Here is a 230686-nt window from a genome sequence, read left to right as displayed (position 1 = left end):
GATAGCCAGTTCATGGGGCTTGTCCAAAACCTCAAAGTAATATGATTGGTGCTTACCAATTTCAAAGGGGCTATCCACAAGGGTATCAAAATCCCCAGCACAGAAAGTATGGCTTTGCCCACCAACTGTCGGTAAAGAAGTAGTTACCCGCCAGTCTGGCTGTGGTGGTACGACAGTAATCTGAATTGGTAGACTTTCCCAAGTAGGGAGTCTAAAAAACAGTGCAGCACCATTGAAATAGGCGTGAGTCTTATCTAAATGATTCGTCCGTACCGATAGCTCATTGGCAAAGATTCGGTAACGCACACTTAACTGTGAAACACCACTTGTATTTACCTGCCAGTGGTTTTTGCTAATTTTTCGCCAATTTAAAGGCTTATCGCCGGCAAAGGCGGCAAAATCTTGGAGATTTTTCGCGTATTCTCGCACCAAGTATGACCCTGGTGTCCATACTGGCATTTTCAAGTCAAGAATTTGCGATGAATGGTTAGTTAGCTCCAATGTAACCTCAAACAGGTGAGTTTCTGGTTGAGGCATTGCCACAAGGTAATGAATTGCCGGTACTGTTTCCTGGATGCCAATCTCGATATGAGGTGCTGTTGCTTTAATCATGTGTAAAAAGAGTTATAAATCCTCACTTAATAGTTAATAGTCAAGAGTTAATGGTCAATAGTCAATAGTTAATAGTTAACAACTGTAGACTTAAGACTGATTGACACTCGCCATGCTCTGGTTATCACGGATGTTACTCCAAAATAATGGGTAAGAGTTTATACTTTTGCCGCATATTTTCCGTATACCTTACCGCAGCACTAGATGCGGAATGAAAACGAATTGTCTATGTGGCACATTTCTATCTGTTCTATTGCCGCAATCTCAGCACATATAATTACAGTCAACTTTTGAACATATTTCACCAGTCTCAGATTGATTATATATAGGTAGTTTCCCACATTTAACCGGATCTGCGACATTCCCCATCTTTGGCCTAGATCCTGGGACAGTTCGTATTCCGAGTTCTTAAAGATTGGGCTGCGAGATAAACTTTTCTCCATTCGGCTAAGACTTGATGCTGGCTGAGGTTTAACTGTTTAGACGTTGCTTCTATAGAGTTACCTGCTTTACGCAAGTCTAGGATCTGTCGCTTCATAGGAGTTAAGATTTCGTACAGTCGCTGCCATTGGTTTTCAGTTAGCCCCAAATTATTTTCCGGGAGGGATATTGCCAACCAGTTATCAACCAGTTCTGGATTAACTTTGAGGGCAAAGATGCGCACAGCATGGTAGCTAATTTTTTCTCGCAGTCGGTAAATTTCCTTGGTTGACTTATGTAGTTTTTTCGCGATGTCATCTTGAGACTGCCCTTGCAGATACAAACTCAGCCACTCTACTGCCTCTTTTCCTAGGGTTTGCCGTAAATATTCGGCCAATTCTTTTTTTACCAGATGCCGCAGTATCTGCTGTTCTTCTAGTTCTTGTGTCTTTTGATATTGGGCGATCGCTCGATGATCAGCCCGGGTCAAGGGATTCTCACTGTTATCTGAGAGGGTGTGTACCGAAACCATCTTGACCAATTCAGTATTTGGCACTTGGGTTAAGCCACCACGCTGAATTCGCCGCAGGTAGTTGACAAATCTGTATAGGAGTAAGGGTTGATTACGTATTGGGCGCATAGAATACTCTTCTATACTGGCAAATAAAAGGGTATCCCGCAGCCGTTGATCGATGGTAAATTCAGCTATACAAGCCATTTGCTGGTGCATATATCGATCATTTTGCAATAAGTCTTGTAAGACTTCTTGTAACACATCGATGACAGTACGCTGGCGATCGCAACTCAAAGAAACCCAAGTCTGAATCTTATTGCGTAATGTCACCAAACCTGCTAAACGAATTAGTAGGTGACGATAGGCCACTTCTCTTCCGTAGCCCAGGTAGTGCTGATGTAAAATCCTCCAGCGATACTGAATACCTTGTTGAGCAATGTTGAGTTGTTGGCGATTCAACTGATCCGAGCATTTTAAATCACTTCCCAAAAGCCAGAGAATAATACTTTCTCGGTTGGCTATACTTTGTTCTGGACACTCCGCGGCTAAACGCTTACCCCAGTAATCAGCTAAATTTTCCCTATCCTTTGTCTTGCGTCCCTCAAGAACCTGTATTAAACTCGGCATCACAACCCCCACTTATCACCAGAACCTTCGTAACGTATCCCCCACCATGAATATAAATCCAAGGTACGGGCGCATAAATTCGCCACCCTAGAAGGGGTGCTTTTCAGTCAAGGAATAGTGCTAATCAATTTCCCTATTTACCAGGAACGCCGCCCTACTCTAGTCAAATTAGTTTTGACATCAGAACATCTGAGATGTTTTATTGTTATTACGTCTGGATTGACTAACTTTATGCACAATTGAGGAAAATTCTAGTTTTTTGTGTTGATGTATGCCAACGGAGGCTAAAAATAGACACACCTCAACTTTGAGTTAAGGTGTGTAAATTAAAGGTTTAGCTGAATTTTGGTCCCATACAAAACATGGGAAGGGATCAAAACCTGTTAGATGAACGCACGATGGGGTTTTCTACAGAATCCCGATACTGTTGAACCTGATCTGTATAGGCGATTGGTAGAACAGCTTCCACGTTTTCATGGGGACGGGGAATAATCACCCAAGATTCCAAAGTACCACCATAAACATTTTCCGCAGCTTCAACACCAGCGGCCATAGCAGTTTTGACCTCGGAAACATCCCCGCGAATATTTACTGTAAAACGAGCGCTACCGACTCTGATATAACCAACAAGGGTGACGCGACCAGCTTTCACCATCGCATCTGCTGCTGCTAGTACAGCAGGAAAACCTTTTGTTTCAAGTGCGCCAACGGCCTGTAGTGACATTAGTAATCTCCTGTATGAATTAACGTATTTGGGGCGACAAATTTATTGTCCTGAGGAATTTACCTATTACATACGGAACGGATCAGATGTTTCGGTGAAGTGGATCGGTAAAATGGTCTCGACGTTTTCCGGGGGGTTAGGAACAATATAGTGGGTAATTACTTGACCACCATAAGCTTGTTCTCCGGCTAATATTCCTGCTTCGACAGCCCTTTGAACTTCAGCAACGTGTCCCCGAACAGCGACTAACAAGCGAGCGCTTTCGGCTTGACCATAATACACAATTGTGACTGCGGCAGATTTAACCATGGCATCTGCTGCTGCTAGTACAGCAGGAAAGCCCAAGGTTTCAATGACGCCAACCGCCATGGGCATGGCATTAGCTCCTGAGTCTAAAAAATCAAGTGATATTAATTGTACGAGGGTTTCGTACCAACTTTGACATTTAGCAAAATTTTCTCTTCACCCCGGTGTAAACTAAGAGGTTGTTTTATAACTTTTCAACAGGTAATTTTCATTTTAGGGAACAGGGAACAGGGAACAGGGAACAGGGAACAGGGATTAGGGGATTAGGGGAACAGGGATTAGGGATTAGGGGAACAGGGATTAGGGATTAGGGGAACAGGGATTAGGGATTAGGGATTAGGGGAACAGGGATTAGGGATTAGGGGAACAGGTAACAGGGATTAGGGATTAGGGAACACACCGGAAGAAACAAAATCAAGTCCCATTCCCTTGTGAAGGGAATGGGGAGGGTGGGGGTAAAACAATATTTGATACACTAATCATACCTTTTAAAACATCCTCTAAAGAATTATGTTTCCTAATTTCTTACCTCCCACAGTTGGACAACTAACTGAACCTACCTCCATCGCCTTGGCTCAAATTATTCAGGCTCAAGCGATCGCCACTCCTTTAACTAATCAACCAATTACCACTACCTATGTGCAAAAGGGTAGTGGCGGTACACCTATTTTATTAATTCACGGATTCGACAGTTCTGTGTTTGAATTCCGTCGCCTTTTACCACTGCTACCAAGAGATAATGAAACCTGGGCTGTGGATTTATTAGGCTTTGGGTTCACAGACAGAATTACCGATGTGCAATTTAGTCCGCTGGCTATCAAAACTCATCTGTATTATTTCTGGAAAACTTTAATTAACCAACCTGTGATTTTAGTGGGTGCGTCTATGGGGGGTGCAGCTGCCATTGATTTTACCCTGAGTTACCCAGAATTGGTGCAAAAACTCGTGTTAATCGATAGCGCTGGTTTGAAGGGGGGTTCACCCTCAAGCTTGATGTTTCCCCCATTGGATTCTTTAGCAGCTAATTTTTTGCGTAATCCTCATATACGCGATCGCATTTCCCGCGCTGCTTACAAAAATCAGTTACTCGCCTCAACTGATGCTCGCATATGTGCCTCATTACACCTAGAAATGCCTAACTGGACTCAAGCCTTAATAGCTTTTACTAAAAGTGGTGGGTATCGCGCTTTTCAACCAAAGCAGCTTACCAGCATTGTCCAACCAACTCTCATCTTATGGGGAGATACGGATAAAATTTTAGGTACATCGGACGCTAAAAAGTTTACCCAAGCGATTCCTAGTAGTAACCTTGTTTGGATCAAAGATGCTGGTCATGTTCCCCACTTAGAACAGCCAGAAGTTACCGCCAAACAAATTCTCGAATTTCGTAATTAATCACAAATTAATAATTAATTAAGAATTACGAATTCAATCGTACAACCAAGTATTATCTGCAAACTTATCACCTTCTTTTTGACGTTGTACAAGCTGCTCAGGAACCCGATGTGATTTTTTATAGCCAACTGGATTATATTTCTCTTTGACTTGGATTGCACTTTCTTTCTTGGGAATTGCTGACTTATCCTGTTTTAGTGGGATGTGGGATTTACTTTGTTGTATTAATTGAGAGTTAGACTCTGCAAGCTGTAGGGCGGTTTGTTTAGCTTCGTGCAGTTCTTTAGTCAGCCTTTCTGTTAATACTTGCTTTTCATACAAATTTGATTGTAAATCAACAATTTGTTTTTGCAGAGTTTTTTCTTTATTTTGATATTCTTCCAGAGTTTGTTTTAATTTTTCCACAGTAGTTTCTAAATCTTTTGAACTAGACATAGCATCATTGGGTTTAAGTAATTGCTCTGTTGCTAAAACATTCTGTTCGGTAACTTCCTGTGCTGTAACTTCAACCGCAGCTTCATTTTCAAGTAGTATCAATTTTTGTGCCTCTTGCTGTAGTGATTCGGATAGATTTTGCTTAACCATTATTTTCTCCAATAACGCTGTAATTCTTTTGCAGACGTGGTTTATGACTCCCCCTAGGGTGTATTTTTCTCTCGCCATTCAGCAATAGCGAGCGAATCTAGTTGTGATTTTGCTTTCCCTATGAACTGGCAAAAGCTTCAATATCTGCATCAATAATAAACTTATTATTTTACGTGAATTGTGCAGCTAAATTAACTACTGTAGTCGTTTTACCGACTTCTCCCTAACTGTTGAGATATTTTTAACAATGCTGACTTCCCAGGCTGCCTTACATAAATATACCCCTTTGTGTGGCATCCTATCACAAAAAAATCTTGATACTCCCCACGGCTAGAAGCCGGGGGATTCTTGAAGAGTCCACAAACGAACTGTCAAAATAAAAATCAGCAGTCATCACCTTACCGATCCTCTAGCGGATGAGCAAATGTATCACTCAGTCAATGTCATACAGCACCACTGAAAATGTATTGAGAAAGAAACGGTACTACCAAGCCGAACCTTTCTTTGTATCTCCAAGCTTTAGAACTCTATAAACGCCTGCTGGGAGACAATCATCCCCATACTATTATTGTTCGTGAAAATTTGGCAGCTTGCCGACAACAAAATTGACGATAAAAATTATTCCAGCTTATCAACCGGACTGTTACCATAATCACCATTTTCCTCGACAAACTTTTTGGCGGACTCCAGTAAATACTCGTAATAAGTACGAGCGACAATAGATAATTGTTTACCAGATGGATACCCTATGAACCAAGTTCGCTTGATGGGGAAATGTTCTACATCCAAAATAGCGAACTCAGAAGAGTCTGGCATTAAGGTATGGCGAGATAAAACAGAAATTCCCAACCCCCCGGCGATCGCCTGTTTAATAGCCTCATTGCTGCCCAATTCCAGTTTAACTTTTACCTTCACACCATATTGATCAAAGAGTTTCTGCACGGCGCGGCGAGTCCCTGAACCAGGTTCGCGCATAATAAAAGGTTCATTTGTCAACCTTTTTATGGGGATATTTTTCTGTTTTGCCAAGGGATGATTAACGGGTGCAAATACTACTAAAGGGTTGTCTAAAAATGGCTCATAGTTGACATCGATATTTTCTGGAACTTGACTTAAAATGTACAGGTCATCCATGTTATTCAGCATCCGTTCCAAAATGCGTTCATGGTTGGTTACTTGTAAGGAAATCTCAATTCCGGGATAAAGTTGACAAAACGGCCCTAATAAACGAGGAATAAAATACTTAGCCGTTGTAATCACTGCCAACCGTAATTGCCCCTGTTTAAGACCTTTTAAATCCGCCACAGTCATTTCAAACTTGGCCATGGTTTCAAAAATCTGCCGACAAGTGGTAAATAATTCCCTCCCGGCCTGTGTTAAGAATAGACGTTTTCCCACCTGCTCAAATAATGGCAACCCCACCGATTTCGTGAGTTGTTTAATTTGCATCGACACGGTAGGTTGAGTAAGAAATAATTCCTCAGCCGCACGAGTAAAGCTACTGTGCCGTGCCGCTGCCTCAAACACCTTCAACTGGTGTAGCGTTGCCTGCTTCAAGGGTGATTCTCCTCTAATAGAAATTTAATCTATAAATCTAGTATCACTGAACACTTGCCAATGCGACAGAACCACTCATACGAAGTTCTGAATTATCCTATAGATAAAAATCTATTAATCTTATTCAAAGAAAGTTGTTTTACTTATGGTATTCACAAGTTATTATCAAGACAACAAGCAAAGCGTAAGATGCCTTCCATGGCAAGATGAATAGTTAAAATTATTACATAATTTTAACCTTCATCTTTCCATATTTCTTCGGCAACCTCCTGGGGAATTTTGGACGGGATTTGGGATAAATCAGGCAACTGTAACACTTCTATTTCCGCCACCTGCTCTTGGACATTGACGGGCATATGCAATGGTTCGCGGTGTTCAATCCAGCAGCTGGCTAAAGGTAAGGTTTTCTCCATCTCATCTAGTGGTCGAGGAATAACCATGACTGCGTTCAATTCGCCAATGCGTTCTGCCTCAAACATTCCAGCTTCTACCGCCACTGCCACATTGGCAACAGTGCCACGAATAATGGCAGTGCACAAACCGGCACCAATTTTTTCATAGGCTGCCAAATGAACATCAGCCGACTTAAGCATGGCATCACAAGCACCCACCATGGCCGGAAATCCCCTAGTCTCCACTAAACCAATGGCTAAGTTACTTAAACTGCTTTGATTTCCTTCCTCCATCAATTTACTCAGCCGGCTGGTGATGGGCAGCACTATATCCAAGTTAGGATAAGGCCGAGGAATCACCAAGCTAGAAACCAATTGACCAAACTGTTCAGCAGTTTGAACACCAGCTTCTACAGCCAGACGCACATCGGCAATTCCGCCTCTGACAATAGCGGTACACTGCCCACTACCAATTTTTTCATAACCGACTAGGTGAACACCGGCGGATTTGAGCATCATATCTGCCGTTCCCACTATGGCGGGAAAGCTGCTGGTAGAGACTAAACCCAAAGCAGTATTTTTCAGAGGATCTCGTCGGCGGGATTTCTGAATTGTGCTAATAGAGTGTTGGTTAGATGTTTCCATGTGAACTTTCCAGATTACTCATGAAACTGACAACTTACAATTAACACTTACTCAGACTGATCGTCAGAGATGGGGTCATTTAAGCTTTGCCGATGGGGAAATAATGTCACTAGTAACCTATTTATACTTCCTTGTCCATAAATTTGGTTCCCGAAATTATGATCTGATTTAGTGGGAGGCTGACTTGATTTTGGTTCCTGGGGTATGGATTTATTGGTGTCAGCGTTTTTTTCTCCAGCAGGGGGCTGGCTTTCCGATGTAGGCGAAGACACAGAAGAGGAAGTAGACTGGTATTTGAATTTCCAGTAAGCAGATGCACAAATGTTAGTTGAGGAAATGACTGTCTCCTCATCCGGCTCTAAACTATTTTCCGCTTCTGGCTGTTGTTCACTACTGGTATGAGCACCATTGTTAGGAGCTGCTGCCGGTTGTTGTGTATCCTCAATTTCCCGACTGGTGTCCCCTAAAATTGAGCCTGGCGGAATGACTGTTCCCGGCTCGATAGAACAGTTAAAAACTGTGGTTGCTGAACCAATACAAGCATTTGCGCCAATTTTGCCTTGACCCACCATCAAAAAACCGGCTCCCAAGTTTGCTCCTGCTTCTACCTCTAGAGTGCCTTCGCTAACTTGGAGAATTGACCCCATACCAATACACACCCCTGGTCCGATGATCATCTTGCTGTTTACAGCAGCTTGAAGTATGACTCCAGGTGCCAAGACCGCGCTGGGATGAATAGTCACCTCGCCACTTATATAGGACTCGAACTTGTTGCTCAGGTGCAGTGGCGGCACAGACATGGAAATTTTTACCTCGGAAGCCGGAGAGAGCATAGTGCTAAGTGCTGAATCCATTCTATAAGGTTGGCAATAGCTTGATGCCTGGAGTAATGACTAAAAATTTCACTCAGCAATGGCTACGCCCACGGATGTTAACAGCACTCTTAACTCAGCAATTTTAGGGACGTTGGATGATAGTTTCTAGGACTCGGCGTTTAGCTTTAGTGTCAATACCAACTAACCGCACGTATTCCCCTGGATATTCAGCGAGGTATCCCTCTAAAGCCTCAATCACCCCTCTGTCAGATTTGGCTTCAATTTGACCGCAGCTCGCCCAGGAACCTGTACGGAACCGTCTTTGGTCTACGTGTTCAGCAGTAACTTTATATCCACCCGCCAAAATTTGTCGGATTTGGTCTACCACTTCAGAACTCAACCGGGTACTGGTGGCGGTGGCGGTAGCAGTGCCGGAACTATTGCTGCTAAAGGATTTCTTGGTAGCAGAAGGGGCAACTGGTCCGCCTGGTCTTTGGATAATGCTTTCTAAAACCCGCCGTTTAGCTTTGGTATCAATACCAATCACCCGTACATATTCCCCTTGGTGGGATTCTAAACATGCTTCTAATGCGGCTAGCACTTCATTGGTGGAAGTTGATTCAATGGGCTGGCAGCTGTTCCAGGAACCAGTGCGGAAACGTCGCTCATCTACGTGTTCAGACCCAATTTTGTAACCACTTGATAGCAAATTACGAATTTGCTCTATGGTTTCGCTACTCAGTACACCACTGCTGGCAACGTGACCATTGCCATTACTACTATAGCGACCGTTACCATTATTAGCAGATGCCGGAAAACCACTAGAGGCGATGGTAGTGACTATGCCATCCGGGCGTTGAATAATCGTTTCTAGGACGCGCCGTTTACCATTGTCAATGCCAAACAGACGGACATATTCGCCGCTATGATCTTTCAGACAGCTTTCTAAGGCTGCGATCGCTTCACCTATAGATCCAGGTTGAATTGGTTGGCAACTTTGCCAACAACCAGTGCGGAACCGTCTTTGATCTACGTGTTCCGTACCAATTTTATATCCTTGATCTAAAAGATAGCGCACCTGTTCTATGATTTCTGCACCCAAGCTGTTGCTCGACACTTCACTACTCCTTTCTAGCTCTAAAACAGTAATACCAGTATTTGTATAAGATTTAGCAATCTCATCCCGAATGGGTGCAATACACTTGCTATCCGCAGCACAGCGATAACCAGTTCTTAATGACTGATTTATCCCCACCACATGATGGGCGAACTGCTGATCCTGAACCTCAGCATCTGGCAACCGGTCTGCTTGCTGCTGAGTAGTAATTATCGCTCCCGAAGGTACATACTTACCAGGGGGAATTTCTACATCTTGAATTAAAGCGTGCATCATCACGATGCAACCCGCGCCTACTCTGGCGTTAAATACTGTGGAACGAAAACCAATGAAGGAATTATCTCCTACATAAGCCGGACCATGAACCAATGCCATGTGGGTAATAGAAACATTTTCTCCTACCCATACTGAGTATTGATTTTGGTCATCGCCAATGACTCGGCCTTGTTCGAGTCCATGAATTACTACACCATCTTGAATATTAGTATTTTCGCCAATAAAAAAAGGTGTACCTTCATCCGCTCTAATCGAGGTTCCTGGAGCAATGATGACATTAGCACCTATTCGTACATCTCCAATAATATTGGCTGCCGGATGTACAAAAGTGCTTTCATGGATTTTGGGCTCGGCTAAATTCCTCGACCACGGGGTTGGGGGTGCCGCCGTGCTGCGGACAACCATTACAAGATTCCTCCTCAATTAAGCTTTTTTTTCTTAAATCTTTGACCATTCAAAGACTATCGATACTGCTCTTTTTTGCTGTACATGAGACGACCTTCCAAGTGAATGGTATCAATGATCGCCACCACCGCAGCATCCAAGGGACGCTGTTCATTACCTAAAATCTGACGAGCGGCACTGCCACGAGTGACAAGCACCCACTCATCTACTCCCGCGCCTACGGTATCTGCTGCTACTTCGTATTTAGACAGGAGGTTTCCTTCTTCATCTACTAATTGCAACAACAGTAGTTTGACACCGCGAAGGCTTGGATCTTTTTGCGTGCTGACTACTGTGCCACGAACTTTGGCAACTTGCATTACAGATTACGGTCTTCTACCGAAAAGGACGAATGGCGTTGACATTTTCCCGGAATTGTTCTACGTCTTCGGTATACCGAATTGGTAACACGTATTCCAAGTTTTCATGAGGACGAGCAATGATGTGGGTAGATAACACTTCTCCCCCATGGACTCGTTTAACTGATTCTACCCCCGCACCCACTGAAGCTTGAACTTCGGAAACATCACCCCGAACGATGACTGTGACTCGACCGCTGCCGATTTTTTCATAGCCTACCAAAGTAACACGCGCGGCTTTTACCATGGCATCAGCAGCTTCTACTACTGCGGGAAAGCCCAGCGTTTCTACCATTCCTACTGCGATTGACATTAGTTCTTATCCTGAATTAAAGTTTTTACCCTTGGGAAAAAGTGGCGCTCAAGACGGCGACCCCGTTAATTACTTTACTTGCTTAAAATCAGTTTTTAAGTCCGGAACTGTTCTACAGCTTCGGTGTAACGTATGGGCAAAACGTACTCTAGGTTTTCGTGGGGACGGGCAATAATGTGAGTGGATAATACTTCGCCACCATTAACTCTTCTGGCTGCATCTACGCCGGCCGCAACAGAGGCTTGTACTTCCGACACGTCACCCCGGACAATCACGGTTACCCTAGCACTACCAATTTTTTCATAGCCTACCAAAGTCACACGTGCGGCTTTCACCATCGCATCAGCAGCTTCTACTACCGCCGGAAACCCCTTAGTTTCAATCATTCCAACTGCAATTGGCATCGCAGAACTCCTAAAAATTTAATCCAATTAGTACTGTGTTTTGAAATGTTTAAGCGGAGGGCTGCATCTTGAGCCATAAAAACACTTCTAAATTAAGCATAGGAAAGCTTGGCCTCCCTGGCAATATAAATTAGTATAATAGTTTATGATAAAATAGTTTTAAAAAACTTAACAAAAGTTTATCCCTGATTCGGCTCAATGAAAGTTAATCAATTCCTAGAGTACCCACTTATGCTTTATAATTTCTTTATTACATTTACAAAAGGACATTCATAGCTACGGCGACTCCGCTCCGCAGTGGGGATATTAATCGCTGTATGTTTTGCTGTCTATAAGTTTTCCAACCTTGAGAGAAAAAGTAATCATTTTGTAAAAAACACATAATTTTTTTTAATGTATTTGGATAAATTTATTTACTGCAAGTACAAATATAAATCCATCATCACCGATGATTTAATAGACGTGAATGCTTGTAAATATCTAAAACTATATTCAAATATACCAAAATAAGATAACCTAAACAAAAAATACTCATTGAAGAATTTAGGAAACAAATAGTTAAAAAAACCATAGATATAATCCAATAATTATATTTTTTAGTCAAAGATTGTTCTAAGGATATTTAAGAAAAAGTCACAGCGGAGTCCTCAAGGAAAATGTCAATGAATCAGTTTCTATTTTCAACAAGTTGGTGGGTGCCATTCTACAGCCTACTTGGCGCACTGGTAACCTTACCGTGGGGAATGGGAATCATTCGGCGTACCGGTCCTAGACCCGCGGCATATTTCAACATATTCACAACCATTGTCGGTTTTCTTCATAGTCTGTTCGTATTTAAGCATATTTGGGATAAACAACCAGAAATTTTAGTGATCAACTGGTTGCAAGCTGCAGATTTTAACTTATCTTTTGCCTTAGAACTCTCTCCAACTAGCATTGGGGCGATGGTATTAATTAGCGGATTAAGTCTGTTAACACAAATTTATGCCCTAGGATACATGGAAAAGGACTGGTCCTTAGCACGGTTCTTTGCATTAATCGGATTCTTTGAAATGGCGCTGACTGGTTTAGCGATCAGTGATTCCTTGTTTCTCAGCTATGCTGTTTTAGAAGTACTCACCCTTTCTACCTATCTATTGGTGGGATTTTGGTATGCTCAACCACTAGTCGTGACAGCAGCGCGAGATGCCTTTTTGACCAAGCGGGTGGGAGACTTACTTTTATTAATGGGGGTGGTAACGCTTTCGACTTTATGTGGTAGTTTGAACTTTTCTGATTTGTATGAGTGGGCACAAACAGCTGATTTAAGTCCAGTTACTTCGACTTTGCTGTGTTTGGGATTAATTGCCGGACCTGCGGGTAAATGCGCTCAATTTCCCTTACACCTATGGTTAGATGAAGCCATGGAAGGCCCTAACCCCGCTTCGGTAATGCGGAATTCATTAGTTGTAGGTGGCGGTGCTTATGTATTATATAAAATTCAGCCAATATTAACCTTGTCTCCCATTGCTTTAAATACCCTAGTTGTGATAGGGGCATTGACCGCAGTGGGTGCAACATTAGTGTCACTAGCCCAAACAGATATTAAGCGAGCCTTATCTCATTCCACTAGTGCATACATGGGCTTAGTCTTTTTGGCAGTGGGGTTAGAGCAAGGTGGTGTGGCCCTAATGTTAATGTTAACCCATGCGATCGCTAAAGCTCTATTATTCATGAGTTCTGGTTCAGTAATCTATACCACTAGCACCCAAGACTTAACCGAAATGGGTGGATTATGGTCAAGGATGCCAGCCACTACCACAGCTTTTATCGTAGGTTCTGCTGGTATGGTAACACTGTTACCACTGGGAAGTTTCTGGGCAATGCTGGCATGGGCAGATGGCTTAGTTCATGCTAGTCCTTGGGTAATTGCCATCTTAGTATTAGTCAACGGCTTGACAGCCTTGAACCTGACACGAGTATTCAGATTAATATTTTGGGGCAAACCACAACAAAAAACCCGCCGCACCCCGGAAGTTGGCTGGCAAATGGCATTGCCAATGGTGGCACTAACTGTAGTGAATTTACTCTTACCACTGATGCTACAGCAATGGTATTTGCTGCCTAATTGGGAAAACGTGGATTGGTACATACTATTAATCTTGGTTTCTTCTACGGTGATCGGCGTAGCTATAGGCTCTACAATGTCCCTGCATAAAGCATGGTCAAGATCCAGAATCCTGGTCTGGAGATTTGTACAAGACCTATTGGGTTATGATTTTTACATTGATAAAATTTATAAACTAACGATAGTTAATTTAGTCGCCCTGCTATCAAAATTTTCTGATTGGAGCGATCGCTATCTAGTTGATGGTTTTGTTAACTTGGTAGGATTTGCGACAATTCTAGGTGGACAAGGCTTAAAATATACCATTTCTGGTCAATCCCAGGGATATATGTTAACTATCCTGGTAGTGATCAGCGTCCTGGGTTTTTTCATTAGCTGGTCATTAGGTCTACTAGATAAATTACCGTTTTAACAGGGCAACAGACTTTTTACATCCCCTCTACCCATCCATAGTTATACTTATGCTGAGTGTACTAATTGTACTGCCATTATTAGCCGCGGCTTTAATCGGTTTCTGGCCCGGTCACATCAGTGGCAAACTTTCCCGTCAAGTGGCTTTCCTCTTCGCCATTATCATCTTCTTGTGGACAGTTGTACTGGCAGTAAAATTCAATCCCGCCCAAGCCAATCAACAGTTTACTGAGTTTATCCCCTGGATAGAATCTTTAGGCTTGAATTATAATTTAGGAATAGATGGTTTATCTTTACCATTACTCGTTTTAAATGGACTGTTAACTTGTATTGCCATTTACAGCAGTAATGAATCCCTTCAGCGTCCTAGATTTTATTACTCCTTAATCTTACTGTTAAATGCTGGGGTGATTGGAGCATTTTTGGCACAAGATTTACTACTATTTTTCCTGTTTTATGAGCTGGAACTAATACCGCTATATCTGTTAATTGCCATTTGGGGAGGCGCTAGACGGGGTTATGCTGCCACAAAATTTCTGATTTACACCGCGATTTCCGGGATATTAATTTTGGCAAGTTTCCTGGGTATGGTTTGGCTGAGTGGTTCTGGTAGCTTTGCGCTCTTGGGTTTGAAAACCACAACTTTACCTTTGGTAACACAGCTGATACTACTAGGAGGCCTTCTAGTGGGTTTTGGGATTAAAATTCCCCTATTTCCCTTTCACACATGGTTACCAGATGCCCACGTTGAAGCTTCTACACCCATTTCTGTCCTGTTGGCGGGAGTGTTATTGAAGTTAGGAACCTATGGCCTACTACGTTTTGGTATGAACTTGTTACCAGAAGCTTGGACTTATTTAGCCCCATGGTTGGCAACTTGGGCTGTAGTCAGTGTACTATTTGGCTCTTCTTGTGCGATCGCCCAAACCGACATGAAAAAAATGGTAGCCTACAGCTCCATTGGACACATGGGCTACATCCTATTAGCAGCGGCGGCGGCTACACCGGTGAGTACCTTGGGGGCTGTGATGCAAATGATCAGCCACGGTTTGATTTCCCCACTACTGTTTTTACTTGTGGGGGTTGTTTATCAAAAAGCTGGAAGCCGCGATTTAAATGTAATTAAAGGATTACTTAACCCAGAACGAGGGTTACCCCTGATTGGTAGCTTAATGGTTTTGGGTGTGATGGCCAGCGCCGGTGTACCGGGAATGGTGGGGTTTATTTCCGAATTTATCGTTTTTCGGGGCAGTTTTGCCGTTTTTCCAGTGCAGACGCTGTTATCTATGATTGGTACAGGCTTAACTGCCGTTTACTTCTTAATTCTGATGAATCGCGCCTTTTTTGGGCGGTTGTCCCCACAAGTCAGCAACTTGCCCCGTGTATTGTGGAGCGATCGCATACCTTCAGTAATTCTAGCGGTATTGATTGTAATTTTTGGCATACAACCAGCTTGGTTAGTGCGCTGGAGTGAACCCACAATCACAGCTATGGTTAATAGCGAAAATGTAGTACCTGCGGTGTCTTTAGATCAGGGTACTGGTAACTAAGGACTGGGTAAGAGTATTTTCGATACCCGATACCCCATCTCTAAATCTCTGTAACTTTTGCAGAAATGGCAATGGTAAGCATGGAAAAAAAACCTTTCTCACATCCTTTATCTGAGTATATTCAAAGACTACTCACCGGAGGTACATTACTTCCTGATAGTCCAGATAATGTCATGGAAGTTGTGGGCATACTGAAAAGCTACGGCGTGGTTTTAGATGCCTATTCAAAAAACCTCATTTATATTGCTGAACATCAATTTCTAGTATTTTTTCCCTTTTTTAAATACTTTAACGGGGAAATTTCTTTGCCCAAGCTAATTCGCCATTGGTGGCATGACAGAATTAACTTTGAATATGCCGAATATTGCATGAAAGCCATGATGTGGCACGGTGGAGGTGGTCTAGATGCATATTTAGATACACCAGAGTTTGAAGAAAGAGCACAAGCAGTTATTCAAGCCAAATTCCCCAACAATCCCATCATCGGCGTTAACCAACTATTTCCGGATTTTTTAACGGAAATGTTACGTGTGTCGGCTTACTATAGTGGCTTAGGCCAATTTTGGCGGGTAATGGCGGATATTTTCCTGAATTTATCAGACCGCTACGACGACAAAGAAATTAAAACCATTCCCCAAGTTGTAGACCACATTAAAGCGGGTTTGGTTGCAGATGCGTTAAAGCCTATTACTTACGCCGTCAAAATCCGAGGGGAAGTTTATGACATCATTCCTAAATCTGTGGGTTTAACCTTCCTAGCAGATACAGCCATCCCTTATGTAGAGGCAGTATTCTTTCGGGGAACTCCCTTTCATGGCACAGTGTCATATAATGCCCAAGCATATCAAATTCCCCTAGACCAAGCTCGATTTCAGTATGGCGCACTATATGCGGACCCTTTACCTATAGGTGGTTCTGGTATTCCTCCCACTTTGCTGATGCAGGATATGCGTCATTATCTCCCGGATTATTTACACACAATTTATCGTCACAGTCTTCGAGGGGAGGATGATTTGCGAGTCAAAATTTGTATGAGCTTCCAAAAGTCAATGTTTTGTGTAACCACAGCAGCGATTTTGGGACTAATGCCTTATCCTATGGATACTGAAGATACATCTGAACAAACTGCTAATCGCGTCTATTTAGAAAAATGGATGAACCGCTTAGAAACTTCTCAATTACAGGCAGTAAATAACAAATAATACAACTTAATTAATTTATTTTGCCCAAAAAATCAATCTCTAATCTAGTGCGATCGCTCACGATATTTGCTACGGTGGCACGATAAGATTCTAAAACAATAGTCTGACTATAAGGTCTAAATGGCAGAAACACTATTTTTTAACGCTCTGCGGGAAGCCATTGATGAAGAAATGGCGCGTGATTCGAGTGTATTCGTTCTTGGGGAAGATGTAGGACATTACGGCGGTTCCTACAAAGTCACTAAAGACTTATACAAAAAGTATGGCGAACTACGCATTCTCGATACTCCCATCGCCGAAAACAGTTTTACTGGTATGGCGGTCGGCGCAGCTATGACTGGGTTAAGACCGATAATTGAAGGTATGAATATGGGCTTTTTGCTCCTAGCCTTTAACCAGATATCCAACAACGCGGGAATGCTACGCTACACCTCCGGCGGTAACTTTAAAATCCCTATGGTAATTCGCGGTCCTGGCGGTGTAGGTAGACAGCTAGGGGCTGAACATTCCCAACGCCTAGAGGCTTACTTCCAAGCGGTTCCGGGCTTAAAAATTGTTACTTGCTCCACACCCTATAACGCTAAAGGACTACTAAAATCGGCTATTCGTGACGATAACCCGGTGTTGTTCTTTGAACACGTTCTACTTTACAACTTAAAAGAAGATTTACCAGAAGAAGAATATCTACTACCCCTGGATAAAGCAGAAGTTGTGCGTCGTGGCAAAGATGTCACAATACTCACTTACTCACGGATGCGCCATCATGTATTGCAAGCCGTGAAAACTTTAGAAAAACAAGGTTATGATCCAGAAGTAATAGACCTAATATCACTCAAGCCTTTGGATTTTGATACTATTGGGGCATCCATACGCAAAACCCATCGAGTTATTATCGTGGAAGAGTGTATGAGAACCGGGGGTATTGGTGCAGAATTAACCGCCTCCATCAATGACCGCTTGTTTGATGAATTGGATGCGCCGGTACTGCGGCTTTCTTCGCAAGATATACCCACACCCTATAACGGTAGTTTGGAACGGTTAACAATTGTGCAGCCAGAACAAATCGTCGAAGCTGTAGAAAAAATGGTCGCTATGCGAGTTTAAAAGCCCAAGACTGGGGAATGAGGAAAAATCTACCTCATCTCCCCACCACCCCCATCTACCCATTCAAAACTCGTTCAAAGAACGCTATTATAGCCTTTGTCAGTTGCGAGTTATTGTATGCAAAGACAGCGATCGCTATTAGCTTTGATTTTCGTGCTGCTCATGGCCGCTATTGCGGTGATAGTCAAAATTCCAGTACCTTTGGGGTTAGACTTACGGGGCGGTTCACAGTTAACCATTCAGGTGCAATCAGCACTCCTGATGAGAGAAATTACTGAACGAGATTTGGCTGGGGTTCAGAAAGTTGTGGAAGGTCGAGTTAATGGTCTTGGGGTTTCTGAGCCAGTAATTCAAACTGTAGGCACAGACAAAATCCTGGTACAATTACCAGGAGTCAATGACCCGCAGCAAGCAGAACGAGTGCTAGGTGGTACAGCACAGTTAGAATTTCGACAACAAAAGCCTGGTACAGAAACTCAACTTTTTGCTTTTCAAGCATCCAGAACTGAACTCAGAGCCAAGCAAGAAGAGTTAAGAAACCGCGGCGATGAGGCGGCAATTATTAATAATCAAGAAGAATTAGCCAAAAATAATCAAGCCATCAGAGAATTGTTTGACAGCACTGAACCACCACTAGACGGTAAATATCTCCAAGATGCCTATGGTGAACCAACTCAAGGTAGTAATTGGAATGTTGCCATTCGCTTTGATACTAAAGGTGGTGAACTGTTTGCCAATCTCACTAAAAACCTTGCCGGTACCGGGCGGAGCATTGGGATTTTTTTAGATAATGAATTAATCAGCGCTCCTGTAGTGGGGGTAGAATTTGCTGGTACAGGAATTACCGGCGGTGCTGCAGTGATTACAGGTACATTTACCCCCCAAGAAGCCAATGACTTGGGCGTGCAGTTGCGTGGCGGTGCTTTACCTGTACCCGTGGAAATCGCCGAAAGACGGACCGTAGGCGCTACCTTGGGTAAAGACAGTATTCAAAGCAGCATTTATGCTGGTATTGGCGGTCTAATCTTAGTATTAATATTTATGGTATTTTACTACCGCCTACCAGGATTGATTGCCGATATCTCATTAGTCATCTACTCTCTACTAACATGGGCGAGTTTTGCTCTGTTGGGGGTTACCCTGACTTTACCGGGAATTGCTGGTTTTATCCTCAGTATTGGCATGGCAGTTGATGCCAATGTGCTAATCTTTGAGCGTACACGGGAAGAATTGCGAGCGGGTAAATCTTTGTATCGTTCTGTAGAATCTGGTTTTTACCGAGCATTTTCCAGTATTTTAGACAGCAACGTCACTACATGGATTGCTTGTGCTGCTTTGTTTTGGTTTGGTTCCGGATTAGTCAGAGGCTTTGCTCTCACCTTAGCCTTGGGTGTAGCCATGAGTATGTTTACGGCAATCACTTGTAGCCGCACACTCATGTTTTTAGCAGTTACTAGTCCGGCTGTGAAAAATAAGCGAGAGCTTTTCTGTCCTAACCTACCAGCATTAAATAAGCCAGAGGTGGCTAAATGAAATTGAATATTAACAAATCGCGATCGCTATGGTGGAGCATTTCTAGTGCCTTTATTCTGATTAGTTTGATCTCAATGGCGATTTCGTGGCAAAACCCCCAAATTCGCGCCCCCCTACGCCCCGGCTTAGATTTCATCGGTGGTACGCGCTTACAGTTAGAACGTGACTGTACACAACTGGGTAACTGCGATCAACCAATCAATATAACCACAGTCCGAGAAGTAGCACAAGCCCAGGGTTTGGGCGATAGCAGCATCCAAATAGTGGGAGACAATGGCATATCAATTCGCACCAAGGACTTAGATGTTGATCAGCGCACCAATTTACAAACTGCTTTAAGTGAGAAAATTGGTATCTTTGACCCGCAACAAAACCAAATTGACACTGTTGGCCCTACCTTGGGAGCAGAATTATTTCGGTCTGGTATCATCGCCCTCATAGTTTCTTTTATGGGCATTATTATTTACTTGACCTTCCGCTTCCAGTTGGACTACGCCTTATTTGCCATTGTGGCGCTTTTGCACGATGTCTTGATTACTGCAGGGCTTTTTTCAATTTTCGGCTTACTGCTCAACCTAGAAGTGGATAGTCTGTTTATTGTGGCACTGCTGACAATTATCGGTTTCTCTGTCAACGATACAGTAGTGATTTATGATCGCATTCGGGAAACTATTAAGGTCAATCCCCAGCAGCCAATTGTCGAGGTTGTGGATGATGCTGTCAACCAAACATTAGGAAGATCAATCAATACTACCTTAACAACCTTGCTGTCAGTCATCGCCATCTTTGTCTTTGGCGGAGAAACACTCAGATACTTCGCCCTAGCATTAATTATTGGCTTTGCTATAGGGTCTTATTCCAGTATTTTTGTCGCCAGTACTCTGTTGACTTGGTGGCGAGAACGCACAGAGAAATATCCTATTTTAGTCAGTGCTGAGGCCATTGATACATCTACTAACTCCCAGGATGGTTAGAATGAGCTTAAGGGAATACCAGGCGGTGGGAAATATTGCTTATACAAACCAGAGCTTAATCAGGTAAATTGAGTGTATATTAGCTTAAAATAACCAACATCAACACATTAAAATCAGTGGTTTATCGGTGGTTAATTATTCTTATTTGAACCATAGTAAATCCCAAACCGCCTGTGCATAATTCCTCATTACCCGAACAACAAGCCTTTGATTAATTTGGAACCGGTTGTTTATTCTCCCATGGATCAACTCGAAGAACCATCAATAAATAGTAAAAATGCCAATGGTATTAACTCATCCTTTAACCAACAAGTAGAAAGGCTACATCAAATGTAGAATCTATTTTAACAGACCAATTTTAGCACAAAGCATGAAAGCTAGATATCAGTACAGATTTTACCCAAGAAACCAACAGCAACAGAATTTAGCTCGGTTGTACGGTTGTGTTAGGGTTGTTTGGAATGATGCTTTAGCGTTCTGCAAACAATCTGAAAAGCTGCCTAGATACAATAAACTCTCGGCAATGCTGACCCAAGCTAAAAAGACTCAAGAGAGAAAATGGCTATCTGATGTTTCTTCAGTGCCATTACAACAGTCTCTTAGGCATTTAGATGTTGCTTACAAAAACTTTTTCAATTCCCTTAAAGGTAAGAGAAAAGGTAAAAAGGTTGGGGTTCCTAGATTTAAAAAGAAAACCAACTCACAATCAGCAGAGTTTACTAAAGCTGGTTTTTCTATAAAAGATGGAGTAGTTTACATAGCAAAAATTGGGAATATCAAACCAATTTGGTCAAGAGAACTGCCATCTGAACCTAGCTCAGTTACAGTGATTAAGGATGGCGCTAACCGCTATTTTCTTAGCTTCGTTGTAGAAGTTAAACCCAATATTACTGTTGCCAAAAACCAAAGCATAGGTATTGATTTAGGACTAAAGACTTTTGCTACAATGAGCAATGGAGAGAAGGTTTTAAGCCCTATATACTCAAAACATGACCGCAAGATTCGTAAATTGCAGCGAAAATTAGCGCGTCAACAAAAAGATTCAAAAAGGAGAAACAATACTCGCATAAGGATAGCTAAATTACACAACCATATTTCTGATACCAGAAAAGATTTTTTACATAAGCTATCAACCAAAATAGTTAACGATAACCAAGTAATTGTTTTGGAGGATTTGAATGTCTCAGGAATGCTCAAAAACCGTAGACTATCTAGGGCGATTAATTTGCAAGGGTGGCGGCAATTCAGAATTTTTTGTGAGGCTAAATCTGAGAAACTTAAACGGGATTTCAGAATAATTGACAGATGGGAACCTACTAGCCAGATTTGCTCTTGTTGTGGGTATCGTTGGGGCAAGATTGATTTGTCTGTTCGCTCAGTGTTGTGCTTGAATTGCAACACTCTTGCAGACAGAGATGAGAATGCTGCTAAGAACATAGAAATGGTCGGCATGGGGCATCGGCACGACCTAAAACGGACAGGGAGTGACTGTAAGACTGTTTCGGCAGCGAGTTACTGTGAACTGTCAAGAATCACCGACCTTCAAGGTCGGTGAGTATGTCAACATCCACTATCTAGCCTCGGTTTAGCCGTTTGTATCGGTACTACCGTTTCTACTATACTTTGGCAAAGCCGAAGTATTCTCCTGGGATTACCAGAACGCGAAAAACAACGCCTAGAAAAACAAGTTTTGAAAATCAGACAGCAAGGACCTACTCATCCTCTGTGGAAGTGGATTTGTCATTAAATAATGATAATTAAACTTGAAGATAGTTGCATATAGATATACGTATCGGAAACTTTCTAGGACAATATGAGTTCATCCAAATAATGATACTGCCTTGGGGTGCAAAACATGAACTATCCTCAAATTCAATTTAGGGAATATCGCCAGTCAGAAATCAACCTTTACCAACTTCAAGAACTATTTAATCTTGCCGCTTTTTGGGCAAAAGGACGTACTATTGAGGATTTAAGTATAGCGATCGCTAATAGCGACCCGGTGATCAGTATTTGCGATGGAGAGCATCTAATTGGCTTTGCCAGGGCGACTTCTGACGGTATCTATCGTGCTACTATCTGGGATGTGGTGATTCACCCAGATTATCGCGGTACTGGTCTGGGGCGTAAGTTGGTAGAAACCGTTTTAAGTCATCCCCGGGTTAGAAAGGTTGAGCGAGTATACTTAATGACTACTCATCAACAGGAGTTTTACCAAAAAATTGGTTTTCAGTCCAATGTCAGCACCACAATGGTACTATATCACCAACCAAATATTGAAACTCTCCCGATCACTGAAGTTCAGCTTCAGGAATCACTGGGGGGATAGAAATTTGTAACCTAGTTAATTCTTCATTTGTTTCTGGAGTGCTTGGACAAGGAACAACTTCTAATTTTCCTCCCATCATCTCCAAGAGACTCTGGTTTAATAACATCTTCATTCCTGGGGAAAGAATTGTATGAGCTTGATTATTCTCAGCACTATCGACTCCTAATTTCATCAGTTCTATGGACTCACTGGTAGTGACAGCATGGCTTGGAACATCCAGGAAAATCTCCAGCCTATTATTAGTAGGCGAGAAACTACTAGAAAGACGGATACTACCAAATTCCATTTGATTAATCGCATTGTCTACTAAATTGACCAATATTTGGCGGAGCCACCGGTAATCTGCCAAAACATAAATTTCTGGGTCTGGAAGCACAACACGCAAGGATAAATTGCGATTTGCTGCCACCATATAAGTTAAATTATTAACTTCCTGTAAAATCTTAGCCAAGCAGTGGGGTTGAATATCTAATTTATTAGTCCCATGTTCTGTTCTGGCTATGTTAAGAATTTCATCAATTAGGTGTAGTAGTTTCAGCGCTCTTTCGTGGGCTTGAGCAATAAATTCTCGCTCCTCTTCTGGATTTTCACACAAATCGGACAAAATTAACTGATGTAAGCCAATTAAACCATTCAGGGGCGATCGCAATTCATGGGTAGTCCGGGCTAAAAATCCCCCTTTAAACAGGCTCATTTCCCGCGCCATTTGGTAAGCTAGCTCTGTTTGCTTGATCTGTGCTGCTGTAATTTGCGCCTGCTGTGGAGAGATGACTGGCGATAACCGACTAAATACTTCCCGAATACCCAACCCCAGTAATATTCCTACACCTAAATATATCCAATTGATCATTATTTAACAATTATTCTCAAAACTTAATTTAACCGTACCTTGGCGTAAGATTTGCCAATTATTACCAGTCCACTTACACACAGTGGAAGGTACACCAATTCCAGAAACTTCAGCACGACCTTGAGTTGATTCCAGAGTCATAACTTCAGGGAACTGATCAGCAATTTCTGCTAAGTCTTTTAAGGGTGGTTGACCTGAAAAATTAGCGCTGGTGGTGGCAAGGGGGCCTGTTTGCGCCAAAATGGTTTGAGCGATCGCACTATCAGGGACTCGAATACCAATTGTATTAGGGTCATGAGGATTCATCTGTTTTGGGACGCGATCGCTAGCTGGTAATACTAATGTTAATCCTCCCGGCCAATATCTACTTGCCACCTCTTGCCAAATTTTCCACTCATTTTCATTACCTTGGACATAAGGCCATAAATCCTCCGCACTAGCTCCCATCAAAATCAAAGGTTTATCTTGACTGCGCCGTTTCGCCTCAAAAATCAATGGTGCTTGCTCTGGTAAAGTCGCCAGTGCGGGTACTGTATCTGTGGGAAAACTGACCAATAAGCCAGCACGTGCGCCGGTTATTAAGTCAACTAAAGAAACTTGAGTCATTTGTCAGATTGAACACAGTTGAATTAACAATTATTTCACGACTAGCCACTTATAGAAGCTACCGCAAATCTTTCAATACCTGCTAAGTCCTGGTAAATTTGAATATTAGAGTAGCTACCTTGTTGCTGTAAAAGTCTGTGTACAGTATCCGCCTGTCCCGCCATCATCTCAATTAGCCATACACCACCAGGGCGCAAATAGTCCGGAGAAATTTCTATTAACTGGCGAATACAATCTAAGCCATCAGTACCACCATCTAAAGCTAGATGTGGTTCATGGTTGACTACTTCTGGTTGCAAGGTAGCCACAGTAGTAGTGGGAATATAAGGTGGGTTGGATACCATACCGCTAAACTGTCCTTTGAGGGCTGTTAGCGGCTCCCACCAACAACCCTGATAAAATTTAATCCGGTGGTCAAAACCTAAATTACAAGCATTTGACTGGGCAATTTTTAATGCTTCCGGGCTGTAATCCACTGCATGAATTGTTGCTTTTGGTAAAGCATCTGCTAAACCTAAGGCGATCGCACCGCTACCAGTACCTAAGTCTGCCCAATGTCCGGAACTGAGCAATGGGGCGGCGCTACCGTTATTCCCAGCCGCCACAGCTAGATCAATTAAATATTCAGTTTCCGGTCTGGGAATTAAAACTGCATTTGACACGGCGATTTTAAAATTTCGCCAAGGGGTTACTCCGGCAATATACTGTACTGGCAGGTGTTCATTTAATCGCCTTTCCCATAACTGCTCTAAGTTTTCTAAAGGTAAGGACATGGGAATGTCAGCCCTCTGTTTAAAAGATTCTAAACGCAGCCCCAAGCGGTCTAAATCCCCTACTTCCAGAAGTAACCAATCTACTTCGGCGGGGGAAATGTCATGAGCGACGGCTTGGGCGATCGCTCTGTTACGCCACTCCCAAAGCCGTAAACCGGAAACTACCCCATCACATTTGTCTGTCATTCCTTAACGTTGCTGAGGTCTAGCTGTCCCTGAATTATTACTACCCTGTCTAGGCAAAGTGTTGATATATTCTCGAGATTCCTGGGATGGTACGAGAACAACTTGGTTAAGCCAAGGATCATCTTTATCCTGTAAAGTTTTAATTACCCCGTCTATATCTATGACCTGAATATCCGCTTGGGGAAACTTCGGCTTCACTTGATTTAATAAGCCTTGGGCATCTTGCTTGCTTAAAAACAAAGGAATCAATTCTTGATTATTATCAGATTTGAACTGAATGGGCACATAACCCTGATTTGGTGAAAATCTCACCGCAAAAATCGGCACGCTAGGAAACTGGGTTACTTTTTGACCACTTTGACGCAGTAATTCCATTGCTCCCTTAATTTCCCCCTCTACCGGTTTAAAGGCAAATATAAGGCGTTCTGACTGATTTTTACTTTGTTGCAATTCTTGATAAATCACACCTAGAGGCACTGCTGTTACTTGTAGGCTGTTCACCATTTTTTCCATTTTCGGATCTTTACCCGGTACGCCCTGTAGTTCCTTAATAAAAGTTTGAGCTTCCTGCCGACTCATATAAACACCAGTCACCGACGCACCAGTTGTTTCACTGTCCGATAACGGGCGACTCAGTGGAGCACCCTGATCATTAGTAATTAGATATACGGGTACAGCATCTAATTTTTCTTTTATTTGCTGTTCTGACAAAGCCAGTACGGGCAAATTACCCACAAAAACCGATCCCAGTAAAGTACTTCCAAGTAGTCCTAATGTTGCGCCCCAGCGAACTAATGCTTTCATAATATCTCCTCACATCAATAGTTAAATAAGACAGAGAAATGCTGGTATGAGGACTAGAATAACTAGTTTTAGTTATATTCTCATCCTGCGGAAAATCTGAAAAATTTGTTTTTGCGGTTCAATGCTAACAATTAATTCTCAAAAACCGCCATTTCCTCACCCAGAATAAGTTCTCTGGTAATAGGCGATCGCATGATGTTTTTCTCGAGGTTGCCTGGGTATTTAATGCACAATGGTTGTTAATCTTGTTTAGGTTGCTCTGAAGACGGGGAGACCTCCCCCCACAGTTGAAATGCTCAATGCCATGTAATTGGCTTGCTTAAATCTAGTTGACGACATGAGATGATTAATCGTTCCAGCCTAACGCGCTTTTATCTCAACTTCTCACGCAAGACTTAGATAATCTCGATCCATGTCTATTAAATTCATGCCCTGCCAATTATAAATTAAAATCGGGATGACAGGATTTGAACCTGCGACATCCTGCTCCCAAAGCAGGCGCGCTACCAAGCTGCGCTACATCCCGGATCGATTAGTCTTAATGCCCTCTATAATCTTTAAAACCAACATACACGCTGGTTTAATTATAGTTAAACAGGTTAAATCTTTGGAACTGCGTCCCAAATGATAGTTTATCACCTCGACATTAACATTATATCATAATAGCACGTTTAACTGATTTTGGCTAACCAATTTTATCTTGATTTTAGCACCCGTAAAACTCCATCCCCTTTGACACTCCCCACGGCTATAAGCCAGGGGATTCTTGCTTCACGGGGACTCCAATGAATTTACCCGCGCTAACGCGCCGCTCCGCTAACAGCAAGCATCTTGACCGTGTGCCCCACGGCTGCAAGTTATGCATATAGCTAACACACTCTATTATACATTAAAGCTAATATTTGTCAAATTTATTTTTAGGACTGCGACTGAAGTTCCTAGCGCACTACACCCCCATAGTTAGAAACTAGGGGCAATGTGCGCGTTTTTTGGTAGAAACTGCCTAACCTTGGCTGACAATTACTGCGGATACCAGAACATACCTTTAATGCCTTCTGGGTCTGACATAAAACCCATACCGCGATAAAAATCTAGAACATGAGGATCGGCAAATAGAGTAACATTGCTAATTTCTTCACTTCTGAGTTTTTTGAGTACGTATTTCATCAGGGCTTTACCCAGTCCTTTCCCTTGAAAGTCGGGGTGAACTACCACATCCCAAATAGTCGCATTAAAAGCATGGTCAGAGGTAGCACGAGCGAAACCAATGAGCCGTTTCTGGTTTCCTCGCACTTGCCACATAGACGCTACGAGAAAACTATGCTCAATGGCTTTTTTGACTTTTCTTAAAGGACGACGCGACCAACCAACTGCATCGCAAAGTTCCTCTAGTTCATAGAGGTCAATATTTCGCTCCGTACTAAAAACAATACGAGTCTCCTTCTGATAAGCAACGCTCTCGCCATTGGGGCTAGATTCGCTCGCCACAGACCGTGTACGTTCCTCGAAAGAGTTAGTTTTACTTGTCGCTATAGACTCAGGACTATTAAACCAAGTTTTCCAAAAACCCATGCCAACGTGGTTCGGGTAGTATAACTTAATTGGCTTCCACTTTCACAGGAGTGTTGATTCACGTTCTAGAAAGCTGAAACCCTAAATATCCCTCTCACTTAAATTTCTTTAGATGTTTGCGGGATTTTTGATGGCAACGGCTTTTTATAGCGTGTTTCACACCAATCATTTACCAGTTTAGCATTTTGTTTTGCAGTCCAGGAGTAATTTCCTAAAAACTGGGGAATCTCAGTTGAATTCTCTAAGATGGCTTAGGGATGGGAGATTGGTACATGGTTACTACTGGTGGAACACCGCGCTGATTGATGCGCGTAATATCCCCAACCGGCGGCATTTCTTGGGCTATTCAATGCTATAATAGACAAGTTTGTTACCAAAATGTACTAATCCCAAAGAAACATATACCGCGTCAGGTGTTATCCGGTGGTTGAAACCAGGTCAGACAGGCTGTACCTGTTATTGCTGTTTAACCCCATAATACCCCGTTGTTAATACGGGCAAGTACGTCAATCGCACCCGTTGCGGGCGGTACGATATTAGGTATGGCAACCATTGAAATCTTGGGCGTTCCACACGCATACGAGCTCACGGCTCCTACTTCCTGTCCCCATGCTTTAGTCTTTATCCACGGTTGGCTCAATAGCCGTGGGTATTGGCAACCTGTCATTTCCCGCCTCTCAGTTGGCTTGCAGTGCCTTTCTTATGATTTGCGAGGTTTTGGTGAATCTAAATCCCAGCCAGAACCAGATTTGACTCAAACACCAACTTCTGTAAACTTGACTTCTAACTCAATTGATGAGTCGAGTTTGTCCCTTGATTCTATTTATACGCCAGCTGTTTATGCTCAGGATTTAGCTGCTCTTCTAGAACAGATGAATATTACTAGTGCTTGGCTAATTGGGCATTCCTTGGGAGGCACAATCGCCCTGTGGGCTGCTGCTCAAATGCCTGAATGTGTTAAAGGAGTTATATGTATCAACGCCGGTGGTGGTATTTATCTCAAAGAGTCCTTTGAGCAGTTTCGTTCAGCAGGTCAAAGATTCTTGCAAGTCCGTCCGCGCTGGCTTTCTCATATCCCTTTAATTGATTTGTTATTTACTAGAGCAAGTGTCGCTCGTCCTTTAGACCGTCATTGGGCGCGTCAGCGTGTGGTAGATTTTGTCATGGCTGACCCAGAAGCCGCCCTAGGAGCATTACTAGACTTTACAACCGAGGAAGAAATTAACCGTTTACCTCAACTAGTGTCTCAGTTGCAGCAGCCAGTTTATTTCTTGGCTGGTACTGATGACAAAGTAATGGAACCCAAGTATGTTCGCCATTTAGCTAGTTTTCATCGGCTTTTTAAATATACTGGTGACAATGTGATTGAAATTCCCGATTGTGGTCACTTGGCAATGTTAGAACAGCCGGATGCAGTTGCTGATCATATTTGGTCAATAGTCAAACAATTTTCCATGGGACAATCCCACGGCTAGCAGTCCCGTGGGATTTTTTCCACTGCTCGGCTACGCTATCTTTCAACCAGACAATTTATCAGCCATATAACTTCATGACCTGGGTGAGTGGTAACCTGGACTGAACACCTAAAGTCAAGGGTGATGTATGACCAAGGGATAGGTGATGAGACCCAGCGCTGGCAATCATAGCAGCGTTATCGGTGCAGTATTTCAGGGGTGGGAACAGGACACGCAGGTTATGCTCGCCGGCAGCTACCTGTAAGGTTTTTCTCAGGCTGCTGTTAGCTGCTACCCCTCCACCAACGGCAATGGTATTGAGATTATAGTCTAGGGCGCAGTCGATCGCTCTTTTGGTCAGCGATCGCGCCACAGTCTCCTGAAAGCTAGCCGCTAAATCACTGACTGGTAATTGTTTTTCATCTTTCTCTAATTGCTGAACCAATCGCAGTACCGCCGTCTTTAACCCACTAAAACTGCTGTCATAGCGATGATATCCCCCACCTGGTAAAGAAACTTTACCTTCTGGCAAAGTAAAGGCGCGGGGATTTCCCGTTTGTGCTAATTTATCAATGAGGGGTCACCAGGATAACCCAGTTGTAGTAACCGTGCTACTTTATCAAAAGCTTCACCTGCGGCATCATCGCGAGTTTCACCCAGGGTTTCGTAAACACCACAATCCTTAACGTAAATCAAGCTTGTATGTCCACCAGAAACGAGTAAGCTAAGAAATGGGGGATCTAAACTAGGATCACTCAAATAAGTTGCGTAAATGTGGCCTTCGAGGTGATGCACTCCCAAGAATGGCTTGTTATGTAACATTGCTAAAGTTTTAGCAGCAGTCAACCCTACCAAGAGTGCTCCTACAAGTCCAGGGGCACAGGTGGCGGCAATGCCATCTATTTGATCCCAGTCTAGTTGGGCTTGCTCTAAAGCCTGTGCGATCGCCTGATTGATTGTTTCTAGATGTTGACGGGATGCCACCTCTGGGACTACCCCACCATATTGACTGTGAACTAGAATTTGGGAAGCTACCACACTGCTATAAACTTGACGATTGTTTACAATTGCCACGGCAGTTTCATCGCAGCTGGTTTCTATTGCTAAAACAGTTGCCATTGTCAGGTTATGTTAAGTAACGATTTGTTGGAGAAGCTTTAACTTTTATTTACTTAAACTTTACTCTGTTCCCGCCCAAGAGTATGATGACTTGCTAGTTATGCAAATAAACAACTGTACAAGCCGCTTCGTTTTGTACAAGAACTTTTTGTTTTGTAATAAAAGGAAACAACTCATGAGACGATTGTTTGCTTTGATTTTAGCGATTTGTCTTTGGTCCAATTTTGCCCCTCCCGCCCAAGCGCTGGGGGCTAACCTGGTACCTTGTAAAGACTCTCCCGCATTTCAAGAGCTAGCAAAAAATGCCCGGAACACCACCGCAGATCCCGAATCAGGCAGAAAGCGCTTTGAGCGTTATTCTCAGGCACTCTGTGAACCTGAAGGTTACCCTCACTTGATTGTTGACGGTCGCCTTGATCGGGCTGGGGACTTCCTAATTCCCAGCATTCTCTTTTTGTATATTGCCGGTTGGATCGGCTGGGTAGGCCGTGCTTACCTCCAAGCCATCAAAAAGTTATCAGACACCGAAGCTAAAGAAATCCAAATTGATCTGGGTTTAGCACTACCCATTATCGGCTCAGGCTTTGCTTGGCCCGCAGCCGCGATTAAAGAATTCCTATCGGGTGAGTTAACCGCTAAAGATTCAGAAATTACTGTTTCTCCCCGTTAATTATCCCTCACTCAATTCATCTCTTTTGGAGACTAAATTCATGGCAGACAAAGGCGATCAATCCTCCTACTTCATCACTTTTCTTTCTACCGCTCCAGTAGCAGCTACCATCTGGCTAACCATTACCGCCGGAATTTTGATTGAATTTAACCGCTTTTTTCCTGACCTACTTTTCCACCCACTCCCATAAGTAAAAAGTAGAGTTTTAGTTGTAATATTGTGTGGAGCAGTTGCACCACACAATATTAGGCTCAGGCATCACCCGAACTAACAGGAATATTGAATAAGATCATCTGGCGATTATCTGATCTGAAGAACAGCAGATAAATTAATTTTTTTAAACTAAAGACCCAAAAAACATATTTACCCACAATTATTATTAATAATATAACAATGCCATCATTATAATTTAAAGGCGAATACACAATATGGCGCAAGCAGTAAATTCATCGAAAAATCGCCCCAGCGATCCCAGAAATAGCGAGGTAGTGTCTCCCGCAGGACGTGATCCTCAGCAAGGAAACCTCGAAACACCGATTAATTCTTCTCCCTTGGTGAAGTGGTTCATTAATAATTTACCCGCCTATCGTCAAGGTCTCAATCCTTCTAGACGTGGTCTAGAAGTGGGCATGGCTCATGGTTACTTGCTATTTGGACCTTTCGCTAAATTGGGTCCTCTACGTGATGCATCTAATGCTAACTTAGCTGGATTACTGGGAGCTATTGGCTTGGTTGTGATTCTCACAGCCTGCCTATCTCTATATGCCAATACCAATCCTGCTAAGGCAATGGCCAGTGTCACTGTCCCCAACCCACCCGTAGATGCTTTTAACTCCAAAGAAAGCTGGAATAATTTTGCTAGTTCTTTCTTAATCGGTGGAATTGGCGGTGCAGTAGTCGCTTATTTCTTAACTAGCAATTTGGCACTTATTCAAGGTCTATTGGGTTAAGATTTTTTCATAATCAGGCATTGGGCATTGGTAATCGCTAATGATTAATTATGTTTTGCTATTACCCATGCCTGATGTCCCATTTTTAGCAAAAATCATCCAGGAGGGCAATAACCGTTCATAAAATACTAAATAAATCTAGTGTTTTGTGTTGGTAGCCTTAGTCCAAAGTTTTAAAACTATAGGCACTGGTAGTCCCTCTATCCCATCCAGAAAGTTTGGGATCACTTTTGTAGCTATATTTAAATTGCCTTTGGTAACTGTAGATTTTTTCAGCTTAGGACGAACGCTTCAATCAAATAACTTGACTTCTATGTCCTTAAGAGCATTTTCTAAATCGTCATTCACAATTTGAACGTCAAACTCCCCTGCGGCTTGAATTTCTTCTTCAATCCGGCGCAGACGAAGCGCGATCGCCTCCTCAGAATCTTGGCCCTCGACCACGTATCCGATTCTCCAACTCCTTCAAAGAAGGCGGTAAAACAAAAATGCTCAGGGCGCTGGGGAAGGAAGCACGGATTTGTCTTGCGCCTTTAAGTTCAATTTCCAGTACCACCAATTTACCAGAGTGAACTTGGTTCAGCACAGCTTCGCGAGGAGTACCGTAATAATTACCGGCAAATTCTGCCCACTCCAAGAATTCACCTTGGGAAACTAATTGTTCAAACTTAGTGCGGCTAATAAAGTAATAATTCTCACCGTTAATTTCTCCTAGACGGGGAGAACGAGTCGTCACGGATACAGAATAGTAAAGTTCCGGATGACGTTTTAAGAGCGCGTGCAGTAAAGTGCCTTTACCAACCCCACTTGGGCCAGTTAAAACAATTAGCCTGCCTAGAAAAGGGCTTTCTTTGGTTTTAGAACCAGTCTGGATAGGTAAAACTTGCTTCATCCGTTCAAACTCTGAATTAATTATTAACGGTCTCACCGCGCATTTGTGTGGAATGTACGTTGCTATTATTATTTTATGTCTAGTTAACTACACTGCTATTCCTAGAGCTACCCTCAGTAAGAATTAGTAACTATTTTTCCCAACCTGACTCACGAGAGCAGACTTCAAGTAAATTCAACTCCTGCGGCAATTCGGCTCACTCTTAACTTGCGGGTTTAACGGAACTCCTGTGGGATCACTAAACAAAGACACTATTTATGGGTCATTAGCTGTGTTTTTGTGAGATGAGGAACTTGTGATCAACAAATTTGTAGCACATGAGTGACAGAAAACTTTTCTAATTAATATGGTACTGCGGATAGGGTGCAGATAGCTGTAGGGTTATTGACCTATATGAAATCAGTTATCTACAGTATGATGATCTCGAGAAATCACAAATCGATTCGCTACGGTTTCCGGTTGAATTGCCGAAAGAATCACGTGGCTGGAATCAGTAATAATTACAGCCCTGGTTCGACGACCATAAGTTGCATCTACTAGTTGACCTCTATCCCGTGCATCGGTAATGATCCGTTTAATCGGGGCAGACTCCGGACTAACAATGGCAACTACTCGGTTGGCAGACACGATGTTACCGAAACCAATGTTAATTAATTGTATTTCCATAAAAAAATTCACACCAAATGTGGTGTTACAAGCTGGTAAGGTAATTATCCCCATATTATCGTCAAAAAACACGAGTTACAACGCTTTATGTCTAGCCAGCCTGAGTTTTTAAATGACAAATCATTTTTTTGGCTAATAAATACCTAAATATACTAAAAATATTCCCCAGGAGATATGCAAAATCTCAACAAACAATCTCACTAAGTCGTTCACAAGAGTTCAGAGACGAAACACAAATGCATGAATTATTAAAATTTAACAACGGAAAACTTTTACGTCAGGCGTTAACTCACCGTTCCTATGTCAACGAAAATCCTGGTGAAAAGGATAATGAGCGCTTAGAGTTTTTAGGCGATGCTTTGCTGACCTTTCTCAGTGGAGAGTATCTCTATCTCGATACTCGCTATCGAGAGATGGCAGAAGATGAAATGACTCGCCGAAGATCGGCACTAGTGGACGAGAAGCAACTCGCTAAATTTGCCATTGAAGTTGGTTTAGAATCCTTAATGCGCCTGGGAAAAGGAGCGATTCAGGATGGAGGACTTAAAAGCCCCAATTTATTAAGTAGCACTTTTGAATCAGTTGTTGGAGCTTATTATTTAGATTGCGATGGCAATATTGAGAAAATCCGCCCGATTATTTTAGATTTATTTAAATCTGTGCCTGAAGAAATTATTCAAGTCCGTTCTAATGTCGATTCTAGGAACCGCTTCCAGGAATGGGTACAGGCTAACTTTGAGTCTATGCTACCCCATTATATCACGGAACGCATCGGAGGACAAGATCATGCTCCGGAATATTTTGCCCAGGTTTTTGTTGGTGAACAGCTTTACGGAGAAGGAAAAGCTCGTGGTAAAAAGGAGGCTAAAAAACGGTCTGCAGAAAATGCCTTAACTAAGCTCAAAAAACAGGGTTTAATTGCAGAATGAGCGTATTTAACGGTAATTGCAAAAGTCCCTTATTCCTGGCATATCTAGCACGAAGTGCTGATTTGACTCAGCTTCAATATCTAAGATGCCTATTTGAGGTTTGAACAGATTACTTACACAACAAGGTTCTACAGCCATTCGTCATCTCAAGGAAATTATATTTTTTGCTGATGTTGACGTTGGTCTGTGGACATTTTGCCGCCAGTAACCGCCTATAGGTAGAAGCTAAACCGGGTTGCTAGTGGATAAGTTAAACATTGAGAATATCACTAAAGGAATACTACAAATGATGCTATAAAAACAATCTTTCGCACAGCAACTCACACCAAGCTCAGGAAAATGCCACAGACACAATCATGTGGAAAACCCGATTGAAACTGGCTTTTGTAATTACAAATTGGTATGACTACCTTGATTCTCCATGATGTTTTATGCCAGTTTGTGTTAAAAACAAAGGAACTCCCCCAAGGTAAGCTACATCGGTTTGCGGAGGTTAAACCTGTGTAGTTTTCAATGCAGTTTGCGTAAAGCAATTAATTACCACTGGTTAATAAAGTAGAAACCCTAATGATCGATTGTGACTAATTGTGACTAAAGGAGAAGTTTCAACACAGAAGTAATATTTGATAGATGAATTACTAATTAGGTGACAACACTAGCATTGGTGATTTCAACTAAATGATCGAACCAATCACAAACATTAAGGGCTGCTGGTCTAGTTCTGGAAAATCAACTTCTAGGGTATAGCTTGCAACTAGTTCTTCATTGTATAATTCTATGCTCAACTCTCCGGGAGTAGCAGCATTGGCTATTGCCTGCTTACCATTTCCTTGTAGTTTCAAAATTCCAGGAGCGGGTAAATCACAATTAACTTTCAATTTCACCAGATGATCCTGAGAATAGTATTCTACCCTCAAACTCAGGGTTCCGGCGCTGGTTAACCATTGTCTTTCTACCACTGGATTGGCTAAAGACACTGGTAAAGTCAAGTTATCTAGCAGTTGTTTAGCTGCAAGTAATGACAATGCCATCTGCTGACGAGGTTGTAAATCTGAGTAATTATTCTGGATCTGGGGAATTGTATCCAGAGTGTTCACAGACCGATAGGTGCTTCTGAGCACTAATCCAGCTAAATCATTAATCGTCTGTGACTCATGGGGGAAAAAGCTCTCAACTACCTGAACTAGTTTTGCCCCTAGAGGTAGCGAAGATGTAATCAACCCCTGACATCTTGCCAATAATTGTTGGAAAACTTTATCTGGTAGGGGTATAGGCAGATTCAGCTTTGACTGCTGTGGTATCCATCCCCAGTTAGAACTTAATGCGAGCGATCGCTCTTCCACAAAATCTGGGTAATCAACTAATTGAGACTCCCAGGGGAATAAAGGAGGCTGCTCTTGAGCTTGGATTTGTAGCCGACGCTTGAGGACAGATTGGAAACGTTCTTGCACAGTAGGAATTTCTCCCAATTGAAAGGTTTGGGACATCTTCCCAATTCTAGGTCACAGCTTGTGAAAGCAGCCACCTCATTGAGAAGGTCGTCTACCCCGTCAATTTCCTTACACTTTAACAGTTTAAGCCCGTTAGTGTTAGTTTTATTAGCCAACCACCAATGGAGTAAATCGGATTGTAAGGATTCTGAGTCACTATTCATGAGTAGATGCACTTGATCCGGATACTAGGGAGTTACGAATTTCCCATGCTTGTTCCAAAATTTTAAACCACCGTTTTTGTAGTTGGGCTGTTGACAAACCTAGAGTTTTAGCAATTTTCTCATCTGGCTGTCCAAGTTGTTTCAATTTCAGTAACGCTCTGTGTTTGTCATCCAATAATTCTGTATAGTTGTGCCATTGCTGGGGAGTTAAACCCAAATTAGTGTGGAGTGAGGCTTCTAACCACTCATGAACTAATTCCCAACGGTGTAATAAGGCAAACCGAATCAGATGATATTTAAAGCGTTGCTGTAAGTAGTCGCGTTGACGGGGAGTTAAACCCAAAATAGACTCAATTTCCTGAGTTGATAAATCCTGAAGACGAAGACAGAAGTAATCAGCACAATCAGATTGTTGTCGTTGTTCGAGATAATCCATTAATTCTGTAATCACAACCGAACGCAGAGTATCTTCTTCAGGTTCTGGTTCTGCTTGCATAGCCATTGCTGAACGTAATTGCTGTACTGCTGGTTCTTCCCAAGAACCATCGTTGTCATTGGAACTACCTTCTGCAGCTTGTTCGATATCTACATTGGTTTCCTGGGGTTGCTGTTGGGAAAACGTTTGAGCTCGCAGGATGATCAGCTGCTGCTGTCGTCCTGGTAAGGGAATTCGCCGCTTACCATAGCGTTCAATAAACGCCATGTATTCTGCCAATTCCAGGAGAGTTTGGGGACGATAAGTGGAGACCATCTGGTTTTCCCTGCGGAAAGCATTTAACGCTTCCAGATAAAAACCCTGCAGAAAATCTTCAATAATGGTCAGTCGTCCTTGATAGCTCAACTGTCTTTGAGGAGGATTGATGTAGCGATAAATAATTGCACTCAGAGTACTGTGTAACTCTACCCTACCCCGACTAGAACCCAAGAGATAGTATCTCAGACACTGTTGCAGGCGATGTCTGGCTAGGGAAATGGCCGAGCTTTGCACGTCGCCGGAAGCCTGGATACGTTTACTCTCTTGGCAAATCCGGTATACTTCGGTGGTAATTCTTGTGGCTACATCATGGCAATTCTGCTGGGAAGCTTTAGTTGATCCCTGAAGCTCCTGATATAGGACTTGGAATGTCCCTTCCACGCCGATAGAATTGTCTCCCTGAACGGTTGGGGTGGTAACTTTTTTGCTTGGAATTGTTGCAGTTGCGACTGAATTCATAGTCTCGGTTTTCGAAAGACCCTAAAATACTTAAGTAAAACATCTGATGACTGTGGGTGTTGGCTGTTTAAATTTTTCCCGTAATTAGGATGTGCTTATGTATGGCTTAAGCCAGCCGTAGCTATCGGAGTTCCCAACTGTGATGGGATAGTTCACAATTTGATAGATGCTTTTGCCATTACCCACCGAGCCGTTTACAAGTCATTATGGATTTAAAAACACAAGTTCAATTGCTGATTAATAATGCACCCCGCGATGGCATAACACCACATCTCGTTTCAGCAATTGCTCCTGCATTGATTGTGATCGCTAAGAAATTACGCCATTCCCAGTACTATATTCTCCAAAATGCTGAAGAGCGCTGGGTGTTAACTACATTGAGCAATCGTGCACATCCAGGACTGGAAAAGCGCGTTATCTACGCTTTCCCTACCATACAGGATGTTTCCCTAATTTCACCTGCTGGGCTTGACCCTCAAATGCTGGCCAAAATTGTTCCTGTTACCCATATTTTGTTCCAACTGCTAGCACTAGAACCCGTAGATAGTATAGTATTTTTAGAAACTCCTGGTCAGACCAATCATACAGTTGAAATCCAACGTTCAGAATTACAAAATGTCCTGCAAAACCAGATGAAGCAAGACGAAATGAGTGAACAAATCCCTCCCGATATTGCATAAATGAATTTTGCAGTGGGGAGTAATTAGATACATCTAATTACTCCCCACTGCAAAAAAAATAAAAATTTTTAAATTAAAAATTTGAAATTTGTTCAGGACTTACGCAACTGGCACAAATAGGGAGCGGGGGTAACCGCGCCACGCGACAATTTAAATTACACCAAGCACATAGGAATACTTGGCGTTTGAGTTGCTGTATTAAAATTATGTAACCATTGGTATCTCGCTCAATTATGTCTTTCACATTTTCCCATAGTCACAGAGGTGTTAGCTTTTCTCTCTTCAAATAACAATTAATTGCATCATGGCTAATCTGCTCTAAATGCTCTGCTAAATTGGTAATCCTGTAATTAATTTGACTCCTTAATCAGCATTGGCAGTAATTAAGCTTTGTAAATCTCATGCTCATCACCAACATTATCTCTTAGAGGATGTTTGGAAAGTGTTAAACAGGTAATTTTTATATTAGGGAACAGGTAACAGGTAACACACCGAAGGATTGGGAAGGATTGGGAAGGATTGGGTAACACACAAAAAACAATAAAATCCAGTCCCCTCCCCTTACAAGGGGAGGGTTAGGGTGGGGTCAAACAATAGTTGATACACTAATCATGACTTATCAAACATCCTCTTACACCCTCTACCTATTTTCTCATGAATCGCTATCTGAATCTCGTTTTATTCATACCTTTCTACTATCAACTACACTAGGCATCCCCCTGTGCCATTGACATCACTTATATCTAATGTACTTTCATTTAGCCACCGCGAAGCGCTGCTGCAAGCAGAGCTTCGCGATCGCCTGTGCCAGTTGCGTAAGTCCTATTGTTAATAAAGCCGACTAAGTACATAGTCAGCGATGTTAATTAGTGCCTGGCGTGACTCGGAAGGTGGTAGTACCTCAAGATGATCAACTGCTAACTTGGCATGGTAAGAGGCTAATTCCCTAGCTTGTTGTATACCTTGGCTATCTTGAATCAGATCCAGTGCTTGCTCTAAATCTCCTTGTTGGTCAAACTTCCGTTCTATGAGGACTTCCAGATATGGTTTTTCCCCTAAAGCAAATAAAACGGGTGCAGTAAGATTGCCACTTTTGAGATCAGAACCAGCAGGTTTACCCAGAGTATCTGTTGTACTAGTGAAATCTAAAATGTCATCCACAATCTGAAATGCCAGACCCAGATGACGACCGTAGTTATATAGATGTTCGGCTGTTTCTTGGGAAACTTCACTAAGTAACCCAGCTGCTTTGGAACTGTTGGCAATTAACGAGGCTGTTTTGTAATAGCTCTTTTTGAGGTAAGTCTCTATTGAGATCCTATTATCAAAACAATTTATTCCTTGCTGGATTTCGCCGGTAGCCAGATCCATAATCACTTCTGAGAGTAGTTTCACCACCTCCAAATTGTCCAAGTTTGCTAAATACCAGGACGATTGGGCAAAGAGAAAATCTCCTGCTAGGACAGCAATGCGATTACCGAACAGACTATGAACAGTAGGCACACCACGTCGCATTTGTGATTCATCTACCACATCGTCATGCACTAAGCTTGCCGTGTGAATCATTTCCGTTATTTCTGCTAGGCGGCGGTGACGCAGCGTTATGTCTTTTTCTAACATTGTGGCCCGCGATATCAGCAAAACAATTGCTGGTCTGATACGCTTTCCCCCAGCTCCGAATAGATGTTCGGCGGCCATAAATAGAATGGGGTGGCGATTTCCAACTAGCTGCTTGAGGTTATCTGCTAGTAGTCGCAGGTCTGCTTCCACAGGGGTAAACAGGGAGGTGGCTGAGGTCATGGATGGGCGGACTCTGGCTTACGTTACGAAAGTTTACATATCCTACACTCATTTTAAGATAACCCTGTGCCGGCGCAAAGTTTTGATGAGAGAATACCTGCCTATTTACTCTCTATTCTGGATAAAAAACTCAGATTTGCAATAACTACAAGTTGGCTAGAACCCTTATGGAAACTGTCTATAGCCATGCTCCCTGCTCATAAAAATATTTTGTGCATCAGAGCAAATTTTTTTTGAGATCTGTTGCCTAAGTCCTCTCAAGTCCAAAAATAAATCTTACTGGATATTTTCTGTATATTCTTGAGGACACACTACCTGTAGTGTTTTATGCAAAAACTCCATAAGAACGATATTGCTGTTTTTGCCAGAAATTAATTTTTACCCATAAGTATAACTAGTTGTATATATTACATATATACGCATATAGTTGATCAACAAAAGTTTAACAATCTCCATTTATTGATCACATATCTAAAAATTTTCAAATTTTATCCCAATCTTGGGTGAAAACTCAGGAGCATTGTGTTAGGCTAAAATGTATGGATTTTAAATTTTTCAGAACTCATTTTCCAAAGGTAAGCAAGTTTTAAGTACTTTTACCTCCGTGGTACTGAGGATCTAAAATAATTGGTCGCTGTAAACCAAGAATAAAGAAATAATTCTCTTTATTCTTGTTCGTGCAGCAATTTAGCCTCCCCATCTGGAGTTTAGCGGTATCCTTATGGTTATTCGCTACAATATCTTAGCGTTTACTGAACGCTAAGGCTGCTCTGGTCATAGAGGTGCGCCCATAATGCAGACTCAGTAGACTGCTGAGGAGTGCAGTTAGCTTTGCCGTTGAGCAATTTAACTGTTGTGGTGTGTGGTCTGCAAAAAAACAAATTTCAATAGTTATTTAGCTAACCGTAGATAGTTATAACTTTACGGAAAATTTTAGTAGAGCAAACTACAGCCATCAAGGAACCCCTTGGTTGGTTGAATTTCTTCTTAAAAAATTACATATTCCATTCATAGGGGTGCTGCTAGAAAGATGATTTACGGGAAGATGCCTATGTTGACTTTTATTTTAGCCGCGGGATATTTGTTTACAGTTTACTTATTATTAGCGCTGGCCAAGAGAAGTGGTAAACAATCTCCTCCTAGAGATTTAGCCATCACTAACTCACAAAAAGACAAGCAAGATGTGTCAATAACTCATCAGGTGACTGAGGTGGTAAATAGTCAATAGGCTAGCTTTACCAGGCGTGATTATGAAGTCAAAATAATCATCAATCATTAATGACCGCTAAAATTGGAAACTGATGTGTCATTGAAATCAACAAGCTCAACAGTTGGAGTATGGCCTAGACCAGGGGAGACTCGATTGAGCAAATTGTGGTGGAGAACCACTGACCCAGAAGCGAGTAGCTACTGGTGGGTATGTATTGCTTAATCCTAATAGTTCTAACTCTTGGCTACAAGCGGCGACAACGTGAACAGCAGGGTCCACCAGTTTGACTTGAGAGGGGAGGAGCGATCGCAGTACCGGTGCAAGATGTGGATAATGGGTACAACCGTAAACCAAGGTATCAATTTCTTGCTGTATTAACGGCTGTAAATATGACCGTGCCACTTCAGTAGTATAAGGGTCATGAATGCGATTTTGTTCAATCAGTGGCACGAACTCAGGGCAACTAACTTGCCAGACTTGGACATTGGCATCAATTTCCAGAATAGCATGGCGATAGGCATTACTTTTGGCTGTGGCAGGGGTAGCAATTACACCAATACGCTTCCCCTGCTGCACTGCTGCCTTAGCTCCTGGTAGGATAACTCCTAGAATAGGCAGACTAAACTCCCTCCGTACTATTTCCAGAGCGAGGGCAGAACTAGTATTACAAGCCATAATCACCATTTTGACACGTTGCTGTTGCATCCAATTAAGGATTTGGCGCACATACTGTAAAATTTCAGCTTGTGAACGAATGCCATAAGGCAAGCGAGCTGTATCTCCAAAATAAATAATAGATTCATTGGGCAGGTGCCGATAAAGTTGTTGCAGGACTGTCAGACCACCCACACCACTGTCAAAAACCCCGATAGGGGCTCGTTGAGGCTCTTGATGGGCAAAATGGTCAGGATTATTTTCAAAGATGGAGGATGAATACACAGGTAGATATTAATTTCCGGTTGGGGTTATAAAATACCAAATGTAGCAGAAAATTTGTAATTCGTAATGGCTTCCAGCTATGGCTAGGCAAGACAGCCTCTCAGGTATAACTGTACCTAACGTGGTATCCCTCAATGACACACGAAGCCCCATCCGCCGCGGGGTGGGGTACTTCACTTATCTCCGTTGTAGATGTTGGAGAATACCACGAGCGATCGCATCCGCCATTTGATTTTGGTAAGCTGTGGTCCTGAGTCTAGCAGCATCCTCCGCACCTGTGACAAAACCCACCTCTACCAGAACCGAGGGCATGGTGTTTCTTCTGAGGACATAAAATCTAGCTCGCCGCACCTGTCTATCTCTGATAGTGACATTTTGAATAACGCTGTTATGAATCGAGCGAGCGAGACCCTGACCACTGTCGTGATAATATGTTTCCAAGCCATTGACATCTGGACGACTCATACTGATGGCATTGGCATGGATACTGACAAATAAATCAGCATTAGCTCGTTGTGCCAAATCCACTCGTCCTTGTAGGCTGACAAAATAGTCAGAATCACGAGTTAGTACTGCTTGGACGCCATTTTGCTCCAAAATCGCTGCTACCCTTTTGCTAATGGGCAAAACTACATCGCTTTCGCGCAGTCCGCCAACACCAATTGCTCCTGGGTCTCTACCACCGTGTCCGGGGTCAATCATCACGACAGATCTGGTTTTCCGTGCTGGAGTTGGCGTAGGCTGGCGTGTGGGTTGGGGCGCAGAAGTTGCAGTGGGTAGTTGCCCTTGGGTGGGTAGTGGTAGGGGTGATAATGCCACAGGGGGTGAAACCACCGTACCGGGACGAGAACCGTGTAATTGCAGAGAAAAAAGCTGGTTGCCGACTTGATTTAGTTCCCCAATGTGTACTCCCGCTGCAGGTTGTACCAATATCACCACTGAATTGTCTTCAGCTTGCAGGCGTACCCGGAGGATGGGACTATTAGCACTAAAATTTGGCCCTGTGACGTTGGCAGCTAACTGAGCATTGGGAATAGTGATTCGGAACAAACCAGAGGATCTATCCCATCGACTATTGGCGTTGACTGTTTTATCTGATCTAATCAGTAACTGCGTATCATTATTACCCAGTTCTATAGCCTGAATTGTTGCTGGCGCTGCTGTAGTTACAGTCAGATTTACATTATTGGCAACTGGCCTGTTGGCTATTACCGCGGTTCCTGTCTGATGACTGCGGCTAACCTCAGCCGTAGTATTGCGCGAGTTGTGGGAATTATTATTAGCCGGTAATCCGACAACACGAGAGGGCAAAAGAACTAAACCCTTGGCGCTACTACTAATTGAGCGCCAATCGGGGCTATCTTTGTCTACCCGCAAGGTCATGCGGACACCAGGTGCTTGGCTGTTTAACGGAGCTAATTCGAGCCGACTAATACCATGTTTGTTAACTTCGTAATTTAGTTGTGTCAGACTGGGTGACAAACTGGCGTCGGCGATATCCATAAAAATGGTATTGCGATCGCGGCTCCGATTGATTTTGACTTCAGGACTGCCGCCGTTTGTCCGCACAAACAACCCATCTCCTGTTACCAGTAAGTTCTCAATTTGAATTTTCCCTGGTATGGCACTGGCAATTTGCTTTCCTAGGGACTCGGCACGCGGGGACAAGAACTCGGGCTTGGTATCGCCATCAGAGTCAACAGTGACCACAGTATACATACTTCTGGCGGAAGATTCTGTCTTCTCTGGTGTTGGGGTTGGTAATTTTACCAGCCAGCGACTGCCACCAACGCTTTCAAATTTCACCTGCTGGGGGTCTAGACTATACCCAGGACTGAGTTCAACAACTAGGCGCGTTGTTTGTGGATCAAACTGCCCCACCCGGACAACACGAATGGCACCACCGACTTGTTGTGTGGACTGTGGTCGGCCGAAGGTCGTTCCGGGCAAATCAATGACCAGACGAGTAGGATCGAATATCAGTTGTGCTTGGGGTTGAACAGGGCTGTTCGTGTTAATCTCCAGACGATTTTGATTGGCATCAAAACGCCAAGATTCCAGTTTTGCTGCTACAGCCGGCGACGATAGTAAGACGATACTTCCTACTGTACTGGGTAGTAACCAGTGTAATTTCACAATCCTTTCTCCTGTGATTCGCGTTTATGGGAGCCATCAATATCTCAACATATTGGCTAATCGTCACACTGTTACAACCTAATCTTGATCTTTGTTAGTGCTGTGACTTTTGTGCTCGTATAAAGACACAATTAATGGCTCAAATTCCTAGTATCACCTCTAACTTTGCCATCCTATTAGGATATAATATTCAAGGAGGCAAATTATTTTAGATGCAACCAGATTACCACCACAATTAACCATACCTTTTTTGTCAATGCTTAGTTGTTAACACTTGACTGAGCCTTTTGATTGCAATTCAGTTTTGTCATGGCTAAAAACTTTTCCCGACTTGCTGAAACCAACATATTAATTAGGTGTAGAGACATTCTCTGGAAACTCCCTACAGTGGTTTTAATATCATCACCAATCGTGTTCATACCTCAAATCAGCCACAGTAAATTTCAACTAGTTTTAATTGTTGTTACCAAACTGGGAATCGTTGATCCTACTTGTTACCAAGTATATAAATTAACATTTAAAGCAGTTTAAGACTCGCGAAGCATAGGATTTTGAATGCCGGGAGTAGTGAGACAAAAACTACAATTTACAGTCTCCAAAGACGAGGATTTAGAGATTATGTTTCCTGTAATTGGGGACTGGTTACCTGGTACTGGGGATTTGATATGAGAAACACTTTTTCCCAGACCCTAGACCCCACTCTTTAGTCCCTCAGGGGTATCACAACACCCCATTTAGGTTTTTGATGAATTGTCCCCAGATTCGGGTTTGCTTTCCTGACTCTTACCATCATTGACAGTAGACATGATCGATTGAGGTTTTTCGACAATTACCGGTGTTCGAGTCACATTGTCCAAAATCAGTTTGTCTGTATCTGCTAGCAAATTATCTGTTTCTGCAAATACTAACCGTAAAAGTGGGGGGGCGAAAAAGGTCGTCAGGATGACCATCATGATAATTGCCGCCCCCAGTGATTTAGAGAGAACACCGCTAGCAGCACCGACACCAGCAAAGACTAAACCGACCTCACCCCGAGGAATCATTCCTACACCAATTGCTAAACGATTTATTTGGGGTTGACCAAACACACTGAAACCTGTAATTACTTTACCGATAATGGCTACTGTGATCAGGAAAATGGCCATAATTAAACCTTCTCGATTACTGGGAATAGCTGGGTTTAAGACCCCCAAGTCTGTTTTTGCCCCCACAGTCACAAAGAAAATTGCTACTAGGATATCGGCAATAGGTATAACTTGCTTTTGCAATTCCTTGCGTTTATCAGTTTCCTCTAAGACTAACCCCGCAGCAAAAGCTCCCAGAATTGCTTATGCTGTGCAAAAATCCTTCTCTTGAGTTTTACTACTTTATGGCAATTAACATAAATGGAAAATATCTGCTCATAAATTATTTTGTGTCTTTAGTCAATGACATCAGGCGTTGCCAGTAAAATTCGGATACTGGGATAACTGAAAGTCTAGGAAGTCGCAGCAACTCAAAATGTTCAAATTCTGCATCTTGCTTGATCTGCCTCAGTTGCAGAGGTACAGAGACTTTTTTCAGTGCCTTGACATCTACAACTACCCGTTTGGGATCGTTTAATGTGGGATCGGCATAAGGCTGACTGACAACCTCTGCTATACCGATAATTTGTCTTTCTTTGCCTGTGTGGTAAATTAAGGCTAAGTCGCCAATCAGCATATTCCGTATATGTTTGAGCGCTAGGGGATTGTTAACTCCATCCCAAACTGTATTACCATCCTGTTCTAAATTAAAGTAGGAGTATTTTTCCGGTTCAGTTTTCAGCAGCCAGTATGCCATCCAAGAGTCTCCAAAATTTATAATTATTTTTTTTGAGTTTCCAAAAATGTAACCGCTCCTAATTCTGAGTATGGCAGTGTCAAAGTCAGAAAATATAAAATGCTGAGTGGATCATAGTTCAGAGCAGAAATGTTGACTTAAGAGTGGACAGTTGACTGCGAACTAGTATATCGGTCTTGTTCCCAGCATCTGTAGAATCTGTTCATAGGAGTGCGAATTTTATGTATGGAGCCGCTTTATCTGCTTCTTGGTTTCCGGGTGCTAATTGTGCTAAAACACTGGCATTGTTCTTAATAAGCTGTATAATTTATATTGAACCTGGTTTGGCTCAAGACAAGGAAAAATTTTTGCGAACTCTGACAGTGAGCGGTCGCGGTGTGGAAACAATTCCCACCACTTTGTCACAAGTCAGTATGTCTGTGGAGGTTCAGGCTGAAACTGCACAGTCAGCGCAACAGGAAGCGGCTCGCAGAGCATCAGCTGTGGTCGCTTTGCTCAAAACCCGAAATGTAGAAAAATTACAAACTAGTGGTATCCGCCTCAATCCAGTTTATAGTTACACCGATAATGTACAACGAATTACTGGATATACTGCCAATAATACTGTGATGTTTATTATGGCAACACAGGGCGTCGGTATGCTTTTAGATGAAGCTGTAAAAGTCGGTGCAACGCAAATTAATAGTGTCACTTTTATTGCTAGTGACCAGGCGATCACCTCAGCTCAAAAACAAGCACTCAGACAAGCCACCCAAAATGCTCAAGAACAAGCTAATGCTGTTTTGAGTACCCTAGGTTTCCAGTCTCAGGAAGTGGTAAGCATTCAGATTAATGGTGCAACTGCGCCCCCACCTCCCATGTTGGAGCGGGCTGAGGTTTTCAAGTTAGCTAATACAGATTTTTCTACCCCTGTAATTGGTGCTGAACAGCAGGTAGAAGCATCAGTGACACTGCAAATTAGTTACTAATTAAGCATGGGTAATAGGTGAGTATCTTTACCTATTCCCCATCTCAAGTTAGAACTGTTCTGAAGGCATATCTGCCATACCGCCTTCTATATCCCGCTTAGAACCTAACAAATCTAGTTGGTCAACGTGGATAAATGGTGTAGAACGGTTGACACCGGTTTGGCGATCTGTCCAATTATTAAATCTCAAGGAACCTTTAACAGCAATTTGCTTGCCCTTGCGGACGTAATTACCCGCCACCTCTGCTGTTTTCCCCCATAGTTCTAAAGTGAACCAGTCAGGTTCATCGCTATTACGGGTTCTGCGATCAACTGCTAATGTTAATCTACACTTAACCGTACCGGACTCGAAATATTTAATATCTGGATCGCTACCTACACGACCAACAAGGGTGACAACGTTAATGCTCATGAGTCTAACCTTTAGTTACAAAATTACTGATATATTTTGAGTTTGATCATAGCCAATTTTGAAGTTATGATAAATATGTAAAAATAATCGCATTTATACTACTCAGATACTTAGAGGCATTTCAGATTTAAATACCTCATAGCTAAACAGTATGAGTGAAATTAGCTTGCTTGCTGGACTCGGCGTGAAAAAAATAATAGAATCGGTGATGATTAACTGTAACAGTTTTTAGCAAATCAGTATCGCAAAGAAGGGGCATAGAGACGCGTGGGGCTTTTTAAGAACTTTCGCTCATCGTGGGGTATGGGTATCGACCTTGGTACAGCCAATACCCTAGTTTATGTATCAGGTAAAGGGATTGTACTCCAAGAACCTTCAGTAATTGCCCTGAATCAAAATGAAAAGGTAGCACGTGCGGTAGGAGAGGAAGCTAAAAAAATGATCGGACGTACACCTGAAAATATGATTGCAGTCCGCCCTTTGCGTGATGGTGTAATTGCTGATTTTGATATGGCGGAGCTGATGTTAAAAAACTTTATCCAGCGTGTAAATGAGGGTCATTCTCTGATTTCGCCTCGAATCATCATTGGTATACCTAGTGGTATTACAGGGGTAGAAAGACGGGCTGTAATGGATGCAGCAGCCGAAGCTGGAGCAAGAGAGGTGCATTTAATAGATGAGCCAATGGCTGCAGCAATAGGAGCGGGGCTACCTGTTGCCGAAGCAACAGGTAATATGATTATTGATATTGGTGGCGGGACAACGGAAGTTGCAGTGCTCAGTCTCCAGGGTACTGTCATTAGTGAATCAGTGCGTATCGCTGGTGACGAACTGACTGAATGTATTATAGTATACCTAAAAAAAATTCATAACTTGGTAATCGGAGAACGAACTGCTGAAGAGATAAAAATCCGCATTGGTTCCGCCTACTCTACTAATGATAATAATGATGCCATGATGGAAGTCCGGGGCTTACATTTGCTTTCTGGGTTACCCAGAACTGTCACAGTCAAAGGGGCAGAAATTCGTGAATGTATGTTGGAACCGCTAGCAGTAATTATAGAAGCTGTGAAGCGAACACTGGAACGCACGCCGCCAGAATTAGCCTCAGACATTATTGACAGAGGAATTATGTTAGCTGGTGGTGGTGCTTTGCTTAAAGGGATAGATACCTTGATTAGCAATGAGACAGGAATTGTCACCCACATTGCCCCTGATCCTCTCTGTTGTGTTGTGCTAGGAACAGGTCGTGTGTTAGAAAACTTTAAACAGCTAGAACGTGTTCTGAGTGGACATTCGAGCCATATGTAGTCAGAAATATCAGATATTTAGTTTCTATTTAGCTAGGAATTTATAATATATAGATGGTTACTGTGCGTCGTTGGTGGAAGAGTAAACTACTACAACTCGGTTTACTAAGTTTAGTAGTGAGTAGTGCTTGGATGTTGAGACAGACCCAGGGTTATTTGCTGTTAGAAATGTATCAAATACTTGGCAGTCCATTAGAAAATTTACGGGCTAAACCCAGTTCAGAAGAACGTCTGAATCAAGTCCGCTTGTTGGAGTTGGAAACGCGTATAGCTGATTTAGAAAGTCAAAATGAACAACTAAAAAATCTATTAGGTTATATTGAGAGGTCGCCATTCAAATCACGCCCCATTCCAGCGCGGGTAGTGGGACGTAGTGCTGACCACTGGTGGCAACAGGTGATCCTAAATCGCGGCTCCAATGCAGGCATTAGAGAAGGCTTTATTGTCAAAACTTATGGCGGCTTGGTGGGTTTGGTAGAGACTGTAACTCCTAATACTAGTCGTGTATTGTTAATTAGCGACCTGAAGAGTCAAGTGGGGGTCAAAATTAACCGCACTTCATCTCAAGGGATTTTGCGGGGAGATTCTTCCGCGGAAGGGGTGCTGGAGTTTTATGAAAAAGTGCCAAATGTTCAGGTAGGTGATTTAGTATCTACATCTCCCTATAGTCAGAAATTTCCGCCTGGTGTGCCAGTAGGACGAGTTAAGTCTCTAGATTTGCAGCAATCTGTAGCATCAGTGGCAAAAGTTGAGCTTTTTCCGCCGATAGCTTCATTAGATTGGGTAGCGGTCTATCCGTTCGTACAGCTGAACGATTAGGTATTTAGTTTAAATCCCAGAATTATATGCTAGGTGCTAGACTTTGGCATCCCGTAGCTAACAAAGCCAGAATTGACAACCAAAACTTGAGTTAGATTGAGTTAAAAAGATGCCTTCATTTAGCGGTAGCAGGCATAACAAGCCAAGAGCGCTACAACGAAAGTTAAAAATTTTATATAAGCCTCTTGCTCACTGCCATCCCTTTACACTTCAACTGCTAAATTGGGTAGTAACGGTTGCGTCTGTGCTGTTTTGTCTGCTGATGTTACCAACGCGGTTTGTGGGTATGGAATTATTGGGTATTGGGCCGAATTGGCTATTAATTTGGGTGGTTTCCTGGAGTGTCAAGCGATCATTCTGGGAAGGAATGTTAGCTGGTATAGTGCTGGGACTACTTCAAGATGCTATGACCTCACCTCACCCTACCCATGTGATTACTCTGGGTTGTGTGGGGGGGTTGACTAGTTTGCTACAAAAGCCCCGTTTTATCCAAGAAGATTTTATTTCTATTGCTTTAATTGTCTTTGTGATGGCAGTTGTGGCGGAAACTATCTTTGGACTAGAGTTAACTTGGATGAACAATGCCGACGGCGGGCAAAGCCTACGCAAAATGGAATATATTTGGTCATATTATCAACGTGTATCTCTGGCTTCTGCCATTCTCAGTAGTCTGTGGGCACCTGTATTTTATTATCCATTAAACCTTTGGTGGCAGAAGATAAAGTTATTAGAGCAGGGGTAGAAATTCCAGTTTGGGCAATGCCCGATTTTTCACGAATTCGGTTGACTTATCGGTTAATTTAAGCATGAGATTCACCCCTCATGCTCGGCTTCAAAACCGTGCGTGATGTTTTAAAATCACACGGATCCTCCCCAAGTTAACTCTTGTCATGGGGACTAAACTGAGTTGAAAGTTTGCCGATACCACCGTGTATCTGGTCGTGACAGTGTAGGTGTACAGCAGTTAAATTATCCAGACGGTTATCCGTGTGATTTCTGTTTTTATGCTGGATTTCAATAAGGTCATCAGGATGAAAGTTCAGCCCACATTCGGCACATTTTCCCTTTTGTTTCTTGATGGTAATAGTTAGAGGATGTTTGGAAAGTGTTAAACAGGTAATTTTTATATTAGGGAACAGGGAACAGGGAACAGGGAACACAGGAAGGATTGGGAAGGATTGGGAAGGATTGGGTAACACACAAAAAACAATAAAATTCAGTCCCCTCCCCTTACAAGGACAAGACTTGGTGGACAAGGTGGACAAGGTGACCACCGGAGAAAAACAGTACAAAGTCTGTATTCTTAGTAAGAAAAATAGCCCATTAAAAGACCATTCTCCGTATAAAATCTTCCTTGTCCACTTTCCTTCCTTGTCTTCGGTAGTCTTGCCTTTCACAGATCATATTAAAAACCTACCCTTGTAAGGAAGGGGGTGGGGTCAAACAATAGTTGATACACTAATCATGACTTATCAAACATCCTCTTAGGTTGATTCACAATTAAGAGCGTTGAGAAGCTGAGACAGCAATTGACCAAACTTAACGAATTTCAGTACGATGATGTCCCTTCTCCACCCTGAAAATTTTGTACCAATGCCGTTTCAAACCATTGTTTTACTTGATGATATAAGGTGGGATGATTAGCCTTGAGTGCCAAAAGATAAGCTTTTTTAAAGATAATCTTGTGGGCAATCTCCGTTTGAGTTCCCATGGACTCAATGCTGATAATTGACCCTGCTATCTCCATTAACTCTAAATAATGCCGGAATTGCCGTGATTTCATTGGATTTATATTCCACATTTATCCGTACAACTAAACCATCTTATCAGTGAACTTTAATATCATAAATGCAATAACATTGTATATACACTGATGAAAGAAAAAGTATTGACAATTAGACTCTCAGCACGTAGAAAGCATAAATTAGCTTTATATGCAGTGCAACAAGATAAAACAATTACCGCTTTAATTGAAGAATGGATAGATCGTCTAAAACTTGACAGCGGGAAAGCGGGCTAAAGCCTGCATCGTCGTTTTCATCCCCTGGCTAAAGCCGAGGGGCTTTGAACCTACATCTTTGTAACAACAGCTAGCGTGCAAAATATTGAAATTACCGCCCAAAATTATGGATAATTCGCGTGAAACCTACCCTATTGTATCTGTAGCCCCTAATCCTCAGGACAATGGGCTGATATTGCGAACTGAGAAGTCAGGACTGGCGCTTTCGCCGGTTCAATCGAATTCACCAGAGAAACCCAGAATAGGCAGTGACTTTGACCGGGCTATGATGCAACGGTGTTTGGTACTGGCTGTCCGTGCTTTGGGACGGACTTCACCTAATCCTCTAGTGGGGGCGGTTGTTGTCAAAAATGGAAATATTGTTGGGGAAGGATTTCATCCCGGAGCAGGTCAGCCCCATGCAGAAGTTTTTGCCTTGAAAGCGGCGGGTTTTGGCGCGGACTCAACTCAAGAGAATCACGCTCGTGGTGCCACAGTTTACGTTAATCTGGAACCTTGTAATCATTACGGACGTACTCCCCCTTGTTCGGAGGCCTTAATCGCGGCTGGTGTGGCTAAAGTAGTTGTGGGTATAGTTGACCCCAATCCTTTGGTTGCTGGAGGAGGTATTGCTCGTTTACGTGCTGCAGGTGTACAGGTAGTTGTCGGGGTAGAAGCCGAAGCCTGTTATCAGATAAATGAAGCTTTTATCCATCGCATTTTATATAAACGACCTTTAGGGATTTTGAAATATGCCATGACTTTAGATGGTAAAATTGCTACTAGCTCTGGTCACAGTGCTTGGGTGACAAACCAAGATGCCCGTAGTCAAGTTCATCAACTACGGGCAGGTTGTGATGCCATAATTGTCGGTGGCAATACAGTCCGAAAAGATAATCCTTACTTAACCAGTCATCAAGTAGGATCCCATAATCCCCTGCGGGTGGTGATGAGTCGTCAGATCAACTTACCTCAAGATGCCCACCTGTGGGACACTGCTGACGCTAAAACTTTGGTGTTGACAGAGCCGGGAAGCTCGCCTGATTTCCAACATTTCTTACGCCAAAAAGGGGTTGAGGTTGTAGAGTTAGCATCCCTGACCCCACACCTTGTCATGAACCATTTATACGACCGCGGTTTTTGTAGCGTTTTATGGGAGTGTGGCGGTAGTTTGGCAGCCAGTGCGATCGCTCAAGGTGCGATACAAAAGATTCTGGCTTTTATTGCTCCTAAAATCATTGGTGGTAGTCATGTCCCCACACCTGTAGGTGACTTGGGTTTGACGATGATGAACACAGCTCTGAATTTAGAAAGGGTTAGTTGGCGGGTAGTCGGGTCTGATTGCCTAGTTGAAGGTTATTTACCGCAAAAAAACTCATAGTTAACAGTTCACAGTCAATAGTTAGGACTATTGACTGTGTCATTTGTGAGAATGTCAACTCTAACACTGTCGCTCATAAGCAATATCCCGTATCAGATTCAGCCGAGATTGGATGTAATCACTGAGGTAATCGGCTTCTTGGGGATCTAATAAAGCTTGCTTTGTAGTTTGTTTTACCAGCCATTGCACCAAGCTAGCATCGTCCATCTGCAATAAGATCCTGGTTTGAGAATTTTCTACCACAGACCAAAGCTGACGCAGAATTTTAGGAGTCATTAAGACCTCAAGTTTATCATTAGCTTAGCTTTCCTTAGATTACACAATTTAGTCCGCAGATTACGGCTCAATATACAAGCTGAGACAAGTATTATTAAAAACTTAATAGAAGGATTTATAACTTTATGAAGATTAATTATTCCTTGATGGAAAGATTTAACAAAAAGTTACTCAAACAGTGTTTTTATTATGCCATTTATGATGAATAGCTGTTGTCTCCAGTTTCTGGCTATTAGTTTATTATTAACCACTATAGCTGTTCTCTTCTAGGTGATGTATCTGAAATAGTTAATTGACTACAGATTTCTACAGATAAACACAGATGTTTTTCTCCCTGATGAAAGTGGGAAGACATATATAGCTAATTTGTGCAATTCTACTTGATTTTTAGAGATTTGCGAAGTATTTGGGTTCATTTGTTGATTCTTAAAAACCAAAAACCCCGGTGGTCAACCGGGGTGTTAGAGTCTGGAATATTTAACCAGGACTACCACAACTATAGCAGTTCCTACTTTTTTTACCTGCTAAATTCGAGCATATTGGGGAGATTTATAGAGGATTTCGCCCAGATACGATGATAAAACCGACAGAATCAAGTCGAATCTGGGGCTGATGAATTCCCTCTAAAATGGCCGCACTCAATGCCATTTCTATTTTTAATTCTTCGGCCAGTGCTGAATCTTGGTTTTGCCGATTTAGTCGCAGTTGTAATTGCTGTACTTTTTTGTTTAATTTCTGCTTGGCGACTGGAGCAGATTGTTGGTATAATTTTATGAATTTACGATGCTGTAGCAATAATTCTCGAGAACGATGACGCGCTTCATAACAAAAATCCTTCCACTGGCTAGGCTCGACAAAAGTATCAATCACTCCTAAGCGTTCTTTTGCCAAATTATAATCCCGATATTGATCATTTTTCCTATCTTTGTAAGGTCGTTGTAGGATATTTAAGAGTGATTGATCTTCAACCATACTGATGGAATGATTGCGACCATCTATAAAGATAGTTTCTAACAATGGGGGAAATAAAGCATCAACACGCCGTTTCAAAGTTTCGTATTGGTAATTATCGAGTTTGTTGGTTGTTAAAACCTGCTTGACAGCTTCTAAATTTGCTTCGACTACATAATTACATCGGAAGCCAAACCATTCCTTACCTGCTGTAGCATTCCAAGATTCATCCGTGCGCCATAGAGCAAAGGCTTTACCTCTATCATCCCAGTTTATATAGCTGACGAGTGCTTCTACTAATCCTTCCCCCGTCCGAAATAGTTTAATACCTGAATTCTGGTTGGCTACCCGGCGATTGTAACTACCAAATTGTTCTGTATTATGATTAGCGAAGTAAGTTTTCAACTCGTCTAGAGACACCAAAGTGCGAGTTGTCGGTTGATAACGCTTAATTTCTGCGGAATTGGGATTATTAACTAACTTGAATCCTAATGCATCACACATCCAGCCTTCAATTGCTTGTTTAATCCCTAGATGATTAGCATCGTAATCATCTAGGTCTTGAAAATACTTGCAAGTATTTTCATCGAGAATATCAATTTCATCGAGAGCAGTCTGCTCGCTAATTTTCAAGGTTTCGGCGGTGATTTGTTGCTGAATCTGGTCAATCACGGCTAATAATCCCGCAGCACTTGATTTGAACAAAGCTGTTTCTAATTCTGGGAGTTTCTCATCTACGTAAAATTGTAGACTGGCTATTGATTGACCAAAAACACCAAACCCATTTTTCAGAAGTTGATACCAAGCATTGTGTTGACTTTCTTCCAAGTATGGCCCAATCAATGCAAAAGATTGAACTCCAATTTTGCTGCCAATGCGGTCAAATCTGCCAATTCTTTGCTCTAATTGATTAGGTGACCAAGGCAGGTCAAAGTGAATGAAGCAGTCGGCAAATTGCAGGTTGAGTCCTTCTTCCCCAGAGCGATCGCACACTAAAATAAAACAGTCGGGGTTATTCTGGAATCGAGTTAAATTTTGGGCAACTTTTTCTCGTGGTTCACCAAATTGATAGCTGGCGACTGTTTGTGCACCAAAGCTATGAGATAAACGTTGGACAATTTGTCGGCAGGATTGTACAAAACTGGTAAATACAACGATTTTTGGTAAAACATCCCCAGGCATGGGGCGGCGAATTCTGTGCTGTATCCTGGTGATTAATTCTGCCTTGTTTCTGCGAACACTGCTGGGGATTTTGAAGTGTGTAGCTAGCTGATTGAGTAGCACGGTGTTTAAATTTTCTGTGCGTTCTCCTTCATCTAGAGGTTGACGCAGAATTTTTAAACAGGATTGTAAAATTTCTTCTTCGCCTGGGAATTTAGGGGTTGTAGTTAAGATGCGAAGATCATTTTCTGGAAACTCTGGGATAAGTTGAGGTGGGGTTTTACCTGTTAGGCGTGTGGTAACTACCTGTTCTAAAATCCCTAACCAAGTACCAGAAGCTAGGAATAACAATAGAAAAATTCGTTGATATTGCTGCTCGTGAGGGGCGACGGTACGCCATTGTTCCATCAGTTGGTGAATATCAAGGGATCGCTCGTCTAAATCATATTCTTCTTTTGGTGTCACATCCCGATCAAATATGACATCTTCCACCGCAGCGCGACGATTACGAAGTATACGACGATGCAGCCGATAGGTTTCGCTAACGTGGGTACGAATAGCTCGGATAATTTCATCTTTCTGAGCAGATTGAGCTTTTAAGCAATTTTCTAAATTGTTTAAAAGGTTGATGACATACTCATCCTCAGCCAACAGATTTCGTAGTTCATGGAGGTGAGTTGTGAGAACATCGACATTATTTGCACCTCCTGTCAAGCCGAGGAGAACTCTACCAATTTCCCGACAATTTTGTACCCTGGCGCGAAAACCTGGTAAATCATTGAGTTTATAGGTAATTGGGTCAAGCAGGTGCAGCATGGCGAGAAAATTCTGCTCGTGGTTAAGCACAGGAGTAGCAGATAATAACAGCAAGCGATCGCTTTTATGAGCCAGATTTTTACAAGACTCAAAACGCTGACGCATGGCTGCATCCCTAGAAGTAGCCATAGCTGCAATATGGTGGGCTTCATCGAGAATTAAGCAGCCGATATTGGCTTTCTGGTTGATTCTATGGATATCTTCAACCGCCAGCACCACCACCCGTTTGCCAAAATGAGAGATGTAAAATTTATGTTCTAACTCAGTCTGCCATTGTGGGAGCAAATATTGGGGAACCAGTACCACTGCACCTTTTTTTGGTTCATCCAGAAGAAATTGACGGAGAATAGCACCGGCTTCGATAGTTTTTCCGAGTCCCACCTCATCTGCGAGTAAATAGCGTTGAATTGGGTCTTCCAGTACCCGGCGAACAACTTCGACTTGGTGGGGATAAAGTTCAATGTTGGCTGAAATCAGCCCTCTCATTCCATGGCTAACAGCCCGTTGCTGAATCAAAGATTTAACAAAAGTTAATCTTCTGTCATGAAAGTAGGGTGTTTCATGTCCCTTTCATTGCCAGAGTTTCAATAGGGTCTGTAATGGGGATATTACAACGGACATAAATTTCTTGTTCCGTGGCAATTGTAGTTTTCTTGTCGGGTAAATCAATTTGATACATTTCTGTATCTTCATCCCAGTTACAAATTCGGCCAATTAACCATGTATCCTGGGTTGGTAAGCTAATGTAGCATCGAGTTTGAGGCTGAAGCCTAACTTGAGATAGAGAATCTAAAGGTAAAGTTTTTTGGAGGCGTTGACCTCCTGAGCAGAAATACTCAACCATCACATTAGGTTGAGATATCTCAGTCACTTTTCCTACTCCCAAATAGTTTTGTTGGGACTGCACCAATGAACCAACCTCAATCATATTTCCCGTTATCTGAAGATCCTAAGAAGCAATAGCAGCTCTCCACAGTAGCTTGATCAGCCAAATCTGGCAACTGAGAAAATTTTCTCTGGGATTTGTAGCTAGAAAGCCTTGTGCAACTGATTGATACTGATGGTCTGAGGCTATGATGAAGTCAGGAGAAAATCAGAGCAGGATGGTAAAGATAGTTGTCTTAATTAACACTCTTATGTCACTGTTACTACTCTACATAGCTTGGCGAGTGTGGAAACTAAAGCAGTGGATAGAGAGCATAGCTGATCAACTGAACGCCTATGAACAAAATACTCATGCATTACTGTATCAAGCACCTGAAAATATTGATATCACCCAGCAAAAAATTTATAGCCTGCGCCAGAGAAACCAAAAGCTACAGTTACAAATTCAACAGGTACGTCAAATTATCAGTCTGTTATTGTTATTAAAGGGATTCTGGGGTCGTTCTTTTGGCGGCATAGGGTTAAGATTAAGCAACAAAACCAAGATTTTCCACTGATATCCTGTCAGGTTCAATAAATTAGATAAAATCCTTTGAACTGACCACGGTAAAAATCACAGCTAAGAAGGAGAGAAATAATCAGATGTCTGATAACCGTTCTGGACTATTTATTGGCGGTTTCATGCTCGGAGCTACTATTGGGGCTTTAACTGGGTTGCTAGTAGCCCCGCGCACAGGGCGTGAAACCCGGAAAATTTTGCAAAAATCTGCTAATGCTATCCCAGACTTAGCAGAAGATTTATCAACAAGTGTACAAATCCAAGCAGATCGTCTTTCTGCCAGCGCCATGAGAAATTGGGATGATACCCTGGAGAAACTACAAGAGGCGATCGCGGCTGGTGTAGATGCGAGTCAACGCGAAAGCCAAATCCTGAAGCAGCAACAAGCTCAAAAAGACTAACATTCTGTTTTCCCGCAATTGTAAAGCTTATATATGGCATCACCGTGATTGATCCCTTATTTTGGTTGGGACTGTCTTTATTATTAGTCGCCACCAGTTTGACTGCTGTTTTAGTAGCGGCCATACCGGCGTTGCAGGAGTTAGCACGTGCTGCGCGTAGTGCAGAAAAGTTGTTTGATACTCTCTCACGGGAGTTACCACCTACCTTAATTGCCATCCGCAAAACTGGTATGGAACTCACAGATTTAACCGGCGATATCGGCGAAGGTGTACAAAGCGCGGGTAAAGTTGTGAAGCAAGTTGACCAAAGCCTCGACATTGCTAGAAAACAGGTGAAAAATGTGCAAATTGGCACTCGTAGCCTGGTTGTAGGTGTGAAAACTGCTTGGAAGAGTTTTACACGCCCAAAACCAACCAGACGAGTTGAACGACTAGCAATTACTGAACAAGCACCGCAAACCTTGAGACAACGTGAAGCCCTCAAGCATAGAGACTAGGGAGTAGGGGGGAAAAGGAACTTCTCAATCCCAGCCCCCAGTCTCTAATTTCCATTTTCAAAACTGAGCTTTGCTTAAATACCTTAGATTAGAGTAAAGTAAACAAGTGTAAAGAAGTATTAGTTTTCCCATACTCTTTTAAAACAACTTGTTCACTTCTACTGTGTATATTTGTATAAGAACGTCCATGCAGTCTTGTTTTTGGCGAAGAACTCTGGTATGTATTGCTGCATTTTTACTAGCTGGGTCTATGTGGGTGATGCACTCGCCTCCGGCGCTAGCTTATGATAATCCTGACTTATTACCCAACTACCAAACTCCAGTTATAGATTTAGCTAAATCTCTCACAGATATCCAAGAAGCAGAACTGGTGACAGATTTAGAAAAATTTGAAGGTGAAACAGGGTGGAAATTGCGAGTATTAACCCAGTATGACCGCACCCCTGGTCGCGCAGTAATTAATTATTGGAATTTGGATGATAAAAGTATTTTGCTAGTTGCTGATTCTCGTGGCGGTAACATTCTCAGCTTTAGCGTGGGGGATAAGGTTTATGAACTTCTACCGCGGACTTTTTGGATAGAATTGCAAACGCGCTTTGGAAACTTGTATTTTGTGCGAGAAGAAGGCGAAGACCAAGCCATTTTACAAGCCTTAAATTCAGTTAAGGGCTGTTTAGTTAAGGGTGGTTGCTCGGTGGTTCCTGGACTACCTAGAGAACAATGGATACTGACACTGATTACCTCTGTGGTGGGGGGGATAGTTTGTGGATTTGCAGCTCACCCCCAAAAAAAAGGACAGATTATTGCTTGGCAATGGGCTTTAATTTTTTCACCTTTGTGGGGAATTTTGTTTATTGCCTTTGGTATTGGACCAGTAGTGACTCGGACGAGCGATTGGTTACCTTTAGTTCGTAATATTTCTGGTTTTCTCATTGGGGCTTTAGTGGCTTACCTGTCTCCTGGTTTCACTCGCTCTTCTAATGCTGAGTCGTAAATTTATGGGTGCTGAGTAAAAATCAAAATACTCAGCACTTAAGGTTCTACTCTTGGGCGACGGCGTCGTGGTGTTTCTGGTTGTTTCTTGCGCAAACGGCGACTGACTTCATTAAAGAAATCCCTGCGGACATAAGGATAGTCATTCACCCACAAGTCATGACTGGGAATGTATACATCGCTGAACTCTTGAATACTGCTCAAATCAGAACTGTTGGACATGACAATCATTTCGGCGATTTGACCACGAGCAATAACTTTGTGTGCATTCCGCAGTGGCGCTTGTAACTCTACGGCAAATCCTGTATTATCACCGATTTCTAGGTTAATTCTTTTTTCTCGATTTTCAACAATTACTAATTCACCTTTATTGTTTACGGTTTCTTGTTTACCCATCAATTGGTCTGTAATCCACCAATCGATGATTCGACCCCGAAAAAAGCCGCTGTACTTATAACGGCGGCATTTTGCATTGCGGATACTGGCCTGAAATACTGGATACCACAGCCAAAAAAAAGCACCCATTACCCCAACTAAAAATGTAATGGGGCCAAATTCTAGCCTTAACAGGACTTCCCCTAGGAGAATTAGAGCCATGGCTATGACAGAAATTAACAGTCGCTGCAAAAAATTGGCAAATTTACCCGCGTAGTACTGGTACTGAGAGCCGGTAGCAATCAGGGGGATGAGTTGTTCAAATTTTTTCCGAGTCAGTGGGACTAACATAATTGCTGAGTTTGAAGGTTAGAGGATTTTTTCTAATCCATACACTAACGACTTTAGCTGGGAGACTTTGCGAATTGCTAACAGCACTCCTGGCATATAACAGGAGCGATCGCTTGTATCATGTCTTAATGTATAAATTTGACCAGGTGCGCCAAAAATCACTTCTTGATGGGCTATGAGTCCCGGCAGACGTACACTATGAATTCTAATTCCTTCTTGGGCTAAACTACCTCTAGCCCCCGGTAATTTTTCCGTCTCTTCTACAATAGCACTGTTAAAAGGTTTACCGATTTCTCCTAGTAACTGTGCTGTTTGAATTGCGGTACCACTGGGAGCATCAGCTTTTTGGTTATGGTGGAGTTCAATAATTTCTACATGGTCGAAATATTGGGAAGCTGTGACTGCGGCTTGTTGTAACAATACCATGCCAATGGAAAAGTTAGGAATAATCAGACAACCAGTACTAGCCTTTTCGGCAAAGTCGGCTAAGTCGTTGATTTGTTCTGGACTTAAGCCAGTAGTACCAACCACTGGACGAATACCATAGGCGATCGCACTGCGAATATTGTCATACACTCCATCAGGATGGGTAAAGTCTACCATCACCCCTGGAGGAGATTGTCTATCACCAGCTACATAACCTAGCATGGCTTCTAATTGGTTGGTAATGGGGACTTCCAAAGGTTCGCTTAAACCTACCAATTCTCCAGCATCTTGGTCTTGATGTTCTGGACTGGTGTCAATTGCAGCCACTAAGTTTAAGTCTGGCGCTTGTGCCACTGCCTTAATGACTTCGCGGCCCATTTTGCCCGCCGCACCGTTTACAATAACTGGAATAGGAGCTTGATTAGTCATGTTTAGAGAAATACTTTAATAAGGCAATTGTAGAGAATTTTTACGGTAAACTTCCATAGTTCCGGTTATAAGGTCAATTAAAATACCAATTTGACTACCAGACACATCAGTCCTCCTGAAACACCTAAGTCTATTTTGGCATTTCCGTTGCCAGTCAGGGGTATTTAGGTGACAAGTGCTATGAAAATGATTATCATTTAATTATGAGTATACCAATGATTACCGTTGTTGCTGGCCCGGCTGGTTGTGGCAAAACTACTTGGATTTGTCAACAGCTAGGTAATACACTTTGTGCTGAAAACGCCATTTATTTTAGTCCTGGAAGTGGGAATGTCCCCATTGACCAAGTACGCCTAAGTGCTGAATTTCCAGAGGTGAAAGTTTTTACTGATGGACAAGAAGTAGAATTTCTCAACCAGCTAGCAGGCGCACAGAAGATTTATATAGAAATAGGATTTTACTTAGAACTAGGAGCAATTAACCAAATTATCGGCAATGTACCATACCAGTCTGTAGCAATCTTACCATCACACCTGAAAGATTCGGAATATCACATCTGGGGAGAAAAAATTGTCAAAGGGCTAGATGTTGAAACCAGTATTGCCGAAAATCAGATTTGGCGATCGCCTACCAATGGTGAAATTATCGACGAGGATAGCTTGAATGAGTTTTGGTATGAACTATCTCAGGGTGCTTATGGTAAAGTCAGCCGTGCTAAGGGAATTTTTGACGTTGCTGATGGTAGAGCGCTATACGCGGATTTTGTGGCGGGTGTAGGGATAACAGATTTTTTAGAATTAGACTTACCACGCCACTTAGAAGGTAGGCCGCGGCGATTTAGTGGCTTAGAAATTTGGGGACAAAACTTGGACGATCCCGCCATGAGAGAAACATTACAAGATTGCTATTTGTCAGACGCAGCGATCGCACAATACCAAGAACAAGTAAAACAGATACTAGTTGAGGAGAGTATACAGTGAAAATAGCCGTTATGTCATGTATTCATGGCAATTCTCAAGCCTTAGATAGCGTCTTATTAGACATAGACCAGCAAAAAGCTGATAAGATATTTTGTTTAGGCGATTTAGTCGGATATGGGCCTGATCCCAACGGGGTAGTTACACAAATTCGTTCTCTAGATATTCCCACCTGCGTCGGCTGTTGGGATGAAGACATAGTAGAAGGCTTGAATGCTTGTGATTGTAGTTATCCTTCCTTATTAGCTGAGAAACGGGGAAAAATTGCTCACGAGTGGACAAACAAAGAAATACATCCAGAACACCGGCAATTTTTCGCCCAATTACCCCACAGTTTACGTGAGGAAAATTTAGCTTTCGTTCATGGTAGCCCCCACAGTAACCACGAGTACCTGTTACCAGAACTTGACGCGTTTTCCGCCTTAGAGCGAGTAATGTCCACAGATGCTGATGTACTTTTTTGTGGACATACCCATGTACCTTATGTCCGTGATTTAGATGCAAGTAGTTTACAAATTCGTGTCCAAGGACAGGAAAAAAAAGCGAAAAAAATCAGCTTTACCACCTCTTTGAAAAGGATTATTAATGTTGGTTCTGTAGGGGAACCGCGACATGGTCGCCCCAATGCAACTTATGTAATTTACGACACAAATACACAAGATGTGAGTTTGCGGGAAGTACCTTATGACTATCAGAAAACCTGTGCTGCAATTATTGAAAAGGGTTTACCAAAAATATTTGCTTGGCGTTTAGCCCGGGGGTTGGAATTTGCGGAAAGGGCTGATGACCCGACTCATGTTTGTACTCGTTGAAATCTAAAATCCAAAATTTGTATGACTAAGTGGGCAATTTTAAGCGGAATTGAAGGTAATTTGGTGGCCTATGAGGCCGTAATGGCTGATATTAAGCGTCAAGCTAATGTCGAAGCGTTGTATATTTTAGGTGATTTAGTGGGGGCCAGGCGCGAAACTGAACAGTTAATCAAACGGGTGCTGAACCCCGGCGCGGAGAACCAGAACCACTGATTTGTAAAGGTTGGTGGGAAGAACAATGTTTGATTCTGCATGGACTGGGAGGAAGTGGGGAACCTACACAATTGATGGGGAAATATGGGGGAGAAACAGTTAAATTGCTCTGGGAATGCGTTTCCCGTCCTATGGCACAATGGTTAATGACCTTAGACTTTGGTTTCTTTGAACTGGATTCTTTGTTAATTCACGGTACAACGGTAGCAGTTGACGAGGAACTTACCCCAAACACTTCCCCAATTCAAATCCTAGACCGCTTGTCACGAATGCAAGCCAATAATTTGTTTTGTGGTCGTTCTGGTTTGGCTTTTCAATATCAGCTACAAGCAGGGTCAATTACCACGGGAGTCACAACTCTAGATAGTCCCGCTTCTCCCCAAACTGTGCAAATCTCGGCGCGTCAAGTTGTCGGGGTGGGTAATGTTGGCAAACAGCCAGGGGAGGCAATTTATACTCTCTATCATCCAGGGACTAATCATGTAGAGTTTAGAACAGTCCGCTATGGACTGAGTAAGGGTTTTCAGTACCCGTCGGATGTCAAAGCTAAAATAGCTAACTGATTAAGATCTCTTGTCGGCGCACCTTGGATCAAAAGTGCTGAGTAAGGATATAAAGAATAGACAATTCCAGTGTGGCTGACATTGACACTCCAAAATGGTTCAGTACCAAAAGCTCGGAATTCTTTATTCTGGGGGGTTGAATTCCTGGGAATGAAATAGATATTGTAATTATTAATACGTTTTTGTGGCAAGTAAGCACCCAGTGCCAATAACAAAGTGTAAAACATCTTAGTTTTCATCACAAATTATGAACTTTATGTCTAATTGTGAAGTCATTAGGTCGAATTTGGCAGAATTACTGTGGCTCAAGCTGATGGAGTGTCAAAATGTTAAGTGTACAATCTATTCACTCAAGTCACTTATGCCGAAAGCTATTTGGAATGGTACTGTGTTAGCCCAAAGCGATCAGACAATTTTGGTAGAAGGTAACCATTATTTTCCCTCTGAATCGATTAATCAGGAATACTTCCAAGACAGTAACACCCACACTACTTGTCCTTGGAAAGGTGTTGCTAGCTACTACACCATTGAAGTTGATGGACAAACCAATAAAGATGCGGCATGGTACTATCCCAGTACGAAGGAGAAGGCTAAACATTTTCAAGGCTATGTCGCTTTCTGGAAAGGTGTAAAAGTCGAGGCTTAGTTCTTAGTTGGCATTGGTAACACTTGCGACTTATATCCTCTGTGTTTTAGCGATATAATTTTACCTGTAGAGCAAAATATATGGTATCGGGATTTTGTTAACTACTGTATATTTTGCTCGTTTTTAAGCAATTAATTCGGGTATAATTGACAATATCATGGCGATATTGGCATTTCGGTGACATTCCCAATAATTTCTGCCAGGGTGTTTAATAATTCTTCCTCTTGATAAGGTTTACGAAAATAAGCCTCAGCGCCTAATTGCATGGCTAATTCTCGATATTGACTGGTGCCGTGAGATGAAATCATCACAACTGGAATGTTTTTCATCTCAATATCTGTTTTGATGTAACCTAAGAAAGCATAACCATCAAGACGGGGCATTTCAATATCACAAATCACCGCAGCAACTTTTAAGCCACTTTGAAGTTTTTCCAATGCATCTTGACCATCTTGAGCTTGTTCCACTTGATAACCTCCTTTTTGCAAAGTCATGGTTAAGAAGCGACAAACATTAATTGAATCATCGACAATTAAAATTGTGCCTTTATGATCATCAATTCTCCCTGGTAGTTTATGGTGATTAAAGACAGGTAAGGCTGTTTTTAAACCGACTGATGATAATTGATTGTTTTTACGAGTCCCCTGGTGACTGGCAACCCATGCCAGCAAATCGTTGGTATTAACTAATACTAATACTCGTCCATCACCTAAAATTGCACAGTTACTCAAGCCTTTTGGTAAAGGTATATTACCCTCAACTTGGCGAATAGCTACTTCCTGCTCACCCCAGCAACGGTCTACTTGGATAGCTACTGGCTGATGACTACCTTTGAGGATTAAGACGCTGTTAGCGTTAATCACTGGGGGTGTTTCCAGTTCAGGGTTATTGTAGCGTGGACAATTAAATTGAAAATAGCGACTCAAGTTAATCAATGGTAGGGTGTTTCCTTGCCAACTGAGAAAGGCGCTCCCTGCTATTGAGAATACTTGCTCTTTTTGCAGTAGAAATATTTCGGCAACGATTTCTGTGGGAAATGCCAATAAGATTTTATTGCTTTCTACCACGAGAACTCTGGCTACGGATAGTGCCAATGGTACTGTCAGAGTAAAGGTAGTACCTACTCCTAGGTTGGTATCAACTCTAATTTCTCCTCGCAGTGATTTAAGGTTATTACGTACTATATCCATGCCAACACCACGACCAGATAAGGCGGTGACTTGGTCGGAAGTGGTAAAGCCTGGTTCAAAAATTAGCGATAATATTTCCTCGTCGCTGGCATTAGCTAGTAAAGTAGCATCTAATCCCATTGCTACCGCGCGAGAGCGAAGGTTTTCTAAAGAAATACCCCGACCATCATCACGCATGGTAACAATTATGCGATTACTGCGATGGCTAGCTGTAATTTCAATTAATCCCTGTTCTGGTTTACCTAAAGCCCGACGAGTTGCCGGATCTTCGATACCATGATCAAAGGCATTTCTTAATAAGTGCATAATTGGCTCATTTAAGGCCTCTAAAATGCTACGTTCAATTAATGTATCTCTACCTTCAATTTTTAGTTTGACATTTTTACCATACTCGACATTAAGAGCATGCAATGCTCTGGGAAAACGCTCCACTAAATCGGAGAAGGGACGCATCCGAATATGATTAATTTTTCTCCCTAATTGTTTGGATGTTTGGTTAAGTTTGCGAGAAATTTGATCTGTATCATCAACGCTTAATTGAATATCAGTTGTGACTTCTTGTAGCTCCACAATACTTTCTATAATTTCATGCGATCGCCGGTTAATCTCGTCTTGGCGATCCATTTCTAATGTAGGGAATTTTTTTATATATCCTAGCTGATATTCTCCGAGCGATCGCACTGGGTTTGTGTTCACAGATGGATGGGCGATTTTCTCATATGTTGTCCGCAGTTCATAGTTTTCTCGCTCTAGAGTTTGGACTCGCTGATGCAAACTTCCCACGAGTTTACGGAGTTTTTGCAGTTGGAAATTTAACCCATTACGCTGGACAGTAAGTTCCGCAAATAAATCATGAATTTGATCCAGTTGTTGAATAGGAACGCGCACAGTATTTTCTCTGGGTTCCCAGTCTTTATTTAGATCCTCTGTATGGGTAATATATTTATCGGCTACGGTAGTAATTTCAGAGGAAGATATTGTATTTTTTGTTGGTATTGCTTCTGCTGTTGTCTGTACTTCTTCAGCTATATAAATATTTACCTCCTTCAGATATATCTCAGTGGGTAAAATCTCCGCTTGATTTGTCAATACCAAAGCTTGCGATCGCCGCCATGCTTGCAAAGCTAACTGGACAACTTCGGGAATGCGCTCTCTGGTGACAGTGCTGATATGATGCGCTATCGATTCACAAAGACTCGTAAAGGCTGGCAATTGTAGCATTTCTCCCAAACCGCCCAATTCAGCCGCCATGATAGCCACTTCCTCTTGTAAGCAAGGCTGAGAGATGTCTGCCAATACAGACTCCAGACGCTGCAAACATCCTTCCACTTCAGTTTGAAACAGCATCGGGATAATATCTTGCCCATCTTCGGGTGATAACATGGTGGCAGCATCTTCAGGAGAGGGTTCGCCCAGGTGATCTCGCAGTTCCTTAAATACTGGATAACAAAAACTATCTAACCACTGCTGTTCTATCTCATTTCCTTGTGATAAGGATTCTATGATTTGCCTGAGCCAGTCAACTGCTGAGAGTAGTAAATTTTGTGCGTGAGGGTCAACATCACGGGAATTTTTACGGGTTTTTAGGACTTTAAAAGAATCCTCTAGACGGTGGGCTAAATCACTAAGAGTCCGATATCCCATCATTCCAGCCCCCCCTTTGATTGAATGGGCTGCTCGAAGTGCAGCGTTAATTCTCTCCAAGTTGATGCGCTTACTGGTGTCCATTTCCAGCAACACTGCTTCTAGGGTATTAAGATAATCTCTTGCTTCTTCGAGAAACTGCATCTGGATTTCCAGTTCTTTATCCTTTGACATATTCTTTATGTTCTGTTCCAATCTTGAAGACAAATATAGCCACTCTTATCTATAATAAGGAGCATCCCGAATATGCACAAGGCAGTTTTGATGTTCATCTCCGAAATCCTTCCATCTCGGCGGGAAAGAGAGCGTTTTCAATTCTGTACTTTTGTAAGCAAAAAGATTGAAAAAAAATATCTCGCTTTCATATGTGACAAATTTACTATCAAAACAAAAAATAGTTTTATTTCCCATGACTGTGATCATGACCGATACCTTTTCGCTAACATTTGCTCACAAATACACTCACGAAGTCAGATTGCTTTCCAGTTGGCCTTAATAGTTGAATCTTGCAGCAGTTTAACTGTGGTACTTTGACACTCCCCACGGCTAGAAGCCTGGGGATTCTTGCTTTGCGGGTATTCTCATGAATTTACCCGCGCTAACGCGCCGCTCCGCTAACACCAAGCATCTTCACCGTATGCCCTAGGGCTGCAAGCCCCCTAATAAGAACTACTTGAGCGGCTGCAACATCCCTATGAGTGGTATAACCACAACTTGAACACGCATGATTCTTTTGCCAGTTACCCGTATTGTAAAACTATAGGTAACAGGGTTCCTTTCAAAAATTTATGGAATTCCCCGAGACAAAATTCACAGCACCTTGAAAGTTGCCACTGCGTCTTGCAATTGCTGGGAAATCTCCACAGTTTTTTGCAAAGATTGGGAAACCACACCAGAAGAATCACGGGTACGTTGGGAAATAGAAGCCACTTGTTGCATTAACTGGCTGACCTCTTGGGAGGTTTGTAACTGGGATGTAGTGGCATTACAAATTGACTGTACCAAAGCATCTATTTGCCCCGATACATCCAAAATCTGACCCAGATTTTCCTTGGCGGCGGCCACCATTTTTGTACTTTCCACTACTTGGGAAGTTCCTATTTCCATTGACTGCACCACTGCGGAAGTTTCCCGCTGGATATTCTCGATAATTTGCTCAATTTCTTGGGTGGCTGTGGCGCTACGGATGGCTAATTCTCCTATTTCTTCGGCTACTACAGCAAAACCTTGTCCTTCCTCACCCGCTCGGGCTGCTTCAATACCTGCATTGATAGCGCGTAAATTAGTTTGGGTGGCAATTTGGTTAATTAAGGACACCACGCGGGAAATTTGTTGCGAAGAATCCCCTAACCGTTGAACTTTCTTAGTAGTATCGCCAACTGTTTCCTTTAAACTCAGGATATTTTGCACTGTTAAATCCATTGCTTCTCCACTCTTGATGGCATTTTTAGCAGCATTGTGGGCAACAACAGCAGCTTTTTGAGCGTTTTCCGCTACGCTTTTCATAGAAACAGTCATTTGGTCAACAGCATCCAGGGCGCAGCTGATTTCGGCGGATTGGGTGAGTGCTGCTGCTGCGAGTTGGCGAATTGCTGCGTCGTTAGTACCAATGGACACATTTACTTGGGTGGCTGCTTCTTTTACCTGAGTAACAATGTCCCGGAGGTTTTCGATAATAGAGTTGAAAAAGTCGGCGATAGTGCCAATTGCTCCCGTTGTCACCTCGGCACGTACTGTTAGGTCACCGCCAGCGGCACTTTCTACTTGATTGATTAGTTCTAAAAGTTGTATTTGCAGTGTTTCGTTAGCACCTTGTTCTTCAGTCTTGCTGGTTTTTTGAATGGTCTTTTCTCTAGTTAAAACCTCTAATTGTAGGGCTAGTTGATGAATATTTGCGTGGATGATTCGTAAATCATCTTGGCTGTATCTGTCTCCAGGAGCTTCGATTTCAACTTTACCAAGTTTTGATAATTCCCCAGATGCATTTAAAATTTGCCGTGTGGTATAGCTCGCTAACCAAACTATCATTACCACTGCTATTAATACTATCAATCCTGTTAGTAGTATGGGGCTGCCTATGATTTCTTGCAATTGTCTTGAAATACTATGCTTCGGCTGTTCGTCTTGGGATTGGCGAATCAAGTCACCTTGACCATTGACTATGGCAATTCTGTCATTATTTGCTATGGTATTTCTGAATACCGTCAGCATTTGAATATCTTCATATGTAACCAAATTTAAGGTGTTGACTTTGTGTGTTGACCTTGTAGCGGCCTGATCAAGTTTGTGCACCGATTGAAAAGCAAAATAAGCGATCGCACCTATCCCTATTGTTTGTATACTGGTGATAGCGATGGCTAAAATCGTCTTTTTCATCAACAGAGTGCCTCGTTGTAAATGTCCCTGTATAACATGATTAACTGTTGCATGATGCCTGTTTGAGTCTTTTACATGACCATCGGTAATTTCTGTGGGTGAAATGGAAGATGCTGGATTTTGAGGATTACTAATTTGACTCATAGCGGTTTTGTTAAAGATAGTTTTATTCGCTATAATGGGGGTGATAAATAAATATCAAATGTTTTTCTGTATTTACACATGATCACTGCAAAGAATCGGGGAATCCACAATACTCGATGCATCCAACACCAGCCACATTTCTGGTTTCTGAACAATGCCTCGCACATAAGGCTGTAAACTAGCGGCTACTTTTCCAGAGGGAGACTGAATGTCATCAGAGATCAAGTTACTTATACCTGTTATCTCTCGTACAACTAAACCTAAAACTACAGATTTTACATTAATTAGGATGACATTGTATTGCCGAAGCCTGATATTTATAGATTCTAAATTGAGCATTATTGGCAAGTCGATTACCCAAATTATGTGACTGCGCCAATTCATCAAGCCTAATACACAAGGCGGCATATTAGGCATTGCAGTGACAGATTCTACGGGTAATATAACTGCTTCTTGAGTGTGATTCATGCTCACAAGAGCAGTGGTTTGTTGATTTAATTTAAACTTAAGATACAAATCACCCTTGTTGCTCTCTTTGTCTTTGGCAGAAAAAATACCGTTAAAATTATTCATTATTTGATTACATCGTCACTGATTTAATAGCACGCAGTAACTGTTCGCGTGTATATGGCTTAGTCACATAGGCATCAGCCCCTTGTTTCATTGCCCATAATCGGTCAATTTCTAGATTTTTGGAACTGCAAATAACTATTGGGAGTTTTCGAGTGGATGGATTTTTTTTCAACGAACGGCATAACTCAAATCCACTCATTCCAGGCATGACTACATCAGTAACAATTGCGTCTAGCTGTTCTGAAGCAGCTTTGTCTAACGCTTCTTTGGCACTAGTGGCATGAATGACATTGTAACCACTATCTTTGAGATAATGGCTCATTAGTTCTAATTCGCTGGGTGAATCGTCTACAAGCAGTATTTTGCCCACTAGAATAATAGTCATACTAAAATTTTCTCAAGATAAAACTGATATGATCAGTATGATCAGATGGACGTATATATACTATTCCAGATGCTTAAACAACATTTTGAGTAAATCTTGCTGTGTAAAAGGCTTAGTTAAATACCCAGATGATCTGACCATTTTTGCCTTGGCTTTGTCAATAAATCCTTTTCTACTCGTCACCATAACAATGGGGATGTTCTTCAGATCTGAATGCCTCCTTAATAGGGAACACAATTCAAAACCTTGTAAATTCGGCATCTCTACATCTAGTAAAATTATGTCTGGTTTAGATCGTATAATTTTCATTAACGCCTTTAATGGATCATTGATTGCCACCACTGAAAATGTATCACCTTCCAGAAAAAGTTTTATAGAATCCAATATTGTTTGACTATCATCAATACAAACAACTGTATATACCTTTTCTCTCCCAAATGTCTGAGAATTGTCATGATTCTTGTTGTCAGCAGTTTCAGTATTGTTTACCCGAGAGAATTGTGGGCTATTGAGAAATTCCGACGGCGTTTTTTTAAGAGGTAAAGCCGGGGAACCTTGACTAGCCTTAACTGATGAGTCGATATTTAGCTGATTTCCTAACTGCTTGTGACAGTATTCAACTAGTAACCGCAAATCTAAATGGCAGAATTTTGGTAATTTTTCCCAGCCATCCTCAATGGAAAATTGATAATTTCCTGCTTTTAAGGAGAGAAATGTTGCTAGGGCTTCTTGGGATAATTGAGATATCAGAGTTTCTGCTTGGCTGGGGGTGATAAGTTCCTGACGTACCAACCAGCAAATTGCTTGATAATCTGCATATGGCATAGACTGACTTTCATTTTTGGGTTCAAACATCAGCCGGATTTGTACACGAGTGGCACTGTCTAGAGTGGGAACTCTCTGACTTAAGCGGTATAGGTGATGATCCAGACGCTCAAATAGTCTGTCTGAATAAGATGCGTAAGTGAGTTTACCCTCCTCTATATTAATTAACCAAGAAGCCATTTGAGTATATACGCGTAAGTTACCAGTAGTATGGCGGCCTGTGAGTTGTGCTAACAGAGATAAGGGATGTAGTTTTTGGGGTACCCGGTGGCTAGTTACAGAAGTCATGTTCATGTTACTTTTATTTCCTCACCTTTGTCTGAATCGAACTATATGTATGATGCCCTTGGGAGTAATATGTAAGATGAATGCCATTGGATGCAATGTCCACTGGATCATCAGTTGTCATATTGGCACATTTTTCTCAAGCTGCGCTGGTATCCATATTGTTAATTTTGGTTTTCAAGAGCTAAATATAATAGCAGCATAATAACATGATCAAAGCTGCTATTATATTTCAGTATAAACAAGGTAAAATAATATTTTTAACTGGCATAATTACTGTCAAACAGGGCACATTTTCATCACACACGGCTCTAGGCGGGAAACTATCCCCTGTTTCCAACCCATGAAACATAGGCGCTACTGAGTGAAATTATCAGTTACTCAGGTTAGCTGCCGCCCAAGCCACCTAGGAGAAACAAAGAATAGATGGTGTTTCTCTTAGGAGCAAGGGGCAATTAGAACTATGTTGGCAATGCCAGAAATCAACTTAGTGACCTTACCCTCAGATATTGATGGCTGGAGTTTAATTACTGCATTTAAAATGCGGATGAAAGGACTTGAACCTTCACTCCTCTCGGAACTAGAACCTAAATCTAGCGCGTCTGCCAATTCCGCCACATCCGCATCAGACTTTCATCGTAGCACAAAAAATCTCTTATGGACAGAGGAAATAAAAAAATATTTTCCTCATGCCCAATTTTCCTACATGACCGCCACACGAGGCAAGCGATGCTTAAAGCCGCAAAGAATTTCCCAAGAAATAGTGTTTAATTTTTCCGCCCAATCGTTAGCTGAAATGGTTTCTCCTCCTTGTTCGCCGAGTAGGGTTACTATTTCCCCGGCTTGTAAGTCTGGGATGGTGCTGACATCAAGCATCAACTGATCCATTGTAATCACCCCGATTTGTGGCACGCGCTGGCCGCGAATTAAAACCTGGATTTTTTGGGAAAGATTACGGGGGACTCCATCAGCGTAACCAATACCAACCACGGCCAACCGGAGTTCGTGGGGAGCGATAAAGTGTTGACCATAACTAACCCCAGTACCGGCGCTAATTGTTTTGACCTGAGTAACTCGCGCCTTCAGTTGCAGAACAGGCTGGAGGTTAATCGTATTTTTTAAATGAGGAGCTGGATAAAGTCCGTAGATGGCTAAACCGGCGCGGACAATGTCGTAATGTAGGGCAGGATTGGTTAGCGTGGCGGCTGAGTTAGCTAAATGCAAGCAATGTGGATTGATTCCCATTTTTTTGATTTGGGCGATCGCCTGCTCAAATCGTCTATGCTGCTCTTCCATGAAGGTAGTGTCAGCATGATCTGCCGTTGCCAAGTGGGAATAAATGCTGGCAATCTCAAGATGAGGTAAATTCTGTACTAACTGCACAAACTCAACGGATTCTTTCCAGTCAGTTCCCAACCGAGACATTCCCGTATCTAACTTAATGTGTACGGGTAAAGGAGAAGTATCATTAATGGTTTCTAAGATATTGGAAAAAATCAGAGCGTGTTTGGGACTGCACAGAGTTGGCTGTAGTTTCCAGTGGGCGATGGCCCGAATTTGCTCTGGTGTGTGGGCTGCGCCCAAAATCAAAATCGGCGCTTTTATGCCACCTTCCCTGAGTTGAATACCTTCTGGAACTGTAGCGACTCCCAACCAACTGGCTCCTGATTGCAGTGCTGTTTGAGCCACTGTGACCGCTCCATGTCCATAAGCATCAGCCTTGACCACAGCCATCAACTGGGTACGTGGCAATATAAAGTTTACTAACTGCCCCACATTGTGGGATAACGCCCCTAAATCAATTTCCACCCAAGCCCTTTGCGAGAACCAAGCATATGTATCACGCTCCTGACTATCCGCAAAACTAGGCGTTTCTCTGCGACTTAACATTGCACTTAACTCCTATCACAGCACTGCACACTGGCCAAGTTATCTGATTATTCTGGTTTGCCACCCTTAAGGCTATATCAATTGAATCAGTAAACTTCACCCTTGTTCCGGGAGTTATTATCAGGTTATCAACAGCAATTTATTTAATTTATTTAAGAATAGTTCTTCCTCATCGTATTCATGATAACCCATATTGCATCTCAAGTCAACCCGCCAATATCTCTTTGATTGCCGTGGGTATTTCATGAATTAACTCTACCTCATTTACAGCCAGCAGTTATGAACGTATAAATTATTCTCATCTCCCAATAAGAGTATATTTGTGTTAATATACATGAAACTAATACCTCGAGCGTTAACCAATGGGGAAGGTTTTAGTCCTAAACGCCTCTTACGAACCGCTCAATATCACGAGCTGGCGTCGCGCTGTGATTCTGTTAATTAAAGGCAAGGCAGAACGCGTTGAGCATAACGGTAAATTTCTGTATACAGATTTTCCGTTGCCCACCGTAATTAGGCTGCGTCATTATGTGCGCGTGCCCTACAAGGAAATTCCTCTCACTCGTCGAAATATTTTGCACCGTGACAGCCACTCTTGTCAATACTGCGGCTATGTCGGCGATGATTTGACACTAGATCATGTCATACCGCGATCGCGCGGCGGAGGTGATACCTGGGAAAATATTGTTACTGCTTGTGTCCGTTGCAACGTCAAAAAAGGTAACCGTACACCCTACGAAGCCCATATGCCTTTGCGTCATCCCCCACGCCAGCCCTATAGTAGCCTTTATTTTGAGGTCACTAAACACCTCAACAGCGGACTGCATAATGAGTGGCAAAAATATGTGATTGGTCTTTGACGATCCGGTAATGATTCGTAACACCTAAAGGAATTATCACCTGTTGCGGGTGTAAAATTCTCCTGCGGCATCAGAGGGAGGTCTTCTGTCCCCATACGAGAGGATGTTTGGCGACATCTAATAGAACATGATGGCAAATATAATGTTCTATTGAGCGACCGGTTTCTAATCGGGGGAGATAGGCGCATTCCCAAATTTATTGGGTATGAAAATGCTAAAGTATTTTCATAGCGGTAAAGCGCACATATAAAAACCCTAGGAGCCGGTTTACTAATATGCCCGTTAATAATGAATCATATTTGTCATAGCTTGCGTGGTATACTCATACCCGGGCGTACTAAGTCAAGTGGAGAGAGCCAACAGCCAGAACCCTGGTAGCAAAAATCATAAATCTTGTACAAATATGGGAGTCTCAGCAGGAGTTTCGTTAAATCTACCCTAGGACCCCTTAGCACAGTCGTTGTCAGCTTGTGGAGCTATCCAGACCCGGAGGTTTGGTGCTAGTATTTAGTCTGCTATATAAAACCTAGACAAAGCTAGACTTTACTTTCTACTTCAACGGGAGCATGGGAGCGGTTATCCCTTAGTAGACTTGCACGCCTTAGCCAGACGCGATATTTCTCTTAAGATTTACAAGAAAGACTACCGCTATCATTGCTTGGTTTTCGCGTTGGCAATAGTCTTAATTCAATACTTGATATCGTAGGATTATATATCAAGTGGGCGATGTTCTTAACTCACTTATGTCAATGCTTGTTAACATAAGTATAGTTTTGTCTATAAAATAGTCAGCTTAGGACTAGCTCTAAGGACGACAGATAAAGCAAGAATCCCCTTCACTTCACTGGGCGGAGTGTCTAATCAACTATAGATTAGGGTGTCTATAGTACCTCAGAATATTGTAAAATAACTGAGTCAGGTGGAAATCTCCCCCCACAGTATAAAAATATGCAAAATACTTATATTAGTTGAAATCACATAAAAAGTTTAGTTGAAACTATTATTGAAAATTATCAAAAATAACCAGGGGGAACTTGGGTGATTTTGGCAGATTATTGACTAATTTGATTCACAGAAAATACATCCAGATAAGTATGTCAACCAAGCTATATTTTTGCGAATATTAGAATGTGTCTCGAAATCAGTTGAGTGTTGATTGTATTATTTCTTTACAAGTCAATGGAGGCTCGCACTTATCAAAATGTCCCCTATGCAATTAAATTCTGCCCCGCAGCAATCAGAAAGTTTTTTATTGACCACAGAACCTAGCCTAGAGGATGCTACTCATAGAGGTAAAGAACCATTTGAAGTTTCACACACCAAGCCATCCTTGGCATCATCCCATGACGAAGGAAAACAAGATAGATATTTAGGTCAAAGGGGAAATTCCTTGGCTTTTCAGAAATCTGAAGAGTTGCAAAAGATCCTCTTTGCACACCGACATGAGCGTCATCTGGTAATTCTACAGGATTTCCCCGACCCTGATGCTCTCTCTTGTGCTTGGACTTACCAGTTAATTGTTCAGCAGTATGATATAAAATGTGAAATCATTTATGCTGGTACGCTGAGTCATCAAGAAAATATTGCCTTGGTTAAACTAACTGGATTACCTGCCCAAAGGTGGACATCACAAGTCCTCAAAAGCAAAGACTTGTCATCTTATCAGGGTTGTATTTTGATTGATAATCAGGGAACTACAAGTCAACTGATGACCGCCGTACAACAGGCGGAAATTCCCGTAATAGCAGTCATTGACCATCACACCTTACAGGCGGAACACAAGTCAGAGTTTGTTGATATTCGTCCTAATGTGCGAGCCACATCGACAATTTTTACTCAGTATCTGCAATCCGGTTTACTCTCTTTAGATAGCAGCATCAGCCAACACGTTAAATGTGCTACAGCATTGATGCATGGTTTACGGTCGGATACTAATCGGCTGATGCAAGCCCAAGAAGAAGATTTCATGGCAGCAGCATATCTGAGTCGGTTTTATGATGCTCAATTGCTGAATGCTATTTTACAGGCAAATCGTTCTAAGCGGGTAATGGATGTGATTGAGCGATCGCTGAAAAACCGCATTGTTCAGAATAACTTTTCCATTGCTGGGGTTGGTTATCTTCGCTACGAAGACCGGGATGCGATTCCCCAAGCCGCTGATTTTCTGGTGACTGAGGAAAACGTTCATACCGCAGTAGTTTACGGTATTGTTCACGACGAAAACGAGGTAGAAGTAGTTATTGGTTCCCTCAGAACTGCTAAACTCACCCTTGACCCTGATGAATTTATCAAGGAAGCCTTTGGACAAGATAGCACAGGACGATTTTTTGGTGGCGGACGTACAGGAGCAGGCGGTTTTGAAATTCCCATGGGTTTTCTGTCTGGTAGTAACGAAAATTCCACCTATGCCAAAATGAAATGGGAAGTATATGATTCTCAAATCAAGCAAAAACTACTCAAGTTAGTTAATCCTCAAGACGACCCCATTAAATCAGTGTGAAATTATAATTCATACACTATCCATAAGTAATATTTACGAAAAAAACCTAGGAAAATATAGTATAGGGATTGGCTGCGACTGCTGTCATTGCGAGGAGTAATGCCAAAGCCCTACGGATAGATTTATTCAGGCTCTTATTATAATAGTAGTGATAATAACATGGAAATATACTTAATTCGTCATGGTATCGCTCAAGAGAAGCAACCAGACATTCAAGATGAAGAGCGAAGGCTGACTAAAGCAGGAAGACAAAAAACCGAGAAAGTAGCCCAAAGAATTAAACAGATGGGTTTGCAGTTTGACGTGATTCTCACCAGTCCCTTAGTAAGAGCGTACCAGACAGCAGAAATTCTCATAACCGCTGGACTAAGTACCCAACTAGAGGAATCTATTTATGTTGCCCCTAATGGTAATATGGAAGGCTGGCTAAATGAGTGGTTAGAACCAAAAAATTATGCCCAAAATAGCCAAATTGCCTTAGTAGGCCATGAGCCTTGTTTAAGCAATTGGGCAGAAATTATGCTTTGGGGGGAAGTCAAACACAGTTTAGTCTTGAAAAAAGCAGGTATGATCGGGATAAAGCTACCAGAAATAGGTTCACCTGTGGGTCGTAGTCAAATGTTTTGGCTAGCATCGCCCAAGTACCTGCTGTAACAGCCTTTCAACATTTTTACCCAAAATGTTGTGACATTGACTGCTGTTATGGTGAAAATAATTTCTGGTAAGTTGGCTTGATCAGATATTTCAAAAAGCAAATGGTGTTGCCATGATGGTGTGCGAATACAAGCCTGGTTTAGAAGGCATTCCGGCTGCCCAATCAAGTATAAGTCATGTTGATGGGCAAAAGGGAATTCTAGAATATCGTGGCATCCGAATCGAGGAACTAGCAGAAAAAAGTTCATTTCTAGAAACTGCTTATCTTTTGATTTGGGGTCAACTACCAAGTAAAGACGAATTGAAGACATTTGAGGATGATATTCGCTCCCACAGGCGGATCAAGTACCGCATTCGTGACATGATGAAATGTTTTCCCGAAAGCGGTCACCCCATGGATGCTCTCCAAGCCTCAGCAGCGGCTCTAGGCTTGTTTTATTCACGTCGGGATTTACATAATCCCGCCTATATTCGGGATTCTGTGGTGCGTTTGTTAGCAACCATTCCCACAATGGTAGCGGCATTTGGGTTGATGCGAAAAGGCAATGACCCCGTAAAACCTCGCGATGACTTAGACTACGCTGCCGACTTTCTCTACATGCTCAATGAGAAAGAACCGGATCCTTTGGCGGCAAAAATTTTTGACATCTGCTTGATCCTGCATGTGGAGCATACAATGAATGCCTCTACCTTCAGTGCTAGGGTAACAGCTTCAACCCTAACTGACCCTTACGCCGTGGTGGCTAGTGCTGTAGGAACCCTAGGCGGTCCCTACACGGTGGAGCCAATGAAGAAGTGATTCAGATGTTGGAAGATATTGGTACGGTAGAAAATGTGCGTCCCTATGTAGATGACCTGCTGCAACGTAAAGCCAAGATTATGGGCTTTGGGCATCGTGTCTATAAAGTCAAAGATCCACGAGCTACAGTCCTACAAAACCTGGCAGAGCAGTTGTTTGCTAAGTTTGGGCATGATAAGTACTATGACATTGCCCAAGAAATGGAGCAGGTAGTAGCGGAAAAACTCGGGGGTAAAGGAGTGTATCCTAATGTTGACTTTTATTCTGGTTTGGTCTACAGGAAAATGGGGATTCCCACAGACTTATTTACACCAATATTTGCGATCGCCCGGGTTGCAGGTTGGCTAGCCCACTGGAAAGAACAACTGGCAGAAAACCGGATATTCCGACCTAGCCAGATTTATAACGGTGAGCATGGGGTTAATTACATCCCCATAGAGCAACGTTAACGGGCGGTTTGATCGTTAGTCATACTAATGCCCCAATCAACTGGGTCACCGTTGAGATCAACTCAGCGGAGGTAATGTCTGAGCTTTACAAGGGCAGGGTAAAGGGATAAGGGAGGTGTAGAAACAGAATTGTTCATGCACTACCCCATCTCCCCAAAAGAAATCCCAATCCTGACCATAAGTAGAAGTTCTTGTATAGCTTCGAGGGCTGAAAACCATCCGACGATATACTAGGCATGGGAATTCATTCCCGCGACCTCATCAAAGCATAAAAGGGTCAACTACCTTACCTAAGCTATGGGGATGAGGCTTGGGATAGCTTCAACTAAGAGTTGACTAGCCCATAGCAGCCCAATAAAAGCCACACACTTGGTGGGCAAGTCTCCAACGGCGATGATCTGTGTAAGCCTTTTGTAGTGCGGGCATCTTGCCCGCCCCTGACCTTGGCAAAGCCCAGTGATGTTGAATGAAGTAGGTGTGTAATCAAGGATGATGGCTTGGGTGGCGTAGCCATAGTCCGAAATTTATACTTCATAACTTCACAATTCATACTGTAGTTGACTTAAAAGAGCACCAAAAATGAATTCAGGAATTGACCTCCAAGGAACGTTTATTAAATCCTTGATGGATTTAGGGATACCAGCAGGGACAGCCAAAGCCATTTGGATGCCCTTACCCATGATACTAATGCTCATTGGCGCAACAGTGGGCGTACTAGTCTGTGTTTGGCTAGAACGGAAAATTTCGGCATCAGTACAGCAGCGCATAGGTCCAGAATTTATTGGCCCTTTTGGCTTACTAGCGCCAGTAGCCGATGGTGTCAAGCTGGTATTTAAAGAAGATGTTGTCCCAGCCAAAGCTGACCCGTGGCTATTTACCATCGGACCCATCCTAGTTGTCCTACCAGTATTTCTGTCCTACTTAATTGTCCCCTTTGGACAGAATATTGTGATTACCAATGTAGGCATGGGAATATTCTTGTGGATTGCCTTTTCTAGCATTGCCCCCATTGGGTTATTAATGGCTGGTTACGCATCCAATAATAAGTATTCCTTACTCGGTGGTTTGCGGGCGGCCGCCCAATCTATTAGCTACGAAATTCCGCTATCCTTGAGCGTGCTAGCCGTAGTCATGATGTCTAACAGTCTTAGCACCATTGATATTGTTAATCAGCAATCTGGCTATGGTATTCTCGGCTGGAACATTTGGCGTCAACCCGTGGGGTTACTAATTTTTTGGATAGCAGCCCTGGCTGAATGCGAACGCTTACCCTTTGACCTACCAGAAGCAGAAGAAGAAATCGTAGCTGGTTATCAGACCGAATACTCTGGCATGAAATTCGCTCTGTTTTACCTTAGCTCCTATGTCAACCTAGTGCTTTCTGCTCTACTAGTGTCAGTTTTATACCTAGGTGGTTGGGACTTTCCCATTCCGGTGAGTGTGATAGCCAACTGGCTGGGAGTGAGTGAACTCAATCCAGTATTGCAGGTGGTCACTGCTTCTTTGGGTATCATCATGACCCTAATCAAAGCCTATCTGTTAGTCTTTATCGCCATCTTATTGCGTTGGACAGTACCCCGCGTGAGGATTGACCAATTGCTAGATTTAGGATGGAAGTTTTTGTTACCACTTGCTTTAGTTAATCTTCTAGTAACTGCAGCACTAAAACTTGCCTTTCCCTTTGCCTTTGGGGGATAAATTCAGGCTAATAAGTTTTACCTAAAGATAAGGCCTAAAGCCTAAATCGGTGAATTGACTCATAGGGAGAAAAACACTAAAAATGCTAAAGTTCCTCAAACAAGTTGGTGATTACGCCAAAGAAGCAGTACAAGCTGGACGTTACATTGGTCAAGGTTTAGCTGTAACTTTCGACCATATGCAACGGCGACCAGTTACAGTACAGTACCCGTACGAGAAACTAATTCCTGGCGAACGATTTCGGGGACGGATTCACTTTGAGTTTGATAAATGTATCGCCTGCGAAGTCTGTGTGAGGGTTTGTCCCATCAACCTACCTGTAGTAGATTGGGAATTTGAGAAAGCCAACAAAAAGAAAAAGCTCAAACACTACAGCATTGACTTTGGAGTTTGTATCTTCTGTGGTAACTGTGTCGAATATTGCCCGACTAACTGTCTATCGATGACAGAAGAGTATGAGCTATCCACTTATGATCGCCATGAATTAAACTATGACAACGTAGCATTAGGTCGTCTGCCTTATAAAGTCACAAACGACCCAATGGTGACCCCACTGCGCGAACTGGCTTACTTACCCAATGGTGTCATGGAACCTCATGACCTACCTGCTGATGCTCCTCGTGCTGGTTCTCCTCGGTGAAGACCTGGTAGAGCACACAGAAAAAACAAGTGGCTAGCGCTGCTGGGCGGAAGTCAAAGGTCACATTCTAGTCTTTTGAACTGTCTGGAAAAATGTTTCTGTTTCCGCCGTGCCGTACTAGTGGGTAATCGCTACTACCGATTACCACTTACCAGTTACCATTTATTGGAAATCAAAAAGGACCGGAAAAAGTGAATTTAGCTGAAGGAGTACAGTTTGTTTCGTTAGGCATACTGGGTGTAATGATGATTGGAGCAGCCTTAGCTGTAGTGCTGTTCTCTAACGTTGTTTATTCTGCCTTTATGCTGGGGGGGGTGTTTATCAGCATGGCGGGGATGTACCTCTTGCTCAATGCTGACTTTGTAGCAGCAGCACAGGTACTGGTTTATGTTGGGGCAGTCAACGTGTTAATTTTGTTTGCCATTATGTTGGTGAACAAGCGCCAGGATTTTGCACCATTTCCCAGTGCTGGACTGCGCAAAGTAGTAACAGCCATAGTCAGTTTAGGATTATTTGGTCTGTTGAGTGCAATGGTATTGGGGACTCACTGGGCATACTCAACACCTGCTCCTGTAGCTGCCGAAAGTTCTATAGTTGTGATTGGTGAGCATTTCTTTACTGACTTTCTACTACCTTTTGAACTAGCTTCAGTATTGTTGCTGATAGCTATGTTAGGAGCGATCATTTTGGCACGTCGCGAGTATTTGCCTGAAAAAACCACAGCTTCAGAGTTACCACAAACAATTTTGACTTTGCCAGAACGCCCCAGAGACCTGATATCAGCAGGTAGTGAAACAAAAGAGTAAAATCGGCGATATTATTCGCCGGTAAAGGCCAGATTTTTTATGGCTACGCTACGCAAGCTACGAGAATGGACAGTAAAATCGATGCAACTCCAATACTTTTTATTACTAGCAGCAGCTTTGTTCTGTATCGGCATTTACGGACTAATTACCAGTCGTAACGCGGTACGGGTGTTAATGTCAATTGAGTTACTGCTAAATGCTGTTAATCTCAATTTAATGGCATTTTCTAACTTTCTGGATTCAACTTTAATTAAAGGTCAGGTATTCACTGTATTTGTGATTACCGTGGCCGCTGCTGAAGCGGCGGTGGGTTTAGCCATTGTGCTGGCCATTTATCGCAATCGTGATACCGTTGATATGGAGCAGTTTAATCTCCTCAAGTGGTAATTTTGTGTGCAAATCAAGCAGGTAATCATTGCTTATAAAGCCCGAGATTCCCAGAGTCAACGCTGGGCAGAACTCTGTGCTCAACAACTGGAAAATCGCCATTGTCACGTGTTGATGGGGCCTAGTCGGCCCAAAGATAACCCTTACCCGGTATTTTTGGCTTCTGCAACTCAACCCATTGATTTGGCTTTAGTACTCGGCGGTGACGGCACTGTTTTAACTGGTGCTAGACATTTAGCCCCGGCCGGTATACCTATTTTGGGCGTTAATGTTGGCGGACATCTGGGCTTCTTAACTGAGTCCGTAGACGAGTTTGAAGATACAGAGAAAGTTTGGGACAGACTGTTTGAGGATCGCTATGCTATCCAACGGCGGATGATGTTACAAGCTGCAGTGTATGAGGGTCATCGCACGAATTTGGAACCAGTGACTGAACACTACCTCGCTTTAAACGAATTTTGTGTCAAACCTGCTTCCGCTGACCGCATGATTACCTCAATTCTGGAAATGGAAATTGATAGTGAGGTGGTAGACCAATATGTGGGAGATGGTTTGATTATTTCCACTCCCACAGGTTCTACCGGTTATACTGTTTCTGCTAATGGACCGATTATTCATGACGGTATGGAGGCTCTCACCATAACTCCCATCTGTCCTATGAGTCTTTCTAGCCGCCCCCTAGTTTTACCTCCTGGTTCGGTTGTTAGCATCTGGCCTTTGGGAGATTATGATTTGAGTACAAAACTGTGGATGGATGGGGTGTTATCTACCTCTATTTGGCCAGGACATCGGGTTGATGTGCGTATGGCAGATTGTCGGGCGAAGTTCATTATTTTGCGAGAGAACAATTCATACTATCAGACACTCCGAGAGAAGCTGCTTTGGGCGGGTACAAGGGTTCGCTACAGTAATAATCACCGCAATTGATTGTTCAGGTGTCTACCGAGCGTTTTTGTTGCTAGTTATCTGTGAACACAACAATATGCTAGCCCCCGGGTATCTTCGGGGGTTTTTCAGTAATTGTGGCTGTGGGAAGATTTTAAACTACTTTATCGGAAACCTGCTTATGCGGAACCTGACTCTTGTTCCGAGTTGGTTGCGGTTTTTAATTATTTTTTTGTTGGCCATGGGTATATTATTCCGCTTTGTTAATATTCAAGGCAAAGTTTACTCCCATGATGAAATTTATACATCTTTGCGCATTTCTGGCTATACGGTAGCTGAAGTTAAGCAGCAATTATTTAACGGTGGTGTAATTACTAAGGCAAGTTTTGCTAGGTTCCAATTTCCTAATCTAGAAAAGGGCTTTAGTGACACAATTATGTCTCTGGTAAGAGAAGACCCGCAAGCTCCACCACTTTATTATTTAATTGCCAGATTATGGGTGCAAACCTTTGGTAATTCAGTCACTGTCATTAGAAGTTTATCTGCTTTGATCAGTTTGTTGGTCTTTCCATCTATTTACTGGCTCTGCCGTGAATTATTTAATGTGCCATTGTCAGTACCTGGTTTAGCGATCGCTTTGATGGCAATTTCCCCTCTTCATGTGCTTTATGCTCAAGAAGCACAATCATATATTCTGTGGTTACTCACCATACTACTATGTAGTGCCTCACTATTGCGAGCTATGCGCCTGGAATCACAATCTCACCACGAATTAGTCAAAGTACAGCAAATGCCAGACCCTTTTGCTACCTGGGGTGTTTATGTATTGAGCTTGGTAGTTAGTCTTTATACAAGTTTGTGGAGTATTTTTTTAGCGGTTACCCAGGGAATTTATGTAATTACAATTAATAGATTTCAACTAACGGAAACAGTTAGGGCTTATTTACTAGCCTCATCTCTAGGTTTTTTAGCTTTTATGCCCTGGATGACGATTGTGGTAGCCAATTTATTTGAGTTTATTGTATCAGCAGATGTCACGGAAAATGATAAATCTATGTTACATTGGCAGCCAATTTTATTTATACAGATAAGTCGAATCTTTTTCGATTTGAACATCGGCTTAGAAAACCCTATACAATATTTAATTTCTCTAATTTTTACATCTCTAGCAGGATATGCACTTTATTTTATATGTCGCACCACTAATTATAAGACTTGGTTGTTTATGGTGACATTAATTATAGTTCCCTTCATACCACTAATGCTGCCGAATTTATTTTCTCAAGCACTAGTTTATACTTCAATGATATATTTAATACCTATATACTTGTGTATTCAAGTTTCTGTTGCCTATATGTTAGCTACCCAAATATATAGTGGAATTTCATCGCGCAGGAGAATGTGGCAAGTAATTTTGGTATTAATAATTGTGTTGGGGATGGTTTCTTGTAGGGTTCGCTATGAAGGAGAAACTTGGTGGAATAAGGGAATTAGTTATGGTAATCCAGAGGTTGCTGAAATTCTCAATGAGGCGCAAAAACCACTTTTAATTAGTAATTCTCAGGGAATTAATTATGTAACTGTATTTTCCCTGAGCTATCTTGTTACTCCAAAAGTAAGGTTTCAATTAATTAATGGTGAAGATATTCCTAATATTTCTGATGGGTTTAAGGATATTTTCTTACTCAATCCTTCAGATACCTGGCGTAGAGAAATAGAAACCAGATATAAATCTACAGCTAATGTGGTTTATCGCGATAATTATCACTTGCTATGGAAGTTAACTCATCTCCGGTAACTATCTCAATTGAATTTAGACTTTAACCATTGACAATTTCTAAAAGCCAAGTTTTGATGTCTTTAATATCTTCAATAGTAGCAGTATCAAGATGAAAAGCCCTTTCTATTAGCTCTAACTTGCGGTCAAACTGTTGTGAGATACCCGGGAAATTAACCATTCTACCTTGACAAGGCAGATAAATCTTTGCCAGGGATAAAATGTCATTGACAATTCGTTCATGAAGTAGATTTCCTGTAATATGCCAACCAATACATTGACCCAGACAACCTAAAGCATCTAAAGCAATTTGAGGCTCGCTAATTTGATGTTTAAGTTGCTCTAAAACAAATAATGCTACTTTTTCCACATCATTGAGATTGGCTCGCCATTCCTGGGGTTGACCAGGGCTAATGATTCTGGCTAAAGCCCAGAAAGCTTTTTGGCGCAAAGCTAAATGTTGATTGCCTTGGATAATCGAGCGCAAGCGCGTAATATTACGTACAGAAGGTTCAGCACAAAAACCAAATGAGTTAAGTAAATTAACGGAACGTGCTAGGTGTGAGATGACTGTAAACTCTTGGTAAATTAACTCGCTAAAATCTGACCATAGCATTTTACCCGGAGCCAGGGAAATGGCTGTGTGTAATTCATGTATGTGGTTATATCTGGATAAACCAGCTTGAAATTGGCGTAAGATCCAGTTGTGATACCTCTGTTCTAGTTCTCTGACTTGGAAGTCAGAACTATCAGAAGGTAAACTTTGGATAATATTAGATAAAGCCATTACGGCTACAATTTTTCTGCTTTGTTGTAAATCAGGTTTAACATTACTCTGTGTTTCCAACCACTGTAATAAACTGCGAATAATAGATAAACGATTTTTAGCCTGACAAGTCTGATTTTCTAGATTTTTCCTTTGGGCTTGAACACTAGCATTTTGCCAATTTTGAGCCAGACTAAATGCGACCCTCCCCCAAGCCGAAAATTCTACCTCAATATCGGGATTAATTTCTTTACCTGGACGGGAACGGCTAATTTTAGGAATTAAATCTGTGGCTGTGTTATTAACTGTTTTTTGATTAACTGTTTTTTCAACATTGCTAATTGTCGGTATTTGGGGGGAAACTTCTAAGCGGAAACGAGTATCTGGGCGATCGCGATGTACGAGTGTCAGTAATAATCGCTCATCAAAGGTATATTCTACTTCCAGATTTAAATAATCTCCTGGTTGAATATCAGCAGCCCGAATTTCATCGGTATTAACACGGCGAGTCCGTTGTAAAGTAGTATTTTGATTAATTTGGGAACCCATACCCACCCAAGCTTTAAAACCAATCAAACCGTCGTCTTCAAATGCTGGTAAACGGAATCCCGCCAAGGTAGTGCGATAAGGATACTTTTGACCATGAGCAACTAACAACTCTAATTTTGATTCTTGAGTATTATAATCTGTCACTTCTAGCCAAATATTTGTGGGGTTAATTCCTTCTGATTTACCCACAGTACCTGCTGCATAAAGTGCAGCACCACGAGCCACCGCCAAGTCTGGATCTCCCTCTGATAGAATGAGGATTCCAGGTAAAAGCTGTTCTAAGCGTTCCCGAATTAAAGGGAAATATGTCATCCCCCCATTAAGCAGAATGCCATTAATTTTAGGTAATTCCCCCAACTTCTCTTTAGCTTTGAGGAGGACATCAAGAACAGGTACGATAAAAGTGTCACGACGGTCTACAAAGGGAGATTGATTAAAAGCGGTTTTTGGGTCTAACTTTTCTATTAGTTCCGGTTTAATATCTGGACACAGCAACTCTTTTAAAGCTTCCTGCATTTGCCGATATCCCAAACTGTAGAAAATCGGAAAACTAGAGCTAGAACTCACGTATTCAAACGGCATTCTAAACTCTTCCTTATCGAGGCTATCAGAATATCTACTGCCCCAAACTTGCTTAAATTGTTCAGCATAAATCCTGAGTTCATACCACAATTTTTTTTGCTCAGGTACAGATAACTTACCTATTTTACTATAGTTAGTAAACAAATAATCAACTATTTTTTCATCAACTTGATCGCCTCCCACTCTGGTACGGGAACCAATAGAAATATCCTCAATAAAAAACTGGGCTATATCGCTATTCCAGTATACTTTGTGCAATGAAGTATCTAAAGTTCCCCCTCCTAAATCATAGACAAGAATATTTAAAGGACGACTGGTATCTAAATCAGCGCAAATCTCTCCATTTCGGAGTCTATATAAGAAATCATATAAAGCAGCTTTTGGTTCTGGTAACAAAACAATGTTATTTTCTTCCCAACCTGCTAATTTAGCGGCTTTCCGGGTCGCTTCAATAGCATCAGGTTCATAGGACGCTGGGTGAGTGATGACTGCACCTCTCACATCTATTTGTTTTTGGGTTAATTGATGACGACAAAACTTTAAAACTTCTGCGGCGGCTTGTTCTGGTGTAACATTACCGATAGTAAGTTGATATTCAAAAGGTAACCCATCTTGAAGAGTACCAATATCATGTTTCCAAGCCAGAATAGTTTGATCTCTAAAAGCATAATATTGGCTGCGGACATGGTTACCTATTTTCGCAGTATCTAATTGAGAATACCTGACAGCAGAAGGAATTAATTCTGTATGTTGTACAGCTTCATGCTCATTTTTGACCGGAATACTAATGGCGTTAGCTTTCCATTCCTGCATTAATGTTTGACTAGCTCTTGCTATGACTGTGTTAGTAGTGCCTAAGTCGATACCTAAATATGTGGGGCGTAAAATGTTTTGGAGTAATTCAATATATGTGGCTGTTTCTCTAAGTTTATTTCCGAGTTGATTATTACCAATAGCTACTGTTTTAACTTGTTTACTGGTTAAATAAGAAAATAATTTGGCATAATCATTATCATTGCTAACAACGGCAATGATATTAATTTGCTCCTGGGAATTGTTAATCAACTCCTCGGATGTGCGGAAAATTAAATTATCAACTTCTTGGGGAACAGATGTCAATCCGGGTGTTAATTCAAAGCGATATCCTAGATTACGTAGCTGACTACCATAAGCAGAGAGGACTGCTGGAGTGTTGGAAAATGCACGACGTACTTTTATGGAACCATACTTGGTACAAATAGATTCAATTTCCCCAAGTTCAGGTTTAATGTTGTCTAGGTCTAATAAGATTGCAATATTTTCTGCCATGGTTTTTTATCCTGTTTTTATAAAAATCTTTTAATTATTGCTGGAATTATCAGTTAATTCTTGTACTTTTGCCGGTGTAATTATGTTGTCGTTAACCTTCCATCCTTTCTGAATACACTGTACTTGTTTAATTTCTGTGTAATTTGTAAAAGGCGTTCCCCCTACATAAGCATATTTTGCTAAGTCAAGTTGAGATATTGTGAAACTATCTTTGAGGGACTTCGGGTAAGTTTCTATTCCTAGTTTTTGGAATATTTTCATTAAATTACGCAAGACAATAAATATGGACAGAGAATCATCAGAGGAAATTTGAGCTTCTCCACTCGCTTCAATTTGAGGTTCTATTAAACTGATAATTTTCTCTATTTGATCTAAAGCCGGTTGGGAACCATTTTGTAGTTCTTGAGCAATTTGGGTCACAATTTCTTGATGTCCTTGCTCACGCAGTTGCTCCAACTCTCGAGTCAGTTCTAAGTTTTCAGCTTCTAAAATACTAATTTGAGTTGTTAATTGTCTTTCAATCTCTCCGAGACCTGAAACAAGATTCTTAGCTGTTTGGTCTTTAATTGCAGTGCGCGTAACTTTAAAATGTTTCATCAAGGCCATGCCAAAATCCATGAGTATTTCATGAGGACCAGATGCAATTATGCCTTGAAAGACCTGAGAAGCTGCAAAGAATTTTTTAGCATCTTCTGGAACATATGCTTCTATTTGAGACAGAACTAAATAGGTTTTAGAACGGTGTTTTTGAAAGTAATTTATGGCATCACATAGCTGGCTAATTCTGCCAATATCTTTATTATCTGTGTGTATAAATCCATATTCGGCGTTATTAATCAAACCTTGGATAGCTGCTTGAGATTCTTGATAAACTTCCTGTGGTGTAAGTTTTCTACGGTTAGATAGATAATAGTAAAAGTCATCAATCAGCTTGGTGGAAGATGGAGGAATTCTATGGAGTATTTGTCTCCAAGATTCTTGATGATGTTCATTGAAGGTTTTAATGGCGGTTTGCAATATATTTCCACGTTTTTTCTCCTCCTCTGTACTGGGTGGAATGTATTTACTGTAGAAATCTTCCACAAATAATAAAAATTGTCCCCAAGGATTTTTTTGGAGAATTTCCAGATCAAATTCATCTTTTAAGGATGATTTAGTGTTTTGAGACTTTTTAGGTTGTTGAGGTAATGGACGAACAAAAGTAGAATTTTTCTTTTTGGGTTTTGGTTTGTGAGTGTTGTGATCCATAGGTTCGAGTAATTATGTAGTAGGCAGTAATGATGCATCAGAATGTAGAAGCATATACTTAACAATAAAAAAATATGCACTGTCATCTATCTAAAGATAGATATTGAAAGACTCTTGATTAACAACTCAGTGATTATATCACGTAGCTGGAATAGTCCTCTTCCAATCAAGAGCTTGTTAATGCTCTTACCTGTGTGAGATGGATAAAGTTATGATTTTAGGTATTTTGTGATAGGAGGGAAGAGGAAAAAGTGAGTTAACAATTTTTTTATAAAAAAATAAATAAGAGTTTTATCACTAAAAGTTGATAGATAAAATGAGAAGAGCAGACTTAATCATCAAAGATGACCCCTTATGGTTTAAGAAAGCGATTATTTACGAAGTACCTATTCGTGCATTTGCTGATAGTAATGGTGATGGTATTGGCGACCTACAGGGACTAATAGAAAAACTAGATTACTTGCAAGATTTAGGGATTACGGCTATTTGGTTACTACCTTTTTTCCCATCACCACTGAAAGATGATGGTTATGATATTGCTGAGTATACCAGTATTAACCCCATCTATGGGACATTAGAAGACTTTAAAAACCTATTGAATGCTGCCCATGAGCGGGGTATCCGGGTGATTATTGAGTTAATTATTAACCATACATCGGATCAACATCCTTGGTTCCAACGCGCACGCAGCGCCCCAAAAGGTAGTCTAGAAAGAGATTTTTATGTGTGGAGTGATACGGCAGAAAAATACCAAGAAGCGCGAATTATTTTCCAGGATTTTGAAACCTCGAATTGGGCTTGGGATCCGGTGGCTAAGGCTTATTATTGGCATCGTTTCTATTCCCATCAGCCGGATCTAAATTATGATCATCCCTTGGTAAGAGATGCGGTATTTGATGTTTTAGATTTTTGGTTAGAAATGGGCGTTGATGGATTACGTATGGATGCAGTACCTTATTTGTATGAAAGGGAAGGGACTAACTGCGAAAATCTCCCGGAAACTCATGCTTTCCTGAAAGAATTGCGATCGCACATTGACGCGAAACATCCTCACAAGATGCTACTAGCTGAGGCTAATCAATGGCCAGAGGATGCAGCTAAATATTATGGCGACGGGGATGAATGCCATATGAACTTTCATTTTCCCCTAATGCCACGCCTATTTATCGCCCTACAGATGGAAGACAATTTCCCCATTGTAGATATTCTCCAACAAACTCCACATATTCCTGACAATTGTCAGTGGGCGTTGTTTTTGCGTAATCACGACGAATTGACCTTAGAAATGGTCACAGATGAAGACCGAGACTTTATGTATCGGGTGTATGCTCAAGACCCGGTAATGAGATTAAATTTAGGTATCCGCCGCCGACTAGCACCTCTGTTAGGTAATGACCGCCGCCAAATTGAGTTACTTAATAGTTTGTTGTTATCCCTACCGGGAACACCCGTAATCTATTATGGTGATGAAATTGGCATGGGGGATAATGTTTACTTAGGCGATCGCAATGGTGTACGCACTCCTATGCAGTGGAGTTCTGACCGCAACGCCGGTTTTAGTCGGACTAATCCCCAGAGGTTGTACTTGCCGGTGATTATTGACTCAGAATACCACTATGAAGCGGTTAACGTCGAGGCACAGAGGGCTAACTTCAATTCTCTGTGGTATTGGATGAAACGCTTGATTGCTACTCGAAACCGTTTTCAGGCTTTAGGTAAAGGCAAATTTGAATTATTACACCCTAATAACCGCAAAGTTTTTGCTTTTAGCCGCACCTACGAAGAAGAACATATCCTCATAGTAGCAAATTTATCTCATTATGTCCAAACGGCAGAATTAGATTTATCAGATTTCACAGGACTAGTACCAGTGGAAATTTTTGGTTACACGGAGTTTCCCGCCATTGGAGAGTCGCCTTATTTTCTCAGTCTGAGTCCCCATGGATTTTACTGGTTTGTCCTCAAACGTAAGCCTAGTTTGACTCAACCCCCGAAACCCCAAGCCGAGTTACCTACCCTAGTTGTCAATGAACGGTGGCAAAATGTGATTTTACAACGGGAGTTAAAAGGGGTTTTAGAATCAACACTGCGGGATTACCTATATACCTGTAAATGGTTTGGTGGTAAAACCAGAACTTTGCAATCGGTGCAAATTGTAGAAACCATTGCCATACCCTACAATCAGCAGTTAGCCGAAATGGTTTGGTTACAGGTAGATTATATTGATAGACACAGGGAAACTTATCTATTATTTTTCGCCTATGCAGAGAGTGAGCAAGCAATGCAGCTATTGAGAGAAATCCCCCAAGCTGTAATTTCACGTCTGCAAGTGCAAAGGGAGAATACCCTGGTTAATACTTCAGAAGTAGGAATTTTATTTGATGCGTTAGTAGATAAGAACTTTTTGAGTTCATTATTAGATGCTATTGGGGAGCAGCGTTTATATAGAGGGACAAAAGGAGAATTATTTGCCACGACCACTGATTTATTTTCACAGTTATACTCACAAAACGGTGACCATGAACCAAATGTTCTCAAGGAAGAAGAACAAACCAATACTTATATAGTTTATGGCTCGCGCCTATGTTTGAAACTCTTCCGGAAATTTGAGGAAGGTATGCACCCGGATTTAGAAGTCCGGCGTTTTCTGGGGGAGAAAAAATGCTTACAACATTTTGTACCTGTAGCAGGGGCTTTAGAGTATGGTCGCCAATGGGTACGCCACGCAAGCTATCAGAGATTTGGGGATATTTCCAACCTACCGATGACCATAGGCATATTACAAGAGTTAATTCAAGATACTCGCAGCGGCTGGGATTACACCGTAGACAGCCTACGTCATTATTTTGATGTGGTGACTACAGAACAGGCGAGTATTACAGAAGTTCCCATACCATCAGGTTCTCTCTTAAACTTACAGAGAACTGATATTCCCGACCTGGCGACCAAAACCATTAATTCTTACCTCCCTAATGTAGAAATATTAGGTAAATCCACGGCTGAATTGCATATGACCTTAGCTACAGATACAGATAATCCCGACTTTGCGCCAGAACCCTTTTCATCATTTTACCAACGTTCCATCTACCAAGATGCACGTAACCTCACAGGGCGAGTTTTCCGATTACTTAGGGAAAGGGCAAAAGATTTGCCATCTCATACCCAGGAATTGGCAACAGATGTACTTAATAACCAACAAGAGATTTTGGCACGTTTCCAGTTAGTTGTGAATCAAAAAATTATCGCCTTCCGGACTCGTTATCATGGGGACTATCATCTGGGGCAATTGCTTTACACTGGTAAGGACTTTATTATCACCCATTTTGAAGGTAAAGCAGCCCGCAGTTTGAGTGAACGCCGCCGCAAGCGATCGCCATTAAGAGATGTAGCCCGGATGCTGGTATCCTTCAATTATGCTGTGACTGAAGCTTTGCGCCGTGAAATAGAAACTGGTATGGTTCGCCCTGACAATCTGCCACTTATGAAACAATGGGCAAAATTTTGGTATACCTGGGTGAGTGCTACCTTCTGCAATTCTTATTTAGCAACTGCTGGGGAAAACAACTTTTTACCAAAAACCCCTGCGGAACTACAATTACTGCTATTTGCCTATCTATTAGAAAAAGCAATAGAGGAACTCCACCATGAACTCAACCATCGTCCAGATTACGTAGAAATTCCCCTACAACTGATTTTGCAACTAATATCAGAATCATGAACCTGCTTATCTGTGGTTAATTCATCTTGGCATTTTCACAACTTGGGGATGTGCTTCCAACCAAATATCAATATCACCTAATACCTGTTGGGGAACTTCCCAAGGAAATAAATGTGCTGTATTTGGGTAACAACGCCACTGGCTACTTTTCAAATGTTGTGCCGTTTCTAAACTAGACTCAGGGGTAATATGACAGTCTTGTTCCCCAGCCAGTACCAAACCAGGACAGTGAATTTTTTGTAAATCAGAGAGTCGATTGTAACCAGATTTCAGAGCAGTGTAGAGGGCGCGAGTTGCGAAAGAAGAGGTTTGTAAATAGGACTGTACTGCTTCGGTGGCAATATAATTATAAGCTGTGGGGGTATGTTGTTGAATCAAATAGCGAAAAAGCGATCGCTTGGCAAAAGTATCTATATTCCATTGCCAACTTGGTTGAATATAGTTCAAAATTCCGGCAATGGCAGTATATAGATTATCCTGCCAAGTAATGGGGGGATGATTGCCACGGGGTCTGGCTGCGGTGGCCACCAAAATCATACCAGTAAAGCGTTGTGGTAGTCGCAATGCCATTTCCATTGCCAAAATTCCACCCAGTGACCATCCCAATATCAGACATTTTTCAATTTGAAAGCGGTCTAGAAGCGCCTCTAAGTCTGTCAAATGGTCTAACATCTCAAAATTGCCATTACAGCGACTTTTACCGTAGCCGCGTAAATCAGGGGCGAAAGTTTGGTAGCGTTTGGATAAATGATTGGTAAAAACAGAAAGATTACGACCAGATCCAGGATGACCGTGTAAACACAGAATAGGGAAACCCTCACCTTGGATGTAGAGGTTCAGGTTTGCCGGTGTGGTGGAGATATAGGACATAATTTAATATTTTCCCCCTCAATAAATAAAATTCAATTGATTTACAGTCTATTGACGCTCTTGACTTGTGTGCCTTGGAATTACCCTTTGTCATGTTCCACAACCACCAGGTATGTCCCAGGATTGATTTGTACTTTGTTTATTTCTGCTACAAGTTTTTTTTCACCTGGGAGAGAATATTCTTATGTGCTATATTTTTCATACCTCTTTTAAAAAGTTCCTTCTCAACTCACAAGTTGGGAGCTACAATTCATATATTTAGCGCCAATTTCCCTAGGAATCACAATGATCATCATTTGATTTACTATGTATGAGGTAAAAACACAAATCTGATGGTGTTGACCTTTTTCCCAGGCCAAAGCAGTATATGACTTAAGCGGCTGCTTTTTAAACTGGAAGTATTAATTTTATCTATCCTCACACCGTAGTTTTTAGCATAAGTGCTGTGCAATCGCAATTTAAATTACCAAATCAGAAAATATTATGATGCGTTGGCTAATTGTAGTCCCGATGCTCCTCAATGTTTTACTAATGGGCTGTTCTGTTGGAAATACAGCAAAATCTACCACATCCACAGCCAGTAGCCAAACAAAAGCTCCCAGTGGTCAAATGCTACCAATTTCAGCACAAGCAGTTCTGTCTAATGGTACTAGAGTCCAATTGGAAGTGGCACGGACACCGGAACAGCAGGCGAAGGGCTTAATGTATCGTCCACCTTTACCAGATGATCAGGGGATGTTATTTCAGTTCCCTTCTGCACGACCTGTCAGATTTTGGATGAAAAATGTCCCTGTTCCTCTGGATATGGTGTTTTTGCAAAATGGGGTGGTGCGATATATTCAGGCTTCTGCGCCTCCGTGTCCTAGGGAACCTTGCCCTACTTATGGTCCTAATGTGCCCGTTGATATGGTCATTGAATTGCGATCTGGACGATCTGCGGAATTAAATTTGCGGGATGGTGATGTGATCAAAATTGAGTTTTTCGATACGGGAAATCTGGGGAAATAAATTTCCCCCTGTCAGATGGGGCGAATCCTAAGTTAATATCTTTGTTTCCAAGATTTGCTAAGTATAGAATAGAACTTTATTATGGATACTATTTACCTTGTTTACATCATAGTGAAATTTGCAGTTTCAAGCTATAATCACATTTCTCTACTATGGATGCCAAAAATATTCCTTTTGGCGTAAGTGTAAATGGACTCTCATAAGAGAGTATTAGCTATGGAATATTTGTGACTAAATGTGTGATGAAATCAAACATAATAGTCAACAATATCAGTGGTGCTTTGAATTGGGAATCTTCGAGTTTAACCGGTGAAATCTGTCAGTTTGAAGAGTTTTAGCCAATTGTGTTGGAATTTCTGAGAACGTAGCGTGGCGTAAGTCATTCCGGTCATCACCAGTTACGAATGAAACATTAGCTGCAGGTTACTGAGAAATGGGACATGGTTATATGACAATAAATTCAACTAAAGGGGGTGAGTTACAAATGTCACCATCAACATATTCACGACTGATTCATTTTCTAGAGGAAGATTTGTCAATTTCCTCGGCTTCTCTTGCAGTCGCCCTGCGACATCGGGAACAAGATCCCGTCCTTTACCAATGATTCTTTGGCAGTATGGATTAATTACGTTAGAACAGTTAGAACAAATTTATGATTGGCTGGAAACAGCATAAGAGCAGGAATTTGAGTTTTGCATTGTCTAAGTCTAAAATACAGGCTACCTCAACCTATGGCGTTTCTATGACATAAGTTGGATTGGCGAAGTTTTTGATTGCAATCATGGTTCTAATGTGTATAAGTATGCCTTTCATACCGGAGAATTGAGGATGTCACGTGGATTCTGTGTTGTACCGAGTCCGATAGATAGCAGAATTGACTGTTACCATTTTTACTTATTTCCAGAAGGATGCAAAGAGCGAGTTGACTGTTTAACTCGCTCTTTATAATTTCAATGGGAGTAGAACCAAAATACTCATCATTGGTGTGGCTAACAGTTCTCCTTTCTCTTGGAGACGCTTCGCCAAGGGTTTACGTTCCCCAGATAGACTGGGGATGGAGACTAACTAAATACTTTAGCCGCTGCTGCTACACCAGCACCAGGGATAAAGTCTTCGTAGCCGAGTTCAGTAAGAGTCACTTCTAAGGCGGCTATACAGGTGAGAATATCGCGATCGCTAACAAAACCCAAGTGACCAATGCGGAAAATTTTGTTTTTCAGATGGTCTTGTCCACCGGCCAAAGCAATATCAAAACGCTTCTTCATCAATGAGCGAATTTTATCAGCTTCAATACCCTGTGGGGCAACAGCCGTAATTGCTGGACTGGCATAATCATCTGCACCAAATAAAGGTAAATTCAAACCACGCACCGCGGCGCGGGTGGCATTTTTGAGTCTTTGGTGCCGAGTAAATATTGACTCCAAGCCTTCATCCTTCATCATTTGTAATGTGGTGTGTAAAGCCACAATCAAGTTCACCGGTGGAGTAAAGGGAGTGGTATTTTTGGCGGCAGATTTGCGATATTTACCTAAATCAAGATAATATTTCGGTAATTTTGCAGTTTTGTAAGCTTCCCAAGCCTTGGGGCTAACAGCAACAAATCCTAATCCTGGGGGAATCATATAACCTTTCTGGGAACCGGAAGCCACTACATCTAAACCCCAGGTATCTATGGGTAAATTGAATGCGCCCAAGCTAGTAACTGCATCCACGATAATTAAAGCTTCGCCATGTTCCTTTACGAAGCCGGTTGATAGTTTCTAAGTCATTCAACACACCGGTTGAGGTTTCGCTGTGGGTAATAATGACGGCTTTAATTTCCTTGTTGGTATCCCCTTGCAGTTTTTCTGCAAACACTGATGTATCTAAAGGTTTCCCCCATTCGGTAGTAATAGCTTCAACATTCAAACCGTATGCTGCAGCGATTTCTACCCAGCGTTCTCCAAACTTCCCATTGGAACCGACCAAAACGCGATCGCCTGGAGACAGAAAATTAATGATTCCCGCTTCCACCGCACCCGTACCGCTAACATTGAGCATTAGTACATCATTTTGAGTTTGGTGTAACCATTTGAGGTTTTCTATCACCTCCGCCATGATGTTACTAAACTCATTGGTGCGGTGTCCAATTGGGTGCTTGGCTAATGCCAATAAAGCAGCTTCTGGTACTGGTGTGGGGCCAGGAATCATGAGCATTAGCTTATTGTCCATTTGTTCGTCCTAAAAAAGAATAAAAGTTCAAAACTTGGGGAGGATACTTAAATTTTTGGGGGGAATTTTAGGTTTTATCTGCATATACATAAACAATACTTGCCATAGTCTTCAAATCCACAGATTTAAAGATCATTAGAGCTAAAGAATGATGGTTTACTTGACTTTTGCAACAACCTATGTATATTAGTTAAAAATAATCTAAAATTCTTCTTTCAAGTTATAGCATTTTATCATCTGTTCAACTACGGATTTATCTGTGTACCCTACCCTAGGTTCTGCCTGCATGGACATAAATAAGCACCGAATCTCCCGCTACAGCGGTTGGCGGTGGTTAGCAAACAGTTTAGCGATCGCTAAACCAGGGTCGGGTTGTTTAACTAACGACTCTCCAATGAGTACGGCTGCTGCTCCTGCCTGGTGTACTATATGTAAATCTTCAGGAGTATGTAGCCCTGACTCGCTCACAACTAGGAGATTAAGTTCCTGTAATTGACTAACTCGTGCTGCCAATAATTGACAGGTAGTTTGAAGATCAACGGAAAAATCTTCTAAATTGCGATTATTGATCCCCACCAAAAACTCACAAGTTGAGCTCGGCTGTCCAACGTTTAGCTAAAGCTAACACGCGATCAAGTTCTGCCAAACTATGAACCTCAATCAAGGCTGTCATCTTCAATGCTTTAGCAATTTTCAGGAAGTATTGTAAATCTTGATCACTGAGAATAGCCGCAATTAGCAAAATTGCATCTGCACCCTGAATACGAGCCAAGTACATTTGGTAAGGATAGATAATAAAATCCTTACATAAAAGTGGTAATTTCACCCTAGCACGCACTTGGGCTAAATTCTCAAAACTGCCTTGAAAAAACTTCCTATCTGTCAAAACAGAAAGACAACTAGCTCCGGCTTGTTCATAGGCCGAAGCAATGGCTACCGGGTCAAAATCCGCTCGTAAGACACCCTTGCTAGGGGAAGCTTTCTTGACTTCAGCAATTAAAGCCGGCTTGGTGCTTCCTTGTCTTAAAGCGGCGATAAAATCACGGGTGGGTGGTGCCGAGAGTGCCTGCTTTTGCAATTCTGTTAAAGGTCGCCTTTCCCGCATTTGGTCAATTTCAACTTCCTTATGCCAGACAATTTCCTCCAAAATGTTGTTTGGTTCTATATCTGGCAAAGCAGACTGATAACGTAAAAAAGAGACATTAATGGTAGTGTTGGTAGAACGGCGACGAATTTGCATAATTTAAGTTTTGAGTTCTTCTTTCCTGAGTTTGACACTCCCGGCCCTCAAGAGACAATGACGGGCGAAAAATATTTCAGTGTTAACAGGCACCCTTTAGCCACTGATGGCGTAGCGTAGCCATCACGACTCATAAGACCCTCCCGCCCTAGTCCTTAAACCACGGCGCGTTTATAAGCTTCATCTAGCACTTCCGAAAGTGTAGGATGGGCGTGTACTAAGTGAGCCAGGTCTTGGACAGCTTGACGGTTAGCGATCGCGGCTGAGGCTTCATGAATTAAGTCGGAGGCGTGCATACCAAAGATATGCACTCCTAAAACCTCACCAGTATCTTGGCGATACACTACTTTAGCCATACCATCGGCTTCTTTTTCTGCCAGAGCTTTGGAATTACCTTTGAAGTAACTTTTAGTAGTAGCCACCTCAAAGCCTTCAGCTTGCGCCAATTCCTGGGCGGTACTTCTGTTAAGCCTACATAGCTGACCTCTGGGTGAGTAAATGCGGCCGCAGGGATGCTGCGATAGTCCACAGTGCGGGGACGACCGATGATATTTTCCACCGCGACGACACCTTGAGCCGAGGCGGTGTGGGCCAACATCATTTTCCCAGTGGCGTCACCAATGGCCCAGACATGGGGGACTACTTCCCCGCCAGAGAGCACAGCCATATGGTCATCTACGGGGATATAATTCCGCCGGTCTAGTTCTATGCCTAAAGTGTCTAGTCCTAAGTTATTGGTGGCGGGAATACGCCCTGTGGCTACTAAACAAGCATCGACTTCAATAACATCAATATCTTCTTTAGTTTTAAAGTCTGCTAATTCAATTACCACGGGGGAACCGGGGATGATTCTTTTGGCGTATATTCCCACTTTGGTTTCTATATCCCGGGGTGTAATTAAGACTCGTTCTGCTAGTTTAGCAATATCCCGGTCAAATCCTGGCATGAGTTGGTCTAGGGCTTCAATCATGGTGATTTCACAGCCCAAAGCCGAGTAAACATCAGAAAATTCTAAGCCGATGTAACCACTACCAATAATTGCGATCCATTCCGGTAGAGATTCTAATTTTACACCTTGATCGCTGGTAAAAACGGTTTTACCATCTACTTCTATGCCTGGGGGTACGAAGGGGACAGAGCCTGGGGAAAGAATGATATCTTTAGCTGTCACTGTTTTTTGTGTACTATCGCTAGTGATAGTTACTTTTTGAGTGCCGGCAATTTTTCCCCAACCTCTGATAATATCTACTCCTAGACGTTTGAGGCTGTTGGTGAGGTCGCCTTGAATTTTTGATACAAGACTGCTAGCATGGTCTGCGATCGCTTGACGGTCAAATGCCACATGATCAACTTGAATTCCCAGGGATTTGAGATGATGGGCATTACGTAACTCCCGCACACGTCCAGACGCAGCTAACAAAGCCTTGGAAGGGATACAGCCACGATTCACACAGGTTCCCCCCATGTCCCCAGCTTCAATAATCGCTGTTTTCAGACCACAGCTAACAGCGTGTAGGGCTGCGCCATGTCCACCCACACCCGCGCCGATAATCACTAAATCGTAATCAAATCCATCACTCACGTTAGTTTCCCCTTGTACTTTGCCTATTTATTTTCAACTATGGCTTATGCCAAGCTACGCTATCACGTGCAACCTATGCAACTCCCCATAGTTTGGGAATTCCTTTAAATTTTTTAAACTTTAAATTTTTTCAATTTACTGTGATGGGGTTGGCTCCTCCAAAGGACGAATAATGGTGGGGGTTGGTGTTACCTCTGGCTTAAAGATTCCCTGTAATGCTTGTTCGAGTGTAGGAGCCATCACAATTCTATTTTCAAAAGCCACGATTACCCGTACTAGGGTGGGGAGTCTATTTTGAGTGGCTTCTAAATAAATTGGCTCGACGTACAATAAGGATTGTTCAATGGGGATAATTAAGAGGTTACCTTGAACTGCTCTGGAACCTTGACGATTCCAGAGGGAAATTTGTTGAGAGATGATGGGGTCTTGGTTAATTCTGGCTTCTATTTGCTCTGGTCAAAAACTAGGCGTTCTTTGGGGAATACATAGAGTAATAATTTACCGTAGTTTTCACCGTCTGACCGAGCTGCTAACCAGGCGATTAAATTAGAGCGTTGTCTGGGGGTGTAGGGTAGGAGGAGGATAAATTCTTCCCTATGAGAGGAATTGCTGTCAGAAAGGGGGACTGTGGGGAGGCTGGTGATGAGGTAGTATGGTTTTACTGGACGGGCTTCGTCCCCGTAGATTTCTGTGGGTATTTGCCACTGGTCTTCCCGGTTATAAAACACCTGGGGGTCGGTCATGTGGTAGGTTATTAATCGCTCGGATTGAATTTTGAACAAGTCCACGGGGTAACGAATATGTTTCCGCAGGTTCAGTGGTAAGTCCAAGAGGGGTTTGAAGGTATGGGGAAATATTTTCCCCCATGTCGCTATGATGGGGTCTCCGGGGTCGGCTATGTAAAAGTTAACTGTGCCGTGGTAAGCGTCAATAACTACTTTAACTGAGTTGCGGATATAGTTGATTTTCTCTTGATGGTCGGCTATGTTGAGGCTGGTTGTGTCTGAATAGGGATAGCGATCGCTTGTGGTGTAAGCATCAACTACCCAGTAAAGGTAGCTGCCGTTTTTCTCAAAGTCTTTGTCACCAGCATCAGCAGCAACTAAATAAGGGTCGCTGTCAAATTGGAGGAAGGGGGCGATCGCTTGAATACGTTCTTTAATATTCCGCCGGAATAACACTTGAGTATCTGGTAAAAAGTCTTCTGTAAATAGCATTTGCCAATCTTTTAAATACATGGCAAATAGTAATCTTCTCCACCCTCTACCAACACGAATTCCCCCTACACCATCATAAATATTGTATATATTATCGCTACCACTGGGGAAGTCTAATTCTTTGACTTTTGTTCCAGTCATGACGTAAGTATCAGTGATTTCACCGAAGTAAATCCGGGGTTTTCCTATGGGGATGCTCTCGCGAATGGCTTCACTGGAGGTAGTAAGGGCGGTGTCGTTATTACCGGCGATGTCTTTGACAAAATATTCTGGTAGTCCACCAGGTGCGACGGTATTTACTGGACTCATAGTGAACCCGAAACCATGGGTATAGATTAAATGGCGGTTTACCCAGGTTTGAGCTTGCTGGGGTACGGCGGTGTAGTCTAATTCCCTGGCGGCTATTAGTACTTGTCGCCGTTCTGTGGTCTCTTCGTCTACTGGGTTGGGAAATACCCCCGTTGCTGTGGGTATTTCCGCGGGTACTTCCTTAAGCAGGGTGTAGCGGTCGATGTCCGCATCGGAGAAGCGGTAGTAAAGGCGAATCTGTTGCAGTTGGCGGTTAGTTTCTAGCAGTGGTTGCTGGTCCCACAGGCGAATGTTACGAATTGTTAAGTCATTTCTTTGGATATCGGCTTCTGTTAGGTCTCCTGTGGGGTTAAAGGTTTGCACGTCAATGTTTTCTAAGTCAAATGCTTGGCGGGTTAGGGCGATGGTACGCTGGATGTAGGGTTGTTCCCGTTGGAGTTCGTTGGGCTGTACGATTAAATATTGCACTAGGGTGGGGAGGAAAATATCGGCGGCGACCATTCCTATTAGATAAACTCCTAAGCTGTAAAATATAAATGGCCGGTAGCGGGATTGGGGTTTCCAGCTTACTGTCCGCCATAGCAGGTAAAAGGCTAGGGCTAGGGAAGCAAAGCAGAGGATGGTATAGGACGGGAGAACGGCTGTAACATCGGTATAACTTGCACCGTAGGTAACGCCACGTGGGGAATAAACTAGCTCGTAACGACTGAGCATATAACTCAGGGCTACTAGGAGCATGAATAGTCCACCGTTACCGTATAAATGACGCTGTTGCTGGGAAGAAAACCCCAGGAAAACGCCTTGACTAAGGCTACCGGCACCCAAGAGGTAAGTTAGGGCTACAGCGATGAGGGTATACAAGAATAATCCCATTAACCATAGTTCTAGAAGCTCCCAAAAGGGGAGGGAAAATATATATATGCTGATATCTTGATCAAATAATGGCTCGGAGGCGTTGAAGGATGTGGGGGCGAAATATTGCAGTATCCTAGCCCAGTTGTGGGATATGATTTGAGCAAATAGAAGGCTCAGAAGAATTGCGATCGCCCGCAATAGAAAATGAGGATATACTACAATGGCGATGACTATTGCCAAAATTAAACCGAAATACCAAGGGGTGGAAATAAAGTTACCTATTAACTCCCAAATGCGCCCCGGTCGAAATAACTGAGGATTTACCGGAATATCGCGGATAATTCCCGGATGCCAATGGGTAGCAGCTATTTGGCTATAGTAAATCACCATTAAGCCTACTAGAAAACTTAATACTAATGCTATGGGTAGTAACCAGACTAGTTTAATTTCTTTACTTCTGGGGACTTGTTGCACTTTTACAGCCACCATGGGGGAGGGATGATTTGGGGCATGCTGGTGGCGGTAAGCTAAGTGAAGATTACCCAAACAAAAGGCGGCGCTGATACCTGCTACAAATATCCACAGTCCCCCCATGGTGACTATCCGTAGAAGAAATACTTGTAAATAACCGATATTTTCAAACCAGAGTATTTCTGCTCCTAGGTGCGCAAGCAAATCCAGGAATAGCCAGACTCCTAGGGATATTGTTAGTAATCTAAACCACCAATTCCGTAACATAAATCAACTCAGGTAAGCGAGAGTGCACAACTTTCACCCTCTTAGGTCTATTTTACCTGAATCTCGGTGAGGTAGTGGTGTGGTGATGGTGGTAACCGATGCAGTGATTCAGATGCTCTTACCCTGGATACTAATGTAATTGGTGAAAGATTTATTTCTCTAGTTTTATTGATAGCGATCTGCTTGCAGCAGCGCTTCGCTATCGCTTACTCCTGTGCCGCAATTGGTGGGTCAACTTAAACGTAAAAGAACATAGTAGAACAGAACGGACACATATAGCGTGGCGTTAGCCATTGGCCTTAATTAGTGGGGTCTATGCGATTAACAAACCAAGCCAGGGGAATCATAGGTATAGCCGGAAGTAAGCAAATTAACCACTGTTGTAAATTCAGGGGTGCGGTTTTAAATAAAAGATTCATAACATCCCATTGACTAAATATGATTTGTAATAATACTGTGCCGAGTATACCCACAGACATGGCGCGACCATCGTTGATACTGACTGCTTGACCTTGGATTTTTCGCGCCGCTACATTCGCTAACTGACTAATACTCAATAAATAAACAATTCGTCCCGCGACTAGAGCTTGAATTGCCATGGTTCGAGCTATGTTAATATCCCCTATGGTTTGACGCACCCATTCAAACATCCCAAAGATGAGAATCCAGTTAAAGATAGAAACTGCTGCTATGCGCTGGAACAGTGTACGAGAAAGTAACTGCTCCTTGGGGTTGCGGGGTGGACGTTTCATTACCCGGTCTGATTTGGGTTCAAATGCTAAAGGTACGGTCATGGCTACGGAGTTAACCATGTTTAACCACAGCACTTGGAGGGAGAGAATGGGTAGGTCTCTGGCGAAGAGGGCGCTAATGAGAATAGTCATGGATTCGCCCCCATTCACCGGTAAGATAAAGGCGATCGCCTTTTGTAAATTCTGATATACTGTGCGTCCTTCCTCCACCGCAGCCTCAATAGAGGCAAAATTGTCATCGGTAAGCAGCATATCAGAGGCTTCCCGGGCTACATCTGTACCTGCGCCCCCCATGGCGATACCAATATCTGCTTGTCTGAGAGCGGGAGCGTCGTTGACTCCATCGCCGGTCATGGCCACAATTTCCCCTTGGGATTGCAACGCTTCCACTAACCGGAGTTTTTGCTCTGGAGCTACCCTAGCAAAGACCACACCATGCTCCACAGCATGGGCGAGTTGGCTGTTGTCCATTTGGGCGATTTGCTTACCGTCAAAGGCTTGTACCTGACCGTCTTTTTCTAAACCAATTTGTTGGGCTATGGCTTTGGCTGTGGTAATATGGTCGCCTGTAATCATCTTAACTTGAATCCCTGCGGTTTTACAGGCACGCACTGCGGCGATCGCCTCTGGACGGGGTGGGTCAATCATCCCCTGTAAACCTAAAAAAATCAAACCAGAAGCAATATCTTCATGGTCTACAGAGTTCTGCCCATGGCTGACGATTTTTTTACCAAAAGCTAAAACCCGCATTCCCTGTTTAGCTAAAATCGTTACCACGCGCTGCTCTATTAACTCAAGATCCGCCATTGGTTCGAGTTCTCCCTCAGCATTGAGCATTTGCTCACAACGACTGGTAATAGCTTCAACGGAACCCTTGACGTAAATAATTCTCGACTCCGAGTCTCGGTTATCATGGAGAGTAGCCATGTATTGAAACTCAGACTCAAAGGGAATACCATCAATGCGCGGAGTTAACTTTGTCATTTCTGACTGACTCCACCCCGCCTTATTTGCCACTCTAATTATAGCGCCTTCAGTAGGATCACCTACCACAGACCAATTACCATTACTATTTTTTGCTAAATGAGAGTCTGTGCAAAGTAACCCAGCCATTAAACAATCTGCAAGGGCGGGGAAGTATCCGGTTTGTAAATCCACTGGTTGCTGCTCAAACAGAATCTCCCCTTGAGGATTATAACCCGTACCTGTGACTTGGAAATGCTGCCCGCCGGCGTAAATCCCCTGAACCGTCATTTGATTTTCTGTGAGAGTACCAGTTTTATCGGAACAAATAACAGTAGCCCCCCCTAGAGTTTCCACCGCTGGTAGTTTGCGGATGATGGCGTGACGTTTTGCCATGCGGTTAACTCCAATAGCCATGGTCACCGTCACCACTGCGGGTAAACCTTCGGGAATTGCACTCACCGCCAAGGCCACCGATGCCTCAAACATAGCAGCCCAGGTTTGTCCTTGTCCTAAGCCCACAGCGAAGGTCATAGCTGCTAGTCCAAGGATTATATAGAGGAGTTGATGACTAAATTTGTCAAATTTACGGGTGAGGGGGGTGCTGAGACTGGTGGTTTGTTCTAGGGACTGGGAAATACGCCCCATTTCCGTAGCGTTGGCAATGGCCACAACAATACCGCTACCTTGACCAAAGGTGACAAAGCTACCTGCATAAGCCATATTCACCCTTTCTGCTAGGGGAGTATCGGGTCTGAGGTCAGCAGTAGACTTTTCTACCGGTACTGACTCCCCCGTTAAAGCGGACTCATCTACCTGTAAATTACGAACGTTGAATAACCGTAAATCTGCTGGGACTTTATCCCCAGAAGTAAGTAAGACAATATCACCGGGAACTAATTCTTGGGAGGGGATTCGGGATTTTTGTCCGTTACGAATCACCGTCGCTTCGGTGGTAACAGCTTGGGCTAAGGCGGCGATCGCACCTTCGGCTTTTGACTCTTGGACAAAGCCAATGATAGCGTTAATTAGAGTCACACCCCAAATTACCCCGGCGTTTGTCCACTGAAGTAAAAGAGCCTTAATTAACCCGGCAATAAGTAAAATGTAGAGAAGGGTCTGATTGAACTGCAAGACAAATCTCAACCAAGCGGGCTTTCCCGGTTTACCCTTAAGTTCATTCTTACCAAACTCAGATTGTCGTTTGTCAACTTCCGTAGAAGATAATCCCCTTTCTGGGTCGCTATTGAGAACTTGAATAACTTCTGTTGTCCATTGGCTGTGATAGTTTTGGGGTGCTGATATACTAGTTCCAGTCTTCGGCATAAAAATGTTGTCAAATTCTAGAGTGGTTAAAATCTCTAAATAAATTTGGATATATAAATACGTCGTCCTCTGTCTGTACTACTTTTTCTTTTCTGATATCTCTAGACAGCGTTGCAGAAACCTGCGGGGGATTTCCCGATTTTGTCCCCAGTGTACATGAATATAAGATGCGTGCAGATTTCTCAGATGTAGCCCACACAAGCTGTGAGTCTTACCATCAGTTCCCAGATGTTGACTGTTGTGTTCTACTTCCAAGCCATCACCATCGTAGGGATAAATTTTAAATAAACTTTGCTCAGGTTTAGGGTTTAACTCAGAACGATGGAATTCATGACCGTAAATGCTTGTACCTGCTGATACTAATAGGTTATCTTGTGAAGCTACCGCTCGACGATACCCTAAAGTTAAATTTTTGCCCATAATAGCAGATGTGGGTAAGACCCCCGCCATCTGCCAAGGTTTACCCTCAAAGTCGATAATTTCTTTACATAAATACATTAATCCCCCACACTCGGCTATGGTGGGTACTCCTGCTAAAATTGCTGTTTTAACCGCATTGCGCACAGACATATTAGCTGCTAAACCCTCAGCGAAAACCTCCGGGAAACCCCCGCCAAAATACATTCCTTGTATATCAGGAGGTAGTTGGGTATCTGTTAAAGGACTCCAGAAAACGACTTCGGCACCTAGATTTTGCAGTAAATCGAGATTATCTTGATAGTAGAAATTAAAAGCGCGATCGCGCGCTACTGCAATTTTGAGAGGATAACCGTAGGAATGTGGGAATAATTCTCCTCCCCCTTCTCCCTTAAAGTCTAGAGACGTTCCGTCGGAAGGTCTGTACCCGTCTGTGTCCCCCTTGGGATTCTCCAACAATGGTAATAAATATTGCCAGTCAAAACAGGTATCGCCTAAATCAGCCAGAACATTAACAACAGCTTCCAATTTCGGAAGTTCTGCTGTAGGCACTAAACCTAAATGACGATCGGGTATAGTGATATTATCCTGACGACGCAGTACGCCCACTATAGGTAATTGTAATACTGCTAGAGAGTCTTTAAGTAGAGATAAATGGCGATCACTCCCGACGCGATTTAAGACCACCCCAGCAATTTTTATTCTCGGATCAAAAGAACAATAACCGTGAGCGATCGCAGCCACAGAGCCGGATAAACGGCTACAATCAATTACTAACAGTATAGGTAAATCTAGCAGTCTGGTAATATGTGCCGTACTAGCAAAATCTGTACTCAAGGAAGGTTTTTCCCCCCCTCTTACCCCCTTGACTCCATCAAATAGACCCATCACCCCTTCCACCAGGGAATATTGACACTCCTGACTGTGATCAACAAAACACCTTTTAAGGTAAGCCTCAGAAGTTAGTACCGGGTCTAAGTTGCGACAAGGACGACCAGTAACATAAGCGTGAAACATAGGGTCAATGTAATCTGGACCCACCTTAAAAGACTGTATAGATACACCACGACGGCGTAAAGATGCCAAAAGAGCCAGGGTAACCGTTGTCTTACCCACTCCACTCCGTTCTCCTGCGACAACTAAAGCCATAGACTGGCAATCATCAAAAATATTAACTGCACCATAGTAATTATGACATAAGAAAAAGGATAGCCATAGCAATCGGGTGGTGCTACGCTACCCTGTAGAGACGTTCCGTCGGAACTTCTCTACTAAAGAAACTTGCATCTGCTAGAGAATACTTTTCAACTGTTTAAAAGCAGAATCTCGGCTACAACAGCCAAACTTTCCTCAAAAAGTAACTCCCGACCCCAACGCTGCACCTGCTGACTTAACAAAGACTCTGCTTTTTGTTCAGAAAGGGAGCCGACCTGTTGAAACATACCAGCAGACTGAGCCCCCCCGTGGGTTTCCATGCGCATACAACCGCCAGTTTCTGTACAAATAACGGTACCACAGTCCGCTTGGGGATTTGTGGAGCTTAGACGTAGAGCAATTAAATCACCCACAACATCACCTACATCAGCAACTGGAACCCCGGCTAATTCCGCTTCTATTTGTCGCTGATCTTGAGCAACAAAACGAACTTGAGTAATTTCATAATCACCAGTTTCTGTTTTATAACAAACTGGCGACCATTGCAAGCGACTAGCCAACCAACCTAAAAATAATAATGCTTGAGCAGGATTACCCTTTTCATAGTCTATAGTCACCCGGTCAATTTCTTTAAGAGCCGCGCGACGATGGGGTGAGTCGTAAGCTTGAGCCGTCAATTCTTGCCATGCTGACAGGCGTCGCCAATTTAAATCAGCCAAAGGAACACCAGTTTCTACCAACTTTTGCAAGCTAAGTAAATCACCTTCTGGCTTGTTAAAATTGCAAGAATCCACAATCACATTATTGCAAACTGTTGCCAGTCGCTTAAAGAGATTGTTATTAGGGTCTGGTGTAGCTTTCCACCAGAGAAACTTGGGTAAGCCACCAATTAATAATGCTGGGATCATACCTCCCACGCGTTCTAAAGCCGCAGCCGTTCCACTCAAAGTAATATATTCACAACAGATAAGAGTGCTAGAAGACTGCTTTTGAATCGGACAGTAGGCAGAAATTGAAGCTCTAACCCCTTCATCTTCCCCAGCAATAGGGAACAGAGCAATAATGCGGCAGGGATTACGTAGAGCAATTTCATCAGCGATAGAGGGGCTTGTCGGGCTGAAATTATAAGCAACACTTTCAGATGTTGCCGTATTTCCCTGACGTTTAGCGAATTCTTCCCGTAGTATAGCCACGGTTTCCGGTGTCGCTGTGCTGGTTTCGGGAAGTCCATACTTCACTTGAACTGCCCTGAGGGCTGCTCCCATTTGTGGACCGAGAATGCCATCTAAAGGACCTTTATAAAATCCTAGAACTGATAACAAATATTGAGTTTCTTCCGGTTCGTAAACTAGCAAAGTAAATGTTGTGGCTCTGGTAGCAGCAGGAAGAGTACCGTCTTCACCTGTGATGCCGTAACTTTGCCAAATTTGATTAAGCTCCGTTTCTATTTCGCTGATGGAAATATCTTTAGGAGCCTGAAGAGAGAAAATTGTTGGAGCTTGGGAAATCATAGTACTTTAGTCAGTATTCGTTGGTTATTTTTTTACAGTCTGCGCCAGCGACGACCATCTTGGTTAATTAATAATTCCGCCTCTGTAGGTTCCCATGTACCAGCTTCGTACCGGGGAATAGTAGCTGGGTCTGCTGGTGCATCCCAAACTGAAAGAGCAGGAGTTACTACTTGCCAAGCTGCTTCTACTTCGTCGGAACGAGTAAATAATGTTTGGTCGCCCATCATGCAATCAAGAAACAGTCTGTCGTAAGCGTCAGAAGTAGCTTCAATACCAAAAGAACCATAACTAAAGTCCATATCCACCGAACGGGTGCGGAATTCAGCCCCTGGCATCTTAACATCAAAACGCAAGGAAATTCCTTCGTTTGGCTGAATACGCATAGTTAAAATGTTGGCATTTCTTTGTTGGGAGGCTGATTGAAACATACGAGAGGGAACATCGCGGAAGTGAATAGAAATCTCACTTACTTTTTTTGGCATCCGCTTCCCTGTACGTAAGTAAAAAGGTACACCTTGCCAACGCCAGTTATCAACCTGAAATTTCATAGCTACATAGGTGGGTGTGGTGGAATTGGGGTCTACTCCCGGTTCTTCGTGATATCCTGGCACTGGTTGACCTTTCATCCACCCAGTACTATATTGACCACGTACTGCTGACCGTGACAAATTGGGGATATCAGCTAAACGCGTCGCTTGCAGTACTTTTACTTTCTCTGTGCGGATGCTGTCGGCATCCATAGAGTTAGGTGCTTCCATGGCCGTGAGACAGTAAAGTTGCATCAGGTGATTCTGCAACATATCCCTGAGAGCGCCCGCTTTTTCATAGTAGCCGGCTCGGTCTTCTACTCCTACGGTTTCTGCGACGGTAATTTGTACGTGGTCAACAAATTGACGGTTCCATAACGGTTCAAATATGGCATTAGCGAACCGGAACACCAGCAGGTTTTGAACTGTTTCTTTACCTAAGTAGTGGTCAATGCGGTAAACTTGATTTTCTTGGCAATATTTTTGCACTATTTGGTTCAGACTCTGGGCTGATGCTAGGTCGCGACCAAAGGGTTTTTCTATCACCAGACGATGTTTGTAGGGGTCGTCTAGCATTCCGGCGCTTCCTAGTTGCCTAATGGCTTCGGGGAAGAAGTTAGGAGCTACGGAGAGGTAGAACATTCGGTTTCCTCTTGTGCCCCGTTTCTGGTCTAATTCCTTTAAAAGGGTGTTGAGCTTTTGGTAGCTTTCAGGATTGTCTATGTCGCCTGGACAGTAGAACAGACCTTGGGAGAAGTCTTGCCATAGTTCACCTAAAGGTACTTTAGCATGAGCTTCTTCCATGCCTTTTTGCATTTGCTCACGGAAGTACTCGTGGCTCCACTCTCGACGGGCAACGCCGACAATGGTGGTTTCTGGAGGTATGCGTCCTTCTCGGCGCAATTTGTAAAGGGAGGGACTAATTTACGCCAGGTAAGGTCACCAGATGCGCCAAAGATGATAATAATTTGAGGCTCGGGCATCCCTTGTTGTTGCAGGCCAACGCGCAAGGGATTTTCTAGCAAACTAACCATAGAAGTTTTCAGTGGGTGTTAAGTGGTGTGTTGATGAGACGCTGGATATCTGACTACGCCACGCTTGGCTATTGCATCTACAAATAAACTTGTGCCTTGAAGGTCTATACTGGTGACAATAACTTGACTTTGTTTTCTAAAGAGTTCATCAAGGACTCATAAGGTTTGACGAACTTATCAATACCCTCAACTAGGAGTTCCTCGATGACTACATTCAGATCAATGTTAATGTCTGGGTCTTTTAGGCTTTGCATGAGTTGATAGGCTTCTGCAACGCCGCTTTCTCAGCGCAATGCTACATCGCAATGGTCTGCGCAAGCTGCAATTGTCTCGGGTGGTAAGGTGTTAACGGTCTGCGGACCAATCAATTGGTTAACATACATGAAATCACTCTATTTTGGCTCTTTGGTGCTGGTACTGGCCCAAAGTAATCGCTGTACATTCGCTTCTTTGTCCGCCAAGGCTTGCCATCTCTGGCTTTGAATAATTTTTTTGTATTCCTGGTAGGCAATTTTGGCGTTAGCGATCGCGACTTTGCCTTTGACTGCTTGCAGTTTGGCTTTTTGGGTGATATCAGTAATGCCACTTTTTATTTTGGCATGAATTTTAGTATCAATGCGACTGAGAAGGAAGCTAGCTAGGGAAGCAATTTTACTCAGGTCTATGGCTAACGCCACGCTATCGCTATCACCTTTTCCCGCCCGTTTTTCTAAGCCCCGCATATAAGCCTTTGCTGTTTTGATGTAACTGTCTACGGCAAACACTAGGCTGATGTTGATGTTGATACCTTCGGATATGGCCTGTTCTACTGCTGCTAAACCGGCCGGTGTCCCAGGTATTTTTACCATGACATTTCCCCCCCAATTTCTTGACAGTAGCGACGAGCTTCTGCTATTGAGGCTTGGGGATCATGGGCAATGGTGGGTGTTACTTCTATGCTCACATAACCGTCGAGTTTATTGGATGCTTCATATACTGGGTGCAGCAGATCATATGCGTTGCAAATATCTGCAAAAATTAGGGATTCGTAAATTTTTCTTGGGGGTAATCCCTTCCGAATGCCAGCTTCAATGTCCGCATCATACATGGTATTGTTGGCTATAGCGTAGCTTGGCCCAGCCATCGCTTTTTCAAATATGGCTGGATTGGAAGTAATCCCACAGATACCCTGATTTTCTACCAAGTCTTGCAGTTCACCTGATTTCATAATTTTACGGTTCAAATTATCCATCCAGAGACTTTGACCAAGTTTTTTAATTTCGAGCAAATGATTGGTGGACATACCCATGATTTTACTTCTGTTGATGATACTTCTGGTGTGTGTTGCTATAGCTACGCCACGCTACGCCACGCTACGCTATTGCCATCACCAGAGAAGCAACGCACAATACATCAATTTTTGATGTTTTCTTTTGAATTGTGGGGTTAATCATCACTCATGACATCGACACGCTGAGGTAATTTTTAGTTCATCACCAGGGATCTGAACCGTCCCCAATTCCAGATTTTCTCGAATAACATAGCCATGTTAACTGTTAATTCTTGGTAGAGATTTATTGTATCTATTAGCTCCTCGGTGTAAATCAACTACTCATTGCCAATTAATCAAAAGAATTTTTAGTCTCAGCACTAGGAATTAGGAGCGGTACTAGTGTCCGTTTTGAATAAAAGACTCCACCTTGGCCACATCTTCCTGACTACCAATAATTAAAGGTGTGCGTTGGTGTAGCTTTTTCGGCACTACTTCCAAAATATCTACTAATCCTGTGGTGGCGCGACCGCCTGCTTGTGAAATCAACATAGCTAAGGGAGCAGATTCATAAAGTAAGCGTAATTTCCCTTCTGGTTTCTGAATTGTCCCTGGATAGAGAAATACGCCACCTTGAACTAAAATGCGATGGATGTCACTCACCATAGCGCCACTATAACGAGCGGTATAGCCTTCAGTGCGATGAACGTAGCGGATATACTCTCGCATTGATTCTTCCCACTGCCAAAAATTACCTTCGTTAACGCTATAAACAGAACCATGATTAGGGATGCGGATGTTTTCTTCCGAGAGGATAAATTCCCCTAAGCTGGGGTCAAGGGTAAATGAATGAACACCATTGCCCATAGTATAAACCAGCATTGTGCTCGGCCCATACAGTATATATCCGGCGGCGATTTGTTCCCGTCCGTTGCTCAGGAGATCCGATGCTTGACGATCAATATCATCGCCTTTTTGCTGACGAATAGAAAAAATTGAACCCAAACTGAGATTGGTGTCGGTATTAGATGAGCCATCAATTGGGTCATATAACAAGGTATAGCGACCTATAGGGCAGTTTTCTGGGATGTAGTAAGGTTCTTCCATTTCTTCGGAAGCGAGGCGACAGACTAAGCCACTTTGCTTAAACACGGAGATAAATACATCGTTGGCGTAGACATCCATCTTTTTGACAGATTCCCCTTGGATGTTGACGTCTCCAGAAAATCCCAGAACTCCTTCCATTAAACCTGCGCGGCTCAGACGACGAGCAACTAGTTTACCCGCCAGGGCTATACGATTCATCAGCGCGCTCAAATCCTGTGCATCTGGGGAAAAAGTCTTAAATTGTTGGAGTACGTGACGCGATAATGTTGTACAATCACGATCTAAGCTCTTATCCGTAGCATCATTCATAAAAAAATCTAGAGATTCTGGAGCTTGAGTCATTTTTGTTACTCCCTAGCATTGTGCTTGTGAGTTGGATTTATTAATGACAACTTTTGGTTGCTGCCTCTATCTTAGAAAGGTATTTTGATAACTCAAATATGATTTTAGATAAACTAAAGAATTGAAATTTTGGCTTTTGCGTCTGAAAGTTCTCTGAACTCCTGGAAATAGCCTGTTACTGCTTATATACCTTTATGAGCAACTTTTTTTGAGATCAGGAGTTTTACTAGCTTATCTAGTTCATTTTTTCTATTGTTTGCCTTACCGCTAAATTAATTTGAGTAGGTTTTGACTGCAACTAAAGTTGCTGGCAATTTATCCCACTCCTTGAAGGAGTGGGCTTTCTGCTCTAGGACTGGTCAAATTGAGCAATTAATTTCCCGTCGGTATAAAAATATGCTATTATTAATAATCTGCTTTTTTACCCCAACTCGCGCCGCGATTGTCTTCCCTGGGCTTGGCTTTATTGACTCTCAGTTGACGGCCCATCCATTCTGCGCCATCTAACTCGGTAATAGCTGCATCTTCTTGAGCATCTTCCTTCATTTCAACAAATGCAAAGCCTCGCATCCGACCTGTTTCGCGGTCAGTAGGTAAGACCACTCTTGTGACTTGACCATACTCGGCAAATACAGTTCTTAAGTCTTCTTCAGTAGCGCGGTAAGAGAGGTTTCCAACGTAAATAGTCATGTGGATCACGTAATTTGTAACAAAAAGCGATCAGTTCAGCTGGGGAAAGAGATATGAACAAACTGCAAATTTTGCATAGTCTGTTCTGACTCACCCATGGCGGATGTTGTAGGACAGCGATCATCATGCTTGCTTTCGCTTCAACTCAAGATGCCAAGGGACTGAACTTAGCCATACGCTCACATGATAACTGATTGTGACATTTTTCAAAGTATGAGATTTAACAAACTGTATTAAACTGATCATGCAGGGCAGGCAAATGCCTACCCATAATACTTTTGTTCAACCTCAATTCTGGTTTAGTCCATTCTGGGATAGCTCTAAATCTCAATCAATAGAAATTTGCTGAGGGCCGCGAGCTTTGCCATTGTGGGCTTCACTAGTTGGACTGGTGGTGTGACAAGTAGAATTGATGTGTTTATCCAGCCAGCTTTTGACCGGATCGTCCTTGAGATTGAGTCGCAGCACACCAGAAAAAAATCCCCCCATAAATGAAACTGGGTGCTTGGTTAATTGTTGAAATATTGGTGACAATTCATCAATGAACATATTTGAGAGTCTGCTGTAGTTTTAAATGATCCTAACCTGAAAAACTAGAGACGCAATTGAACGCGTCTCTACAAGGCAATATCTCCCTACTGGATTTTGGTCTTAAGATGCAGGAGATTCAATAGGAAACATACACTTATCAGAATCACATCCACTAGGCCCAACCTCTGTTAATTGACCCGAATCATAGCGACTCAAAACGGTACAGAAATTATCTGTTCTGCGGCGTGCTTTAACTTGTTGAGTTAAACTCTCATAGGTTGACTTGTCTATGGGCTCAAATGGTAAGCGTGGGAATGATTGCAAGTCATCGAACCGGGCTAACAGCGCGGCGGAAATATAGCCTTCATGATTTTGGATGGCTTGATAAATTCGCTGTCCTAACGGTTCAACTTCTTCAGAACGTAGTTCTATTGTTGCTGATGTGTTGTGAGTTACATACCAACGCTGAACTTGGAGGGCAAAGTCAAATTGAGCTAAGGCGGAAAACTGAGAAACATCAATTTCATCTGCTCCTGGTAAGTCAGCCCAAGATACGGATACAGGAATTTCTACTAGCCATTCAGTTACACGGGGGTCAAATGGGTCATTTAGTAAGTTTCCCTGTTCGTCCTTGTCTGATTGGGATGGAATGACGCTGTACCCGTAGTCAATGCAGGCTAGTGCTACTGGGTCATTTTTCCTGAAGGTGATCCGTCGGATAAATCTCTGTGATTTGGGAGGATGCACCCGGGCTAGCACCTGTTAATAAAGATTTAGTTCCACTGGGTTGGACGGTGGTACAGCGATTGGGCCGTTTAATGTTGTGGCGATCGCAGTAGTCCCAAACAACTCGGTGTACTGTATCTTTCCAGTAGCTAAGATATTTTGCCTCTTGCTCTTTCCAAGCCAAACCTTGGGGTGTTTCTGGTCTACCTTCGGACCACCAGCGCAACCAGTCTACACCAAAAGCATGAACAAAGAAATCGAATAATCCGGTAAAGGAGACCCCAACAATCGGGTCTAATTCCCGGCTCTTTTGGTAGCGTGGCTCTAAAAATTGATGGTTTAACAGTGCTGCTACAGATAAAGCCCCGGCAGTAAAGGCTTTTTCTTGTTCTTTGTAGTCTTCTGGGTCAATTTGGTTTAAGTGAATTTCTGATAAGTTACAGTGAAAGTTAGAGCCTATGATTTCACCACAGGGGTTTAAGCCATAGCGGTTTAAACGATGTTCTAATTCTTGAGAATCAATCTTTGGGTGACGTTGTTGTATCCATTCTTTGGCTTTTCCTTGATCATAAGCTTGCAGAAAATCTTTTTTTAATTGTGGTGTATTGAGCAAATCACAATTAGCTCTGGCTACGGATTCCCCAGCCCACTGAATAGCACCTTCGCCACTATAGTATTGTTTACGAACAGATTCTATACACTCTTCTAATGTGGGTTGGCGGTGAAAAACTCTGGTATGATTAGCCATGCGTAAAGGGTCACGTTCTGGGTCTATGCGCCAGTTACCCTCTTGATCTTGTTGCCAAAGATTATCTTTAGCTGTTGCTGCTAAATTGTCATCAGACTTAAACTGACGCATTCCAGCACTGCGCCGAATATTTCCGGCAACAATTGCAACAGCAGCCTGGTCAATCAGCAAACAGCATTCCACGGAGTTTAATTGTCTTCCTATAGCCTTGTTGAGTATAGATGCACACTTTTCATATAGGTCTGGTAATTTGACGGGATTAGCTACTCCACCAAAGCCCTTGAGGGGTTCGCCGGTTTTACGTACATTACTGAGGTCAACTATTACCTGTAGTTCTGTGGATAACCTTTCATTTGTGGAGAGTTCCAATAGGGATTTGTAGGATTCTACCCAGCCTTCGCGGCTATCTCCCACATAGATGGTAACGGTATTGCCTTCTATGGAGGTTTTAGTATGTTGATAACGTAATCCTGAAGGTATGCTACCAATTTCCCCTTGTACCGTTACATTTAAGTGATTACGGATCACAGGGAGTTGATTGATGTGTTGGGGTTCTATAACCGCACCAGTACCACAGCCCATCATGGCTAAATCCATCATTAATGCAAATGCACTCCAGTCTTGCAGGTTTGTGGATGTGCAATTATAAGCGCCGGAAAAGTTTTTGGATTTGGTGATCCACTCCGTACCACCCACCCATAACCAGCGTCCACTGGGTAAGGCTTTGAGGTGGCGTTGCATATTTTCTAGGGTAGCAATCTCGTCTGGGTTGAGCTTCCCTAATTCGATGATCCCCTCAAGGGTGCGATCGCATACCTCGTCCCATGTTTCCCTCAGCCCTGCCTTTGTCAGACGGCTGTAGGTTCTAAAAAATACAGGATTAGCAGCTGGCGCTGTTTCTGGGAACTCTGCACTCTGACGTATTCTTTCTAGTTCTCGAACCATAATCAAGTCTTGTAGCTTGCTAACAGATTATGACTATACGCTAACTAGATTTTGGATGAAAGATTGCCAAATTTTCCACTTTGCGCTACTCACCCTGGTGTACTAATAATAACTTACATTCAGAATGTATAATTTAATTCGCTTTGATTGCTATTGGTTTGATACTGAGTTATGGTCAAAAACTAATTATCGTTAATTATCTGGATTTTCTGGAAGAAAATCCAGATAATGGATCTGTACCGCCAACCCAGTTAAAATCACTAATGCGGATGCTGAAACCGCCTAATTCCACTATTGGGTTATAACGCAAAGTGATGCCATAGGTACGGCGGCTATATTCTAAAATATAGTCTGTGCTAGTTTCTCTACCAGTTTCCAAGTTAATTGCTGTTTGTAAGCCTAAAAGAAATGGCCCATAAATTTGCACCTGAGCGCCAAGACTTAGGACTTTATTATCAACTGAGCGGTCAAACAAAAAGGGTGACAGCCCGCTATTTGATCCCTGAGAATAAGTCACGTTGAAAGCGGTATAGTCTAAATAGGGGCGAGAGAAATTACCAAACTGCCCGACCAAACCGACTGCGGCGGTGAGGGTGCTTTGATTTTGGTTATTAGTATAATAAGTATGTGTACCTATGACACTGGCAATTGTCTGTACGTAAGGGACTACGGGGTTTGGTGTATATCGTAATCCCTCTGTAGAAGTAGGTGGTAATGGTTTACCTTGCCATAGTAAAAACCCCCGACTGAGGCTTGCACTAGCTTGTAATCGACCAAGGGTAATACGATTATTGTGACCCTGGGCTGCTAGCAAATCTAGGCGGTCGGTGTTGGCATTGATATATTGTACGCCAGCCTGATAGTTGAGGTTAACACCAGTGTTACCTAAAGGAATCACAGGAGAGGTAATCAGACCACCAAGACTGCTCTGGACAGTTTGAAAGCCAAGAGAGCCATTATACAGGCGATCGCGGTAGCTATATTCTAGATTTAATACGTGAGGATTAACATTGCCTAATATTTGGCGCATGCGCAAACCAAGCTGCAAATTTTCCTCTAAATTGTTTAAATTGGTTAACTCACCCCCACCTTCTAGTGTTAACCCTGGGTTGAAAACAGCATTTAAACTGGTCTTGACACCAAACAAGGCAGCTAAATCATCTGTACCCCCTTGCAAGGCTTTTTGCACAAACAACTGAGGGATGATTCTCCAACGTACCTGCTGGGTATCAACAGGTGTGAAACCCCGTTCCACAAATAAACCACCCCGCTTATCGCCATCAAAACCTGGAGACACTAGAAATGGTGAGGCGTCGCGTTCAAAACTGTCAATAGTTTGTTTATCTACGGGAATTGGTAAAGAGACTTTTTGGTCAAAAACTAAACGCTGTCCCCGTGTAGTAATAGTTTCTTTAACAGGAGACTCCCTGATAGAGGTAACTTGAGATGCACGTAACTCTAATTCTGGGGGTGAAAAGGGGTCGTTAGTAATTCGCACATCAAAAGCTTGCCAACCTCGGGGATCAAACGAAATCCGTTGAGCTTCAAACCGGAGTCTCCTGACTTCACCTCCGGTTATAGGTAAAGGGAGATTCCCGGCTTGGATACCACCTAATGTGAAGTCAATACCCCCGGGGCTAGTGATTTGAGTCAGGGGCTGATTTCTTCTGACCCTATCACTTACAGGAGCCTCAATTCCAACCGGTGTAAAATTACCGGATGAAAAAGCGAAATCTTGTTGGGCTGAGGGTATGAAAATCTCGCCGCTGCCATTTTCTATTTCCCCATTGTCTTGGATAAAATTATAGGTAAAGCGTTCTCCCCGCAGGACTTGATCTCCTCGTGTTAATGCCACATTACCAGAACCCACAGCGACCAAGTTATCTAAATTTACTTGCAGGCGGTCAGCATCCACCACAGCCCCATCAAATCGGACTACTACATTACCTTCGGCAGTGACAATTCGCCGTATTTGATCATACTCCTGCCTATCTGAGATAACTTGTATAGTTCTTTGTCTGGCTGAAGGTGTAGGTGAAGCAAATTCTATAGTAGAGGGTGTCGAGCTTTCCTTACCAGGGTAACGAGACTTTAACTGTAGGGTATTTTGTACGGGTTGAGAACTTGGTGTATAATTTGGGGTATCAACTGAAATATTTATGCCTTCGGGAAATTGTTGAACAGAAATATTAGTTTCCTGCTGTTGTGGAGTTACTTTTCCCGTTGCGACTGGCACTTTGGGTTTATTCTTGGGCGCTTCCAACTGCTGTCGGTGATTAGGAAATGTCTGGGGTTGACTCAAACAAGCAGCAATCTGAGAATCCGTGAAGGTTTGTGAGGTATTGGATGTACCATCTCCCACATTGAAAAGTGGAATTTCCTCTGGTGGCGGCGACGCTTGTTTGTGTGCTTGGGGATTTTTTTGATTGGGTATAAATGAGAAAAACTGAGTATCACTAGCACGAGAAATAGAATCTGCTGATGATACCACTTGGAGAATGGCAGGCGGTGGAGGTAGGGGAACTGGATGAAGCATATCTAGGCACATCAAGCTAACAATTGAACTCTCCCGGCTTTGAAAAACCAGGATTCTCCCCTTTCGGGCTTTGACTGACTCAATCAGTTTTCATCCCGGATCTTGGACACAGGGGTTCTCAGGCTCCCACTCAGTTTTCTGATGGCCAATTAATAGCCGGAAGGATCAATTATACGTTGATCTTCCGACCTTTGCTTTCTGCCTAAATATATTAGGAAGCTGCTCAGAGAGGGCGCTGGTGTTTTACGTCTTCGGGCTGTTTTGAGAGCCACTACTATGTTAACGCTGATTATTAAGCCAGCTGCTCCCCCTCCTTGAAGAACAGGAGTTTTGCACTTCCCCTCAAAGTTAATAATTGGTGGCTATTCTACTCTAAATCCTGGCGTCCGGGGTTACGAGCTGGATCGTTTGACAAAAATCCAAAGACGAATATAGCCACAAAAAAGGCAACAACAATATAAACAGCGATTTTTAAAGTCACCATACAAATATCTCCAAAGGTTGTGAGAAAAAAGTGTATCTCCTGTGTATCTGCTATACAGAAAAGATAACTACTTTATATTACCGAAATGTCGCCCCTTTTTAAGATCAGTTTCAGTAGTGAATCTTCCTTAGAGGATGTTTGATAAGTTTTCCACAGGTAATTTTGATCTTAGGGAACAGGGAACACACCGAACAGGGAACACACCGAACAGGGAATAGGGAAGGGGGAATGGGGAACACACCGAACACACAAAAAACAATAAAATCCAGTCCCCTCCCCTGACAAGGGGAGGGTTAGGGTGGGGTCAAATAATATTCGATACACTAATCATGACTTGACAAACATCCTCTTAGATGTTTTTCAACAGTGACGAGTCTTGTTTATCCCATAGTGCATACATTTTACAATTTATTTTACAAACTAATCACAGGATTTATAATGACTGCGATAGCCATAGCGTGGCGTTAGTCATATAAAATCGCTAGTGTCCTACATCCCCAGGTTTAGAAAACCCTGGTTCTGGTTGCGTCTTGGGTAATAATCGCCTTCACCAAAGTGGGGGGAGCGTTAACTTAGTCCTTGCTACGATGTCACCAAATCTTTGCTAACTCGACTTTTGATTACTCTTGCAGGTATACCTACGGACACAGAGTAGGGGGGAATATCTTTAGTGACAACTGATCCTGCGCCAATAACACTACCTTTACCAATGGTAACGCCATCTACTACTGTTACTCCGTGCCCTAGCCAACAATCATCTTGAATCTCGATTCCCTGACGGGTTATTCCTTGGTATTTTATGGGTTGTGTTACAGAAGCAAATTTGTGGTTATTGGCATATATTCCCGAATGAGACGCTATCATGCAATGCTTACCAATTTTGATATTTCCCGGACCAGCAATACAGACATTGGGACCTATAAACGTTTCATCACCAATGGATATGCAAGTGTTATCCAAACATCCAATATCAATGTAACGCTCAAGAGCTACTCCATTTCCTAAAGAAATTTTATTATTTGGGTGTCCTTGGACATCCAAGCGTACACCTTTAAAAATATATACACCATTGCCCATCTCAATGGCAGAAGTCCCCAGAAATTCCACGCCGTGTTGGATATAAATTAGTTTCCCCATCTGGGAAAAAATCTGGGGATATACGAGATTTCGCAGTTTGGGACCAAAAGCAATTGTGGGAATATCTCCTAACAGGGTCGTGAGCAATAGTTCTTGTAGTCGTTGCAATTTTGAGGTATGTTGCTTGTTAATCATGGTTAAATATCTCTCATTCAAGTTTTGGGCAATTATTGCAGAACTCTTGAGAAGGTAAGCTTTGTTTTGGTAGTGGCACTGACACTGAAGATTATTAAAATGATGAAGTTTGTTTTTAGCTGTAGAAAATCATTCCCCAATTATTAGTTAGTCTCATGGATAAATAGGAAACTAATTCCTAATTTTGACTAACTTGAAATATAGAGACACTAATTAGCATGGGTAATATTTACTCCAGGTTAATTCATTCACATGAATTGCAGGTTTGGTCTGTGTAGTTGCAGCAAAATTTATCCTATCTACATAGACTGACGAACATGGCTAAGAGTTTTAGACCAATAGCCTCTGACCGCAGGTTACACAGATAAATCCGTAGTTTATCTACATGCAGCCTGCTTTATATATACTACTGTTCAGTATTTTTTTTACATTCAAATCCCTTCCCGTTAAAATTACTCTGCTGAATGATCCCAAATTTTGCAGATAATTTTTAACAGGATTCACATATAATTATTCCGGGATTTTTATGAGTGCTTTTCGTTATACACAAGAATAAATTTAGGGTGGAGTTTCACCAACTTGAGCCATCACATTAAAGTTCACCATTGGTGCAAACAAATAAGCGCTTCCACGATTGCGATGACGAATTTCTTGGAACGAATTTTTGGAGTATGCGGCGCTAATCATGTTGCACATCGGTGAGTTACAGGGGAACCAAGTCACAATTTGAATTACATCAATATTTTTTGGTGATAACTGCTTTTAAGATTAACATATTTTTCTTAGATGGGAACATTTTGAATAAATAAGTTTGTTCCAAGTTGGTTAATGTTAGCTAATTGACAATTAACAATAATATTATTCATAGGGTAATAATTACCGATATTGAGATCATACTTAGATACATTTATATATCAAACAGCGATGGCCAGATATGAAAAAAATCATACCTGTGAGAGGATGTTTGTCAAGTCATGATTAGTGTATCAACTATTGTTTGACCCCACACTAACCCTCCCCTTGTAAGGGTAGGGGACTGGATTTTATTGTTTTTTGTGTGTTTCCCATTTCCCATTTCCCATTTCCCATTCCCTGTTCCCTGTTGGGTGTGTTCGGTGTGTTCCCTGTTCCCTAAGATAAAAATTACCTGTTGAAAACTTATCAAACATCCTCTGAGAAATTACAACTAACGTTATTTATTTGAGGCTATACATAAGTGATGTAGTACAAAAAAATACGCAATCCCTGAAAAAAAAGGAAGAGTTAGGAGAAAGAAGTTATATTTCAGAGGAAACATGAATGATTTACTGATAAAAACTCCCTGAAAGGACGTATAACCCTAAATATTCCTTAATATAGCTATGATTGATACTTATTTAATTTTTATTAATCCAGCCATGTCCTCAGATACACTCAATGCTTACTTAGTATTGTAAACTACAATATTTCCTGCAATAACTAAAAAAAAGATGAACTTGTTGTCTCAAATACCTGATACAGGGTAATTTTAGCTTATAGAGCGGCTCTGTCTATAGGGCAATCGCCATAGTCATCTAACTAGCTTGGTAAGCAATAAAGAAGAAGATACAGATGTTTATTGAGTCTTTTGGACACATCAAATAGAGTCTTCTTAGCTAAACTTGTGAGATTTCAGAAAAATTTATTTATATTTGTTTAACTTTTAGCCGACAGATAAGAGTCAAATTTTAATATACTAAGTACATACTTGTGAGTAATCCATAGACTTAAAAATGTCTTTAGTGTAAACTTTATCAGCGATGGAAAGAATCACTATCAATGCTGAACAAAGTTATTTACACACACAGTCAAAAGAATTGGCAACATTGAGTATAAACAGCAATAAATACATAAACAATACCGAAAATTAAACTTGGAGCTTTACCAAACTATGCAGCCGATTCGCACATTTAATGTTTCCCCTTCCTTACCCTCGCGGCTCGAACCCCTGAGACGACTAGCATATAACTTGCATTGGGATTGGAATGTTGAAAGTAAAGATTTATTTCGTCGATTAGACCCTGATCTATGGGAATCTAGCCATCATAACCCCGTATTAATGCTGGGTACCATCAATCAAGGGCGGCTCTTGGAAGTTGTGGAAGATGAAGGCTTCCTAGCACAAATGGATCGGGCGGCTCGTCAGTTAGAAGATTATTTACAAGAGCGTACTTGGTATCAGAAACAGCGCAGCTCAAAGCCAAAAGAATGCTATGCCTATTTTTCGGCTGAATTCGGTCTGGTAGATTGTTTACCGGTTTATTCTGGCGGGTTGGGTGTTCTAGCGGGGGATCACCTCAAATCTGCCAGTGACTTGGGTTTACCTCTTGTGGGTGTGGGGTTGTTGTATCAGCAAGGATACTTTGCTCAATACCTGAATGCGGATGGTTGGCAACAAGAGCGCTACCCCATCAACGATTTCTATAATATGCCCTTGCACCTAGAGCGTAATCCAGATGGTTCAGAACTAAGGATTGCGGTGGATTATCCAGGGCGCAAGGTCTACGCGAGAGTGTGGCGTGTACAGGTGGGAATGGTACCACTGTATATGCTAGACACGAATATTGAACCCAATAACCCTTACGACCACGACATCACAGACCAGCTATATGGTGGTGATATTGATATGCGGATTCACCAGGAAATTATGCTGGGGATCGGTGGTGTACAGATGTTGAAAGCACTGGGTTACAATGTCACGGCCTACCACATGAATGAAGGCCATGCAGCATTCTCTGCTTTAGAACGGATCCGGATCTTAATTCAGGAAGAAGGATTAAGTTATGCCGAGTCCCGACAAGTGGTAGCTTCGAGTAATATCTTTACTACCCACACACCAGTACCAGCTGGGATAGATTTGTTTGCTCCTGATAAGATTTTGTATTACCTGGGGTATTATGCAGAAATCTTTGGTTTGCCTAAAGAGCAATTTTTAGGACTGGGGCGGGAAAATACGGGTGATTTATCGGCACCTTTCAGTATGGCGGTGTTGGCCTTGAAGATGGCGACATTTTCCAACGGTGTGGCACAGCTGCATGGCGTGGTGTCACGGCAGATGTTTAAGGGTTTGTGGCAAAAAGTCCCTGTGGAAGAAGTACCAATTGCGGCAATTACTAACGGTGTTCATGCCCGTAGTTGTGTAGCAAAGTCTACTCAAGAGTTGTATGATCGCTACTTGGGTCCTAACTGGTCATCAGCACCACCAGATAGCCCATTGTGGGAACGGATGGATGCGATCCCCGATGAGGAATTGTGGCGCAATCACGAACGCTGTCGCTTAGACATGGTTTTATATGTCCGAGAACACTTGGTGAAGCATTTGCGCGATCGCGGCGCGGCGGCTGCAGAAATTAACCAAGCTCAGGAAGTTCTCGATCCCAACGTTTTAACCATTGGCTTTGCTCGACGTTTTGCTACCTACAAACGTGCGACCCTGTGGATGCGCGATTTAGACAGAATCAAGCAGATTTTGCAGGGGAACAAACATCGCAAGCTACAATTTGTGATCGCTGGTAAGGCTCACCCCAAAGATATACCCGGAAAAGAACTAATCCGCGACATTAATCACTTTATCCGTGAACAACACTTGGAAAAACAAGTAGTGTTTGTTCCTAATTACGACATTTATATTGCTCGGTTGATGGTAGCTGGTTGTGACGTGTGGTTAAACACGCCACGCCGTCCACGGGAAGCCTCCGGTACTAGCGGTATGAAAGCCGCCATGAATGGATTGCTGAATTTAAGTGTTCTCGATGGCTGGTGGGATGAAGCTGATTATGTCCGCACTGGTTGGTCAATTGGACATGGCGAGAATTATGATGATCCTAATTATCAAGATGAGGTAGAAGCTAATGCCCTCTACGAATTACTAGAGAAGGAAGTGATACCTCTGTTCTACGAGTATCACGATGTGGATGGCTTACCCCGTGCATGGATTGCTAAAATGAAAGATGCAATTCGCTTGAATTGTCCTTTCTTTAATACAGCCAGGATGGTGGGAGAATATGCTCAACGGGCTTATTTTCCAGCTAGCGATCGCTATCATATTCTCACTGTCGATAATTACGCCCCTGCTAAAGAATTAGCTAGTTGGAAATCAAAACTCCGAGACCACTGGTTCAACATCAGAATTAAAGATATTGATGTATCTGAAGATACGGATATTGAGGTAAATCAAACCGTTGCTGTGAAAGCTAAGGTTGACTTGGCCACCTTGACTAATGATGATGTGCGCGTGGAGTTATACCAAGGTAGCATTGATGCTAATGGTGAAATTGTGAATGCAGTGCCTGTAGTCATGGATTACCAAGGACAGGATGCAACAGGGTTGAGTGTTTACACAGCTAACATTACTTATACTGTCTCTGGTTTGCAAGGCTTGTCTTTGCGTGTGTTACCGCACCACCAACATCTATCTAGTCCTTATGAGCCGAGATTGATTGCTTGGGCGGAATAAGCTCAAGGATGAGGGAGTAGGGGTTTCAATATTCCCCGCTCCCCACATTTGTGGGGATGACAATATAACCGGTTGTGCGATCGCCCAACACTAAGTTATGTTTTTCACCCCAATACCACCAGTACGCTGCTACATAAGCACAAATTACACTATCTAGTTTGTCTTCAGCTGCTTTAAGTGCTGCACCTGTGGTGGGGATTTGGGAAAATGAACCACCCAAGGGTACAGGGATCAGAGAAGGTTCTCTGGTGGGTAAAATATCAATAATGTAATTGTAAAGTTTAATTAATTCTAAGCGGCGCTCACTGATGCGTCCTTTTTTATATTTCAGGATGCGTTCTAGGTTAAATAAGTTAACTATTGCGGGATGGGGAAAAACTTCTATTTGATATCTACCGGGTCTTCGGGGTTCAATTGTGGGTGCATGGACAAATCCACGAGACTCTAATTCTAAACCAAAATTTACAGTACGTTCTGCAAAGGGTAAATTTTGATTAGCTGGGTAACATCCGGCGTGATATTTGCCAAAGTATTTATGTGTGAGTTGATCGGGGAGACGACTCCCTACAGCATTGGGGATCAATGTGGGCGCGTCTACGGCCATCATCCCCGGTTGATTTGCGGGTACATGGTTATCTATCCAGGCGAAAATGTCTGTAATACATTCGCGCCGATCTAAATCGATGATGTGCAGTTTTTCTGCTATTAATTCTAAACAGCATAAGCCGCTTGGTTGGGATTTCCAGCCTAAATCAATGCCGATAAATTTCATTGACGTAAAGTTATATGCCTGGTTATTATGGCATTTTTTCTACATTTTCTCAGCAATCAGCTTGATGTGACACATCGTCCGTAGACTGATAGTCACTAGAGATTAACAATCGGTAAATGGATGAGTCACATAGATACATAACAAAAGCAGCAATGAGCAATTAGCGAGTTATCCCAGAAAGTGTCAAAATTGAAGGAGTTTTGTAACCGCCATATTCTTCGGGCGGATTTGAGATAAATTGGAAATTTATGGGCAAGCAGCGTGTTCTTTCTGGAGTTCAACCAACCGGTAATTACCATCTGGGTAACTACTTGGGAGCCATTCGCAATTGGGTAGAAGGTCAGAGCGAATACGAAAATTACCTGTTCGTGGCTGATTTGCACGCGATTACGGTACCACACGATCCCACAAGGTTAGCATCTGATACTTATACCCTGGTGGCGCTTTATCTGGCTTGTGGTCTGGATTTAAATCACTCGACGATTTTTGTGCAATCTCATGTTTCTGCCCACAGTGAGTTGACCTGGCTGTTTAATTGCATTACACCTTTAAACTGGTTACAAGACATGATTCAGTTTAAGGAGAAGGCGATTAAGCAGGGTGAAAATGTCAATGTCGGCTTGTTGGACTATCCTGTGCTGATGGCTGCTGATATTTTGCTGTATCAAGCTGATAAAGTACCAGTGGGTGAAGACCAAAAACAACATTTGGAATTGACTAGGGACATTGCAGCGCGGTTAAATCATCAATTTGGTAAACCTGATCAACCAGTGATCAAGTTACCATCCGCTTTAATTCGTCAGGAAGGCGCTAGGGTGATGAGTTTGGCCGATGGTACACGCAAAATGTCCAAGTCTGATCCGTCTGATTTAAGCCGGATTAATTTACTGGATACACCAGAGCAGATTCAATACAAGATTAAGCGCTGTAAAACTGACCCAGTTCGGGGTTTGACTTTCGGTGATCCAGAGCGTCCAGAGTGTAATAACTTGTTAACGCTGTATATGCTGCTGTCTGAGAAGAAGAAGGAAGAGGTAGCAGCAGAATGTCAAGATATGGGCTGGGGACAATTTAAATCACTATTGACAGAAACGACAATTAATGCGTTAAAACCCATACAGGAAAAATATCAAGGGATTATAGAAGATAAAGCTTATCTCCAGTCTGTTTTGCGTGAGGGACGGGAGAAAGCCGAAGCCATTGCTAATCAAACTTTGGCACAGGTAAAAACTGCTTTGGGCTACTCCCTACCTCTGTAAAGGTTTCACTTTTGGGCGTAATTCGTTATACCCTTGAAGAAAAGTGAAACATTAATGTTATGCAGGATACCCAAAATACCACAATTTTAAACTCATTTCGTCGGGCAGCCCAATCCGGCGAATTTTTAGTTACCGCGGAGGTAGCTCCCCCAAAAGGGGTGAATGTAGCACACATGATTTCAATGGCGGCGACCCTTAAGGGGAGGGTTCATGCTGTCAATATTACCGATGGTAGCCGCGCTGTATTACGGATGTCTTCTTTGGTAGCGTCAGTAATTCTGTTGCAAAATGGCATTGAACCGATTTGTCAGGTTGCTTGTCGCGATCGCAATAGAATTGGTTTACAAGCTGATTTGATGGGTGCTCATGCCTTGGGTATCCGCAATATTTTAGCTTTAACTGGCGACCCGGTGAAAGTAGGTGATCACCCCCATGCGAAAGCGGTGTTTGACTTGGAATCTGTGCGGCTCCTGCAAATGATTCGGAAAATGAATCAAGGCGTTGATTCTGATGAGAAGCCCTTGACAGATGGGGGGACTGATTTATTTGCTGGTGCGGCTGTGGATCCACAGTCTCCCAGTTGGTCAGGTTTGCAAAAGCGATTTGAACGCAAAATTGAAGCTGGAGCGCAGTTTTTCCAAAGTCAGATGATTACAGATTTTGAGCGCCTAGAAAAGTTTATGGATATCATAGCCTTGAGTCATAATAAACCCATTTTGGCAGGAATTTTCCTGTTGAAATCGGCAAAGAATGCTGAGTTTATTAATCGGTGTGTTCCGGGTGTAAATATTCCTCAGTACATTATTGATAGGTTGGCTACCGCAAAAAATCCCCTGGAGGAAGGAATGAAAATTGCTGCTGAACAAGTGCAGATGGCGCGACAACTATGTCAGGGTGTCCACATGATGGCGGTAAAGCGGGAGGATCTGATTGCACCAATCTTAGATTTGGCGGGAATTACACCAGTTATTAATGTCAATTAGATTACCTCTCAATCAAGGTTTTTAACCGGCGTTCAAGTCTCCCCTCTCCAAACCTGTGGAGAGGGTTTGAGGTGAGCGCAAAACAGCGAACTGACAAAAGCCCCCCGTGTCCTCAGCTTGGGGAGGTGCATTTATGGGGGTATGAAGCGAATAAAGTTTGAAAAGGATATAACCTCAGATAACAGTACCAGCCACCGTTTTGGTAACTGTGCCGAAAAATGACAAAAATGTCTATCACCTAAAATTTATATTTGTCCAGATTGTGGCAAAAATTTTGAAGATAGAAATATTAACGTGGTTGTCTACATCTTGCATCAGGGAATAAGTACGGTGGGACAGACTGGATAATATGGAAAGCGGAGTTTTGCTCTTGCACATTTCATGGAATTGTCAACAGTTACAGGGAGGTCATCGGTGAGTTGAAGTGAAGCGCGTAGGGTTTTCCACGCCGCTGCAAGCAGATCGCCCCGGTAGATTGGAGGAACATTAGTGTTAATGGGACTCAATGGCTACGCCACGCCAGCTATCGGGTGCAATTAATGACCACGGCATTAAGGATTTGCGCTTGTTTGCCACCGTGGATCAGTTACTGGACATTGGAGTAACCAAATTTCTATGCCTATGGCTACGCCACGCAAGCTATCAGATGCCGAACTGTCTTTGGAAGCCGGTTTAGTAGCCCTCAAACAAGGAAATTACCAAACTGCGATCGCTAAACTTACACCTGTGGCCACTAGTCAAGTAAATCCTAGAGCTAACTTACAGGCAAGGGTTGGTTTAGTCATGGCTTATGCACGCACTGGCCAAATTCGCAAGGCTACTATTCTGTGTCAGACTCTCAGAGAGAGCCAAGATACACGAGTTAAACAATGGGCTGAACTTGCTCTCAGACACTTGGCAAAAAGCCGTAAAAAAAGTAGTAAATCTATGGCTACGCCACGCCAGCTATCAGATAATCCCGGAGGTGAGTTTGTAACTGGTGAGAATTCTCAAAACGCTACCGCATCAACAACTAAGACCCCTGGGGTGGTGGAGTCCCAGAAACAGAGAGTAGCAGAAACTAGTCAATATTCGCGAGCCAGTCTGAGTAGCGTGCCGAATACGGTGATCCCGCAGAATTTGTTCAGATCCTCCAGCTATATAAAAACTCCTCGGAGTGAGATTAGTCCCAGCTTTCATCGGTGTATTTATTGGCGACAAGCCAAACGTGCTAAGGTATGGCAACCCCTGGGTAAGCCTCAGTTAATTCCCTTGCGGTTGCTAGGACTGGGAACATTCATGGCTTTGCTGTGGTTACTGGGAGTAATACTCAATTTAACCACGGCATTGATTAACTTTGCTTTAGACAAATTACCTTACCTAACAGTCCAAAAGTTGCCGCACAGCAACCCTGCGCCATTGTTATTGATAGTTTTATTGATTATGATGGGACTATCACCTTGGTTGTTAGATAGGCTATTAGGAAAGTCTTATGGACAGACTGAATTGTCCAAGGATTTATTAAATCGCCACAGTCGCGAAACGGCTAGAGTCATACAACGTTACTGTCAACAGCGTCGCTGGCACTGTCCTAAACTCCGAATTTTACCCATAACAGCACCAATGGCGTTGACTTATGGTAGTCTGGCTAACAACGCTCGGATTGTAGTCACTCAGGGACTATTAGAGCAACTGGCAGATGATGAAATTGCGACTATTTATGCCACACAGTTAGGACATATTGCTCATTGGGATTTTGCGGTTATGTCTCTGGTGTTGCTGCTTTCACTACCCATTCATCGACTATATGAGCAAATATCGACATGGGGAAACAGGAAGTCAGAGGGAATTTGGTATAAGCCCATCAATGTTTTGGCGAGTGTGATTTATGGATTGTGGTATGTGCTTACTACTATTAGTTTATGTTTGTCGCGGTTGCGGCTTTACTATAGCGATCGCCTAGCTGCGGAAATTACCGGTAATCCCAACGCTCTGACTCGTGCTTTACTGAAAATTGCCATGGGTATTTCTGCTGATATCCAAAAATCAGAACAAACAAGTTGGCATTTGGAAAGTTTAAATTTCTTAATACCAGTCGGTTATGAGCAGAGCCTTTGTTTGGGTAGTATTGCTGGTCAACGCCCCTTTGAATCTCTATTGATGTGGGATAGTCTTCATCCATATCGCCACTGGTTTACTATTAATAATAGCCATCCTTTAATAGGCGATCGCATCCAACGTCTGAGCCAAATTGCTCGCCATTGGCATATAGATACTGAAATAAATCTCAATAGCCTGGGGTTGACCGTAGCCGAAGCCCAAGCAACTTATCAGGTAAAGAGTCAGTCATTCTTATTGCAAATCGCTCCTTTTTTGGGTATTCTCCTGGGTTTGGTATTTGCGGGTTTCACTTGGCTGATGTGGCAAACTGCTGTCAATCTGAGGTGGTTAAATCTCCAGTGGACATACAAAGATTGGACTGTGATTACGGGTTTTCTACTAATGGGCTTTAGCATCGGTATGGTGTCGCGGATGAGTTCATTTTTTCCAGACATCAAAACTGCTACTGTCCAGGATGATCAAAGCCTGATCAACCTCTTAACTAATCCATCTGCGCTTCCTATTGATAGTATAAGCGTGCAACTTGTGGGTAAGCTCCTGGGTCGTCGAGGTACGGGTAATTGCTTAGGACAAGACCTAATACTTCAGTGCAGCACGGGGTTAGTGAAATTACACCACATTCCTCTGGGACAGTCAGTTAATCCCCAAGATTTAATTGGTCGGCAAATTATAGTTACAGGCTGGTTTCGCCGAGGAGCAACACCCTGGATTGATATTCACACAGTGCAAACTCAAACTGGTAAAAATATTTATAGTCCTCATCCCATTTGGTCTACTTTTGTGGCTGTAGCTGCACAGGCTTGGGGTGCATACATTTTTCTCACCGGCTAGTACTACCTTGAACTCAACAGCCAAAAGCCAAACTCACCTCCTAGGGAATGTGGATAAAAATTGCACCCTGAGTCAATGAATCTTCTTTTGCTCCAGAAGCCCGGCTGAAAACCCTACTAGAAAATCCAGGGGGGTATATCCCCAAAGTTAACCCTTGTGGGGATAAGAACCTCTGGACTAGATCACCCATGCAGTCACAAATATACCAGCCAATGGCTGGTTTTTGTTTATGATGATCCCCCTTGAGGAAAAAAAAGTATTTTATGCTACGATATACAAATGTTGTTATTAAAAATGTATGCTTTGAACTAGTTACGTAGATGATACCATGGTAATATAAGAAATGGTATTTAATTCTGCGGACAGAGCTATCCTAAGCAAGCATTAAAACTTGTGGGTGATCACATCAAGATTCCTTTGGTAAACACCGTTAAACGTTGGTTCAATTTTGATAGTTTCCTATCCTAATGCCATCCAATTTGCAGTTTGAAGACATTAAGGAAGTGCGAATCTTGCCAATAAATCAGTTTTTATTGCTGATTTCGTCTATAAAAAAAGAATCCGCAATCAACCACTATCTTAATCCAGACAACGCTTTAGCAATTGACCCTGGCATCAAGAATTGGTTAAGCTGTGTTTCCAACAGTGGAAATAGTTTTATCTTTGATGGACGCAAAGTTAAAAGTCTTAACCAATGGTAAAACAAACGTCTTGCAATGCTCACACAGGTCTGTATGCAAGTTTTGACCCTTGCTCCCAGATTTCGGATCTGGGAAACGAAAACTAAAAGCGAAGTGGCAAGGTTGATACCTGTCACGTAGCAGCAGTTGACAATTCCCGGCTCTTAAGACAGGGAAGAGGTGAAGAATCTGATAATTGAGGTGCTGTTAGCTGAGTATTGTATGCGCTTTTGTATTAAACAAGCCTGATCCCAACAAAAAATTGTATTGTATAGGTTGACAGTTTGGAGTAAAAAATTTGGTTGATAGCAGTTTTGGTAAAGTAATACTTTTCTTGCCTTGCCATATTCGTTCAAATCTGGAGGTATAGTTCATGTCCATTCGCCTATATATAGGCAATTTGCCAAAAGAAGAAATAGATCGTCAAGATTTGCAAGCAGTTTTTGCCGCTGAAGGCGATGCTGTGACTACAAAACTAATTAAAGACCGCAAAACTGGCAAATGCCGTGGTTTTGGTTTTCTCACGGTCAACAATGACGAGCAAGCTGATCAAATTATTGAAAAGTATAATGGTCAATTGTTCAAAGAGACGCCCCTCAAGCTAGAAAAAGCATTACCTCGAACCAAACCTGAGGAAGCTGAAGAGCAACCTGCTAAAGCAGCTAGTGGTGTTAGTGGTCATCCGGTTCCTACACCAAAAGAAGGCGGTCGTCGTGAGAAAGGTTCTAAGAAGTCACGGCGTGGCGGCGGTGGTGCTGTGCGGGAAACCAGCACAAGTGCTGAATCAGATGCAATTCGTCCAGATCCACGTTGGGCTTCTGAATTAGAAAAGCTCAAGCAGATGTTAGCAGCACAAAGCTAATTGAGTCTAGAGGGGAGAGGAATTAAAATTAAAAATCGCGGTTTTTAGGTTTTAATTCCCTATAAATCCCCCTTTGTCGAGTTTTTCTAGGAAATGATTATTAGTGTGGTGCCAAATTTTTCTGAAATTTATCTATGATCTACGCACATGGAAAAAAATTTCACAGGATTCTTTATGCCCATGTTGTGTGAATTATATCAAGAATCGCGATGTCTACCCTGAGCTAGGCCTAGGCAATGTCAGCAGATCGGGTCATGACGGACATATCTTCATACCCTCCTCTAAGTTAACTTTGGGGGAGGGTTGCTTTTATGAGAATTAGATTTGCAGTTATCTACTGGCATTAGATATCAATGTACAGTAGATTACATCTGAGTGAGGTACAAAAGGCTGGGAAAGATGCCCAACCCACAAGATTTATAATATTAAACTGTGTATTTTATACTTCACAAGTGCTGTATACGCAAATAACTATAGACTGAGTACCCAAAAGATTAAATTGTTGGACATAATTAAATTAAAATAAAGATTACTCAAAGTTCCTAAATAATCATGTAAAAGGCGAAACTTTGACGATACATTCTCAGAATAAGCAACAGACAAACTATGAAACCTACTACCGACAAATGTATTGCCTTAATTTCTGTTCATGGAGACCCGGCGATTGAAATTGGTCAGGAAGAGGCAGGTGGACAGAATGTTTATGTGCGTAATGTGGGTGAAGCACTCGCGAAGCTGGGATGGCAAGTTGATATGTTTACCCGGCTGAGTAGAGAACAAGATAAAATTGTGCAATTGAGCGAAAATTGCCGCACTATTCGTTTAAAAGCAGGTGCTGTAGAGTTTGTACCCCGAGATAATCTGTTGGCATATATGCCGGAATTTTTGGATAATTTCCTGGAATTCCAAAGACACAATGGTATAACGTATCAGTTGGCGCACACAAACTACTGGCACTCTAGCTGGATAGGGATGCAACTCAATAAAATCCAAGGTACGGGGCAAATTCATACTTACCATTCACTGGGAGCCGTTAAGTACAGTACAATAGAAAATATTCCCATAATTGCTAGTCAGCGATTGGCAGTGGAAAAAGAAGTGTTGGAGAGGGCAGAACGAATTGTGGCCACAAGTCCCCAGGAAAAGGAACATATGCGATCGCTGGTTTCCCCTCAAGGTAATATTGAAATTATTCCCTGCGGTACAGATATTCGTAGCTTTGGTTCTATTGACCGTCAAACAGCAAGATTACAATTGGGAATTGCACCGGAGACTAAACTTGTATTCTATGTGGGACGTTTTGATCGACGTAAAGGAATAGAACACTTGGTGCGTGCGGTCAACGAATCCCAATTACGTGGTGATCAAAACCTGAAATTAATTATTGGTGGTGGTAGCACTCCCGGTAATAGTGATGGGATGGAGCGCGATCGCATCGAGAATATAATTAATGAATTGGGGATGAGTGAATTTACGACCCTCACTGGTCGCCTGAGTCAGGAAATATTGCCGACTTACTACGCTGCGGCTGATGTTTGCGTAGTTCCGAGTCACTATGAACCCTTTGGACTAGTGGCGATTGAAGCCATGGCTAGTTATACGCCTGTAGTAGCCAGTGATGTAGGTGGGCTGCAATTTACTGTAGTTCCCGAAATCACAGGTTTATTAGCTCCACCCAAAGATGTAGCCGCCTTTGCAGCTGCAATAGATCGGATTTTGTTAAATCCACAATGGCGAGACGAATTAGGTAAAGCTGGAAGAAAACGGGTAGAAAGTAAGTTTAGTTGGGATGGGGTAGCCACCCAGCTAAGTCAACTCTACAGTGAAATTTTGCAGAAAAAAGTTAAAGAACCAGCATTGATCCAGTAATTAATAGGTCATCATAACTCTTGTGCAACCAGTTGACTATACTACCCTAACTGCTGCTTGTAGCGAACTACGCGCTCACTGGCTGCCATCTCGATTAGAACAAGTTTATCAGCGCGATCGCTATACTATTGCTGTAGCATTACGCACCCTCAAACAAAGGGACTGGCTAGAGATTTCTTGGCATCCCCAAGCGGCGCATATTTGTATTGGCGAACCACCCCCAAGATTACCAGATACATTTACCTTTAGCCAACAATTAGTACATCAATTAGGTGGCTTGGCCTTGGTGGAAATTCAAGCCATCGCCCCTTGGGAGCGTGTTGTTAACTTACAATTTGCCCGCCGTCCTGGAGAGGAGGCACTGTACCATATATATGTAGAGGTGATGGGCAAATACAGCAACGTTATCCTCACCGATGCTAACAATATGATGATCACAGCTGCCCATCAAGTTGGTCAGCATCAATCTAGCGTCCGTCCCATTCAAACCGGACAACCTTATGAAACCCCACCCAAACTCACTGGACCTGTTCCTAGTTTGAATGAATCCGCTCAACGCTGGCAAGAACGGGTCAGCTTAGTACCAGGAGCAATTAAGCCTCAGTTATTAAAAAGTTATAGCGGCTTGAGTTCTGCCTTAGTGGAATCCATGTTAATTGCGGCAGATTCAGCCCCGGAAACCAGCACAGAGCAGCTCCAACCTGACGACTGGGAACGACTATTTAGACGATGGCAAGAATGGCTACAAGCATTGGATTTGAATAAATTCCAACCAGCTTGGACAGCAAAAGGATATACAGTCATGGGTTGGGGCGCAGTTGCACCAGAAAAAGATATCCAAACCTTAGTTAACAGATACTACACTGACGAATTAAATCAGCAAGTATTTTCTCAGTTACGGCATCAATTAAATCAAAAATTATATACTATTTTAGTAAAAATACGTAATAAAGCGCAAACCTTTGCCCAACGCCTGCAGCAATCAGAACAAGCAGATGAATATCGCAAAAAAGCGGATTTGTTGATGTCTCACCTGCAAAAATGGCAACCAGGGATGACAGAAATTATCCTGACTGATTTTGAGACAGAACAACCAATAGCCATCGCCCTCTTACCAGATAAAAACGCCGTCCAAAATGCCCAACGCCTTTACAAACAGCACCAGAAACTTAAACGCGCTCGTAGTGCTGTGGAACCATTGCTTGGGGATGTCAACTCAGAAATTAACTATTTAGAGCAAGTAGAAGCCGCCGTCGCTCAGATAGAAAACTACCAAACAGCAGCAGATTTGCAGGCTTTGGAAGAAATCCGTGACGAGTTAATTGCACAGAAATATTTAGAAGACCCAGGATATCGCAGTCGCGGCGAAACCACAAGCACGAATTTTCATCGTTATCATACCCCCAGCGGGTTTGAAGTCTTAATCGGTCGTAATAATCGTCAAAATGACCAATTAACCTTTCGTGTGGTTGGAGATTATGATTTATGGTTCCACGCTCAAGAAATACCCGGAAGTCATGTACTACTACGTTTAGAACCGGGTGCAGTTCCCGAATCCGTAGATTTACAATTTGTGGCTAATCTTGCAGCCTACTACAGTCGTGGCCGTCAGAGTGACCAAGTACCAGTAGTTTATACTCAGCCCAAGCACGTTTACAAACCCAAAGGAGCCCAGCCGGGTATTGCTATTTATAAGCAGGAGCGCATCATCTGGGGACAGCCGCAATTAGTCATTAGTGATTAGTCCGTGAGAATTTTTCGCCATTTCCACCTGCGGGAATTTTGAATTTATGCTCTTAGATAGAGGCTGATTGTCGGGGGATATATGTTTTTTTAGAGATTTTTATCAAAAAACTGTGTTGACTGTTACAATAATGTTAAGAAAGGTTGCCCGTTAGTTTTGGGAACGTGCAATTTGGTTTTCACTCTATTGAGAAGACAACGCGGAAAAAGATATTTTAGACCAGCTGTGGAAAGCTGGTCTTTTTTGTGGGATATGAGATTGGTGATCTTTAGAAACTAAATCTAGTTCTCAGGGCACCAATCACAACATCATTATTGTTATTGTTATGATTGGGGGATGTTAACCAGATCAGACCGGGGGTAATGGTAATGTTGTCACTGAGTTGATACTGGTAGAAAGCTTCCAGGTGATAGGAGGTATCTGGATCTGTACTTACTCCTAGAATGGTGGAAGTTGTAACTTTAGGTTCTACACCAGCAATAATCCCGGCTAAGTTACCTCTTTTACCCAAATCCGGGAAGCCCAGGGTAACGGCATAATTCCAAATTTCAGCCTTTCCGGGGTTACCTGTTAACTGACTGTTGGTGTATCCAGCCCAACCACCTAAGACAAATCTTTCACTGATACCAATGGATGCTTGAAGGCCGTAGGAATTGCTGGAGAATGGTGTGTCTATGTTTTGGAAGATGGCATTAGTGCTACCACTAACTAGGGGCTTGCGGTAGGAGTTGATATAAGTTAAACCTAGGCTAATGCGATCGCTTGGTTTAAGAGTCAGCTGTGCCAAAGCGCCGTAAGGACCATTAAATAAACCGCTCCCATCTGAGGGTTCGTTAGGAGTAGTAGTTAAATATCCTAAGTTGAGTGCTAATCTGTCACCGAACTGGTGGCTGACTCCCAACCCCGCACCACCTAGCTGGTTGTAAATTGGGTTACGTGTACCAAAGGTAGACAAGGCACCACGACTACCATCACCGTCAAGTATATTGACTGTATTGGTGATGTCATCTGCAGCGCCATTATTGGCGATCGCAACTACTTGTGTGTTTGCACTGAGGGGAAATTTGTAAAATACAGTATCTATCTGGGCATCAGTAGTGCCAGTCCCACCAGCAAAGGCTAAACCACCCTCTGGTGTACTAATGTTAGGGCTGAGAAGATTGTTAGCGGCGATGCGGGTAAACAGGGTATCTTGCCCTGTAAAACTGGTAACAAATTCAATGCGCGATCGCAGTCCCAGGGTTGTATTCTTCTGTGTGATGCTTTGATCATCGCCCAAAACACCACTCATAACTGCCACTACTTCCCCTTGCAGCTTAGTAGTAGTGGAAAACTGATTTGCTTCCAATTTAGATGTGCGTGCTTCTAGTAAATCTACGCGCCCCCGTAGTGTTGCTAGTTCTGCGGAGAATTCTTCTTGCAACCTTTGTAGTCTGAGTATATCTTGTTGTGTGACTACGTTGGTAGTAGCCTCAGCAATTAATTCATTTACCCGATCTAAACAAGCATTCAAAGCCGCGGCGAACTCATATCTGGTTAAAGTGCGATTACCGCGAAAAGTGTTATCTGGATAACCTGAAATACAACCATAACGTTCAATCAATGAGCGCAATGCTTGAAAAGCCCAATCAGTAGGTCTGACATCAGATAACTGAGAAACCGAGGTAGTTTGGGCTATTACCTCACCTGTTGTCAAGTTATGAGCTTGAGTTTCTTGATTCTGTATTACTGATGTTGTCGGTATTTCCCCTGCATAGACAGAGCCACTAAACAACAGGATATTACAGGCAAATACTGGGCTAATCGGTAGATACTTCCAGAATTCTCGCATTTCCTTCCTCACACTTATTTATCGTAGATTGCACTCACACTCAGCATTTTCGAGAATAATTTGCTGAAAAAGTATATTCAGGATATTAACAGGAGTTTAAGAATTTTCCTATCACTACAACTTAACAACCTCTTTTTATACTTAAGGCAAAAATTAAAAAAAACAGTATCTTAGGTAACACTTATTAGTTATTCCCGTGCCGACAATATCAAATAATTAACATATTTTATACTCTATTCGATTGACTGCACCAAGATATTAGTTGGGTAACTCCTGCATATTGTGTGAGAATGAGACTTATTCTATAATATCCAAGTAAGTTCATTGACAAAAGTAGAGTAATCATTAAGGGTTATAAAAACCGTGATCTGGAATCTTTTAAGACCTATAACAGGTAGACACAGCCGAGGTATCCTGACTTTAATAGCTCTACTGACATTTTCAGTGGTTATTGGCTGTAACCAATCAAACACAAGTACGGTAGAAGAACAGACACCCCAAGTACAGCCAGAAAAAACCAAAGTTGTCGCTACAATTTTGCCGACTTATTTGTTTACTAAGGCTGTAGCTGGAGAAGCAGCAGATGTATCAATTATCGTGACCCCAACTACCGATGTGCATGATTACCAATCAACACCGGATGATGTGAAAGCGATTTCTACAGCCGCAATATTAGTAAAAAATGGGTTGGGATTAGAAGAATTTCTGGACAATACTATCAAAAATGCCGAAAATCCTGACTTAATCAAAATCGATGCTAGTCAAGGTCTTAAAACGTTAAATGCCATTTCCGCGGTTGATAAAACGGTAACAGAACATGGTCATAGTCACGGTCACAGTCATGACCATGGTGATGGAAATCCTCACGTGTGGTTAGACCCGGTTTTAGTAAAACAGCAGGTAGTAAATATTCGGGATGGATTAATTGCTGCGGATCCTGCTAATCAAGCTACTTATGAAGCCAATGCTGCGGCTTATCTGCAAGAATTGGATAAATTACATCAAGAGTTTGAGCAAACTTTACAGAAGACTCCGAACTGTACCTTTATTACCTTTCATGATGCCTTTCCATATTTAGCTCAACGCTATAATCTCAAACAGGTTGCTGTGGTGCAAATTCCTGAAGACCAACTTTCACCAGCAGATGTACAAAGAGCTGTTAACGCTGTGAAAAAGTATAATGCTAAGGCTGTATTTAGCGAACCAGGGGTAGATAATAAGTTATTAACTAGTCTTGCTCAAGATTTGAATGTAACTGTGCGTAACTTGGATTCTCTAGAAACTACTGGGGGTGATACAAATCCACAGTATTACTTCCAGGCTATGAGAAACAACTTGCAAATTCTTGAGGCTGGGTGTCAGTAATTGCATGGCAACGCCAGTGATATTAATGATTAATTACCGATAATCCAGGACTAATGATGTCTCCTATTTTAAAGGTCGAAGGATTAAATGTATATCAAGGCAGTTATTTGGCTGTTAGAGATGTGACATTTGAATTGCTAGCAGGAACAGATACGGCTATTGTTGGTCCTAATGGTGCCGGTAAAAGTACTTTGGTAAAAGCAATTTTAAATTTGATTCCCCACAGTAGTGGTCGGATTGAAATTTTTGGTCGCCCGATGACCAAGTTAGGAAAGTTGCGTCACCGATTGGGTTATATGTCCCAAAATTTTATCTTTGACCGCAGTTTCCCTATTTCTGTAGGCGAATTAGTGGGACTGGGATGGGAAAACCCCAACAAAAAGCAAAATTTATTTTTTCCCTTGTGGAGAAAAGATAGGCAAAAGTCCGTAGCAATAGGGGAGGCGATGCGGCGAACCGATGTTTATCATCTCAAGGATAAAGCTATTGGAACTCTCAGCGGGGGTCAGTTGAAGCGGGTATTGCTGGCTTATTGTTTGGTCACTCCTCGGCAATTATTGATACTAGATGAAGCCTTTGCCGGCGTTGATGTCCAGGGTATAACAGATTTTTACGCGTTGTTAAATGAGTTAAAGCACGAAGAAGGTTGGACTGTGCTACAGGTTTCCCATGATATTGATATGGTCAGTCATCATTGCGATCGCGTTCTGTGTCTGAACCAAACTGTTGTATGTACTGGTAAACCTGAAATTGCCCTTTCACCCCAAAATCTATTAGCAACCTATGGGCCAGGATTCAGTCCTTACCATCATCAGCATTAATATTTTCAGATGGGGTATTTATAGGCTTTTTCAGGCTCATGAAGTACACACCAATTCCCTATTCCCTATTCCCTGTTCCCTGTTCCCTCAAACTAAAAAAAAATGTACCTCACGAGCATGGGAAATGCTATATTATGGTAATTTACTGCTAATGAAATTCTGCCATAACTTTGATTTTTGTTTTTATTCTGGTTCATCTAAATGTTCAGCAACAGCCTGATAAAGATGGAAAATATGATGATCGTGGAGGTGATAAAATACATTACGCCCTTGTTTACGATAGCGGACTAGTCGCATTGCTCTTAGGTTTCTTAGCTGATGGGAAACCGCCGATTCGCTTATGTTTAGTAATCCTGCTAAATCACCTACACACAGTTCTTTGGTCGCTAAAAAAGAAAGAATCCTCAGACGATTAGGATCTCCTAAAAAGCTAAAAAATTCTGCCATACGTTGAGCTTTTTCGGGGCTGATAATTTGTTCTGCTAAGTCTTGCACAATACTAATATCTATAGTGATCTTTCTTAAATTATACTCAATGTTTTACAGTTTCAAAATTAAATCTAATTTTAATCATCTTATTTGTTTGATGGGAGTTTTTCAAGATTTACCTTATATAGATTGTCGTTATGTACTTATACTCGATTTTACTGACAAACTTAGTAGCGATCGCCCCTGGAGGTGATTTAGTAAATTTGTTACAATTTCCTTTCATGCAGCGAGCGATCGCCGGTGCTGTATTAATGGGAATACTAGGAGGATTACTGGGCAGTTTTGCGACATTGCGCCAACTATCGTTTTTCAGCCATGCTGTGGGTCATGCAGCATTAATTGGTGTGATCTTAGGGGTATTGCTACAGTTGGATCCAACTTTGATGCTACTACCCTTTACATTAGTATTTGGGGTGGTTGTCCTTTATTTGATTGATAAAACCGATTTAGCCAGCGATAGCGTTCTGGTAATAGTGCTATCAGGAGCATTAAGTATTGGCTTGCTCTTGACTAGCTTCGTCCCCGGTTATCGGGGAAATTTAATGAGAGTATTGTTTGGGGATATTCTGGCCATCGACAATACAGATTTGATTGTGACGCTAGTCTTGCTGGTAGTCAGTGGCGTATTTTTATTTTCCACCCTGCAACAGCAAATTTTGCTGACCCTTAACCCGGATGTAGCTCAAGTACAAGGGGTTCCGGTGCAATTGTATCGCTATACCTTTGTAATGCTACTTTCCCTAGCTGTGGCTGTGACAATTACAGCCGTTGGTGTTTTGCTAGTCAATGCTTTTTTAGTGATTCCCGCTTCTACAGCCAAGTTGATGAGTCATCACTTTCACCGCTTTTTGGTGTTATCAATCATCATAGGTTCTACCACAAGCATTGCTGGTATTATGGTTTCGGGTGTTTTTAACCTGGCATCAGGGCCTAGTATTGTGGTGGTGCAGTTTTTGTTTTTTTTGGCTGTTTTCTTGTCAGTGAAGTTGAAGTTGAAACTAAATTGAAATCTTGGGAAATTTTTTTCCTCCAACCCCTTGCCAAACTCTTTTGCCTGTGCTAAATTAAATAATCGTTGGTTAAATAAATCAACCAGCCGGGATAGCTCAGTTGGTAGAGCAGAGGACTGAAATCCTCGTGTCACCAGTTCAAGTCTGGTTCCTGGCATTTTATTTTATTATAACCCTTGAGGCTGATTAGTTTCAAGGGTGTAATCATAACGGGAAATCATCAGATAGGTCAGATGGGTGAATCCTCAAAAGAAAAAAACGATGGTTTTGGCAAATTTATTAAATATAGCATTTCCCATGCTCGTGAGGTACAATTTTTTTTAGTTTGAGGGAACAGGGAACAGGGAACAGGGAATAGGGAATAGGGAATAGGGAATAGGGAATAGGGAATTGGTGTGTACTTCATGAGCCTGAAAAAGGCTTTATATCAAGATATCAAGTCAGATTGGGTGCTAAAAGTTTTAATACTTGCCCCTAATTGTCTATGTAGGGGTGTAGGGAATTATATCACATCATCCATTCCGATGCGCGTTCGCCTAAATCAAGAGGAATACTCACAGCCTTACCTAAACGGGGACGCTCCCGGGTTTGGGTAATAAATGTTTGCACTTGCACAGCACCACCCAAGGCATGAAGATAATTAGCAATGCTATCAAGATGTTCTTGGTACTCCGCCTCAGTCAAGGGAAAAGAAGCTTGCTCAAGATACTTCCACATGATTTGTAGAAATATCTTGCCTTTTGTGCGGCGTAACTGCAGATCATAGGAGTATCCCCACTTGTCAAGTAATAATTTGCGTAATTCCTTTCCTGTCATAGCTTTCCTCCATTAGATTTTACATTTAGTTATGATGTTACGTTCCGTGACTCAAGTATGATAGAGATATAAAGGTGCGACTCGTTCTCTCGATCGGGAGCATATATGCTCAGGGATGAGAGGCAAGACTGGGTAAAGCCAGACTCTTGTAACTGTGTGTTCATGTGGGTGAGAATCCCACCCCCTAGGTGCAAGGGTGACAGCATCCTCCTTACGGTAGCGACTAGCCATCAATCTGTAAAGCAGGAGGAAAAGGCGTTCTTACTGGGAGCCTAACCTGGTACACGTCGAGCAAAGTACCCATGAGTAAGATTTCCTAAGATGTGTCTGAAACGTCGTTACTGTCAAACCAGCCAAATCAGGCTGACAGGCTGGAACCAAAAGGTAAAGGATAAGGAAACGGCTATTCTTTTTTAGACCGTTAAGCACTTCCGAAAAACCCGGCGTATAGCATCACTCTAAAGGTACATAGAATGGACACACGGAACGAAGTAACCCCTTGTTAGCTCTTTTAGAAGGTCGAATCTAAAAGTAGGTGCTAACCGGATGCTGCAAGTGGGAAAGATTGAGTCAGAAGCGAACGCTTAGGGTAATGCCTAAGATATGCTGACAGATTCACGGTGATATGGATGATAAAGTCTCAAGTAGGAGTCATGTCTAAAACGAGTGTAAAGACTACGGTAGAATGGAACACGATTAACTGGAAACAGTTAGAACGTCGTGTTTACAAAATCCAAAAACGAATTTATCAAGCCTCAGCCCGTGGTGATGTCAAGGTGGTTCGTGGACTCCAAAAGATGCTGATGAAATCTTGGTCAGCTAAAGCTTTGGCTGCACGTAGGGTAACTCAAGATAATCAAGGAAAGAAAACCGCCGGGGTTGATGGAGTGAAAGCTTTATCACCCAGCGAAAGACTGGAATTGGTAGATGAGTTAAAACTAGGGTCTAAACCCAAACCAACCAGGAGAGTTTGGATAGACAAACCTGGAAGGGATGAAAAAAGACCACTAGGAATACCTACAATGTATGATAGGGCGCAACAGACGCTTGTCAAACTGGCATTAGAACCAGAATGGGAAGCAAATTTTGAACCTAATTCATACGGTTTCAGACCAGGACGCTCATGTCACGATGCCATAGAGGCAATATTCAACGCTATCAGATACAAACCCAAATTTGTATTAGATGCTGATATTGCTAAGTGTTTTGACAAGATTAACCATCAAGCATTGTTAAAGAAACTGAACACTTACCCTAAACTACGTCGTCAAATCAAAGCGTGGTTAAAAGCAGGTGTGGTTGATAACAAAGTCATGTTTCCTACAGAGGAAGGCACACCACAAGGTGGAGTCATATCACCTCTTTTGGCAAATATAGCCTTACATGGAATGGAAGAAATCATCAAAGATTTTGTATCCAAACTACCTGGTAAAGGTAGAAGTAAAACACAAAAGGCGGAAGCAATATCAATCATCAGATATGCAGATGATTTTGTCATTCTACATGAAAATCTAACAGTTATTGAACAATGCAAGGAAATCTTAGTTAAATGGCTAAGTGAAATGGGACTGGAATTAAAACCTAGTAAGACCAGATTGGCTCATACTTTGTATGAACACCAATCAGAAAAACCAGGATTTGATTTCCTTGGATTCAATGTGAGGCAACACCCGGTTGGTAAATACAACTCAGGATTGAACTCAAAAAAGGAAATACTAGGATTTAAAACCATCATCACCCCATCCAAGAAATCTGTTAAGAATCATTACGAAAAGATTTCTACTACCATTAAAAGAAACTTACCATCACCACAATTGGGATTGATAAGTAAACTTAACCCCATAATCAGGGGATGGAGTAACTACTACTCATCCGTAGTAAGTAAAGAAGTCTTTAGTAAAATTTTTAGTCAGGTTTATCAACGACTCTACAGATGGGCAAAGCACCGACACCCCAATAAAACCAACAAATGGATAGCCAATAAATACTGGCACACGATTGGGGATAATAACTGGGAATTTGCAGTTAAGATGGAGGATAAATTCATCAAACTGTATAGACACCCACAAACTCCCATTGTACGTCACGTCAAGGTTAAAGGCAATGCCTCACCATTTGATGGTGATTGGGTGTACTGGAGTTCAAGAATGACAAACCATCCCGAAGCCAACAAAAGAGTATCGACACTACTCAAAAGGCAAAAGGGTAAATGTCCAGAATGTGGGCATTACTTTAGGGACGGTGATGTAATGGAAGTAGACCACATCTTACCCATCTCCAGAGGTGGAAAAGATGAATATAAAAATTTACAACTATTACACAGACATTGCCACGACAGAAAGACAGCCAGTGATGGAAGTCTTGCAGGTATTCATGACAAGAACCATATTGCTGAGGAGCCGTATGAGGTGAAAATCTCACGTACGGTTTTGTAGACGAGTCGGTTGGGTGACTGACCGGCTTAGTTTAATAAATGTAATGCTAAGAGAACAGATGCTCAATATATCTTGAAATAAAGAAATTTAGCATCATTGTAGTCCTTGGCATTTCGACTTAAACAGGAGTTGCTCAAGTGTTGGTACTCTTGTAAGCATGATGAACAAAATACACAAAGAGCGCGTAGATTATGGCTCAATTTTCTGAATCAATGGACGTACCCGATATGGGGCGTCGTCAGTTCATGAATCTGTTGACTTTTGGAACTGTAACTGGTGTGGCTCTGGGTGCATTGTACCCTGTAGTCAAGTACTTTGTTCCACCTGCCAGCGGTGGCGCGGGTGGCGGTACCACAGCAAAAGACGAGTTGGGTAATAATGTTAGTGTAAGTAAGTTTCTGGAAAGCCATAACGTAGGCGATCGCCCCTTAGTTCAAGGACTCAAGGGAGACCCCACCTATATTGTGGTAGAAAGCAAAGAAGCTATTGCTGATTACGGTATTAATGCTATCTGCACACACTTAGGCTGTGTTGTTCCCTGGAATGTAGCAGAGAACAAGTTTAAGTGTCCTTGTCACGGTTCCCAGTACGATGCAACTGGTAAGGTGGTCAGAGGCCCAGCACCGCTATCTTTGGCTCTCGCACACGCCAAAGCAGAAGATGACAAAATCGTCTTGACCCCTTGGACTGAAACCGACTTCCGTACCGGTGAAGAACCTTGGTGGTCTTAATTAAGTGCCGCGACTAATCACCAATGACCAGTTAACCAGAGAATCATTGTCCTTATAGAGATGAGAAATGCCTGTACCACAGCGAGTGTGACTCGCACTGCTAAAGCAATGGTCAAAACATTGCTCATAGCGATCGCTACCTTGACATTTTACTTGACTAGCGATCTAGCCTTACCTCAAAGCGCTGCCGCTTATCCCTTTTGGGCTCAACAAACCTATCCTGAAACTCCCCGGGAACCGACAGGGCGGATTGTTTGCGCTAACTGTCACCTAGCAGCTAAACCAGCAGAAGTAGAAGTTCCTCAATCAGTTCTACCTGATACTGTGTTTAAAGCAGTGGTGAAAATCCCCTATGATACCAGCGTGCAACAGGTTGGGGCTGATGGTTCTAAAGTTGGCTTGAATGTCGGCGCTGTACTGATGTTACCCGAAGGGTTCAAAATTGCACCAGCAGACCGCATTCCTGAGGAACTTAAAGAGGAAGTAGGTGATGTTTACTTCCAACCCTACACTGAAGACCAGGAGAATGTGCTGCTTGTAGGACCATCCCCGGTGAACAGTATCAAGAAATCGTCTTCCCAGTTCTTTCTCCTAACCCAGCTACCGATAAAAATATTCACTTCGGTAAATATTCAGTTCACCTAGGCGCAAACCGTGGACGTGGACAAGTTTATCCTACTGGCGAAAAGAGCAATAATACCATTTACAATGCTTCCGCTACTGGTACAATTACTCAGATTGCGAAACAAGAAGATGAATATGGTAGTGCCAAATATCTAGTTAACATCCAAACAGAATCTGGCGATACCGTTATTGATACCATTCCCCCCGGTCCAGAATTGATTGTTTCCGAAGGACAATCTGTTACTGCTGGTGATGCTTTGACTAATAACCCCAATGTGGGTGGATTTGGTCAGAAAGATGTAGAAATTGTATTGCAAAATTCCGCAAGGGTTCAAGGATTGATTGCCTTCATTGCTCTTGTGATGTTAGCTCAAGTTATGCTTGTGCTCAAGAAGAAGCAAGTGGAAAAAGTCCAAGCTGCTGAACTTAATTTCTAAATTCTTTGCTAAATCAATGAGTGTGAGGACAGGCAAAATGCCTGTCTTTTTTTGTATGTTAACTTATTTACCGGCGTAGAAAAAAGCGATTTCTTTGGGTTTGAGGGGCGCAAAACCTGCTTCTACCAGCATTTGATCTAGTTCTGGTTGTGGAATGTGTTTAGCGCCAATGCGCACAATCCGCGATCGCATGGTATTCGATACACCACTGCGTTGTCTATTGGCCTCTAATCCCATCACCTGATTATACAGTTCTAGTTTTTCTGGGGGAATGGGGGAACCATCAAAATCAATTCCCTGGGCGATCGCTTCATCGATGGCATCAGCACCTTTAGTTGTACTCATGGTATTTTATTCTCAATTCTCTGGGTAGATTTTACCAGTCTTTCCCGGATCAAGAAAAAATATCGAGTCTTGCGGATGAATGAGCTAGTTTTGAGGTAACTTTACTTCACAATCAGATACAAAAAATTACGAGGTACTAATTAAATGCCTTTGTTTGTGAAAATTGAAGCCGGTAAAGTTGATAAATCCACCTTTGACCAATATGTCCCCGCCCATAGAGCCTATGTTGAGGATTTGATTGCTCAAGGACACAAAGCCCGCACAGGCTATTGGGTAGAAGACAGGGGCGGGATGTTACTGTTTGAGGCGGACTCTAGGGATGAAGCAGAGTCCATTGTGGCTCGTGACCCATTGGTGCAGCATGGCTGTGTGACTTATCAGCTTTATGAATGGAAAATTGTTGTGGAATAACACACACTTTGGGTATTTTAGTGTTATAGTAGTCGTAGACCTGGACATACGCGACTGTAACGCCCAAATCTTGTCAGGACCGGAAGGTAGCAGCAATACGGGATGCTTATAGTAGGCGTATTATCCGGGTCGCCCTATTTTTTAGCAGCGCTGAGTAACAATGCCTGGTTTTGGAGATATTGTTCAAAAAGCTTTTTACTTGGGTGTAGGATTGGCTGCTTACGCCACTGAGAAAGCAGGGGGTAAGTTGGGTGAACTGCGATCGCAAATCCAGAACCTGGCGGATGACATGGTGGCTAAGGGCGAAATGAACACGGAAGAAAGTCCGGCGTTTTGTCGAAGATATGATGAAACAAGCCCAACAGTCGCCGAAATCTAGTGAAACTCCGGAGCAAAAACCAGCCTCTGAACCCCGCCGCATTGAAATTTTAGAAGAAGATGAAGGGGAAACTGTCAAAGATTCCCAAGATGCAAATAATGTTGATAAACTGCGTCAGCAAGTTCTCCAACTACAAGAACAGTTGAAAAAACTGCAAAAAAGCGAATAAGAGTAGTATTTAATACTAGCGATACTTAAACTAGGTGTATTATTGTTTGAGTTAAGATAAATGAATCATCCGGTTTACCAGAGATAGTGAAGTTTCACAGAAAACCGGGAATCTTAAGTGCAGAAATTTGATAATATACATTGACTAGGATGTATTATAGTGGTGCAAGCCTGGTAGCACTAAACGTCCTGTTGACATTCAGTAAGGGCGTAGGTTTATGGAAGAATGGCAAAAAAACTTAGGGGAAATCCTGGAAACTGTAGCTGATGAAGTAGAGCGTTTTTTACTGGAAGTAAGTGACATGATAGATGGATTTTTTGAAGTCAGCGAAGAATTATCTGATCAGGTACAAAATTATATAGCTACGGAAATTGACCAGTATTTACAGGAACTAACAGATCCTATTTTGGAGGTTTACTGGGAACTGGAAGATGTGATGATAGATACAGATATTGGTTTCCCCTACGGAGTAGAAGCAACACCACAAAGGAATGCTGCTTGTATAGGTTGTCAGAATTATCACGGTCAAGTTTACGGTGGTAATTTGTTAGTCTGTGCTATGCATCCCCATGGGTGGGATGATGAAAATTGTCCTGATTGGGAAAAAGAAAATTAGAGCCATTATTTATATATCTTTGAAAGTATGAACAATTATTCATCGGAAACGGTATCTGAGTCACAGTCAGAAATGAAGTATGGAGAACGGGAAATTGCAGAAGGTCAATTAATTACTTTTCCTAATCCCCGTGTGGGTCGGCGATATGATGTGAGTATCACTTTACCAGAATTTACTTGTAAATGTCCTTTTTCTGGTTATCCTGATTTTGCTACGATTTATATTACCTATGTCCCAGATCAACGGGTAGTAGAGTTAAAGGCTTTGAAGCTCTATATTAATAGTTACCGCGATCGCTATATTTCTCATGAAGAGTCGGCTAACCAAATTTTAGATGATTTTGTGGCTGCTTGTGACCCGCTAGCAGTGACTATTAAGGCAGATTTTACCCCCCGTGGTAATGTCCATACTGTGGTGGAAGTGCGTCACCAGAAGGATGTTTAAACGCAAAGGTACGCAAAGGTCAGCGCAGAGGTACGCAAAGGGTTCCTCTGTCTGCTTTTATGTTTTTGCTGGGGATGAGAGGGTTTCTAGTATTTCTAAAATCTCTTTTTCAAATGCTACTTGGGCTCGGTTGGTTTTACCTCCAATATACAGGCGATCGCTTGTTTTTAATGCCCAAATTTGGGAATGGGAAAAATAACTCATGGTTGCGCCTAACATTAATAGGGCAAATCCGCTGTATACTATGGGGATGCCAGGGTCTGATTTGATTTGTAATCCGGTACTACCTATAACATCGACTATTTTTAAGTTAACGCCATTAATGTTAGTGGACATTCCTGTGCGGACTGTATCTACTAGTTTACCTGTGGAATCATAAATTAATACCATTCCTTGCAAGTCTTTGGCGATGACGGAAACCCCCTCACTTAAGTCTGGTTTGGTGGGTATCCAACTTCCCCACAGTCTTCCTTTACCTTTTGTGTCTAAGGAAGCCATAGGTAATTGAAAGATGGGGCTATTATTAAATTTAATCTGAATCGCGGAAATTCCCCAATCGGTTTGATAAAATGTGACTCCATGGTAGCGCAGGGGTTGATTCACGAAAATTTTTTGATGATCAATTTCTTCTCCCTGGTTATTCACTACCGACATATCGGAATAAAATTGGTCAATTCCACCGGTGGGAGTGTAATCAATCCAAAACCGATTTACACGCACAGACCAATCTTTGAGGTTTTGGAAGTTTGCCCATGGTCCCGCGTCTATAATGTTTTTTACTTGAAATGTATCACCACTAGATATCATTTCTTGGGCAATAAATCCAGTCATCGCTCCCAAAATTCCCCCCAGGAGGATGGTGACAATCCCCACATGGACGATAATAGGTCCAATACGTCCAATAATTCCTTTGCGGGCGTAAAGAATATCCTGTTTTTCGGGTTCTTGAAATATTGTATACTTGCGCTTGTGTAAGATTTCTTTTAAGGATTGCACAGAAATATCATCTAATTCCGCACTTAAGGCTAACTTTTGAAATTGTCGCGGTTCTTGGTAATATTTCCACCGACGAGCGGTTTTTAAAGCTGGTAGTTGACGGGTGAAGGTACAAGCTGTGAGACTAGCACCAAATACAATCAGTAACCCCAAGTACCACCAAGTGCGATATACATGGTCTAAACCCACGACTTGAATTACTTTCCAAGTTAAAAAACCAAATAAAGCTGGATGTTCGGGGTAGTTAGTCTGATAAAATGCCGGTGACTGACCTTGTTCGATGACTGTACCGCTAATGCTAAAAACAGCAATTAATAGTAAAAGTGCGATCGCTAGGCGTAAATTAGTGAGTACAGGTAAAACCTCCCTGCGCAATATTCGCCCCGGTACTGACCACCAAGATGCTGTAAATGCTGAATTTTCTATAGTCATTGCTTAAAAACTGCTCAAGGGAAACCGCGAAATTAAAGAAAATACACCAAATCCCACCAATAGCACCCCACTAACTGGATTAATCCAACCAGACCACCGCCGGAGTTCCAGCAGCTTTTTGATAGTAGCAGTAAAAGTACCGGCTAAAATCAAAGGTACTACATAGCCGGCTGTGTATGATAGTAACAACACAGCGCCCATAATTAAATCTTGTGTACTAGCCACCCAACCCAGTAAACTGGCTAAAACTGGAGTACTACAAGGAGACGCGACCAAACCAAAGGTTAAACCCAGGGAATAAGACCGCACCCCCGCTGGTAAATCTGAGGAAATCCACTTAGTTTCGCCTAAAGATGGAAATTGTAAGGGTAATGCTTCTAGTAAGTTCAACCCCATAAGAATGGCGATCATACTGACGATAATTGGTAAACCGATTCCCACTTGACCATAGACTTTACCAACAAAAGCTGCTACAATCCCTAAACCTGCCAGGGTAGTCGCTAAACCTAAAGCAAACCATGTAGATTGAGCTGCTGCTTGTAAGCGGCCTTTAGCTTCATAACCCCCAATGTAACCAATGGTAATTGGGAGCATAGAAAGCATACAGGGGGTAAGACTAGTAAGTAAACCAGCTGCAAAAATTATGCCAATACTTAGTAGACTGATGTGGGTAAGTTGGGAAGATACTAATCCGTTGGCAAATTGTTCTAGTTCGTAAAATCGTGTTTGTAGAGTCTCCAGCATGGGATATTTAACCGGCAAATGCTTGTTATATTAGCATTCTAGTTGATTATGGGATTAATGTTGAGGCTAAAATTCAGATGGTTAACTATCACCCTACCAGCCATAAATATATTCTACTTCTAGAACAGGTAAACCTTTGCGTACCTTTGCGCGTACCTTTGCGTACCTTTGCGTTAAAAAACCCGAACCACCACCCCATAAACTCATAAGCAACACCGCCAAACCCCAACCATCACACACAGATAAGAGTGAGTACAAAATTAATTTACAACAGATGTCAAAATTTAGCAAATGATAGAATTCCCAACAGAGTCAAAATTATAGATAAATACATATAAAATCTGCCAAATTCTCTATCGCTACACACAAAAGAAAGAGAACACACATGAACCAGAACTTTGCAACCATTGACGGTAATGAAGCTGTTGCGCGTGTTGCGTACAAATTAAACGAAGTAATTGCCATTTATCCTATCACACCCTCCTCAGCCATGGGTGAATGGGCAGATGCTTGGTCAGCTGCAAACCGTCCCAACCTGTGGAATACTATTCCTAGCGTCGTCCAGATGCAGAGTGAAGGTGGCGCAGCTGCTGCTGTACATGGCGCGTTACAAACGGGTTCTTTGAGTACCACTTTCACCGCTTCCCAGGGGTTGCTGTTGATGATACCTAACCTCTACAAAATCGCCGGTGAATTAACTAGTACTGTGGTTCATGTCGCCGCACGTTCTTTGGCTACCCACGCTTTATCAATTTTCGGTGATCATAGTGATGTCATGGCATCCCGTGCTACAGGTTTCGCCCTGTTTTGTTCCGCTTCGGTGCAGGAAAGTCATGATTTTGCGTTCATCGCCCAAGCTGCTACTCTGGAAACACGTGTATCATTTATGCACTTCTTTGATGGTTTCCGCACATCACATGAAGTGCAGAAAGTCAATTTATTATCAGATGAACAATTGCGATCGCTGATTAAAGAAAATCTAATTTTAGCCCATCGCGCCCGCGCCCTCACCCCAGACCGTCCGCTATTGCGGGGTACAGCCCAGAATCCCGATATTTACTTTCAGTCCCGGGAAGCTGCTAACCCCTATTATAACACAACTCCTGCTATTGTCCAACGCCTCATGGATGAATTTGGGGAAATTACAGGCAGATATTACCAAATCTATGAATATCACGGTGCGGAGGATGCACAACGGGTAATTATTCTCATGGGTTCGGGTTGTGAAACTGTCCATGAAACTGTAGATTATCTTAACGCCTCGGGGGAAAAGGTGGGAGTAGTGAAAGTGCGACTCTATCGCCCCTTTGATGTGGAAAGATTTATGGCGGTCTTACCTAAGAGTGTAGAGGCGATCGCCGTCCTTGACCGCACCAAAGAACCAGGGAGCGCGGGGGAACCCTTATATTTAGATGTAGTCACCGCCATTCATGAAACTGGGGGAAACAAACTCAAAGTGATCGGTGGTCGTTATGGTCTGTCCTCCAAGGAATTTACCCCAGCTATGGTCAAGGGAATTTTTGATCATCTGGCTCAAGCAGAACCGCAAAATCACTTTACCATTGGCATTAATGATGATGTCAATCATACATCTTTGAGTTTTGACCCCAACTTCTCCACGGAAGCAGATAACGTTGTTAGGGCGATGTTTTATGGTTTAGGTTCAGATGGTACAGTAGGTGCTAACAAAAACTCTATTAAAATCATTGGGGAAGAAACCGACAACTACGCCCAAGGTTACTTTGTCTACGACTCCAAAAAGTCTGGGTCAATGACAGTTTCTCACCTGCGCTTTGGTCCGTACCAATTCGCTCCACTTACCTCATAGACAAGGCTAACTTTATTGGTTGTCATCATTGGGGCTTTTTGGAACGGGTAGATGTGTTAAAAGCTGCCATTCCGGGAGCAACTTTACTGCTGAATAGTCCTTATAGTGCGGATACAGTCTGGGAGCATCTACCCCCCAAAATCCAGGAAGAAATTATCAGTAAACAACTGAAATTATACATTATTAACGCCAACCAAGTCGCCCGTGACAGTGGTATGGGTGGGAGAATTAACACTATTATGCAGGTGTGCTTTTTCGCCTTAGCAGGTGTGTTACCCCAAGAGGAAGCAATTAGTAAAATTAAAACAGCTATTAAAAAGACCTACGGTAAGAAAGGGTCGGAAGTTGTCCAGAAGAACTTACAAGCAGTAGATAACACCCTGACTAACTTACATAAAGTTGATATACCCCCAACAGTGCAAAAGTCACAGGTCAAAACCCAAAACTTGGAATTACTAGACAGTGCGCCGGAATTTGTCCGGGATGTCCTGGGTGAAATCATGGCTTGGCGTGGTGATGAATTACCTGTAAGTGCATTACCTGCTGATGGAACCTTTCCCACTGGTACAGCTAAATGGGAAAAACGTAACGTTGCTGAAGATATACCTGTATGGGAACCGGATATCTGCGTACAATGTGGTAAGTGCGTGATGGTTTGTCCCCACAGTGCTATTAGGGCTAAGGTTTATCTACCGGATGAGTTAATTAATGCTCCGGGTAGCTTTAAATCTGTGGATGCTAAGGATAAGAGTTTTAGTCAGCAGAAATTTACTATTCAGGTCGCCCCAGAAGATTGTACAGGATGTGCTATTTGTGTACATATTTGCCCGGCTAAAAGTAAGGTTGAACCGTCCCAGAAAGCCATTAATATGGCTCCCCAGCTACCTTTACGGGAACAAGAACGGCAAAACTGGGATTTCTTTTTGAGTTTACCTCACCCTGACCGCAGACAGTTAAAAGTGAACCAAATTCGCCAACAACAACTACAAGAACCACTGTTTGAGTTTTCCGGTGCTTGTGCGGGTTGTGGTGAAACACCTTATTTAAAGTTATTAACACAATTGTTTGGCGATCGCGCGGTGATTGCGAATGCGACGGGTTGTTCTTCTATTTATGGGGGAAACCTCCCTACTACTCCTTGGACAACCAACGCTCAAGGACGCGGACCCGCATGGTCTAATAGTTTATTTGAAGATAACGCCGAGTTTGGTTTTGGCTTCCGTTTGTCTTTGGATAAACAGGCGGAATTTGCAGCGGAGTTATTGCAAAGTTTGGGAAGTCAACTGGAAGAAAAACTTGTTAGCTCTTTGTTGAATGCTACACAAACATCAGAGGCGGAAATCTGGGAACAACGGGAAAGGGTAGAGTTACTCAAACAACAGTTAGATCAAATTACTACTTCTGACCCCCGTCTCATCTCCCAAATTCACAGTCTCAAGTCCCTAGCTGACTATTTAGTCAGGAAGAGTGTTTGGATTGTGGGCGGTGACGGTTGGGCTTATGATATTGATTTTGGCGGTATTGACCATCTGTTAGCCAGTGGGCGAAATGTGAATATTTTGGTCATGGATACAGAAGTTTATTCTAACACTGGGGGACAATCATCGAAAGCCACGCCCAAGGCCGCGGTGGCGAAGTTTGCTGCTAGTGGTAAACCCGCACCCAAAAAAGATTTAGGTTTGATGGCTATGACCTATGGTAATGTTTATGTGGCTAGTGTGGCTTTGGGTGCAAAAGATGAACATACCCTCAAGGCTTTTCTGGAAGCAGAGGCTTTTGATGGTCCTTCATTGATTATTGCTTACAGCCATTGTATCGCCCACGGCATTAATATGACTACAGGGATGAATCATCAGAAATCTCTGGTAGAATCAGGTAGATGGTTGTTGTATCGCCATAACCCAGACTGGCAACTTCAAGGTAAAAATCCTCTGCAATTGGATATGCGATCGCCTACCCAATCAGTAGAAGCATCCATGTATCAAGAAAATCGCTTCAAGATGTTAACCAAGAGTCACCCGGAACTTGCTAAACAGTTGTTAGACCAAGCCCAAGGGGAAGTTAACGCCCGTTGGCAAATGTATCAATATTTGGCTAATCGGTAATATTTCCTGGGTGATGACAATTAATACCCCACCCCGCAAGCTGGGAGGGGATTTTTATTTTCGGCGTTGCTGTGATATCAATAATTGTAATTTTTTCAACTTAAATATGGTTAATTGGGTATTATTGATACATATATTAGTGATGAAAATAGGGAATGAACCACGTTCGCGCAGCGCCCCGCAGGGATAAACACGAAGGACATAAAGGAACCACATCCAAATATAGCCAATTCAACTATTAGTTATAGATAAACTTTTTAATTACTTGCAAATAGTGAGAGTGAAAAATGACAAAATACAATAGTATAAAAATAGCATCTATAGATGCAAAATCTCCTTATTTATCTGCTGTAATAGATTTATGGAGTTCTCATAGGTCAACTCTCGGATTCTTTCCTAAAGATGCCTTTGTAGAACGTGCGAATAAACGTCAGATACTTGTAGCCATTAACCCTGAAGGTGAATGTATTGGATATTTATTATATCGTAATTCCTATGACAGAATTACGATTGTTCATCTTTGTATATCTCAATCATATAGAAGACAAGGTATTCCTGATCTTTTACTTCAAGAACTTAAAAGAATTACTGTAGAAAAATATACCGGGATCTGTTTAAGTTGTCGCCACGATTATGGATTACAATCTATGTGGTCGAGGCTAGGTTTTGTTTATAAATACGATAAACCCGGCAAAAATAAAGCTGGAAAACCTCTAGGATTTTGGTGGTTAGATCATGGACATACTAATTTATTTTCTTCCGTTACTATACAAGAACTAGAGTCTAAACTCTGTGTAATTATAGATATAGATATCTACATTAATTTATATCAAGATAATAACGAGGAAAATGACTACACAGAATTGCTTTTGAGTGATTGGATAGCAGCAGAATTAGAACTCTGTATAACCGAAGTTATTTTTAATTATATCAGTCTAATTAGTGACGATAAAGAAAGAAATCTACAAACTGAACTTGCTAATAAAAGATTTACTTGTCTACCATGCCAAAATCAAATTTTGGATACAGTAAAAGCAAAATTGCATAAAATAATATCAACGAAAACAATATTTATAGACGATATTCAATTACAGCATTTAGCCAGAGCAATCACATCTGATTCTCATCTATTCATAACCAATTGTAAGAATTTATTAGCAATCGCACATGAGGTATATGAAAATTTTCAACTATCTATCTTAACCCCTCATGAATTAATAAATCAATTAGATGAACTTCGCAATAAACCTGATTATCAGCCTGTAAGATTGGCTGGTTCTCCATTGACAAAAATTGCAGTTCAACGAGGACAAGAAAAAGACTTAACTAAACATTTTGTTTTTGATTCTTCAAAAGAAACAACATCTGCATTTCGACAATCTTTAAGTAGATTTATTTCAGAAATAGACAAGTTTGAGACTTATGTTGTCTTAAATAAAGAAGAGTTACCCATTGCTTTATTTGTTTATAGCAAAAGCAAAAGTAATGAGTTAGAAATTCCCCTGTTAAGGTTTGGTAAAAATCCTTTATCAGCTACATTGGCAAGGCATATAATTTTTAAATCTATATTGCTGTCAGCTAATAAAGGTAAGCAATTTACTAGAATTACTGACCAAAATTTAGATGAAAGTATAATTAATGCTATTCAGGAAGATAACTTTATTAGGGTTAATAATGGATGGTTGAAAATAAATTTACCGCTTGCAGAGAAAAAATCATATTTATCAAAAATATTATATGATTTAGGTATTTCTCTTCCTAATGAATATAGTTTTTGTTTAAAAATTGCTGATGCTCTTAATTCAGATTTAGTGCTTAATGATATTCAAACTGCACATGTTGAAAAATTTCTTTTCCCAGCCAAAATTATCGATTCGCAAATAAATAATTTTATTATTCCTATTCAACCCAGATGGGCGCAGGATTTATTTGATGAACATTTAGCTCAACAAACTTTATTTGGATTGTTAGAATTAGAAAATCAAAAAATAGGACTTGCATTCAATCGTGAAGCTGTTTATTATAGAACAGTTAAAAATTCTGCAGGACTAAATGCTCCTAGTAGAATTCTCTGGTACGTAAGTCACAATAATTCATATTATGATGTAGGGTGTATTAGAGCTTGTTCACTTATTGATGAAGTCATTATTGGAAAACCGAAGGAACTTTATCAGCGTTTTAAAAGATTGGGGGTCTACAAATTAGATAATATTATGAATATATCTCAAGATAAGAATGGTGATATAATGGCAATTCGTTTTAGTAATACAGAATTACTGAAATATCCTATCCCCTTAAAAAAGGTTCAAGAGGTATTAGGTAATAAGACAACAGTACCATCACCGATTAAAATTCAAAATAACCATTTTGTTAAAATTTATACTTTAGCTTCTAAAAAATACTAAATAATTAATATAATTATTATGCATCAAAATATATTATTATTATCAATAAAACCGAAATACGCCGAGATGATATTATCCGGAACTAAAAAAGTCGAACTCCGTCGAGTTCGTACTCGATTAAAAAATGATGACTTAGTTTTGGTATATGTTTCATCTCCTACAAAAGCTTTAGTTGCTACATTTGAAGTAGATAAGATAATTCAAAATGAAATTCTAGCTAATCCAAAAGATATTAATGATTTTTGGCAGATAATTAAAAATCTAGCTGGGATTAGCTCTAATGAATACAAAACATATTACAATACCGCATCAATAATAGTTGCTATTTTTATTAAAAATGTAAACAAGCTACATCATCCTATAGAACTAGAAACCCTAAGAGCCAGAATACCCAGATTTCAACCACCACAAAGTTATCGTTATTTAAAAGATAGTGAATTTAAATTATTTGAGTCTTTAATACCAGATAAATTATTGAGTTCTTCCAATCCAAATAATTTATGATACTAAATTATAAATCTAAATTTATAGAAATTTTTCAAGAATTTATAAATTCTTACCCCTATACACTAAATGGAATTAGTCATATCAAATCATACACGGAGCAACGTCAACAAGCTTGTCGTAACTTTGAGATAATTAGAGCAGCAGCAGATAGAGGTGAAAATATCACAGAGTTAGTATTGTTACAACTTTTACCACACAGCAATACAATCAATAATCGTCAAAGAGGTGCTTGGATTCATATTGCAGCATCTGTCAACAAAGATACTAAAAAATGGTTTGAGGGAGAAAACTCGGTTAAAAGTGATGATTGCGATGAAATTGCTATTGCTATTTTTAATTTCGTTCGTTGTTGTAAGGTTAAACCACAGGATCTATTAAATTATTGTATACAGTTTTCGCAATTGAACTGTGCTAAAGGTTTTCAAATGGGTATGCTTACTCCTATTTTAAACGCATTACAACCGAATGATTTTTTATTAATAAATAACAAATCACGAAGAGTAATTAATTATTTTGCAAATAAAAATTATGGTGCAAAGCTTACATATTATCCCCAAATTAATGATATAGGACGGAATGTGATTCAAGAATTATCTCAATATATGCACCCAATTGGTGTACCAGCTTTACGAGATGATGATTTATTTGATATGTTCTGTCAATGGCTTATTACTTTTAAAAAGTATAAATTTCAACATACAAATCAAGAAAATGTAAATCCAGTGGATACCAATATTAAATTAAATCCTCTATATACTCTATCTAATATTAGTGAAGCAACTGGTTTTGAAGAAACACAAATACAATCGTGGATACGCTCAATTTGTCGTAAAAAACAAGCTATATTCTACGGTTCGCCAGGAACAGGTAAAACATTTATTGCTGAAAAGCTAGCAAAACATCTCATCAGCGAAGGTGACGGTTTTTATGAATTAGTCCAATTCCATCCAGCATACACTTATGAAGACTTCATTCAAGGTATCCGTCCTCAAAGTGAAGATGGTAAATTAACATATCCACTTCTTCCGGGTATATTTTTGCAATTTTGCCAAAAAGCAGAAGCACTTCAAAATATTTGTGTTCTGATAATAGATGAAATTAACCGGGCAAATTTACCACAAGTTTTTGGTGAATTAATGTATTTACTAGAATACCGTGATCAAGAAATTTCTCTTGCTGGTGGTAATAGATTTGGTATCCCTAAAAATGTCTGTATTATTGGTACAATGAACACAGCAGATCGATCTATTACTCAAATTGATCACGCTTTACGTCGTCGCTTTGCATTTATTGAACTGCATCCTAATTATGATGTTATCCTAAAATATCATAAAAATTCAGATTTAGCTAAAAAATTAATTTATGTGTTAAAAGGATTAAATAAAACAATTGATGACAAAAACTATGAAATTGGTATTTCTTTCTTTTTAAATAACAAACTTCAGGAAAATATAGAAGATATTTGGAAGATAGAAATTGAACCTTATTTAGAAGAATACTTTTTTAACAATTTGGAAAAAGTAGATGAGTTTCGCTGGGATAATATCAAGCAAAAGTTAACTATATGAACTCAGCAAATTTACAAATTATTGAAATAACCGAATATCAATCTAAGTATTTTAATCGTTCTGATATTTTAGAGAAATGGGGAATTGCATTATTAAAATATAGAAAAGAAATAGATGTAGATTTTCCCACTCCTAAAACTGGTAATAAATGGAAACTCACTGCTAAGGGTTGGGTAGGTTATATTCCTGTAAATTCCGATTTTGCTTTAAAAATTAATCCTAAAGTCCCAATTAAAAATTTATTTGGAATGTTAGAATATGCTTACAATTTAAAATGTTTTAATTTCTTGCCAGGCTTAATAAATTGTGAATATGTAGAGGATTTCTATAATGAACTAGCTTATATTTTAGCAGAAAAAATAATAAAACACTGTCGCAAAGGTTTATATCGTAGTTATGTACCCAAAACAGAAAAATTGAATTATGTGCGGGGTAAGTTAAATTTGAACCAGGTAATTAAAAAACCTTGGGATGTCAAATTAGAATGTGAATATGAACAATATACGGCAGATATTATAGATAATCAAATTCTATTTTGGACTCTTTTTCATATTGGCCATAGCGGTTGCTGTTCAGATAGAGTATTACAAATAGTTAGAAAAGCTTATCACGCTATGCAAGGAATGGTATCTTTAGAAAGTTGTTCTGCAAAAGATTGTATTGAGCGAATTTACCACCGTCTGAATCATGACTATTATACATTACATCAACTTTGCCGATTCTTTTTAGAGAATACTATCCCCAGTCATGAAAAAGGAAAAAACATAAGTTTACCCTTTTTGGTAAATATGGCGCGTCTCTATGAAATGTTTGTTGCAGAATGGTTAAGAGAAAATTTACCACCACATTTAACCCTGAAGAATCAAGAAAGAATTACTATAGACAAAAACATATATTTTCAAACTGATTTAATTATCTATGAATCTGAAACTCTAATTCCTCAATACATTTTGGATACTAAGTATAAAAATGGAGATACTAAATCTATTACCAAAGATATAACTCAAGTAATAGGATATGCTGCGCTAAAAAATTGCTATGAAGCAGTGTTAGTTTATCCCACGGAATTAAATAATTATGTTGATTACATTCATGAAAATAAAGGACAAATTAGGTTACGTACTCTCACTTTTTCTCTTAACGACAATCTTCAAGATGCAGGAAACGCATTTTTAAAAAAATTATTTTCTGGTGCTGAATCTTAAATCCGGTCTGACAAATTTTCATCTAATGGCAATTTCATATAGATGCAACAAATAACTTTTTCTCTCTATCAGCAGCAAAAGCAAGACAAGCTTTAATATCTTCAGATGTCAGTTCTGAAAAATCTGCGATAATTTCTGCTTCTGTCATCCCACCTGCTAAATATTCCAAAATATCGTACACTGTGATCCGCATTCTTCTAATGCAAGGTTTACCACTGCGTTTTCCTGGTTCAATTGTAATCATGTTTTGATAAGTCATGATATCACCTACCGTTTAATCTTTTGTCATTATATTCTAAATGCCCAAACCATTAACAGGTCATCTTACCCGCCCATGATCATATAAACTACTAGTCAAACACCTAAGTGTTTGAATAGGTTGGTCTTTGGGTAGAGTAGAGGTTATACCTTGAGTGTTATGAATTATTCATCAGCAGTTCTTACAGTTATGTAGTTAGGTAGCGATATCTTTACCGCCTAATTTGTAAGTGAGGTAAAAAATTATGACATTAGCAGTCATCGCACCAGAATTGATGGTTGAATTGACCACAGAGGAGCAACAGCTGCTCTGTGGAGGAAGACGACGCTGTCCTCGGCGTGTCATCGTCCCCCGTTGTGGTTCCTACTTCCGTGAAAGAGGCGGACGTGGCGGCTTTGGCGATGGATTTGAGGATGACTTTGGTGACGGATTTTAACTTAGCCAACCCTACAAACTCTCTGAGTTCATGAGGGATAGGAGATAATCTGATGTGGAGATGTGGTATTTCTATATCTCTACATCAAAAATGTCCGGATTGACCAAAAAACAAATGAATAATAGCTTATCTCAAATCTCCATCTCTAAAACTTATGGACATCCCCCAGCGCGTATCAGTTCGCTACAAAGATACGTCTTTTAACAGTAATGAAATTCGGTTGAAAATCTTCCGCCTTGGTTTGAAAATGTGGGACGAACAAACTAAACCACGACAAACAGAGCTTTATAGTTTTATCTTATCTTGTTTGAAACAGGTTGAGCGCCAAGACCGTTATATGTTTTCTTTGCTGTTTGTGGAGTTAGCAGATATCATCCGCGACTCTCGGTTAGAAAGAGGTATGAAGGAGATGTTAATTAAAACAGCTTTTAGTGAGTTTGCTTACGCCATGGCAGATTTTGAAGATGGGGGTAAATAACTAATCATAGCTAATCCAATCGCTCCAACTACCAGGATAAAGTTTTCCGCTGTGAATATTAGCTAGTTCTAAGGAAAGTAAATTTACACAAGCAGTTACACCAGAACCACAATAAACTATAATTTCTGGAGAGGTTGTTAGTTTCTCCCACCTTTGGCGTTGCTGTGAGGGTGAAAGTAGATAACCGGAGGAGTCGGTGGTTTCTAACCAAGGATAGTTAACAGCACCGGGAATGTGACCAGCAATTTTATCTATTGGCTCCCGTTCCCCCCGATAGCGATCGCCTTCTCTGGAATCTACTAAGGTGACTGTGGGTAGGTCTTTGCGAGTTTTGACGGTTTCATAGTTTACTAATAAGTCCGGATTTACCATTGGTTCAAACTGTCCTGGTCTGGGTTGGGGTATGATATCGGTGACAGGATAACCAGCTTGTTGCCATGCTGTAAACCCTCCATCTAATACGACTACTTGCTGATGTCCTAGGTAGCGTAATAACCACCACAGACGAGATGCAAAGGCGAAGCGGGAATCATCATAGGCTACAACTAAAGTTTTGTGAGAATTTACCCCGATTGCTGCTAATTTATCGGCGAAATCATGGACATTTGGTAAAGGATGTCTACCGCCATGTTGACCGACAGGACTAGAAAGGTCTAAATTTAAATCTAGGTAATAGGAACCCTGGATGTGAGTGGCTTGGTATTGTTGTTTTCCCAGTTGTGGATGAGCCAGAGAAAAGCGACAATCAACAATAACGATATCTGGATCGTTAAGATGTGCAAATAACCAAGCAGGGGAAACAGCAATTTGGGTGTTATTCATGACAAGTGCAACGCCAAATTTAGAAGAATTTAAACCACAAGTAACAGCAGATGGTTCATTCACCTTTGTCTCTGATGAGTTTGGTGAATTGTTTCATAGCCATTTTGGAGCTAAACAGGAAAGTTTTTTAAAGTTTGTAGCTCCTACTGGATTAGAAACCTCTGCTGTTAAACCAAGTTTGCGAATTTTAGATATTTGCTATGGTCTAGGATACAACACAGCCGCCGCTTTGCAGACAATTTGGGCAGTGAATCCCCATTGTGATGTAGAATTAATTGGCTTGGAAGTGAATCCATCTGTACCACAGGCGGCGATCGCCCTTGGGCTATTTGATAATTGGCACTATGAGTATACGGCGATTTTAACTCAATTGGCTGTTGAGCAGCAAGTGAAAACAAGTCGGTTTCAGGGGAAACTGCTGATTGGGGATGGGAGAAATTTAATTACCCAGGTACATCAATCAGGGTTTCTCGCTGATGCAATTTTTTTAGACCCCTTTTCTCCTCCCCGGTGTCCTCAGTTATGGACTGTGGAGTTTATCCACAAGGTAGCTGGGTGTTTACATCCCCAAGGTTTGCTAGCAACTTATTCTTGTGCTGCTGCGGTGCGCACGGCGCTATTAGCTGCGGGGTTAGAAATCGGTTCTACTCCTCCTGTGGGTAGGCGATCGCCTGGTACAATTGCGGCATATCCTGGGAATAGTCTCCCTCCCCTTTGTGAATCGGAAAAAGAGCATTTACAAACCCGTGCTGCTGTTCCTTACCGCGACCCACAATTAATAGATGCTGCGGATGTCATCCTCAGACGACGGAACCAAGAACAGGAAGTTTCTCCCCTAGAACCTACTTCTAGTTGGCGCAAACGCTGGTTTTCAGGAAAATATTCTCACATCAGCTATATGACATCACATTGATAAGCTGGTATGATTTGAGGCCAAATCTATGATAACTAAATTATGGTAGTTGTAGCAATTCTGGCGGCGGGACGGGGTACAAGGATGAAATCACACTTACCCAAGGTTTTACACCATTTGGGGGGGCGATCGCTAGTACAAAGAGTTCTTGACAGTGTAGAACCCCTTTTACCCTCACGACGGATGGTGATTGTAGGGTATCAGGGTGAAGAAGTGAAAACCGCCATCAAATCCCCTATCTTAGAGTTTGTGGAACAAACCGAGCAGCTGGGGACAGGTCACGCTATCCAGCAATTACTACCCCATTTACAGGGTTATACTGGGGATTTGCTGGTTTTAAATGGGGATGTCCCTTTATTACGCACTCAGACCCTCAAAAACTTATTACAAACTCACCAAGACAATCATAACGCCGCTACTATCCTGACTTCTCACATCCCTGAACCCCAAGGCTATGGGCGGGTTTTTTGTAATAGTGAGAATATAGTGCAGCAAATTGTGGAACATAAGGACTGTACCGCTGCTCAAAGACAAAATCGCCGCATTAATGCGGGGGTTTATTGTTTTAGTTGGCCGGAATTAGAGCAGGTTCTACCCCACCTACAAGCAAATAATGCTCAGAAGGAATATTATCTCACTGATGCTGTGACTCAAGTGGGTCAGGTTATGGCTGTGGATGTGGAAGATTACCAAGAAATTTTAGGCATTAATGACCGCCTACAATTAGCCACAGCATACGAAATTTTACAAGGGCGAGTCAAGGAAAAATGGATGACTGCTGGTGTTACCCTGATTGACCCCCACAGCATCACTATTGATGATACGGTAGAGTTACAGGCAGATGTGATTATTGAACCTCAAACCCACCTGCGAGGTCATACTTTTATTAATACCGGGAGTCGCATTGGACCTGGGTGTTTAATTGAAAATAGCCACTTGGGTGAAAATGTCAGGGTGCAGTATTCGGTAATTACTGATAGTGTGGTGCAGACTGGTAGTAAGATTGGTCCCTATGCTCATTTACGCGGTCATGCAGAGGTAGGTAGTCATTGCCGGGTCGGTAATTTTGTAGAATTGAAAAATACTCAGTTAGGCGATCGCACTAATGCGGCACATTTATCATACTTAGGCGATACAACCACCGGTCAACAAGTCAATATTGGCGCTGGGACAATTACCGCTAACTATGACGGTGTGAACAAACATCATACCACCATAGGCGATCGCACTAAAACCGGTTCTAATAGTGTTTTAGTAGCACCGGTGACTTTAGGTGATGATGTTTACGTAGCCGCGGGTTCCACTGTTACAGAAGATGTTCCTGATAATTCCTTGGTAATTGCTCGTAGTCGTCAGGTAGTCAAACCAGATTGGCAGATGAAAAAGGATGGCTAAATTAGTTAGATTAAGATTGTAGCCCAAATTCCCGTCTTCAACATGGAAGAACTACTAGAACTCAGGCGACTTCTAGAACAAGGCAAAATTGAGCAAGCTTTACTGCTGGTGGATGAGTTAGAAGAAATGAGCCTCAGCGACAAAATCAATAAAATTGATAGTTATGGGGTTATTCTTCTCATCCACTTAATTAAACAGCAAGCAGAAAAACGTTTAACTCGCTCTTGGGAGATTTCCATGGCCAATGCTGTGCGGGAAATCAAAAAAATCAATCAGCGGCGCAAATCAGGGGGTAATTATCTCAACTATGCACAAATGCGCGATATTCTCCAACAAGGGTATGAAATAGCACTCAAAAAAGCATCCGTAGAAGCCTTTGAAGGGCGTTATGAAGCTGAAGAATTAGCCACTATGGTTGAAGAATCAGAAATATTAACGCAGGTTTTACAACTCATTCATAGTTGAAGTCTCACCCCACCCTAACCCTCTTACAAGGGTAGGTTTTTTACATTGTCGTGAGGGTAAGACAAGGTGGACAAGGTGGACAAGGTGACAAGGGAGGAAACCAGTACAAAGTCTGTATTCTTAGTTACAAAAATAGCCCCTTAAAAGACCATTGTCCGTATAAAATCTTCGTTGTCCACTTTCCTTCCTTGTCTTCGGTGGTCTTCCCTTCACAGATCATATTAAAAACCTACCCCTGTGAGCCCCTAACCCAAGGGGAGGGGACTAAATAGCCTTGGGGCGAATTTAACAATAACCGATTAACTGGCCATCATTCCATTCCAAAGTATCACCAATCGCCTCACCATTATGATAGGCAGCAAGTAAGACTTGACTGGTTTTACCCCATGCTATTACCCCAGTAGCATCCAGTGCGATCGCCCCTAAATCCCGATGATTTTGACTCGCCTCCGTAAAGGAGCGCTGCATTGCATCCTTGAGCAACATACCATCATTTACCCGCACCACAATCTTAGCGGCTAAACACTCATCAATAATATCCTCCCCAATACCGGTACAGCTAACCCCAGCATAACTAGAAGCATAATTACCAGCCGGCATAGCAGAATCACTGACTCTACCAATGCGCTCAAAGCCTTTACCGCCGGTAGAAGTACCCGCAGCCACACAACCATAAGTATCTAAAACTACTACGCCAATAGTCCCCCGCCCTGCATTACTACTTGGGGCTAATTCCGGTTCTGCCACCACACCAGCCATAGTGCTTTGAAAATTATCCTGGCGTTCTTGTATCCATTCTTGTAATCTTAAATCAGTTAAAGCATTATAACTGGGAATTTGTAACTCCCGTGCTAGTTCCGCCGCCCCATAATCCGACAGTACCCTGTCTGGGGAACTTTGTAAAAATTGTGCCAACTCAATGGGATTTTTTACCCGTGAAACATTAATTACACCACTAAAGCGCCCCGATGCACCATTCATCAAGGAAGCACTCATCCGAATTTGACCATCCGATTGCAGTACCGAACCAGTACCAGCATTAAAGCGGGGGTTATCTTCTAACATTCTGCAACCTTGCAACACCGCCTCAGATGCAGTTGCGCCTGACAGTAGTAGAGAATAAACCGCCTCGACTATGGTATGTAGTGAACGGCGTACGGACTCTAAACCTCCTTTACCTTGGAGAGAACTACCAGCTCCCCCATGAATAATTACTTTTGGTTGCACCCTCATGATTTATCACCCTTGCGCTATGTGCGTCTTACTTGGAATTGGTCTTATATCAAGTTAGATTAATTAATTATGATTCGCCAGCAGATCAACCATGTACGGGGTCTTTTCCCCTCATGGGGTGCGCTTCTCCCGATTGCTTTTAATTTTGACCTTGAGAACGACGACGACGACAACGTTCTGAGCAGTATTTCACCTCATCCCAACAATCTTGCCATTTTTTGCGCCAGGTGAAGGGACGTTGACATACAGGACAGATTTTTTCAGGTAGGTCGGATTTAGATATTTTACGCCCCATATGTGTGAGGTAAACGGTGTTTGAGTTTTAGGGAAAAGGGAACAGGGAACAGGGAGCAGGGAGTAGGGAGTAAATTAGTGTGTACTTCATGAGACACACCAAAAGGCTTTATATTCAGATTGATGAGCGGATGTCATCACACAAGCCCCTATCTTCCTGACTGACCTCGGAACTATTCTGGAGATAATTCCGCACCCAATCACAATTGCGCTTTATTAAAGAGTCTAAATCTAAATCCCAGATTTTGATGGGCTTGTTGTAACTCCCAGAAGCTAATTTGCCGTCGCGGCTGATGGTGACGCTCAAAACCCAGCTATTATGCCCTTCCAGGGTGCGGATTAGGTCACCAGTGGCTAAATCCCAGATTTTGATGCTGTCGTCCCAACTCCCAGAAGCCAAGGTTTTGCCGTCCGGGCTGATGGTGACGCTCGAAACCGAGTCATTATGCCCTTGGAGGGTGCGCCGCAGTTCCCTCGTACCTACATCCCAGATTTTGATGGTGTTGTCATGACTCCCAGAAGCTAAGGTTTTGCCGTCCGGGCTGATGGTGACGCTCGAAACACCGCCATTATGCCCTGGGAGGGTGTGCTTCAGTTCACGCGTACCTAAATCCCAGATTTTGATGGTCTTGTCACCACTCCCAGAAACCAAGGTTTTGCCGTCCGGGCTGATGGTGAGGCTATAAACCCAGCTACTATGCCCTTCCAGGGTGTACTTCAGCTTCCCCGTAGCTAAATCCCAGATTTTGATGGTGTTGTCATGACTCCCAGAAGCCAAGGTTTTGCCGTCCGGGCTGATAGTGACGCTAGAAACCCAGTAATTATGCCCTTCTAGGGTGCGCTGCAGGATACCCGTATCTACATCCCAGATTTTGATGGTCTGGTCATAACTCCCAGAAGCCAAGGTTTTGCCGTCGGAGCTGATGGTGACGCTCAAAACCACGTCATTATGCCCTTCCAGGGTGTGGATGATTTTCTGGGTGTCTACATCCCAGATTCTGATAGTCTTGTCAGTACTCCCAGAAGCCAAGGTTTTGCCGTCCGGGCTGATGGTGACGCTCAAAACCCCGCCATTATGCCCTTCCAGGGTGGGGATGGGGTTTTTTGTGGGTGCATCCCAGATTTTGATGGTCTTGTCAGCACTCCCAGAAGCCAAGGTTTTGCCGTCCGGGCTGATGGTGACACTCAAAACCAAGCTATTATGCCCTTCCAGGGTGTGCTTCAGTTCCCCCGTACCTAAATCCCAGATTTTGATGGTGTTGTCACTACTCCCAGAAGCCAAGGTTTTGCCGTCCGGGCTGATGGTGACGCTAGAAACCTCGCCATTATGCCCTGGGAGGGTGCGCTGCAGGTTACCCGTACCTAAATCCCAGATTTTGATAGTCTTGTCAGTACTCCCAGAAGCCAAGGTTTTGCCGTCCGGGCTGATGGTGACGCTCGAAACCAAGCCATCATGCCCTGGGAGGGTGCGCTGCAGGTTACCCGTACCTAAATCCCAGATTTTGATGGTGTTGTCACTACTCCCAGAAGCCAAGGTTTTGCCGTCCGGGCTGATGGTGACACTCAAAACCAAGCTATTATGCCCTTCCAGGGTGTGCTTCAGTTCCCCCGTACCTAAATCCCAGATTTTGATGGTGTTGTCACTACTCCCAGAAGCCAAGGTTTTGCCGTCCGGGCTGATGGTGACACTCAAAACCAAGCTATTATGCCCTTCCAGGGTGTGCTTCAGTTCCCCCGTACCTAAATCCCAGATTTTGATAGTCTTGTCAGTACTCCCAGAAGCCAAGGTTTTGCCGTCCGGGCTGATGGTGACGCTCGAAACCAAGCCATCATGCCCTGGGAGGGTGCGCTGCAGGTTACCCGTACCTAAATCCCAGATTTTGATGGTGTTGTCACTACTCCCAGAAGCCAAGGTTTTGCCGTCCGGGCTGATGGTGACACTATTAACCCCTCTATCATGCCCTTTCCAGGAATGGCGCTGGCTGGCGTAAAAAATATTTTGTAATGCAGCAATTACCTCGGGATGGTTTCCCTTTCTATTCTGAAGGATTTTCCCGACTTTAATGGCATTGACCATGGCTTCTAACTGTTTATGTTCTTTAAACAGAAACGAGCTAGACCACCCCTGAGATTTGGCTTGATTTAGTTCGGCTTGGTTCCTCTGTTCCACAGCTATTATAGCCGAGGCAATACTTACCACCGCTGCTACTGCTACTAAGAAACCCGCCGCAATTCCCCAAGCGGTGGTGATTTCCCGTTTTCGCCGTGCAATTTCCACCTGTTCTATGCGGCTCTGTTCTTGAATACTCTGCTCAATAAACTCTTGCTCATCAATTAAATCCTCTGGGCGCTCTTGCAGTTTTTCCTGGGCTTGGGCTAGTGCAGCCCCACGCAACAATGAACCCGGATCTTTATCCGTGGCTTTCCATTGTTCCTTGGCGGCTCTGAGTCTTTCTTGCCAGGCTCTAAACTCCCGGTTACTATCTATCCATGTCCGCAGTTCTACCCAGTTACGAATTAACGCCTCATGGACTACTTCCACTGTTTCTTGTGCCGTGACGTTACGACTAGTCACCACTAACCGCGCATCTGCTAATTGTTTGACTAACAACCAACTTTCTTCCCCCATTTCTGCTTTCACTGCTATGCGTCTTGTGTCTTCGGCTCCCTCCCCTGGGCGTACTAGTTGAATAAAAATCCGCTGGACTTTTTCCTTTTGTGCTGCTGTCAAGTTGCCATATTTCTCATCTGCATAGCGAGCTAATGCTCCCTCTACTTCCCCAATTGCTTCATAAATGCTGTGAGTTAATTGTTTACCCAGGCGCTGGTTCCACAACTGTGTTAGGGCAAACTCTAGTAATGGTAAATTTCCTGGCTGGTCTGCTACATCATCTAAAATTCTTTCTACTAGTCCCCCCTCAAAGGATACTCCTAATTTCTCTGCCGGTTTGGTAATCACCTGTGTGAGTTCCTCCCGGTTCATGGCGGCAATTTTCAGGTCAGCATTTTGCAAAACATCGGCAAAGGGACGATAGGATAGGGCATTGGCGAGGAAGTCCGCCCGCATGGTGGTAACTAAAACCATCTGGGAGCTTGGTTTAGTTAAACTAGCTAGTAGGCAATCTAAAAACTGATGGCGAGTTTCTTGCTGGGGACATAGGGTATAAATTTCTTCAAATTGGTCTGCTATCAGTAACACCCGATGAGTCGGGTGGTTTTGCTGAATTTGGGCGAAAACATCGGATAAACTGATGGTGCCTTGTTCTAGGTATGTGGCTAAGGTGCGCCCTTGGGCTAGTTGTTCTGTGGCGTTTAATTCGGGGGTATAAAGTGGAACTAATGCTAAGGCTAGCTCACGGAATGGCTCTGAACCAGGGCGAAAGTGGGTAAATTGCCAACGACCTTGTTTTTGTAACCTAGGTACTAATCCCGCTAAAACTACTGAGGATTTACCGCTACCTGATGCACCCAGTAAGGGGATAAATTTACGGGTTTGTGTAGCGGTATACAGTTGTTCGATAAATATTTCCCGCCCAAAGAAAAAATCTGCTTCCTCTGGTCCAAAGTGAAATAAGCCTTGATAGGGACAAGGGAGATGGTCATCATCTGGGGCTGGATGGGCTTGGGGGGTTGACTTGTTCTCTATAGTAGAAGTAATTGTAAATAACGTTATGTTCCCCAACTACAGCACTTTTGACTTCTTGTTCAAAGGGTGAATGATATTGAGAACTTGTTTGATCCACTGAAGTACTCGACTTTTAAGTAAATATAGTTAGGTAAATGTATTGTTCTGTGTGTTGCGATCGCCTACTTGCGCCCCCTTCACTTCTCCTTGAAAGACTGTATTATACTTAGATGCTGCCGGTTCTTCAGCTTCTCCCTGCTTCAGTAATTTTTCTGCTAACTCGATGATTTTATGATCCTGTTCTGCACTTAAATTAATTAACTCTTCTTTGAGTAATTCCTTAAATGCTGGTGATTCTAACTTTTTCTCGTACTTGTCTATAATATTACTATCATCTTCTTTACCCTGGTCAGCAAACCTCTTTTTAATTAAGGTTTTCAACCCTTCATAGGTATCTCTAACTGCTTTCTCTGCGGTATCTTTACTAGCAGCCACAGCACCGGCGCTTAAAGCGGCAATAATCATAGAAATAGGGTCCATGTTTCATCCTCAATTTCTTTTATGGGAGAAAATACTTAATTTTGACGGGTTTTGTGATCATTATTATGTTTACCACAGTATGTATCAATGTGGTGAATTTTTTTAGTTAAAATACTTGCTCACCACCATTGGTGAATTAGATCATGAATGACTGTTACGGGTGGGGGAGTCGGACTAAGTTATTCTGAGATATTTATGAGTAAAATTGGCAATGGATTTTTACCAAGTAATTCGTCCCGTATTATTTAATGTGATCAAGGCTGACCCAGAGTGGTTACATCAGCAAACTATTAGTACTTTAAGCTGGCTCTCCCACACTAGTAACCCTTCTGCTCATTGGGTTAATCAACGTTTACAACAGTCTTTATGTCTGCAAGACCCACGCTTAGAACAAAATTTATGGGGGCTAAGGTTTCCCAACCCTTTGGGGTTAGCAGCGGGTTTTGATAAGGATGGGGTGGGGGCAAAAATCTGGTCTAGTCTGGGTTTTGGTTTTGCAGAATTAGGAACTGTGACTTTTGTACCCCAACCAGGAAACCCCCGTCCGCGGTTATTTCGGTTACCATTGGATCAAGCTGCTCTCAATCGCATGGGTTTTAATAATAGTGGTGCTGCAGCAATGGTTACCAGACTCAGCACAGATTACCAAGATTTAGGGCGAACAATTCCCATAGGGATAAATTTAGGTAAATCTAAGGTGACACCCCTAGAGGAAGCAGGGGAAGATTATTTACATAGTTTTCGCTTACTCAAGGACTTGGGGGATTATTTTGTGGTTAATGTTTCTTCTCCTAATACTCCAGGTCTGCGATCGCTCCAAGATGCTGCAATGCTGAGTACCATCTTGGAGTTATTACAGCAGGAAAACCAGACACAAAAGCCGGTTTTTGTCAAGATTGCCCCAGATTTAACCTGGGAGGCGATCGCAGACATTATCAGTTTAGCGAAAACTTACCAATTAGCTGGGATTATTGCCACTAATACTACCATTAGCCGGGATAGATTGAGAACTCAATTAATTGAGCAAACAGGCAAATCACCCCAGGAGGAGCCTGGGGGAATTAGCGGTGCGCCGGTACGCGATCGCTCCACTGAGGTAATTAGGTATATTTGGCAGCAAACCCAAGGAACCATCCCTATTATTGGTGTCGGTGGCATTTTTACCCCCCAAGACGCTTGGGAAAAAATCACTGCAGGTGCTAGTTTAATTCAAGTATACACCGGTTGGATTTACCAAGGACCAATGATGGTGCGCCGTATTCTGGAAGGTTTGCTGTTAGAACTGGAAAAACATCAGTTAAATTCCATCACCGAGGCTGTAGGTATCAACAATTGTGAATAACTAAACATCAATCATGTTTCACCGATACTTTTTTGCTAACATTCACTAACAAATACACTCTTTAAGAGAGGGCGTATCAACCAATGCACGGAGGAAAATCCCCCGCGCACCATTTATGTCCCGGCTCATTACCCGCCCATCAGATGGAGACTTAACGAACTTAGCACCACCAAGGTTGGGGATGATTTCACCAGTCCAACTGACTGTTTTTGATGTGTACGCTTCGTTGACATCCATCACTACTTTATTAGTCTCAAAAGCCTTATGCTTGAGAAACTGCTTAAATCGGTAGTGAGAGAGTGTTAACATTTGGCGCACTGACTTTGACCTAATTCGTCGCTTTGCCTTCTGAGACATTTGGGATGTTTCAAAGGTGGGCAGTAAAATAATGTCAAAGTTATTAACCAAAAATCGAGCAGTTTTCTTGTGCAATTCGTCTACAAGGTTTTTGATTTTACCTCGCAGTCTACTGGCTGCAAGCTTCATCCTTCTTCTTTGTTTACACTTGGCTTTAGTGAATTTAGAAATTAACTTATCCAAACGAAAACACAGCTTCTGAATTTGTAAATTAGCAGATGTGCCAATTTCGCCAAAACTACATTCAGAAAAGAAGGTAATAAATGTTCTGATGCCGGGGTCAAGTGCTACAACACGTCCTTGGTTATCAGACTTCTGTTGCAGAACATCCTCTGGAACTGTCAAATAGTAATCACCGTATGCAAATACTAAACGACAGTCGCCAAAGCTTTGTGGTAAGGCTTCTTTAAAGGTTACCTTACCTAATATAGTGTGGTAAATTCCCACATCTTTTACTGCGGATTTGGGAATGTAGCAAGATTGTACAGTGTCTTTTCTTGACCTAAATCTAATCTTGCTAATACCACCACCGTTTTTAAACTTTTTCTTGGCATTGCTGACAGACTTACAAGCATCTTTGATGGCGATTGATTTAATTTGATAAGGGACTGATTTACTCCATTCTGGTAATCCGTTCAATATGTCAGTCTTAATCGCTTTCCAGTTAGCCTTAATGCTATAGTCTTGCAGCAGTTTGACGGTGGTGTTGTAAACAAACCTGGATACACCAAACCACTGTTTAACGATCTGCCTCTGCTTGGTTGTGAGAAAGATCCGGATCTTCTTTGATTTTTTTACTGTACTTCCTGAGTCCGTGCATCCGAGAAGAGAAGACGTGGAGGATGGAGAGAAGATCCGAGGTAAGTTCTGATTCTGGGCTGTGTACAGTTTTGTCGAGAACCACGACCCGTCCACCGTTTTGCTCGACCATGTACTCAATAAGCTCGAATCCAAGCCTTGCGAGTCGGTCACGACAGGTAACAACAAGCGTGAGCTTATCTCCCCGCATAAGTCTGTCCAGTAGGGCTTGCAGTCCTTTTCTTTTAAAGTTGATTCCACTGCCGATATCTTTGATGATTTCGGCTTCTGGGTAGAGTGATTGCATATAGGCGATTTGTCTACCAAGGTCGTCTCGTTGCTTGGTTGAACTAACTCGACAGTAGCAGACAAAGGAAGTTCTAATTGCACCACGGAGGTAGGATTCAATGTTAAAAAGTCTTTGTCCTGCTTCGTTTTTGATGCTTTCAATCTTGCCATTGTCTGCGTACTTCCTTAAAGTGTTTGGGTGAAGTCCCAGTTGTTTGACTGCTTCTCGTAGTGGTACATGAGCCATACCGCTATCTTAGCATTTGTGAGCATATATAATCTATTGTTAGCAAATAATCAGCTATTGACTAACCTTCCTCTAGGGGAAAAAACTCCTTAGTTTTTTCTGAGTATTTCCAAGCAATACTATCAGGGTCTCTGTTGCGACTCCACTCCGAAAAGTCTGGATCATTACGCCGTTTATACACCGTGCTAGAATACACATTTAGTCGCTTGGCTAGTTCCGATTGGATGAGAGAACCAAACATTAACTGTTGTTCTAGTGAGCGCTTAACTGCTTGATGGGTTTCTGGTGGTGGTGCTTCAGTTTCTGATTCTAAGTTGACTGGTGGGGTTGCTGGTGGGGCTAAAAGAGATAGGTTTCTTTGAGTGACTGAGGAAGGTGAAACTTGTGTAACCGGTTCGCTACTGTCCAGGATATCGCCGAGAATACTGGCGCTGATAAAGTAATAAACCTCACCGCCATCCTGTGAAGGCTGTATACTTGCACCGAACTCACTAGCTTTACTATCTAAATAGCGTTTTGCCGTCGTTCCGGAAAAATTACCCTTAATTGCTAAATCCATAGGGGTAATTTTCCCTTGGGTTTCCCAGAGCAACTCATTAAAAATCGGATTAACTTGCTCAGTCCACTTTTGCCATTGATATTCTTGCACAGCCCGGAAGCCAATGATTACCATTAACATAACCAGCAAAATTTTCCAGGTAGCAACCAGGAAAATAATTAAAAACGAGATTGGCAAAAGCAGAACGAGAAAACCTTTCCCTCTGCTGTCTATTATTTTTTCACTCATGCCGACCATTGCCAATTGAAGTTTGGGAAAATAATACTATCATCTTGGCAAAAAGTGTGACCTTTTTTTGTATCTTTTAGCAAAACTCCCGCCAATCGGCTGTGAAGGGAGAGGGAAAAACTGCCTCCCCCCCTTAAATTACTGAAAATTTATGCTTGTAGCTGACAAAGCAATAAACCAAACCAGACCATCAGCATCAGTCCACTCCTGGAGGGGTACTAAACCCCTGGCGGTGAGCTGTTCTTGCATCATGTTAAGATTAAACTTGCGGGAGATTTCTGTGAGGATAGTTTCCCCCGGAGCAAAATCAACGGTGAGGTTGAGGGCGCTTAATTCTACAGACTGCGATCGCAAAGAGCGTAAATGCATCTCAATTTGACTTTGAGCTTCATTGTAAAATGCCCAGTGTTCAAACTGGGTGGTGTCAAAATTCCCTTCAAACTGGTGATTTAAATGCTCTAACATATTCAGGTTAAAAGCTGCTGTCACACCTTGGGCATCATTATAAGCTGGTTCTACGATATGTTTGGGCTTTTGTAAATCTATACCCAGGAGAAAATAATCACCCACTTGTAAAGCGTTGGTAATTTGAGTAAAGAACACATCACATTCTTGGGGATTGAGATTACCTAAACTGCTACCGATAAAACTAATCATTCTGCTGAATAATTTTGTCGGCGATATTTGTGCTAATGCTAACTCATAGGTTGCCACTAGGGCATGAACTTTCAAAGAGGGATAATCTGCTAATAGCTGTTTAGCACTGGTTTCTAATATCCCTGCACTGACATCAATGGGCATATACTGCAGGGTGTGGCCTAGTTGTGCGTAGGCATCCAAGATTATACGAGTTTTAGTAGAGCTACCACTACCCAACTCTACCAATTCACAAGGGCCGGTTATCCTGGCAATTTCACCAGCATATTGCTGTAAAATTTTGGTTTCTGTACGTGTGACATAATATTCTGGTAACTCACAGATTTGCTCAAATAAATCAGAGCCACGGTCATCATAGAAATAACGAGCGGGAAGGGTTTTGGGTGTTTGAGTTAATCCCTTAATTACATCACTCCCAGCACTGGGAACAAATAGGGGGTTTTTGGGGATTAAATGCTCTATTTGTAAGCGCTCTTCAATACTATGTTCAGAAGTGAAGCTACTAGCAACCTGAGATATTGACATTCAACCTCCAACTTAATTCCTCATTGAGCATACGGAATAATGTGTATTTAAACACTAGATAAGTTAGGGTAAGCTTTACCCCACCCAATGAAACACATATTCATAGCCCATCACATCACGCCTGAGCTAGATTAATCAAGTTTTTTTCACGACTTTACTGATTTTATATAAAAAACGAATCGAGTTGAACTAAGTCAAGTTGAAATTTGTCAGATAAGTCAGTACAAACAGCTAAACTCAACATTAGACCCAACTAGTTTATGTAACATGAACCAGTTACCCCCGCAGGATTTGCTAGAGATTATTGATCAGGAACTACTACCTAGCTTAGAAATTGAAAGTGTGGACTCACGTAATCCCATCAAGGTCAGGTATCTACCACAACCCTGGCGGCTGATTGGCAAAGGGAATTATGCTGTAGTCGTTTATCATCCTCATCACCCAGATTTAGTCGTGAAAATTTATGCCCCTAATCGCCCAGGCTTTACAGAGGAAATAGAGGTCTATCGTCTTCTGGGTTCTCACCCGGCTTTCTCTGAGTGTTTATATGCTAAAGATAACTTTTTAGTTTTGAAACGGCTTTATGGCACAACTCTGTACGACTGTCTACACCAGGGATTATCTATTCCCAAACAAGTCATACGGGATATTGACCAGGTTTCTGAATATGCTCAAAGTCGTGGACTACGACCCCATGATGTCCACGGTCGTAATGTGATGATGTACCAGGGTAGAGGATTGGTAGTAGATATCTCAGATTTCCTACATCAAGAACCCTGTTCAAAGTGGAATGACCTCAAAACGGCTTATTACTGGTTTTATCTCCCTGTGTTATCCCCATTACGACTTCATGTATCATACTCTACATTAGATATGATTCGTAAATCCTATCGTCTACTAACTGCTGTGAGAAATTCCTGTCGTCAAGTACTCCTGAGATTACCTCAGTGGAAATTGTTCAAACCTTAACTAGTAGCACAGCGAAACCCAGCAAAAATTTGTCGTACATGGGGATGATACCAGTTACGAAAACTAGCACGTAGTCCCCAAGGGCGTGTAGCCCAACTCCCGCCTTTTAAAACCCGGTGCTGCTGGTCAAAATAAACCTGGGAGTAACCAATATAAGGGTAGCTCTGGAAACCATTGTAACCATCAAACCAAGTACTAGTCCACTCCCAGACATTACCGAGAGTGTCGTATAATCCATAACTACTTTTTCCCGCAGGGTAGTCATTGACTGGTGTCGTCTCACCAATGGAGCGATCGCAGTTACAATATTCAGATGTGGGGAATTTATTCCCCCAAGGATAAACGCGACTACAACCAGCTTTTGCATCCCAACTCGCGGCTTTTTCCCATTCAGCTTCTGTGGGGAGGCGTTTACCCACAAATCGTGAATAGGCTTCGGCTTCATACCAACTAACACCACAAACCGGATGATTGTCCCCATGGCGATCGCCACTCCAGTATAATGGCTGAATTACCTGCTGATTTTCCCGCCATTTCCACCCCGCGGCTGACCACCACCGAGAATCATCATAACCGCCGGCTGCCATAAATAAGCGATACTGTCCACAAGTCACCGGATAGCGGTCAATATAATAAGTTTCTAAATATCTCTTATGGGCGGGGCGCTCATTATCCAGAGCATATACATCATCGCTTCCCTGTTCAAATTCACCAGCGGGGATGAGAATCATCTCAGTAATATTGCTGATTTCACCCCCAGAAATCATCTTTGTCATCTTCACTTTTTCCCGATTCATCAATTCCAGCACAAAGCTGATAATTTCACAGTGTTGGCTTTCATGCTGAATCAAAAAGCGCCAAAGACGTTCTTCTTTTTCAAGATCAATCACTTCCAAACGTTCCAAAACCTGTTTTCTGACCGTTTCCAAGAAATAAAGTATTTCCTGAAGATGGGGTAACCGCACACGTTGTGATTTAGGTAAACCATCAGCTGCAAATAGTTTGCGGTATTGGGGGAAAGGACAAGGGAGACCCCCGCTATGTTCTAGTAACCATAAAGACTCAATAAAGCCAATATGCCCTAAGTGCCAACCCACAGGACTAAAATCAGGATGAGGTTGACTACAAAATGTCGATTCCTCCATACCCTCAAACAGGGTCTGGGTTTTAAGGCGACATTCCACCAAAGCGTTAAAAATAGCCTCTTTGAGACTAGATTGATTTAATCTGGATATCACGGTCTTCTCCCACACTGATAATGCTATTTTCTGGACAAGCAGTCCAATTACCAGTAAATAACGGTTCGGAGCTAATAATCACAGATTGGGGAAAATTGAGGTCATCTTTGAGCCAATATAGAGATGGTGCGGGGGTACTGCTAGAAAAGCGCGAAGCAATCAAACGATGACCATCACTCAAGACTATGTTGGCGGAAACCGTTACTTGATGGAGTTTTGCCATTTCTAATAAGATGACTAAGGTACTGTGTAAAGCATCTTCGGGAGGTAGCTGTTGATTGATTTGACCTTGAGACAGTAGCAGGGCGAAAATATGTTCTGAGTCCGTACTACCATGAATGTGGTCGTAAAAATCAGGAGTTAATTGATTACGGATTTTTCGGTATATTGATTGACGAAAGTTCTCAATATATCCATTGTGAATAAATAGCTGTTGTTGGTGGTGGAAGGGCTGACAATTGGCAAAATCTAGGGACTGTCCCGGTGTGGCGCTGCGAACATAACCTAGTATACATTGAGATTCTACATAACGGCTCAGATGAGGCAGGTTTAAATCGTTCCAGATGGGTAGGGTATTTCTGTAGGTAAATGGGGCGGTATCTTTTTGGCGATGATACCAACCTATACCAAAGCCATCTGCATTCACTACCCCAGCGGTCATTTCCCGCGGTTGGTAACTCTGAACTATTAAGGAATGTTCCGGTTTATATAGTATGTCTTCTAGGGTGACGGGTTGACCCAGGTAGGCAAGTAAGCGGCACATAGGGGAATTTTACTCTATAATAGCTAATTTTGCTCTATTGTATCCCTTTGACTACCCTAGCTTCCAATGTCGCGAGCTAATTAAACGCCAAAGTTTACCAATCACAAGCACTATGGATGTGCCCACAACTACACGCACCCAGTCCATGAAAGATAAAGGTATTGTTCTGAAGATGCTACCACCAAACTGAATAATCAATATCTGCCCTACAAAAATAGTGATAGCGATCGCCTTTACAAAAAATAAAAGCAGAAAGCCCATGGCTGGGGGTTGACTTGATGTGAATTTTTTATTTCTATTCAGAATTTTTTATTTCTATTCAAAACTGACATATACTTGAGAATATGAATCATATTGAAATGCGATGTTATCTATGCACCCAGACAAACCCGTAAAACCTCTGCCATGCTGACCCTTGCACAGGAATTAACAGCCAGTGGTAAGTACACCGCAGTCTTACTATCCTTAGAAGTGGGGTCAGTATTTCCCCATGATCTGGGAACTGCTGAACAAGCAATGTTAGATGAGTGGAAACAGTCGGTTAAATTTCACCTACCAGCTAACCTACAGCCCACTACATGGCCAGAAGTAAATACTGGCTCCCAAATTGGCACATTTTTAAGCACTTGGGCGACTGAGTCTCCCCTCCCCCTGGTGGTTTTCTTAGATGAAATAGACGTGTTAACTGATACAAGTTTAATTTCTGTATTGCGACAGATCCGCTCCGGTTATCCCCGTCGTCCCCAAGGTTTCCCTCAATGTGTAGCGTTAATCCGGATGCGGGATGTAGGGGATTACAAGGTAGCCTCTGGTGGTACTGATAGATTAAATGCCTCTAGCCTCTTTAATATCAAGGTAGAATCTCTAACCTTAAATAATTTACATTAAAAAATGTAAAATACTATACAGAAAACACCCTGAAGCCACTGGGCAAATCTTTACCCGCGAAGCTATTAACCACGCCTGTCATTTAACCCAGGGTCAACCTTGGTTAGTTAATGCGATCGCCTGTACCAGTTGCGTAAGTAGTATTTTAAAAGTGAGGAGGACTGGTAAGAGAACTGACAAAGTGTAAGCCAAGATTTGTAGATACCAGCTAATACTTCTTACCGGTCAACCGTCAACCGTCAACAATCATGGAACAGATAATCAAATCAGAGTATAGCTAAACTTTTATGACTAAATGGTTTAACACCGCTGGCCCTTGTCAACCAGATATCCACTATACCCTACCCACCAGTAAACGGTTACCCCAATTAAAACGCCTGATTGATCAGCGCAATTACTTTGTTATCCATGCACCCAGACAAACCGGTAAAACCTCTGCCATGCTGACCCTTGCACAGGAATTAACAGCCAGTGGTAAGTACACCGCAGTCTTACTATCCTTAGAAGTGGGGTCAGTATTTCCCCATGATCTGGGAACTGCTGAACGAGCAATTTTAGATGAGTGGAAACAGTCGGTTAAATTTCACCTACCAGCTAACCTACAGCCCACTACATGGCCAGAAGTAAATACTGGCTCCCAAATTAGCACATTTTTAAGCACTTGGGCGACTGATTCTCCCCTCCCCCTGGTGGTTTTCTTAGATGAAATAGACGTGTTAACTGATACAAGTTTAATTTCTGTATTGCGACAGATCCGCTCCGGTTATCCCCGTCGTCCCCAAGGTTTCCCTCAATGTGTGGCGTTAATCGGGATGCGGGATGTAGGGGATTACAAGGTAGCCTCTGGTGGTACTGATAGATTAAATACCTCTAGCCTCTTTAATATCAAGGTAGAATCTATAAACTTAAGTAATTTTACCTTGGAAGATGTCAAAAGTCTATACGAACAACACACTGAAGCCACTGGGCAAATCTTTACCCCCGAAGCTATCAACCACGCCTATCATTTAACCCAGGGTCAACCTTGGTTAGTTAATGCGATCGCCCGTCAAGTTACAGAGTATTTAGCGGAAGATGTAAATATCCCCATCACGGTAGATTTAATTGATCAAGCTAAAGATATTTTAATTGAAAGTCAAAAAACCTATTTAAATATTTCAGATAATGTTTTAAAAGTGACGAGGATTGCTAAGAGAACTGACGACTAATAACGAATCCGTGGGTCAATATAGGCGTTGAGAATGTCAATTAATATGCTGGCGGTAACCACAATTGCCCCAAAAAATACTAATATTCCCTGGACTGTGGGATAGTCGCGGTCAGAAATAGCTTGATAGAGACGATTGGCTAAACCAGGCCAGGAAAATGTTACCTCAGTTAAAACCGCACCACCCAGGAGGGAAGCAAAAGTTAATCCTAACACTGTAATTACTGGGATGAGGGCATTTTTTAGGGCATGGGATACCAAAATCTTATTTTCATGGATTCCTCTGGCTCTAGCGGCTTCTACATAGTCGGCTTTGAGGGTTTGTTTAAGATTTACCCTGACAATGCGCTCAAAAATGCCACTGAGTAATATTCCTAGGGTCAGGCTCGGCAGGGTTAAATGGTGCAAGGATACCAAAAACTGGGTAAAATTACCTGTGAGCAAACTATCAATGGTATATAGTCCAGTGATGGACACAGGAGCAGGAAGATTAGGGGGAAACCGGTTAGAAGTAGGAAACCAACGCAATTGTACAGAAAAAATCAACTGTAAAAGCATTCCCGCCCAAAACATGGGGATTGCGTAAGTAATAATACCGAATAAACGCCCGCCAATATCAAAATAAGTACCGGGACGAGATGCAGCAACAGTACCGGCGACAATACCGACTATCACTGCTACCGCCATACTGCATACCGCTAATTCTACAGTGGCTGGGAAATATTGCCCAATGATCTCCCATACATCCTGTCCCCGACTGGTTAAGGAGGTTCCTAAATCAAAGCGCAATAAGTTAACTAGATAATTACCATACTGGAGCCACAGGGGAAGATTTAAACCTAGTTCTTGGCGTAACTCTTCCTTAGCTGCTTCTGGCGCACGTCCCCCTAGAATTGCATCTGCGGGGTCTCCCGGTGTAGCTCGCAGTAATAAAAATACGATAGTAATAATAGTTAACAGTTGCAGGGGTGCTAGAAGTAACCGAGAGGCAATGTAATATTGTAAAGCCTGAGAACGAGACATATTTTAATCTTTAATTGTTAACAGAATATCTGATAGCTGGCATTGACCAGCTATATAAACTTGACATCAGCTAAAAGTCTTGTGGGGCGGGGATCCTCTCACAGGGGTAGGTTTTTAATATTAACTGTGAAGGCAGCACCACCGAAGACAAGGAGGGAAAGTAGACAAGGAAGATTTTCTACAAAAAATGGTCTGTTGATCGTCAGTTTTTGTTACCAATTGTACATTATTTGTACGGTTTTCCTACCTTGTCCACTGTCCTACCTTGTCCCCCAAGTCTTGCCCTGACGACAATGTAAAATACCTACCCTTGTGGGGTCGGTATCCTGCCGGACTTAGTAACAAATCGCCCTTCTACTGCTTGCTGATACTCCGATAAATTAAATTTTGGGTCGGGTCAAGTTGGACGTTGTTAACTCCGTTCTGAGCAAATATATAATCTTTGGTTTGCCATAAGGGAATATAAGGGACATCATTGGCGACTTGCTCTTGAATTTCTCGGAAAATTGCCTCACGCGCTGCGGGGTTTTGCTCTTGGCGTTGTCGTGCAATTAGTTTATTCATGGTTTGGCTGTAGTAAAAGGAACCCTGACTTTGACTACCTCCATTTTGACACCCTTGAGACTGGGAGCCTTTTTGACAAGATAAGAATGGGTATACATAATTGTCTGGGTCTAAAAAGTCGGGATACCAGTCAAGTAACGCCGCTGGATATAGACCCCTGGAAATGTCCTTAAAGAAGGTGGCGCTTTCCACATTATTAACTTCTATTTGTAGTAGTCCTCCCATTTCTCGATCAGCTAATGATTTAAGAGTTTGTGCGGCTAAACTGCGATTAGCTGAGGTGGAGGGATGCCAAATTTCCACCCTGGCGGGTTTTTCTGGGGAGAAGCCAGCTGCAGTTAATAATTCTTGAGCTTTTTGAAAGTTACCATCGCCATATTTCTCTTGAAATACTGGCTGGGAAACTTTAAAGGTGGTAGGAATTATGCTGTACAATGGCCGGGCTTGACCAAGTAAAACTCTTTGGTTTAAAAGTTGACGGTCAATCATAGCCGCTATAGCAGCTCGCACTTCTGGTTGATCTAAGGGTGGCTGATTGCGGTTGAATACCATATAACTCACTACGCTACCCTCAGCAGTAATATTTTGCCAATCCCCTTTTTCTCCTGCTGCTTCTAAGCTGCGAATTTGCTCTGGTTGTAGGGATAGATAGGCTATATCTACTGTACCTGTACGGAAGGCGTTAAATAAATTTACTGGGCTAGTCTGGATTTGGACGTTAACGCCCTGATTGGCTGGTTTTTCCCCCCAGTATTTCTCAAATACATCTAATCTCAGGGAATCTGTGCCATATTGAGCTAACTTATATGGACCAGTCCCTACAAAGATATTGGGCTGAAATTTACCTGCCCCAATTTCGTAAGCCTTGGGTGATACTGCACACAACCCAGAAAATGCTAACAGTGAGGGAAAGGCTGCAAATGGTCTTTTAAGCTTAATGGTTAACTCATAATCATTTGTGGCTTTTACTGATTCTACTGTATCAGATAGTAAAAAAGATGGCTTACCTTTATTCTCCATAAATCGCCTCATACTAAACTCCATAGCTTGGGCGTTGAACAGAGTATCATCGTGAAAAACCACTCCCTGACGTAAGGGGATGGTATAAGTCAAACCATCAGCGCTGACTTCGGGTAATGCTGTTGCTAATTGGGGTTTAATTTCTGTGTTACCTGGTTCATAAGTGTACAGGCGATCGCTCATATTGAACACCAAACCCAAGGAAGCCAACTCGTAGGTATCTGCGGGGTCGAGGGTTCTGGGTTTGAGAGTTGTACCGACAGTAATCCGACCGTCAACGGTAGGAGTGGGTAAATTCCCTGTCTGCTTACCAGGAGCGCAACTGACAACCAAAAGTAGACAAAGAGAAAACCATGATAAAAATTTTGTGATGGCGCTCCATCGTCTCACGGTCAAGAAAAACGAGATCATACTATTGTGATTTTTCCAATTAGCGGTCAACTATCATACTATGACACATAGGCTAAATACTTAACTATTCGCAACATAGTTGGGATTAGGAGTTTCAAGAGTCTTAATGACACGCTTGCAAACAAGGGCACCAATTAGTTACACTTTTTAAAACATTCTCATTTTTTGCTTGGCAATTGCTGAGACGCTCAAAAGGTGGCTGACTTAAGGGCGGCATTTCCTGATTTACCAACGTTTTACAGGCGTTTGGCTGGTTACTCAAACACCAGTGAGGAATTTTCCACAAAGAAAAACCCTCTAAAGTCATACAGGCGATCGCCTCCTCTGTAGAGTCAAGTTCCCCAGGGTCTGACAATATTGCCAAACTAGCCATAGTCTCTGAGGTAGTCCTAAACCGACTATTTTATAGACAAAAATATACTTATGTTGACAAGCATTGACATAAGTGAGTTAAGAAAATCGCCCACTTGATATATAATCCTACGATATCAAGTATTGAATTAAGACTATTGCCAAGGCGAAAACCAAGCAATGATAGCGGTAGTCTTTCTTGTAAATCTCAACTTGAGAAATATCGCGTCTGGCTAAGGCGTGCAAGTCTACTGAGGGATAACCGCTCCCATGCTCCCGTTGAAGTAGAAAGTAAAGTCTAGCTTTGTCTAGGTTTTATATAGCAGACTGGCAATAAAAAAAACTCAAAGAGTTGGCTGAATGGCGGTAAAACAGCGACATAGGAGGATTAACCCCACCTAAGCCACTGCAAACCTTAAACGGTTCCGTCCCTCAGAACCTCAGTAAGAAAATTCCTTTGTAAACATAATTCATCGAGGAGGAGCGTAGTCGATGGGACTACCCTGGTACCGAGTACATACAGTCGTTCTGAATGATCCAGGACGGTTGATTTCTGTACACTTGATGCACACAGCCCTAGTTGCAGGCTGGGCTGGTTCAATGGCATTGTACGAACTAGCTATTTATGACCCCAGTGATGCTGTTCTTAACCCGATGTGGCGTCAAGGTATGTTTGTACTACCTTTCATGGCCCGTTTAGGCGTTACCGAATCTTGGGGTGGTTGGAGCGTCACCGGTGGACCTGCAAGTGACCCTGGTTTCTGGTCTTTTGAAGGTGTAGCTGCGGCTCACATCGTCCTTTCCGGTTTATTGTTCCTAGCAGCCGTTTGGCACTGGGTTTACTGGGATTTGGAACTCTTTAGAGATCCTCGCACTGGTGAACCTGCTTTAGATTTGCCAAAAATGTTTGGCATTCACTTGTTCTTATCCGGTCTACTTTGTTTTGGTTTTGGTGCTTTTCACCTCACTGGACTATTTGGCCCTGGTATGTGGGTTTCTGACGCCTACGGAATCACTGGTAGTATTCAGCCAGTAGCGCCAGAATGGGGTCCGGCGGGTTTCGACCCATTTAACCCTGGTGGCGTTGTGGCTCACCATATCGCCGCAGGGGTTGTTGGTATTATTGCGGGTTTATTCCACCTGACAGTTAGACCCCCCGAACGGCTATACAAAGCCCTACGGATGGGGAACATTGAAACCGTACTTTCTAGCAGTATTGCGGCGGTGTTCTTCGCAGCATTTATAGTTGCTGGGACTATGTGGTACGGTAACGCTACCACCCCTATTGAACTGTTTGGACCTACTCGTTATCAGTGGGATCAAAACTACTTCACTCAGGAAATTGAGCGTCGCGTACAAAGCAGTTTGGCTGAAGGCGCTACCCTCTCAGAAGCTTGGGGAGCAATTCCTGAAAAACTGGCTTTCTATGATTATGTGGGTAATAGCCCAGCTAAAGGTGGTCTATTCCGTACAGGCCCAATGGTTAAGGGTGATGGTATCGCCCAATCTTGGCAAGGTCACGCGGTATTCAAAGATGGTGAAGGTCGGGAATTGACCGTGCGTCGTCTACCCAACTTCTTTGAAACCTTCCCAGTGATCTTGACTGATGCTGATGGAGTCATCCGCGCTGATATTCCTTTCCGTCGGGCAGAATCCAAATATAGCTTTGAACAAACTGGTGTTACCGTTAGCTTCTATGGCGGTGACCTAGATGGTCAAACCTTTACAGATCCAGCCGATGTGAAGAAGTACGCCCGTAAGGCTCAAGGTGGCGAAATCTTTGATTTCGACCGCGAAACCTTGAACTCTGACGGTGTATTCCGTACCATCCCAGGGGTTGGTTTACCTTCGGACACGCTGTATTTGCTCTTCTGTTCTTCTTTGGTCATCTCTGGCACGGTTCTCGGACAATCTACCGAGACGTATTTGCCGGTGTTGATGCTGACCTGGAAGAACAAGTTGAATGGGGTCTGTTCCAGAAAGTTGGTGACAAGACCACCCGTGTACGTAAGGAAGCGTAAGCAATTCCTCTGATTTCTGAGGATTAGGGGCTGGGGAATGGTTTTTGCCATAACCCAGTCCCAAGACCTACCCGTAACAAAGACGCTTGATGCCTGGTAATTAGCCACAAAAGTCGTCAAATACTCAAAAACCATAATTACTGACTAATTAATGACGCAGGAGCTTTTAATATGGAAAGCGTTGCATATATCTTGATTTTGGCTTTGGCCATAGGAGTTCTTTTCTTTGCGATCGCATTCCGCGAACCCCCCCGCATCGAAAAGAAAGAAGAAAAATAAACTGCTCTTACCGGAATGTTAAGGGCATTTAAATCTTATTATTCGCCGATCACAATGGTGTGATCGGCGGATATGTCATTTTGTCAATACCCAGGCAGTGTTAAATCAGCATAAAAAAATCATTGCAGTCATAAAATAATATGATATAATCTAATATCTGGAAGTTAATATGTTTTAATACTAGCTTTTATAAGCTAATATAAAAAAAGATGTAGGTGTACCTGCCTCGTAGTGCCTTGCATATACATCACGCCTATGCCACAACCTTTACGGAGACTAGAACCAGGAACAAATCAGCATGGTCAATCAGAACTTAACCGCTACAGAAATTGGATTCACTCACGAAGATTTCGCTGCTCTACTTGATAAGTATGACTATCACTTTAGCCCTGGGGATATTGTCCCGGGCACAGTTTTCAGTATAGAGCCGCGCGGCGCTCTGATTGACATAGGTGCTAAAACAGCAGCCTACATACCTATACAAGAAATGTCTATTAACCGGGTCGATGCCCCGGAAGAAGTTTTACAATCCAACGAAACCAGAGAATTTTTCATCCTGACCGATGAAAACGAAGATGGTCAGCTCACCCTTTCCATTCGTCGCATCGAATATATGCGGGCTTGGGAACGTGTGCGGCAGTTACAAGCAGAAGATGCTACTGTTCGCTCCGGTGTGTTTGCTACTAACCGCGGTGGTGCATTAGTCCGCATTGAAGGATTACGCGGCTTTATCCCCGGCTCTCATATTAGTACCCGCAAAGCCAAAGAAGAATTGGTGGGCGAAGAACTACCATTAAAATTCCTAGAAGTGGACGAAGAACGCAACCGCCTAGTTCTCTCCCACCGTCGAGCGCTGGTTGAGCGCAAGATGAACCGTCTGGAAGTGTGCGAAGTGGTCATCGGTACGGTTCGTGGTATCAAACCCTACGGTGCATTTATTGATATTGGTGGTGTGAGCGGACTGCTACACATTTCGGAAATATCCCACGAGCATATTGATACACCTCACAGCGTATTCAATGTCAATGATGAAGTTAAAGTCATGATCATTGATTTGGATGCAGAAAGAGGTAGGATTTCCCTGTCTACCAAGCAGCTGGAACCAGAACCCGGTGATATGATTAAAAACCGTGATTTGGTTTATGATAAAGCCGAAGAAATGGCGGCTAAGTATCGCGAACAGATGTTAGCTAAACAGCAAGGTATTACCGCTGCGCCTACCGAAGCTGAGGAGGTTGTGGCTGCTGAGGAGGCGCTAGAAGCTACAGCAGAAGCTCCGGCTACAGAAGAAGTATCAGCTGTAACTACAATAGATGCGGAAGCCCCAGTAGCAACCGATTTTGAAGACGATATTCCGTCTGCTGTTGAACAGGAATGATTTGCTCACTTTCTTTGATAAAAATATCGCGGTAAGCGGGAAACTCAGCGGCTTTAGCCCTGACAGGGAGGCGACTTGGTGGTTACAACCACCGTTGTCTTTGCTTGTGAAAAGTAGCCAGTAAGCTAGGCTTAGACTTTAGCCGACTGGGTAGACGGTATTTGACGATCATAGCGAGAGTAAGACTGTGGGGTTAGACCTAAAGTTATTCTGTCAGCAGAATATCAGTGTCTTTAGACCTGAGAGTGTCAATAATGCTTTTGTTAAAACAAGGTTAAAAAAATCCTGGTCACGAAATTCTCAAACATAAAGCCGAGAACCAAGGTCTTATTATAGATTTAGATTCAGGAATTTTTTAACAGGTGCGCGCTTAATTTATCTGGAGTGCATTCCTTGATACCCCCTGGTTGAGAAACAATCTTAAGTTATGTATTTGTTAGCCTTAGTGAGCAAAAAAGTATCGGTTAAAACCTGTTATCTCAGATGACCAAAAGTGCAAAACTCTCATAATTACTCCCATAATTATGGGAGTAATTATCGGAGTTTTTTACTATATTCTCTACTAAAAACTGTTTATATGAGGTGAAATGGCTTGGTAAATATTAAATGTAGAAATATCAGTTTTGATCAGATCGAGGCAGTTTTTTTTGATAAAAATGGTACATTGGAAGACTCAGAAGCCTATTTGCGATCGCTCGGACAAAAAGCAGTGCGGATCATAGACGCGCAAATACCCGGTATTGGCGAGCCCTTATTAATGGCTTTTGGTATCAACAGCGACACCCTAGACCGGGCCGGTTTAATCTCGGTAGCTAGTCGCAGGGAAACAGAAATCGCCGCAGCTGCATATATTGCCGAAACTGGGAGAGGATGGTTTGAGTCTTTAACAATCGCTCGCAAATCCTTAGAGGAAGCGGAAAAATATCTCAGTACCACTCCAGCGCCACTATTTCCAGGTAGTTTAGAGCTATTAAAATCCTTATCAACCGCAGGAATCAAACTGGGGATAATTTCCGCCTCCACCACAGCCGAAGTCAGTGATTTTGTCACCAGATACCAATTGCATGATTACATCCAGGTGCAAAAAGGAGTAGATGACGGACCGAGTAAACCAGATCCCATCTTGTTTTTACAGGCTTGTCAGGCTTTGGGGGTAGAACCTGGTCATAGCTTGATGGTAGGGGATGCGGTCGGTGATATGCAAATGGGGCGTAATGCTCAAGCCGCAGGTTGCATTGGTATTACCTGGGTGGGTCAATCAGATCATGTCCGGGGTGCGGATGTGGTAATTAATCAACTAGATGAAATTCAAATTTTGGCACATTGAGTGATTATTGATGTTTGTCACCTCATTATCACAGAAATAGAAAAAAGTCAATATTAAATGTTAAAATGTGAATACCGGCGATTTTCACATTTGCTATACAAATCATGCAAAACACAGAAACAACCTTACCGCTTCGCCTGTGGACAGTTGAAGAATACCACCGGATGGCTGCGGCTGGGATTTTTGCTGTAGACGAGCGAGTGGAACTTCTAGAAGGAAAGATTATATGGATGATTGCTAAAGGAACAGCTCATAGGTCAGCAGTGGGAAGAACAGATTACTTGCTAAAGAACAGATTAGCAAATCTGGCTTGGGTATCCATTCAAGACCCCATTAAGTTAAATGAAATGTCTGAACCAGAACCAGATATTGCTGTCGTCAAAGTAGATCCTTTAGACTATGCAGACCATCATCCTACACCACCAGAAGTTTATCTGATTATTGAGGTAGCAGATAGTAGTCTGAAAATAGACTGTGACACTAAAGCAAAAGCCTACTCCCAAGCCGGAATTACAGATTATTGGGTGCTAGATGTAACTAGCCGTCAATTACACGTTTTTCGGGAACCCACTCAGTTAGGGTATGAAAGCGCAGCGATTTTGCCAGAAGATGCGACTATTTCCCCCTTGGCGTTTCCTGATTTACAAATTCTAGTTTTAGAAATGCTACCACCAGTTAAGTAATATTTCTGATTAAATCTCAGATGGTTTAGCAAAAATTGTCAGCAAAACAGGACCTAATAAATACTGGTGAGTCACACACAATAATCCCGCCGATGAGCCAAAAACTTCACGTTGTTGAGGGCTATAAAATCTCATCCTCCCATCAGACATTGGTAACACTTGGGCACTGTCTGTTTTTTGGTGGTAATGTCCACTAAATAGAACCGCCCTCCCGGAGAAAGCACCCGCGCTACTTCCCTTAGTACCTGCTCAGGTTCCAAATAGTGTAAGAAGCTGATAGTGCTAAATACAGCATCAAACTCACCTTCACCAAATGGTAAAGATTCCGCTTGACCTTGAATATAAATTAAACGTGGACGGTGGCGATCGCTCTGTCTGGCTATCCGCAACATTTCTGGAGACAAATCTAAACCAGTACCACGGACATCAGGGAATTCATTTAGTAAGCGGTCAAGAAGTTTTCCAGTTCCACAACCCATATCAAGTATATTAGCCCCCCGCGGTAAATCCACATACTCCAATAATCGCTTGTGGATAGCTTGGTAAATTACCGAAGGAAACAGCCAATCATAGCTGGGAGCCCATTGATCAAACAGGCGCTTTTTGTTGCTCAAAAAGTTAGAAGTCATACATCAATCACCCTTGTATCTGGTTAAAACTCAAAGGGAGTAACCCCTCTCAAGTGTTACTCAAGTTCAGGGGTAGATGCAACGAGTGGGGAAAACATCACTAATTATCCGAATTTTAGTCATAGTACTTGAAGAAATAACTAATTACAGATAAGAATCGATAAATCTGCACTTGTTTGATTTAAATCATGATTAGCTATATTAGGATGCACAAGGCCGCATCTAGACACAACATATCAGACCAAAACTATAATGACCTATCTAGAAACAGCAGCACAGTTTTACAGTCAAGTTGCACAAACACCAGAAGTGGGACTGTGTTGTGTCCAAACTACACCCGTGCAACTCCCAGGGCTGAAAATTCCCCGGGAAATGCAGGAAATGAACTATGGTTGTGGTACCACCGTTCACCATAATGAACTTTCCAACCAACCCACGGTGATGTATGTCGGTGTGGGTGGTGGATTGGAAGCACTGCAATTCGCTTATTTTTCTCGTTATCCAGGTGCTGTAATTGCCATTGAACCAGTTGCAGCTATGCGAGAAGCCGCCGCACGTAATCTAGAAATTGCCGCTAGAGAAAACCCTTGGTTTGATCCCAGCTTTGTAGAAATTCGGGAAGGCGACGCTTTTAATCTGCCCGTAGGTGATGCTAGGGTCGATATTGTGGCGCAAAATTGCCTTTTTAACATTTTTGAGCCAGAAGACTTAAGCCGTGCTTTAAAAGCCGCATATCGAGTTTTAAAATCAGGTGGACGCTTGCAGATGAGCGACCCCATTGCTACCCGTGCAATTCCTGCTCATTTACAACAGGATGAGAGACTACGTGCTATGTGTTTATCCGGGGCGCTCACTTATGAGGAATATACTCAAAGTATCGTTAATGCCGGTTTTGGTCAAATTGAAATTCGCGCCCGCCCGCCCTTACCGTCTGCTAGATTCCCACACTTACAACTTAGAAACACATCTCCTGTTAGAAAGTCTTGATTCTGTTGCTTTTAAAGTTGATATTCCCGAAGATGGCCCTTGTATATTTACCGGGAAAACGGCAATTTATGCTGGTATAGAATCTTGTTTTAATGATGGGGATGGACATCTGCTACAGCGTGGTATTCCCGCAGCAGTCTGTGATAAAACTGCGGCTAAACTGGCCGCCTTCAAGCCAGCAGAAATTTTAATCACCGATTCTACCTGGTACTATAGCGGTGGTGGTTGCTGTTAACTCTGAACGCCCCAAAAATGTTAATAATTAGTTTATTTTTGGCTACGCTTTTTTTAGCTTATTCCCATGGAGCCAACGACAACTTTAAAGGTGTAGCAACACTGTTTGGTAGCTGTACAATCAGTTACCAAACAGCAATTTTGTGGGCAAGTTTTACAACTTTTGCTGGTGCTGTAGCTGCGGTATTCTCGGCAAGTACATTAGTACCAAGGTTTACGGCTCAAGGTATATTTCCAGATGCGATCGCTAATGCACCAGAAATCCATTTAGCTGTAGCCATCACCACCGGTTTAACCTTGCTATTTGCTGCCATCACAGGATTTCCCATTTCCACAACTCACACTATCACAGGTGCTATACTGGGGGCGGGGTTAGTGGCTATTGGACTCAAGGTTAACTTTGCAGTTTTGGGCAGCTTATTTATTTTACCCCTCTTTCTCAGTCCTATTATTGCTATTTGTTTAGCAGCAGGAATTCATCGATTCTTCCAATACATCGGTTCTAAAGTTCACCTGCAACCCGACGAAAAAATAGTTAATATTTGCCACTTGATCAGTGCAGGTATTATCAGTTTTACCAGAGGTTTAAATGATACTCCTAAGATTGTTTCCCTCATTTTAATTATTGATTATTTTTCGGTTCAAGGAGGAATGTTAACCATAGCAATGGCCATGGGACTCGGTGGTTTACTCAACTCCCAAAAAATTGCCGAAACTATGGGCGAAAAAATTGCCGACATCAATCATAACCAGGGACTATCTGCAAATATAGTAACTGGGATTTTAGTAATAGCCTCTAGTTATTTTGGTCTGCCTATTTCCACTACTCAAGTTTCAGTTAGTTCTATTTTTGGTGTAGGACTGATTGACAACCAATCTAATTTCCGCGTCTTTGGTCAGATTTTATTATCGTGGGTTTTAACTTTACCCATTGCCATGATGATTAGTGGAATTATTTACAGATTATTACAATGACAGTAAAAAGTACTATAAGTTAGATAAACCTTCGATAAACCATAATAATGTTAACTAATTTGGGAATATAAAATCATGTCAAATATTCAAACGAATATATTCACACCAGTCATAACATCATTTAAAGATAAACTTACTTCTCCTCTGACAAAAAAAAGTATTTCTGTTCTCCAAATTAATTTAGGTAGGCGGTGTAATCTTGCTTGTAATCACTGTCATGTCGAAGCCAGTCCGAAACGTGTAGAAGAACTTTCTCCCGAAATTTGCCAACAGTTAATTACTTTAATCCACCAGTTCCCGGAGATTGAGATTGTAGATTTAACTGGTGGCGCTCCAGAAATGAATTATGGATTTAAGCCCTTGGTAGAAGCGGCAAAATCTACAGGTAAGCAGGTGATTGTCAGGTCTAATTTAACAATTTATTTTGAAGAGGGTTTTGGTGATTTACCGGAATATTTTACCAAACACCAAGTAAGAGTTGTTGCTTCTTTACCTTGCTACCTGGCGGAGAATGTTGATCAAATGCGCGGTCATGGTGTTTTTGATGCTTCAATTACAGCCTTACAATGGCTGAATCAACTCGGTTATGGCAAGAAATCTGATTTAATTTTGGACTTAGTATATAATCCACCTTTACCTACTAGCGAAAAGTTCTCTTTAGCCCCTGAGCAAACTAAACTAGAAGGAGATTACAAAAGGTTCTTGCAAGAGCATTTTGATATTGTGTTTAACAACTTATTTACCATCACTAATCTACCGGTTGGCAGAACTAAAATATATTTAGAAAGAAAAAGTCTGCATACTAGCTACTTACAGTTTTTAGAGTCCCATTTTAATCACAGTACAGTTGAGCACTTAATGTGTGGTAATGAACTGTCGGTTGACTACCTCGGTAATGTCTATGATTGTGATTTTAATCAAATGATGAACCTACCAGCTAAAACTGGTAATGGTGAATCATTAACAGTCAGTAAATTGCTAGAGTCTGGAACTTTAGACTTAATTACTGAAATTCAAACAGCTAACTATTGTTATGGCTGTACTGCTGGTTGCGGTTCCAGTTGTGGTGGGGCTTTGATTGAATAGAAATGTAAAATTGTATTTTGACTTACTTAAAAATTCCGGAGAATAATTGTAATTTTACTTACTTTTTTGGGGAAACTTCTGTATATTAAGGTATGATGTCACAGACACTAAAGAAATGAGTAGAATTGTAATTAACGATACAACTCTCCGGGATGGAGAGCAAGCCGCTGGTGTGGTGTTTAACTTACAAGAAAAAATAGCGATCGCCCAATTACTGGATGCGATTGGAGTTCATGAGCTAGAAGTTGGAACCCCCGCCATGGGTGAAACAGAACAACAAGCCATAAACAAAATTGTCAACTTAGGTTTACAAGCTCAACTCCTGGGTTGGAACCGCGCCGTAATTTCCGACATTCAAGCTAGCATAGATTGTGGTTTGCAGCGAGTGCATATATCCATCCCTGTATCAGCAATTCAAATAAATGCTAAATTTCAGGGTAAATGGCAGTTAGTTTTACAAAAACTGCGAGACAGTATCAACTTTGCCCTTGATCATGGACTGTTTGTTTCCGTAGGTGGGGAAGATGGCTCTAGAGCGGAAGAAAAATTCCTCTTAGATGTAGCACTTGATGCTCAAGAATGTGGCGCATCAAGGTTTCGTTTTTGTGATACAGTGGGAGTCCTGGATCCTTTCAATACTTACACGCAAGTTAAAAAATTAGTAAACGCATTGTCTATACCTGTAGAAATGCATACCCACAATGATTTTGGTTTAGCCACAGCCAACACTCTAGCCGGGATCAAGGCGGGTGCTTTATCAGCAAATACCACAGTTAATGGTTTAGGTGAAAGAGCAGGAAATGCTGCTTTAGAAGAAGTTGTTATGGCTCTCAAACACATCCATAATAGTAATTTAGGCATTGATACTGCTCACTTATGGGAAATATCCCGACTGGTAGCATCAGCATCAGGCCACAATGTACATCCCTGGAAAGCAATAGTGGGGGAAAATAGTTTTGCTCATGAATCAGGTATTCATGGTCATGGTGTACTGCAAAATCCTCATACTTACGAACCCTTTGCTCCCGAAGAGGTAGGTGGGGAGAGGCGTTTACTTCTGGGTAAACATTCTGGCAGGCATTTATTATTAAACTTGTTGCAGCAGCATGGTATTTCTCTAAACCCAGAAGCAACGAAATCTGTTTTAGAGGCGGTGCGACAAGCGTCTATGGATCACAAACGGAGTTTAACTACCCAAGAAGTCTTGGATTTAGCACAAACACACCAGTAGACTCAATACTTGGGCGGATATTTATGATAATTGCCGTTAAACATCAAAGTAGTCACTACCAGAACCATATTTCCAAGCATCAACTAAACGATGCCAATAATATTTCTGTTCTGCGGGTTGATTGTTAATCCATGTTTGTAATATGGGGGTTAACTGAAATAAAGCAGTGTAAACCCCTAAATTAGTGTAATGTACTATCCAGTCCACTAAGCTGAGTATACCAACTTGTGGAATAATTTTAGCCACTAATAGCGGATGCAATAAACCAGTTCTTAACAGTGTTTTTGTCAGTCCTGAAAATTGCACCACATCTTGCAAAAATGGTTTCAAAACTGGTGTCCCTAGTTGTTGCATTTCCTGAAACACAGACCGGAGTAGTTCGTTAATTTGCTCTGGGGGGATTTTCTGATTTACACCCACACTCATGGCTTTTTGAAACAACCAAGTTACTGTGAGATTTGGTTGATAGGGTTGCAGCAGTGCTAAGTTTTGGGCGGATAATTGATTAGTTTGCAGTGCTTCATGAATCCCAAATGTTAACCGCTTGAGGTGACGTATCATCGCCCCAAAGCCGCCAAAACTTAGGGGAGATTGACTACCACTGCTGTCTCCCACGGTTAACAGGCGGTTCCAAGGGGTTTTAATCGGACTTTCCCGATAGCTCGGAAAGAAGCCAAACAGCGCTCGTTGAAATTGCAATTGGTTTAATTCCACACCCTGATATTCTGGTAGTAGTCGCAGATATTCCTCGAATAATTCAGCTAAACTCAAGCGCTGTGGTTCTGCATCCATGTAGGTAAATAAGTAAGTGGTTCTACCGTCTTTGGCTGGGAACGCTTCCCAAAAGTATTGACATTGATTTTCTAAGGATGTGAAGGAAAATAATAAGTCGCCAGTGGTATTTACTGGGAAACCTTGGGCGCAAGTTCCTACTACTAAGCACAAAGCATCTGGTTTTTTACCTTGGCGTGCTTGTCTGGTAATGGGAGAAAAGTTTCCCATAGCATCGATTAATAATCTAGTTTTATATTGGTTATTGACTATGACTCCCTCTGGATGAACTATAGCTTGAGTGAAGGGTGTATTTTCTAATAACTTACCCCCAGCAGCGATAAATCGGTTTTTTAATGTATCTAGTAGGTAAACTGGATCTACGCCGATATTTAAGACATCTTCTACCCAGATTTCGGTACCACCGGCAAAACTTACCCGTGCTGGGTTATATTTAGTAGCGATCGCCTGTTCTAATTCTGCGGTACTCAGTAGGTTTAATTCTAGAAATACTTGCAATTCGGGGCGGGAAATATTCCACTCTTGTACTCTCCCCCGTAAAATTCCCCTTTCTATTAACGCTACCCGCAGTCCCTTTACTGCTAAGGCGCAACCAATTAAAATCCCTAAAGTCCCACCACAGACAATTACATCCCAGTCTACAGCTTCTAATGGTTGCTGACTGTGTTTAACTACTGTGGGGACTGGTGCTGTATTTTCTCTCAAAGATTCTAGCAGGCGATCGCCTTGACGTAAAGCTCCCAGAACATCACCTGGTACTTGAGAGAGAATTTTTTCAGTTAAATAGGACTTACGCAACTGGCACAGGCGATCGCTACGCAGAGCTTGCATCAGTGTGTAGCAATTGCTAAATGAAAGCACATTGGTATTATATAAGTGATGTCAATGGCACGGGGGGATGCCTAGTGCAGTTGATAGTAAAAAAGTATGAATAAAACCAGATTCAGATAGCGATTCATGAGAAAATAGGTAGAGGGTGTAAGAGATAATGTTGGTGATGAGCATGAGATTTACAAAGCTTAATTACTGCCAATACTTATTAAGCAGTCAAATTAATTACACGATTACCAATTTAGCAGAGCATTTAGAGCAGATTAGCCATGATGCAATTAATTATTATTTGAAGAGAGAAAAGCTAACACCTAGGTTACTATGGGAAAATGTGAAAGACATAATTGAGGAAGATGCCAATGGTTACATAATATTTGATGATAGCGTTTTAGACAAAAGATATTCTCAAGAAATAGAGATGGTGAGGAGACAATATAGTGGGAATGAACATGGTGTAGTCAAAGGAATTGGTGTGGTTAGTTGTGTATATGTGAACCCTCAATTTAAAAGATTTTGGGTAGTAGATTATCGAATTTTTAATCCTGATGTGGATGGTAAAACCAAGATAGACCATGTGAAGGATATGCTGTCAAACCTGGTGTATCAAAAGCTTTTACCGTTTGATACGGTGTTGATGGACACGTGGTATGCGGTAAACAGTTTAATGCTTTATATTGATAGTCTAGAGAAAGTTTATTATTGCCCTTTAAAAAATAATCGGTTAGTTGATGATACATTGGGTAAAGAAAAATATAAACGAATTGAATTATTAGAATGGAGCGAAGAAGAATCAGAATGTGGTAAAATCATAAAAATTAAAGGATTTCCCGCCCAGAAAAAAGTGAAATTATTCCGGGTTGCTGTTTCTAACAACAGAACGGATTATGTCGCTACCAACGATTTATCTCAAAGTTCCACGAATGTTGTACAAGAAGTGTGTAAAATTCGTTGGAAAATTGAGGAGTTTCACAGAGAGATTAAACAACTAACAGGGATTGAATCTTGTCAATGTCGTAAAGCTAGGCTTCAAAGAAATCATATTGCTTGTGCAATGTTGGTTTGGATTAGATTAAAGAATTTAGCCTATCAAACTGGCCAAACTGTTTATCAAATCAAGCATAATTTGCTGTCTAATTATTTAATACAGCAACTCAAACGCCCAAGTATTCCTATGTGCTTGGTTTAATTGAAATTGTCCCGTGGCGCGGCTCCCTCCGCTCCCTATTTGTGCCAGTTGCGTAAGTCCTGTTAAAGATGGGGACATATAAAGTTGATGTCAACAGACTACTAATATTCATCCTATCTTTGACTGGCTGAAAACCCCTGACAACAAAGTGGTTGCGTATTCACGACATGCAAACACAAACAAGTAATAAAAGTTGATTTTAGGTAACCTCATGTCCGCTGCTGTCATAACTTTAGAAACTCAAACAGACCAGTCTCACAAGTTAATTATCCACCCTCCCTCTACTGGTCTGTCTTTACACGGTTGTATTCGTGTCCCGGGTGATAAGTCCATATCACACCGTGCTTTAATGTTAGGAGCCATCGCCCATGGTGAAACCCAGATTGAAGGGCTGCTTTTAGGCGAAGACCCCCGTAGCACTGCTAGCTGTTTTCAAGCTATGGGGGCGCAAATTTCTGAACTGAACACCGAATTAGTCCGGGTTCAGGGGATTGGTTTGGGACAACTCCAAGAACCAATGGATGTGTTGAATGCTGGCAACTCTGGTACTACACTCAGACTGATGTTAGGGCTTTTAGCATCTCATCCAGGGCGGTTTTTTACGGTTACAGGTGATAGTTCTTTGCGATCGCGCCCGATGTCCCGTGTGGTTCAACCCTTACAACAAATGGGGGCGGAAATTTGGGGGCGTAAGGGTAATTCTTTAGCACCCTTAGCAATTCAAGGTCAAGCCCTCAAACCGATTCATTATCATTCTCCCATCGCCTCGGCCCAAGTTAAATCTTGCCTATTACTTGCAGGTTTATTAACCCCAGGACAAACCACCATCACAGAACCCGCCCTTTCTCGTGACCACAGCGAGCGGATGTTACGGGCTTTTGGTGCTGAACTGACTATTGACCCAGACACCAATAGCGTCACTTTGAAGGGACCTGTCCAATTACACGGACAAAAAGTTATTGTCCCCGGGGATATCAGTTCCGCAGCCTTTTGGTTAGTAGCTGGGGCAATTGTACCTGATTCTGAATTACTGATAGAAAACGTCGGTGTTAATCCCACTCGCACCGGGATATTAGAGGCTTTAGCACTCATGGGAGCCAATATTCAACTGGAAAACCAGCGGGAAGTCGCTGGGGAACCGGTCGCAGATTTAAGAGTGCGTTCGAGTGGTTTAAAAAGCTGCACCATTGCGGGGGATATTATTCCCAGAATGATTGATGAAATCCCTATCCTAGCAGTAGCAGCAGTATTTGCCACCGGCACAACCATTATTCGAGATGCTGCGGAATTACGAGTCAAAGAAAGCGATCGCATTACTGTGATGGCGCAGCAACTCAATAAAATGGGCGCAAAAGTTAATGAATTACCCGACGGTATGGAAATTACTGGCGGTACGCCCTTAGTCGGTACTGATGTGGATAGTCATACAGATCATCGCATTGCCATGAGTCTGGCGATCGCATCTCTGGTTTCTACTGGGATCACCACCATTCACCGAGCCGAAGCAGCAGCCATTTCTTACCCCAACTTCACAGCCACACTTACAAAAGTGCTGTGTTAGTTTGCGAGTTAAACAGGGGATAATTTCCTCCTGTCTATAAACACAGATAAATTATCTGTGTTTATCTTTAATTTAATGTTCTTTTAACTACTTCATTGCCCTTATGAGGGGCATTAAAATCAATTGCAAGGCATTTTGGTACAATCCGAGTCAGGACAAGCCCAAGAAATATACAAAACCATGGCTATTAAAACTTGGGATGGTTTTCACCACAAACGGAGCGCCAAAAAAAGGCAATTATCCCTACTCGTTGCTATTCAAAATTTTTGGGACTTTAAAAAATTCCCCTTCTTGTTCCGGCGCACTATTAAGAATGGCTTCTCGCTCAGGATATGGTTGTAACTCATCTTTTCGAGTCACATTACTAACATCAATCGCCCTTGTGGTCGGCAACACATCACTCACATCTACTTCATTCAACTGTTCCACGTATTCCAGAATACTTCCCAGTTGGGTGGTAAATTTCTCCTCCTCTTGTGCTGTTAATTCTAACCGAGCTAGAAGAGCTACTTTATGAACTTGTTCCCGATCAATCATGGTTTCTCAATGGTTAATTTTTTTCTTATGCTCAATGGGAGAGACAAACCCGCCCCGCCTCCCTTGTGGAGGTGGGGGTGAGTTTCTTGGTATTGGGTTTCGCAAAGCTTTAACCCAACCTAGAGAATATTAAAAGAATACGTCAATTTGCATACGTCCGGTAGTTTTCAGCCAGTTCTGGGCTTCAATGTAATTATTAGGAGCCATGCGAATCGCTCTAATCCAATAATCTGCCGCTTGATCAAAAAATGCTTCGCCAGCGTCATTATCCCCAGCTTCTTTGGCCTTTTCACCTTGATAATGGTAAATCACCGCAATGTTATTCAAGGCCTGGGGTAAACGTGGATTTAATTCAATCGCTTGGTGATACATTTTTAAAGCTGTATCGTGGTCACCATTACTGGCATAGATTAGCCCCATATTGTAATGAATATACGCGCGATCATTACTGTCTTCCTCTAGTGTCAGCGCTTCTTCATAGTACTCTAAGGCTTCAGCATATTCTCCTTCAGCCTGGGCTGACATCCCATCTCGGTAATACACAAATGCTTCTTTAGCTTTCTTGTTGGTGGGGAGGATTTTCAGGATGATATCCGCCATCACTGTAAAGGATTTGTCAATGAAATTATCGTTTTTCTGTGTTCTTGGCATATTTGCCTCTATGGTTATACAGCAATTGGCGTGAAGCACCCACAGACTTCGCCTTCGCTAAGTCCGGTTCAAGGACTGTGAACAGCTATTCTCAGGAAGTGGGTGATCTTCACTCAGAGGAATGATACACTCAGCATAATTATGTCGAGAATTGTTCACCAAGCTATTAACTGGGTAGCCAGTCATTACTTGAACTTGATATGGACACAATAGCTGCTGTAGTGTTTGGCGGTGTTGCCATTTGGGGATTTAAGCACAAATCGTCATCTTGTGGAGCCAAAATAACCGGCATACGATGATGAATTGGTTGGACTAATTCATTAGCTGCCGTTGTTAAAATTGTACAAGATTTAATTTACTCGCCTTGGCAGTTCTCCTGTGGAGGTTGCCATACTTCCCAGAAACCAGCCAAGGCTCGGTGCTTGAATACTGAGCTTACCCTGGTTTTTCCTTAACTTTTTCTACCCTAGCATTGATAAGCTTCACACCCATTTGGTGAATTTTCGCCCAAGCAGATATTCAGCCCCCATTTAACTGCTGCAATTCACGCTTGTGAGTTTCAGGATTATTTAGTACAGTTGCCACTTTTTGCGTAACTGCAATGTTATATTGAGCAACTAAATCTCGAATTTTATCTAACCGAAATCACGAAATTAAAGCCGCTGATGACTGATTTAAAGTAAATATTCCCTAGATAGTTTTATCTTACTCCACTGAATAAAATCGCAATTTTAAACACCAGCATTAAATAATACTATCATTTCTGTTATTTGTGGTTTTTTTATATAATTTAATCAGATGTGAATATGCTGCATATTCACAATATATATCCTGTTTTTCCAACTTTGTTTCGTAATATATTGTATTTTAGTGCATCACTTATTTTGATATTGATTGTTATATTCTTATTCACATGAAAATTCTCAAACTGTATGATTTCTTACCATCTGGTAATAGCTACAAGGTGCGACTTTTATTAACACAAATGGGTATGCCATTTGAGACAGTAACCATTGACATTTTGAAAGGAGAGTCTCGCACACCGGAATTTTTAAGTAAGAATCCTAACGGGAAAATACCAGTTTTAGAAATTGATACTGGTAAGTATTTGGCAGAATCAAATGCTATATTAATGTATTTGAGTGAAGGTACAGAATTTTTACCATATGATCGCTTTTTCAGAGCACAAGTATTGCAATGGTTATTTTTTGAACAATCTAGTCATCAACCTTTTATCGCTAAATCAAGATTTTGGCTCTCTATTTTAGGTAAACCTGAGGAATATCGCACAGCTATAGAACAACAACGTGACCCTGGGTATGCAGCACTAAAGGTTATGGAAAATCATTTGATGACTCATGAGTTTTTTGTGAGCGATCGTTATACAATTGCCGACATTGCCTTGTTTGCTTATACTCATGTGGCACATGAAGGAGGTTTTGATTTGACAAATTTCCCTAGTATCAAAGCGTGGATCAAACGAGTAAAATCTCAATCTAGATATATTGCCATTACACAAGATATCAATTTTATTGAATAGAAAACTCACTGGTAGATTGTACTAGATATAACAATAAAGCAATTAATTATCTGTATCAATTTCAATCAGCTTTTGCCGAGAGGATAAACCAGATTTAATACTAATCCGAGATTTTGATACCTTAAACTTTTCCGCTAAGAGTTTAATTAATTCCTCATTGGCTTTACCATCTACTGGGGGTGACTTTAATTTGACAGTCAAACTCCCGTCACTTTGTTCTTCAATTTTTTGTTCTTTACAATTAGGTTTAACTTTAACTCTTCTTTGCATATCCCATTATTGTTAGTTATATATCCTATTTATAATATATAGTTACAAGTCCTGTTTCCTGATGGCGAGCAAAATAGCCAAGATGAGAGCTGACAAACCTTGAGGAGTGATTGAATTCAGAATCTCTCTGTATTTAGACCCACAAGTGTGAGGAGGATTAGTTATTAACCCTCCATCACAAAGAACTAGGGATATCTTCTGCTACCAGCACCTACTACACCAATTTTGTGCCGATAGGAAAGTTCAGCCCCAAACCAACCAGTGATACTTGTGAGCGTACCCACAACTAGGGACAGGAAGAATCCCCAAGGTAATATTCGGGCTTCAGCATCGCCCAGACGTAAAATTAAGTTGATGGATGTTAACGCTAAAATAGTGACATTAAGAAATAAGTGCATCCAGACCGGCGGTGCGCTTGCGAACACGTTCAATTTTCAAAAAGTCACTCATCCCTGTGATGGCGGCGATGAGTCCTCCTATAAGTCCGAGTCCAATTAACCATAGTGAAGCTCTGGCCCAGAAAAAATCCTTAGTTAACCAATAGGCGAAGTCACTCCCCAGTCCGCCAGCTAAAAAGGCTATGGGAAAAATCATTGTTAGGGGGTGTAAAGGATGTCCAGCGATCGCCACTGTGCTAGGTACACCGCTATCTTGATACTCTCTGTTGTCGCTTTCAATAATTGGTGGGATATTTGGAAATGGTGTGGAATTGGATTCTGTTCCTGTACTTTCCATGATTTATTATCCTATTTTTAGCTAAAAGAAATTTGTTGAATATGAGCCGGTGGTATATGTAAGGTTAATTTCTCGGATTTGATGTTTATTGAGTGAGAACTTATGAAAATAACTTCATCCCCAACATCAAAATTAATTCTCTGGCTTGGTTAAATGTCTGAATATACCTATCCATTAGGATGCTCTAGTATTATTGGAGAAAATCTATTTCAGTATCCTTGAGTCAATTTATAAAAATTGCCAAAAATTTTTATCTTCCCTGTGGGGTATTTACAGCTATACAGTTATATTTCCCCAAGTATAATTCTAATCTTTTTGTATATATATAGCAATCCTAAATGATTCATGAACAATTTCTGTTCCCTGTTCCCTGTTCCCTGTTCCCTTTCCTCACTCATAATTTCTCAAGTCAAATAGGATGACTATATCTGATTTTTATATCTTGAGTTGTGAAGGCGATCATTCAAAAGAAAGATGTAACTTACATAAATTATATGTCACTCTTAGACAGAGTAATAATACGAAATAATTTCAGAGGAGAACTGGAGATGGTAACGACATTAGATGATACCAAACGAAATGCTATCGGCATAAAATTGGCAAGTATGCAACTAATTCAACAGTTGCTTATAGAAAATGAGCAACTGTTTTTGACGCAATCAACAGATGTGGAAATATCTGAACGTCTCCGGAAGATGCTAGAAGATGACCAGAAAAATCAAGGGGTTCTGGAAACTACAATTATTCAGTATGGCATCCGAAAAGAACCAGAACCAATGGTTCAAGAAATGTGTAATCAAGTCCGGGAATTAATGCAGGGATCTCAATTGAGTTTTTATGAAAAAATATTTCAACATGAATTATTAAAACATCAACAGGTAATGTGTGGTGTACTGATTCACAAGGCGGCTCAAAAGGTTGGTGCTGATGTCATGGCCGCCATTAGCCCTTTGAATACGGTTAACTTTGAAAACCGCGCTCACCAAGAACAACTCAAAGGTTTTTTAGAGGTTTTAGGTGTGCGTGAACTGACTGGACAAAATGCAGATCAAGGGATTTGGGGACGAGTTCAAGATGCGATCGCAGCCTTTAGTGGTGCGGTAGGTAGCGCGGTTACCCAAACCAGTGACAAAAAAGATATGAATATCCAGGATGTTATCCGCATGGATCACAATAAGGTGAATATCCTGTTTACAGAATTACTACAAAGCAACGATCCCCAAAAGATTCAGGAGTATTTTGGTCAAGCTTACAAAGACCTGACGACTCATACCGAAGCTGAACAGGAAGTTGTTTACCCCAGAGTACGTTCTTTCTATGGTGACTCCGACACCCAAGAACTTTATGATGAACATGCTCACATAAAACGGCTGTTAGAAGAAATCCGCGCTATTAATCCCTCGGATGCGGAATTTAAAGATAGAGTCAGAAATTTGATGGATATTGTCGGCGATCATATTCGTCAAGAAGAAACCACAATGTTTGCTGCTATTCGTAATAACTTGAGTACTGAACAAACTGAGCAACTGGCGACACAATTTAAAGCCGCTAAAAGCAAAATTCAAGCAAGATTGGGGGGTAGTACAACCGGAGCGAATGTTTAGCTAAGTCGCCCTCATTCATTGATGAAGGTGATTAAAAGGATTTGAAACCCACTTGCGTGGGTTTTACTATGTTGGGGTATGTCCGGGTACAGCCTGTTTTTGTTGCAGTTTTATCTTTTTTGGCAATACTTATAAGCAGCATAAGCCATCGTTACAACCCCGGTGATAATCGCTGATTCATCGACTTCAAATTCTGGATGGTGTAGTGGGTGATTAATAATTCTATCTTTGTAGCCTACACCTAAGCGAAACATCGAACCGGGAGCGTGTTCTAAATAGACAGAGAAGTCTTCAGCACCTAGAGAAGGCTCAGGTAAAACTTGGACGCGATCGCTACTCCAGGCTTCCTCAGCTGAAGATTGCAACAATTGGGTAATGGCATAATCATTCTGCACACTAGGCACACCTTGACGATAATTAACTTGATAACGCGCCCCAAAAGAATGGCAGACATTCGCCACAATATTTTCAATCCAGTTGGGGAGTTGACTCCGGGTTTCTGGATGTAGCGATCGCACTGTTCCCAACAACTGTACTTGGTCAGCAATCACATTTGGCGCTCTCCCCCCCGTAATTTTCCCTATACTCAAAACCACAGGACGCAGGGGATTCTGTGTGCGGCTAATAGCTTGTTGTAACGCAGTAATCACCTGTGAAGCAATCCAAATTGCATCAATGGCTTCATGGGGACGCGCCCCATGGCCTGATTCTCCCATAATGATAATTTCTAAATCATCAGCCGCAGCCGTCAACGCACCGTAACGTACACCAATAGATCCTGCGGGGATAGAGGGGAAAACATGAACACCTAATATAGCCGTCACCTGGGACATTGCGCCGTCCTTGACCATCCAGGTTGCGCCTTGAGCAATTTCCTCAGCGGGCTGAAATAAAAACCGCACCTTAGCGCCCAATTCCTCGGCTATTTCGGAGAGCACCATTGCTGTTCCTAAACCCACTGTGGTATGAACATCATGACCGCAAGCGTGCATCACACCTTGTACACGAGAAGCATAATCTAAATTTGTCCGTTCTTGAATTGGCAAAGCATCCATATCAGTACGAATTGCCAATAAACGCTCATCTATCCCAGTATTTTGTAGTTCTCCCATCACCCCAGTTTTACCAATTCCCTCCTCTACATGGAGACCACTAGAAGACAACACACCAGCCACAAAGGCAGATGTTTGGTATTCCTGACCGCTGAGTTCTGGGTGAGAGTGGATATGGCGACGAATTTCAATTAAGCGGGGCGCTAATGTTGCGACTAAGTCTTTAATACGGGTTAGCATTACTCTATTTTATGTGACAGGCTTTGTTTCCATCATAGAGAAGTGTTCCCGAACAAAATGCTTTTCCTCTACAGCTACAATCTGAGGATAGGGTTGTCTAACATGAGGATTAAACTGTCATTAAATATACTAATAATTTTCACTAGAACACAAATGTAACCTATTGATCAAGAAACTATAAAAATCTCAGAAATTTACTTCAAGGACTATACAAAATTGGATTTAGGCTTTAAAATAGTTATCGAAAAAATGGGTTTAAAACCCCGTTGTTCTACGACGGCTTTTTTGATTCTTGGAAAAAAACTTGCCTAAAAAACAACAAAAAGCTAAAATGCAATAGTCGGCTTGGGGCATCGGCACGACTTTAAATGGACAGGGAGTGACTATAAGACTGCTTCGGCAGCGAGTTACTGTGAACTGTCAAGAATCACTGATATTCAAGATCGGTGAGTATGTCAATCTAAGGCACTATACTGAAATCCTTATAGAGTACCACATATGTGATACCCCTGGCTTTCTTTTCGTTTCGGCTAGGGGTATCTTGTTTTAGGCGTGGGCAAAATCCCATCTCTACCCCACCCCGTTAACGCCACCCCAACCAGCGCAAACCGGGGACAATCAGGTAATAACTCACCCCTAACCAAAAGCTCATTAACAGACCTACCAAACTCAAAAAAACAATGGGCAGGTATGATCTTAAAAAGATGGACTGACCAGAAAAGTCAAAAACAGTAGTTGGGAAACCAAAAATAATTAACAGTGCAAACACAATTGCAGTACCCAATGTAGCGACCACAGCATGAACTATGTGATGGCTGCGAAAGTCTATACTCAAGGTCAATAGAAAAACCGCAACTAAAATTACTGTCAATAGTCCTTCACCGCTATCTTTGGGTGTGATGAATTGCCAAACTAACCAACTAAACCCATAGCTGATCATACCCATGAGCGATGCTACTAAAAACCGTTTTCGTTGACCAAAACATCCCGATATGGTTAGTCCCCATGCGGTTCCCCAACCTGCGCCAACAAACACTATCATTTCTGTGGCTACCATAGCTTCAGTATTAGTTACTGATTGCGGTAGGTGACGCAAAATATATTCTGAAACTTTCTCGCCTAATACCGTACGATCAGCTACAAAGAAACCAATAATCGTACCTAGGCAAGTGCCAAGGCTAGTTAGTAGCATAGCCCAAATTGTCGCTCCACAAGCTTGTAAAACCTTGAGAATTGCTTGCGCTATCAAAACAATTGTTTTACCTATGGCATTGGTGAGATGATTGAATAGATTCTTAATGGCCTGTATTAAAAGTATAAACTGAGCGGCAACTTTTGCGGCTCCTTGCTCCACAGATTCCCGGATTTGGGAAAATAAGCTAGTCCCGGAAGATTGGTGGATAATCTTATTTAATCTTTTCTGAATAATTCCTGCATTTCCTGGACGCGATCGCACATCTTCTAGTACCATTTCATCTAGTAAATCTGCCAGTTGCGGATTAACTTTTATCTGATCTCGCCACCGCAGCACACCAGTTTGAGGATCTCGTAATTCCAGCGGATGCTTACCCGTAAGTAATTCAATCATCGTCTGACCAAGGGCATAAAAATCAGCCCCAGGACTAATATTACTACCGGTCACCTGTTCTGGGGGACTGTAACCAGAAGAATATAACTTAGTTGAACTGGACTCTCGACGTACCTTAGCGGTGTTAAATTGTTTGACCCCGCCGAAATCAATCAATACCAGTTCTTCCTTGCTTCCCCCCGGAGTCAGGGTAACAGTGGGGGAGGAAGTTCGTAACATCAAATTAGAAGGTTTGATGTCGCGATGAATAATCTGGAGTTTGTGCAGTTCCTGTAAAATATTTATAGCCTGAGAAAGCCAAATTAACACCCAATCCTCTCGACATCCTTGAGGATGATTTTGCAGGATCTCTTCGAGAGTCGAGCCGTTAATTTTTTCCATCACCAGACAAGCTAGTTGACGCGGTTTAGAATTGGGTACATTGACTTGAAAATAACCATCAGATTCTACCCTGGGAATACCCGGATGCCGCAACTTAATTAAAACCTCGGCCTCTTGTCTAAACAATTCCAGTGCTTTTGGTGAATTTTCTACCAAAACTTTGAGTACTTTTTCCGTCTGGGTCTTCTGATCCCAAACTGTGTAAATTTGGGCGAATCCTCCCGCACCCAAGGGTTGCAGAGGCACATAACGGTCTAACATCCGTAGCGGTGTGCCACAACTGTTACAAAACTTATTGCCCCAAGGTTGAGGAGAAGGACGTTTACATTCAGGATTTATGCAGTGAACCGCATTCTTAGTGATGTCGGGCACATTTGCTATAATACAGAGACTGAATTGATTTTAACCCATTACTGCCCACGATAGGCAATGCGCAGGCTTTGGAATAGAATCACCAGAGATGCGATCGCCATCAACCCGCCCCAAAACCAGTAAGGTAAAAGTAGATACCTTTGCATTTGTCCCGTATCAGAAATTCCTAATGATCCGGCACTGTAGCTAAATAAATAATTCAGTTGGTGGTACGTACTGACACAAGCTTGTACGCCCAGAAATTGAATAGCAAATCCCTGTACCCACTGGGGAGCTTTCAGGGATATTCCCAGAATAATTAAACCCAATATGGGAACCGCCAGCAATCCAAACCCAGAACCCACCCAAAGTAATGTGGAAAGTAACAGAACGCTACTCAGTATCTTTAAGCTCAGGGAAGCAGTGGTAAAATTACGGGAAGCCAGAATCAAACCAGCACCGGCAATAGGTGGACCCATGGGACCGGCGGCGGCGACTAAAGCCGGTCCAATTGGCCATAGAGCTTGGGAGATGCTATAACTAGCAACGCCGGAACCATTACTAAAAATTTGTAATTGATGAAACCGTCCTCCCAACAGCATAGCCATCAATCCGTGACCCATTTCGTGGAACCAAGTTGCCAGGATACTAAAAGGGTATAAAATATAATCACCTGCCGGAACTTGCCATAACAGGATAGTCACTATCGCTGCTGAAATTAGCCAAGTTAGTCCCATAGGTTCTACTACGGGCGGAGCAACGCGTGTCAGCTTTGGTAAAAAATCTTTTCCTGGTTCCTTCATAGGTAAATTTTGGTAAACATCCGTCCCTGGTTTGATGTGGATAATTTGCTCATCCGAGAACAGTTCTCGGATGGCAAAAATCAGTTAGGCAAGTTGAAATAGAAACGTGACTAAATCTCCCTTACCCAGACTGATGCGATCGCCTGGTCTGAGGCGGTGTCGGTTACCGGGTAATAGGGGCGAGTTATTAATGTAAGTCCCATTAGAACTTCCCACATCTTCTATGTAGTGAAAATCTCCCTCAACGCGAATATCTGCATGTATCCGCGAGACAATTTCCGAATTGGAAAATCCCGAAACATCAATATCTGGGGGAATCCGGTCATTGGGTTTGCCGATATGAATCACAGATAGACCTTGTGGTAATTCAATTTCGCGATCGCTCTGGACGTGGAATAACCGTGCAGTTACCTGCTGTAGTTGCGTCATAGAAGGGTATGGCACGGGTGCGGGTGCGGGTGCGGTTACCACGGGTGCGGGTGCGGTTACCACGGGTGCGGGTGCGGTTACCACGGGTGCGGGTTCGGGTACCACGGGTGCGGGTGCGGGTACCACGGGTGCGGGTTCGGGTACCACGGGTGCGGGTTCGGGTACCACGGGTGCGGGTTCGGGTACAGCTGTTGAAATTATCGTTGGTGGTAGGGGTGAAATAACCGGCTGATTGGTGTTGGGGTCTGGGTTAGTTCCCAAAGCATCAGGTTGTGAAACTTCTAAAGGGGGATCAGGCTGTACTAACTGCGGTACTTCTACTGGGATGTTGGGAATTGCCACAGATGCGGGGGTAGCTGCTCCATTAGAATGCAGGTTATAACCGCATTGACCGCAGAAAGCAGCATCAGCCTGGACAGTTGCGCCACAGTTGGGACAGTGACCAATGGTTGGTAACGGCGTATAACAGGCTTCACACTGGACAGCGCCGTCTGGATTGGGGTGATTGCAATTAGGACAGACGATCATCGATTTAGGTCCTTGTTCAAGATCATCGTAAGATACTCTTCGTAAACATACAAAACACTGTAGACACCAAAATTCTGGAACAGTGTCACACAGAAAAGCGGCCAGGAACAAGCCTGAATCTCCCCGCGATTAGAGATTCGCTCAGGAAAAAACTCTAGCTTGTGATGGTAATCATTACTCCTGATGGGAAAGTCAATCTGGGAGTTCTCATAGCTAGCGTGGTAGAGCCATACCTGCTGCTGCATCCAGCAACCACCACAGTTCGCCTTGGGGTTTAATCAAGCGGGATGGATAAGTAAAATCATCAGCCACAGGGGCGAAGACTTGAGCTAGAGCTGGTCGTTTATTAGCACCAGCAACCATAAAAATCACACTGCGAGCAGCGTTAATAAATGGGTATGTGAAGGTTATGCGGGGGTTTCCGTCTTTGTTACCCACTGTAATCAAGCGGTCATGGACTTTTAAAGCCGCAGTCTGGGGAAACAAAGAAGCGGTATGTGCATCATCACCCATTCCTAGTAATATCACATCTAAAGCGGGAAACTCGTTGGCGGGAGAATGGAAAAATTCTCGCAGATGCTGTTCATGTTTGGTGGCTGATAGGGCTGGATCTCCGTCTAAAGTGGGTATAGCGTGAATATTAGTGGCAGGGATATCAACATGATCTAACCACGCACGCCGCGCCATCAGTTCATTGCTATCAGGATGATCTGGGGGTACATAACGTTCGTCTCCCCAAAAGACATGAATTTTATCCCAAGGGAGTTTTTGACTAGCTATCGCTTCGTACAATGGCTTCGGTGTACTACCACCAGCTAGGGCGATGGTAAATTGTCCGCGTTCCTTAATGGCGGTTGACAACTTGGATAGAATCAAGTCTAGCGATCGCGCCACTAAGTCGGAAATACCCGGAAGAACTTCAACCTTGTTATTCATAGTTTAATCATCATATCGCCCACTTCTGTGCAATACCATAACTAATTTATGACCATTGCCCTTTTTAACTTTTGAAACTTTTAAGGAATTCCCACGGAATTTCCCATTTGCCATGGGATGGGCTACTTAAGCTGTACAGGGACAAAGGCTGATCACCTTATACGCAGGCGGTTAATTACATCTCTAGTTGACTGGTAACAGTTGATCCCAGTCTGAGATTGCCTCTTTCTGAAATATTAACAGTTGCTGAATGCCTTTTTCCGCAAAATCTAGTAGGTGATTTAACTGAGTCCGACTATAACTGCCTTCTTCTGCTGTGCCCTGAATCTCAATTATACCCAGATCTTGGTTCATAACCACATTAAAATCTACTGTTGCTGCCACATCCTCAATATAGTTTAAATCTAAATAAGGCTCGCCTTGCAATAAACCCACGGATATTGCTGCTACTTGTCCAGATAAAGGCGATCGCTCTAATACACCTTGCTGCAACAATTGAGAAACTGCATGAGCTAAAGCCACAAACCCCCCTGTAATCGCTGCTGTTCTAGTTCCAGCATCGGCTTGTAAGACATCAGCATCCACAGTCAGGGTTCTTTCTCCCAAGGCCTCAAAATCAATTGCTCCTCGTAGGCTACGTCCAATTAAACGTTGAATTTCCTGAGTTCGTCCAGACAATTTCAACAATTCCCGATCTTGCCGTTCTTGTGTGGCAGAAGGCAACATTCTATACTCTGATGTCAACCAACCTTTGCCAGTTCCCGCTAAAAACTTAGGCACACCTTCACTCACACTGACAGTACACAGTACCTGAGTGTCTCCAAATTTTGTGAGGACTGAACCGGGAGCAAAGCGGGTAAAACCCCCATGAAAACTGATAGGACGGACTTGATAGGGTTGTCGACCATCGGGGCGTTGCCAAACCATGAGAATTACCTCAGAAATTTTATACAGACTATACTGCCTATGGCTACGCCACGCAAGGTATCAGATTAGCAGATACAATCTTTCATGGTCAAAATCTGTTATATTTTAGTGCGTTGATAGGAGTTTTAACTTTGTATAAACACAGAAGAAATCGACCTCATCCCAGTCCTTTTTTTTCTAGTAATTACTATAATTATCCCAGTAGATTTTACTAATGTGTGTAAAATTTTCTAATTCTTTGCTATTTTTTTAACTGATTTATGATTGCCCAATTAGAAACTCCCAGCGCCAGTTCAACCCTGAGCTTACCCTATCCAGTGGCAGGATTAGTGCAAGTTTTTACTAGTAAAAAACGTATTTTTTTTACTAGTGTCATAGCCCAAGCCCTGAGAATCGCAGGTCAAGGTACACCAGTATTAGTAGTACAATTTCTCAAAGGTGGTATTCGTCAAGGTCAAGAGCGCCCCATTCAATTAGGGCAAAATTTAGATTGGATTCGCTGTGATGTCCCCCGCTGCATCGACACACCCCATCTAGACCTTGCGGAAGGGGAAGCTTTACAAAAGTTGTGGCAATATACGCAAAAAATAGTAAGTGCGGGTAAATATTCTCTTGTGGTTTTAGATGAATTAAGTTTAGCAATTAATTTTGGCTTAATTCCCGAAACCGAGGTTTTACAATTTCTCGCACAACGCCCGGCTCATGTTGATATTATCCTTACAGGAACAGAGATGCCAAAATCCCTGTTAGATGTAGCAGACCAAATTACCGAAATCCGTCGTAGTCATCGACCTTAACCTCATACCCCAGGCTTTATCCACGCATCCAAGAGGTAAGCGAAATGATTGTTGATGTTTGTAGATTTATTTACACAGAGGTCAAACGTGCTAAAAAATGATAAATGGATTATCGAACAAGCCAAACTAGGAATGATTTCTCCATTTGAAAATTCTCTAGTGCGCCAGGTTGAAGATAGGCGAGTCATTAGTTATGGCTTGTCTAGCTATGGCTATGATTTAAGATTGGCTCCCACAGATTTTCGTATTTTTAGACACATTCCAGGTACTATTGTTAATCCTAAGCGGTTTAACCCTGAGAACCTAGAATCGATTCCACTACAAACCGATGAAGATGGATCATTTTTTATTATTCCCGCCAACTCTTACGCCTTGGGTGTATCCCTGGAAAGATTGCGGATTCCTCCGAACATCACAGTTATTTGTATCGGAAAATCAACTATGGCGCGTTGCGGGATTATTGCTAACATAACTCCCGCTGAAGCCTCATGGGAAGGTTTCTTAACTCTGGAATTTAGCAATGCTTCTAGTGCTGACTGTCGCATCTACGCTAATGAGGGCGTGTTGCAGCTCCTATTTTTGGAAGGTGAACCATGTCAAACAACCTACGCGGAACGCTTTGGTAAGTATCAAAATCAAGCCCAAACTGTAACCATTGCCAAGGTTTAGTTTCCACAATTACCGCTCAAAAATTCACAATTTTTGAGCAGGAATCAAAATTGAGTAATATTTAATATTTAGTCGGAGATAGTGCCATCCGGAAGGATAGCATTACGAAAATTCGCTCCTTCCAGGTTGGCGTTGGTCAAATTTGCTGCTCTTAAATTAGCACGATCTAAATCGGCTTTGTGCAGGTTGGCTCCTTCCAAGTTAGCGCCTTCTAAATTTGCAGATGTCAGATAGGTTGTACTTAAATCGGCATTACTCAGATTTGCGGCTTCTAGATGTGCTTTATGGAGATTGGCTTTACTGAGATTGGCACCGCTAAGATCAACTTGATTTAAGATTAATCCACCTAGATTAGCCCTGCTTAAATCTACCTGTGTAAAATCTCGTTCTCCTGCAGCGTAACGTCGCAGAAAATTATCTACGTCCATATGTACCTCAATTACTTATGCAGCACGGCGAGAAGTTAACAAGTTCCACAATAAAATAGCAATAATTGAGCCAATTATTGCTAAGATAATGCCTGCAGCACTAAGAGTAGGAGCCGCTAGAGCAAATCTACCTGTGGCAAAGAATATACCAAGGCTACCACCAATAAAAGCACCGATAATACCCAGTAAGATTGTTCCTAAAATGCCGCCACCTTGATGTCCCGGGTAAATCGCTTTAGCAATAGCTCCAGCAATTAGACCTAAAGCAATCCAAGCAAGAATGTTCATGATTATTAATTTAGTAACTATTATTACTTACAGACATAGGTTAACAATTCAACCCTGGGCATTAAATCTGTCATCAGAACTAATTATTGAGAGCTTCAAGAGAGTATTTGCTTGAGTAGCACTTCTTTTGGTCTATACCTGTTTGGGTAAAACAACCAGATGAGACCTAGAGAGATTTTGGCGCAGCTTTACAAAAAAACAGATAAGCTATTTTATCTAGGCTAATTGTTTAAACTTTACTATGGCAACAATTAACGACAACTATCTGAAGCTGAAAGCTGGTTACTTGTTTCCCGAAATTGCTGGCGGGTGAATACCTTTGCTCAAGCAAATCCTGATGCGAAAATTATCCGCTTGGGTATTGGTGATGTTACTGAACCTCTACCAGAAGCCTGTCGCACGGCTATGATCGCAGCTGTGGCAGAAATGGGCGATCGCGCTACTTTTAAAGGCTATGGCCCAGAACAAGGTTATGCTTGGCTGCGAGAAAAGATTGCCGCTCAAGATTTTCAAGCCAGAGGGGCTGATATAGATGCCTCAGAAATCTTTATATCTGATGGTTCTAAGTGCGATACAGGCAACATTCTCGACATTTTTGGCAAAAATAACATTATTGCAGTTACAGACCCTGTATACCCCGTCTATGTGGACACTAATGTTATGGCTGGTAATACCGGGGATGCTAACGATCAAGGGGAATTTGCGGGTTTAGTGTATCTGCCGATTTCGGCTGAAAATAACTTCACAGCTGAGATTCCCTCCCAGAAAGTCGATTTAATTTATCTGTGTTTCCCCAATAATCCTACTGGAGCAACTGCGACCAAGGAACATCTCCAAGCATGGGTAGACTATGCGAGGGCTCATAACTCAATTATTTTCTTTGATGCTGCTTACGAAGCTTATATCACTGATCCGACCATTCCTCACTCAATATATGAAATTGAAGGCGCAAGGGAATGTGCTATTGAGTTTCGTTCTTTCTCTAAGAATGCAGGTTTTACAGGAACCCGTTGCGCGTTAACTGTTGTACCCAAGACTCTAACCGCTAAAGCTGCTGATGGTTCGGATGTGGAATTGTGGAAGTTGTGGAACCGTCGCCAATCCACTAAGTTTAATGGGGTTTCCTACATCATCCAACGGGGTGCTGAAGCTGTATACTCTCAAGCAGGACAAGCACAGATTCAGGCATTGGTAAGTTTTTACCTAGAAAATGCCAAAATTATTCGTGAGCAACTTTCTGGCGCAGGTTTGGCTGTATATGGTGGGATCAATGCTCCTTATGTTTGGGTGAAGACCCCCAATGATTTATCTAGTTGGGACTTTTTTGATAAGCTGCTACAGACTGTAAATGTGGTGGGTACCCCTGGTTCTGGTTTTGGTGCTGCGGGTGAGGGTTATTTCCGCATTTCCGCTTTTAATAGTCGGGAAAATGTGGAGGAAGCTATGAAGCGTATTACTCAGAAGTTTAAGCTGTAAAAGTTTGTGGTGGGCAATGCCCACCTGATCTAAAATATCATCAAGTTAACAGTCATAATATGGGGTTAAATATTTGAATATATTAGGCAAACTTCCAGGTTTAAGTTTAGCGTTAAATTGTTATGCTTTATGGAATGAATTGGTTTAATTCTTTAACTAGAAGATGTACTGTTGTAGAAGGATTATCACTTTCTGGGTTGGGTGGATTATATTGTTTGAGAAGATTTTCAGCATTTTTAATGGCAGTGGTTTGTAAATGTTCTATTTGTTCATAAATTTTATTACTGTTTTTCTTATATTGTTGATTCAGGTGCGTTTTTAATTTCTTAATATAATCTTCTCTGGTAATTCCGGTATCAAGAAATTCAAAATGTAAAACATACCATAATTCAAAAGCTTCATTAGAATAAGCAACGTTAAATCGTTCTCTTTTAGCATTTGCTATTGCATTGTTAAAATCTTGTTTTTGCGAATCATCTCGGTCAAATACACACCAAAATTGGTCATATTCTCCTTTATTTTCATTATTCAATTTTTTCGCTTCTTCTACCAGTTTACTTGGATTATAGCCGAATCCTTGCACATCAATTACATCTTTCGGAACACGAAAAGATTTAAAGTAGTTTGGTTCAGTTTCTTTACCTTCACATACAATTAAAAATTTTTGTCGTAATTCCCGGGTTCCAACTCTTCTGTCAGAATAACCACGAGATGAGGGTTCCATCTTTTTTTTAGCCATTATTATCATCCCAGATTTGGCTCAAGTTACCAATTTGGCTCAAGTTACCAATAAAGGGAATAGCGCCATATTTACCTTTAATGTAGTCACTTTCAAATGAAGCGTCATTCCTAATTTTATATTCCACTAGGGAATACAAATCTGTAGCGCCATATTTATTTTTTTCTGTAAACCAAATCTGATCCCTGCGAAATAGTTTGTTATTCAGGAGGTTGGTATTATGAGTCATAAATATCAATTGTGCATTCTTATAATTGCTTTCTTGAGAGTTAAACATTTCCACAATTGCTTTACTCATCAAAGGATGAAGTCTTGCATCAAATTCATCAAATATTAAAGTATTACCTTTTTTAAGGGTATCTATTAAAAGTCCCGCTATAGAAAATATTTTTTTCGTTCCTTCCGATTCTTGATTGTCTAAATAAAATGACTCCAGAGATATAAAATTACCTTGAGGATCAAATTTTTTATGCATGGTCATTATAGTTTGTGATGTTGCTTTTACAGTTCCGCTCTTAAGTTCTTTTAATAGTTCTTCTGGTATTAACAAAGGGTTAAGTGTAATCTCTCTTTCTGTAACCCTGATGTCTCTGATATCTAAATCTAGATTTTTGATTAATTGAATAATTTCTTCTCTATTATCATGACCCGGTTCTAAAAACTTAACTGTGTAACTTAAATAACTATTTAACCCGGAAATTATTTGTATTTTTGTGGTGAGCCAATCTAGTATTTTCTTAGCTATTTCAACATTAAATTGAGCAGCTACTGATATAAATAGTGCATTTTCCCTGGTTTTTGATTGAATGTCTTCGCCTTGAAAATTTTTAGATATATTGAAGTGTTGATAATTACGGTCAAAAAGCCGAGTCTGTCTTTTTTTAGGCACATAAAATAACCATTCTGAAACAATATTTTTTTCAGTAGCTTCAAAACCATATCGATATGTTTTATCATCTAAAATAAATACAATTTCAAATAAAGATGGTTGGGTTTCAGTTTCGGTACTAAGTGCAAATGGTTCTACACCTATTGGTTCTGTACTCTGAGTTTCTTTAGAGGAGTTAATCATAAACCATTTCATAAAGTTGATAGCTTTTGCTAGATTACTTTTACCGCTAGCATTAGCACCATAAATGGCAGCACTTTTAAGTAATGTCAGTTGATCATCGACAACAAAAGTATTGTGTTCATCAGTTTTTGTGTCTTGGGCGACAATATTAGCCGCCTTCATGCTAAAGGTGACTTTATCTTTGAATGATCTGTAATTACCAATACTAAACTCTATGAGCATAGTCAATTTTTAGGGCTAAAGGGCATATTTGTGATTTTTTCACAAATATCTAGTTTAAGCATAACGGTGATTGAGGCGAGGGAGTATAAATACTCTGGTGCAAGTCAGCATGAATAAATTGATGTGAAAGTACCTCTAGATTACAATGAGTGACGGGAGCGTAATCACCCAGAGAAATGAGATGAATGCTGACGAGTTGTTCCAAGAGGGATTCAATAAACATTTGCAAGGTGACTATCTAGAAGCCATAGCAGATTATACTCAAGTTATTGCAACTCAGCCAGGCCAGGCCGAGGCATACTATAATAGGGGTCTGATTCTCAGCAGTCAACTCAAAGATTATTATGGGGCGATCGCCGACTTTAATCAAGTTATAGAAATTAATCCGAACCTGTCCGCAGCATACTATAACCGGGCTAATGCGCGTTACTTCCTAGGGGATTATGAGGGTGCTATTGCCGATTTTGATCAAGCTATAGAAATGGAGCCAGATCTTGCTGAGTCATACCACAGTCGGGGTAATGCCTACCTTGGTTTACAGAATTATAACCAAGCGATCGCGGATTATCAACAAGCGATAGAAAAAAATCCTGACTTAGCTACTGATATCCACTTTGATGTTGCTAAGGCTTTACATAATCGGGGTGTAGAGCGTTGTCATCGCAGTGATTATCAAGGAGCGCTTGCGGATTTGCAGCAAGCTTTACAATGGTATCCTGATTTTGCTGCCGCTCACATCGCTAGAGGTAATATCTACTATATTTTAGGGAAGTATGCTGAAGCGATCGCCGACCATGAACGGGCTTTACAAATAGATGCCAATTTGGCTGTAGCTTATCATAATCGAGGTAATGCCCGCTATGCCCTGGGAGAAAATCAGGCCGCGATAGAGGATTACAATCGGGCTTTGAAAATTGACTCTGGCTTTGCTGAAGCTTACTACAATCGGGGTCTTGTTTATTCTCGCCTGGAAGATTTTACGCAAGCAATTGCTGACTTTAACCAAGCACTGAAGTTGAACCCTGATGATGTGCAAGCATACACTGAACTGGGTCTGATTAGAGAAACTTTAAGAGATTATCACCAAGCCCTGGAGGACTATAGCCAAGCACTGCAAAAAAACCCGACTCTAGCTTTAGTATACGGTTTGCGCGCGAATGTACGTCGCCTTGTGGGAGATTTTCAAGGAGCAGTTGATGATAGTAATCGACTTATACAACTTGAGCCGCATTTGGCTACAGGGTACTACCATCGTGCTACAACTTTGTCTAGTTGGGGAGATTATCAAGGGGCTATTGATGATTATACCACGGCATTAAAGATTACTCCTGATTTAGTTGCAGCTTATTATGGTCGAGGTATTGCTCACCATAATTTGGAATATTTCTTCGCCGCAGTTGCAGATAATACTCAAGCCATAGAGTTACTTCCTAACTTTTCCCAAGCTTACTGTAATCGGGGTAATGCTTATCGTCTTTTAGGCGAGGAAGATAAGGCCATAGCAGATTATAATCAAGCATTAGAAATCAATCCCGATTTGATAGAAGCTTACTACAATCGAGCCTCTGTGTGTTACAAGCTCCAAGACTATGAGAGTGCAGTTGCAGACTACACCAATAGCTTGCGTGGCGCAACCATAGCACTCAAAAGGGATCCTCTATCTGCTTTTTACCGCGATCTGCTTGCACATGCGCTTCGCTATCGCGCCAATGCTCGCTATGCTCTGGAGGACTATCAAGGAGCAATAGAAGATTATAGTCAAGTTATTTCTATGGAGTCTAGTATAGTGGAAGACTGGTACAATCGGGGTCGCGCCCTTTCTATGTTGGGAGACCTAACCGCTGGGTTGGCTGATTTAAACCAAGCTTTACAACGTCAACCTTATTGGGCTTCAGCTTATATGCTCAGAGCTGATATCCGCCGTCGTCTACAAGACTATGAAGGTGCAATTGGGGATTTTCAAAAATGTGCTGATATCTATTATCAAGAAGGAAATATGGAGTATTATCAACCAATTCTCGAAGCGATCGCAAAGCTTGAGCGTCTCTAATCTTAGTATAAAACGTCTATGCAGCACCTCCACATTTTTGTTACCAGATATTTAGAAAATAACTGTATGAAATTGTATAGTTTTATGTTTCTTTTTATCAAATTATGTTAATGTGACCTGTAATACTGTTGCCTAAACAATAATTTTGCTAGAGTATATTCAAGGCTTTGTGGAATCTTCTCTTCGTAAACTTCCTGTGCTTGTAGAAATTACGATTAACTTACCGAACTAAGATTATGTACCGCCTCACCTATCGCTTGTTTGTAGGTTTGAAGGCTGCTATGTTCTCTCTGCCTATTTCCCTAGGAAACAATAGTACTAAACACCTACCTGAGTGTAACTTTATGATGTATGACACTGGACTTAACTTCGACCGTGGATCTGGACGCATTGCCACGGGTTACTAAATCCGCCTTCATTAAATGAAGTATTGCCTCATTTGAGTGATTACTGAAATATTCATGGAGGAAATTCAGACGTAGATAGCTTGGGTAGCGAACCTGTCGCCAATCCTTTATCCTGGATATTATACCATAATCCAGAACTTGGCCAAGCTATCGCCATAAAATACTATTACCCCCAGGTCATTTAGTTGATGACCTGTTATTTTCTCTTAAATTTCTGTGAATAGACACCAAAGCCCAAACAATATATTATAAAATTTATACAGTTGAATATTAAAAATATTCTGGATATTTAGCAAAAAAAGCATCATTTAACAAAATGGCTCAAGAAATAGAGCGTAAATATTTGCTCCAAGGGGATAGTTGGCGCGAATTATCCATAGGAAGTGTATATTGTCAAGGATATATTCCGACGAAAAATCAAGTGACTGTACGTGTGCGTATAGTAGGACAACAAGGTTATTTAACGATTAAAGGACCTAGTGTTGAATGCTCAAGGTTAGAGTTTGAGTATCCCATCCCTGTGGAAGATGCTCAAGAAATGCTCAATACATTGTGTGAACAGCCTTGGATTGAAAAGATTAGATACAAAGTAGAATGGGGAGGGTTAACATGGGAAATAGACGAGTTTGATGGTTTAAACAAGGGGCTAATCCTAGCAGAAGTTGAACTCAATGATGCCAATCAAGAAATTGAACTACCGCCTTGGATTGGGGAAGAAGTATCTCACGATCACAGATATTTTAACAGCTATTTGGTCAAACACCCATTTTCACAATGGTTAAGATAGCTTCGCTGTGGTTGTCACTGACGGAATAAATATTACTAATTATACTGAGACTGTCCAAGTTTGTTTAGCCGGATGTTTTGAAGAAAATATGGTTTTTGCATATACCCAAACCCTGGTGACTATAGCATCTGTTAACTGGGAAAAATTAGTTAATTTCTATACTCAGCTACTTGAGGAACAACCATCTTCTCTCATCCCCAGTGTCTATGCAGAGTTTCAACTTCCGGGTTTAACATTGGGTATTTTTCAACCTGACAGGAACCACACATGGGAATTTGCCACCTCAGCTAAGAGTAAGATCAGTTTATGTTTAGAAGTGAGTAATTTAGAAGCAGCGATCGCTCACCTGACAAACTTAGGCTACCCACCCCCCGGTAAAATCTCCACACCTTCCCATGGGAGAGAAATTTATGCTTATGACCCGGATGGCAACCGCTTAATTTTACATCAAAAATACACCTGATCCATCCCTTTTGTACAAAAGAGTGCTATAATCACTACCTATTGGCCATTAATTATGTCTTTAACTCAAAACTATAAATTAAACCTGATCCAATGGTACCCTGGTCATATTGCTAAGGCGGAAAAGCAGCTCAAAGAACAGCTGACCCGGGTAGATGTGGTGTTGGAAGTACGAGACGCGCGGATTCCTTTAGCAACACACCACCCCCAAATAGATGAATGGGTGGGGGATAAGGCGCGGATATTGGTATTAAACCGATTAGATATGATTTCCCCCCAAGTGCGATCGCTTTGGGTAGATTGCTTTAAACATCAAGGTCAAGTTGCCTATTTTACCAATGCTAAACAAGGTCAAGGTGTGGTGGCGATCGCCAAGGCCGCCCAAGCAGCAGGGGTAAAACTCAATCAAAGAAGACGCGATCGGGGGATGTTACCTCGTCCAGTGCGCGCAGTAGTCATTGGATTTCCCAACGTCGGGAAATCAGCCTTAATTAACCGTCTTTTAGGAAAGCGAGTGGTAGAAAGTGCTGCGCGTCCAGGGGTGACTCGCTCCTTACGCTGGGTGAGAATTTCTGAACACTTAGAATTACTAGATGCTCCCGGGGTTATTCCCTTAAAAATGGGAAATCAAGAAGCGGCCGCCAAGTTAGCAATTTGTGATGACATTGGTCAAGCATCTTATGATAATCAACTAGTAGCATCTACTTTGATCGACTTACTCAACCAACTCCAAGAGACAGCAGGAAACTTATTACCACCCTCACCCTTATATACCCGCTACCAACTTGACCCGGTGCTGTACACAGGCGAAAGCTATTTACACGCCTTAGCAGAACATCGCTATCAAGGGGACGTAGAACGCACAGCCAGACATCTGTTAACAGATTTTCGTAAGGGCTTATTAGGTACAATCCCCTTAGAATTACCACGTAAGTAACATGGTAAAACTCTTGTGATGCGGGCATCTTGCCCGCTACTATTGTACCTCACAAGAGATGAATATGCTGTAGTGAGTTGTGCGCCGGAGCCTCCCCAGGCGATCACCGTTTTAAGCCAGGCGTTTAGCTTCCACAGTTAGCGGTAAACTAGCCGCATCTGGTAATTGAGCAAATTCTAATTCCCAGCCATTGGCTAAAGTGAGAACTATCCCATCATTACCATCTGTTTGTTTAACTACTTCTTCCTCAAGGTCTTTTTTAGCAACGTAAGCAACTAAATGGCCTGCATCGTTCATCCGTAGCATTACTTTCATGAGTTCTCCTCAACCGATTCTAGTTCTCTTTTCCGACAACCGACAACGAACCCTGTCTCTAGAAAATGCACCGCATAAATATAGGAAGTTTGTAGATAAGTACCTATACTCGCTATGTAGCCAATATCCCCTATATTACCTAAAACAGCCCCGATTTCTTGACCGGGAAATGTACCATCGTTTTTGATTAGTTTACGAAGTCTGACTTTTTGACCGATTTCAAAAACAGGCGGTAAGTTTAGTTCTAATTCATCACGTTGCATGAGAGTACCTCTGTTCTCTTACCAAGCTCAAAAGTTCTTCTACAGTCAGATTGCGTTTTTGCTTAATTGACTGCTGGCGAACTGCATCCAATACAGACTGGGTTTCCTCCGGGTCAAGAAAAATGTCGTTTTGCTGTAACAAACTATTAATGTGATGTCTACCAGAATGCTTACCCACTACCAAACGCCTTTCCCAACCTACCTCTTCCGGTGCGAATGGTTCGTAGGTGAGGGGGTTTTGCAATACGCCGTGAGCATGAATTCCCGACTCATGAGCGAAGGTATTTTCGCCCACAATTGCTTTCCAGGGTGGAACATGAGAATTGGATGCTGAAGCAACCAGTTGTGATAGTTCCAACAAACGGCGAGTATCAACACCCAAATTAATGCCGTAAATGCGTTTAATGGACATGACCACTTCTTCTAAAGCTGCATTTCCCGCCCTTTCCCCTACGCCGTTAACTGTGGTATTCACAGATGTAGCTCCAGCTTTGATACCAGCTAGGGCGTTAGCAGTGGCCAAGCCAAAATCATTATGAGTGTGAATTTCTACAGGAATGGACAAAGCCGAAACCAATTGTTTAACTTTGGCGTAGGTGCTGAAGGGGTCGAGAACGCCCACAGTATCGCAGAAGCGAAAACGTGACGCGCCCCATTCTTGGGCATTAAGTGCTACATCTAACAGGAAGTTGGGGTCAGCTCTAGAAGAATCTTCACCGCCTACTGCTACCCAAAGACCTTTATCTACTGCAAAGCTGATACAGTCTTTGAGTTTTTGTAAACTTACCCGCCATTGACCATGAAATTTAGCAGCGATTTGGATTCCAGAAACCGGAATAGCAATATGTACTCGCTGTAAACCACAGGTCATGGAGGCTTTGATATCTGAAATTACAGCCCGGTTCCAGCCCAGAAGCTTGGCTTGCAAACCTAACTGGGAAATTGCTATAATGGCGTGTGTCTCTGCATCTCCCATGGCTGGAATTCCCACTTCTAACTCGGGAATACCAATAGCGTCCAGAAATTTGGCGATCGCGACTTTTTCTTCAAAAGTGAAAGCAACACCTGCTGCTTGTTCACCATCACGTAATGTAGTGTCATTAATTAAGATTTCATTCATCTCAAACATCCCTCTTAGGAACCATTCTTAATATTCCTTGTGTTTTGGCAGCTTATTTCCCTGAAAAGTTTAGTAAATGCCTAATGCAAATGCTGATACCCGGCGTGGCGTAACCATAGGATGAATGGTAAATGCTATAAACTCTCAGATTTAATATTTCATCTTCATGATTATTAAATCATAACTAAATTAACACATCATATCTGTATGACATCAAACCAAATATAGGTATATTTTAGAATTATTTTCACTATTGCTAAATCATCTATTTTGTAATAGCGATTAATTTATAGTCATCCTATTTGACTTGAGAAATTATCAGTGAGGAAAGGGAACAGGGAACAGGGAACAGGGAACAGAAATTGTTCATGAATCATTTAGGATTGCTTTATTTAACTATTAGTAAATTAGAGAATAAAGCTGAGAAAAATAATCATTTGGTCAGTTAGCTGAGGTCAACCGATGAAAATTAGAGATGACATCTGTTAACGATGGTTATCTAGCCAATCTAGAATCTGCTCTAATTGCTCTAAGTTAACCAGTCCATATTGCCACAGGAGCATTGGTAACGGACCATTATCAAACTGACGGTGGCGTAAGGCTACAGCAATATCTGCATTTGTCAGTTCTATCTCCTGATGTAAAAAGTTGATGAATTTTCTTTCACTGTTACAGGTAGTCATAACTTGATAGGAAAATGAACAAATAAGAGAGGACATTTAGGAGTTGTCTGCATCCGAGCAACGTTCTAGCCAATCTACTAATTCCTGGCGAGAAGCGAGAAATTGCATCAGGATACTGCGAATCAGGATGGTTTCTAGCACGTTATTGACTTGGACTGTTAAGGAACCATCACTGTGACAACAGCAGGGAATCATTAATTCTTGCAAACGTTGAGCAATGGTCCAGCGAATTGACAAGAGCTTTCCGCGCATCCCAAAAACAGCGCTTGGTCCATCGCATAAGGAAATCTGCAAAACTTGCTCGTCTGGGAAATCAGAACTATGAGGTGTAAACATGATGAATAATTTGTTGTCAATAGTTCCTCGTCCTGGGTTTACATCAAAAAGCCTTGTGCTATTTTCTGCTTATATCAGGTGACTCCCAACAGGACAATACAACCAATGCTGATTGGATTTATTGGATTAATTACATTTGTACTCAAGTATCTTCAAGGGTGATTTCAGGGAAATTTAAAATTTTCCTGGGGGTAGGGTACTAGTATTGAATAATGGGGGTTCTAGTTTTTTGAGGTGAGGGGGTTCAGCATTTTTCTACTCAATACAAAATACTTCACCTGTAAGAGTTTGCAGCGAATTAGGCAAGTTATTTTGCAATTTATTAAGTTGTACTCACTGGCACGTCAAGATGAGGTAAACAGGATGATAAGTCATATAAAGCCTTTTTCAGGCTCATGAAGTACACACCAATTCCCTATTCCCTGTTCCCTGTTCCCTGTTCCCTGTTCCCTAAAACTAAAAAAAATTGTACCTCACGAGCATGGTAAATGCTATATCTGTATAGCCAGCTACGATTCCTATTCTAGGATTTGGCCAGGGAAAAAACAGGTTTCTTTATTTTGTTTTAGGTTTTTTTGTCTGTGTATATGTATACGTTTCTTAATATAAACTTTGTCAAACTTTACTTATCTGCAGAAGACACTCAGGGGAATGCTAGAGTGTAATTTATTTACGCAAGTTTACTTGTGCTAATACACCGATAGTGTGCATTGCCAAATTCCATGAAACAGCAGAAAAATCTATTCAGCCATCTCACCGCCATTGAAAGAACTTCCTTATCATTTCCGGCAGAGTTTTTATTAAATCAAAACCTGTTAAAAGGCCAAATATTAGATTTTGGTTGCGGTTTTGGTAATGATGTCAAGATGATCAGTCAAAAAGGCTTTGATATTACAGGCTATGACCCTCATTATTTTCCCCAATATCCTCAAGTCAAGTTTGACACAATAATTTGTTTTTATGTTTTAAATGTTGTGTTCCCTGAAGAACAAGCTAATATCCTCATGGAAATATCTCATCTGTTAAAACCAGGAGGTAAAGCTTATTATGCCGTGAGGAGAGATATCAAAAGGGAAGGATTTAGAGAACATTATGTCCACAAAAAGCCTACATATCAATGTTTAGCTAGACTTCCCTTTAATTCATTGTACTCAGATGAAATGCGCGAAATATATGAATATGTTCATTATAATCAACAGCGAAATTCTACCAATTATTGTATATTTTGTAATCCTCATAAACATCTCAGATTAGTGACAGAATCAGCGACCGCCTATGCTATGTTTGATGGTTATCCCATCAGTAAAGGTCACACTTTAGTTATTCCTAAACGTCATATTAGTAATTATTTTGACTTACCACTCAAAGAACAGTCTGCTTGCTGGTTGATGGTGAATAAAGTCCAGGAAATTCTCAAAACAGAATTTGCGCCTGATGGTTTTAATGTCGGTATGAACGTCAATAGAGCGGGGGGTCAAAATATTATGCACGCCAGTATTCATGTTATCCCTCGTTACAAAGGTGATGCTGTTGGTAAAAGTGGTATCAGAAAAGTGATCCCACGGACATGAGAAATTGCCGTTTCCTCCGGGTTGTTTAAGCGCCCAATTCCTGAACTGACCAGTATACAGACGGGGGTAAGATATCCACCCCAGAAGATTTATGTTGGTTTGATTTGCTGGAAACCTGTTGTATGATTCAAGCTACTTTTCACGGGATAAGTTTACCATCTCTAAACTTATTGGAATTAAGATTTCTCAAACCTCTTGAGCATTTTTTAGGTATTTTTATCAGGAGAAAATTAAATAAATATAAAAGGCAACTTTTGCGCCAGAAAAAATGATATGTTAGATACATAATTAAACTGTCGCCATTTCTCAATTTTGACTTTGCAAAATCCTCAACTTCTGCCTATTTAGGGATATATGCTCACTATGAACTTATCATTTTTGCTTATAGCCATTAATTCTCAATAGCTGTATGATCAGAGTTAATGTAGTTGTTTGTTGAGTGTTGATTATGCAATGTATCCAGAGTTTTCAGATATTGCATCATTCTCAAAAGCACCTGATTAACAGCGGTTGTGCCAGGGAAAATTAAGAGTTTAAGTTTTATTTTTTCTCAACAAACCGCCTGATTTAGCCAGGTGCTAGGACTTGAGGTTAATTGTCAGTAAAAATTAAATAAAGATGAACTGCATTTTTACGTCAAAAAAAATGATAGGTTAGATACAGAATGGAATTTCCCATGTATTTGGAGTGGTACGACATAAACCTGCTCTGTGTTTTTCACCCATTGAGCCGCTATTCCTGGTAATGAGAAATAGGACTTAAGGCGGTTTTGAGTACAGATTTATGTACCTGAAATTCGATAAATAATAGGCTAAAACCCTAACTATAAATGGGTTTGAACTGAGTACTAAGAAATCCTGAACCCCTATTTATAAATTCTCGTACCCCAATTGAAAAATACTAGAACCCCTACCCGAAAAAAAAATTATTAATCTTTGTAAAACCCACACAGTCGGGGTGGTAAAATTTGAGTACAAGGGTAATAAATCCAATAAATTCTATCCTCCATAGGCTCGGCAAGTATTTGAGAAGTACTGCTATAAATCTTATATCGCCAATCACTCAACGCCCTAAACACAAGGAACAGCGAAGAGTGAGTGGAGGGATGAGATAGCACCATGCCTTTGTGAAGAGAAGTCGCGGCTGTACTCAATAACTTCGACCCCAGATCAAAAAGTTGACACACACCAGCCACACCTCAGTCAATAGTTATCAAACTGTTAACTGCAGTGATGAGAAGACGCGACTTCATTTCCTAGGTAAAGACAGTAGCAACGGCATCTCCCACTGTGGCCTTTAGCCCACTGAACCCTTGCGAAATTCAATGACACTACCGTCTAGCGGACTCCTCACCTCCGAGCATCAGGAACCAGCATCAAACCCAGCAAAATCAGGTGGTTGTGGATGCGACAGCAGCACCACCGGAGAAATGGATCAAAAGCTTCAAGAACGTATCGCCAAACATCCCTGTTATAGCGAAGACGCTCATCACCACTACGCCAGAATGCACGTTGCAGTTGCACCAGCCTGTAATATTCAATGCAACTATTGTAACCGTAAATACGATTGTGCTAACGAAAGTCGTCCTGGAGTGGTGAGCGAACTGCTGACACCAGAAGAAGCTGCACACAAGGCTTTGGTAATTGCAGGTAAAATTCCCCAAATGACAGTGGTGGGAATTGCCGGACCTGGTGACCCATTGGCGAATCCTGAAAAGACTTTCCGTACATTTGAATTGATTGCAGACAAGGCACCAGATATTAAGCTTTGCCTTTCAACTAATGGTTTAATGTTACCAGAATACATTGACCGCATCAAACAACTAAATATAGATCACGTTACTATTACCCTGAATACCATAGACCCAGAAATCGGCGCTCAGATTTATTCTTGGGTTCACTACAAGCGCAAGCGTTATAGAGGTGTTGAAGGTGCTAAAATTCTGCTAGAGAAGCAGATGGAAGGATTACAAGCACTCAAAGAAGCTGATATTTTGTGCAAAGTTAACTCCGTGATGATTCCGGGGATTAATGATCAGCACCTGATCGAAGTCAATAAAATGATTCGTGAAAATGGTGCATTCTTGCACAACATTATGCCTTTGATTTCAGCACCGGAACATGGTACACATTTTGGCTTAACAGGTCAACGTGGCCCTACACCTAAGGAAGTGAAGGCACTACAAGACAATTGCGCCGGTAATATGAAAATGATGCGCCATTGTCGTCAATGCCGAGCCGATGCGGTAGGATTATTAGGAGAAGACCGCAGCCAGGAATTTACTAAGGATAAGTTCTTGGAAATGTCTCCAGAATATGACCTGGAACAACGGACTGTCGTTCATGAAGGGATTGAGAAGTTTAAACAAGAACTAAAAATAGCCAAGGAAAAGGCGCAGAAGGGCAAGAAATTTGCCAATAATCCTAAAATCTTGGTTGCAGTAGCCACCAAGGGCGGTGGGTTGGTTAACCAACACTTCGGTCATGCGAAGGAATTCCAGATTTATGAGGTGGATGGTAATCAAGTTAGCTTTGTTGGTCATCGTAAAATTGACCAATATTGTCAAGGTGGATTTGGAGAAGAAGCCACTTTTGAGCATATTATGGCAGCGATCGCAGATTGCAAAGCAATTTTAGTCTCTAAGATTGGTAACTGTCCTCAAGAGAAATTGCAAGCAGCGGGAATACAGACTGTTGAAGCTTACGACGTGATTTCAAAAGTTGCTTTGGAATTTTACGAGCAATATATCCAGGAATTAGCCAATCAGGATTAGGGAGTAGGGAATAGGGGAGATATTTCCCCATACCCAGTACCCCATACTCAGTAATCACAAAGGAGAATAATCATGGCTTATCAAATCACTAACCAATGTATTTCCTGTAATCGTTGTCTGTCTGTATGTCCCAATGACGCAGTTAAAGTAATTGACGGTCATCATGTAATTGATGCTGCACTTTGCACAAACTGCG

At 42.0% G+C, this 230686-nt stretch carries 179 protein-coding genes, 3 tRNA genes, 1 other RNA gene and 28 pseudogenes (2 of these 211 cut by a window edge); 103 read left to right on the top strand and 108 right to left on the bottom strand.

Annotation, left to right across the window (positions count from 1 at the left end; translation table 11 throughout):
- The 4 genes from AC6IZ0_RS01845 to AC6IZ0_RS01830 all read right to left on the bottom strand — a co-directional run.
- Positions 1–612: the 5' portion of a M61 family metallopeptidase gene (locus tag AC6IZ0_RS01845; RefSeq protein WP_497724849.1), read on the bottom strand. Its footprint begins 1173 nt before the window's first position; 612 of the gene's 1785 nt are visible here — the first part of the coding sequence; the start codon lies at positions 610–612; its stop codon lies off the left edge, out of view.
- 376 nt (positions 613–988) lie between these two features.
- Positions 989–2185 (bottom strand): HetZ-related protein 2, encoded by a 1197-nt coding sequence (locus AC6IZ0_RS01840; protein WP_497724847.1) that lies wholly within the window; start codon positions 2183–2185, stop codon positions 989–991.
- A 361-nt stretch (positions 2186–2546) separates the two neighbouring features.
- On the bottom strand, positions 2547–2897 hold the full coding sequence (locus tag AC6IZ0_RS01835) for a carbon dioxide-concentrating mechanism protein CcmK (protein WP_271733371.1): 351 nt from the start codon (positions 2895–2897) through the stop codon (positions 2547–2549).
- A gap of 66 nt (positions 2898–2963) precedes the next feature.
- Positions 2964–3272 (bottom strand): carbon dioxide-concentrating mechanism protein CcmK, encoded by a 309-nt coding sequence (locus AC6IZ0_RS01830; protein ID WP_271733372.1) that lies wholly within the window; start codon positions 3270–3272, stop codon positions 2964–2966.
- Positions 3273–3713: 441 nt separating this feature from the next.
- Here AC6IZ0_RS01830 and AC6IZ0_RS01825 point away from each other — a divergent pair, with 441 nt between their 5' ends.
- Positions 3714–4598, top strand: a complete 885-nt coding sequence (locus AC6IZ0_RS01825) for an alpha/beta fold hydrolase (RefSeq protein ID WP_271733373.1) — start codon at positions 3714–3716, stop codon at positions 4596–4598.
- A 33-nt stretch (positions 4599–4631) separates the two neighbouring features.
- Here AC6IZ0_RS01825 and AC6IZ0_RS01820 read toward each other — a convergent pair whose 3' ends face one another.
- The 8 genes from AC6IZ0_RS01820 to AC6IZ0_RS01785 form a co-directional block, all read right to left on the bottom strand.
- Positions 4632–5183 carry a hypothetical protein gene (locus AC6IZ0_RS01820; RefSeq protein ID WP_271733374.1) on the bottom strand — a complete coding sequence of 184 codons (552 nt, stop codon included), beginning with the start codon at positions 5181–5183 and terminating at the stop codon, positions 4632–4634.
- A 618-nt stretch (positions 5184–5801) separates the two neighbouring features.
- Positions 5802–6740 carry a LysR family transcriptional regulator gene (locus AC6IZ0_RS01815; protein WP_271733375.1) on the bottom strand — a complete coding sequence of 313 codons (939 nt, stop codon included), beginning with the start codon at positions 6738–6740 and terminating at the stop codon, positions 5802–5804.
- Positions 6741–6973: 233 nt separating this feature from the next.
- Positions 6974–7777, bottom strand: coding sequence for a beta-carboxysome assembly protein CcmO (ccmO, locus tag AC6IZ0_RS01810; protein ID WP_497724845.1), 804 nt, complete (start codon positions 7775–7777; stop codon positions 6974–6976).
- Between the two features lie 47 nt (positions 7778–7824).
- Complete coding sequence (gene ccmN / locus AC6IZ0_RS01805; RefSeq protein ID WP_271733393.1) at positions 7825–8577, bottom strand: beta-carboxysome scaffolding protein CcmN; 753 nt, start codon at positions 8575–8577, stop codon at positions 7825–7827.
- Between the two features lie 157 nt (positions 8578–8734).
- A complete protein-coding gene (ccmM, locus tag AC6IZ0_RS01800) occupies positions 8735–10390 on the bottom strand; it encodes a beta-carboxysome scaffolding protein CcmM (RefSeq protein ID WP_497724844.1) in 1656 nt (551 codons plus the stop codon).
- 56 nt (positions 10391–10446) lie between these two features.
- Complete coding sequence (gene ccmL, locus AC6IZ0_RS01795) at positions 10447–10749, bottom strand: beta-carboxysome shell vertex protein CcmL (RefSeq protein WP_271733380.1); 303 nt, start codon at positions 10747–10749, stop codon at positions 10447–10449.
- Positions 10750–10765: 16 nt separating this feature from the next.
- Positions 10766–11101, bottom strand: coding sequence for a carbon dioxide-concentrating mechanism protein CcmK (locus AC6IZ0_RS01790; RefSeq protein ID WP_271764047.1), 336 nt, complete (start codon positions 11099–11101; stop codon positions 10766–10768).
- Between the two features lie 95 nt (positions 11102–11196).
- Positions 11197–11505 (bottom strand): carbon dioxide-concentrating mechanism protein CcmK, encoded by a 309-nt coding sequence (locus AC6IZ0_RS01785; RefSeq protein WP_015212739.1) that lies wholly within the window; start codon positions 11503–11505, stop codon positions 11197–11199.
- A gap of 662 nt (positions 11506–12167) precedes the next feature.
- On the opposite strand from AC6IZ0_RS01785, the gene AC6IZ0_RS01780 reads away from it, so the two are divergent.
- The 3 genes from AC6IZ0_RS01780 to AC6IZ0_RS01770 all read left to right on the top strand — a co-directional run bounded on the left by AC6IZ0_RS01780 (position 12168) and on the right by AC6IZ0_RS01770 (position 16775).
- Positions 12168–14024: an NAD(P)H-quinone oxidoreductase subunit F gene (locus AC6IZ0_RS01780; protein ID WP_271733386.1), complete on the top strand. Its 1857-nt coding sequence runs from the start codon at positions 12168–12170 to the stop codon at positions 14022–14024.
- A gap of 49 nt (positions 14025–14073) precedes the next feature.
- Positions 14074–15573: an NADH-quinone oxidoreductase subunit M gene (locus tag AC6IZ0_RS01775; RefSeq protein WP_271733387.1), complete on the top strand. Its 1500-nt coding sequence runs from the start codon at positions 14074–14076 to the stop codon at positions 15571–15573.
- Between the two features lie 71 nt (positions 15574–15644).
- A complete protein-coding gene (locus AC6IZ0_RS01770) occupies positions 15645–16775 on the top strand; it encodes a CO2 hydration protein (RefSeq protein ID WP_497724842.1) in 1131 nt (376 codons plus the stop codon).
- A gap of 10 nt (positions 16776–16785) precedes the next feature.
- On the opposite strand, the gene AC6IZ0_RS01765 is transcribed toward AC6IZ0_RS01770, so the two are convergent.
- Positions 16786–16908, bottom strand: coding sequence for a hypothetical protein (locus AC6IZ0_RS01765; protein WP_497724840.1), 123 nt, complete (start codon positions 16906–16908; stop codon positions 16786–16788).
- On the opposite strand from AC6IZ0_RS01765, the gene AC6IZ0_RS01760 reads away from it, so the two are divergent.
- The 6 genes and pseudogenes from AC6IZ0_RS01760 (at position 16896) to AC6IZ0_RS01735 (ending at position 22715) form a co-directional block, all read left to right on the top strand.
- Positions 16896–17879 carry an alpha-ketoacid dehydrogenase subunit beta gene (locus AC6IZ0_RS01760; RefSeq protein WP_271733389.1) on the top strand — a complete coding sequence of 328 codons (984 nt, stop codon included), beginning with the start codon at positions 16896–16898 and terminating at the stop codon, positions 17877–17879. The two genes, AC6IZ0_RS01765 and AC6IZ0_RS01760, sit on opposite strands and share 13 nt — an antisense overlap.
- Before the next feature lie 117 nt (positions 17880–17996).
- A complete protein-coding gene (secD, locus tag AC6IZ0_RS01755; protein WP_271733394.1) occupies positions 17997–19412 on the top strand; it encodes a protein translocase subunit SecD in 1416 nt (471 codons plus the stop codon).
- Entirely contained in the window at positions 19409–20386 is a 978-nt protein-coding gene (gene secF, locus AC6IZ0_RS01750; RefSeq protein WP_497724838.1) for a protein translocase subunit SecF, read from the top strand. Before secD ends, secF begins: the two co-directional genes overlap by 4 nt.
- 370 nt (positions 20387–20756) lie before the next feature.
- Positions 20757–21941, top strand: a complete 1185-nt coding sequence (locus AC6IZ0_RS01745; RefSeq protein ID WP_497724836.1) for an RNA-guided endonuclease InsQ/TnpB family protein — start codon at positions 20757–20759, stop codon at positions 21939–21941.
- 9 nt (positions 21942–21950) lie between these two features.
- A pseudogene (locus AC6IZ0_RS01740) lies at positions 21951–22133 on the top strand (hypothetical protein); the annotation flags it as partial.
- Positions 22134–22241: 108 nt separating this feature from the next.
- Entirely contained in the window at positions 22242–22715 is a 474-nt protein-coding gene (locus AC6IZ0_RS01735) for a GNAT family N-acetyltransferase (protein WP_497724834.1), read from the top strand.
- On the opposite strand, the gene AC6IZ0_RS01730 is transcribed toward AC6IZ0_RS01735, so the two are convergent.
- The 6 genes from AC6IZ0_RS01730 to AC6IZ0_RS01705 all read right to left on the bottom strand — a co-directional run bounded on the left by AC6IZ0_RS01730 (position 22678) and on the right by AC6IZ0_RS01705 (position 27506).
- Entirely contained in the window at positions 22678–23565 is an 888-nt protein-coding gene (locus tag AC6IZ0_RS01730; RefSeq protein ID WP_497724833.1) for a sensor histidine kinase, read from the bottom strand. The two genes, AC6IZ0_RS01735 and AC6IZ0_RS01730, sit on opposite strands and share 38 nt — an antisense overlap.
- 3 nt (positions 23566–23568) lie before the next feature.
- Complete coding sequence (locus AC6IZ0_RS01725; protein ID WP_497724831.1) at positions 23569–24171, bottom strand: L-threonylcarbamoyladenylate synthase; 603 nt, start codon at positions 24169–24171, stop codon at positions 23569–23571.
- 41 nt (positions 24172–24212) lie between these two features.
- Positions 24213–25130 carry a peptide chain release factor N(5)-glutamine methyltransferase gene (gene prmC / locus AC6IZ0_RS01720; RefSeq protein ID WP_271733733.1) on the bottom strand — a complete coding sequence of 306 codons (918 nt, stop codon included), beginning with the start codon at positions 25128–25130 and terminating at the stop codon, positions 24213–24215.
- Positions 25131–25133: 3 nt separating this feature from the next.
- On the bottom strand, positions 25134–25934 hold the full coding sequence (locus tag AC6IZ0_RS01715) for a Tic22 family protein (RefSeq protein ID WP_280793288.1): 801 nt from the start codon (positions 25932–25934) through the stop codon (positions 25134–25136).
- 452 nt (positions 25935–26386) lie between these two features.
- Positions 26387–26460, bottom strand: a tRNA-Pro gene (locus tag AC6IZ0_RS01710).
- A gap of 494 nt (positions 26461–26954) precedes the next feature.
- Positions 26955–27506, bottom strand: a complete 552-nt coding sequence (locus AC6IZ0_RS01705) for a GNAT family N-acetyltransferase (protein WP_271733731.1) — start codon at positions 27504–27506, stop codon at positions 26955–26957.
- Between the two features lie 542 nt (positions 27507–28048).
- Here AC6IZ0_RS01705 and AC6IZ0_RS01700 point away from each other — a divergent pair.
- Positions 28049–28981, top strand: a complete 933-nt coding sequence (locus tag AC6IZ0_RS01700) for an alpha/beta fold hydrolase (protein ID WP_497724830.1) — start codon at positions 28049–28051, stop codon at positions 28979–28981.
- A 58-nt stretch (positions 28982–29039) separates the two neighbouring features.
- Here the strand turns inward: AC6IZ0_RS01700 and tsaD are convergent.
- A pseudogene (gene tsaD / locus AC6IZ0_RS01695) lies at positions 29040–30079 on the bottom strand (tRNA (adenosine(37)-N6)-threonylcarbamoyltransferase complex transferase subunit TsaD).
- 175 nt (positions 30080–30254) lie between these two features.
- Here tsaD and AC6IZ0_RS01690 point away from each other — a divergent pair.
- The 3 genes from AC6IZ0_RS01690 (at position 30255) to AC6IZ0_RS01680 (ending at position 31699) form a co-directional block, all read left to right on the top strand.
- Positions 30255–30749 (top strand): Photosystem I reaction center subunit III, encoded by a 495-nt coding sequence (locus tag AC6IZ0_RS01690; RefSeq protein WP_497724829.1) that lies wholly within the window; start codon positions 30255–30257, stop codon positions 30747–30749.
- A gap of 40 nt (positions 30750–30789) precedes the next feature.
- Entirely contained in the window at positions 30790–30939 is a 150-nt protein-coding gene (psaJ, locus tag AC6IZ0_RS01685; protein WP_200987820.1) for a photosystem I reaction center subunit IX, read from the top strand.
- Between the two features lie 238 nt (positions 30940–31177).
- Positions 31178–31699, top strand: a complete 522-nt coding sequence (locus AC6IZ0_RS01680; protein WP_271733726.1) for a photosystem I reaction center protein subunit XI — start codon at positions 31178–31180, stop codon at positions 31697–31699.
- Between the two features lie 291 nt (positions 31700–31990).
- Here the strand turns inward: AC6IZ0_RS01680 and gmk are convergent.
- Together gmk and remA are read right to left on the bottom strand one after the other, a co-directional pair.
- Positions 31991–32591, bottom strand: a pseudogene (gene gmk / locus AC6IZ0_RS01675) (guanylate kinase).
- A 399-nt stretch (positions 32592–32990) separates the two neighbouring features.
- Positions 32991–33257 (bottom strand): extracellular matrix/biofilm regulator RemA, encoded by a 267-nt coding sequence (gene remA, locus AC6IZ0_RS01670; protein ID WP_271733739.1) that lies wholly within the window; start codon positions 33255–33257, stop codon positions 32991–32993.
- A 236-nt stretch (positions 33258–33493) separates the two neighbouring features.
- On the opposite strand from remA, the gene rnc reads away from it, so the two are divergent.
- Positions 33494–34186, top strand: coding sequence for a ribonuclease III (rnc, locus tag AC6IZ0_RS01665; protein WP_271733723.1), 693 nt, complete (start codon positions 33494–33496; stop codon positions 34184–34186).
- A 674-nt stretch (positions 34187–34860) separates the two neighbouring features.
- Here the strand turns inward: rnc and AC6IZ0_RS01660 are convergent.
- Together AC6IZ0_RS01660 and hetZ are read right to left on the bottom strand one after the other, a co-directional pair.
- On the bottom strand, positions 34861–35673 hold the full coding sequence (locus AC6IZ0_RS01660) for a PatU (RefSeq protein WP_497724828.1): 813 nt from the start codon (positions 35671–35673) through the stop codon (positions 34861–34863).
- Between the two features lie 159 nt (positions 35674–35832).
- Positions 35833–37053 carry a heterocyst differentiation protein HetZ gene (gene hetZ / locus AC6IZ0_RS01655; RefSeq protein ID WP_271733721.1) on the bottom strand — a complete coding sequence of 407 codons (1221 nt, stop codon included), beginning with the start codon at positions 37051–37053 and terminating at the stop codon, positions 35833–35835.
- Positions 37054–37259: 206 nt separating this feature from the next.
- Between hetZ and AC6IZ0_RS01650 the strand changes: the two genes are divergently transcribed.
- Positions 37260–37733 carry a hypothetical protein gene (locus AC6IZ0_RS01650; RefSeq protein ID WP_271733720.1) on the top strand — a complete coding sequence of 158 codons (474 nt, stop codon included), beginning with the start codon at positions 37260–37262 and terminating at the stop codon, positions 37731–37733.
- Positions 37734–38561: 828 nt separating this feature from the next.
- Here AC6IZ0_RS01650 and sds read toward each other — a convergent pair.
- On the bottom strand, positions 38562–39533 hold the full coding sequence (gene sds / locus AC6IZ0_RS01645) for a solanesyl diphosphate synthase (protein WP_497724825.1): 972 nt from the start codon (positions 39531–39533) through the stop codon (positions 38562–38564).
- Between the two features lie 1030 nt (positions 39534–40563).
- On the opposite strand from sds, the gene AC6IZ0_RS01640 reads away from it, so the two are divergent.
- The gene (locus AC6IZ0_RS01640) at positions 40564–40761 is read left to right on the top strand and encodes a hypothetical protein (RefSeq protein WP_497724824.1); all 198 of its coding nucleotides are present in this window, start codon (positions 40564–40566) and stop codon (positions 40759–40761) included.
- Between the two features lie 47 nt (positions 40762–40808).
- On the opposite strand, the pseudogene murI reads toward AC6IZ0_RS01640, so the two are convergent.
- The 4 genes and pseudogenes from murI to AC6IZ0_RS01620 all read right to left on the bottom strand — a co-directional run bounded on the left by murI (position 40809) and on the right by AC6IZ0_RS01620 (position 45639).
- Positions 40809–41682, bottom strand: a pseudogene (murI, locus tag AC6IZ0_RS01635) (glutamate racemase).
- Positions 41683–41859: 177 nt separating this feature from the next.
- A complete protein-coding gene (locus AC6IZ0_RS01630) occupies positions 41860–43818 on the bottom strand; it encodes an N-acetylmuramoyl-L-alanine amidase (protein ID WP_497724822.1) in 1959 nt (652 codons plus the stop codon).
- Positions 43819–44552: 734 nt separating this feature from the next.
- Positions 44553–45146, bottom strand: a pseudogene (locus AC6IZ0_RS01625) (cation:proton antiporter); the annotation flags it as partial.
- Between the two features lie 79 nt (positions 45147–45225).
- Positions 45226–45639: an EVE domain-containing protein gene (locus tag AC6IZ0_RS01620; protein ID WP_497724820.1), complete on the bottom strand. Its 414-nt coding sequence runs from the start codon at positions 45637–45639 to the stop codon at positions 45226–45228.
- 221 nt (positions 45640–45860) lie between these two features.
- On the opposite strand from AC6IZ0_RS01620, the gene AC6IZ0_RS01615 reads away from it, so the two are divergent.
- Complete coding sequence (locus tag AC6IZ0_RS01615; RefSeq protein ID WP_497724818.1) at positions 45861–46607, top strand: SIMPL domain-containing protein; 747 nt, start codon at positions 45861–45863, stop codon at positions 46605–46607.
- A gap of 48 nt (positions 46608–46655) precedes the next feature.
- On the opposite strand, the gene AC6IZ0_RS01610 is transcribed toward AC6IZ0_RS01615, so the two are convergent.
- Positions 46656–47018: a single-stranded DNA-binding protein gene (locus AC6IZ0_RS01610; RefSeq protein ID WP_280793279.1), complete on the bottom strand. Its 363-nt coding sequence runs from the start codon at positions 47016–47018 to the stop codon at positions 46656–46658.
- Positions 47019–47321: 303 nt separating this feature from the next.
- Between AC6IZ0_RS01610 and AC6IZ0_RS01605 the strand changes: the two genes are divergently transcribed.
- The 3 genes from AC6IZ0_RS01605 to mreD all read left to right on the top strand — a co-directional run bounded on the left by AC6IZ0_RS01605 (position 47322) and on the right by mreD (position 49889).
- Complete coding sequence (locus AC6IZ0_RS01605; protein ID WP_497724817.1) at positions 47322–48329, top strand: rod shape-determining protein; 1008 nt, start codon at positions 47322–47324, stop codon at positions 48327–48329.
- Between the two features lie 53 nt (positions 48330–48382).
- Entirely contained in the window at positions 48383–49147 is a 765-nt protein-coding gene (gene mreC / locus AC6IZ0_RS01600) for a rod shape-determining protein MreC (protein ID WP_497724816.1), read from the top strand.
- Between the two features lie 109 nt (positions 49148–49256).
- A complete protein-coding gene (gene mreD / locus AC6IZ0_RS01595) occupies positions 49257–49889 on the top strand; it encodes a rod shape-determining protein MreD (protein ID WP_271733614.1) in 633 nt (210 codons plus the stop codon).
- An 800-nt stretch (positions 49890–50689) separates the two neighbouring features.
- Here the strand turns inward: mreD and AC6IZ0_RS01590 are convergent.
- Positions 50690–50955, bottom strand: a pseudogene (locus tag AC6IZ0_RS01590) (ISAs1 family transposase); the annotation flags it as partial.
- 65 nt (positions 50956–51020) lie between these two features.
- Between AC6IZ0_RS01590 and AC6IZ0_RS01585 the strand changes: the two are divergent.
- Both AC6IZ0_RS01585 and ribD read left to right on the top strand, forming a co-directional pair.
- Positions 51021–51167 carry a hypothetical protein gene (locus tag AC6IZ0_RS01585; RefSeq protein WP_271733503.1) on the top strand — a complete coding sequence of 49 codons (147 nt, stop codon included), beginning with the start codon at positions 51021–51023 and terminating at the stop codon, positions 51165–51167.
- A 106-nt stretch (positions 51168–51273) separates the two neighbouring features.
- On the top strand, positions 51274–52527 hold the full coding sequence (gene ribD, locus AC6IZ0_RS01580) for a bifunctional diaminohydroxyphosphoribosylaminopyrimidine deaminase/5-amino-6-(5-phosphoribosylamino)uracil reductase RibD (RefSeq protein WP_497724815.1): 1254 nt from the start codon (positions 51274–51276) through the stop codon (positions 52525–52527).
- A 60-nt stretch (positions 52528–52587) separates the two neighbouring features.
- Here the strand turns inward: ribD and AC6IZ0_RS01575 are convergent, their stop codons facing one another.
- The 3 genes from AC6IZ0_RS01575 to AC6IZ0_RS01565 all read right to left on the bottom strand — a co-directional run bounded on the left by AC6IZ0_RS01575 (position 52588) and on the right by AC6IZ0_RS01565 (position 56659).
- Positions 52588–52803, bottom strand: coding sequence for a hypothetical protein (locus AC6IZ0_RS01575; RefSeq protein ID WP_271733501.1), 216 nt, complete (start codon positions 52801–52803; stop codon positions 52588–52590).
- Between the two features lie 549 nt (positions 52804–53352).
- Positions 53353–56247, bottom strand: a complete 2895-nt coding sequence (dpdE, locus tag AC6IZ0_RS01570; RefSeq protein WP_497724814.1) for a protein DpdE — start codon at positions 56245–56247, stop codon at positions 53353–53355.
- 43 nt (positions 56248–56290) lie between these two features.
- Positions 56291–56659, bottom strand: coding sequence for a hypothetical protein (locus tag AC6IZ0_RS01565; protein WP_497724813.1), 369 nt, complete (start codon positions 56657–56659; stop codon positions 56291–56293).
- Between the two features lie 175 nt (positions 56660–56834).
- Here AC6IZ0_RS01565 and AC6IZ0_RS01560 point away from each other — a divergent pair, with 175 nt between their 5' ends.
- The 4 genes from AC6IZ0_RS01560 (at position 56835) to AC6IZ0_RS01545 (ending at position 59067) form a co-directional block, all read left to right on the top strand.
- Positions 56835–57173: a hypothetical protein gene (locus AC6IZ0_RS01560; RefSeq protein WP_271733498.1), complete on the top strand. Its 339-nt coding sequence runs from the start codon at positions 56835–56837 to the stop codon at positions 57171–57173.
- Positions 57174–57258: 85 nt separating this feature from the next.
- The gene (locus AC6IZ0_RS01555; RefSeq protein WP_271733497.1) at positions 57259–57576 is read left to right on the top strand and encodes a YtxH domain-containing protein; all 318 of its coding nucleotides are present in this window, start codon (positions 57259–57261) and stop codon (positions 57574–57576) included.
- A 44-nt stretch (positions 57577–57620) separates the two neighbouring features.
- A complete protein-coding gene (locus AC6IZ0_RS01550) occupies positions 57621–58073 on the top strand; it encodes a hypothetical protein (protein ID WP_271763743.1) in 453 nt (150 codons plus the stop codon).
- Positions 58074–58260: 187 nt separating this feature from the next.
- The gene (locus AC6IZ0_RS01545; protein WP_497724812.1) at positions 58261–59067 is read left to right on the top strand and encodes a TPM domain-containing protein; all 807 of its coding nucleotides are present in this window, start codon (positions 58261–58263) and stop codon (positions 59065–59067) included.
- A 38-nt stretch (positions 59068–59105) separates the two neighbouring features.
- On the opposite strand, the gene AC6IZ0_RS01540 is transcribed toward AC6IZ0_RS01545, so the two are convergent.
- On the bottom strand, positions 59106–59792 hold the full coding sequence (locus AC6IZ0_RS01540) for a DUF8619 family protein (RefSeq protein WP_271733493.1): 687 nt from the start codon (positions 59790–59792) through the stop codon (positions 59106–59108).
- Positions 59793–59810: 18 nt separating this feature from the next.
- Positions 59811–60647 carry a 4-hydroxy-tetrahydrodipicolinate reductase gene (gene dapB / locus AC6IZ0_RS01535; RefSeq protein WP_271733492.1) on the bottom strand — a complete coding sequence of 279 codons (837 nt, stop codon included), beginning with the start codon at positions 60645–60647 and terminating at the stop codon, positions 59811–59813.
- A gap of 203 nt (positions 60648–60850) precedes the next feature.
- On the opposite strand from dapB, the gene AC6IZ0_RS01530 reads away from it, so the two are divergent.
- The 4 genes and pseudogenes from AC6IZ0_RS01530 to AC6IZ0_RS01515 all read left to right on the top strand — a co-directional run bounded on the left by AC6IZ0_RS01530 (position 60851) and on the right by AC6IZ0_RS01515 (position 63858).
- Positions 60851–61627, top strand: a complete 777-nt coding sequence (locus AC6IZ0_RS01530) for a CobW C-terminal domain-containing protein (RefSeq protein ID WP_271733491.1) — start codon at positions 60851–60853, stop codon at positions 61625–61627.
- Positions 61624–62436: a metallophosphoesterase family protein gene (locus tag AC6IZ0_RS01525; RefSeq protein WP_497724810.1), complete on the top strand. Its 813-nt coding sequence runs from the start codon at positions 61624–61626 to the stop codon at positions 62434–62436. The genes AC6IZ0_RS01530 and AC6IZ0_RS01525 overlap by 4 nt, the downstream gene beginning before the upstream one ends.
- Before the next feature lie 21 nt (positions 62437–62457).
- Positions 62458–63212: pseudogene (locus AC6IZ0_RS01520) on the top strand (metallophosphatase).
- Positions 63213–63573: 361 nt separating this feature from the next.
- The gene (locus tag AC6IZ0_RS01515; protein ID WP_271732419.1) at positions 63574–63858 is read left to right on the top strand and encodes a DUF427 domain-containing protein; all 285 of its coding nucleotides are present in this window, start codon (positions 63574–63576) and stop codon (positions 63856–63858) included.
- A 155-nt stretch (positions 63859–64013) separates the two neighbouring features.
- Here the strand turns inward: AC6IZ0_RS01515 and AC6IZ0_RS01510 are convergent, their stop codons facing one another.
- The 7 genes and pseudogenes from AC6IZ0_RS01510 to alr form a co-directional block, all read right to left on the bottom strand.
- Complete coding sequence (locus tag AC6IZ0_RS01510; RefSeq protein WP_497724808.1) at positions 64014–66866, bottom strand: hybrid sensor histidine kinase/response regulator; 2853 nt, start codon at positions 66864–66866, stop codon at positions 64014–64016.
- 636 nt (positions 66867–67502) lie between these two features.
- Positions 67503–68576: pseudogene (locus tag AC6IZ0_RS01505) on the bottom strand (methyl-accepting chemotaxis protein); the annotation flags it as partial.
- Between the two features lie 708 nt (positions 68577–69284).
- Complete coding sequence (locus AC6IZ0_RS01500) at positions 69285–69785, bottom strand: chemotaxis protein CheW (protein ID WP_497724807.1); 501 nt, start codon at positions 69783–69785, stop codon at positions 69285–69287.
- Between the two features lie 7 nt (positions 69786–69792).
- Positions 69793–70170 (bottom strand): response regulator, encoded by a 378-nt coding sequence (locus tag AC6IZ0_RS01495; protein ID WP_271732410.1) that lies wholly within the window; start codon positions 70168–70170, stop codon positions 69793–69795.
- A 60-nt stretch (positions 70171–70230) separates the two neighbouring features.
- On the bottom strand, positions 70231–71289 hold the full coding sequence (locus AC6IZ0_RS01490) for a response regulator (protein WP_271732409.1): 1059 nt from the start codon (positions 71287–71289) through the stop codon (positions 70231–70233).
- Between the two features lie 533 nt (positions 71290–71822).
- Positions 71823–71904, bottom strand: a tRNA-Leu gene (locus AC6IZ0_RS01485).
- Positions 71905–71982: 78 nt separating this feature from the next.
- Positions 71983–73170, bottom strand: a complete 1188-nt coding sequence (gene alr, locus AC6IZ0_RS01480; RefSeq protein WP_497724805.1) for an alanine racemase — start codon at positions 73168–73170, stop codon at positions 71983–71985.
- Between the two features lie 362 nt (positions 73171–73532).
- On the opposite strand from alr, the gene AC6IZ0_RS01475 reads away from it, so the two are divergent.
- The 10 genes and pseudogenes from AC6IZ0_RS01475 (at position 73533) to AC6IZ0_RS01430 (ending at position 84646) form a co-directional block, all read left to right on the top strand.
- Positions 73533–74030 carry an HNH endonuclease gene (locus AC6IZ0_RS01475; protein WP_271732407.1) on the top strand — a complete coding sequence of 166 codons (498 nt, stop codon included), beginning with the start codon at positions 73533–73535 and terminating at the stop codon, positions 74028–74030.
- Positions 74031–75240: 1210 nt separating this feature from the next.
- Positions 75241–76530, top strand: a complete 1290-nt coding sequence (locus AC6IZ0_RS01470; protein WP_497724803.1) for a DHH family phosphoesterase — start codon at positions 75241–75243, stop codon at positions 76528–76530.
- Positions 76531–76689: 159 nt separating this feature from the next.
- Complete coding sequence (gene sixA, locus AC6IZ0_RS01465; RefSeq protein ID WP_271732405.1) at positions 76690–77184, top strand: phosphohistidine phosphatase SixA; 495 nt, start codon at positions 76690–76692, stop codon at positions 77182–77184.
- Between the two features lie 112 nt (positions 77185–77296).
- Positions 77297–78432, top strand: a pseudogene (locus AC6IZ0_RS01460) (citrate synthase).
- A 579-nt stretch (positions 78433–79011) separates the two neighbouring features.
- Entirely contained in the window at positions 79012–80130 is a 1119-nt protein-coding gene (nuoH, locus tag AC6IZ0_RS01455; protein WP_271732403.1) for an NADH-quinone oxidoreductase subunit NuoH, read from the top strand.
- A gap of 82 nt (positions 80131–80212) precedes the next feature.
- Entirely contained in the window at positions 80213–80770 is a 558-nt protein-coding gene (gene ndhI / locus AC6IZ0_RS01450; RefSeq protein WP_271732402.1) for an NAD(P)H-quinone oxidoreductase subunit I, read from the top strand.
- 191 nt (positions 80771–80961) lie between these two features.
- Complete coding sequence (locus AC6IZ0_RS01445; protein WP_271732401.1) at positions 80962–81576, top strand: NADH-quinone oxidoreductase subunit J; 615 nt, start codon at positions 80962–80964, stop codon at positions 81574–81576.
- 81 nt (positions 81577–81657) lie between these two features.
- Positions 81658–81963, top strand: a complete 306-nt coding sequence (nuoK, locus tag AC6IZ0_RS01440) for an NADH-quinone oxidoreductase subunit NuoK (RefSeq protein WP_006199065.1) — start codon at positions 81658–81660, stop codon at positions 81961–81963.
- Positions 81964–81969: 6 nt separating this feature from the next.
- Positions 81970–82890: an NAD(+) kinase gene (locus AC6IZ0_RS01435; RefSeq protein WP_497724801.1), complete on the top strand. Its 921-nt coding sequence runs from the start codon at positions 81970–81972 to the stop codon at positions 82888–82890.
- A 139-nt stretch (positions 82891–83029) separates the two neighbouring features.
- Positions 83030–84646 carry a glycosyltransferase family 39 protein gene (locus AC6IZ0_RS01430; protein WP_497724799.1) on the top strand — a complete coding sequence of 539 codons (1617 nt, stop codon included), beginning with the start codon at positions 83030–83032 and terminating at the stop codon, positions 84644–84646.
- Positions 84647–84668: 22 nt separating this feature from the next.
- Here the strand turns inward: AC6IZ0_RS01430 and AC6IZ0_RS01425 are convergent, their stop codons facing one another.
- Both AC6IZ0_RS01425 and grpE read right to left on the bottom strand, forming a co-directional pair.
- Complete coding sequence (locus tag AC6IZ0_RS01425) at positions 84669–87830, bottom strand: Hsp70 family protein (protein WP_497724798.1); 3162 nt, start codon at positions 87828–87830, stop codon at positions 84669–84671.
- A 30-nt stretch (positions 87831–87860) separates the two neighbouring features.
- Complete coding sequence (gene grpE, locus AC6IZ0_RS01420) at positions 87861–89078, bottom strand: nucleotide exchange factor GrpE (RefSeq protein ID WP_271732397.1); 1218 nt, start codon at positions 89076–89078, stop codon at positions 87861–87863.
- Positions 89079–89394: 316 nt separating this feature from the next.
- Between grpE and treS the strand changes: the two genes are divergently transcribed.
- Positions 89395–92796 carry a maltose alpha-D-glucosyltransferase gene (treS, locus tag AC6IZ0_RS01415; protein ID WP_497724796.1) on the top strand — a complete coding sequence of 1134 codons (3402 nt, stop codon included), beginning with the start codon at positions 89395–89397 and terminating at the stop codon, positions 92794–92796.
- 21 nt (positions 92797–92817) lie between these two features.
- On the opposite strand, the gene AC6IZ0_RS01410 is transcribed toward treS, so the two are convergent.
- On the bottom strand, positions 92818–93666 hold the full coding sequence (locus tag AC6IZ0_RS01410; protein WP_497724795.1) for an alpha/beta fold hydrolase: 849 nt from the start codon (positions 93664–93666) through the stop codon (positions 92818–92820).
- Positions 93667–94149: 483 nt separating this feature from the next.
- On the opposite strand from AC6IZ0_RS01410, the gene AC6IZ0_RS01405 reads away from it, so the two are divergent.
- Both AC6IZ0_RS01405 and AC6IZ0_RS01400 read left to right on the top strand, forming a co-directional pair.
- A complete protein-coding gene (locus tag AC6IZ0_RS01405; RefSeq protein ID WP_271732393.1) occupies positions 94150–94674 on the top strand; it encodes a DUF192 domain-containing protein in 525 nt (174 codons plus the stop codon).
- Between the two features lie 448 nt (positions 94675–95122).
- Positions 95123–95349 (top strand): annotated as a pseudogene (locus AC6IZ0_RS01400) (DUF2949 domain-containing protein).
- Positions 95350–95735: 386 nt separating this feature from the next.
- Here the strand turns inward: AC6IZ0_RS01400 and AC6IZ0_RS01395 are convergent.
- The 9 genes and pseudogenes from AC6IZ0_RS01395 to tal all read right to left on the bottom strand — a co-directional run bounded on the left by AC6IZ0_RS01395 (position 95736) and on the right by tal (position 111793).
- A pseudogene (locus AC6IZ0_RS01395) lies at positions 95736–96885 on the bottom strand (pyridoxal-phosphate-dependent aminotransferase family protein).
- 315 nt (positions 96886–97200) lie between these two features.
- Positions 97201–98125, bottom strand: a pseudogene (trpC, locus tag AC6IZ0_RS01390) (indole-3-glycerol phosphate synthase TrpC).
- A 155-nt stretch (positions 98126–98280) separates the two neighbouring features.
- Positions 98281–99707: pseudogene (lpdA, locus tag AC6IZ0_RS01385) on the bottom strand (dihydrolipoyl dehydrogenase).
- Positions 99708–99842: 135 nt separating this feature from the next.
- Positions 99843–102826, bottom strand: a pseudogene (locus AC6IZ0_RS01380) (UPF0182 family protein).
- Positions 102827–103125: 299 nt separating this feature from the next.
- Positions 103126–105867 carry a cation-translocating P-type ATPase gene (locus AC6IZ0_RS01375; protein WP_497724793.1) on the bottom strand — a complete coding sequence of 914 codons (2742 nt, stop codon included), beginning with the start codon at positions 105865–105867 and terminating at the stop codon, positions 103126–103128.
- A gap of 78 nt (positions 105868–105945) precedes the next feature.
- Positions 105946–107433: a cobyrinic acid a,c-diamide synthase CobB gene (locus AC6IZ0_RS01370; RefSeq protein WP_497724791.1), complete on the bottom strand. Its 1488-nt coding sequence runs from the start codon at positions 107431–107433 to the stop codon at positions 105946–105948.
- Between the two features lie 155 nt (positions 107434–107588).
- A complete protein-coding gene (gene opcA, locus AC6IZ0_RS01365) occupies positions 107589–108950 on the bottom strand; it encodes a glucose-6-phosphate dehydrogenase assembly protein OpcA (RefSeq protein ID WP_497724789.1) in 1362 nt (453 codons plus the stop codon).
- Between the two features lie 32 nt (positions 108951–108982).
- Positions 108983–110511: pseudogene (zwf, locus tag AC6IZ0_RS01360) on the bottom strand (glucose-6-phosphate dehydrogenase).
- A gap of 104 nt (positions 110512–110615) precedes the next feature.
- Positions 110616–111793: pseudogene (gene tal / locus AC6IZ0_RS01355) on the bottom strand (transaldolase).
- Here tal and AC6IZ0_RS01350 point away from each other — a divergent pair.
- Positions 111752–111940: a hypothetical protein gene (locus AC6IZ0_RS01350; RefSeq protein WP_497726122.1), complete on the top strand. Its 189-nt coding sequence runs from the start codon at positions 111752–111754 to the stop codon at positions 111938–111940. The pseudogene tal and the gene AC6IZ0_RS01350 overlap by 42 nt on opposite strands.
- Positions 111941–112159: 219 nt before the next feature.
- Here the strand turns inward: AC6IZ0_RS01350 and fbp are convergent, their stop codons facing one another.
- From fbp to AC6IZ0_RS01310, 8 genes and pseudogenes are all read right to left on the bottom strand, one after another.
- A complete protein-coding gene (fbp, locus tag AC6IZ0_RS01345) occupies positions 112160–113209 on the bottom strand; it encodes a class 1 fructose-bisphosphatase (RefSeq protein WP_271732384.1) in 1050 nt (349 codons plus the stop codon).
- 405 nt (positions 113210–113614) lie between these two features.
- Positions 113615–113899 carry an RNA-binding regulator gene (gene rbp, locus AC6IZ0_RS01340; RefSeq protein ID WP_497724788.1) on the bottom strand — a complete coding sequence of 95 codons (285 nt, stop codon included), beginning with the start codon at positions 113897–113899 and terminating at the stop codon, positions 113615–113617.
- A 327-nt stretch (positions 113900–114226) separates the two neighbouring features.
- Positions 114227–114448, bottom strand: coding sequence for a ssl0294 family protein (locus AC6IZ0_RS01335; RefSeq protein ID WP_271732382.1), 222 nt, complete (start codon positions 114446–114448; stop codon positions 114227–114229).
- 102 nt (positions 114449–114550) lie between these two features.
- Positions 114551–116849: pseudogene (nrdJ, locus tag AC6IZ0_RS01330) on the bottom strand (ribonucleoside-triphosphate reductase, adenosylcobalamin-dependent).
- Between the two features lie 196 nt (positions 116850–117045).
- On the bottom strand, positions 117046–119385 hold the full coding sequence (locus AC6IZ0_RS01325; RefSeq protein ID WP_497724787.1) for a DUF3769 domain-containing protein: 2340 nt from the start codon (positions 119383–119385) through the stop codon (positions 117046–117048).
- A 367-nt stretch (positions 119386–119752) separates the two neighbouring features.
- The gene (locus AC6IZ0_RS01320; RefSeq protein WP_200987887.1) at positions 119753–119869 is read right to left on the bottom strand and encodes a photosystem II reaction center protein I; all 117 of its coding nucleotides are present in this window, start codon (positions 119867–119869) and stop codon (positions 119753–119755) included.
- Positions 119870–120451: 582 nt separating this feature from the next.
- Positions 120452–121141, bottom strand: a complete 690-nt coding sequence (locus AC6IZ0_RS01315) for an acyltransferase (RefSeq protein ID WP_497724786.1) — start codon at positions 121139–121141, stop codon at positions 120452–120454.
- Between the two features lie 558 nt (positions 121142–121699).
- Positions 121700–121828 (bottom strand): hypothetical protein, encoded by a 129-nt coding sequence (locus AC6IZ0_RS01310; protein ID WP_271732378.1) that lies wholly within the window; start codon positions 121826–121828, stop codon positions 121700–121702.
- Positions 121829–123050: 1222 nt separating this feature from the next.
- Between AC6IZ0_RS01310 and glgP the strand changes: the two genes are divergently transcribed.
- Entirely contained in the window at positions 123051–125615 is a 2565-nt protein-coding gene (gene glgP, locus AC6IZ0_RS01305) for an alpha-glucan family phosphorylase (RefSeq protein WP_271732416.1), read from the top strand.
- A gap of 25 nt (positions 125616–125640) precedes the next feature.
- On the opposite strand, the gene AC6IZ0_RS01300 is transcribed toward glgP, so the two are convergent.
- On the bottom strand, positions 125641–126387 hold the full coding sequence (locus AC6IZ0_RS01300; protein WP_497724785.1) for a DUF429 domain-containing protein: 747 nt from the start codon (positions 126385–126387) through the stop codon (positions 125641–125643).
- 248 nt (positions 126388–126635) lie between these two features.
- On the opposite strand from AC6IZ0_RS01300, the gene trpS reads away from it, so the two are divergent.
- From trpS to AC6IZ0_RS01265, 7 genes and pseudogenes are all read left to right on the top strand, one after another.
- Positions 126636–127646 (top strand): tryptophan--tRNA ligase, encoded by a 1011-nt coding sequence (trpS, locus tag AC6IZ0_RS01295; protein ID WP_497724784.1) that lies wholly within the window; start codon positions 126636–126638, stop codon positions 127644–127646.
- Positions 127647–127705: 59 nt separating this feature from the next.
- Positions 127706–128629, top strand: a complete 924-nt coding sequence (locus AC6IZ0_RS01290) for a methylenetetrahydrofolate reductase (RefSeq protein ID WP_497724783.1) — start codon at positions 127706–127708, stop codon at positions 128627–128629.
- Positions 128630–129250: 621 nt separating this feature from the next.
- On the top strand, positions 129251–131560 hold the full coding sequence (locus AC6IZ0_RS01285) for a M48 family metalloprotease (RefSeq protein ID WP_497724781.1): 2310 nt from the start codon (positions 129251–129253) through the stop codon (positions 131558–131560).
- A 366-nt stretch (positions 131561–131926) separates the two neighbouring features.
- A pseudogene (locus AC6IZ0_RS01280) lies at positions 131927–132258 on the top strand (RNA-guided endonuclease TnpB family protein); the annotation flags it as partial.
- Positions 132259–132613: 355 nt separating this feature from the next.
- The gene (locus AC6IZ0_RS01275; protein ID WP_497724779.1) at positions 132614–133102 is read left to right on the top strand and encodes an RNA recognition motif domain-containing protein; all 489 of its coding nucleotides are present in this window, start codon (positions 132614–132616) and stop codon (positions 133100–133102) included.
- Between the two features lie 606 nt (positions 133103–133708).
- Positions 133709–134971 carry a glycosyltransferase family 4 protein gene (locus AC6IZ0_RS01270; RefSeq protein WP_497724778.1) on the top strand — a complete coding sequence of 421 codons (1263 nt, stop codon included), beginning with the start codon at positions 133709–133711 and terminating at the stop codon, positions 134969–134971.
- Positions 134972–134993: 22 nt separating this feature from the next.
- Positions 134994–136715, top strand: a complete 1722-nt coding sequence (locus AC6IZ0_RS01265; protein ID WP_497724776.1) for an Rqc2 family fibronectin-binding protein — start codon at positions 134994–134996, stop codon at positions 136713–136715.
- A gap of 268 nt (positions 136716–136983) precedes the next feature.
- On the opposite strand, the gene AC6IZ0_RS01260 is transcribed toward AC6IZ0_RS01265, so the two are convergent.
- A complete protein-coding gene (locus AC6IZ0_RS01260; protein ID WP_271732366.1) occupies positions 136984–138546 on the bottom strand; it encodes an iron uptake porin in 1563 nt (520 codons plus the stop codon).
- Between the two features lie 363 nt (positions 138547–138909).
- Between AC6IZ0_RS01260 and AC6IZ0_RS01255 the strand changes: the two genes are divergently transcribed.
- Positions 138910–139911, top strand: coding sequence for a metal ABC transporter solute-binding protein, Zn/Mn family (locus AC6IZ0_RS01255; RefSeq protein WP_417006595.1), 1002 nt, complete (start codon positions 138910–138912; stop codon positions 139909–139911).
- Between the two features lie 53 nt (positions 139912–139964).
- Positions 139965–140732, top strand: coding sequence for a metal ABC transporter ATP-binding protein (locus tag AC6IZ0_RS01250; RefSeq protein WP_497724774.1), 768 nt, complete (start codon positions 139965–139967; stop codon positions 140730–140732).
- Positions 140733–140915: 183 nt separating this feature from the next.
- On the opposite strand, the gene AC6IZ0_RS01245 is transcribed toward AC6IZ0_RS01250, so the two are convergent.
- The gene (locus AC6IZ0_RS01245) at positions 140916–141179 is read right to left on the bottom strand and encodes an ArsR/SmtB family transcription factor (protein WP_334310751.1); all 264 of its coding nucleotides are present in this window, start codon (positions 141177–141179) and stop codon (positions 140916–140918) included.
- A 179-nt stretch (positions 141180–141358) separates the two neighbouring features.
- Between AC6IZ0_RS01245 and AC6IZ0_RS01240 the strand changes: the two genes are divergently transcribed.
- Both AC6IZ0_RS01240 and AC6IZ0_RS01235 read left to right on the top strand, forming a co-directional pair.
- Positions 141359–142228 (top strand): metal ABC transporter permease, encoded by an 870-nt coding sequence (locus AC6IZ0_RS01240; RefSeq protein WP_497724772.1) that lies wholly within the window; start codon positions 141359–141361, stop codon positions 142226–142228.
- An 88-nt stretch (positions 142229–142316) separates the two neighbouring features.
- Positions 142317–142388, top strand: a tRNA-OTHER gene (locus AC6IZ0_RS01235).
- A 350-nt stretch (positions 142389–142738) separates the two neighbouring features.
- On the opposite strand, the gene AC6IZ0_RS01230 is transcribed toward AC6IZ0_RS01235, so the two are convergent.
- Positions 142739–143047, bottom strand: coding sequence for a DUF3067 family protein (locus AC6IZ0_RS01230; RefSeq protein WP_497724770.1), 309 nt, complete (start codon positions 143045–143047; stop codon positions 142739–142741).
- 653 nt (positions 143048–143700) lie between these two features.
- Here AC6IZ0_RS01230 and ltrA point away from each other — a divergent pair.
- The 3 genes and pseudogenes from ltrA (at position 143701) to petA (ending at position 147274) form a co-directional block, all read left to right on the top strand.
- Positions 143701–145482 (top strand): group II intron reverse transcriptase/maturase, encoded by a 1782-nt coding sequence (gene ltrA, locus AC6IZ0_RS01225; protein WP_497724769.1) that lies wholly within the window; start codon positions 143701–143703, stop codon positions 145480–145482.
- Between the two features lie 191 nt (positions 145483–145673).
- Positions 145674–146213: a cytochrome b6-f complex iron-sulfur subunit gene (gene petC / locus AC6IZ0_RS01220; protein WP_271732361.1), complete on the top strand. Its 540-nt coding sequence runs from the start codon at positions 145674–145676 to the stop codon at positions 146211–146213.
- Between the two features lie 60 nt (positions 146214–146273).
- Positions 146274–147274 (top strand): annotated as a pseudogene (gene petA, locus AC6IZ0_RS01215) (cytochrome f).
- A 63-nt stretch (positions 147275–147337) separates the two neighbouring features.
- Here petA and AC6IZ0_RS01210 read toward each other — a convergent pair.
- On the bottom strand, positions 147338–147619 hold the full coding sequence (locus AC6IZ0_RS01210; RefSeq protein WP_271732358.1) for a small RNA NsiR4-regulated ssr1528 family protein: 282 nt from the start codon (positions 147617–147619) through the stop codon (positions 147338–147340).
- Positions 147620–147763: 144 nt separating this feature from the next.
- Between AC6IZ0_RS01210 and AC6IZ0_RS01205 the strand changes: the two genes are divergently transcribed.
- The 5 genes and pseudogenes from AC6IZ0_RS01205 (at position 147764) to queF (ending at position 149638) form a co-directional block, all read left to right on the top strand.
- The gene (locus AC6IZ0_RS01205) at positions 147764–148030 is read left to right on the top strand and encodes a YciI family protein (RefSeq protein WP_497724768.1); all 267 of its coding nucleotides are present in this window, start codon (positions 147764–147766) and stop codon (positions 148028–148030) included.
- 37 nt (positions 148031–148067) lie between these two features.
- An RNA gene (ffs, locus tag AC6IZ0_RS01200) (signal recognition particle sRNA small type) lies at positions 148068–148164 on the top strand.
- Between the two features lie 26 nt (positions 148165–148190).
- Positions 148191–148578 (top strand): annotated as a pseudogene (locus AC6IZ0_RS01195) (phasin family protein).
- A gap of 217 nt (positions 148579–148795) precedes the next feature.
- Positions 148796–149194: a hypothetical protein gene (locus AC6IZ0_RS01190; RefSeq protein ID WP_271732354.1), complete on the top strand. Its 399-nt coding sequence runs from the start codon at positions 148796–148798 to the stop codon at positions 149192–149194.
- A gap of 27 nt (positions 149195–149221) precedes the next feature.
- Positions 149222–149638 (top strand): preQ(1) synthase, encoded by a 417-nt coding sequence (gene queF / locus AC6IZ0_RS01185; RefSeq protein WP_271732352.1) that lies wholly within the window; start codon positions 149222–149224, stop codon positions 149636–149638.
- Positions 149639–149695: 57 nt separating this feature from the next.
- On the opposite strand, the gene AC6IZ0_RS01180 is transcribed toward queF, so the two are convergent.
- Both AC6IZ0_RS01180 and AC6IZ0_RS01175 read right to left on the bottom strand, forming a co-directional pair.
- A complete protein-coding gene (locus AC6IZ0_RS01180) occupies positions 149696–151066 on the bottom strand; it encodes a cytochrome c biogenesis protein (protein ID WP_497724766.1) in 1371 nt (456 codons plus the stop codon).
- 3 nt (positions 151067–151069) lie between these two features.
- The gene (locus tag AC6IZ0_RS01175) at positions 151070–151810 is read right to left on the bottom strand and encodes a cytochrome c biogenesis protein CcdA (protein ID WP_497724764.1); all 741 of its coding nucleotides are present in this window, start codon (positions 151808–151810) and stop codon (positions 151070–151072) included.
- 385 nt (positions 151811–152195) lie between these two features.
- Between AC6IZ0_RS01175 and nifJ the strand changes: the two are divergent.
- From nifJ to AC6IZ0_RS01150, 5 genes and pseudogenes are all read left to right on the top strand, one after another.
- A pseudogene (nifJ, locus tag AC6IZ0_RS01170) lies at positions 152196–155743 on the top strand (pyruvate:ferredoxin (flavodoxin) oxidoreductase).
- 287 nt (positions 155744–156030) lie between these two features.
- The gene (locus tag AC6IZ0_RS01165; protein WP_497724762.1) at positions 156031–158148 is read left to right on the top strand and encodes a GNAT family N-acetyltransferase; all 2118 of its coding nucleotides are present in this window, start codon (positions 156031–156033) and stop codon (positions 158146–158148) included.
- An 18-nt stretch (positions 158149–158166) separates the two neighbouring features.
- Positions 158167–158652 (top strand): ASCH domain-containing protein, encoded by a 486-nt coding sequence (locus tag AC6IZ0_RS01160; protein ID WP_497724761.1) that lies wholly within the window; start codon positions 158167–158169, stop codon positions 158650–158652.
- Complete coding sequence (locus tag AC6IZ0_RS01155) at positions 158649–160223, top strand: McrB family protein (RefSeq protein WP_497724760.1); 1575 nt, start codon at positions 158649–158651, stop codon at positions 160221–160223. The genes AC6IZ0_RS01160 and AC6IZ0_RS01155 overlap by 4 nt, the downstream gene beginning before the upstream one ends.
- The gene (locus AC6IZ0_RS01150; protein ID WP_497724759.1) at positions 160220–161428 is read left to right on the top strand and encodes an McrC family protein; all 1209 of its coding nucleotides are present in this window, start codon (positions 160220–160222) and stop codon (positions 161426–161428) included. The genes AC6IZ0_RS01155 and AC6IZ0_RS01150 overlap by 4 nt, the downstream gene beginning before the upstream one ends.
- Before the next feature lie 34 nt (positions 161429–161462).
- Here the strand turns inward: AC6IZ0_RS01150 and AC6IZ0_RS01145 are convergent, their stop codons facing one another.
- The gene (locus AC6IZ0_RS01145) at positions 161463–161687 is read right to left on the bottom strand and encodes a DUF433 domain-containing protein (RefSeq protein WP_497724758.1); all 225 of its coding nucleotides are present in this window, start codon (positions 161685–161687) and stop codon (positions 161463–161465) included.
- 244 nt (positions 161688–161931) lie between these two features.
- Between AC6IZ0_RS01145 and AC6IZ0_RS01140 the strand changes: the two genes are divergently transcribed.
- Together AC6IZ0_RS01140 and AC6IZ0_RS01135 are read left to right on the top strand one after the other, a co-directional pair.
- A complete protein-coding gene (locus tag AC6IZ0_RS01140) occupies positions 161932–162123 on the top strand; it encodes a hypothetical protein (RefSeq protein WP_497724757.1) in 192 nt (63 codons plus the stop codon).
- 154 nt (positions 162124–162277) lie between these two features.
- Positions 162278–162601, top strand: coding sequence for a hypothetical protein (locus tag AC6IZ0_RS01135; RefSeq protein WP_497724756.1), 324 nt, complete (start codon positions 162278–162280; stop codon positions 162599–162601).
- Here the strand turns inward: AC6IZ0_RS01135 and AC6IZ0_RS01130 are convergent, their stop codons facing one another.
- The gene (locus AC6IZ0_RS01130) at positions 162602–163423 is read right to left on the bottom strand and encodes a sulfurtransferase (protein ID WP_497724754.1); all 822 of its coding nucleotides are present in this window, start codon (positions 163421–163423) and stop codon (positions 162602–162604) included.
- Here AC6IZ0_RS01130 and AC6IZ0_RS01125 point away from each other — a divergent pair.
- From AC6IZ0_RS01125 to AC6IZ0_RS01115, 3 genes are read left to right on the top strand one after another with little or no spacing between them, the layout of a single operon-like run.
- Positions 163422–164336, top strand: coding sequence for a tRNA (5-methylaminomethyl-2-thiouridine)(34)-methyltransferase MnmD (locus AC6IZ0_RS01125; protein ID WP_497724753.1), 915 nt, complete (start codon positions 163422–163424; stop codon positions 164334–164336). The genes AC6IZ0_RS01130 and AC6IZ0_RS01125 overlap by 2 nt on opposite strands.
- Before the next feature lie 42 nt (positions 164337–164378).
- On the top strand, positions 164379–165731 hold the full coding sequence (gene glmU, locus AC6IZ0_RS01120) for a bifunctional UDP-N-acetylglucosamine diphosphorylase/glucosamine-1-phosphate N-acetyltransferase GlmU (protein ID WP_497724752.1): 1353 nt from the start codon (positions 164379–164381) through the stop codon (positions 165729–165731).
- Between the two features lie 42 nt (positions 165732–165773).
- On the top strand, positions 165774–166196 hold the full coding sequence (locus AC6IZ0_RS01115) for a DUF29 family protein (protein WP_497724750.1): 423 nt from the start codon (positions 165774–165776) through the stop codon (positions 166194–166196).
- A 285-nt stretch (positions 166197–166481) separates the two neighbouring features.
- On the opposite strand, the gene AC6IZ0_RS01110 is transcribed toward AC6IZ0_RS01115, so the two are convergent.
- From AC6IZ0_RS01110 to AC6IZ0_RS01095, 4 genes are all read right to left on the bottom strand, one after another.
- Positions 166482–167429: an isoaspartyl peptidase/L-asparaginase gene (locus AC6IZ0_RS01110; RefSeq protein WP_271732330.1), complete on the bottom strand. Its 948-nt coding sequence runs from the start codon at positions 167427–167429 to the stop codon at positions 166482–166484.
- 139 nt (positions 167430–167568) lie between these two features.
- Positions 167569–167724 (bottom strand): DUF2256 domain-containing protein, encoded by a 156-nt coding sequence (locus AC6IZ0_RS01105; protein WP_497724749.1) that lies wholly within the window; start codon positions 167722–167724, stop codon positions 167569–167571.
- Positions 167725–167838: 114 nt separating this feature from the next.
- Positions 167839–171405 (bottom strand): nSTAND1 domain-containing NTPase, encoded by a 3567-nt coding sequence (locus AC6IZ0_RS01100; protein WP_497724747.1) that lies wholly within the window; start codon positions 171403–171405, stop codon positions 167839–167841.
- A 90-nt stretch (positions 171406–171495) separates the two neighbouring features.
- Positions 171496–171888: a Het-E N-terminal domain-containing protein gene (locus AC6IZ0_RS01095; RefSeq protein WP_280793043.1), complete on the bottom strand. Its 393-nt coding sequence runs from the start codon at positions 171886–171888 to the stop codon at positions 171496–171498.
- Between the two features lie 211 nt (positions 171889–172099).
- Between AC6IZ0_RS01095 and AC6IZ0_RS01090 the strand changes: the two genes are divergently transcribed.
- Positions 172100–173230 carry a quinone-dependent dihydroorotate dehydrogenase gene (locus AC6IZ0_RS01090; protein WP_497724746.1) on the top strand — a complete coding sequence of 377 codons (1131 nt, stop codon included), beginning with the start codon at positions 172100–172102 and terminating at the stop codon, positions 173228–173230.
- Between the two features lie 45 nt (positions 173231–173275).
- On the opposite strand, the gene AC6IZ0_RS01085 is transcribed toward AC6IZ0_RS01090, so the two are convergent.
- The 4 genes and pseudogenes from AC6IZ0_RS01085 to egtD all read right to left on the bottom strand — a co-directional run bounded on the left by AC6IZ0_RS01085 (position 173276) and on the right by egtD (position 176889).
- Positions 173276–174361, bottom strand: a complete 1086-nt coding sequence (locus AC6IZ0_RS01085; protein WP_497725976.1) for an RNA-guided endonuclease InsQ/TnpB family protein — start codon at positions 174359–174361, stop codon at positions 173276–173278.
- Positions 174327–174920, bottom strand: coding sequence for an IS607 family transposase (locus AC6IZ0_RS01080; protein WP_497724744.1), 594 nt, complete (start codon positions 174918–174920; stop codon positions 174327–174329). Before AC6IZ0_RS01080 ends, AC6IZ0_RS01085 begins: the two co-directional genes overlap by 35 nt.
- Before the next feature lie 61 nt (positions 174921–174981).
- On the bottom strand, positions 174982–175707 hold the full coding sequence (locus AC6IZ0_RS01075) for a hypothetical protein (RefSeq protein WP_497724743.1): 726 nt from the start codon (positions 175705–175707) through the stop codon (positions 174982–174984).
- 149 nt (positions 175708–175856) lie between these two features.
- A pseudogene (gene egtD / locus AC6IZ0_RS01070) lies at positions 175857–176889 on the bottom strand (L-histidine N(alpha)-methyltransferase).
- Positions 176890–177156: 267 nt separating this feature from the next.
- Between egtD and AC6IZ0_RS01065 the strand changes: the two are divergent.
- Positions 177157–177858, top strand: coding sequence for a serine/threonine protein kinase (locus tag AC6IZ0_RS01065; RefSeq protein WP_497724742.1), 702 nt, complete (start codon positions 177157–177159; stop codon positions 177856–177858).
- Here the strand turns inward: AC6IZ0_RS01065 and egtB are convergent.
- The 3 genes from egtB to AC6IZ0_RS01050 are packed head-to-tail and all read right to left on the bottom strand — an operon-like array spanning position 177855 to position 180120.
- Positions 177855–179096: an ergothioneine biosynthesis protein EgtB gene (gene egtB, locus AC6IZ0_RS01060; protein WP_280801433.1), complete on the bottom strand. Its 1242-nt coding sequence runs from the start codon at positions 179094–179096 to the stop codon at positions 177855–177857. The two genes, AC6IZ0_RS01065 and egtB, sit on opposite strands and share 4 nt — an antisense overlap.
- Positions 179071–179859 (bottom strand): ergothioneine biosynthesis protein EgtC, encoded by a 789-nt coding sequence (gene egtC, locus AC6IZ0_RS01055; protein ID WP_497724741.1) that lies wholly within the window; start codon positions 179857–179859, stop codon positions 179071–179073. Before egtC ends, egtB begins: the two co-directional genes overlap by 26 nt.
- A 51-nt stretch (positions 179860–179910) precedes the next feature.
- On the bottom strand, positions 179911–180120 hold the full coding sequence (locus tag AC6IZ0_RS01050) for a hypothetical protein (RefSeq protein WP_497724740.1): 210 nt from the start codon (positions 180118–180120) through the stop codon (positions 179911–179913).
- Between the two features lie 93 nt (positions 180121–180213).
- Here AC6IZ0_RS01050 and AC6IZ0_RS01045 point away from each other — a divergent pair, with 93 nt between their 5' ends.
- Together AC6IZ0_RS01045 and AC6IZ0_RS01040 are read left to right on the top strand one after the other, a co-directional pair.
- Positions 180214–180747: a hypothetical protein gene (locus AC6IZ0_RS01045; RefSeq protein ID WP_497724739.1), complete on the top strand. Its 534-nt coding sequence runs from the start codon at positions 180214–180216 to the stop codon at positions 180745–180747.
- 287 nt (positions 180748–181034) lie between these two features.
- Entirely contained in the window at positions 181035–181955 is a 921-nt protein-coding gene (locus tag AC6IZ0_RS01040) for an AAA-like domain-containing protein (protein WP_497724738.1), read from the top strand.
- On the opposite strand, the gene AC6IZ0_RS01035 is transcribed toward AC6IZ0_RS01040, so the two are convergent.
- From AC6IZ0_RS01035 to AC6IZ0_RS01025, 3 genes are all read right to left on the bottom strand, one after another.
- A complete protein-coding gene (locus AC6IZ0_RS01035) occupies positions 181952–182977 on the bottom strand; it encodes an ABC transporter permease (RefSeq protein WP_271733949.1) in 1026 nt (341 codons plus the stop codon). The genes AC6IZ0_RS01040 and AC6IZ0_RS01035 overlap by 4 nt on opposite strands.
- A 354-nt stretch (positions 182978–183331) precedes the next feature.
- Positions 183332–184972 carry an ABC transporter substrate-binding protein gene (locus tag AC6IZ0_RS01030; RefSeq protein WP_497724737.1) on the bottom strand — a complete coding sequence of 547 codons (1641 nt, stop codon included), beginning with the start codon at positions 184970–184972 and terminating at the stop codon, positions 183332–183334.
- Between the two features lie 103 nt (positions 184973–185075).
- Positions 185076–185345 carry a hypothetical protein gene (locus AC6IZ0_RS01025; RefSeq protein ID WP_497724736.1) on the bottom strand — a complete coding sequence of 90 codons (270 nt, stop codon included), beginning with the start codon at positions 185343–185345 and terminating at the stop codon, positions 185076–185078.
- Between the two features lie 470 nt (positions 185346–185815).
- On the opposite strand from AC6IZ0_RS01025, the pseudogene psbB reads away from it, so the two are divergent.
- The 5 genes and pseudogenes from psbB to AC6IZ0_RS01000 all read left to right on the top strand — a co-directional run bounded on the left by psbB (position 185816) and on the right by AC6IZ0_RS01000 (position 191011).
- A pseudogene (gene psbB, locus AC6IZ0_RS01020) lies at positions 185816–187344 on the top strand (photosystem II chlorophyll-binding protein CP47).
- Between the two features lie 171 nt (positions 187345–187515).
- Complete coding sequence (locus AC6IZ0_RS01015; protein ID WP_089093525.1) at positions 187516–187623, top strand: photosystem II reaction center protein T; 108 nt, start codon at positions 187516–187518, stop codon at positions 187621–187623.
- A gap of 298 nt (positions 187624–187921) precedes the next feature.
- Positions 187922–189001: a 30S ribosomal protein S1 gene (locus AC6IZ0_RS01010; RefSeq protein ID WP_271733946.1), complete on the top strand. Its 1080-nt coding sequence runs from the start codon at positions 187922–187924 to the stop codon at positions 188999–189001.
- A 592-nt stretch (positions 189002–189593) separates the two neighbouring features.
- Entirely contained in the window at positions 189594–190328 is a 735-nt protein-coding gene (locus tag AC6IZ0_RS01005; RefSeq protein ID WP_497724734.1) for an HAD family hydrolase, read from the top strand.
- A 104-nt stretch (positions 190329–190432) separates the two neighbouring features.
- Positions 190433–191011, top strand: coding sequence for a Uma2 family endonuclease (locus AC6IZ0_RS01000; RefSeq protein ID WP_271733944.1), 579 nt, complete (start codon positions 190433–190435; stop codon positions 191009–191011).
- Positions 191012–191020: 9 nt separating this feature from the next.
- On the opposite strand, the pseudogene AC6IZ0_RS00995 reads toward AC6IZ0_RS01000, so the two are convergent.
- Positions 191021–191640 (bottom strand): annotated as a pseudogene (locus tag AC6IZ0_RS00995) (class I SAM-dependent methyltransferase).
- Positions 191641–191892: 252 nt separating this feature from the next.
- Between AC6IZ0_RS00995 and arsM the strand changes: the two are divergent.
- From arsM to nifV (AC6IZ0_RS00975), 4 genes and pseudogenes are all read left to right on the top strand, one after another.
- Positions 191893–192862: pseudogene (arsM, locus tag AC6IZ0_RS00990) on the top strand (arsenosugar biosynthesis arsenite methyltransferase ArsM).
- Positions 192863–192879: 17 nt separating this feature from the next.
- On the top strand, positions 192880–193836 hold the full coding sequence (locus AC6IZ0_RS00985) for an inorganic phosphate transporter (RefSeq protein WP_497724733.1): 957 nt from the start codon (positions 192880–192882) through the stop codon (positions 193834–193836).
- A gap of 75 nt (positions 193837–193911) precedes the next feature.
- Positions 193912–194922, top strand: a complete 1011-nt coding sequence (gene arsS, locus AC6IZ0_RS00980; RefSeq protein ID WP_497724731.1) for an arsenosugar biosynthesis radical SAM (seleno)protein ArsS — start codon at positions 193912–193914, stop codon at positions 194920–194922.
- Between the two features lie 115 nt (positions 194923–195037).
- Positions 195038–196153, top strand: a complete 1116-nt coding sequence (nifV, locus tag AC6IZ0_RS00975) for a homocitrate synthase (protein ID WP_497724730.1) — start codon at positions 195038–195040, stop codon at positions 196151–196153.
- 36 nt (positions 196154–196189) lie between these two features.
- On the opposite strand, the gene AC6IZ0_RS00970 is transcribed toward nifV (AC6IZ0_RS00975), so the two are convergent.
- Positions 196190–197776 (bottom strand): FAD-dependent oxidoreductase, encoded by a 1587-nt coding sequence (locus AC6IZ0_RS00970; protein WP_497724729.1) that lies wholly within the window; start codon positions 197774–197776, stop codon positions 196190–196192.
- Between the two features lie 172 nt (positions 197777–197948).
- Between AC6IZ0_RS00970 and AC6IZ0_RS00965 the strand changes: the two genes are divergently transcribed.
- Both AC6IZ0_RS00965 and aroA read left to right on the top strand, forming a co-directional pair.
- Positions 197949–198962, top strand: coding sequence for an IS701 family transposase (locus AC6IZ0_RS00965; protein ID WP_272012089.1), 1014 nt, complete (start codon positions 197949–197951; stop codon positions 198960–198962).
- Between the two features lie 211 nt (positions 198963–199173).
- Positions 199174–200523, top strand: a complete 1350-nt coding sequence (gene aroA / locus AC6IZ0_RS00960; protein ID WP_497724728.1) for a 3-phosphoshikimate 1-carboxyvinyltransferase — start codon at positions 199174–199176, stop codon at positions 200521–200523.
- A gap of 243 nt (positions 200524–200766) precedes the next feature.
- Here aroA and gatC read toward each other — a convergent pair whose 3' ends face one another.
- The 3 genes from gatC to AC6IZ0_RS00945 all read right to left on the bottom strand — a co-directional run bounded on the left by gatC (position 200767) and on the right by AC6IZ0_RS00945 (position 202003).
- Positions 200767–201060 (bottom strand): Asp-tRNA(Asn)/Glu-tRNA(Gln) amidotransferase subunit GatC, encoded by a 294-nt coding sequence (gatC, locus tag AC6IZ0_RS00955; RefSeq protein WP_271733936.1) that lies wholly within the window; start codon positions 201058–201060, stop codon positions 200767–200769.
- Positions 201061–201189: 129 nt separating this feature from the next.
- A complete protein-coding gene (locus tag AC6IZ0_RS00950; RefSeq protein ID WP_271733935.1) occupies positions 201190–201711 on the bottom strand; it encodes a photosystem I assembly protein Ycf3 in 522 nt (173 codons plus the stop codon).
- Between the two features lie 166 nt (positions 201712–201877).
- Positions 201878–202003, bottom strand: coding sequence for a hypothetical protein (locus AC6IZ0_RS00945; RefSeq protein ID WP_417006608.1), 126 nt, complete (start codon positions 202001–202003; stop codon positions 201878–201880).
- Between the two features lie 621 nt (positions 202004–202624).
- On the opposite strand from AC6IZ0_RS00945, the gene AC6IZ0_RS00940 reads away from it, so the two are divergent.
- Positions 202625–203251, top strand: a complete 627-nt coding sequence (locus AC6IZ0_RS00940) for a glutathione S-transferase family protein (RefSeq protein ID WP_497724726.1) — start codon at positions 202625–202627, stop codon at positions 203249–203251.
- Positions 203252–203293: 42 nt separating this feature from the next.
- On the opposite strand, the gene AC6IZ0_RS00935 is transcribed toward AC6IZ0_RS00940, so the two are convergent.
- Together AC6IZ0_RS00935 and AC6IZ0_RS00930 are read right to left on the bottom strand one after the other, a co-directional pair.
- A complete protein-coding gene (locus AC6IZ0_RS00935; protein ID WP_271733933.1) occupies positions 203294–203521 on the bottom strand; it encodes a DUF167 domain-containing protein in 228 nt (75 codons plus the stop codon).
- A gap of 185 nt (positions 203522–203706) precedes the next feature.
- Positions 203707–204256, bottom strand: a pseudogene (locus AC6IZ0_RS00930) (DUF2231 domain-containing protein).
- A 548-nt stretch (positions 204257–204804) separates the two neighbouring features.
- Here AC6IZ0_RS00930 and AC6IZ0_RS00925 point away from each other — a divergent pair.
- Positions 204805–205860 (top strand): hemerythrin domain-containing protein, encoded by a 1056-nt coding sequence (locus AC6IZ0_RS00925; RefSeq protein ID WP_271733931.1) that lies wholly within the window; start codon positions 204805–204807, stop codon positions 205858–205860.
- Between the two features lie 110 nt (positions 205861–205970).
- On the opposite strand, the gene AC6IZ0_RS00920 is transcribed toward AC6IZ0_RS00925, so the two are convergent.
- From AC6IZ0_RS00920 to rph, 6 genes are all read right to left on the bottom strand, one after another.
- A complete protein-coding gene (locus tag AC6IZ0_RS00920) occupies positions 205971–207152 on the bottom strand; it encodes a M20 family metallopeptidase (RefSeq protein ID WP_280793062.1) in 1182 nt (393 codons plus the stop codon).
- Positions 207153–207735: 583 nt separating this feature from the next.
- Positions 207736–209493: a protein kinase domain-containing protein gene (locus tag AC6IZ0_RS00915; protein ID WP_497724723.1), complete on the bottom strand. Its 1758-nt coding sequence runs from the start codon at positions 209491–209493 to the stop codon at positions 207736–207738.
- 38 nt (positions 209494–209531) lie between these two features.
- Positions 209532–210275 (bottom strand): M50 family metallopeptidase, encoded by a 744-nt coding sequence (locus AC6IZ0_RS00910; RefSeq protein WP_271733928.1) that lies wholly within the window; start codon positions 210273–210275, stop codon positions 209532–209534.
- An 84-nt stretch (positions 210276–210359) separates the two neighbouring features.
- On the bottom strand, positions 210360–211232 hold the full coding sequence (locus AC6IZ0_RS00905) for a double zinc ribbon and FHA domain-containing protein (RefSeq protein ID WP_497724721.1): 873 nt from the start codon (positions 211230–211232) through the stop codon (positions 210360–210362).
- A gap of 213 nt (positions 211233–211445) precedes the next feature.
- Positions 211446–212168, bottom strand: coding sequence for a 6-phosphogluconolactonase (pgl, locus tag AC6IZ0_RS00900; protein WP_271733926.1), 723 nt, complete (start codon positions 212166–212168; stop codon positions 211446–211448).
- Positions 212169–212351: 183 nt separating this feature from the next.
- Positions 212352–213095: a ribonuclease PH gene (gene rph / locus AC6IZ0_RS00895; protein ID WP_497724719.1), complete on the bottom strand. Its 744-nt coding sequence runs from the start codon at positions 213093–213095 to the stop codon at positions 212352–212354.
- 260 nt (positions 213096–213355) lie between these two features.
- Between rph and AC6IZ0_RS00890 the strand changes: the two genes are divergently transcribed.
- Both AC6IZ0_RS00890 and dcd read left to right on the top strand, forming a co-directional pair.
- The gene (locus tag AC6IZ0_RS00890) at positions 213356–213892 is read left to right on the top strand and encodes a P-loop NTPase family protein (RefSeq protein WP_271733924.1); all 537 of its coding nucleotides are present in this window, start codon (positions 213356–213358) and stop codon (positions 213890–213892) included.
- A gap of 87 nt (positions 213893–213979) precedes the next feature.
- On the top strand, positions 213980–214561 hold the full coding sequence (gene dcd, locus AC6IZ0_RS00885) for a dCTP deaminase (RefSeq protein ID WP_271733923.1): 582 nt from the start codon (positions 213980–213982) through the stop codon (positions 214559–214561).
- 68 nt (positions 214562–214629) lie between these two features.
- On the opposite strand, the gene AC6IZ0_RS00880 is transcribed toward dcd, so the two are convergent.
- On the bottom strand, positions 214630–214989 hold the full coding sequence (locus AC6IZ0_RS00880) for a pentapeptide repeat-containing protein (RefSeq protein WP_271733922.1): 360 nt from the start codon (positions 214987–214989) through the stop codon (positions 214630–214632).
- 15 nt (positions 214990–215004) lie between these two features.
- A complete protein-coding gene (locus AC6IZ0_RS00875) occupies positions 215005–215277 on the bottom strand; it encodes a GlsB/YeaQ/YmgE family stress response membrane protein (protein WP_271733921.1) in 273 nt (90 codons plus the stop codon).
- 241 nt (positions 215278–215518) lie between these two features.
- On the opposite strand from AC6IZ0_RS00875, the pseudogene AC6IZ0_RS00870 reads away from it, so the two are divergent.
- Positions 215519–216753: pseudogene (locus AC6IZ0_RS00870) on the top strand (LL-diaminopimelate aminotransferase).
- A 127-nt stretch (positions 216754–216880) separates the two neighbouring features.
- On the opposite strand, the gene AC6IZ0_RS00865 reads toward AC6IZ0_RS00870, so the two are convergent.
- Positions 216881–217492, bottom strand: coding sequence for an RloB family protein (locus AC6IZ0_RS00865; protein WP_497724717.1), 612 nt, complete (start codon positions 217490–217492; stop codon positions 216881–216883).
- Positions 217485–218786, bottom strand: coding sequence for an AAA family ATPase (locus tag AC6IZ0_RS00860; protein WP_497724715.1), 1302 nt, complete (start codon positions 218784–218786; stop codon positions 217485–217487). Before AC6IZ0_RS00860 ends, AC6IZ0_RS00865 begins: the two co-directional genes overlap by 8 nt.
- Positions 218787–218967: 181 nt before the next feature.
- Here AC6IZ0_RS00860 and AC6IZ0_RS00855 point away from each other — a divergent pair, with 181 nt between their 5' ends.
- From AC6IZ0_RS00855 to ylqF, 5 genes are all read left to right on the top strand, one after another.
- On the top strand, positions 218968–220836 hold the full coding sequence (locus AC6IZ0_RS00855; protein ID WP_497724713.1) for a tetratricopeptide repeat protein: 1869 nt from the start codon (positions 218968–218970) through the stop codon (positions 220834–220836).
- Positions 220837–221072: 236 nt separating this feature from the next.
- Complete coding sequence (locus AC6IZ0_RS00850) at positions 221073–221243, top strand: hypothetical protein (protein WP_271731336.1); 171 nt, start codon at positions 221073–221075, stop codon at positions 221241–221243.
- Positions 221244–221559: 316 nt separating this feature from the next.
- Entirely contained in the window at positions 221560–222030 is a 471-nt protein-coding gene (locus tag AC6IZ0_RS00845) for a CYTH domain-containing protein (RefSeq protein WP_497724711.1), read from the top strand.
- Positions 222031–222118: 88 nt separating this feature from the next.
- The gene (locus tag AC6IZ0_RS00840) at positions 222119–222493 is read left to right on the top strand and encodes a VOC family protein (RefSeq protein WP_497725975.1); all 375 of its coding nucleotides are present in this window, start codon (positions 222119–222121) and stop codon (positions 222491–222493) included.
- A gap of 54 nt (positions 222494–222547) precedes the next feature.
- Positions 222548–223429, top strand: a complete 882-nt coding sequence (gene ylqF, locus AC6IZ0_RS00835; RefSeq protein ID WP_497724709.1) for a ribosome biogenesis GTPase YlqF — start codon at positions 222548–222550, stop codon at positions 223427–223429.
- A 111-nt stretch (positions 223430–223540) separates the two neighbouring features.
- Here the strand turns inward: ylqF and nifT are convergent, their stop codons facing one another.
- The 5 genes and pseudogenes from nifT to AC6IZ0_RS00810 form a co-directional block, all read right to left on the bottom strand.
- A complete protein-coding gene (gene nifT, locus AC6IZ0_RS00830) occupies positions 223541–223744 on the bottom strand; it encodes a putative nitrogen fixation protein NifT (protein WP_271731339.1) in 204 nt (67 codons plus the stop codon).
- A pseudogene (locus AC6IZ0_RS00825) lies at positions 223689–224007 on the bottom strand (nitrogen fixation protein NifZ). The gene nifT and the pseudogene AC6IZ0_RS00825 overlap by 56 nt, the downstream one beginning before the upstream one ends.
- Complete coding sequence (gene nifV / locus AC6IZ0_RS00820) at positions 223997–225127, bottom strand: homocitrate synthase (RefSeq protein WP_271731340.1); 1131 nt, start codon at positions 225125–225127, stop codon at positions 223997–223999. Before nifV (AC6IZ0_RS00820) ends, AC6IZ0_RS00825 begins: the two are co-directional and overlap by 11 nt.
- Before the next feature lie 485 nt (positions 225128–225612).
- On the bottom strand, positions 225613–225810 hold the full coding sequence (locus AC6IZ0_RS00815; RefSeq protein ID WP_271731341.1) for a DUF2949 domain-containing protein: 198 nt from the start codon (positions 225808–225810) through the stop codon (positions 225613–225615).
- A 36-nt stretch (positions 225811–225846) separates the two neighbouring features.
- Entirely contained in the window at positions 225847–226146 is a 300-nt protein-coding gene (locus AC6IZ0_RS00810) for an Asr1405/Asl0597 family protein (RefSeq protein WP_497724706.1), read from the bottom strand.
- Positions 226147–226868: 722 nt separating this feature from the next.
- Here AC6IZ0_RS00810 and AC6IZ0_RS00805 point away from each other — a divergent pair.
- From AC6IZ0_RS00805 to AC6IZ0_RS00795, 3 genes are all read left to right on the top strand, one after another.
- Positions 226869–227717, top strand: a complete 849-nt coding sequence (locus AC6IZ0_RS00805; RefSeq protein WP_497725974.1) for an HIT domain-containing protein — start codon at positions 226869–226871, stop codon at positions 227715–227717.
- 1324 nt (positions 227718–229041) lie between these two features.
- On the top strand, positions 229042–230490 hold the full coding sequence (gene nifB, locus AC6IZ0_RS00800) for a nitrogenase cofactor biosynthesis protein NifB (protein ID WP_271731344.1): 1449 nt from the start codon (positions 229042–229044) through the stop codon (positions 230488–230490).
- Positions 230491–230562: 72 nt separating this feature from the next.
- Positions 230563–230686 carry the beginning of a DUF362 domain-containing protein gene (locus AC6IZ0_RS00795; protein ID WP_497724705.1) on the top strand. 230 nt of this gene lie beyond the right edge of the window, so the window shows 124 of its 354 coding nt (coding positions 1–124); its start codon is at positions 230563–230565; the stop codon falls past the right edge of the window.

It is taken from the genome of Anabaenopsis sp. NIES-4685, assembly GCF_059725405.1.
The sequence above is the reverse complement of the archived record's forward strand: the minus strand, read 5'-3'. Positions and strand labels throughout refer to the sequence as shown.

What these genes read in the sequence shown, in the direction of transcription:
- AC6IZ0_RS00840 (WP_497725975.1), top strand. Translation starts at nt 222,119, where the DNA reads ATGGTTTTTGCATATACCCAAACCCTGGTGACTATAGCATCTGTTAAC.
- AC6IZ0_RS01830 (WP_271733372.1), bottom strand. Translation starts at nt 3,272, where the DNA reads ATGCCCATGGCGGTTGGCGTCATTGAAACCTTGGGCTTTCCTGCTGTA.
- AC6IZ0_RS00910 (WP_271733928.1), bottom strand. Translation starts at nt 210,275, where the DNA reads ATGAAGGAACCAGGAAAAGATTTTTTACCAAAGCTGACACGCGTTGCT.
- rph (WP_497724719.1), bottom strand. Translation starts at nt 213,095, where the DNA reads ATGGTTTGGCAACGCCCCGATGGTCGACAACCCTATCAAGTCCGTCCT.
- grpE (WP_271732397.1), bottom strand. Translation starts at nt 89,078, where the DNA reads ATGGATCACAACACTCACAAACCAAAACCCAAAAAGAAAAATTCTACT.
- AC6IZ0_RS01050 (WP_497724740.1), bottom strand. Translation starts at nt 180,120, where the DNA reads ATGGGCTTTCTGCTTTTATTTTTTGTAAAGGCGATCGCTATCACTATT.
- ndhI (WP_271732402.1), top strand. Translation starts at nt 80,213, where the DNA reads ATGCTAAAGTTCCTCAAACAAGTTGGTGATTACGCCAAAGAAGCAGTA.
- AC6IZ0_RS01760 (WP_271733389.1), top strand. Translation starts at nt 16,896, where the DNA reads ATGGCAGAAACACTATTTTTTAACGCTCTGCGGGAAGCCATTGATGAA.
- AC6IZ0_RS01155 (WP_497724760.1), top strand. Translation starts at nt 158,649, where the DNA reads ATGATACTAAATTATAAATCTAAATTTATAGAAATTTTTCAAGAATTT.
- arsS (WP_497724731.1), top strand. Translation starts at nt 193,912, where the DNA reads ATGTCAAATATTCAAACGAATATATTCACACCAGTCATAACATCATTT.
- AC6IZ0_RS01300 (WP_497724785.1), bottom strand. Translation starts at nt 126,387, where the DNA reads ATGAAATTTATCGGCATTGATTTAGGCTGGAAATCCCAACCAAGCGGC.
- AC6IZ0_RS00925 (WP_271733931.1), top strand. Translation starts at nt 204,805, where the DNA reads ATGGTAACGACATTAGATGATACCAAACGAAATGCTATCGGCATAAAA.
- AC6IZ0_RS00985 (WP_497724733.1), top strand. Translation starts at nt 192,880, where the DNA reads ATGTTAATAATTAGTTTATTTTTGGCTACGCTTTTTTTAGCTTATTCC.
- AC6IZ0_RS01540 (WP_271733493.1), bottom strand. Translation starts at nt 59,792, where the DNA reads ATGTTAGTCCCACTGACTCGGAAAAAATTTGAACAACTCATCCCCCTG.
- rnc (WP_271733723.1), top strand. Translation starts at nt 33,494, where the DNA reads ATGCATGAATTATTAAAATTTAACAACGGAAAACTTTTACGTCAGGCG.
- AC6IZ0_RS00860 (WP_497724715.1), bottom strand. Translation starts at nt 218,786, where the DNA reads ATGCTCATAGAGTTTAGTATTGGTAATTACAGATCATTCAAAGATAAA.
- AC6IZ0_RS00920 (WP_280793062.1), bottom strand. Translation starts at nt 207,152, where the DNA reads ATGCTAACCCGTATTAAAGACTTAGTCGCAACATTAGCGCCCCGCTTA.
- nuoK (WP_006199065.1), top strand. Translation starts at nt 81,658, where the DNA reads ATGCAACTCCAATACTTTTTATTACTAGCAGCAGCTTTGTTCTGTATC.
- AC6IZ0_RS00810 (WP_497724706.1), bottom strand. Translation starts at nt 226,146, where the DNA reads ATGTTTACACCTCATAGTTCTGATTTCCCAGACGAGCAAGTTTTGCAG.
- AC6IZ0_RS01470 (WP_497724803.1), top strand. Translation starts at nt 75,241, where the DNA reads ATGCAATTAAATTCTGCCCCGCAGCAATCAGAAAGTTTTTTATTGACC.
- AC6IZ0_RS01210 (WP_271732358.1), bottom strand. Translation starts at nt 147,619, where the DNA reads ATGAGTACAACTAAAGGTGCTGATGCCATCGATGAAGCGATCGCCCAG.
- AC6IZ0_RS01530 (WP_271733491.1), top strand. Translation starts at nt 60,851, where the DNA reads ATGAGTATACCAATGATTACCGTTGTTGCTGGCCCGGCTGGTTGTGGC.
- gatC (WP_271733936.1), bottom strand. Translation starts at nt 201,060, where the DNA reads ATGATTGATCGGGAACAAGTTCATAAAGTAGCTCTTCTAGCTCGGTTA.
- AC6IZ0_RS00880 (WP_271733922.1), bottom strand. Translation starts at nt 214,989, where the DNA reads ATGGACGTAGATAATTTTCTGCGACGTTACGCTGCAGGAGAACGAGAT.
- AC6IZ0_RS01310 (WP_271732378.1), bottom strand. Translation starts at nt 121,828, where the DNA reads ATGATTAGCGCCGCATACTCCAAAAATTCGTTCCAAGAAATTCGTCAT.
- AC6IZ0_RS01495 (WP_271732410.1), bottom strand. Translation starts at nt 70,170, where the DNA reads ATGACTATTATTCTAGTGGGCAAAATACTGCTTGTAGACGATTCACCC.
- AC6IZ0_RS01560 (WP_271733498.1), top strand. Translation starts at nt 56,835, where the DNA reads ATGGTAAAGATAGTTGTCTTAATTAACACTCTTATGTCACTGTTACTA.
- AC6IZ0_RS01075 (WP_497724743.1), bottom strand. Translation starts at nt 175,707, where the DNA reads ATGAGTGAAAAAATAATAGACAGCAGAGGGAAAGGTTTTCTCGTTCTG.
- AC6IZ0_RS01610 (WP_280793279.1), bottom strand. Translation starts at nt 47,018, where the DNA reads ATGAGCATTAACGTTGTCACCCTTGTTGGTCGTGTAGGTAGCGATCCA.
- treS (WP_497724796.1), top strand. Translation starts at nt 89,395, where the DNA reads ATGAGAAGAGCAGACTTAATCATCAAAGATGACCCCTTATGGTTTAAG.
- AC6IZ0_RS01690 (WP_497724829.1), top strand. Translation starts at nt 30,255, where the DNA reads ATGAGACGATTGTTTGCTTTGATTTTAGCGATTTGTCTTTGGTCCAAT.
- AC6IZ0_RS01135 (WP_497724756.1), top strand. Translation starts at nt 162,278, where the DNA reads ATGGACATCCCCCAGCGCGTATCAGTTCGCTACAAAGATACGTCTTTT.
- AC6IZ0_RS00945 (WP_417006608.1), bottom strand. Translation starts at nt 202,003, where the DNA reads ATGCCGGTTATTTTGGCTCCACAAGATGACGATTTGTGCTTAAATCCC.
- AC6IZ0_RS01785 (WP_015212739.1), bottom strand. Translation starts at nt 11,505, where the DNA reads ATGCCAATTGCAGTTGGAATGATTGAAACTAAGGGGTTTCCGGCGGTA.
- dapB (WP_271733492.1), bottom strand. Translation starts at nt 60,647, where the DNA reads ATGACTAATCAAGCTCCTATTCCAGTTATTGTAAACGGTGCGGCGGGC.
- sixA (WP_271732405.1), top strand. Translation starts at nt 76,690, where the DNA reads ATGGAAATATACTTAATTCGTCATGGTATCGCTCAAGAGAAGCAACCA.
- AC6IZ0_RS00845 (WP_497724711.1), top strand. Translation starts at nt 221,560, where the DNA reads ATGGCTCAAGAAATAGAGCGTAAATATTTGCTCCAAGGGGATAGTTGG.
- AC6IZ0_RS01565 (WP_497724813.1), bottom strand. Translation starts at nt 56,659, where the DNA reads ATGATTGAGGTTGGTTCATTGGTGCAGTCCCAACAAAACTATTTGGGA.
- AC6IZ0_RS01150 (WP_497724759.1), top strand. Translation starts at nt 160,220, where the DNA reads ATGAACTCAGCAAATTTACAAATTATTGAAATAACCGAATATCAATCT.
- remA (WP_271733739.1), bottom strand. Translation starts at nt 33,257, where the DNA reads ATGGAAATACAATTAATTAACATTGGTTTCGGTAACATCGTGTCTGCC.
- AC6IZ0_RS01370 (WP_497724791.1), bottom strand. Translation starts at nt 107,433, where the DNA reads ATGGCTTTAGTTGTCGCAGGAGAACGGAGTGGAGTGGGTAAGACAACG.
- hetZ (WP_271733721.1), bottom strand. Translation starts at nt 37,053, where the DNA reads ATGAATTCAGTCGCAACTGCAACAATTCCAAGCAAAAAAGTTACCACC.
- AC6IZ0_RS00875 (WP_271733921.1), bottom strand. Translation starts at nt 215,277, where the DNA reads ATGAACATTCTTGCTTGGATTGCTTTAGGTCTAATTGCTGGAGCTATT.
- secD (WP_271733394.1), top strand. Translation starts at nt 17,997, where the DNA reads ATGCAAAGACAGCGATCGCTATTAGCTTTGATTTTCGTGCTGCTCATG.
- AC6IZ0_RS01160 (WP_497724761.1), top strand. Translation starts at nt 158,167, where the DNA reads ATGCATCAAAATATATTATTATTATCAATAAAACCGAAATACGCCGAG.
- AC6IZ0_RS01500 (WP_497724807.1), bottom strand. Translation starts at nt 69,785, where the DNA reads ATGAATAATTTTAACGGTATTTTTTCTGCCAAAGACAAAGAGAGCAAC.
- ltrA (WP_497724769.1), top strand. Translation starts at nt 143,701, where the DNA reads ATGTCTAAAACGAGTGTAAAGACTACGGTAGAATGGAACACGATTAAC.
- AC6IZ0_RS01270 (WP_497724778.1), top strand. Translation starts at nt 133,709, where the DNA reads ATGAAACCTACTACCGACAAATGTATTGCCTTAATTTCTGTTCATGGA.
- AC6IZ0_RS01285 (WP_497724781.1), top strand. Translation starts at nt 129,251, where the DNA reads ATGGCTACGCCACGCAAGCTATCAGATGCCGAACTGTCTTTGGAAGCC.
- ccmL (WP_271733380.1), bottom strand. Translation starts at nt 10,749, where the DNA reads ATGCAAGTTGCCAAAGTTCGTGGCACAGTAGTCAGCACGCAAAAAGAT.
- AC6IZ0_RS01790 (WP_271764047.1), bottom strand. Translation starts at nt 11,101, where the DNA reads ATGTCAATCGCAGTAGGAATGGTAGAAACGCTGGGCTTTCCCGCAGTA.
- ccmN (WP_271733393.1), bottom strand. Translation starts at nt 8,577, where the DNA reads ATGTCTGTGCCGCCACTGCACCTGAGCAACAAGTTCGAGTCCTATATA.
- psaJ (WP_200987820.1), top strand. Translation starts at nt 30,790, where the DNA reads ATGGCAGACAAAGGCGATCAATCCTCCTACTTCATCACTTTTCTTTCT.
- sds (WP_497724825.1), bottom strand. Translation starts at nt 39,533, where the DNA reads ATGACCTCAGCCACCTCCCTGTTTACCCCTGTGGAAGCAGACCTGCGA.
- ylqF (WP_497724709.1), top strand. Translation starts at nt 222,548, where the DNA reads ATGTCTTTAACTCAAAACTATAAATTAAACCTGATCCAATGGTACCCT.
- AC6IZ0_RS01130 (WP_497724754.1), bottom strand. Translation starts at nt 163,423, where the DNA reads ATGAATAACACCCAAATTGCTGTTTCCCCTGCTTGGTTATTTGCACAT.
- alr (WP_497724805.1), bottom strand. Translation starts at nt 73,170, where the DNA reads ATGTTAAGTCGCAGAGAAACGCCTAGTTTTGCGGATAGTCAGGAGCGT.
- nifB (WP_271731344.1), top strand. Translation starts at nt 229,042, where the DNA reads ATGACACTACCGTCTAGCGGACTCCTCACCTCCGAGCATCAGGAACCA.
- AC6IZ0_RS01820 (WP_271733374.1), bottom strand. Translation starts at nt 5,183, where the DNA reads ATGGTTAAGCAAAATCTATCCGAATCACTACAGCAAGAGGCACAAAAA.
- AC6IZ0_RS01605 (WP_497724817.1), top strand. Translation starts at nt 47,322, where the DNA reads ATGGGTATCGACCTTGGTACAGCCAATACCCTAGTTTATGTATCAGGT.
- AC6IZ0_RS00965 (WP_272012089.1), top strand. Translation starts at nt 197,949, where the DNA reads ATGAGATTTACAAAGCTTAATTACTGCCAATACTTATTAAGCAGTCAA.
- AC6IZ0_RS01065 (WP_497724742.1), top strand. Translation starts at nt 177,157, where the DNA reads ATGAACCAGTTACCCCCGCAGGATTTGCTAGAGATTATTGATCAGGAA.
- AC6IZ0_RS01165 (WP_497724762.1), top strand. Translation starts at nt 156,031, where the DNA reads ATGACAAAATACAATAGTATAAAAATAGCATCTATAGATGCAAAATCT.
- AC6IZ0_RS01825 (WP_271733373.1), top strand. Translation starts at nt 3,714, where the DNA reads ATGTTTCCTAATTTCTTACCTCCCACAGTTGGACAACTAACTGAACCT.
- mreD (WP_271733614.1), top strand. Translation starts at nt 49,257, where the DNA reads ATGCCTTCATTTAGCGGTAGCAGGCATAACAAGCCAAGAGCGCTACAA.
- AC6IZ0_RS01405 (WP_271732393.1), top strand. Translation starts at nt 94,150, where the DNA reads ATGATGCGTTGGCTAATTGTAGTCCCGATGCTCCTCAATGTTTTACTA.
- ribD (WP_497724815.1), top strand. Translation starts at nt 51,274, where the DNA reads ATGGATAATTCGCGTGAAACCTACCCTATTGTATCTGTAGCCCCTAAT.
- AC6IZ0_RS01095 (WP_280793043.1), bottom strand. Translation starts at nt 171,888, where the DNA reads ATGGACCCTATTTCTATGATTATTGCCGCTTTAAGCGCCGGTGCTGTG.
- AC6IZ0_RS01125 (WP_497724753.1), top strand. Translation starts at nt 163,422, where the DNA reads ATGACAAGTGCAACGCCAAATTTAGAAGAATTTAAACCACAAGTAACA.
- AC6IZ0_RS01230 (WP_497724770.1), bottom strand. Translation starts at nt 143,047, where the DNA reads ATGACAGGAAAGGAATTACGCAAATTATTACTTGACAAGTGGGGATAC.
- pgl (WP_271733926.1), bottom strand. Translation starts at nt 212,168, where the DNA reads ATGAATAACAAGGTTGAAGTTCTTCCGGGTATTTCCGACTTAGTGGCG.
- AC6IZ0_RS01770 (WP_497724842.1), top strand. Translation starts at nt 15,645, where the DNA reads ATGGTAAGCATGGAAAAAAAACCTTTCTCACATCCTTTATCTGAGTAT.
- AC6IZ0_RS01620 (WP_497724820.1), bottom strand. Translation starts at nt 45,639, where the DNA reads ATGGCATACTGGCTGCTGAAAACTGAACCGGAAAAATACTCCTACTTT.
- AC6IZ0_RS01430 (WP_497724799.1), top strand. Translation starts at nt 83,030, where the DNA reads ATGCGGAACCTGACTCTTGTTCCGAGTTGGTTGCGGTTTTTAATTATT.
- glgP (WP_271732416.1), top strand. Translation starts at nt 123,051, where the DNA reads ATGCAGCCGATTCGCACATTTAATGTTTCCCCTTCCTTACCCTCGCGG.
- AC6IZ0_RS01015 (WP_089093525.1), top strand. Translation starts at nt 187,516, where the DNA reads ATGGAAAGCGTTGCATATATCTTGATTTTGGCTTTGGCCATAGGAGTT.
- AC6IZ0_RS01315 (WP_497724786.1), bottom strand. Translation starts at nt 121,141, where the DNA reads ATGATTAACAAGCAACATACCTCAAAATTGCAACGACTACAAGAACTA.
- AC6IZ0_RS01575 (WP_271733501.1), bottom strand. Translation starts at nt 52,803, where the DNA reads ATGACTCCTAAAATTCTGCGTCAGCTTTGGTCTGTGGTAGAAAATTCT.
- AC6IZ0_RS01335 (WP_271732382.1), bottom strand. Translation starts at nt 114,448, where the DNA reads ATGTTCATTGATGAATTGTCACCAATATTTCAACAATTAACCAAGCAC.
- AC6IZ0_RS01110 (WP_271732330.1), bottom strand. Translation starts at nt 167,429, where the DNA reads ATGAGGGTGCAACCAAAAGTAATTATTCATGGGGGAGCTGGTAGTTCT.
- secF (WP_497724838.1), top strand. Translation starts at nt 19,409, where the DNA reads ATGAAATTGAATATTAACAAATCGCGATCGCTATGGTGGAGCATTTCT.
- AC6IZ0_RS00815 (WP_271731341.1), bottom strand. Translation starts at nt 225,810, where the DNA reads ATGACTACCTGTAACAGTGAAAGAAAATTCATCAACTTTTTACATCAG.
- AC6IZ0_RS01585 (WP_271733503.1), top strand. Translation starts at nt 51,021, where the DNA reads ATGAAAGAAAAAGTATTGACAATTAGACTCTCAGCACGTAGAAAGCAT.
- AC6IZ0_RS01040 (WP_497724738.1), top strand. Translation starts at nt 181,035, where the DNA reads ATGACTAAATGGTTTAACACCGCTGGCCCTTGTCAACCAGATATCCAC.
- AC6IZ0_RS01260 (WP_271732366.1), bottom strand. Translation starts at nt 138,546, where the DNA reads ATGCGAGAATTCTGGAAGTATCTACCGATTAGCCCAGTATTTGCCTGT.
- AC6IZ0_RS01410 (WP_497724795.1), bottom strand. Translation starts at nt 93,666, where the DNA reads ATGTCCTATATCTCCACCACACCGGCAAACCTGAACCTCTACATCCAA.
- ccmO (WP_497724845.1), bottom strand. Translation starts at nt 7,777, where the DNA reads ATGGAAACATCTAACCAACACTCTATTAGCACAATTCAGAAATCCCGC.
- AC6IZ0_RS00850 (WP_271731336.1), top strand. Translation starts at nt 221,073, where the DNA reads ATGTACCGCCTCACCTATCGCTTGTTTGTAGGTTTGAAGGCTGCTATG.
- AC6IZ0_RS01725 (WP_497724831.1), bottom strand. Translation starts at nt 24,171, where the DNA reads ATGACTCAAGTTTCTTTAGTTGACTTAATAACCGGCGCACGTGCTGGC.
- AC6IZ0_RS01705 (WP_271733731.1), bottom strand. Translation starts at nt 27,506, where the DNA reads ATGGGTTTTTGGAAAACTTGGTTTAATAGTCCTGAGTCTATAGCGACA.
- AC6IZ0_RS00890 (WP_271733924.1), top strand. Translation starts at nt 213,356, where the DNA reads ATGATTGCCCAATTAGAAACTCCCAGCGCCAGTTCAACCCTGAGCTTA.
- AC6IZ0_RS01475 (WP_271732407.1), top strand. Translation starts at nt 73,533, where the DNA reads ATGGGGAAGGTTTTAGTCCTAAACGCCTCTTACGAACCGCTCAATATC.
- mreC (WP_497724816.1), top strand. Translation starts at nt 48,383, where the DNA reads ATGGTTACTGTGCGTCGTTGGTGGAAGAGTAAACTACTACAACTCGGT.
- AC6IZ0_RS01000 (WP_271733944.1), top strand. Translation starts at nt 190,433, where the DNA reads ATGCAAAACACAGAAACAACCTTACCGCTTCGCCTGTGGACAGTTGAA.
- ccmM (WP_497724844.1), bottom strand. Translation starts at nt 10,390, where the DNA reads ATGGTTGTCCGCAGCACGGCGGCACCCCCAACCCCGTGGTCGAGGAAT.
- AC6IZ0_RS01290 (WP_497724783.1), top strand. Translation starts at nt 127,706, where the DNA reads ATGCAGGATACCCAAAATACCACAATTTTAAACTCATTTCGTCGGGCA.
- nifT (WP_271731339.1), bottom strand. Translation starts at nt 223,744, where the DNA reads ATGAAAGTAATGCTACGGATGAACGATGCAGGCCATTTAGTTGCTTAC.
- prmC (WP_271733733.1), bottom strand. Translation starts at nt 25,130, where the DNA reads ATGACAGACAAATGTGATGGGGTAGTTTCCGGTTTACGGCTTTGGGAG.
- opcA (WP_497724789.1), bottom strand. Translation starts at nt 108,950, where the DNA reads ATGATTTCCCAAGCTCCAACAATTTTCTCTCTTCAGGCTCCTAAAGAT.
- AC6IZ0_RS00855 (WP_497724713.1), top strand. Translation starts at nt 218,968, where the DNA reads ATGAATGCTGACGAGTTGTTCCAAGAGGGATTCAATAAACATTTGCAA.
- AC6IZ0_RS01205 (WP_497724768.1), top strand. Translation starts at nt 147,764, where the DNA reads ATGCCTTTGTTTGTGAAAATTGAAGCCGGTAAAGTTGATAAATCCACC.
- AC6IZ0_RS01175 (WP_497724764.1), bottom strand. Translation starts at nt 151,810, where the DNA reads ATGCTGGAGACTCTACAAACACGATTTTACGAACTAGAACAATTTGCC.
- AC6IZ0_RS01035 (WP_271733949.1), bottom strand. Translation starts at nt 182,977, where the DNA reads ATGTCTCGTTCTCAGGCTTTACAATATTACATTGCCTCTCGGTTACTT.
- petC (WP_271732361.1), top strand. Translation starts at nt 145,674, where the DNA reads ATGGCTCAATTTTCTGAATCAATGGACGTACCCGATATGGGGCGTCGT.
- AC6IZ0_RS01640 (WP_497724824.1), top strand. Translation starts at nt 40,564, where the DNA reads ATGATTTACGGGAAGATGCCTATGTTGACTTTTATTTTAGCCGCGGGA.
- AC6IZ0_RS01190 (WP_271732354.1), top strand. Translation starts at nt 148,796, where the DNA reads ATGGAAGAATGGCAAAAAAACTTAGGGGAAATCCTGGAAACTGTAGCT.
- AC6IZ0_RS01660 (WP_497724828.1), bottom strand. Translation starts at nt 35,673, where the DNA reads ATGTCCCAAACCTTTCAATTGGGAGAAATTCCTACTGTGCAAGAACGT.
- AC6IZ0_RS01145 (WP_497724758.1), bottom strand. Translation starts at nt 161,687, where the DNA reads ATGACTTATCAAAACATGATTACAATTGAACCAGGAAAACGCAGTGGT.
- nuoH (WP_271732403.1), top strand. Translation starts at nt 79,012, where the DNA reads ATGAATTCAGGAATTGACCTCCAAGGAACGTTTATTAAATCCTTGATG.
- AC6IZ0_RS00950 (WP_271733935.1), bottom strand. Translation starts at nt 201,711, where the DNA reads ATGCCAAGAACACAGAAAAACGATAATTTCATTGACAAATCCTTTACA.
- AC6IZ0_RS01240 (WP_497724772.1), top strand. Translation starts at nt 141,359, where the DNA reads ATGTACTTATACTCGATTTTACTGACAAACTTAGTAGCGATCGCCCCT.
- AC6IZ0_RS01180 (WP_497724766.1), bottom strand. Translation starts at nt 151,066, where the DNA reads ATGACTATAGAAAATTCAGCATTTACAGCATCTTGGTGGTCAGTACCG.
- AC6IZ0_RS01090 (WP_497724746.1), top strand. Translation starts at nt 172,100, where the DNA reads ATGGATTTTTACCAAGTAATTCGTCCCGTATTATTTAATGTGATCAAG.
- AC6IZ0_RS01555 (WP_271733497.1), top strand. Translation starts at nt 57,259, where the DNA reads ATGTCTGATAACCGTTCTGGACTATTTATTGGCGGTTTCATGCTCGGA.
- AC6IZ0_RS01680 (WP_271733726.1), top strand. Translation starts at nt 31,178, where the DNA reads ATGGCGCAAGCAGTAAATTCATCGAAAAATCGCCCCAGCGATCCCAGA.
- AC6IZ0_RS00905 (WP_497724721.1), bottom strand. Translation starts at nt 211,232, where the DNA reads ATGATCGTCTGTCCTAATTGCAATCACCCCAATCCAGACGGCGCTGTC.
- AC6IZ0_RS01515 (WP_271732419.1), top strand. Translation starts at nt 63,574, where the DNA reads ATGCCGAAAGCTATTTGGAATGGTACTGTGTTAGCCCAAAGCGATCAG.
- AC6IZ0_RS01510 (WP_497724808.1), bottom strand. Translation starts at nt 66,866, where the DNA reads ATGTCAAAGGATAAAGAACTGGAAATCCAGATGCAGTTTCTCGAAGAA.
- nifV (WP_497724730.1), top strand. Translation starts at nt 195,038, where the DNA reads ATGAGTAGAATTGTAATTAACGATACAACTCTCCGGGATGGAGAGCAA.
- AC6IZ0_RS01275 (WP_497724779.1), top strand. Translation starts at nt 132,614, where the DNA reads ATGTCCATTCGCCTATATATAGGCAATTTGCCAAAAGAAGAAATAGAT.
- AC6IZ0_RS01080 (WP_497724744.1), bottom strand. Translation starts at nt 174,920, where the DNA reads ATGGCTCATGTACCACTACGAGAAGCAGTCAAACAACTGGGACTTCAC.
- AC6IZ0_RS01140 (WP_497724757.1), top strand. Translation starts at nt 161,932, where the DNA reads ATGACATTAGCAGTCATCGCACCAGAATTGATGGTTGAATTGACCACA.
- AC6IZ0_RS00935 (WP_271733933.1), bottom strand. Translation starts at nt 203,521, where the DNA reads ATGCAAAGAAGAGTTAAAGTTAAACCTAATTGTAAAGAACAAAAAATT.
- AC6IZ0_RS01730 (WP_497724833.1), bottom strand. Translation starts at nt 23,565, where the DNA reads ATGATCAATTGGATATATTTAGGTGTAGGAATATTACTGGGGTTGGGT.
- aroA (WP_497724728.1), top strand. Translation starts at nt 199,174, where the DNA reads ATGTCCGCTGCTGTCATAACTTTAGAAACTCAAACAGACCAGTCTCAC.
- AC6IZ0_RS00970 (WP_497724729.1), bottom strand. Translation starts at nt 197,776, where the DNA reads ATGCAAGCTCTGCGTAGCGATCGCCTGTGCCAGTTGCGTAAGTCCTAT.
- AC6IZ0_RS01115 (WP_497724750.1), top strand. Translation starts at nt 165,774, where the DNA reads ATGGAAGAACTACTAGAACTCAGGCGACTTCTAGAACAAGGCAAAATT.
- AC6IZ0_RS01780 (WP_271733386.1), top strand. Translation starts at nt 12,168, where the DNA reads ATGAATCAGTTTCTATTTTCAACAAGTTGGTGGGTGCCATTCTACAGC.
- rbp (WP_497724788.1), bottom strand. Translation starts at nt 113,899, where the DNA reads ATGACTATTTACGTTGGAAACCTCTCTTACCGCGCTACTGAAGAAGAC.
- AC6IZ0_RS01700 (WP_497724830.1), top strand. Translation starts at nt 28,049, where the DNA reads ATGGCAACCATTGAAATCTTGGGCGTTCCACACGCATACGAGCTCACG.
- AC6IZ0_RS01320 (WP_200987887.1), bottom strand. Translation starts at nt 119,869, where the DNA reads ATGGTGACTTTAAAAATCGCTGTTTATATTGTTGTTGCCTTTTTTGTG.
- AC6IZ0_RS01615 (WP_497724818.1), top strand. Translation starts at nt 45,861, where the DNA reads ATGTATGGAGCCGCTTTATCTGCTTCTTGGTTTCCGGGTGCTAATTGT.
- AC6IZ0_RS01490 (WP_271732409.1), bottom strand. Translation starts at nt 71,289, where the DNA reads ATGAACATGACTTCTGTAACTAGCCACCGGGTACCCCAAAAACTACAT.
- AC6IZ0_RS01325 (WP_497724787.1), bottom strand. Translation starts at nt 119,385, where the DNA reads ATGCTTCATCCAGTTCCCCTACCTCCACCGCCTGCCATTCTCCAAGTG.
- queF (WP_271732352.1), top strand. Translation starts at nt 149,222, where the DNA reads ATGAACAATTATTCATCGGAAACGGTATCTGAGTCACAGTCAGAAATG.
- glmU (WP_497724752.1), top strand. Translation starts at nt 164,379, where the DNA reads ATGGTAGTTGTAGCAATTCTGGCGGCGGGACGGGGTACAAGGATGAAA.
- AC6IZ0_RS00940 (WP_497724726.1), top strand. Translation starts at nt 202,625, where the DNA reads ATGAAAATTCTCAAACTGTATGATTTCTTACCATCTGGTAATAGCTAC.
- AC6IZ0_RS01425 (WP_497724798.1), bottom strand. Translation starts at nt 87,830, where the DNA reads ATGGCAGAAAATATTGCAATCTTATTAGACCTAGACAACATTAAACCT.
- nifV (WP_271731340.1), bottom strand. Translation starts at nt 225,127, where the DNA reads ATGAATGAAATCTTAATTAATGACACTACATTACGTGATGGTGAACAA.
- AC6IZ0_RS01745 (WP_497724836.1), top strand. Translation starts at nt 20,757, where the DNA reads ATGAAAGCTAGATATCAGTACAGATTTTACCCAAGAAACCAACAGCAA.
- trpS (WP_497724784.1), top strand. Translation starts at nt 126,636, where the DNA reads ATGGGCAAGCAGCGTGTTCTTTCTGGAGTTCAACCAACCGGTAATTAC.
- egtC (WP_497724741.1), bottom strand. Translation starts at nt 179,859, where the DNA reads ATGTGCCGCTTACTTGCCTACCTGGGTCAACCCGTCACCCTAGAAGAC.
- AC6IZ0_RS01735 (WP_497724834.1), top strand. Translation starts at nt 22,242, where the DNA reads ATGAACTATCCTCAAATTCAATTTAGGGAATATCGCCAGTCAGAAATC.
- AC6IZ0_RS00865 (WP_497724717.1), bottom strand. Translation starts at nt 217,492, where the DNA reads ATGGCTAAAAAAAAGATGGAACCCTCATCTCGTGGTTATTCTGACAGA.
- AC6IZ0_RS01375 (WP_497724793.1), bottom strand. Translation starts at nt 105,867, where the DNA reads ATGCCGAAGACTGGAACTAGTATATCAGCACCCCAAAACTATCACAGC.
- AC6IZ0_RS01775 (WP_271733387.1), top strand. Translation starts at nt 14,074, where the DNA reads ATGCTGAGTGTACTAATTGTACTGCCATTATTAGCCGCGGCTTTAATC.
- AC6IZ0_RS01250 (WP_497724774.1), top strand. Translation starts at nt 139,965, where the DNA reads ATGATGTCTCCTATTTTAAAGGTCGAAGGATTAAATGTATATCAAGGC.
- AC6IZ0_RS01650 (WP_271733720.1), top strand. Translation starts at nt 37,260, where the DNA reads ATGGATTTAAAAACACAAGTTCAATTGCTGATTAATAATGCACCCCGC.
- AC6IZ0_RS01545 (WP_497724812.1), top strand. Translation starts at nt 58,261, where the DNA reads ATGCAGTCTTGTTTTTGGCGAAGAACTCTGGTATGTATTGCTGCATTT.
- AC6IZ0_RS01030 (WP_497724737.1), bottom strand. Translation starts at nt 184,972, where the DNA reads ATGATCTCGTTTTTCTTGACCGTGAGACGATGGAGCGCCATCACAAAA.
- AC6IZ0_RS01105 (WP_497724749.1), bottom strand. Translation starts at nt 167,724, where the DNA reads ATGGGGCGTAAAATATCTAAATCCGACCTACCTGAAAAAATCTGTCCT.
- fbp (WP_271732384.1), bottom strand. Translation starts at nt 113,209, where the DNA reads ATGACTCAAGCTCCAGAATCTCTAGATTTTTTTATGAATGATGCTACG.
- AC6IZ0_RS01245 (WP_334310751.1), bottom strand. Translation starts at nt 141,179, where the DNA reads ATGGCAGAATTTTTTAGCTTTTTAGGAGATCCTAATCGTCTGAGGATT.
- AC6IZ0_RS01835 (WP_271733371.1), bottom strand. Translation starts at nt 2,897, where the DNA reads ATGTCACTACAGGCCGTTGGCGCACTTGAAACAAAAGGTTTTCCTGCT.
- AC6IZ0_RS01010 (WP_271733946.1), top strand. Translation starts at nt 187,922, where the DNA reads ATGGTCAATCAGAACTTAACCGCTACAGAAATTGGATTCACTCACGAA.
- AC6IZ0_RS00805 (WP_497725974.1), top strand. Translation starts at nt 226,869, where the DNA reads ATGAAACAGCAGAAAAATCTATTCAGCCATCTCACCGCCATTGAAAGA.
- AC6IZ0_RS01715 (WP_280793288.1), bottom strand. Translation starts at nt 25,934, where the DNA reads ATGAAAGCATTAGTTCGCTGGGGCGCAACATTAGGACTACTTGGAAGT.
- AC6IZ0_RS01025 (WP_497724736.1), bottom strand. Translation starts at nt 185,345, where the DNA reads ATGGCTAGTTTGGCAATATTGTCAGACCCTGGGGAACTTGACTCTACA.